Here is a 230,686-nt window from a genome sequence, read left to right as displayed (position 1 = left end):
CCGCGCACAAGATGTTCGGGGCACCGGGAACCGGAATTCTGTACTGCCACAGGCGGGTTCACGATAGGCTGGTGCCGTTCCTGCCCGGCGGCAATTCGGGGGTGCTGGTGAGCGAGGCCGGGCTGGTTCCGGAAGCGATGCCCGCGCTGCTCGAAGGCGGAACGCACAACGTCCCCGGCGTGCTCGCGCTCGGCAGCGCGCTCGAGGTGCTCGAGTCGTTGGACGTCGGCGCCATCGCCGCGCACAATCGCGAGCTGACGCTGCGCCTGATCGACGGCCTTCGCCCCATCCGCGGCCTGGAATTCCTGCCCGGTCCGGCGTACGCGTCCTGCGCGGTCGGCTACGGCATCGTGTCGTTCACGCTCGACGGCATCTCGGCGACGGACCTCGGATTCGTGCTGAGCGAACTGGGTTTCCTGGTCCGCACCGGCCTGCACTGCACTGTGGCCGACGCACCGGCCGCGGACGCGGGCTCCGACGACTCGGTGCGGGTCAGCACGCACGTCTACAACACCGCCGACGAGATCGACCGATTCACCAAGTGCGTCATGACGATTGCCGAGGAGGTCAGATGACTATGGACACCCCGCGCTACGACCGTCGGGCCGCGTCCCGGGTGCTCGCCGGGCTGGCGCAGCCGGGGCTGTTCGCGGCGCCGGTGCCCGTCCCCGAGCGGCGCAAGTTCGAATTCACCCGCACCGCACTGCATACCGAGCCGAACAGCCACCTCACCTACTCACAGCGGCTGTACCTGGAGCGGTTCATGCGCCCCTGCCGCCCGTATCAGGTCACCAGCGCCACCCATCGGATCACCTGGACCGACAGCGACGGCATCCCCAATACCGGCCACTATCGGGTGGACGGCCTCGGCCCGCTGGTACCCATCGCCATGCGCGAGACCGTGCTCGCACTCTGGCATGCCCTCGACGCGAATACATCTTTCGCCGAACGTATTTCGGCACTCGGTCCGCGTGAGCACGCGGTACTGGCAGGCACCACCACCGACCACGAGCCGATGGATATCTTCCGGGTCGGCATCGAAGCCGCCGGTCGGGCGCTCGCCCAGCACGCCCTGCTCGCGCGGCAGACGCCATATCGCGGTGCGGCCGAATTCGCCTGCGGCATGCGCGAATCCGGCCTCTTCGCCGCCGTCGCCACCCGCTGGTATTGGGAGCTACAGGCGTCCACCTACCGGCGCGGGATGATCCCGGTGACGCTGATCGCGCAGCCCGACGGCACCGTGCGCTACTCCGCCGAGACCGTGGCGACGCTGCGCGCGATGAAGGACGCCACCATCTCCGACGCCCACACGGTGATGCGCCGCGCCACCCATGTCGAGGGACTCAGCGTTGCGGAGGCGATCGCCAAGTACCACGAGGACCTGGACCTCATCTCCCGCCAGTACGCGCTGCTGCCCGCGGGCACCCGCCCCGCCTGCCTGGCCGCGATGCCGCATCACCTCGGCGGCGGGCACTACAGCATCCTGCCGGTGGTGATCGATCAGTTCGTCGCGGTGTTCACCGAGGTCGCCGAGCGGTGCGCGCTCGTCGAGGTGAGTGCCGACCTGGACGGCGACGACGCCGATCGCGCGGCCACCGCCGAGGATCGCGTGTTCTACGTGCCGGATATGACCTGCAAGCACTGTGTCCGGACGATCGGCGGAGTGCTGGAGTCAATGGACATCCGGGTGGTCGAAATCGATCTGGTCAGCAAGCGGGTGGTCGCCGAATTCCGCAGTCCGCGCAATCGGGCCAGGGCATTCGAGGCCATCCGGGACGGCGGCTACAACCCCGTCGCCGAAAAACCCGACGGCGCGCCCAAGGGTGCCGTGCCCGCACAGCCGTCGGAAACCGCGGTATGACAGCACCGCTACCGGCGCTACCCGCGAAGATCCATCCGCTGGTACGCGCCTTTCTCGATACCCCGGACGCCGTGGAAGAGACGCTGATCCGGTTCGGCTCGCCGGTGCACCTGCTGTTCCCGCAGGTCTACACGGAGAATCTGAAGCGATTCCGCGCGGTGCTCGACCACCGGCTGCCACGGCACCGAATCTGCTACGCACACAAGGTGAACCAGTCGCGCGCTTTCGTACGCACCGCCGAACACGCCGGAATTTCCATCGATGTCGCCTCGCCACAGGAGTTGGCGGCCGCGGTGGGTGCGGGCTTCGGACCGATGCGGATCGAGGTGACCGGGCCGAAAGGCGAAGTGTTCCTGCGGGATCTGATCGACTGCGGCGTCACGATCAACGTGGACAATCTGTGGGAACTGCGGCGGATCGCCGAGCTGGCCGGGGACCGCGCGAAAGTGCCGGTGCTGCTACGGGTTTCCGGATTCGACGAGGCACAGGTTAGCCGGTTCGGCGTGCCGCTGGCGCACATCCAGCGCGCCTTCGACGTGCTCTCGGCACACCGTAGCCGGATCGCGTTCCTCGGCTTCGCTTTTCATCTCGACTCCGGTGACATCGGCGAACGGATCCGCGCGATCGAGGCATGTCTGGCGCTGATCGAACGAGCCTACGGTTACGGGCTCACGCCGTCGGTGCTGAATATCGGCGGCGGGTTCCGGCAGGTCTTCACCGCCGATGCCGACCGGTTCGACCGCTATGTGCACGCGCTGCGCGAATCGCTGCTCGGCCATGGTGAGCCGATGAGCTGGGGCAGCAACACCTTCGGCTATCACGTGGCGGGCGGCACGGTGCACGGGACACCGATTTTCCACAAGTACGCCAACACGATTCCGGCGACCACCATGCTCGATGATCTACTCACCGCCCCGCTGGAGCGACACGGCGGGCGCACGGTCGCCGAGCTGGCCTCGGACAATCTCCTGGACGTGTGGCTGGAGCCGGGCAAGGCACTGGTCGACCACGCCGGGGTGACGGTGGCCAGGGTCGACTTCGTCAAGGAGATCGCCGACGGCAGCGTCCTGGTGAATGTCGACCTCAGCCGCGACTCGGTGACTCCGGCCGATCAGGAGGTGATGGTCGATCCGGTCGTCCTGCCCACCACCGCGCACCGTCCGGCCCCCGCCGTCCCGGTCGACGGTGCGGTGGTGCCGACGCTGGGGGCGGGCGACACCTCGCCGAGCCTGCATCCGGTAACCGAAACCGGGCCTGTCGGTGTGTATTTCGCCGGGCGCCTCTGTCTGGAGCGGGATCTGATCACCAATCACAAAGTCTGGCTGCCGGAGCGGCCGCGCCCAGGCGATCTGGTGGTGTTCCCGAATACCGCTGCCTATCACATGGATCTGTCCGCGGCGACGGCCTCGATGCGGCCACCGCCGATCAAACTGTCGGTCGCGCACCGGGCGGGCAGCTTCCAGGTATACCGCGACCCGGACTATGAACCGCACCTGCCGGTCGGGTTGCCGCCGCACCGCCGCACCTCACCGCACGGACCGTGGCGCCCGCCGATGCCGCGCCGACCCACCGGGGCGCCGTGATGCGCTACGACCACATCACCGAACTCATCGGCAACACTCCCCTGCTGCGGCTCGACCCCGCCGTGCACGGTCTGCCCGACGTCGAGCTGTACGCGAAGCTGGAGTCGCACAATCCCTTCGGCTCGGTCAAGGACCGAGTGGCGTGGGGCATGATCCGCGACGATCTCGACACCATCCTGGCCAACGGGCAGACCTTCATCGAGGCGTCGAGCGGCAATACCGCCAAGGCGCTGCGGATCCTTGGCGCCATCCACGGCATCGGGCTGCGCGCCGTCACCAACCGGATCAAGGTCGCCGAGGTACGTGAGCTGTTGCAGCTGTTCGACACCGACATCGTCGAGTTGCCCGGACTGTCCGAGTGCCCGGACCCGACGACACCGAACGACGTGTACTCGGTGATCGAGGCGACCATGGCACAGCACCCCGGCGTGTACCATCACCCGTCGCAGTACACCAACGAGAAGAACGTCGAGGCGCATCATCACGGCACCGGCCGGGAGATCCACGAGGACCTGGCCGCCGACGGCATCACCAGGGTCGACTACCTGATCGGCGGGCTGGGTACCACGGGTTCGACGAGGGGCGCCGCCACCTATCTGCGCAAGCACAATCCCGAATTGCGCACCGTCGCCGTGGTTTCCGGCCGCACCGACTTCATTCCCGGCATCCGCTCGGAGAGTGAGATGTGGGATGTCGGCCTGTTCCAGCCCGACTTCTACGACGACATCGTGACCGTCGAGGCCGCGCACGCGGTCGACGCCACCCTTCGGCTCGCCACCGGGTACGGCATCCTGGCCGGGCCGACCAGCGGAGCCAGCTACGCGGCGGCGCTGGACACCCTTGCGGCAGCGGCTGATTCGGCACAGCGGACGGACGGACCGATCGTCGCGGTGTTCATCGTCTGCGACCGGTTGGAGCCATACCTGTCCTACATCAAGAAGCGCAGACCGGAGCTGTTCGGTCGCGCCGAGCGCCGACCGCCACCGACCGCCACGGAATTGGCTGCCACACCGACACTTTCGCCCGCCGAGCTGGCCGAGTTGGAGCGCACCGGCAAGCCGACCATCGTCGACACCCGCGGCGCGATGGCCTACCGGATCGGGCACGTGCCCGGCGCGCTCAATATTCGCGATGATCAGCTCGACGAGATGTTCGCTCATGGCATTCCGTTCCCCCGCTCCCGACCGGTGGTGTTCGTCTGCCCGGTGGGTGAGCTGTCGCTGCGGTTTGCCGGCCGCGCGCAGCAGGCGGGGTACGACGCCGCGAGCCTGGCCGGTGGGATCGTTGCCTGGCGGGATGCCGGGCTGCCGCTGGAAAGTGGCGGATGACGCGCGGAGGCCGTCCGCGATTCCGCGCGTGTCTCGTTCGCGTCGCGCGGAAACTACAGGGAGCGCAGAACCGGCGCTGCTTCCCGATCCACGTCGAAAGAGATGATTCATGTTCCGGTCGAAGAAATCCGTTGCCGCCGCACTGACTTCCTTCAGCGCCATGAGCGCCGCCGTCGTGCTCGCCGCACCCGCCGCACCCGCCGCGGTCACCGCCATCGGCCTGGCGCCGGGGATGAGTTTCGGCACCTCCACCGCCTACGGCACGAACTGCACCTACATCGCGACGGCGACCGCCACACCCGGCGACGTCATCGGATTCGTCGACCCCCTTGGCACTTTCGATCCCGCGGGCTGGATCACCGTCCCGTCGTCGGGCACCGTGACCGCGAGGTGGACACCACTGGTCCCGGGCAACCACACCGTCTACGCGGTGCACAATTCGAACGCGTGGGTGTCGACGGCGGCCACCGTCGGCAACGGAGTCAACCTCGGCTTCGCCTGCGTCGTGCTGCCCTGAGCGACCGGTCGGCCCGGTTCCGGCGAGATCCGCGGTGTGGTGCGGGTCGGCGGGCTCGCCGCCGATCACGCACTAGTCTGGTGCGGTGCAATCAGGCCAGGAAACAGACGACGACGCGGGCCCGCGGATCTGGGGCGGCACGACCCTCACCGAGCGCAGGGAGGCGCGCCGCACCGCGCTACTGGAGGCCGCACTGGATCTGATCGGTGAGGCGGGGGCGAGCGGGGTGACCATGCGCGCGGTGTGCCGCCGGGCCAACCTCACCGACCGATACTTCTATGAGAGCTTCACCAGTCGCGACGAACTGCTCGACGTGCTCTATCGGCAGGTCGCCGAGGAGTTCCTGCAACCGATGACCGCCTTCGCCGCGGCCGACGAACCGTCCCGAGACCGGGAACTGGCGCGGATCCTGGTCGACAAGGTGCTGGCCGACCCGCGCAAGTCCCGGCTGTTCCTGGTCGAGCCGTACTCCAGCACCGGCCTCGGCCAGACCACCATCTCGGTAATGCCGGTGTTCACCAGGCTGATGCAGGACCACCTGTTCGCGCACATCGACGACCCGGTCAAGCGCAGGCTCGCCGCGGTGACCATGGCCAGTGGCAACGCGGGCATGTTCTCCGCCTGGCTCAACGGCTCGCTGCGGGCCACCCGGGACGAGATCATCGATCACTGCGTCGCGGTCATTACCGCGTACCGCTCGCTGTACAAGTCCTGAACCCGCGAGGGCCGCTCCGCCGCAACGGAATTCGGCGGCGGCTGCGACCACGATCACATCCGGGTTGCCAATGTTTCCATTCGGGTGTTTACTGGCCTGCGCAAGGTGCCGATCGTTCGCTGAGGCTCCTTCACGGAAACAGGCCAGCGACCCCGAACGTCGAGAGACGCCCCGGGTCAGGACAGATCTCCCCGGCTTAAGGGGTGATCCCGATTGGCTCCCGGTCCACCGGGTTCACGCCGTGAAGTGCCAAAGGTCTTACGAGGAGGGGTCCTTACCGGCGTTTTTGCCGGGTTCTCCTGCTGCGCTCTGCAACGATCGAACAAACAACGCCCGGCTTCGCCGTGCGCCGAGAGACGAGGGAGGTGAGCCGGATGCCCGGCGGTAATAGTCCGTATCCCCAATTTGCCAAATATTCACCCGGCGACACCTCAACAGCCGATTCCGTTTCGGGACAAGCCCCGTAACCTGCTGTTTTCGACGGTGCGCTGACATGTTCAGGGAGTGCGGTCATGACAACAGTGGAGATGATCCTCCGGCTGCTCACCGGCGTCGGCCTCGGCGCCGTCATCGGCTTCGAGCGGCAGTATCGGGCCCGAATGGCGGGGCTGCGCACCAACGCGCTCGTCGCTGTCGGCGCCACCCTGTTCGTGCTGTTGTCGGCGCACGGCTTCCACGGCGAAGTCGCCGACCCGACTCGCGTCGCGGCGCAGATCGTGTCCGGAATCGGCTTCCTCGGCGCGGGCGTGATCATCCGTGACGGACTCAATGTGCGCGGCCTCAACACCGCGGCCACGCTGTGGTGCGCGGCAGCGGTCGGCGCACTGGCAGGCGCGGGCATGTTCGGCACGGCCGCAGCGGGCACGGTCGCCGTGGTCGGGGTCAACGTCGCACTGCGCGCCGCGGGCCGGGCCGTCGACCGGCAGCCGGAAGCCGGTCACGAACAACCCGCTTCCTACGCGTTCGTCGCCGTCACCAACGATGCCAACGAGGCGCACGTGCGCGCCCTGCTGGTGCAGGCGCTGACCCGCACCGACTTCCAGCTGATCTCGATCTCCAGCGCCAATACCGGCACCCCGGGCCGGGTCGAGGTGCGTGCCGAACTGTTCGGCGACCAGCGCGACGACCGCCAGATGGAGACCGCGGTGAGCAGGCTCAGCCTGGAACCGTCGGTGACCAGCGTCGGCTGGCACATCGCCGCGACGGATGTGAAGGGACCGCAGGCATGACTCTTTTGCGTTCCTTCCCCTCCCGTAGTGCGCTCGACCGGCCACGCAACCGGTTCGCCGACGTTGTCGTGTTCGTCGGCGCGGCGGTGCTGATCTGGCTGATCGTGCGAGTCTCGGCGAGTGCGAATGTGCCGTTCGACGAGGCCGACGCGCCCGCGACGGTGTCCACCGATCCCGATCAACTGCCCTACTACGCGGCCCGCTCGCTGCTGCGGATGTTCGCTGCGCTGGGGTTGTCGATCGTTTTCACCTTCGTGTACGCGACGGCGGCGGCGCGACTGCGCCGGGCACGCACGGTGCTGCTACCGCTGCTCGACATCCTCCAGTCGGTGCCGATCCTCGGGTTCCTGTCGATCACCGTCGCCGGGTTCATCGCGCTGTTTCCCGGCTCCGAGCTCGGCCTCGAAAGCGCCGCCATCTTCGCGATCTTCACCTCGCAGGCCTGGAACATGGCGTTCGCGTTCTACCACAGCCTGGCCTCCCAGCCGCGTGAGCTGGACGAGGCGGCGCGCAACCTGAGACTGTCGCGCTGGCAACGGTTCTGGCGCGTCGACGTGCCGAGCGGCATGATCCCGCTGGTCTGGAACGGGATGATGAGTTTCGGCGGCGGCTGGTTCTTCCTGGTCGCGTCCGAGGCGATCAGCGTGAACAACCACAAGTACGTGGTGCCCGGCATCGGCTCCTATGTCGCGACCGCGACCCGAGACGGCGATCTCGGCAAGGTGTTCATCGCGATCGGCGTCATGATCGTGATGGTCGTCGGCGTGAACTTCCTGTTCTGGCGGCCGCTCACGGCGTGGTCGGAGCGGTTCCGGGTGGAGGACACCGAAGCCGCCGAGGCGCCGCGCAGCCTGATGCTGAACCTGCTGCGGCGCTCGCACGTTCCGCTGCTGCTCGGCAAGGTGTTCGGCCCGCTGGTCGCGCCGATGGACCGGGCGATGAGCGTGTTCGGACTGGCCGAGCATCCACTGCACACGCCACCGATCCGCCGCCGCGCCGGTGACGTGCTGTTCGCCGCGGTGGTCGCGGTGCCGATCGGTTACGGCGCCTACCGGGTCGTCGACTACATCGAATCGACAGCGGGCTTCGGCGAAGTCGCGCATGCCTTCGGCCTCGGGTTCTTGACCCTGCTGCGGGTGGTGGTGCTGCTGGTGCTGGCCACCGTGGTGTGGGTGCCGGTCGGGGTGTGGATCGGGTTGAACCCCAAGGTTTCCCGGCTCGCGCAGCCCGTGGTGCAGGTGCTGGCCAGCTTCCCGGCCAACTTCCTGTTCCCGTTCATCACCGCCGTACTCGTCTGGAGCGGAGCCAGTTTGAACTGGGCGGGCACCATTCTGATGGCGTTGGGCGCGCAGTGGTACATCCTGTTCAACGTCATCGCGGGTGCCAGCGCGGTACCCAACGATCTGCGCGAGGCCGCCGCAAATCTGCAATTGCCGCGAAACCTGTGGTGGCGCAGGCTGATCCTGCCCGCCATCTTCCCCAGCTATGTTACCGGCGGGATCACCGCGGCCGGTGGCGCCTGGAACGCCTCCATCGTCGCGGAAGTCGTGCAGTACGGATCGACCACCCTGGTGGCCGCGGGCCTCGGCTCCTATATCTCCGAGGCGACCGAGGCCGGTGACTCCCCGCGCATCCTCATCGGCGTGCTCGTCATGAGCATCTACGTGGTCGGCATCAACCGACTGTTCTGGCGGCGGCTCTACGCACTGGCCGAACGGCGGTACTCGCTGTGAACACCGGCTACCTCTGCATTCGTTCGACGGGAGACCGATCATGACCGTGACCACCACCCAGGCCGACCGCGATGTGCTGCTGGACATCTCGGGCGTCGGCAAGCGATTCACCGGTGCCGCCGGTGACGAGTTGCGGGTGCTCGACGGTATCGATCTGCAACTGCGCAGCGGCGAAATCGTCGCCCTGCTTGGGCGTTCCGGCTCCGGCAAGTCCACCCTGCTGCGGATCATCGCGGGCCTCATCGCACCGTCCGACGGCGAGGTGACCTATCGAGGCACCCCGCTCAACGGCAGCAATCCCGGTGCCGCACTGGTGTTCCAGTCGTTCGCGCTGATGCCGTGGCTCACCGTGCAGGACAATGTCGAGCTCGGCCTCGCCGCCCGCAACGTCGCGCCCGCCGAACGCCAGCAGCGGGCGCTGGCCGCGATCGACATGATCGGCCTGGACGGCTTCGAATCCGCCTATCCCAAGGAGCTTTCCGGCGGTATGCGCCAGCGGGTCGGCTTCGCCCGCGCGCTCGTGCTCGAACCCGACCTGTTGCTGATGGACGAACCGTTCTCCGCTCTGGATGTGCTCACCGCGGAGAACCTGCGCACAGAACTGGTGAACCTGTGGGCCACTGACGGGTTTCCCACCAAGGCGATCTGCGTCGTCACCCACAACATCGAGGAGGCGGTGCAGCTGGCCGACCGGGTGCTGGTCCTCGGCTCCAACCCGGGCCGAATCATCGCCGAAATCGCGGTATCCCAGCCCCGCCCGCGCGACCGGCGGGCACCGTGGTTCGAGGCGATGGTCGACCAGATCTACGGCCTGCTCACCGGTCGCGACACCGAACCCGTTGTCGCCGAACCGGATAAGGCCACCCCCACCGCGCAGCCGCTGCCCGACGCCTCGGTCGGCGGCTTGGCGGGTCTGGTCGAGCTCGTCTACGCCACCGGTGGCCGCGCCGATCTCCCGGACATCGCCGACGAACTGAACTTCGAGATCGACAGTCTCCTGCCGCTCGTCGACGCCGCCGAAATGCTCGGTTTCAGCACCGTCGAAGACGGCGACGTGCTGCTCACCGAGATCGGCACCCGGTTCACCACCGCCGACATCCAAGAGAGCAAGCGCATTTTCGCCGAACAGGCCCGCCATCGCGCACCGTTGGTCCGCACCATCTGTAAGGGACTCGCAGGCAGTTCCGATGGCAGCCTGCGCGCCGGTTTCTTTCTCGACTTGCTCCGCCGCGGCTTCGGGCCCGAAGACGCGCGGCGCCAGCTCGATATCGCCATCGACTGGGGGCGCTACGCCGAGTTGTACGACTACGACACCGATTCCGACAAGATCACCGCGGATCCGGCGGCCCAGATCTTCGCGGGCGTGCGCGGGAAGTGGACCGCGTAGCGTCCGGAACACGACCGACGCCGCTGCGGGGTCGATTACCTCGGAGGTAATCGACCCCGCGTCGTCTGTCGGCAACACTCACCTCATGGCAATGAACACCGCGCCAGCACCCCGCCCACCGCTGGCCGCCGCCCTGCGTGGCCTGGCCGTCGGCCGCATCGTCCTCGGCGCCGCCGCCATCGCGGCACCACGAACACTGACCGCGGCCTTCCGAATCCGCGCCACACCCGAACTCACCTACATGACCCGTATCTTCGGCGCCCGAGCCATCGCACTCGGCCTGGGTTACCTGACCGCTCCCGCTGCCGAACGCCCCCGATGGCAACGCCTGTCCCTGCTGGTCGACATCATCGACACCAGCCACGGCACCGCCCACCTCGCCCGCGGCGACGTCCCCCGCCCCGCCGCCATCGCTATGGTCGCGATGACCGGCAGCTACATGACCGTCGGCGCTACCCGCCTCATCCGCGACCTGCACTGATCCCCCGCCCCGCCGCGCGCGGTGGCGAGCTTCGCGCCTATCGGCCGAGTTGGCCTCGCCAGTAGGAGAGCGACGTTTGGGTGCGGATGGTGGCGGCGTGGTTGGGGCCGAGCGCGCGGAGTTCGGCTACCAGCAGGATTTCGAGTTCGGCTATGGCTCGGCGCACGTCGCCATTTTCGGCTCGGCGGGTGGCCAGGTCGTTGCGGGTGGCGAAGGTGTCGGGGTGATCGGGGCCGAGGACGCGGAGGCGGTCGGCGAGCAGTTGCTCGAGTTCGGCGATGGCCTCGGGGAGATTGCCCGCGTCGGCACGGAAACCGGCGAGAGTGCTTCGGGTGGTCAGGGTGTCGGGGTGGTCGGAGCCGAGCACCCGGAGGCGGTCTGCGAGAAGGTGATTGAATTCGGCGCTGGCGCCCACGAGGTCGCCGCTGCGGGTGCGGAAGGCGGCCAGGGCGTTTCGGGCGGCCAGCGTCGCGGCGTGGTCGGGGCCGTAGATGCGCAGGCAGTCGGCGAGCAGTTGTTCGAATTCGGTTCGGGCACCGGGCAGATCGCCGATCTCGCCGCGCCAGTAGGCGAGGCTGTTGCGGGTTCGCATGGTCTGCGGGTGGTCGGGGCCGAGTACTCGGGCGCGGTCGGCGACCAGCTTTTCGAAATCGGTGATGGCGGCGACGAGCTCGTTCCGGTCGGCGCGGTTGGACGCCAGGTCGGCGCGGTTGGACGCCAGGTCGTTTCGGGTGCGGAGGGTGTCGGGGTGGTCGGGACCGAGGAGGCGGCGCTGGTCGGCGAACAGGCGTTCGTAGTCGGCTCTGGCGCCGGTGTAGTCGCCGCAACGGGCCCGGTAGGTTGCCAGATTGGTGCGTGTGCCAAGGGTTTTCGGGTGGTCGGGTCCCAGTACGCGGAACCGGTCGACGAGCAACTGTTCGAAAGCCGTGATCGCGCCGATCAAATCGCCACTCTCGGCGCGGTGGTACGCCTCGCGGCTGCGCGTCGTCAGGGTATCGGGATGGTTCGGTCCGAGCGTGTCGACAAACGCGGGTACCCAGGCGGCCCAGAGATCGCGGTTGTCTGCGGCTCTCATGGTTTCCAGCATTTCGAGGAAGTGCAGCGCGCTCGCGGAATCTCCATAGGCGAGGCAGTGGCGCACGGCCGAACCGCGCGCGTAGTCGGCGGCGCGGTCGCTGGAACTCTCTTTGATCGCCGCGACGATGGCCCGGTGCGCGTGTTCGGTTTCCACGCCGAGCTCTTTACACTCGGCGCGTAGTCCGGGCAGCAGGGCGCCATGGGTTATCCCGAGCGACTCGCGCGGGGTGCCGGGACGGCTGCGGGTGACCAGCGCACCCATCGCCACCGTCATATCGCGTATTCGGGCGATGTGCAGGTCCACGCCGAGCGCGGTCAACGCCGCATCCAGCAGCTCGATCGGCAAAACCGGCCCGACACCGGCCGCGACCAGGATGCTGAGGAACGCCCCTGTGGCACTGACGGTTTCGGGATGCATCCCGCGTATTGCGGCGTCGACCCGCAGCGCGACGATCCGGTCCAGGCCGATACCGGCGGCGACCGCGCCATCGGTGATGTTCGACGCCACCTCGCGCAGCATTCGCGCCAGCAGCCAGCCGCCCGAAACGACGTGGTGGCCGTCGCCGACGGAGGTCGGCGTCTCGGCCAGCAACATCTGGATCCAGTTCACCCAATCCGCCGGATCCGCGGGCGCACCGCTGTCGCGGGCGGATCCGACGAGGGTGGCGATGTCGTCGGCGGCGGGTTCGCCGATCTCGATCCGGTGCATGTGGGCCAGTTCCGGATCGTCCTCGACGCCGGTGCCGTCCCGGATACCGACGATGACCCGGACGTGCCGCAGATCCTCGCGCTTGGTCAGATCGGCGATGGCGCAGACCAGCAACCGCCGCGTCCCCGGCTGAGCTTGGTTCAATCCGTCCAGCACCAGCGTCACCCGGCGGCCCGCGGTCGACAACCGTGCCAGCGGATGCCGCACCGAAAGGTCGAAGATGTCGAACTCGTCCCTGGCCCGGTGCGCGCGCACCGCCTGCGCCGCCTCGGTGAAGCCGGGCAGCCGGGCGCTCAGCTGCGCCGCCAGCTCGGCCGCGACCGCCTCGATGGAGCTGGCGGCGGTGAGAAACACTGCGGCAGTGATGTATTCGGGCGTCACCGCCAGGCCCTCCACCAGGCTCGGCCGGATCAGCATGGCGAGCAGGGTGGATTTACCGGAGCCCGCGGGGCCGATCACCGCCCGCAGGCGATGGCTGCCCGCGTCCACGATGGCGTCGAGCTGCTCACGGACATCGGGTGTCACCAGCAGCCCGCGGGTCAACTGGTCGACGAAGCCCGCGGCGGAGCGGCCGCTCACCGCGTCTCGATGCCGCGCGGTGTTGGGCACCAGCCAGAGACCGGGGTCCGCGCCCTGTGCCATCGACACCGCCCCCGTGGTGAACGAAAGATATTGGGGCTGTTGATGAATGCATTCCCCGGCGATCGGATCGACCAGATCCGCCGGGAGCAGGTTCTCGCCGCGCATCGGTAATCCCACACCGAAGGTGGCCAGCATGGTTCGGGTGAAGCAGCCGGAGAACGCGGGCCCCTCGCCCGCCGCGACCAGCATCTCCATCCGCCCCGCCGACTGGGCGAGCAGGTCGGTCCACCGCCGCGCGGCACCGATCACACCCTGACCGGTCTCGCAGGCGTCGACCAGCACGACCAGCCCATCCAGCGCCGCCTGGTTCAGCCGCTCCCTGATCTCCTGCGTGAGATGAAAGGCGTTGCGCGAGTTGGGCACCGCAGGCGAATCGAGCCCGAGCAGATAGAAGTCCTCGGCATTGGTCGCGACTCCGTGACCGATGAAGGCGAGCAGCAGGGTGGCCTGGCGCTCCGCGGCCGCCGCGAAGGCCTCGTCCACCGCCGTGACCAGCTGCGCCGCAGTCGGATTCAACACCGGCCCGTCTTCCGCGATCGCGGAGCGCCACCCACCGGCCTCGGTCAGATTCCCATACAACCCTGTGGCGAGTTCGCCGGTGAACCCCAGTTCCCCCAGCGCCTCACATTCGGACCCGACAACCAAAGCGAGTCGTCCTCCCATGCAAGAAACATACCCGCGTGCCCCTCCTGGGAATGACACACCCGGCATCTGAGCGTTCCCCGCCGTTGTCGGCAAGTTGTGTCGGCCGTGCCCATTTCGATATCGAATCGCGCTGCGCGAGACGTAGTGTGGCGGGGTCGGACGCCTGTGCGAGGAGATCGGTGCGATGAGTGAGCCCCTGCTCGGTTCGACGGGTACGCTCACATCGCCGATCCGAGGCGCGGGGCTGCTCGGGGAGGTGCAAGTGGCGATTCGAGGGGGGCTGGAACTGTTCGTCGCACGTGCCACCGAAGCGATCCCGGTGGGGGCAACCGTGCTCATCATCGACGTCACTCCCGGGTGCATCGTGGACGTGGTGCCCTGGATTCCGCCGACCACCGACCCCGCTGAGAGATCTTGAAACAGCAAGGGAGACAGGGGTGCTGGTAACCACGCACCAGTCGGTGCACGCCGGCCCGACCGTGCTCGGCGGGCGGGCGGAGTGCGTGAACCGGTCGACGGAATGGCCGGTCAGTGGCCGACTGTTTTCAATTCATTACAAAAGGCGCTTTCGTCCAACGACGGCGATAACGCGGGCTAAGGTGACCGGGTAGCGACGGCGCGGCGAGGAGCAGGTGTTGGTGTCCATCGGGAAATTGGTGTCGTTCGACAGCTCTCGGGGATTCGGATTCATTCGACCGGAGGACGGCGGGCCGGACGTATTCGTGCACGTCAACGACATCGGTCTGGACGAAGACGAGTTGCGCCAGGGTCGAGTGTTCGAATTCGACATGACAGAGGGTGATCGTGGGCCGAAGGCGGTCAATCTGAGTGTGGTCGGCGGCCAGCCGACCCCGCCCCCGATACCCCACAAATCCAAACACCGATCGAACTCAGGACAGCTCACCGCCGCCGAACACAAACGCCTGATCACCGAGCTACTCCTCGACGCGAGCCCCGCACTGACGGCGGGCGAGATTCTGACCATCCGCGACCGGCTCACGGTCTTCGCCGAGCAACACGGCTGGCTGGACAACTGAGCGTGCCTCGGTTCGCCGCATCCGCGAGTTCGATGATCTTGTCGGATGCTGCGAATACGATCGTCGGCAGGCAGAGAGCGCTTGCGAGTGACGAATGTCCGAGGCCGCAAGGAGCGCTTGCGAGCGACGAATGTCCGAGGCCGCACCGATGAATTTCGTTCGATCATGTCGTCGGTACGGGTGAGAACCGAACCGAGGAGGATCGCGTGGACTTACCGGTCATGCCACCCGTCCGACCCATGCTGGCCAAAACAACATCCGGAGTTCCCCGCGAACCCGGCCTGAGCTACGAACCGAAATGGGACGGCTTTCGCTGCATCGTCTTCCGCGACGGCGACGAGGTGGAGCTCGGCTCCCGCAACGACCGCCCGCTGACCAGGTATTTCCCCGAGGTCGCCGAGCTGCTGAAGCAGGCGCTGCCGGACCGGTGCGTGGTGGACGGCGAGATCGTGGTGGTCACCGGGCACGGCCTGGACTTCGACGCCCTGCAGAACCGGCTGCACCCGGCAGCCTCCAGAGTCAACAAGCTGGCCGTGGAAACTCCGGCCAGCTTCGTCGCCTTCGATCTGCTCGCCCTCGGTGACAAGAATCTGACCGAGGAACCGTTCACCGAACGCAGACGGCTGCTGGAAACCATTCTGGACACCGCGCTCGCACGGGTGCACCTGACGCCGATCACGCAGGATCCCGACCTGGCCGAGGACTGGTTCACCCGGTTCGAGGGCGCCGGATTCGACGGGGTCATGGTCAAGGCCAATGACCTGGCTTACCTGGAAGACAAGCGGGTGATGCTCAAGGTCAAGCACGAACGCACCGCCGACTGCGTGGTGGCCGGCTTCCGGTGGCACAAGGACGGCGAAGGGGTCGGCTCGCTGCTGCTCGGACTGTTCGACGACCAGGGTCACCTGAACCACGTGGGCGTCGCGAGCAGCTTCACCGCGGCCCGGCGCAAGGAACTCGTCGACGAACTCGCACCACTGCGGGAGAACGCACTGGAAAACCATCCGTGGCGGGAATGGGCCGACGCCGCGGCACAGGCCAGGGCCGACGGCAAGATGCCGGGCGGAGTCAGCCGCTGGACCGGCGGCAAGGACCTCTCCTGGGAGGCGCTGCGCCCCGAACTGGTCGCCGAGGTCCGCTACGAACACGTGCAATCCGGGCGGCTGCGACACGGCGGCAGGCTGGTACGCTTCCGCGCCGACCGCACACCCGAATCGTGCACCTACGCCCAGCTCGACGAGGCGCCGCCCGCCGAATTGAGTGCGATTTTCAGCGAGGCGAAATGAGCGCGCGCGGCGAGTCCGTCGATATCGAGGTCGACGGCCGGACGGTCACCATCAGCAATCCCGGCAAGGTCTATTTCACCAAGCGCGGCGAGACGAAACTCGATCTCGTGCATTACTACCAGGCGGTGGCCGAACCGTTCCTGAATGTGGTCGGCGGCCGTCCGCTGCTGTTGGAGCGCTATCCCGACGGGGCTTCCGGTAAGTCGTGGTTTCAGAAGCGGGTGCCGAAAACGGCGCCGGACTGGTTGCACACCGTCGAGGTAACCACGCCGAACGGCACCACCAGCGACGCGCTGGTCGCCCACGATCTCGCGCACCTCCTGTGGGCGGTCAACCAGGGGTGTCTCGGTTTTCACGTGTGGCCCAACCGCGCGGACAATCTGAAGATCGCCGACGAGCTGCGCATCGATCTCGATCCCTCCCCCGGCATCACCCTCGACGACCTCAAGCACGCGGCGGTGCTCACCCGGGAGTTGTTCGCCGAGTTGGGCATCGAGTCGCGGATCAAGACCTCCGGTTCTCGCGGCTTGCACATTTACGTTGCGCTGGCGCCGAAGTGGGATGGCTACCAGGTGCGCGCCGCCTCCGTCGCGTTGGCGAGGGAACTGGAGCGCCGCCATCCGGAAGAGATCACCGCGCACTGGTGGAAGGAAGAACGCGGCAACCGCGTGTTCATCGACTACAACCAGAATGCCCCACACAAGACGGTTTTCGGGGCATGGTGTGTGCGCCCGAAGGTCGGCGGGCAGGTGTCGACGCCGATCGCCTGGTCCGAATTGGACGCCGTCGTCCCGGATGAGCTGACCATCGCCACCGTGCCGGCGCGGCTGGCCGAACTGGGTGACCCGTGGGCCGATCGCGCACCGCAATCCATTGTCCCGCTGCTGGAAATGTCGGAGCGCGACATGGCGTCAGGACTGATGGACGCGCCGTGGCCGCCGCAGTATCCGAAAATGCCGAACGAACCGCCCCGCGTTCAGCCGAGTCGCGCCAAGAAAGAGGAGTAGGCAGCGCCGCTATTCGGTCCAGAGCACCCAGGTGCCGCTGCGGCCCCCCGTTTCACAGACCAGCGCGCGGCCATCCGCGGTGCGGCCGGTCTTCCCGGTACTTCCGTCGCATTTCGCCCCGGCCTGCTGGATCGCGGTGGATACCGTGAACGGGCCGGACCACTGATAGCCGCTGCCCGCGTTGAGTAGGCAGATCAGCGTTCCGCCGTCGGCGGCGCTACCGATCTGGCCGACCTGTGCCTCGGTGCACGCCGCTCCCTTTTTCAGGTTGCTCTGGTTCTTCGTCGTGGTGGGGCCTGCCGTGGTGGTCGCTACCGTGTTGGGGGCGACGGAGGTCGTCGGCGGGGGTAGTTGATCGGCGCTCGACGGCACCGAGAGGCTGGCCGTGGTGGGTAGTCGGTCCGCGCGAGTCAGCGAGTCCGGCAGCATGTTTCCCGACAGCACCACGAGTCCCGCCAGCGCCGTCACCTCCGCGACGCCGATCAGCAGCGCGAACATCGCCATCACCCGGCCGCGTGGATGCGAGAAGGCGATGAAGCCGAAGACGATCGCGACCGGGAACAGACCGACCAGCGCGGCCACCAGCGCGACGATCGCATACGGATTCACGATGGGCGGAATTTCCACCCGCAGCCGACCGGTCCTGCGACGGCCCGCCGCGGGTTCCTGCCAGCGCTCGTCGGGCTCGGGCTCGACCCACTGTTCCTCTTCCGCCGCTGGCCAGCGGTCGTCCTGCTGCGCCGCAGGCCAGCGTTCACTTTCACGGCGATCTGCCCGTGCCATGCCAGGTACCTCTCCACACCACACACCGTGCAGGAACCTCGGACTGCCCGGACCCGCCCCGATCTCCCGACCCACAATAGGGGTGGAACGGCGCGCCATCATCTGGAACGTCCAATTACTACTGTTTTCCTCAATCAGGGTTCATGCTGATCGGGCAGTGTCACTGATCTTGCGTTGACTCCTAGGAGGAATCCATGCTCGGTAGCACCACTCCGCCCGACCACGAAAACCGGCCGTGGCACGCCCAAGCCGGCGATCTGCTCGGCGACAATTACAACGTTCCCGGCCTTATTCTCTGCGCGCTCGGCATGGTGTCGCTGGCGTGCACGCTCACCGCCGCCGGGTACGGCCTCGACGAATGGACCCAGATCGGCGCGATCGTGACGGCCGCGCTCTGGATACTCGGCGTCGGGGCGCTGTTGGTGGAACATCGGCGCGAAGAAGTGATCGAGCTGAAGTACGGGCGGCAGGGACACGCGCCGGGACACCGGCGGCCGGTGCGCTACAGCGCGGGCAGCGCCGCGCCCGGCGATCCGGCGCCGGAGGCCCTCCCCTGATAGCCCCTGAGGCACTAATCCGATAGCCGGGGACCGCCGTGCGCTCAGCGCCGGCGGTCCACCTTCGGCAGCGATTCGGTGACCAGTGTCATCAGCATGTCGGCAAGCAGCTCGTGCACCTGCGGGCGGGTCAGCGTGCCGCGGGTGATCCATTCCCGGCCCGCCACTTTGACCAGCCCGCCGTAGGCGCGGACCATCGCGCGCAAAGCCGCACTGCGTGCCGAATCGGCGAGGCCGACCATGAGCAGCAGTCGTTCGGCGGCCGCGTCGTCGGCCTGATCGAGGATCTGCTGCACCTCGGGGTCGTCGCCGACGCCCTCGTGGCTGGTCACCTTCACCCAGGTGCTGCCGTGCTCGGCGATGGTATCCAGCAGCCAGTGCACACTTGCATCGACTCGCTCGCGCTCGGTGCCGGTGGGCACGATCATGTCATCGAGCTTGGGCAGGGTGACCATGCGACGAACCACCGCGAGATAGAGGTCGCGCTTGTTGCCGAAGTAGTGGTTGATCAGACCGCGGGCGACGCCTGCGCGCTGGGCCAGCTCGGCGGTGGAGACGGCCGCGTACGGCCGCTCACCGAACATGTCGATCGCGCACGCCAGGATCTGGGCCCGCCGCTCGTCGGGTTCGAGCCGGCGACGGCGCGGCAGGGCGACGGCAGCCGGCGGAGTGGGTGAGTCCAGCGCAGCACCGTCCGCGGTCTCACTCGTCATATCAGAGAGACCGGGCAATGAGATCCTTCATCACCTCGTTGCTACCCGCCAGGATGCGCAGGACGCGGGCGCCGGTGTAGAGCTGCGAAATCGGATACTCCGTCATGTAGCCGTAGCCGCCGAACAGTTGCAGGCAGCGGTCCACCACGATACCCAGCTGGTCGGTGAGCCAGTACTTCGACATCGCCGCGGTGGGAATATCGAGTTCGCCACGCAGATGCCGCACGATGCAATCGTCGAGGAAGGTGCGGCTGACCTTCGCGAGGGTGGCGCACTCGGCGAGCTCGAACTTGGTGTTCTGCATGGCGAACAGCGGCTTGCCGAAGGCCTCCCTGCCCTTGGTGTAATCGATGGTCAGCTGCACGGCCTTTTCCATCATTGCGACCGCGATGATGCCGGTGACCAGGCGCTCCTGGGCGAGCATCTGCATCATCTGATAGAAGCCGAGGCCTTCGGCCTCGCCCAGCAGGTTCGCCGCGGGCACCCGCAGTCCGTCGAAGAACAGTTCGGCGGTGTCTTGACCCTTGCCGCCGATCTTGTTGAGGATGCGGCCGCGCTTGAAGCCGGGGGTGTCGTCGGAGACGTCGGCGAAGATCAGCGAGACACCCGACGCGCCCTTGGTCGGGTCGGTCTTGACGGCGATGATGATGCCGTCGCAGAGCCAGCCGTTGGTGATGAAGATCTTCGAGCCGGTGATGACGTACTCGTCGCCCTCGCGCACCGCGCGAGTCTTGATGTTCTGCAGATCCGAGCCGGTGCCTGGTTCGGTCATCCCGATGGACAGCACCATTTCACCGGTGGCGGCCTTGGGCAGCACCCGTTGCTTGAGTTCCGCGGAACCGAACTCCTTCAGGTACGGCGCGATGATCGAGCTGTGCACCGGCATGCCCATCGAGCCGTCGCCCGCCCGCGACTGTTCCTCGATGATCGCCGCTTCGTGCGCGAACGTGCCGCCGCCACCGCCGAATTCGGTGGGGATCGCGGCGCACAGCAGGCCGAGCTCGCCCGCCCGGTTGTACAGCGCGCGGTCGGGGTGGCCCTGGGCGACGAACTTCTCCTCGTGCGGGACGACCTCCTTCTCGAAGAACGTCTTCGCGAGGTCGCGTACCGCCTCGACCTCATCGTCACTCCATGCGGCGCGTGCCATCTCGGATCCTTTTGCTCGCTGTTCCCCGACTTACAGCCGGGCCCTCGTCAACAGATTCCCGCACTATTGGCAGTGTGTCAACAACCTGGGCACGCGTCGAGTAGGCCGAGTTCGGTCGAGGACTCGGCGACGGTCAGTTCGCGGGCTGCTGCGCCTGGTTGACGGCGGCGAGCGAGGTGAAGATGGGTGTCTCCGGATCGGCGGAAATGCCCTGCCTGCGCAGGAATCCGTCGATCAGGCCCCAGACTAATTCGGTGGCCTGGTCGATGAATTCGGCGGTGCGGTCGGGGTGCGGCAACGCGGAATCGGCGAGCCACAGGTCGGTGATCGAGACGACGACGCCGACCACCGCGCGGGACAGATAATCGATGCCCGCGGTGTCGATCGGGATGGACTCGGCGATTTCGCGGGCCTGGCGGGCGAAACGATCCGACGCGGCCCGGCCGAGGTCGAATTGCAGGACCGTGCCGTCGGACTGCTGGGTCACCTGCGCCTGGCCCAGGAAGCGAAAAACGTTGGGATGCTGCAGAATGCTGTCGGCGTATCCGGTGAGCACCCGCCGCAACGCGGTCCGCGGCGGTTGCAGCATGAGCGTCAGATCGTTGCCCGCGGCGGCCGCGGCGGCCTTGGCCATCCGGTTACCGATCTCGGTGTAGAGATCGGCCTTGTCGGCGAACTGGCGATACAGGCGCGGCTTGGTGATGTTCGCTTCGCGGGCGATGTCGTCCATGCTCGGCCGCGGCCCGTCCCGGTCGATCACCCGGATCGCGGCGTCGACGATCTCCGCACGGGAGGTCGTCGAACGAACGCTGGGCCGGGGCACGACCGCAGCATACACGTACCGGCGGTACGGATATCAGAACAGCGGAGACCCAGCGTCGGCAGAGCGAGGGCGTGACCTACGCCATACTCTGCGGGTTACCCCTCCCGCTCTCGGACAATTCTTCGTACTGTCAGTATCGGAAACCGTACTGACGGTACGGGCAGACCGTTTCGAGCGACCAGCAAGCAGTCGCGGGCGCGGCGGCCCAGGCCGACAGTCGCGTCACCGGCCGGCCGCTCGCACCCGAACGAGGCAACGACATGACCAACCTGCTCCACACCGACACGCCCCGCCCGGACCGGCAGTGGACGGTGACCGCCGACGGCGCCGACCTGGCCGTCTTCGAATGGGGCGATCCCGCCGCCGAACCCCTGGTCCTGGTGCACGGCCTCACCGACACGCACCGGGTGTGGGCCACCGTCGCGGCATTACTGACCGACGGCTTCCGAGTGATCACCTACGACGTACGCGGCCACGGCCGTTCGGCCACCCCGGCATTGCTCGCGGAGTTCCGGCTGGACCGGCTGGCCGCCGACTTCTTCGCGGTGATCGACGCGGCCAGCCCGAAGCGTCCGGTGCACACCTGCGGGCACGGCTGGGGCGCGGTGCAACTGTGGGAGGCGGTCTGCGATCCGAGGGCGAATACCCGGATCGCCTCGTTCACCGCCATTTCCGGACCCAATCTGGACCATCTCGGACTGTGGCTGCGGGCCGTCGCGCCGCACGTCCGGCTCCGGGCGAGCGAGCTGGGCTGGTGGCTGCGCGGTGCGCGCTGGAGCCTCGACCCGGTGCCCGTGGCACGCAGGCTCTACCCGCCGCGGGTGCGCACGCTGCTGGTGGAACGGCTCGGCGGGCTCTCGCCGGTGCCCGCCAGGATCGCCCGCACCTGGCGCACGGATCTGGTTGCGGGCGGGCGGATCGCGCAGGCCAACCTGCTGCACCATCTGCGGCGGCCGCGGGTGCGCCGCACCGCGGTGCCGGTGCAGCTGCTCGTCGACAGCACCGACCCGTTCGTGCCCGCCGCCCTCTACGACACCTCGACCCGCTGGGTGGACCGGCTGTGGCGTTGCGCGGTGCCCGCCGACCACTGGCTGCCGGTCACCGAGCCGCTGCTGGTCGCCGAGGCGATCGCCAACTTCGTCGACGACATGCGGGCGGACAAGTCCGCGATTACCCCGCGCAGCAGCTGACCGTCCCTTCTCGACAACTCGACACCGATACGGAGCTCCCATGCCGGACGCAGCCCAACCGCTGACCAGAACACTCGGCGCACCCCTGCCCGCTGAATTCGACCGGCTCACCGACTCCGACCTCGCCGAACTCGACCGGCTGCTGCGCACCGCCGTCACCGCCCGAGACGAACGCCTCGGTGCGGCGGTCGAATCCTCGCTCCGACTCATCCCCCGGCTGATGCGTCCGGCCGTGAAGCGAGCGCTCGGTTTATGAGTGAGCAATTGATGGCGCGGGCCGAGACCACAAAACTCGCGCGCCTGCTCGATATCTCCGATCCCGCTGAGCTCGATTTTTTGAACACGCTTTCCCCCGAAGCAATCCGGACGTTTCGCGAGCGAGCCACCGATCTGCTTTTCGACGGCGATGCCGCACGGATGAAACGCGTGGCCGCCGCAACGAAAGTGGTGCCCACCGCGATCAGCGCCAAAGCCGCCGAGCGTGCGTTCGGGCCGATACTGTGCGCCGCGGTCGCCGGATCGGTCGAGCCTTCCCGCGCGATCGATATCGCGAAGGCGCTGCCCGCCCGGTTTTTGGCCGAGACCGCGATCCAGCTCGATCCGCGGCGCACCGCCGACATCATCGCCGCGGTGCCCGCACGGCTGGTCGTCGAGGTGGCAAGGGAGCTGCTGCGCATCGACGACCACGTGACGATGAGTCGTTTCGTCGGCGTCGTCCCGGAGGAGTCGATGCGGGCCGCGGTGCCGGTGCTCGGCGACGCGGACCTGCTGCGCATCGGCTTTCTGATGGAGGACAAATCCGCGCTGGACCGGCTGATGGGCTTGGTCACCGACCGGCTCGCCGGGGTCATCCGCGCCGCGCACGATCAGGACCTCTGGGCCGAAGGACTCGACCTGCTCGACAGCGTCGGTCCGGAGAATCGGGCCGCCCTCGGCGATATCGCGGCCGGGCTCGGTGGCAACGTACTCGACGGCCTGATCGAGGCGGTGCGGGCGCTGGATGCCTGGGACTCGCTGCTGCCGGTGACCAGCGCGATGACCGCGGACAGTTTGCGCGCATTCGCCGAAAGGCCTGCGGTACAGGAGGAATCGGTGCTCGCCTCGATTATGAATGCCGCACTGAACAAAGGCTTTTGGCTCGATCTGCTGCCGCTGGTCATCCATCTGCAGCCGGCGCAGCTGGCGACGCTGGCCGCCCACCTCGCCGAAAAATCCGACGAGGAACTCGGTGACCTTGTCGCCCAAGCGGATACGGCGGGCCTGTGGGACGCCATGCTGCCGATCGCGCTGGCCATGACCGATACCGACCGCCGCCGGATGGCCGGTCTGCCGATCATGCGCGACCCCGACGTGCTCCGCGCGGTGATCAACACCACCGCAGCCCACGAACTCTGGTCTCAGGCACTGCCTTTGGTGGACGCACTGCCCGACTCCGCGAGCCCGATCCTCGCCTCCTGTATCGGCGATCTGAGCAAGGATCAGCTGCTCGCCGCGGTCCTCGTCGCGTCGCGCAGCGACAATATCGACACCCTGGTCGCTATCGCGCTCGCGCAGGATCCCGCGGGCCGGGCCCGGGTACTCGACATCATCGATGGAATGGCCGATCTCGACGAGTTCCTCGCCGCACTGACACCGGAGACGCCAGATGTGGTGTGGGACGGGCTGATCGAGGTCCGCACGGAGATTCCGAGTGCCCTGCGTGATCAACTCGCCGCGCGCGCGGACGGTTGTGGCCGCGGCGCTGCGGCCGACAGCCTGCGCGACGACCAGGTGTGATGATATTTTGCGGCCATGATGGGACCGGCGGGTCAGAGGCCTCCACGCCTCAGCAACGCCGGATGGCTGCACGAGCCGTTGGCACCGGTAGCGCCACCGCGGCCGTACCCGGATGGGTCGGTGCCGCCGCGGCCGCTCGGCCGGTGGAAACAATCCGGCCCCGGTCCGCGCCGACTGGGGACGCTCGCTGCCGCGATCTGCCTCTCGGTGCTGCTGGTGCTCGGCGTGCTCCAGATCTTCGGCAGTGATCGGCGCGCCGAGGCGGTACCCGACCTACAGGGCTATCACCACGTCGACAACCTGTGTGCGATCACCGACACCGCGCCCTATACCCGCGCCGGATTCGCCTTGGCGCCGAACGGCCCGACCGGGCCGAAATACCCACTCCACCAGACCCTCCTACACCCGGCGATCGACTCGATGACCTGCACGATCCGGCTCGCTGCGCCCGCGACCGCCGAGCGGTCCGATGACACCACCCTCACGGTGAGCGCGGCGGTGCACAAGCGGACCGATCCTGGTCCGGAGTTCACCGCTCGGTTCGAGACCTGGACCCAGTCCCCCCTCAATGAGGACGATGGCGTCGCCACGGTCGACGGCCTCGGCGACGAGGCATACGTCGTCCGAATGGACAGCAAGCACGCCCCGCGCAGGGGCGTCACCCTCGCCGTTCGCGACGGCTGGACCACCTACGAGATCAGCTGGCTGCACCCGCCTTCGGTCACCACGACCACCGACCTCACGGTGCCGGAAGTCATCGAGCTGCTGAAGCGAACCGCGGTCACGACGCTGGCGTTGCTGCGCGCCTGATCGATGCGAAGGCAACCGGGCGGTAACCGGGCTGCGGTGTTTGCGACAATGGTCGGGTCGATTTCCCAGCTCAGTGAAGGATGCCTGTACCACCGATGGCCGAAAGCATGATCGATCCGGACGAGCTCGCGACCTGTCTGCGGGTACTGGACCAGGCCGGGCAGCTGGAAAAGGAGCATCCCGACTCGGTAGCGGTGCAGCGCGCGGTCGGCCACATGTTCAAGAAGCTCAAGCAGCGGCGCCGGATCGAGGCGCGGGCGGCGGTCACCGAAGCGGACCGCGAGGTCGTCGCCGCGACGGCCACCGGCTCGCCGCAGCGGATCGATGACGAGACCGCGGGCATCCCGCTCGCGTCGAACGCCCGCGGCGCGAGCGCGGGCACGCTGATCCGGCCGCGCCCCTGCTATATCTGCAAGCAGAAGTACACGCAGGTCGATGCGTTCTATCACCAGTTGTGCCCGGAGTGCGCGGCGAGCAGCCACACCAAGCGGGACGCCCGTACCGATCTGACCGGCCGTCGCGCGCTGCTGACCGGCGGGCGCGCCAAGATCGGCATGTACATCGCGCTGCGACTGCTCCGCGACGGCGCGCACACCACCATCACCACGCGCTTCCCGAACGACGCCATCCGCCGCTTCGCCGCCATGGACGACAGCCCGCAGTGGCTGCACCGGCTGCGCGTCGTCGGCATCGACCTGCGTGATCCCGCCCAGGTGGTGGCGCTCGCCGATGACGTCGCGGCGCAGGGCCCGCTCGACATCCTGATCAACAATGCCGCCCAGACCGTCCGCCGCTCCCCCGGCGCCTACAGCGCGCTGGTCGACGCCGAGTCCGGTCCGCTGCCCGCGGGCGCGCTGCCCGACGTGGTGACGTTCGGTAAGACGATGCAGGCGCACCCGACCGCGCTCACTGCCTCGCTCACCCCGACGCTGTCCGCCGCCGATGTCGCCGAACTCGCGCTGGTCGCGGGATCGGCTACCCCCGAACGCATTTCACGCGGCGTCGCGATCGATGCCGGCGGCCTGGTGCCGGACCTGGCGCACACGAACAGCTGGGTGCAGACCGTCGCCGAAGTCGACCCGACCGAACTTCTCGAAGTGCAGCTGTGCAATTCGGTCGCCCCGTTCATCCTCGTCTCGCGCCTGCGTCCCGCGATGGCCGCCGCACCGGCGCGGCGCAAGTACATCGTCAACGTCTCGGCGATGGAGGGTCAGTTCTCCCGCGCCTACAAGGGGCCCGGCCACCCACACACCAACATGGCCAAGGCGGCGCTGAACATGTTGACCCGCACCAGCGCGAGCGAAATGCTCGAAACGGACGGCATTCTGATGACCGCCGTCGACACCGGCTGGATCACCGACGAGCGCCCGCACTACACGAAGGTCCGGCTGGCCGAAGAAGGTTTCCACGCGCCCCTGGACCTGGTCGACGGCGCCGCCCGCGTCTACGACCCGATCGTGCAGGGCGAAAACGGCACCGACCTCTACGGCTGCTTCCTCAAGGATTACCGGCCCTCACCCTGGTAATCCATTCGCGCCCAAGGCAGAATCGGCCACACACCGACAGCTGAGGGGCGATATGGCCAACCGGAGTGGACTCGGCGCGATCGTGCGCGATCGGCTGCCCTTCCTGCGCTGGTCGATGATCCGATTCGCGCTCGGCGGACGCAGCGTGCTGCGCACCGGGCAGGTGGGTGACGGACGCGAGCAGGCACTGCTCGATTACGTTCGCGCCAAGGCCACCGCGGGCGACCCGGACAGCGTGCTCGCCACCATCGATGACTTCGCGCGCAACCGCAGCTTGCTGATGAATGTCGGCGACGAAAAAGGTCTGCTGCTCGACAGCGCCATCCGGCGGGCCGCGCCGACACTGCTGCTCGAGCTGGGTGCCTACTGCGGATACAGCGCGGTGCGCACCGGCCGGGTGATGCCGCCGACCGCGCGGCTGGTTTCGGTGGAGGCGAGCTCCGCCAATGCCGAGATCGCCCGCGCCGTCATCGAGCACGCGGGACTGGCCGATCGGATCACCGTGGTGGTCGGCAAGATCGGCGACGGTGGCGCGACCATGCGGCACCTCGCCATCGAGCACGACTTCGGCCCCGGCACCCTGGATTTCGTGTTCATCGACCACTTGAAGAGCGCCTACCTCCCGGATCTGAAGTCGATCATGGCCGCCCGCTGGCTGCATCCGGGCACGGTCGTGGTGGCCGACAATGTCAAGGTCCCCGGCGCCCCGGACTACCGCCGCTATATGCGCGACCACGAAGGCTCCACCTGGCGCACCATCGAGCACAAAACCCACCTCGAGTACCAATCCCTGATCCGCGACTTGATGCTCGAATCCGAATACCTGGGCGAGCCCGGCTAGGCGGAGCCGCGCAATCTGCGGACAGACTCCCTCCGGCCCCGGCCCGCTAGGCTGATGGTGTGCTGTATCGGCTATTGGCCGATGCCACCGCCGCCGCGCATTTCGTATTCGTGGCCTACGTGGTGGTCGGTGGGTTCATAGCGTGGCGGTGGCCGCGCAGCATCTGGCTGCACTTGATCGCGTTCGGTTGGGGATTCGGCACGGTGCTGTTCCGGCTCGATTGCCCGCTCACCCATCTGGAGAATTGGGCAAGGCATCGAGCGGGCCAGGCCGGGTTGCCGCCGAGCGGGTTCATCGACCACTACATCACCGGGGTGATCTATCCGGAGAGTGCGCTGGTGACGGTGCGGGTGCTCGTCGCGGTAGGTGTCCTGGTGTCCTGGGTTGGGTACGGCTGGCTGCGGCGGCGGGCAGCCGGATCGGCCACCCGCCTGCAGCCGTCGCACTAGCGCGGACGAACAGTCTGGAACGTTTTCAAGCTCGCGAACGGTCGCCCGTGAGGTGTGCGGTGATGGCTTCGGCAACCTCGGCCGGGCGTTCGTCGATATAGAAGTGGCCACCGGAGAACGTCGCGCGCTCGAAGGCTCCGCTGGTGAAATCGGCCCACTCATCGGCCTGATCCGGGGTCATCGTCGGGTCGCTGGAGCTGACCAGTGCGGCGATGTTTGCGGTCAATGGGTCACCCGGCGTGTACCGATAGGTCTCGACGGCCTGGTAGTCACCGCGGACGGCGGGCAGCACCAATTCCGCGAGACTCGGTTCGTCACGCAGCATTTGGATGGGAGCGGGGTCGGCGGACAGTCGTTCCAGGTCACCGATCAGGTCGTCGTCGGTGCCGAGGTGCAGACGTTGGGTTTCCACGAAAGTCGGTGCGGGACGGCCGGAGACGAACAACGTGGTCACCGCTTGGCCCCCGCGCTCCAGCCGCCGCGCGGTTTCGAACGCGACGGTGGCCCCCATGCTGTGCCCGAACAACGCGAGCCGATCGATGAATCCGTGGCGCAGCACTTCTTCAGCAATCCGCTCGGCGAGCGTGTCGAGTTCGGTGATCGGTGCTTCGGCCAGCCGGTCCTGCCGGCCCGGATATTGCACCGCGGCAACGGCGACGCCCGCGCCGACATGTTGTGCCAACTCACGGTACGCGCTGGCCGGCCCGCCGCCGGCGGGGAAACACAGCAGGTGGTGGCGGGGAGTCGCCTCGGATCGCAGGATCCGCAGCCACTCACCGGACTCGATGGTTCTGCCCACGTAGATCTCCTTCTCAGACGGAACTATTACGCTCTTTCGCGTGAACGCTCACACACGGCTGGTCCACGACTACGAAGCCGGAATCGGTGTCACCGCCTCCGCCATTACTCCTTCTCCTGACCCCGGCAGCAATCTTGCTGCGACACTGCCGGTCTGGGCGCTGGCCGCCGGGTCGGTCGCCGCGCTGACCGCCGCGGCGAACCGGATTCGCGCCGTCCGCGGCCTCGATCCGGTAGCCCATCGCATCGACCCTGCCCGCATCACCGCGGCGTTCCGCAGCGAACTACTGCTGCGGATCAACGGCAGGCCCGCGACCATGTTCGCCGACCTCTCCGGCTTCTTCCCCACCTTCGACGGGTGGGTCCGCACGCACGCCAACTACCCACACCACCGTGATCGTCTGCTCACCGCCCTCGGCCTGCCCACCGACGCTCCCATTGATCTCGCCGTCGCGCAGATGGCGATGAGCCGCGCGTCCGACATCGAAGACTACGCCGCCGCGCACGGGGCGATCGCGGTCCGCGTTCGCACCGAACACGAGTGGGCCGACAGCCCAGCAGGCCGGGCCGCCGCGGCCGGCCCGATCGTCGCGATCGACCGGCGCGCCGACCGCGGCGAACCCGGATTGCCGGTCGGCGCGGCGCCGTTCCAGCCGCTGCGCGGAATCCGGGTGCTCGACCTGACCCGGGTGATCGCCGGACCGGTCGCGACCCGGACGTTGGCGCTGCTCGGCGCGGACGTCCTGCGGGTGGATCCGCCGCAACTGCCCGAAATCCCTTGGCAGTACGCCGACACCGGCCAGGGCAAACGCTCGACCCTGCTGGATTTGTGGACGCAACTGCCGGTGGTCAGCGACCTGCTGGCCGCAGCCGACGTGCTGGTCACCGGATACCGCCCCGGCGCACTGGAACACGCGGGTCTCACCGCCGCCATGCGTCCAGGGCTGGTGCACGGCCGGGTGAGTGCCTGGGGCGAGGTCGGACCTTGGGGCGGACGACGCGGTTTCGACAGCATCGTGCAGGCCGCCTCCGGGATCTCGATCGCCGAGGGTGCACCCGCCGTGCCCGGCACGCTGCCCGCGCAAGCACTCGACCACGCCTCCGGTTATCTGCTCGCCGCGGGCGTGATCGACGCACTGGCCGCCCGCGCGTCCGACGGTATCGGCCGGGATGTCCGAGTTTCCTTGGCGCGCACCGCCTCCTGGCTGCTCGCCGCGCCGCAGCGCACCCACCGTCACCCGCAGGCCGCCCTGCCCGACCCCGCCAACGCGATTTCACACGCGGGCACCATCACCGCGGCACCCGTTGTCGCCGAATACCCCGCCTACAACTGGCCCGCGCCCACCTACGGTGCGGACCGCCCCGCTTGGCCCCTGAAGACCCACTAGTCGACCGCTCTTCTCGCATCCAGCGGGACGCGCACGGATTGCCGGCTTATCCGTGCGCGTCTCCCGGCTGACGGTGTCCAGCGGAAAATCGTTTGCGGTTTCTTGTCGGTGGCCGATGAGATGGTGGTGCTCGGTTCGTCAGAACTGGCATGACCCTCATCGACACCGCAGCAGAAGGATTCCATCCCGTGGACAGCGCCCTCGACCAGACGTCGGAAGCGGTGCAGCCGCGCGCCGGGCAGCGGGAGTGGCTCGGGCTCGCGGTGCTCGCGCTCGCCTGCCTGGTCTACGCGATGGACCTCACCGTGCTGCATCTCGCCGTGCCGATGATCAGCGCGGATCTGCATCCGACCAGCTCACAACTGCTGTGGATCATCGACGTGTACGGATTCATGGTGGCCGGACTGCTGATCACCATGGGCACGCTCGGCGATCGCATCGGCAGGCGGCGCATCCTGCTCGGCGGTGCGGCCGCGTTCGCCGTGGTGTCGGTGATCGCCGCGTTCGCCCCCACCGCGGAGACCCTGATCCTCTGCCGAGCCCTGCTCGGCATCGCGGGCGCGACACTGGCCCCGTCGACGCTGTCGTTGATCTTCAACATGTTTCGCGACACCAGGCAGCGTTCGGTCGCGGTCGGCGTGTGGGTCGGCGCGTTCTCGGCGGGCGGCGCGGTCGGCCCGCTGTTCGGCGGGGTGCTGCTGGAGTACTTCTGGTGGGGTTCGGTGTTCCTGCTCGCGGTGCCGGTGATGGCGCTGTTGCTGGTGATCGGCCCGAAGGTGCTACCCGAGTTCCGTGATCCCGAGGCGGGCAAGCTCGATCCGGTCAGCGCGCTGCTCTGCGTGGCCGCCATGATCGCGCTGGTGTTCGGCATGAAGAAGATCGCCCAGGACGGCCTCGGCGGCGCCGCGCTGCTGGCCTTGGTCGCGGGCGCGGCGGTCGGTGCGCTCTTCGTGCGCCGTCAGCTCACCGGCCCCGACCCGATGCTCGATCTGCGGCTGTTCCGGCTCAGCACCTTCCGGATCGCCTTGCTGATCAACGTCATCGGCATCTTCGTCGCCTTCGGCTACTTCTTGTTCGTCGCCCAGTACTTCCAGCTGGTGCTCGGCCTTTCACCGCTCGGCACCGGCATCGCGATGGCGCCGTCGGGTATCGGCTTCATCGTCGGCTCGCAGCTCGCTCCGCGTATTGTCCGGGTGGTTCGGCCCGCGTACCTGGTCGGCGTCGGCATGGCCGCCTCGGCGGTCGGTCTGCTGATGATGACGCAGGTCGCCGCGACCGGCAGCCTGGCGCTCGCGGTCACTGCCTCGGTGGTCATCTCGCTAGGGCTGGCGCCGGTGTTCGGCATCACCACCGAGCTCATCGTCGGCTCGGCGCCGCCGGAGCAGGCCGGGGCCGCCTCCGGTGTTTCCGAAACCGGTGCGGAACTCGGTGGTGCGCTGGGCATCTCGATCCTGGGCAGCATCAGCATCGCGCTCTACCGTGGCGACCTGGCCGCCACGTTGCCCGCTGACCTGCCTGCCGAGGCGGGCCGATCGGTGCGCGACACCCTGGGCGCGGCGGTGCAGACCAGTGCCGAGCTGCCCGGCGAGCTCGGCGAGTCCGTGTTGCACGCGGCACGGGCGGCGTTCCTGCACGGCATGCATGTCACGGCGGCGATCACGGCCGTTGCGGCGCTGGTCATTTCGGTGATCGCGGTGGTGCGGCTGCGGCACGTTCCCGCGGGCGTGGGCACAGAGCAGGATTGACCGGGTCGAGTGCGGTACGCCACCGGCGTTGCCGCGCTCGACTTTCCGCGACGCCGACTAGTCTGCCGGGTCCGACGGTGTCCCCGCGATCGCGGTAAGGGCCTCGGCCAACCGGTCGCCGTTCGGCAGGTCGCCGTCCGGCGCGACCACCCACAGCACGCCGAGGCCTTGCGCCAGTACGAAATACAGCTGCGCGATCGATTCCGCCTGCTGCTGCGTGAGCTGCGGATGCGCCTCCCGCAGGGTCTCGCCCATCTCGCGATAGATGGTCGGCAGGCTCTCGGCGTAGAAATTGCGCGACTCCGCCGAGCGCGCGACGCGCACCAGGTTCTCCATGCTCGCGACCATGCTGTCCCGGTTCTCCTCGAACACCCGCGGCATCGCGTTCCACAGCCGGGCGAATCCCGTCGCCAGCGCAACGCCGCTCGCGTCGCGGATCATCGCCTCCATGCTGTCGCCGATCGCATTACCCAGCGCATCGGCGAGCGCCTCGGTGATCAGCTGCTCCTTGGAGCCGAAGTGATACCCGATCGCGGCCAGGCTGACTCCCGCGGCGGCCGCGATGTCCCGTGCCGTGGTCTTGGCGACGCCGCGCTCCACGATCGCCTTGCGCGCCCCCGCCAACAGGTCTTCTCGGTTTCCCATCAGCCCAGGCTACAACGTTCTCAGACATTTGTACTAGACACCCGTACTACCGGTGTCCGTCCGACCGACCCTCGGCTGCGGTGGGTCACCCGTGCCACCTAGTCTCGTGGAGTGCGGCAGAAGATCATTATGGACGTCGATACCGGGGTCGACGATTCCCTTGCCCTGCTCTATCTGCTCGCCTCGCCCGAGGCCGAGATCATCGGGATCGCCTCGACCGCGGGAAACGTGCCCGCGCCACAGGTGGCCGCGAACAATCTGGCCTGGCTGGATGTCTGCCGAGCGCCCGATATCGAGGTCGCGCTCGGCGCCGCCGAGCCGCTGGCGATCCCCTTGCGCACCACCGAGGACACGCACGGGCCGCATGGCGTCGGATACGCCGAACTCCCGCCCTCGGCCCGCGAACTTTCGGCACGGTCCGCGGCGCAGATGTGGATCGACCTGGTGCGCGCGCATCCCGGCGAGATCATCGGACTGTGCACCGGCCCGCTCACCAATCTGGCGCTGGCCCTCCGGCTGGAACCCGCGCTGCCGACGCTGCTGCGTCGATTGGTGATCATGGGTGGTGCGTTCAACCATCCGGGCAACACCACCCCCACCAGCGAATGGAACGTGCACGTGGACCCGGAGGCGGCCAAGGAGGTCTTCGACGCCTTCTCCACCGCGCCACCGGGCCGCAGGCCGATCGTCTGCGCGCTCGACATCACCGAGACCATCGAGATGCGGCCCAAGCACCTTTCGCTGCTCGCCGAGCGCGCCGGCAGCCTTCCGGTGGAGCTGGTGTCGGAAGTAGATCCGCTCGATTCCCGCTCGATGACGAGCAATCCCATCGTCCGGTACGTCACGGATGCGGTGCGGTTCTATTTCGATTTCCACCGGCTCTACGACCTGGGTTACCTCGCGCATATGCACGACCCGTTCGCCGCGGCGGTCGCGCTCGATCCCGCCCTCGCCGTCACCCGTCCGGCGACGGTCGACGTCGAGCTGGCCGGGACGCTGACCCGTGCGACCACGGTGGCCGACTGGGCGGGCATGTGGGGCCGGGAACCCAACGCCGACATTGTGATCGGCACCGATCAAGACCTGTTCTTCGACCGGCTGATCACCAGAGTCGGCGACTTCGCTCGAGCGGTCTACCCGCCGATCGCACGGGAGGCGTGAGCGCAACATGACAGGAGGGGCCGTGCTCGGCGACAACGACGACAACACCTACCTCGCCGATTTCCGCAACCGGCTCGGCGTGCCCGGAATCATCGACGTGCACACGCATTTCATGCCGGACCCGGTGATGCGCAAGGTGTGGGCATACTTCGACTCGGCAGGTCCGCTCACCGCCCGCACCTGGCCCATCGCCTACCGCGACGACGAGCAGGTCAGGTTGAAGACGTTGCGCGGCTTCGGCGTTCGCGCCTTCAGCTCCCTGGTCTATCCGCACAAGCCGGAGATGGCGGCGTGGCTCAACGAATGGACCGCCGAATTCGCCGAGCGCACACCGGATTGCCTGCACACCGCCACGTTCTACCCCGAGCCGAGCGCCGAAAGCTATGTCGAGGTAGCGCTGGAACGCGGTGCCCGACTGTTCAAGGTGCACATCCAGGTGGGGCGCTTCCATCCCGGCGACTCGCTCCTCGACCCGGTCTGGGGGATGATCCAGGATGCTGGAGTTCCGGTACTGATCCACTGCGGATCCGGGCCCGTCGCCGGTGAATTCACCGGGCCGGAACCCGTTGCCGCCCTGCTGCAACGCTTTCCGCGACTACAACTGATCGTCGCGCACATGGGCGCCCCCGAATACACCGAATTCTTGGATCTGGCCGAGCGCTACCCGGACGTCCGCCTGGATACCACCATGACGTTCACCGACTTCTTCGAGGCCGAAGACCCCTTCCCGGCCAGCGAACGCGGCAGGCTGCACGCCTTCGCCGACCGGATCATGTTCGGCAGCGACTTCCCGAACATTCCCTACACCTACGGCCACGCCGTCTACGCGCTGGAACGCCTGGACCTGGGCGATGATTGGCTACGCAAGGTCTGCTACCAGAATGCCGCGGACCTGTTCGGTATCGAGTAGGCCTGGGCATGCCCAGGCACTCGACGATGGAACACTCAGATCCGGTCGGCCCCTCAGGCTGAGACGACAGTGAACCGGCTGCGGCGGTGAGCGGGGCGTTCCGCCTCGTCGAGCAGGGCGACCGCGAAATCCTCCATGGAGATGGTCGATTCGCCGTCGGGGCGGGTGAGCAGTTCGTCGGAACCCGAACGGTAGGTACCGGTCCGCTCACCGGGCACCAGTTCGGCGGGTGGGCTCAGGTAGGTCCAGTCCGCCACGGTTTCGGCTCGGCACAGCGCGAGCTGATCGGCGCATGCCCGGGCGATCGGCCGCAATTCCACTGGGAAATCGGGTGTTTCGTGCAGCGTCGTGCCGTCGGAGCCGGGGACGACCAGCGTCGAGGCACCGCCGACCACCAGCAGGCGGACACCGGTGTGCGCCAATGCCTTCAGCAGCACCGCGGTGACGCCGGACAGCTCGTGTTCCCGGCCGGGTGCTGGCCGGGTCGCGGTGATCACGAGATCCTGTCCGGTACTGAGGGTTACCACGTCGTCGAGATCGGCCGCATCGCCGATCCTGACCTCGGCCGCGGCGGGCACGGCGGCCGCGCGGGCCGGGTCCCGCAGCACGGCAACGACTTCGTGGCCGCGAGCGAGTGCCTCGGTCACCACCCGGCTACCGACATCGCCTGTCGCGCCGAACACCGTGATGCGCATGATTTCGTCCTCCTCCGGACCACCGGTCCGCTGCTGGTTGCTTAGCTCTAAGTAACTTAACTTAGCGCTGAGTAATTCCCGCATGAGATACCTCACCGCTGAGGTATTCGCTAGAGTGCGGTGGTGACCGATCACGTCGACCATGTGCTCGCGCAATGGCAGGAGCAGCGCCCTGACCTGGATGTCGCCCCCATGGCCGTGTTCGGGCGGCTGTCCAGGCTCTCCCAGCTCGCCGGTGCCGAACTCCGGAAAAACTTTGCCGCGCACGATCTCGACGCCGCCTCGTTCGATGTCCTGGCCACGCTGCGACGCAGTGCTACCCCCCACCTGACCCCCACCGAGCTCATGCACGCGGCCATGGTCACCTCCGGCGCCATCACCCAGCGCCTGGATCGCCTCGAGGAACGCGGCCTGGTGAGCCGATCCCGCAGCGAATCCGACGGGCGCGGCGTCCGGGTCTCGCTCACCGACGCGGGCCGCACCATCGTCGACGCGGCCCTCCCCGACCACCTCGCCACCGAAGAACGCCTCCTCGGCCCACTCACCCCCACCCAGCGGAACTGTTTGGCGGCCACCCTCCGAACCTTGCTCGAATCCCTGGGCGACTCAACCTAATTCGCTCCGCCGCCCGGTCGGCGGCGATGCCGCGCCGCACTTCTCACCCCGCGCAAAGATTGCCAGCTGATCTGCGCGCGGCGCGCAATTGGGCGCGCTGGTCAGGCGGCAGGCAGTGCGGCTACCAGGCCGCGGATGTAATTGACGCGCTGTTCGGTGTCGACGATCTGAGTGCGGTTGGTGATCTTCACCTGAGTGGCGTAGTAGTAACCGGGCCGGTCGGGCCAATGGACGCCGACCTGGACGAATCCCTGAACGGTTTCCTCTCTGACGGCCAAGAAGAGGAGGCCGAGCAGGCAGAAGATCATGAGAAGTACCGCAAGCACGATCGCATACGACGGGATGCGCTCGCTGACGCTCGTCTGATGGGTGACGATCCAGTTGGTGCCTGCCAGCGGGTACCGTCCGGAGGGCGTGATGACCTGGGTCGCCGTGCATCCGATATCGCCGACCGTCACCAGGATCGGCCCCGGATCGAGCCGGTTGCGCTGCGGCGGAGGCGGTTCCGGCCCGGGAATCCACTGCGGCCGAACCTCGTGCGGTTCGGACGGTCGAGCCATCGCTTCGTCGGACATCGTTGGCACCTCCCTCGCCCTACGGAGGGACGACCCCCGCATCACGTCGGCTGGCGAGTCCTCGTCGCCGCGTCGTCGCCAGCTGAGGAACCTTCCACGCTACTACTCGTCAATGCGGCTCGACAACTAGCAGCCGACTGGCAAACAACAGCGAAACTCGACCATTTCACAGGTGGACGAGCCGGGTTACCGGCCGAGATGGCGGATTGGCCGCCGCCCCGGCCGGACTTGGCAACCGATCAGCTCTCGGTGCGATCCCAATGGAACGGGCAGTGCGATCCGCCCAGCCCGATCGTGGTGGCGCGGTGGAAGCGGAAGCCGTGCTTCGCCGGGTCGATGGCGTCGATCCAATTGGCGTCGAACTCACACATCACCGGTGTCAGTTCCGAGGCCGAATTAGCAACCAGCACATCGTGATAGAAGCAGCGCACGACGTCGACGTGGTAGCTCCGGTCGTCGTCCGCAGCGCGGACAAAGGTGAAACCAGCGCCGAAGGAATGTTCCTCTCGCGTCTTCGAGACCGCGACCATGGCCGCGAACGGGTCATCGGAGGCATCGAGCATTGCCCGGGTCCCGGACTGGACGAGATCGCCGAGGGGTTCGACGAACGCCGCCCGTAGCGCGGCCATAGTGGCGTCGGTTCCGAGCAGCGGCCGCACTGCCCGATAGGCGACCACCAGGGCCAGGGTCATCCGTAAGTTGTAGCGCGCGGCCTCGTCCACCAGACGGTCCGCGTTGGCCGCTTCCAGCTCGACGAGCGCGCCGCGCATACCGGTGAACATCTCATCCGGCAGATCTCGGTCGCGCAGACTCGTCGCGAGGTGGTCGAAGAATGCCTCGACAATGGCGGCCGAGTCGGCGGCGACATCGGGTACGTACTCGCCGTCGGCAAGGTTGAAGGGGTCGGTGTTCATGCTGTGTCCTTTCGAGACATCACCGGTCTCGAACACAGTCCTCACCTCAGGGAGCGGGCCGTGCCCGCCGACCGACGAGCACGCCAACGCGCTCCACCGACCTACCTGGCGCTGACGATATTTGTGGATGGTCCGCGCGGTTGCGTGAACCGACTCCAGCGTGCCATGTGCCGCGCCCAGATGTCCACTACGGCAACCCCTTCGGTTGACCACGTGCCACGGAAAGGTGGTTCAGCGTCCGTCGAAGGCGCGGAGGAGTTCTTCAGCCGCCAGAGCGGCGGTGAGGGTACCGTCGCGGACCTGCTTCTCCACTTGGGCGCGAATGGCTTTCACAGCGGGGTTGTCGGCGAGGCGGCGCAGGAGCTGGTCGTGCACCATCGTCCAGGTCCAGTCGATCTGCTGGCGGCGGCGCTTCTCGTCGAATTCGCCGGCGTCGGTCAGGACGCGACGGTGTTCGAGTACGGTGTCCCAGAACTTGTCCAGGCCAATGCCTTCCAGACCGCTCATGGTGAGCACCGGTGGGCGCCACAGCGCGTCGTGCGGGTGGATCAGGCGCAGCGCGCCCGCCAGTTCGCGAGCGGCCGACTTGGCTTCCATCTCGTGCTTGCCGTCCGCCTTGTTGACCGCCACCAGGTCCGCGAGTTCCAGCACACCTTTCTTGATGCCCTGCAACTGATCTCCGGTGCGGGCCAGGGTCAGGAAACAGAAGACATCGACCATATCGGCGACGGTGACCTCGGATTGACCGACACCGACCGTCTCCACCAGGATCACGTCGTACCCGGCGGCTTCGAGCAGCACGATGGTCTCGCGCGTCGCCTTGGCCACCCCGCCGAGGGTCCCCGCGGTCGGTGAGGGGCGGATATAGGCGTTGCGCTCCACGGACAGTCGCGCCATCCGGGTTTTGTCGCCGAGGATGGAGCCGCCGGTCCTGGTGGACGACGGATCGACCGCGAGCACAGCGACCCGGTGCCCTTTGCCGATCAGGTCCATCCCAAGCGCGTCGATGAACGTCGACTTGCCGACGCCCGGAACACCGGTGATGCCGACACGATTCGAGACAGCCGCGGTCGCGGAGCTGTGCTTGTCCGGGGTCAGCTTCAGCAGCAACCGCTGCGCCTGATCCCGGTGATCGGCCCGGGTCGACTCCACCAGCGTGATCGCCCGAGCCAGCGCGGCCCGCTCCCCGCCCCGGACCGCCTCCGCCAGCGCGTCGACATCGATGGTCCGACCCCGCCCGGTCGGACGTGCAACGGATTCACCGGCGCCACCGGGCGCACCGGCGCTCGACCCAACGCCACGTTCAACCCGCGAACCCGACCCGTGAGCGTCAGTCGCAGCCGTCCCCGATTCGGTCCGAAGGCGAGCTGCACCGGACGAGTCCGGCTGCGGGGCGCCGTCGGCCGAGGGCACCGCGGAATTGCGCTCGCTCATTCGGTGGCGGCGGAATCCTCGGCGCCGCTGCCGCTTTCGGGAGACAACTCCGGGTGGCCGAGCTCGGTCGCGAGCTTCTTCAGCAGGTCGATCGCGGCGTCGGCGATGACGGTGCCGGGTGGGAAGATCGCCGCGGCACCGGCCTCGTACAGCGCGGCGAAGTCACCGGGCGGGATGACGCCGCCGACGATGACCATGATGTCGGGTCGCCCCGCATCGGCCAGTGCCTGCCGCAACGCGGGCACCAGCGTGAGGTGACCGGCCGCCAGCGAGGACACCCCGACGACGTGCACGTCGTTGTCGGCCGCCTGCTGCGCCACCTCTTCCGGGGTCTGGAACAGCGGGCCCACGTCGACGTCGAAGCCGAGGTCGGCGAAGGCGGTGGCGATCACCTTCTGGCCGCGGTCGTGGCCGTCCTGCCCCATCTTCGCGACGAGGATGCGCGGGCGACGACCTTCCGCCTCGGCGAACTCCTCGACGAGATCGCTCGCCTTGGTGATGTTGCTGACCTTCCCTGCCTCGTCGCGGTACACACCGGAGAGGGTACGGATCTCGGCCTGGTGGCGGCCGTATACCCGCTCCAGCGCGTCGGAGATCTCGCCGACAGTGGCCTTGGCGCGGGCCGCGTCGATGGCGAGCGCCAGCAGGTTGTTCGCCATGCCACCCTCGGAAGAGGCTGCCGCACGGGTCAATTCGGCCAGCGCACGCTCGACCTCGGCCGAATCACGGTCCGCCCGCAGCTGCCGCAGCTTCTCGATCTGCTCCGCGCGCACCCGAGAGTTCTCGACCTTGAGGACCTCGATCTCGTGATCCTCTTCGACCTGATACTTGTTCACCCCGATCACCGGTTGCTGACCGGTGTCGATGCGCGCTTGGGTGCGCGCCGCGGCTTCCTCGATGCGCAGCTTGGGGATGCCCTCGCCGATCGCCTGCGCCATCCCGCCGTGCGCCTCCACCTCGGCGATGTGCGCACGCGCGCGGTTGGCCAGCTGATGGGTCAGCCATTCGACGTAATACGAACCGCCCCACGGGTCGATCGGCCGAGTCGTGTTGGACTCCTGCTGGATCAGCAGCTGGGTGTTGCGGGCGATGCGGGCGGAGAAATCGGTGGGCAGCGCCAGCGCCTCGTCGAGCGCGTTGGTGTGCAGCGACTGGGTATGGCCCTGGGTCGCCGCCATCGCCTCGATGCAGGTGCGCGCGACATTGTTGTAGGCGTCCTGCGCGGTGAGCGACCAGCCGGAGGTCTGCGAATGTGTGCGCAGCGACAGCGATTTCGCGCTCTTCGGCTCGAACTTCGCGACCAGCTCACTCCACAGCAGCCGCCCGGCGCGCAGCTTGGCCACCTCCATGAAGAAGTTCATGCCGATGGCCCAGAAGAACGACAGCCGCGGCGCGAACTTGTCCACCGCCATGCCCGCGTCGATACCGGCCCGGATGTACTCGACACCATCGGCCAGGGTGTAGGCCAGTTCCAGGTCGGCGGTCGCGCCCGCTTCCTGAATGTGGTAGCCGGAGATGGAGATCGAGTTGAACTTCGGCATCTTCGCGCTGGTGTAGGCGAAGATGTCGGAGATGATCCGCATCGAGGGCTTCGGCGGGTAGATGTAGGTGTTGCGGACCATGAACTCTTTCAGAATGTCGTTCTGAATGGTTCCGGCCAGCTGCTCGGGAGTGACGCCCTGCTCTTCTGCCGCAACGACATACAGCGCGAGGATCGGCAGCACCGCGCCGTTCATCGTCATCGACACACTGACCTGGTCGAGCGGGATGTGGTCGAACAGTTGGCGCATGTCGAGGATGGAATCGATGGCGACACCGGCCATGCCGACATCACCCTGCACGCGCGGGTGGTCGGAGTCGTAACCGCGGTGGGTGGCCAGGTCGAAGGCGACCGACAGGCCCTTCTGCCCGGCCTGAAGATTGCGCCGGTAGAAGGCATTCGAGTCCGCGGCCGTGGAGAAACCCGCGTACTGGCGGATGGTCCACGGCTGGTTGACGTACATCGTCGGGTACGGACCGCGCACGAACGGCGCGATACCCGGCACGCTGTCGAGCGGATACCCCTCGGCCGCAACGGCATCCCGGTCGGCCTTGGTGAACACCGGTGGCACGTCGATGCCTTCGGGTGTCGACCACACCAACTGCTCGGGCGAGTAGTGGTTGGCTTCGGCGGCCGCGCGCACGTAGGCATCGACCTGAGCGGCATCCACGGCGGCGGGATCGGGGGCGCGCTCGGTCAGCGGCACCTCGGCGAAACTGCCTATCACGTGCTTGATTTCGCCCGGGTTGTGAATATGACTCAGTGTCATCAGGCTCCCACCTTCTCCAACAGGTCGGACAGTGCGGCAACCGCATCGATCTTGGCCGTGAGGAATCCATCCGGACGCTGCGCGTCACTGAGCTCGGCCACCGCCTTCGCGGCACCGGCCAGCAGCACCGTCTCCACTCCGGCTGCGCGCAATTGCTCCACCGCCGCACCGGCTTCCGCGCCGTACCGCTTGTCCGAACCACACAGCACGGCGATCGGGGCACCGGCTTCGGTTGCCGCAGGCGCGATTCCGCTCACCTCCAATGGTCCCGGGTTGATGGACTCGATACCACCCGAGGCCAGCAGGTTCGCGATGAAGGTCACCCGAACGTTGTGCTCGGCGACCGAACCGAGCGGCACCAGCAGCGCTTTCGGCCGGACACCGTGTTCGGCCAGGAACGCGTCGGAACGGTTGCGCAGCGCTTCGAACGTGGCACCGTAGCGGGCCACCCGATCGGCCTGGCGGGCCTGCTCGGACAGTGGTCGCTCGGCCAGGTTCGGGAATTCGTTCACCCCGGTGACGGCCGTCTTCCGGTGTGCGACATCGGCATCGCGGGCCGCCTTGGTCGCGGCGATACGTTCGGCGAGCAGTCCGGAGTCCAGCGCGGCGAGATAGCCGCCCGCGGCCTCGAGCTCTTGCATGAACTCCCACGCCTTGGCGGCGAGCGCGCTGGTGAGGTCTTCGACGTACCAGGAGCCCGCGCCCGGGTCCTGCACGAAGCCGAGGTGCGATTCCTCGAGCAGCAGCAGCTGGGTGTTGCGAGCCATCCGGTCCGAGAACGACTTCGAGATCCCGAGCTCACCGGGGGGCAGCGCCGAATCGAACGGCAGCACCGTCACCGTGTCCGCGCCGCCGACACCGGCGCCGAACGCCGCGAGGGTGGTACGCAGCATGTTCACCCACGGGTCGCGCTGGGTCATCATGGCCGCGGAGGTCACCGCGTGCTGCGGTGCGCCACCGAAGTTCGGCGCCCCGCACACGTGTGCCACCCGGGCCCAGAGTTGGCGTGCGGCGCGGAATTTCGCGACCGTGGCGAATTGATCGTCGGTGGCCGCGAAACGGAAGCTCACCTGCTCCAGCGCGTCCGCGATGTCCAGGCCCTCGCTGAGGGCGCGCAGGTAGGCCAGGCCCGCGGCGATGGCGGCACCGAGCTCTTGGGCGTCGGACGCGCCCGCATTGTGGAATACGGTGCCGTCCACGGTGATCGCGCGCACCGTCTCGGCGCGCGCCGCCGCGGTACCGGCCAATGTCACGGTCGCCGCCAGCTCGAGATCAGCGGTCCCGGCGAACCGGCTGGTGAGCGGTGCCGCGCCGAGCGAAACCTGAATCTCCTTGCGGGAGGCCGCGGCATAGCCGTCGAGCGCGGTGAACACCTGCGCCGCCGCGTCGACCGCCGCCGTGCCCGCATCCAGGGTCAGTGGGGCGAGATCGAACAGCAGACCGGACAGCGCCACAGGCAGCTCCGCCACCGGCACGCCGCGTTCGCCGACACCGAGCCATACGGCGCTGATGCCGCTCTCCAGACCGGCCAGGATCTCCCGGTTCACCGCGGCCGCGTCATGACCGGTGAAGTGGGCGCTCACATACCAGCCGCGGTGCACGTCGCGGGTGGCATCGCTGCCTCGGACGAATGGATAGGTCCCGGGCAGCGGCTGCTCGGGCAACTCGTCCCGGCGCGTGTACAGCGGGGCGATGGTCAGCCCGTCGTAGGTGGTTTCGTCGAGCAGGTGCTCTGGTTCATCGGGGAGTTCGGCGATATCGACCCGCCGGACCTTCGCCAGCACCCCGGCCACGCCCTTGCGCCACGCGGAGAACTGCGGAACCGGTTCCGCGCCCGGCCCGGGCTCTGAAGCAATCGGCATAGCTTGCTGTTCCTCTTCCACTCGACCGCCAGCGCACTCGTGGTGTGTGCCGAAACCGCGGTATTCGCCCAGTTCAGCGACTACTTTGGTTAACGAGCATTCGTCCCGTTTCCTCTGATGCTAGCGGCATTGCCGCTACGGGTTGCTCCCTAGTACCACTACCACCCGGTAACCTGGCCCCGGTGACCAGGCTGATCCGTGACCCGCGCGTGCTCGGGCTGCTCGTCGGCGCGCTCGCGTTGTTCGTCGCGGCGCTGCTGGTCCCGCTGCCGAGTCCGCGGCAGATCCAGGACTGGGCGACCTCGGTCGGCCCGATATTTCCGTTGCTGTTCTTCGTGGTCCACGCGCTGGTGACGGTCGCGCCGATCCCGCGCACCGTGTTCACCGTGAGCGCGGGACTGTTGTTCGGGCCGGTACTCGGCATCGCGCTCGCCGTTGGTGCGACGACGGTCAGTGCCGCGCTCGCCATCCTGCTGGTGCGTGCGCTGGACCGCGAGCAGGTGGCCTCGCGCCTCACCCATCCGGCCGTGCGGGCCGTCGATGATCGGCTGCGGCGGCGCGGCTGGCTCGCCGTCGGCTCGTTGCGGCTGATCGCGCCGGTGCCGTTCTCGGTGATCAATTACTGCTGCGGGTTGTCCTCGATCCGCTTCTGGCCGTACATGATCGCCACGCTGGTCGGCGTGCTGCCCGGCACCATCGGAACCGTCATCCTCGGCGACGCGCTCACCGGCACCACCCATCCGGCGATGATCGTGTTCTCCGGCGCGCTGGTTGCCGTCGGCCTGATCGGCTTGGTCGTCGACGCACGCTGGAACAACAAGCCCGCCGAAACCCCTACCCCGGTCACCGTCGCCGACTAGCCGTTCTGGTCGGTCAGCTCCGGTCAGTCGACGGTCAGTTCGATCGGGACGGCGATCACGTCCACCATCGCGCCGTTGCGCAGCACCGTCACCGGCAGTTTGGTGCCGATCGCGTCGGCGAACAGCTGCCGTTGAATGCCTTGTGCGTCACGGACTTCGGCGCGGGCGACGCTCAGCACCAGATCGCCGCGCCGCAATCCGGCCTGGTCGGCGGGGCCGCCGCGCACCACCTCCATGATCCGCACCCCGGCCGACTGTCCCGTGCGTGCGGCGACCGCCGCGGGCAGCGGTGCGGGCATGCCGACCAAACCCAGGTAGGCGCGGCGTACTCGGCCGTCGGTGTGCAGCGTGCCGATGATGCGACGAGTGGTCGCGTTGATCGGAATCGCCAGTCCCAGACCGATACCCGCGACGGCGGTATTGATGCCGACCACCCGGCCCGACGAATCCGACAGCGCGCCACCGGAATTGCCGGGATTGAGCGCGGCATCGGTCTGGATCACGTCTTCGATCACCCGGCCTGCCCGGCGCGAGGCGACCGGTACGGCACGGCCGAGCGCGCTCACCACCCCGGCGGTGACCGAGCCCGCGAGGCCGAGCGGGCTGCCGACGGCGACCACCAGCTGACCCACGACGAGTTCGTCGGCATCGCCGAGCGTCACCGCCCCCGGGGCGCCATTGCGGGAGTGCAGCACCGCCAGATCGGACAGCGGGTCTACGCCGACGACATCGAACCGGGCTTCCACGCCGTCGGCGAACACCACCTCTCCCCCGGTGGCCGACCCGATGACGTGCGCGTTGGTCAGCAGGAAGCCGTCCTCGGTGAACACCACCGCCGATCCGTGCCCGCGTCTGGTCCGCACGCTGGCCACATGTGGCGTGATCGAGGCGGCGACCGCGATCACCGTGCGCGAATAGGCATCCATCGCGGCTTCGTCGTCCACAGTGACCACCACCCCTGATTACCCGTTTACACCAACCCCTCCAGCATGCCCGGACTCGGCGCGGTGCGCACCGTATTCACCGCAGGCGCAACGGATGCGCTCATCGACCAGTTGCCGTAGCCGCTCAGCGCAGCCAACCTTTTCGTTTGATGTAGACCAGCGGGATCACCGCCGCCACCAAGGTCATCAGGGTGGTGGCGAGAAAGCCGTGCTGCCAGTCCAGTTCGGGCATCCAGGTGAAGTTCATGCCGTAGAAGGTGGCGATCAGGGTGGGCGGCAGGAAGACCGCGGTGATGATGGTGAACACCTTGACGATCTGGTTCTGCTTGACATCCAGCCAGGTCATCACCGACTGCTGCAGGTAGCGGACCTTGTCGTGTTCGAAGCCCGCATGCTGTTTCACCCCGTCGATATCGGCGATCAGGATGGCGATCAGGCTCTCCAGCGCCGCACTGTGCACGGCGATGTCGGCCATCAGATGCCTTGCGGCACGGGCCAATTGGAGCTGTGTCTCCTGGGTGCGCGAGACTATTTCCTCGGCGGCGTTCATCCGCGACATGGTGCCGCGCATGTCGGCGACCCCGATCTCGCGGCCGCGCTGGTCGTAGCCGTTGGTGGCCATCTCGATGTCGTCGGTCATCGCCTCCAGCGCGTCGCTCGCGTAGTAGATGACCCGCTCGGAGGCCTCGTTGAGGGCCCACAGCAGCGCGTACATCACGCCGTGCGCGGAGCCGGTGAGCGCCGGGTTGCGGCGCATCTTCGCGATGGCCTTGTCGAACGGAACGAAGTGCTCGGCGGGTTGCAGCGTCACCAGGAATTCGCTGCCGAGCGCGAAGACGATCGTTTCGCGTTCGATCGTGTCGCCGCGCTTGTAGTTGGCGACCACCGGCAGGTAGAGGAAATTATCCGTTTCCCAGACCCGGTTCCGCGCTGCCGCGAAGTCCACACCCAAGCGCTCCCGCAGGACCGCGGCGGTGTCGGCGTCCGAGGACGCCAGCGGAATCCAATGTTGTTGCAGGACTTCGGTATCGAACCGGTCGGCGGCCATGGCGCTGCTGACGGCACGCATCGGCTACTGACCGTAGGACGAGTGCGCGGGTGAGACCGACGACGAGCCGACGGGTCCCTGCGGGTGCGCGTAGTGCATCGTCAGCAGTCCGGCACTGATCAGCAGGTAGAGCCCGATCGTGAACCAGATCGACTGACGTTCCAGATTCGGTGCGCGGTGCGCTGTTTCGGCCCTCTTGAACATGGTCGCCATGGCGGAACTCCAATACTTCGTAGCGTCTGGTGGTAACGGCGCGCGCCCAGCCCGGACGCGGGCAGCATGAAGCCGCGCCCGGACCTCGGTGCGGCCGTCCGGGACGATCGCATCGAACTGCCAGGCCCGCGCCGTACGCGCCGACCTGTCGGGTCGAAGAATGCTGAAAATCGGTGCCGCGTCAGGCGATCGGCCGGCCGGTCACCCTCGGCCGCGGATCGCGCGGGCAGATCAACGACGAACCGGCACAACCCGTTTCGCTAGGGCGGCCCGGCTAGAGACGTCGATACTGTCAACCGGCATCAGCCGCTCACCCCACTTCGTTGATAAAGACACTGCGTTGGTTGCTCATCTACGCAGAATTGCGCACCCATCATTAGAAACCCGTCACCCTGGGTTCGTCAATCAGTTGCGCAAGTATTCGACTCCGTGCCACGCTACCGACAGGTTGGAGGCGGACGTGACCGAGCACGGCGAGCCGGGCCCCATCCCGGCGGCTCAACTAGAGGACGCGGCAGCGGTTTTCGGCATGCTCGCGGCCACCGCCCGGCTGCAGATCCTCTGGTTGCTGAGCCAGGGGGAACGCGACGTCGGCACGCTGGCGACCGACATCGGCCAGACCGTGCCCGCGGTCAGCCAGCACCTCGCCAAACTCAAACTGGCCGGTTTGGTGCATGTGCGCAAAGAGGGCAGGCGCAATGTCTACACGATCGCCGACCCGGGCATCGCCGACATCGTCCGCCTGGCCTTCCGCCACCACCGGCTGCGCGGCGGGTCACTCCCCGGCCATCTCGACGACTGAGAGCAAGATCGCGCCTGCTCAGGTCGCATGGTCAGGTACTGATCGGTACCGTGACCTAGTCTGACCCGTTGATGATCCAGAAGGGAGCGGTGATGATCCCGTTCTCTGTCCGCAATGCCGGACTTGCCGTTATTGCCCTGGCCGGATTGCTGACCGGATGTAGCAGCGGTACCACACCGGAGGCCGCCCGCACGGCGCCCGCCGCCCCGTTCGCCGACTGCGCGCCGCTGTCCACCCAGCAGATCAGCGACGCCGTCCACGCCGACCGGCTCATCGCGCAGCACACCTTACCGGCCTGCCGGTGGGCTGCCCAGATCGGCGCCGGCGGCGCTGACATCAGCTTCACCTTCTCCGCCACGGACTCGCTCCAGCAACTCTGGGACCGCGCCAGGTCGGACGGTTTCCAGACCGAACATATGGTGATCACCAAACATGCGCTCGGCACGGTGACCGCGACCGCGTTCTACGTCCGCGACCCGCACGACCCCACCGGCTGCGCCGTTGTCGCCGCGTCCAACGGCGCCATCACCTGGCGCGTCCAGAACCTTTCGCGCACAACATCACTCGATCCCTGCGCCGCTTCGCTCGAGCTGGCCACGATGATGGTCGACCTGTCGCCGTAACGCTCAGAACAGGAAATAGCGCTGTGCCATCGGCAGTTCGGTGGCCGGTTGCTCGGTCCAGACCTCGCCATCGATGCGGACGGTAAAGGTGTCCGGGTCGACTTCGATGCGCGGCATCGCGTCGTTATGGGGCATGTCGGTCTTCTTGCGATCCCGAACGTTCTTGACAGGGGCCAGTTTTCGGTTGATCCGCAGCCGGTCGGCGAGGCCGTCGTCGATGGCTTGCTCGGAGACGAAGTGCAACGAGGTGGCCGCCGCGACGAGCGGTGCCGCGCCGAACATCGGCCGCGGCAGCACCGGCTGCGGCGTCGGGATGGACGCGTTGGCATCGCCCATCGCCGCCCAGGCGATGGCACCGCCCTTGAGCACGGCGTGCGGGCGGACGCCGAAGAAGGCGGGCTCCCAGAGCACCAGGTCGGCGAGCTTGCCGACGGCCACGGAACCGATCTCGTGGTCGAGGCCGTGCGCCACGGCGGGGCAGATGGTGTATTTCGCGATGTAGCGCTGGACGCGGGCGTTGTCGGCGGCGCCGTCACCGGGCAGCGCGCCACGGCGGCGCTTCATCACGTGCGCGGTCTGCCAGGTGCGCATGACCACCTCGCCGATGCGGCCCATCGCCTGGGAGTCGCTGCCGATCATCGAGATCGCGCCGAGGTCGTGCAGCAGGTCCTCGGCGGCAATGGTGGACGGGCGAATCCGGCTCTCGGCGAACGCGAGATCCTCCGGGATGGACGCGCTGAGGTGGTGGCACACCATGAGCATGTCCAGGTGCTCGTCGAGGGTGTTGACGGTGTGCGGTCGGGTCGGGTTGGTCGAGCTTGGCAGCACGTTGAGATGCGCTGCGACCGTGATGATGTCGGGCGCGTGCCCGCCGCCCGCGCCCTCGGTGTGATAGGCGTGGATGCCTCGGCCCGCGATGGCGCCGAGGGTGTCCTCGACGAAACCGGCCTCGTTCAACGTGTCCGAGTGCAGCGCCACCTGCACGCCCGCCGCGTCGGCGACGGTGAGGCAGGCGTCGATCGCGGCCGGGGTGGAACCCCAGTCCTCGTGCAGCTTGAAACCCGATGCGCCGCCGCGCAATTGCTCCCACATGGACTCAGCGCTGACCGTGTTGCCCTTGCCGAGCAGCACGATGTTCAGCGGCCAGCCGTCGGTGGCCTCGAACATCCGGGCCAGGTGCCAGGAGCCGGGCGTGACGGTGGTCGCCTTGCTGCCCTCGGCGGGGCCGGTGCCGCCGCCGATCAGGGTGGTGATGCCGCCGCCGAGCGCCTCGTCCATCAGCTGCGGGCAGATGAAGTGCACGTGGCAGTCGATGGCGCCCGCGGTGAGGATGCGCCCGTTGCCCGCGATGATCTCGGTGGACGGGCCGACCACCAGGTCGGGGTGCACCCCGTCCATCGTGTCCGGGTTACCCGCCTTGCCGATGGCGCAAATGCGGCCGTCCCGAATTCCGACGTCGGCCTTGATGATTCCCCAGTGGTCGACGATGACCACGCCGGTGATCACGGTGTCCGGGGTGCCATCGGCCCGGGTGGCGCGGGCCTGCCCCATGGATTCGCGCAGCACCTTGCCGCCGCCGAAGACCGCCTCGTCACCCGCGAGACCCGGACCGCCGCTGCGGTCTTCGGTGATCTCGATCAGCAGATCGGTGTCGGCCAGGCGAATTCGGTCACCGGTCGTCGGCCCGAACAGTTCGGCATAACGGGCGCGGCTCAGTTCACTCATGCTGTCCATCCAGGTGTCCGGGCGGGTTCAGGCTGATGCCGTGCACTTCGCGGGTGCCGCCGATCGGGACCAGCGAAACCCGCTGTCCGAGACCCGGTTCGAAACGCACCGCGGTGCCAGCCGGGATATCAAGCCGTCGGCCGTGCGCGGCGACGCGGTCGAAGCGCAGCGCGGCGTTGGCCTGCGGGAAGTGCACGTGGCTGCCGACCTGCACCGGACGGTCGCCGGTATTGACCACGTCGAGTCCGATCCGATCGGCACCGGCGTTCAGCTCGATAGTGCCCTCGGCACAGAAGTATTCACCGGGAATCATGCCGTGCGCGCCCAGTCGAGGGCTTCGCCGTGGTCTGTCATGCGGCCCTCCTAGCCGATCGGATGGTGGACGGTCACCAGCTTGGTGCCGTCCGGAAAGGTGGCCTCGACCTGGACGTCGTGAATCATCTCCGGCACGCCCGCCATCACGTCGGAACGCGTGAGAACCGTTCGGCCGGACGACATCAGCTCGGCGACCGAGCGACCGTCCCGCGCGCCCTCGAGCACGTGGTCGGTGATCAGCGCGACGGCCTCCGGGTGGTTCAACTTGAGCCCACGGGCCTGCCTGCGCCGGGCCAGCTCGGCCGCGTAGCTCAGCAGCAGCCGTTCCTGCTCATGCGGCGACAGTCGCATCCGAGCTCCTCACCAGGTCGGGGTGGATGGGTGACGGATATTCTGGCACGCCCGTTCCGGCCACCCGGGACGAGCGCCCGGTCACGCCTCGGCAGGCAGGTTCTGCAGCCGCACCTGGCCGCGGGCCACCAGTCGGTCCTGCTCGTCGGTGATCACCACCTGCCACAGCTGCTGCAACCGGCCGCGGTGCACCGGGATGGCCTCGCCGGTGAGGGTGCCCTCGCGAACCGCGCGCAGGAAGTCGGTGTTGTTGTTCACTCCGACGACCGTGCCGCGGCCGCCGTACCAGACGCCGCCGCCGACGCTGGCGAGCGTCTCGATGACGGTGCAGTACACGCCACCGTTCTGGATGCCCGCCGGCTGGTAGAGGTGCGGCTTGACGGTCCACTCGGCGCGCACCCGCTCCGGGCTTACCTCGGTGTAGTGCAGGCCGATCAGGTCGGTGAACGTGCCTTCGCTGGCCTTGGTCATCAACTCCGGCGTGATGTTCGCCAGCCACGCGGCCGTCTGGGTCTCCTGCTCTGTCATGCGGTCCACTTTTGCACAGCGCCCGCGGCCGATTACCGCTGGCTCACCCGCCTGCCAGGGTGACCGATCGTCCGTTCAGCGGCTGGATCGGACGGTTGCTGTGCGCGAACAGGATTCGGTATCGGTCCGCGTCGGCGGTCGCGACCGGGACCGGATGCTCGAGCACGGTCCACGAGACGCCCTCGCTGCACGGCGGTGTGGTGAGCGAACCCTGGTAGCGGAATTGGTCTAGATCGGCGGGCAGCAGCGTGCGCAGGTCCACGGCACCTTCGACGGTGGTTTCGGCATCGGTCACTTCCGGTGGGGCCGTGAGCATCGAGTCGAATGCCGATGGACCGTCGGTCGCCTGCATCAGCACGCCGAGCACGGCGGTCTTGCCCGCACTGCTCTTGTGCACCAGGTGCAATTCCATGGTGGTGCCCGCGCCGTCGACGGTGTGTTCGCTCGGCAGGTGGAAGTGGAACTGGGTGAGCTCGTGCGGCACTCCCTCGGCGACGAGGCGATTTCCATTGCCCGCCTGAAGATTTGCCTGCACGGCGTGCCCAGTGTTGACCAGCCGCAACGTCGGCACCGTGCCGTAGTCGAGGGTGATGTGCTCGACCGGGTCCAGCCGGGTGTGGCCCGGCAGATCGATCGGCGATTGTTCGTGCCCGCTCTTACAGGTCACGAACTCCTGGTCGAGCTCGGCCCAGTGGTCGGGACCTTCGGCGTCGTAGTCCCAGTGCGGCGCGGCGTGCGCGCCCATGGGCGGATCGACCTGGCTGCGCGGCTTCGTCTGATCGCCACCACAGGCGGGGACGAGTAGCAGCGCGGCTGCGGACAGCACTGCGGCGAACGAACGGATACGGGACGATTCGGCGAGCACCCGGCACCACTTCCTTGGCACAACGTGAGCGACCGTGAGAACGTCTGCCGGACAAGGCAAACGCGCATCGGCGACTCGGACGCGGTGCGCGCGGGCGCACCGATGGTCGGCGACACGGGCACCGAGCCGATCGGCTACGCGGCGGTGGTCGACACGCCGGTCTGCGCGGAATGGGACGAATACCCCAGGGGGTCAGGGGATTTCGCATCCGTGTCGCGGTCACGTTAAACCCAGGTAAACGCGCCACGCCAGAAAATGAATAGCGAGATAGGTCACACAGCGCAGAGTGGTCACCCAGCACAGAGCGATGGGCTCCACCGCGTCAACGGTGGAGCCCATCGCGGCAATGGATCAGGGGTCACCGCAGCCCTCGGGACTCTCGACCAATCCGTACGCCGGTTCCGAGTATAGGTCAGGCTTACCTAACTAAGCAAGCCCGTCGTGCGCCGAACCGGCAATCCGCGCCGCTCCAATGCTGCCAACATCCCTTGACCGCGGCGCGTCCCCACTACCGCGTCGGTGCGCGCGAGCTCCGGCACGTATGTCGAAGCGCCCGCGATGGATTCACCGACGAGCAACCAGAATCGGCGCGCGCTCAGACCCGAGTAGCGGGCCATGCTCGACTGGATCAGCGTCAGCGAGGGCTCGCAGCGGTGCGCCAGCCAGACATACATCGCCCCCTCGCACGGCAGGGTCACCGCACCGGACTCGCCGGCCAGCGGATCACCATCGACCACCCGGATCGTGGTGTCCCCCAGCCCGGCCCAGTCGATGCCGCCGTCGTTGTCGGTGTGGATCCACAGGTTCTCCAGACCGGGATCCCAGGCCCGCCCCTCGGCCACCAGCAGGGCGACCACTCGGCCGACCACCGCGTGGATCAGCGCGGTCGCCACCACCTCCGCCGCGACATCGGCGCGGATCATCTCCGCCGCATGCCTGCGGTACATCAGTTCGATGCGCCCCTCGCGCACCCCGTCGGCCAGCCGCCACCAGCGACGTTTGCCCTGCTCGACCATCGCCGCCACCGCATACACACGCGGATGCTCAGGTTGCAACGCGCGCAACCTGTCACACGTGCGCTCGAACGCCATCTGCGTATGGCGTGGCGGGCAGGTGGTCATGAGCTCGGGCATTGAACCTCCTCGAGGATTGGCCGTCGCGGTACGCACCGCAAGATAGGTTAGGCTTACCAGACCAATCAGTACTCTGCTACATCGAATCTCAGGAGTAGTTCGTCACCGTGACCACGCTTGGCACCGTACGGCGGCGGCGTCTTTCCGGGCTCGTCGTCCTGACCGCTCTACTCCTGCTCACCGTGCTCGCCAGCATCGCGATCGGCACCAGGTCACTCTCGCCGGGCACGGTTTACGACGCCGTGCACAACGCGGTCACCTGCCCGGGTGGACCGTTCAGCTGTCCGGCCGGTTCCACCGCCGAGGAAATCGTACGTGGACTCCGGCTGCCTCGCACGGCACTGGCGCTGGTCACCGGACTGGCGCTGGGCATCGCGGGCGCGCTGATCCAGGGCTACACGCGCAATCCACTCGCCGACGCCGGACTGCTCGGCTTGAACGCCGGTGCCGCCTTTCTCGCGGCACTGAGCATCTACCTGTTCGGGTTCACCTCGCCGGAGCAATACATCTGGTTCGCCTTCGCGGGCGCGTTGATCGCCGGGCTGGTGGTGTTCGGGGCGTCGGCGGTCGGCGGCGGCAAGGCAAGCCCGCTGAGTCTCGTGCTGGCCGGCGCGGCAGTCACCGCGTTTTTGCAGGCGATGACAAATGCCGTTGTGCTCCTTGATCCCACGGCGCTGGACACCTACCGGTTCTGGGTCGTCGGCTCGGTGGCCGGCCGCGACGCCGCGGTGTTGTGGCAGGTGCTGCCATTCCTGGCGTTCGGGGTGCTGCTGGCACTGGTGGCCTCGCCCGGGTTGAACCTGCTCAGTCTCGGCGACGAGGTCGCGCGCGGGCTCGGAGTGAACATCGGCCGCAGTCGCGCTCTCGGGCTGGCCGCGATCGTGCTGCTGTCCGGTGCGGCGACGGCGGCGGTCGGTCCGATCGCGTTTCTCGGGCTCGTGGTGCCGCACCTCGCCCGGGTCATCACCGGGCCGGACTATCGCTGGCTCATCCCGTATTCCGGGGTGATCGGCGGTTTGTTGCTGCTGGTCGCCGACATCATCGGCCGGGTGGTAGCCCGGCCCGGCGAGCTCCAGGTGGGTGTCATGCTGGCCGCGGTCGGCGCCCCGTTCTTCATCGCGTTCGTGCGGCGTCGGAAGTTGGTGAGCCTGTGACACTGTCGCTGAAGACCGAGAGCGTTCGGCCCGCGCTGCGGGTCGGGCCCGTCTCGCTGGTGCTGCGCCCGATCATGGTGCTGGTGGTTGCCGCGTTGGCCGCGGCGATGCTCCTGCTGTTCTGCCTCGACATCGCCACTGGCGAATCACATATCCCCCTCGGCCGGGTGATCGACGTCTTGACCGGCGGCGGAACCAGAGCCCAGCGGTTCATCGTGCTCGACTCCCGGCTGCCGCGGGCGCTCACCGCGTTGGTGGTCGGCGCGGCACTCGGGCTCGCGGGCGCGATCACCCAGTCCATCCTGCACAACCCCCTTGCCGCGCCGGACATGCTCGGCATCACCGCCGGCGCGAGCTTCGGCGCCGTCACGGTGCTGGTGATCGGCGGCGGCAGCGGCCTGGCCGCCACCCTCGGCGGACCGCTGGCCGCGCTGGCGGGCGGTCTGCTCACCGCCGCGGCGATTTATCTGCTGGCCTGGGGGCGCAGCCCGACCGGCGATCGGGGCGTCACCGGGATGCGCCTGGTGTTGATCGGCGTCGGCATGAACGCGCTGCTGCTGTCCGGCATCAGCTGGCTGCTCACCCGCGCCAGCCTGCAAGACGCCCAGCGAGCGCAGTTGTGGCTCAACGGATCTCTCAACAACGCCGACCGATCCGGTTTGCTCCCCGCGGCATTCGCGCTCGCGGTCGTGGTGGTGGTCGCGCTCGGCTCGGCCCGCACGCTGGCCGCGCTTCGGCTCGGCGCCGACACCACCCGCTCGCTCGGTGTCCGGATCCAGACCCAGCAGGCGATCCTGATCGGCGCGGCGGTGGTCGGCTCCTCGGTGGCGACCGCGGTCGTCGGGCCGGTGAGCTTCGTGGCGCTGGCCGCGCCGCAGATCGCGCGCCGCGTGCTGCGCACTCCCGGCGAACCGCTGATCGGGTCGGCGCTCATCGGTGCCATCCTGGTGGTCGGCGCGGATGTGGCGTCCCGCTCGGTGTTTCCGGCCGACCTGCCGGTGGGCATCGTGACCGCCGCCTTCGGCGGGCCGTTCCTGCTGTACCTGCTCGTGCGAATGAATCGGAAGGCGACGCTGTCATGACCACAGACGCTGCGACCAGCGCGGACCGGGCGCTGACCCGGCTTGCCGCCGACGACGTCAAGCTCGCCTACGGCGACCGGGTGATCATCGACGGCCTCTCCCTCGATATCGCTCCCGGCGTGATCACCACGGTGATCGGCCCGAACGGCTGTGGCAAATCCACGCTGCTGCGCTCGCTCGGCCGACTGCTGCGCCCGCAGCACGGCCGAGTGTTGTTGGACGGCAAGGCCATTTCGACGATGAAGACCAAGGACGTGGCCAGGGTGATCGGCATGCTGCCGCAGTCACCGGTCGCGCCCGAAGGCCTCACCGTCGCCGATCTCGTTGCGCGCGGGCGTCATCCGCATCAGTCGTGGTTCCAGCAGTGGTCGGCCACCGACGAAGCCGAGGTGATGACCGCGCTCGCGCAGACCGGCATCGCCGAACTCGCCGACCGCGCCCTCGACGAGCTCTCCGGCGGCCAGCGCCAACGGGCTTGGATTTCCATGGCATTGGCGCAGGGCACCGACATCTTGCTGCTCGACGAGCCGACCACCTACCTCGACCTCGCGCACGCGGTGGACGTGCTCGACCTGGTCGATCGGCTGCACGCCGAGCTCGGCCGCACCGTGGTGATGGTGCTGCACGACCTCAATCTCGCGATTCGCTACAGCGACGAGCTGATCGTCATGCGCGACGGCCGGATCGTCGCGCAGGGCCGCCCAGCCGACATCATCGACGTCGCCCTGCTGCGCGAAGTTTTCGACCTGGACGCCTCGGTCTTGCCGGATCCGGTCTCCGGCCGACCGATGGTCGTGCCGATCGGCACCCGCCATGTGCTCGGCAAGGCAGGCGGGCCCGTCATGCCCGAATCCGCGCCCGTATGACAAATGACACACCAGCTATTCCATAGTTACGACACCCTGTAGTACGCATGCGCGTCGTTGAGTCCGTAAAATTAGGGAATGGCAGGACTTGGTGAACCCGAGAAAGCGGTCATGGACCAGTTGTGGTCGACCGACGAACCGCAGACAGTCCGGCAGGTGCACGAGGCATTGGCCGCACGCCGCGAGCTCGCGTACACCACGGTGATGACGGTGCTGCAACGACTCGCGAAGAAGAATCTCGTGGTCCAGCAGCGCGACGACCGTGCTCATCGTTACGCGCCGGTGCACACTCGCGACGAACTCGTCGCGAGCCTGATGGTGGACGCGCTGCAACAGGCCGACGCGGCGGGCAGCCGCGCCGCCGCGCTGGTGCACTTCGTGGAACAGGTCGGCAAGGATGAGGCTGCCGCTCTGCGGGAGGCACTCGCTAAGCTCGAAGCATCCGAGGACACACCGCCACCGCAGTAGACTTCTCGGGTCCTGGCCCCCAACGCAGTGAGCTGAGTCGATGAACGCAACCGCGCCGGTATTCGCCGGACTCGCATTGCTTCTCGCGGGGCCTGCTCCGGCCCTGCTCAGCCGGGCGACCTGGACATACCGGACGCCCCGCGCCGCGCTCGTGCTCTGGCAGGCGATCGCGCTGGCCGCCGTGCTCAGCGCGTTCGGCTCCGGTCTGGCCATCGCCGCCGAGCTGCTCGTGCCCGGACCCGACGGCAGGCCGACCACCGCACCCACCCGCGAGATCGACGCGCTCGGGCTGCCGCTGTGGCTGGCCTATGTCTTCGTGTTCGCGCTGACGCTGCTGGTCGGTGCGCGGCTGATCTACGCGATCGTCCGGGTCGGCGTGCACACGCGCAGGCGCCGCGCCCGCCACCGGATGCTGGTCGACCTGCTCGATCAGAGCGGTCCGCGCCGCCGCGCCTCCGATATCCGGGTGCTGGCCGCGACCGAGCCGATCGCCTATTGCCTGCCCGGCCTGCGGCAGCGCGTGGTGATCAGCGAGGGCACGCTGACCAACCTGGCCGACGCCGAGATCACCGCGATCGTCAGCCACGAGCGCTCGCACCTGCGGGCCAGACACGATCTAGTGCTCGAGGCGTTCACCGCGGTACACGAAGCATTTCCGCGGGTGGTGCGCAGCAAGGCCGCGCTCGGTTCGGTGAAACTGCTCATCGAACTGCTCGCCGACGATTCCGCGGTGAAGGTGACCGGCCCGAAACCGCTGGCTCGCGCCCTCGTCGCCTGTTCCAAGTCCACCGCACCCCAGGGTGCGCTCGCGGCGGGCGGGCCGACCACCCTGATTCGCATTCAGCGACTCAGCGGACGCACCAGTGACGTGCGCATCGCCGGTGCCGCCTACCTCGGCTCGGCCGCCATTCTCGTGGTTCCGACGATGGCCGTCGCGGTCCCCTGGCTCGTCGAGCTGGGTCGGCTGTTCCACGGCTGACACTCGTAGGACGTATCCTGGACACTTGGCCCGCCGCTCGGTCGGCCGCATCGTCTTCTCGCGCTGTACCCGATGTCGCAGCGCGCGGTGCCCCGGAACTCGGTCACCGCCCCGACCCACCGAACAGCGCGTGCACGGATTCGAGCGCGTCATACGAAAGGCACACACCACCCGTGACCTCCTCGACACCCGTCGCCGCTGCGCCCGGCGTGACCTTCATGGACCTGGGCCTGCCCGCTGTGCTCGTGCAAGCACTGCGCCGCGACGGCATCGAGGCACCGTTCCCCATCCAGGCCGCGACCGTGCCGGACGCACTCGCGGGCAAGGACGTACTCGGCCGCGGCCCGACCGGCTCCGGCAAGACCCTCGCGTTCGGGCTGCCCATGCTGGCCCGGCTGGCGAGCGGGTCGACCAAGCCGGGCAGACCGCGCGGTCTGGTGCTGGTACCCACCCGCGAACTGGCCGCGCAGATCGAACGCGCCCTGGACGAGCCCGCTCTCGCGATCGGCCTGCGGGTCGCCTCCGTGGTCGGCGGCGCGCCGATCCGGCGACAAGCCGAGCGGCTCGCGCGCGGCGTCGACCTGCTCATCGCCACGCCCGGCCGGCTCGCCGATCTGATCGCGCAGGGCTCGGCGGCGCTGTCCGACGTGCAGATCACCGCCTTGGACGAGGCCGACCACATGGCCGACATGGGCTTCCTGCCGCAGGTCACCAAGCTGCTCGACCAGACCCCGAAAGACGGTCAGCGCCTGCTGTTCTCGGCCACCCTCGACGGTGAGGTGGACAAGCTCGTCAAGCGCTACCTGCGCTCCCCCGTCACCCATTCGACCGCCCCCGCGTCCGCGTCCGTCGCCACCATGACGCACCACCTGCTCTTTGTGCGGGACAAGATGGCCAAGCGGGCCGTCGCCGCCGAGATCGCCGCGCGCGACGGGCTCACCATCATGTTCGTGCGCACCAAGCACGGCGCCGACCGGCTGGCCAAGCAGCTGCGCGGCTCCGGCATTCCGGCGGGCGCGCTGCACGGCGGCAAGGCGCAGAACAACCGGACCCGCACGCTGGCGGCCTTCGCCGACGGCAGCATTCCGGTCTTGGTCACCACGGACGTCGCGGCGCGCGGCATTCACGTCGACAACATTTCCCTTGTCGTGCACGTTGATCCGCCCGCCGAGTCCAAGGCGTACCTGCACCGGGCCGGACGCACCGCACGCGCGGGCGAGGACGGCGTGGTCGTCACCCTGGTCATGGACGAGGAACGGCGTGAAGTCGAGACGATGACCCGTAAAGCGGGGGTGGAGATCGTCGGCATCGAGGTTCGGCCGGGCGATCGTCGGCTGATCGAGATCACCGGCGCGCGACAGCCGTCGGGGGTACCGGTCGCCGCGCCCGCGCCGCCGAAGCAGCCGGTGGCAGCGGGGGCGTCGAACTCGGGCACCGGGCGCCGGCGTTCCGGAGCGGGCCGTCGGTCGGGTTCGGCCGAGACTCGCGGTGGCGGTGCACCGGTCCGGGCCGAGGCCTCGGCGGGTGAACGCCGGAGGGACGGTTCGGTCAAGGGGTCCTCTCGCGACGACAATTCGGCGGCGAGCAGGGGCGGCGCGAACCGCACCGGTGGCGGGCGCGGGGCGGCGAAGGTCGGGGCGGGCACCGGCGTGGCGCGCGGTGCGAGCCGCGCTGCCGGGTCGGGCAGCTCCGGGCGGAACGCCGCAGGCACCTCAGGATCGACCGGCCGCTCAGCCGGTTCCACCTCGGGGTTCGCGGGTCGTTCCGCAGGCGCTACCGCCGGGTTCACCGGCCGCTCCGGCGGCACCGACACGCCCGGGAATGGGCGCCGACGCGCCGTGCGTCCAGAGCGCGCTCCGGAGCGCGGCAATCGTGGGGCAAACTGACCGAAGTGTCCAACCATCCGGTAGGCGCTGTCGGCTGCGCGCTGCTGGCCGCGCTGTTCTTCGCGCTGGCGGCGGTTGCGCAGCAGCGCGCGGCCGCCTCAGTGCCTGAAGGCGATTCGCTCGTTCGCGCACTGCTGAGCAATCCGCGGTGGTGGGCAGGTGTGCTGGGCGATATCGGCGGCTACGGAATGCAGGTGGCCGCGCTCGCTCTCGGTGCGGTCCTGCTGGTGCAACCGATCCTGGTGAGCGCGCTGGTGTTCGCGCTACCGCTGGCCGCCAAACTCAATGGCCGCCGGATCACCGGACGGACCTGGGCCACCGCACTCGCGCTCACCGCGGCACTCGCCTGCTTCCTGCTCGTCGGCAACCCCACCGAGGGCAATACCAATGCCCCACTGCGGGATTGGCTGATCCCGCTGACCATCCTGGTCGGCCTCATCGGCACCGCGACCGCACTCGGCATCCGCGCCCCCGCCCCCGGCCGCCGAGCGCTACTCCTCGGCACCGCGAGCGGTTCGCTCTATGGCCTCGCCGCCGCGCTCACCTCCTACGTCACCGGCCTGTTCGAACACGGCATCGGCCACGTCCTCACCAGCTGGCAGACCTGGGCACTGGTCGCGGCCGGAATCACCGGCGTCTACTTGCAACAGCGGGCATTTCAAGCGGGCCCGCTCTCGGCCTCACTGCCCGCGGTGACCATCGCCGAACCGCTCGCAGCGGCCTTCATCGGCGTGACCGTCCTCGACGAACGCTTCCGCACCAACACTTTCGGCCTCGTGCTCACCGGCCTCGCGGTAGTCGTCATGTGCGCCACCACAATCCGTCTCTCCCGCACCCAGGCCGCCGCCTGACTCACCCCGCCGCATCGTTCTCGGGCGCTGCGCTGCGCGGTTCGCTGGGGGCGCGCCGGGGTTTTGCGGGCGGGTGGGGTGGAGCGGTTGCGGGGGCGAGGGGCGGCGTCACCGCAGCCTGTGCGGCCGACGCGGCATGTGACGTTCATCTCCGTGGAGTGCTGGGGAATTGCGCGTCATCGGCCGGACTTGGTTATCATCGGTTAAGTGCAGTTTCTCCCTGGCCATCAGCCGCCGTATGACCTGACCTACGACGACATCTTCCTCGTCCCTAATCGGACGGATGTCGCCTCACGGTTCGATGTCGACCTCTCCACCGTCGACGGGTCCGGCACCACCATCCCCATCGTCGTGGCGAACATGACCGCGGTCGCGGGACGCCGGATGGCCGAGACCGTCGCCCGCCGCGGCGGCATCGTGGTCCTCCCGCAGGATCTGCCGATCAGCGCGGCCGCCGACACCATCGCCTTCGTCAAGAGCCGCTCGCTCACCGCCGACACCCCGGTCTCCCTCGACCCGGAACGCTCGGTGTCCGAGGCCGTCGCCCTGATGCACAAGCGCGCCCACGGCGCCGTCGTGGTGGTGGACGCGGGTCGCCCGGTCGGTGTCGTCACCGAGGCGTCGTGCACCGATGTGGACCGGTTCGCCCGGCTGCACGACGTGGCGATCACCGATTTCGTGCAGGCCCCCGCCAGCACCTCGCCGCGTGACATCTTCGAACTGCTCGAGTCCAAGCACGCCCAGCTCGCGGTGCTCACCGCCGAGGACGGCACCTTGGCCGGCGTGATGACCCGCACCGGCTCGGTCCGCGCCGGGATCTACCAGCCCGCCGTCGACGCCAAGAACCAGTTGCGCGTCGCCGCCGCGGTCGGCATCAACGGTGACGTGGTCGCCAAGGCCAAGGCCCTGGTCGACGCGGGCGCCGACGTCCTCGTCATGGACACCGCGCACGGCCACCAGGCCAAGATGCTCGAATCCCTCAGCGCCGTGCGCGATCTCGGCCTCGGCGTGCCGCTGGTAGCGGGCAATGTGGTGTCCGCGCATGGCACCCGCGACCTGGCCGCCGCCGGCGCCGACATCATCAAGGTCGGCGTCGGCCCCGGCGCCATGTGCACCACCCGCATGATGACCGGCGTCGGCCGCCCGCAGTTCTCCGCGGTCGCCGAATGTGCCACCGCCGCCAAGGAACTCGGCGTGCACATCTGGGCCGATGGCGGCGTGCGGCACCCGCGCGACGTCGCCCTCGCGCTGGCCGCGGGCGCGTCCAACGTGATGATCGGCTCCTGGTTCGCCGGCACCTACGAATCCCCCGGCGACCTGCGCGTCGACCGCGACGGCAACGCCTACAAGGAGAGCTTCGGCATGGCGTCCAAGCGGGCCGTCGCCGCCCGCACCGCCACCGACAGCGCCTTCGACCGGGCCCGCAAGGCCTTGTTCGAGGAGGGCATCTCCAGCTCGCGCATGCGTCTCGATCCGGAACGTCCGGGTGTGGAAGACCTCATCGACCACATCTGCTCCGGCGTGCGCAGCGCATGCACCTACGCGGGCGCGCGCAGCCTGGCCGAATTGCACGAGAAGGCCGTGCTCGGCGTGCAGTCCGCCGCTGGATTCGCCGAAGGACGCCCGCTGCCCAGCGGTTGGTGAGCTGCGTCTGATCGTCCGCCTGCCACGCTCCGTGTTCGCGCTCTGTTGGTCTCGTGCCCGGCAGCGTCGCAGGTGGCCTGCATTGAATTTCGATGTGCCGCGGATTCGCGCGGACGTGAGACGGCCCGCGACCGGCCGTTGACGGCCCCGCGCGTCGTGATCACCGTCCGACACGCCCGCGACAGCACCCCACCGGCCCACGCGACCGCATGCGTGGGCCGGTAACATAGGGGTTGCCGGTCTCCGGCCCCATGTCTCCGGCTTGCGAAAGGATCCAGTTGTCACCCGCGTCCGAGGGCGCAGCACAGGAGGGCTCCTCTACCGAGCCGGGTGACAAACCCGGCGTCCTCCTTCCCCCAGCCCCGTTCCCCACCGGCCAGTTCCCAGCACCGTTCGGGTGGTGCTGACGATGTCCGTCGCACTAACGGCGCTCAGCCTGCTGGGGTTCATCGCTCTCACGGCAGGCACCGCACTGTTCGTCGCCGCCGAATTCTCGCTCACCGCACTGGAACGCAGCACCGTCGAAGCGCACGCGCGCGCCGGTGACGTCCGCGCCAGGATGGTCCGGCAAGCCCATCGCACGCTGTCTTTCCAGCTGTCCGGCGCCCAGCTCGGCATCACCATCACCACCCTGATCACCGGTTACATCGCCGAACCGGTGCTCGCGCGGCTGCTCGATCCGCTGTTCACCGGCATCGGACTCAGCGACGGCACCGCGCGCGGCACCTCGCTGGCCCTCGCGCTCGTCCTGGCCACCTCGCTGTCGATGATCTACGGCGAATTGGTGCCGAAGAACATCGCCATCGCCAAGCCGCTGGCCACCGCGCGCACCACCGCCGCACCGATGGTCGCCTTTTCCGTCGTGTTCAAGTGGCTGATCCACTTCCTGAACAACACCGCCAACTGGGTGGTCCGCAGGCTCGGTGTGGAACCGGCCGAGGAACTTCGTTCCGCGCGATCACCGCAGGAACTCGGCTCGCTGGTGCGCACCTCCGCGCTGCGCGGCGCGCTCGACCAGCGCACCGCACTGGTCATCGACCGGTCGCTGCAGTTCGGCGAGCGCAGCGCCGAGGAACTGATGACCCCGCGGGTGAAGATCGAGTCGCTGGACAAGCTGGACACCATTGCCGACCTCATCGCGGCGGCCAGCCGCACCGGTTACTCCCGATTCCCGGTGATCGACGGCGACCTCGACAACACCCTCGGCGTCGTGCACGTGAAGCAGGCGTTCACCCATCCGGCAAGCGTGCGCCGCACCATTCCGCTGCAGATGCTGGCGCACCCGGTCCCGATCGTGCCCGCCAGCCTCGACGGCGACGCGGTGCTCGAACGCATCCGGGCCGACGGCATGCAGGTCGCGTTGGTCGTCGACGAATACGGCGGCACCGCGGGCATCGTCACCATGGAGGACATCATCGAGGAGATCCTCGGCGATGTCCGCGACGAGCACGACGAGGAAGAACTCGACGTACGCCGAGTGTCCGACGGCTGGGACTGTTCCGGTCTGCTGCGCATCGACGAGGTGTCGAGGGCCACCGGATACGACGCCCCCGAAGGCGAATACGAAACGCTCGGCGGCCTCGTGCTCACCCGCCTCGGCCGCATCCCGGTGGCCGGCGACGAGGTCGTGCTGCCGAATCCGCGCTCGCAGCAATGGTCTTCGATCGAACAGCCGAGCACCGGTGGCTGGATCGCGCGGGTGGAACGCATGGACGGACGCCGCATCGACCGGGTTCGCCTGGTCCCGGTCGCTCCGGATGACCTGGCGTTCCACCAGATTCAGGCGGAACACGAGCAGGAGCACAGTCATGGGTGATCTGTTCGGTGTCCTGCTCACCGTGGTGTTGCTCGCGGGCAACGCGTTCTTCGTCGCCGCCGAGTTCGCCTTGATCTCGGCCCGCCGTGACCGCCTGGAGGCGCTGGCCGCCCAGGGAAAGCGCAACGCCAACATCGTGATTCGGGCCGGTGAGAACCTGTCGATGATGCTGGCCGCCGCGCAGCTCGGCATCACCATCTGCTCGATCCTGCTCGGTCGCGTCGGCGAACCGGCGGTGGCGCACCTGCTGGAGGGGCCGTTCAATTTCCTCGGCATGCCCGAACAGTTGCTGCACCCGGTGGCATTCGCGGTCGCGCTGGCCATCGTGGTGGTCCTGCACATCCTGTTCGGCGAAATGATCCCGAAGAACATCGCCCTGGCCGGTCCGGAACGCAGTGCACTGCTGCTGGTTCCGGTGCACCTCATGTGGTTGCGACTGGCCCGCCCGCTGATCGCGATCTACAACCTCGCCGCGAATCTCTCGCTGCGGTTGATTCGGATCGAACCCAAGGACGAACTGCAAGCGACCGTCTCGTCGGTGGAACTCGCCGAGATGATCGGCGAGTCGCGCTCGGAGGGCCTGCTCGACGAGGAAGAGCATCGGCGACTCACCCAGGCACTGGGCACCAGCGAACGAGTGGTCGCCGACGTGATGGTGTCACTGGAAACGACCAGGACAGTTCCCCTGCGCGGCAACGGAACCACCCTCGGCGACATCGAGACCGGCGTCGCCGAAACCGGCTTCTCCCGCTACCCCGTGCAAGCGAGCGACGGTTCACTGGTCGGCTACCTGCACGTGAAGGATGTGCTGGACAAGGTCGCCGACGAGAGCGCAGGCCCGGGAACCCCCATCCCGCGCACCGACATCCGTCCGCTACCTACGGTGAGCATGCACACCCCGCTGTACGAAGCGCTCGCCAGACTGCGCCGCACCAACAGTCACCTCGGTCGCGTAGTTGACACCCGCGGCAACACCACAGGCATTGTGGCGCTGGAGGATTTGGTGGAAGAGTTCGTCGGCACGGTCCGCGACGGGACGCACCGGATCATCGAATGAGCGTGGTTCGTATGGGTTCGCACCGGTTCCTCCTCCCGGTGCACTCCCACGCGCGGTGCTGCAGGTACGAGCGCTCACGGTGGTGCCGGTACGACGCGACTCCCGTAATCTCGTTCAACCCCCCGGACGCACGATTGCCGGAGTCCGGTCCATGCTCAGCTGTCGCATGGTTGCCGCAGTCCAACCCACGCCCGACTGACACATGGTCCGCGGAATCCAACCCATACTCGGCTGCCGCATGCTCGTCGGCGTCTGGCCCACATCCGGCTGTCGCATGAGCGCCCAGCGAGCCGAGATGGCGGTGCTTGCCGAAGCGCAGTGGCGCGCACGGGCTGCTGCGCATCTGGTGCGGGTGGATCAGCTGGTCGGGCCGTATGTCGAGCGGCGGGCGGCGGGGTCGTCACATCCGGTGATCGATTTTCTGTTCACCTATTACGGGCACAAGCCTGCGCAGCTGCGGCGGTGGCATCCGGGGTTCGGGGTCGGGCTGGCTGGGGCTCGCGAATACGATGGTGCGCGGGGGTACCATCGGCTTCCGGATGCAGTACCGGATTCTGTTGCGGGACAAGAGCAGTCGTCTGGATCCAGCGTTTTCACGGCCGACCCGGCTTATCTGGAACGACGCCGCGACACCATCGAGTTCGTCGCGAATCTTCTGCGCGCCACGGCGTCTCGTCCGGCTCAGCTGTCCTGTTTCGGACTGCACGAGTGGGCGATGGTGTACCGCACCGACGACGTCCGGCATCAGCAGGTGCCGCTGCGTCTGGGCCGGTCGGGCACCGACGAGGTCGTCGAGTCGATGTCGCTGCGCTGCACCCACTTCGACGCTTTTCGCTTCTTCACACCCGATGCTGTCGGCCGCAACGCCGAACCGCTGACCCGCGCCGACCAGGTCAGCCGAGAACAACCCGGCTGCCTGCACGCGAACATGGATCTCTACAAGTGGGGCTTCAAGCTCGTTCCGCTCGTCCCGTCCTCGCTAATTCTGGACTGCTTCGAATTGGCCTGTGCCGCACGTGAACTCGACATGCGCGCCAGCCCCTACGATCTGTCCGAATACGGATACACGCCGGTGCGCATCGAAACACCCTCCGGGCGAGCGGAATACGTGCGAGCACAGTCCGCGCTCGCCGAGCGATCGGCCGAATTACGCCAGGTTCTACTCGACACCTGCACCGAACTCCTAGCGCACGACGCGTCCGCTCTGGCAGCCGACTGAAGCCTCGCACCACCCCCGGCCACACCTTCCGCTCACGTTGGGCCCTGTTGGCAGTGCTCGATCGCGGCCGTGGCTCGTGCAGGGAGGGTCATGTGGTCACCACGGTGACGACCGCCGACGACCCGTGAAAGCCGTCCGCACGGATACCCTCCCCCGTCCCCCAGCCCACCGCACCACACACCCGTTCTTGCAAGCCGCACACCCTCTGTACTGGGTGTCCGGCTTGCAAAAACAGTGTCCAGCCTGGCCGATCGACCTGCCGCGACGGACGGTCGGCGGCACCGCGTCACGGCATTTCATCGAAAGCGCCCGCATAAGTTAACGGTAGTACCTACCATTCAGTCAGTTCCTCCTGCTGTCCCAGTCAGCAGCGGGACAACGGACAACTCATTGATGAAGGTTGGGGTTCCGACGATGCGCTCACTGACGAGCCTGCGCCGATTCAAGCCGCTGGCCCTGGTTACGGTCGGCCTCGCCGCCGCGTTGATGCTGCCCAGCAGCGCATCGGCCGACCTGCAGTCCGATATCCAGAACGCCGTGCAGGAATTCCTCGACGTCGGCCGCACCGCCGTCCCACGGGCGGACTGCGGGCCCGGTTCGATGCCAGAGAACGGCATGCAAGGCGACGTCACCGCCGCTGACCGAGACAGCGGCCGCTCCACCCAGGGCTACCGCTGCAACATGTCGTTCGTCGGCGGCTTCGCCGGTCGTGGCGCGGGCATCACCTCGACCAGCTTCGAGCACTGCTCGTACATGGGCTCCTTCTTCCCCGGCGACCTGATCAGCGAGGGCCGCGGCGTCCAGGTGCTCGACGTCTCCGATCCGGCGAATCCGCGACCGACGGCCAACCTCACCGAACCCGCGATGCTCGCGGGCACCTGGGAGAGCCTGAAGGTCAATACCGCACGCAAGCTGCTCGTCGGCACCGGTGTGCCGGTCGGCACCGGCGTGGGCTACCTGTCGGTCTACGACATCTCCGACTGTGCCCATCCGCGCCTGCTCAACCCCGGTCCCGGCACGAATATGCTGATGCCACTGCCGATTACGACGCACGAGGGCGGCTTCTCCCCCGACGGCAACACCTACTGGGCCTCAGGTATCGCGCCAGGCTTCGTCAGCGCCGTCGACCTCTCCGATCCGGCGAACCCGCACGTCGTCTGGCAGGGCCTGACCGGCATCGAGGCACACGGATTCGGCATCAGCGCCGACGGCAACCGGATGTACATTTCCGCGCTCGGTGGTTTCACCGTGCTCGACATCAGTGCGGTGCAGCGCCGCGACCCGAACCCGCAGGTGCACCACATCGGCCGGGTCTTCTGGACCGACGGCTGGGCCACCCAGCACAGCATCCCGGTGACCTACGACGGCAAGCCCTACCTCTACACCGTCGACGAAGGTGGTTCGGGCGGGGTGAAACTCATCGACATCGCCGACGACACCAACCCGAAGGTCGCCGCGAAAATCAAGCTGGAAATCAATCTGCCGCAGAACCTCGACAGCAATATCGGTTCGTCCATGGGTGGTTCGGCCTTCGCCTACGAATCGCACTACTGCACGGCCGACCGCCGAGACAACCCGACGGCCCTCGCGTGCGGCTGGATCTCCTCTGGCATCCGGGTTTTCGATGTACGCGACCCCCGCAATATCCATGAGATCGCCTACTACAACCCACCTGCCCGGACCGGTCAGAACCTCAGTTTGTGGAACTCGCCGCACGCGCTCGCCTCGATTATCGGCGTGCCGCTGATGAGCACACCACCCGCCATTCGCGCGGTGCTGGAAGGGCAGTTCAATCCGGCCGACGCACTCACCCCGCGCACCGGCAGGCTGGCCTTCGGCGACGTCTCCACCGACTGGTGCCTCTCACCGCCGGAATGGCGTGGCTCGCAGCTGTATGTCACCTGCTCCGACAACGGGTTCATGGTGTTGCAGCTCGACAACGACGTGTATTCGCCACCGGCGGACCAAGAATCGATCGTCGGGTCGTAGCGGTGCCACGCTGGATCCGGGGTGCCGCGCTCGCCTCACTCGCCTTTGCCCTGCTGGTGCTCGGTGCGGCACTGCGCCCACTCGTGCTACCGGAAACGCACACGGCCACTCCGATTCTCAGCGCGGTGGAGATCGGTTTCCTGCAGGACATGACCGCGCATCACCAGCAGGCGCTGATCATGGTGCAGCGCCTGGACCGCAATATCGATCCCGCCGTGCTGCGCCTGACCCAACAGCTCGACGACACCCAACGGCTCGAGATCGGCACCATGCTCGGGTGGTTACGTCTGGCCAACGCGTCGCCGGTGGGAGCGCATCCGATGGCCTGGATGCACGCCGATGAAGCTGTGCCACATCAGCATTCGACGCCGATCGCACAGGCCGATCCGAAACAGACTTCGGGCACCACGATGGCGGGAATGGCGACGATAGCCGAACTCGACGCCCTCGCCGCCACACGCGGCCGGGACGCCGAAACCCTGTTCTTACAGCTCATGTTTCGCCATCACCAGGGCGGGATCGCCATGGCGCAAGCCGCCGACCAGCTCCTCCCGTCCGGCCCGGTCAAGGAAACCGCGCGCTCGATGATCCACGCGCAGGGCCAGGAAGCCGGACTCATGGGTGTCCTACTGGCCCAACGTGGCGCCGCGCCGCTGCCCTGATCCGGGGGTTACCCGGCTACGTGCAGCCCGAATCCGTTGGCCCCCGGCACCTCTCGGCCAGCCGCCAATCGCAGGCTTCGGTCGTAATCGCCACCGCCTTGCGGGCGGTACCGAATCGGTTCGAGCTTCTCCAGGCCCGACAGCCGCTCGCGCAGATCATCGGCGATATCGTCGAAGCGGTCCGAGTCGACCCGAATTGTGCCGTGCACCAGGAACGGTGGCAGCACGTCCATCCCCGGGTAGTACAGGATTCCGTGCTGGATCGGGAACAGCAGATCCTCCACCGGCCCGTTGATCCCCCGATCGGAATACGACGACTCCTTCCCACCGATGGAAACCACCAGCATCGCCCGCCGCCCCGCCAGCACCCCCGCACCGTATCGCGGCACCGCCGTTCCCCCGGCCCCGTAGGCAAACCCGCAGGTGAGCACCCGATCCACCCACCCCTTCATGATCGCGGGCATACCGAACCACCACAGCGGAAAATGCAGCAGAACCGTGTCGGCCCAGAGCAATTTCTCCTGCTCAGCACGAATATCCGGGCTCAGCGTCCCCGCTCGATACGCCTCCCCCGAAGCCAACATGAAATTGGACTCATCCACCGCCCCGAAATCGTCCGTATCCGCCTGCGCCTTCCACCCCATCGCATACAGATCGCTAACCCGAACCTCATGCCCATCCGCCCGCAATTGCTCGACGGCAACATCTTTCAGCGCCCCGGTCAGTGAGTCGGGCTTCGGGTGCGCGTACACAACAAGTACGTTCATTCCAGCTTTCGTCACACCCCGTCGCAACACCCCACCACTCCACGAAATTCCAACCCACCCCCGTACCTGCACTTTTGGGTGGCATTGTCCGAGAAGACCGAGTGGTGGCAGCGATGGCCCGAGCCGCATGATTCGACCGAACCGCGACGTCGGTATGGTCGATTGGGAGCGGCTGAGGCTGTGGGCCGGGAGGGGTTGAGCACCATATGATTCGGACGGACACGTTCACTGTGCCTGAGCACGTGCACGGTTACCCGGGGGTCGCTTTCGGCGGGTACGTGGCGGGCCTCCTTGCCGCGCAATCCGCCGCCGCGGAGTTGCGGGTCGACTTTCGGCGCAAGGTCGCGGTCGACACCCCGATAGCCGTGCGTCCCACCGAATCCGGCGGTTGCGCTCTGATCGATCTCGATGGCAACGTTCTCGTGGAAGCCTCCTCCTCGGTCGTAACCATCGCTCCGCCTCCTGCCCCATCCTGGCGCGATGCCCTCGCCATCACCGAGGCCCAAGCCACCAAGCGCCGCGAAAATGACTGTTACGGTTGCGGATCCGCCTGCCCACCCGGGCGTGGCCTTCGCCTGTTCCCCTGGGCCGTCCCCGAACGAGACCGCGTCATCGCAGCCTGGACCCCTGACCCCGCCCTGGCCGCCCCCACCGGCGAACTCCCGCCCGAAGTAGTCTGGGCCGCCCTCGATTGCCCCGGCGGCTGGGCCGCCGGGGCCCTCCGCAAAATGCGCCGCGGCTCGGTAACCGCCGCCATCACAGCTACCCAACTAGCCCCCGTCTGGCCCGATCACCCCTACATTTCCTACGCCTGGCCGATCAGTCACGAAGGCCGCAAACACACCGTCGGCGTCGCACTGGCCACCCCCGACGGCACCCCATGCGCGCTCGCAGAAGCACTATGGATCGAGCCCCGCCCGGACTCAACGCCCGACCACCAGCTACCACCACACTCGAATCGCACTTAGTCACCCGCGTAACAAGGCGAATCACGCTGCCGCTCAAGACTCTTCGCTGAACCGATACCAGTTCCCATGAAACGGTTCGTACCCGATCCCCGCAGCGGGCGTCCCGATATACGGTGGCGCGGCGTCCGGGAAGTAGGCGAACCCCTTCGAATTCGACTCTTCCCCTTGGGTATAGAACAAACAACCCCCGTCCCGGCGGGTGATGAACGTGATTGTGTAGACGCCGAGGCGGGTGCGGTGGCCAGGGTTCACGCAGTCAACCGCTTGGTCTTGAAGGATGTCTCGAGACAGTTTCCAGCCGGTGGATTCCGGAACGTCGTACCAGACCAGCGCGCCGAACACGACGATGACAAGGGGCGCGACGACACTGTAGAAGAAGGCCCGATAGCGAAACACCCCGAGTAACCCGAACAGCAGGGCGACCACGCCGAGCACCCCGATGGCCAGCCACAGGATCACCTTGATGGGCAGCGCCCCTTCGGCCGCCAACTGCCAGAACAGGACTAGGCAACACAGCACGAGCAGGGCTGTCAAGAGCCCCATCCAGAGTACGAACCAACCTGGGGTACGGCACGCGGATCCGGCAGTTTTCACGTGATCAACATACGGCTGCCCGCGGGTATGGACAGCGAAATCCCCTAACCCGGCAGCGATCAGGCGCCGCAGGGCGAAGACCGGAGTCGCGGGTACGAATACACGAACGCCCCGGCCGAAGACCAGGGCGTTCGCAGACTAACCGTTCATCGCGAAATCACAGCGGCGGAAACCCGGACGAGCCGGTGGCCATCCAATTCCAGAACATCGCCGCACGATTGGCGAGCAACGCGACAACGTCGAGGACAACGCTTCCCATAAATCTTCCTCACATCCGACTATCTCCAGTGCAGCGCCCAGGGTAGCGGATCAGCGTTCCATCGACCTGAGCGCCGACGACAATCCACCGACACCCTCATCGATCCACCTGCGACCAGCAACCCCGATGACCCCATCGAACATCAGCAAATGTTCGCCCGCGTCCTCGCGCGTGAGGACGACGCCCAGTCCAAGGATCGCACCCGGATTTGAGACGGTGCGGACTCGGAAGCGGTGGTAGAGCCAGTCCTGAACCAGGGCGATCAGGTCGATCCCGGTCAACCATCCAGCGATCGCGTTGGGGGACTTCGTCACTGCCGGGAACCGGTAAGCGGGCGGTACCTCACGCGTTGGCGGAGTCTGCGCTGTTTGTCCGGGAGTTGAAGACAACCTGGATGAAAGTCTCGGTGTGCTGGAGGATCTCATCGCGCGCGCCATTGCGCTCCTGCGCTGTCGCGTCGGCGTGCAGGTGCAGGATTCTGGCGAGTCCGATCGGGCTGGTGAACCACAGCGCCAAGTCGTGTGCTGAGCCGAGACTGCGCGCTATGAGTCCGTCGCTGATCCACCGGTCCAGCAAATGCGCGACGGAGGCTCGCATGGCCTGGAGAGCATCCCGCAATGCGGGATCGTGCAGGAGGCCGTCCCTGGTTATCAGGCTGATCAGCAGGCGTGCGTCCGCGCTGTCCCACTCGTCGAGAAAGGCGAGCACGAGCTCGCGTAGGTATCGCGGTGGATCAGTCGCGGCGAGATCCGGATCGACCCGTCCGGTCATGGTGGCCACACCTTGCGGCCCGAACTCGGCCAGGACTGCGTCGAAGATCGCCTGTTTGCTGGAGAAGTGGGCGTACAGCACGCTTTCGCTCAGCCCGACCTCCCGCGCGATCGCCCGGATCGAGGTTCCGGCATAACCGTTGTGCGCGAACAATCGCAGCGCGGCGCGCTGCAGCAGGCGTTTGGTGTCGCCCGCGGCGGCTTTGCGGGGTCGTCCTGGCTTCCGCGCCCGTGCTGCCGACCCCTCCGAGGTGCCTTCCATAGCGCCTTTCGACTTGCGGCAAAAATTAATCGATCGTTCGATTATATTGCTAGCATAGTGGGGAAGCACAAACCAAGGAGATGGTCATGACCGCGACCAACCCGCCGGCCCCGTTCACCGAGCCCGCGTCCTACGGCTACCTCTATCTCGGAATGCGCATCGACCCGCCGCAGAGAACACCCTTCGTAGGCAGAAGCGCGTCGCGCACCGACGCACTCCGGCGCTGCACCACCATGGCCCGGCGACTCGAAACACGGTCCGAGGTCGTGCGGGTCACCGTGTACGAGGCCCTCCTGATCCCCCCGGCAACCAACCACCCGCGGTTCGACGTGCTGGTCCTGGTCCAGACGACCTCACCCGAAACGATCCCGGCCGTCGAGGCCGACGAGGCCTTGATGCACTTGGACGCCGACTTCGTGATGGCAGCACGTAACACCAGACGCATCGGTGACATCGACCATGCGACTTCAGATGCCTTCCTGTTCAACCACTTCACTTCGCCCGAGACCGAACCCGCGCTGCGCCAGTGGGAACAGATCGCCGGCTGGTTCACCCACAAAGCCGGGGTGGACCACTCGGCCCTGCTCCAACCCACCGGCGAGTCCCCATACGTGTTCGTCAACCACGTCGCCCTCCCCTGCGGCCCCCTACGCTTCTTCCTCCGCCTGCTCCAGCCAAGTTTCCGAAAGTCGGTATCAAAAAGACTGAGCGCGAACCAGATCGGATTCGCGGCAATCGTCTGCAAGCCCGTGTGACACGCGAACGCCCGTCCGCGTTGCCATGCTGCTTCTCTCGTCTTCGGTGGCGCCGTCGACGCTCGTCAGCTAGTCCCGATCCCACCAAATACATACGTCCGGAGGATTGTTCCCCCAGTCGAAGGTGTCATGTGAGCTGATTCTGTTTTCAATACTCCACATCAGTGGGTCCCCAAAATTGGCGAGATTGCTGCTCTCCGCGCCAGGAGCCGCGCAGTGCCGGAACTGGCCTGCTGCCCCCCACCGACCAGCATTCGCGCGTGTTTCCCCGAAGACAACCCAGTGGCCACTTCTGTTCCGGTAGGAGGAGATCTTGTCTTCCATCGTCCCGTCGCAGTTGTTCCATCGCGGAGATCCGTTTCCGTAGTTGGAGTCCTCGTTCGGTGGGACGAAATCGTAGAAGCAGCCTTTGAAGTCGTCGTTCTGCCAGACGCAGATCTCGCCGCGTTCACATTTGCCGTCGCCGGTTGCGGGTGCTGCGGTGACAGGCGCCCCTGAGCTGGCGGCGTACAGTCCGATAGCCAGTATTGTTCCAGTCAGTGCGCTGCGGAATCTGTGTATCGACGATACTTTTGTCTTCATGATCGCTACTCCAGGTGTTGCGTGGATGCATCAAACGTAGTGAGCGGGTCTTAGGGATCGCTAAGGAGATTCTTAGGCGGGCCGCTACGCCACCGGTTCCGGGCCCCGGTCACCCACCGGTTGGAAACCGTCGACAATCCGCGACATTGGATCTGGTGGCCCTGCCGAACGATTCACGATCTACGTTGCGCATCTGGTAGCGCAGCGTCATCGCGGCATCGAAAGCTGCCCGCGCAGATTCGTCGCGTTCGGTTGCGCACGTTCTTCGATTCGAAGCATGTAGTCCTGAATGATCGAGATATACTCGTGGCGAAGTGGCTCATGCTCGAGGTATCCCATGTGGGCCGCGCCCGACTGCGTGACATGGTCGGAGTCCGGGATTCGGCTGGCGATGTCGGCGAGGTGCGCGGGAACGCACTCGTCGAACTCTCCGCCGAGCACCAGAGTAGGAACGCGAATCCGTTCGAGCTCGTCGAATATGTCCCAATCGTGCAGGACTCCGGTGACGTGGTAGTCCGCATGTCCGATCATGGTCCGGAATGTCATCAAGCTCATGCGATCCGGATCGAGGTGCACCGTCGCGGTGCGCACAATGCATGCGCGCAAGTACTCCTCTTGGGCAACCCGATAGTCGGGATCGTTCGTCTCACCGCTCAATTCACGCCCGTAAGTTCGGTCCAACACATTGCCGGGTAACTTCGCCAGCAAGTCTCGTACCTCGTTCTCGAATCGGGGCACGCTCGCCAATCCATTGGCACAGATCAGACTCGTCCACTCGGGTGCCCGCTGTGCGGCGAACTGAAGGCCGAGCATCGCGCCCCAGGAGTGACCGTAGACGTGCGGGCATGCCAAGCCGAGGTCTTCGATCACTGCGCCGAGTTCGTCGAGGAAGCGGCTCACTGTCAGTAGTGCCGGGTCTTCGATCGGATCCGAGCGCCCTACTCCGAGCTGGTCGTACCAGATGACTTCACGTTCTCGAGCGACCGGCTCGAAGGCCTCGAATAGCGGATCGCTGGGGTAGCCCGGCCCGCCGTGGATCAGTAGAAGCGGCACGCCGCCGCCGCCCATCCTGCGATACCAGACTTCGCCCCCCGGTACGGATATCATTCCCTCAGTCATAGCTACCGGTCTCGCATCCGAACGCCGGAGCCGATGGTATCGCTCTCGATCGGCACAGCGTAGGCGTACTCCTCGATTCGGTCGATGAGATCCCCTTTGAACCGAAAATACATTGCAGCGTGTAGCTCACTGCGCGAGCCGTCGTTCATCACCAGGTGAAGTACGTTCTGCTGGAGGACCTCATTCGAATTATGAAACTGCCGAGCGACTTCGTATCGAAGCGACTCTACGGTATTCACAAGGGGTTTCAGCTGCTCCAGCTTCTCACCGATCGCCTGTTCCCCCCTGCCGTCGTTGTGCCACACGGTGGCCGTGCTCGTGCACATTGCCCGTACGTTGTCGAAGTTGCATGCTTCCAGATATCGCAGGCACCGAATCGCTTTCTCGCCGATATTGTTTCCCATGTCAAGTTCTCCTTGCGCTGCCGGATGTAGAATGCGGAACCGGCGAACAGACACTGCAGCCAATTCATAGGTCAGCGTCGAGGCCGTGCCTACAGTTTATGGAGAAATCGTCGAAATGTAAGTCTTGACTTGTCTTTCGATTTCAAGCAGGAGATTCGGGCATTGCCGGTCAAGGTTTCGAGCCGATGCTCGGTGTCGGCTCAGCGGCCGGTGTCGGGGCGGCGAATCGGCGCAGTAGGCGACGGCGGTCTTCGGGGAACTCCAGAACACCAATACGCTGCGCGAGTCGTTGTCCCGCAGTGGGTCTCGGGAGAGGCGAGCCGCTACGCAGCTGCCAAGGGTTGGACGGCGGCCTTCATCTGATCGCGGACGGCAGGGATCTCGGCCACCCCGGGGACTACTGCGGATTCCGGGTGGGTACTCCCATCTGGTAATGGTCACGTCAACGGGGGCTCAGCGGTGACCGACCAGGAACTGGCCGAACCGCATGCCGCACAGGGTGATTGAAGGTTCGTCATGACAGAGAGCAGAATGGGGCTGTGGATCGACGCGCGCCGGGCCGTCAGGGAAGGGGCTGAGGGGATTGCCAGGCGGCAGCGGGCGCGCCTGGCCGATCACGTCGGATACGCCCGCGCCTACTCCCCGTATTTCCGGGAGGCCTATCGGGATCTGCCGGAGCGGGTCGAAGATCCGACGCTGTTGCCGGTCACGAGCAAGAAGGCGTTGATGGATCGCTTCGATGATTGGGTGACCGACCGCGCGGTGACGCTGGAGAAGGTGCAGGCATTCGTCGATGATCCTGAAATGATCGGTCGACGGTTTCTGGGACGGTATCTGGTGGGGACCACCAGCGGTGCCAGCGGCTATCGTGGTCTGTTCATCCAGGACGACCGGGAGGGGGCCGTGCAGACCGTCCTCTCCACTCGCGACTTCTTGCCCTGGCTGGGGTTCGGCGATGTGCTCCGGCTCCTCACCCGAGGAATGCGCACCGCCCAATTGGTCGCCACCGGCGGCCATTACATTGGGTACGCCGGGTACAAACGTCTGACCATGGACAGCCGGTGGCGGCGCAAGACCCTCCGATCGTTGTCGGTGCATATGCCGTTGCCCGAATTGGTTGGGATCCTGCAGGAGTTTCGGCCTGCGGTGATCGTCGGATACGCCAGCATGATCAAGGTGTTGGCCGACGAGCAGGCCGCTGGTCGGCTGCACATCGACCCGGTGATCGTCGGGCCCGCCGGGGAGACGATAACCAGCGGCGACGTGCAACGAATAGCGTCGGCGTTCCATACCAAGGTCCGCGCCTCCTATGCTGCGACCGAATGTACCTACCTGAGCTTCAGTTGCCAGCACGGCTGGTATCACGTCAACAGTGACTGGGTGATCGCCGAGCCGGTAGATGCCGAATACCGGGCCACGCCGCCCGGCGAATGGTCGCACACGGTCCTGATCAGCGATCTCGCCAACCGGGTGCAGCCGATCCTGCGCTATGACCTCGGCGACCGTGTCATGGTCAAGCCCGATCCGTGCCCATGCGGTAGTCCGTTGCCGACGCTGCGGGTGGAGGGGCGCTCCGGCGACACGCTCATCATGCTGACGGCTCGTGGTGAACGGCGCGTCCTCACGCCGCTGGCGCTGGCCACGCTGTTCGACCGCACGCCCGGTATCGAGCTGTTCCAGATCGTGCAGACCAAGCCGGACACGCTCCGTGTGCGGTTACGACCGACCGGCGACGCCGATCCCGAACTCGTATGGCGCACAGTGCACAACGAGCTCACACGGGTGCTGACCGACAACGACCTCGGCAATGTCACGATCGAACATGCCGAGGAACCGCCGCAACGGGCACCCGGGGGCAAGTACCGCGCGGTTGTCCCACTACCCGGATAGATCCGCCCGCCGGGGAAGCGCAGAACGATGTCAGCGGTGGTGGCGCCGTACTGCGGCGAGGGCGGCGTCCGCGGGCCACGACGTGGCCCCTGGTCCCGCGGCATGGGCACGTCGACCGATCTGAGCAAGCCTTCACCTGTGCCGAGGACAAAGCTCGAGTTCAAAGAATTCCAGTTGTCCGGGTTGTCATGGCCGCCAACAGGAATCAGGTACGCATCTCGGTGGTTCCGGAGCCCGGCTGCGGAGGGAGCTGATCGTTAGACAACGGCCCACGTCCACCACTGAGCAGCGGATCCGTCACACCGCTCCAATGTCATGTGCCTGTCATCGCGCACATGCAGACAAGCGTTGGGCCATCCTGGATCCCGGCTGCGGATATTACCCGCGTTCTCTCCCAAGACATGGAGCTCCCACTGTGATTTCGGTTCCCCCCTGTCGCAGAGCGTGAGTATGGCGAATGTGGCCCCAATGGCTAGGCAACCGCCAGTCTCTACGTGTCGGATTTGCGGGTCACGGAGGGGCTTGGTCCAGCGGGAGGCACTGTCATAGATGGGAAGGCAGGGTGGCACGCGGGCGTATGGACGTTCTGCCGGCACGAGACACCCGCCGTTCGATGAAAAGAATCTGAGCGCATTCATCTGGTCAGGTGTGTCCGCTGCTGCGGCCGGAAGCCCGGACAGTAGCGTGACCATCAGGGTTACGGCCGCGATGACCGCAGCTGGTCGCCTCGATCGCCTAATACTAGGTAGCCGCATAGCTGTCTCCTCGGCTCGCTGGAGCGAAGGTCCAGTTCCGCTCGGGTTCGTTGTTCCAAGAGTGCCGATCAGCCCTGCGTGGTGTCGTGCGACATCGGGTGACGGCGTCGATCTAGAATGCCTCCAGTACCGCGTGAATCGGAAGTGCCCGGTCAACTGAGTGGACCGTCGTGTAAGGCGCTCACCGCAAGCCACCCGCACACGGCGGAGCTTCTTATCGGGAGCCGAGGTCGGCGCTGTTCTCGGCAATATCGGATGCTCTACGCCGCAGTTGATCTCGCCGCGCAGAACGTTCGCCCAGCGGCAATATGGGCCCGCGCCGTTTCCGGGATCGCAATGCCGTGCGGGTTCGACGCGCATATCGGGCACCCGCACAACATGATCCGCGTCGGCGGTGAAGTAACCGGCCCAGGCGCGCCAACGTGACTGCGACGTGGACCTGTCTGGAGCGGGCATGATGCCTGCATGCGGTCGCCGTCGTGGTCAGCTGGCGATGGCGTTGCGGATTTCCTTCTCGATCGCGGTCCCGGTCTTGCCGTAGCGGAAGTTGAAGTGGTCGGCGTCCAGATGCGTGACACGCAGGTCGGGGGTCCGATCGCCGAGGCCCTCGAGCAGCAGTGGCGTCGACAGGCGTTCGCCGTCGAGCTGGATCACGCGCAGGTGGTTCACGCGCAGCTCGTCGTAGGCGGGCGTGAACGACCGGTGCCGGATGAACCACCGATACTTCAGAGAGCCTTGTGCCGCATCGGCTTTGGTGGTGCGGAACGGTTCGGCGTTCGGTTTGCCGCCCCGCTGGTCCAAGCGGGTGAGCATCCGGTTCAGCCCGGCGGTGGGGAGGCCGGTGGCGAAGACCAGTTCGGGTAGTACCGGCAGCGCCAGTGCGAACCAGTACCACAGAACCGCCCACTGGAAGGCCACCTGCTTGCGCAGGGACTTCTCGCCGATCGCCCGCCGGGTTTGGCGGCGCAGGGCGGTGAAGGCCATGTCCAGCGACGGGCTGCCCACCGAGATCAGGGTGTCGATCTTGCCGGGGAACCGGTGAATGTGTTCGGCGGCGATGTTCGCCGCCCATGCCTCACCGAAGACATAGATCGTGCGTCCCGCCGCGGTCGCGTCGATGACGGCGTCGAGTTCCTGCGCGAGCTTGGGCATCGTGTATTGCGATGTGCGCCGTGGGTGGCCGCTCACACCTGCGCCGCGCTGGTCGTAACGGACGACCGGGACACCGGATTCGACCAGGCCCTCGATGATGTCTTCCAGCCACGTCGAGTCCACCGGCCAGCCCCCGGTCGTGTACGCCACGACATCGTCGATCGGGTGAGCGGGGAGGTATTCCCAGTAGTGGGTTTCCACCCCACCGACGGTCTCGATGGTGTTCTCACGGACCCGGTACATGGTGTCGGTTCGAAGTTCGGTCACAGTACACGCCCTTTCCTGATCGGTCGAACAACGTTTCCCTTCTTTCAACAACGAAGCTACTGCGCAGCGACCAGGCGGGGAACGACTATTTCCCGAAAAATGGTTCGACCGCGTCGGTCAAACCATTCTTCGGAGCGCCACTTCCTTTTATTCAACGGGTGAGTGGGTTCGCGAACAGCTCCCCCGCGACGTCGACGAACTGCTGCAGATCGCCACCCTCGGCACGCGCGCGGACCCAGATCAACCCGGTCTCCAATATCGGTTGAAGGTCTGTCAACGGTAATACCAGGACGTCGTCCATTCGAGGCCCGTGCACCGGGCTTTTTGGATCCAATATCGTGAAGGAGAATGCCGTACCGCCCGCTATTATCTCGAAAACTCCTTCGCTGCTCAGATCCTTCACGTCAAGTTTTTTGATTCCGCGGTCGAGCAGCTCGCGCTGGAGCCGTTCGAAAGCGACGGGCAGATTGTCGGTCGGCATGCCGACGAACGGGAGATCCGCGAGATCGGCGACGGTGACCGAGTCCCGCCCCGCGAATCGAGCCGCCGGGACGAGGGCGCCGAAACGCTCCGACATGACCAGAAGCTGACCCAGGGCCGGGTCGCCGACCGGGAAGCGGACCAGTGCCACGTCGACGTCGCCGTCTCGCACCGCGGTGATCAGGCTCGGAGTCGTGCCGGGCCGGCGCTGGATCTCGTACCGTCCACGCAGCCGCTCGATCAACGCGTTGACCCGTCCCCGCAGAGCCGGGTGCACCGCCGGAGGGATACCGAGCGACAACACGCTATGGCCGGGGCGGACCGCCTCCTGCAGTCGCCGAGGAATCGAGTTGACCTGGGTCAGCGCCTCCCGAGCCATCGGCAGCAGCGCCGCACCCGCAGGGGTGAGCCGGACATGGTGCGTGCTGCGATCGAACAACTGCTGTCCGAGCTCCTGCTCGAGATCCCGGATCCGCTGGCTCAACGGGGAGTTCGCCATATGCAACCGGCGCGCCGCGGCCGAGAAGTTCAGCTCCTCGGCCACCGCCACGAAATACCGCAGATGCAGCATCTCCACGACATCACCCTAGCGGGTCGATGTGGTCGAACCGTCACCGCCAGCCAGCGGCACCTCGCTGCCGCGGTGGTTCACGGCGCGCGGTGGCTGTGGCGAAACTCCCCGGTCCGCACACTCTCCGTGGGACTGTCCAATTACGCAGCTTTGGCGACTCTGGCTACCCACCCCGTTCTTGTGACCGTTTCGAGCGTGACGGACCGGTATTTCAGCTGATCTCCAGTAATGGAAGAGGCCCCGCCCCGGGTATCTCCGGTGCGGGGCCTCGAGCCGAAAAGAGCTGCTAGATGCTACTTTTCAAACACTGAACGGCACTCTACTTGCAGGCCTCCTTGGCCTCCCGCCGACGACGATGCAAAATCGGCTCGGTGTACCCGTTGGGCTGCTTGGTGCCCTCCAAGATCAGCTCCTTGGCCGCCTGGAACGCGATGCTGCCCGCGAAGTCCGGCGCCAGCGGCCGGTAGTTCGGGTCGCCCGCGTTCTGCCGGTCCACCACCGGCGCCATCCGCTCCAGGCTGGCCACCACCTCGTCGGCGGTGACGATGCCGTGGCGCAGCCAGTTCGCCATCAACTGACTCGAAATGCGAAGGGTAGCGCGGTCTTCCATGAGCGCGACATCCTCGATGTCGGGCACCTTGGAGCAGCCGACACCCTGGTCGATCCAGCGCACCACGTAGCCGAGAATCGACTGCGAATTGTTGTCCAGCTCCTGCTGCTTCTCCTCGGCCGACCAGTTCGGGGCCGCGGCGAGCGGGATCTCCAGGATCTGGTCGACGGTGGCGCGCGGGCCACCCTTGACGATCTCCTGCTGCCGTTCCAGCACATTGACCTGGTGGTAGTGGGTCACGTGCAGGGTGGCGGCGGTCGGCGACGGCACCCACGCGGTGTTGGCGCCCGCCTTCGGGTGACCGATCTTCTGCACGAGCATGTCGGCCATCAGGTCGGGCATGGCCCACATGCCCTTGCCGATCTGCGCCTTGCCGGGCAGGCCGGTGGCCAGACCGGTGTCGACGTTCCAGTCCTCGTAGGACTTGATCCACTGCTGGGCCTTCATCTCGGCCTTGCGGACCATCGGCCCGGCCTCCATGGAGGTGTGGATCTCGTCGCCGGTGCGGTCGAGGAAGCCGGTGTTGATGAACACGACGCGGTCGGCGGCGGCCTGGATGCAGGCCTTCAGGTTCACCGTGGTGCGGCGCTCCTCGTCCATGATGCCGACCTTGAGGGTGTTGCGCGGCAGGCCGAGCACGTCCTCGATGCGATCGAACAGCTCGGTGGTGAACGCGACCTCGTCCGGACCGTGCATCTTCGGCTTCACGATGTACACCGAGCCGGTGCGGCTGTTCTTGAGCTTGGTGTCGCCGCGCAGCGAGTGGGTGGCGATGAGCGAGGTGACCAGGCCGTCCAGGATGCCCTCTGGCACCTCGTTGCCGTCGGAGTCGATGATCGCGTCGCTGGTCATCAGGTGGCCAACGTTGCGCACGAACATCAGCGAACGACCGTGCAGCACAAGCTCACTGCCGTCGACCGCGGTGAAGACGCGGTCCGGGTTCATGGTGCGGGTGAAGGTCTTGTCGCCCTTGCTGACCTGCTCGCTCAGATCGCCCTTCATCAGGCCGAGCCAGTTGTGGTAGCAGAGCACCTTGTCCTCCGCGTCCACGGCGGCGACCGAGTCCTCGAAGTCCATGATGGTGGTGACCGCGGACTCGAGCACCACATCCTTGACGCCCGCGGTGTCGGTGCTGCCGACCGGCGAGTCGGGATCGATCTGGATCTCTATGTGCAGACCGTTGTGCTTCAGCAGCACCGAGGTCGGCGCCGCCGGATCACCGAGGTAGCCGACGAGCTGCGAGGGATCGGCGAGGCCGATCTCGGTGCCGTCCTCCAGGCCCACCTCGAGCTCACCGTCGACGATCTTGTAGGAAGTCGAGCCGATGTGCGAGCCGGTGATCAGCGTGGCGGCGTCATCGAGGAAGTTGCGCGCCCACTCGATGACCTTGTCGCCACGAACCTTGTTGTAGCTCTTGCCCTTTTCCGCGCCGTTCGCCTCGGAGATGGCGTCGGTGCCGTAGAGCGCGTCGTAGAGCGAGCCCCAGCGCGCGTTCGCGGCGTTGATCGCGAAGCGGGCGTTCATCACCGGCACCACGAGCTGCGGTCCCGCGGTGGTGGCGATCTCGTCGTCCACGTTCTGGGTGGCGATCTGGAAATCGGCGGGCTCGGGGCGCAGGTAGCCGATTTCGCTGAGGAAGTTCTTGTAGGCGGCCTTGTCGTAGTTCGCGCCGGGGTGCTCGGCGTGCCAGGCATCTACCTTGCCCTGGATCTCGTCGCGTTCGGCGAGCAGGGCGCGGTTGCGCGGTGCGAGATCGTTGATGACCTGCTCGGCTCCGGCCCAGAACGCGGCGGAATCTACGCCGGTGCCGGGGAGCGCCTCGTTCTCGATGAACTCGTGGAGAACGCTGGCCACCTGAAGCCCGCCGACCTGAATCCGCTCTGTCATCTACTGCCTCACTTCTGAGAAAGCCGGGTGGGAAAAGACGCATCCATGTTACCCGTGGGTAGTGATACCACCCGGTAGCGGGTCAAACGCGGCGTCTCGCCGATGGAAAACCGGCGCGCCGATCGTGAGGGGATCGATCAGTCGGCGCGTCGCGCGGTGTCGGCGGTCGGCCGAGCAACCCCTTGATTGTATCGCCGCGGCGAATTAATGTACTGATCGGAACATTTTCTGATCAATGGGAGAGTGTGTGTCGCTCACGGACAAGGTCGTCGTGGTCACCGGCGGCAGCCGGGGACTCGGCAAGGAAATGGTGCTCGCATTCGCCGCGGCCGGCGCGAACGTCGTCATCGCCAGCCGCAAACTCGACAGCTGCGTGGCGCTCGCCGAGGAGGTCGAGACCACGCACGGCCGCCGCGCCCTGCCGGTGGCCTGCAACGTCAGCGACTGGGCACAGTGCGACGCACTCGTGGAGACCGTGTACGCCGAATTCGGCCGGGTCGATGTGCTGGTGAACAACGCGGGCCTCTCACCGCTCTACCCGAGCCTGGATCAAGTATCGGAAGAGCTGTTCGACAAGGTGATCGGCGTGAATCTCAAAGGACCGTTCCGGCTTTCCTCGCTCATCGGCACCCGCATGGCGGCCGACGGTGGCGGCTCGATCATCAACATCTCCTCGATCGAGGCGGTCCGGCCCGCGCCGTTCGCGGTGCCGTACGCCGCTGCCAAGGCTGGATTGAACTCGCTCACCGCGGGTCTCGCGCAGAGCTTCGGTCCCACGGTACGGGTCAACACAATTCAGTGCGGAGCATTCGCCACCGACATCGCCAAGGCCTGGACCGACGAGATGCGCGCACAGATCAGCACGCACAACGCCCAGGGCCGGGTCGGTGAACCGAACGAGATCGTCGGCGCCGCAATATTCTTCGCTACGGACGCCGCTGCCTTCTGTACCGGCGCCACCCTCGCACTGGACGGCGGTTGGCGATGAAAGCACTGACTTACCAAGGCCCGCGACAGATCTCGTACTCCGAGCTGCCCGATCCGACGCTGACCGCGCCGGACAGCGCCATCATCCAGGTCACCGCGACCGGCATCTGCGGCAGCGACCTGCACATCTACAGTGGGCACGGCTTCACCGACAACGTCGGCTACAGCGTTGGGCACGAGGCCGTCGGTACGATCGTCGAGCTCGGTTCCGAGGTGCGTGGCCTCGCAGTCGGCGACCGAGTGCTGGTCGCCGCGTCGGCGGGTTGCGACCGCTGCGCCAAGTGCCGGGTTGGCATTGTCGCGGCCTGCGAGCGCACGCCGCTGGCCATCGACGCCTGCTACGGGCTCGGCGGCTCGCTGCCCGGCGGCCAGGCGCAACTGCTGGCCGTACCGCACGCCAAGGGAAACCTGGTGCGGCTGCCCGATGGCGTCAGCGACGAAGCCGCGGTCGTGCTCACCGACAACGCGCCGACCGCCTGGTACGGCGCCCGCCGCGCGCGCATCGCCCCCGGTGAGACCGTGGTGGTGATCGGACTCGGACCGGTCGGGCTGATGGCGATCCAGTCGGCGTTCGCGATGGGGGCGGCGCGCGTGCTCGGCGTCGACCTGATCCCCGAACGGCGCAAGCAGGCCGCCGAACTCGGCGCCGAGCCGGTCGAAGCGGACGACCCGAAACTCGCGATCCGCGAAATGCTCGGCGGCGGCGCCGATGTCGCGATCGAGGCGGTCGGCGCCGACGCCACCATCAAGTTGGCCATCAGCGCGGTCGGGCACCGCGGCCGGGTCAGTGTCATCGGTGTCAGCCAGAACCGGGCGTATCCGTTCCACATGCCGCTGGCACAGGTCAAGGAGCTCGAATTCCATATCGGGCTGTGCTCGATCCAATACGAGCTGCCTACCTTGCTGAAGCTGACCGCGGCCGGTCGGCTCCGCCCGGAAGCCGTTGTCACCCATCCGCTCCCGATGTCCGACGGCGCCAACGCCTACCGGCTCTTCGCCGAACGCGCGGACGGCGTGAGCAAGGTTGTGCTGGACCCGGCCCGATGACAGCGCGCGGCGGTGCGATGGGCGATGGGGTGCGGGTCAAGCCCGACATCGCGCCCGCGCGCAGGCGCGGCCGCCCACCCGCCGCCGAATCCACGGCAGGCGATACGCGGGAGCGGATCGTGCGTGCCGCGGTGGAACTGTTCGCGGAGAAGGGATTCCACGGCACCGGTGTGGCCGAGATCGGTGACCGCGCCGACGTGCAGCGTGGCGCGCTGTACTACCACATCCGCTCCAAAGAGGAACTGCTGTGGCAGATCCTGCACGATTACATTCAGTTGATGCTGATCGATGCCGAACGCATCGCGGCAAGCACCGACGACCCGATCACCAAGCTGCGCAAGCTGATCCACAGCCACGTCGGCCTGATCATCGACCACCGCCGCGAGGTCGCGATCCAGCTGCGCGATGTCACCGCGCTGAGCGGTGAACGCGGCGCGGAGTTGCAGGAGCTGCGCGATCGGGTGCAGCACTGTTGGCAGCGGGTGATCGACGCGGGCCACGCCGCCGGGCTGCTGCGCACCGACGACCACGTGGTCACCAACAGCGTGCTCGGCATGCTGAACATGGTGACCTTCTGGTACCGACCGCACGGCGGGCGCTCCCCCGCCGAGATCGCCGACATACTCGCGACCACGTTCCTCGACGGCGTGGTGACCACCACCGACAACCACACGAAAGGCTGATCATGGCTTGGGATTTCGAGACCGACCCGGACTACCAGAAGAAGCTGGACTGGGCGGCGGAATTCGTCCGCACCGAGGTGGAGCCGCTGGACCTGCTGTACCCGAACCCGTACGACCGCACCAACAAAGAGGCGATGGCGCTCATGCGCCCGCTCAAGGAGCAGGTCAAAGAACAGGGGCTGTGGGCATGCCACCTCGGTCCCGAGCTCGGCGGCCAGGGCTACGGGCAGATGAAGCTGGCGCTGCTCAACGAGGTGCTCGGCACCTCGGTCTGGGCGCCGTCGGTATTCGGCTGCCAGGCACCGGATTCCGGCAACGCCGAGATCCTGGCGCACTACGGCACCGCCGAGCAGAAGGCGAAGTATCTGGAGCCGCTGCTGGCCGGTGAGATCGGCTCCTGTTATGTGATGACCGAGCCCACCGGCGGTTCGGACCCGACGCTGTTCAAGGCGCGCGCGGTACGCGACGGCGACCACTGGGTGATCAATGGCGAGAAGTGGTTCAACTCCAACGCGCAGTTCGCCAGCTTCCACATCGTCATGGTGGTCACCGACCCGGATGTCAGCCCGTACCAGGGCATGTCGATGTTCATCGTGCCCGCCGAGACCCCCGGCCTCGAGATCGTCAAGAACTTCCACGTGCACGGGTTCAGCGAACACGAAGGCCACCTGCGGTTCACCGATGTCCGCGTCCCCGCCGACCACCTGCTCGGCGCCGAGGGCCAGGGCTTCATCGTGGCGCAGACCCGCCTCGGCGGCGGCCGCGTGCACCACGCCATGCGCACGGTCGCGTTGGTGCGCAAGGCCTTCGACATGATGGCCGAGCGTGCCGTCTCCCGGCCGATGCGCAAGGGCCCGCTGGCCGGCCTGCAGATGACCCAGGAACGCATCGCGGACAGCTGGATCGAGATGGAGCAGTTCCGCCTGCTGGTGCTGCGCACCGCGTGGCGCATCGACAAGGAACAGGACTACCTGAAGGTGCGCAAGGACATCGCCGCCATCAAGGTGGCCATGCCGAAGGTGATGCACGACATCGCCCAGCGCGCACTGCATCTGCACGGCGCGATCGGCGTCAGCACCGATCTGCCCTTCGTGGACATGATGAACTACGCCGAGGTGATGGCGATCGCCGACGGCCCCACCGAGGTCCACAAGATCACCCTCGCCAAAGAGGTCCTGAAGGACTACACGCCGGGAGATCCGGTGTACCCCAGCGGCTACCGTCCCGCCCTGCGCGAAAAGGCGCGCGAGCTGGTGGCCGAACGCCTCGAACACATCGTCGGCAACCTGTAGGACGCACGCCAGGACCTCGGCAGATCCCTTTCAGGGTCCTGGCTGTTCTGGGGCTGCGCATAATGGACGTAACGGTCGTCGCGCGATGGTCCGGGAGGAGAAGCCATGGTGTCCGCACGCAAAATCGCGCGTCACCCCTTCACCTGGACGCTGGCCGTCCTACTGGTAATCGGGCTGGGGGTGGGGTTGGCGCTGTTCCAGCCGTGGCGGCTGTTCACGAACACCACGGTCAACGAGGCCGCGCCGTCGGTCTCCGCCCCGGCGGCACCCGGTAGCCCCGCACCGCAGCCGCGCACCATCGCCCGCGGCAGCCTCATCTCGCATGAGCACGCGACCTCGGGCACCGCGCTGATCCTCGAACTGCCCGACGGCAGCCGGGTGCTCCGACTGGAGGACCTGGATACCTCGGACGGCCCCGACCTGCACGTCTGGCTCACCGACGCCGCGGTGATCGAAGGCAAGGATGGCTGGTTCGTCTTCGACGACGGCAAGCACACCGACCTCGGCAGCCTCAAAGGCAACAAGGGCAGCCAGAACTACCCCATCGCCGCCGACACCGACCTGGCCGCACTGACCAGCGTCTCGATCTGGTGCGAGCGATTCCGCGTGTCCTTCGGCGCCGCGCAGCTCCAGCAAACCTGACACGCAACCCATTACGACGCGGTCGCATCCTTCGTGGACTTGTCCAGCGCGAGCTGGAAGACCTGCTGCAGTGAGCCGAGCCCGGTGCCCGGATCCACGCCCGCATCGAGCCGGTGCATCACATTGACACCGATCGCGCTGCCGAACAACACATCCGCGAGCGTTGCTGGATCGGGCATACCGGGTGCATCCGCGGTGACCTCCCGCACCGCGTCGACCCAGAACCGCCTGCTGTTCTGGTAGCCCGCGACATACGCGTCGCGAATCGGCCCCGGCGCCAACATGACCTCGGGCAGCACGGTCGCGAAGGTGCGCCCGCACGGCGCGTCGACGACGGCCAGGTGCGCGTCGATCAGGACACCGAGCGTCACCGTCCCCGCCTCGGCAATGCGCTTGCGGTACTCCTGCTCCGCCGTCGCGAAGGCGTGCGTGACCACCTCGACGATCAGCCCGTCCTTGGACCCGAAATGCCAGGCGATCGAGCCGCGGCTGATGCCTGCCCGCTCCGCCACCGCCTGCACCGAGGTGCCGCGCGGCCCGACCTCGGCGACCAACTCGGTCGCCGCCTCGAGCAGGCGACGACGGCTCTCTGCGGATGACTCCTCACGACGACCGGCCATGCCGCGCATTCTCTCATGCCGAAATCCTATGCTGATCATCCTTGCCTATGCTGAGCGTCCAATCTTATGATTGCAGTCCAACCAATAAACGGAGAGTCACATGCGCCTCATCACGTTCGTTGCCCAAGGTCGCCAACGAGTCGGAGCCCTGCTCGACGAGGACACCACCGTCGTCGACTTGACCGCCGCCGCCCCGGATCGCCCCGAATTCGGCTCGATGCTCGCGCTGATCGAGTCCGGGCCCGCCGGTCTGGTCCGGGCGGCCGAGTTGGTCGCCGCCCGGCCGACCACCGCGCTGGTCGATCCGAAGGCGGTCCGCTGGTGCGCTCCCCTGCCTCGGCCGCCACGGGTTCGTGACTGCGCCCTGTTCACCGAGCACCTGGCCGTCGCCCTGCGCGAAATGGCCCGCCGGCAAGCCGCCGCGGCCGACGACCCCGACGCCGCCTTCGACCAGCTCATCGCCAGCGGCCGCTTCACCCTGCACCCGCTCTTCGCCGAACGCGTCCTGTACTACAACGTCGATCCGCTGGCCATCAGCGGACCGGACGACACGATCGCACCACCCGAGGACGCCACCGAGCTCGACTACGAACTCGAAATCGCCGCGGTGGTCGGGCGCGACGGACGCGACATCGCACCCGACGACGCCGACGGATACGTCTTCGGATACACGATCTGCAATGACTGGAGCGCCCGGGATCTCCAGTTGAAACTCATGCAAACCGGCGTGGGAGCCGGTGCGAGCAAAGACTTTTCGACAACGCTCGGCCCCTGTCTGGTCACCGCGGACGAAGTGCCCGACCCCTATGCGCTCGCCATGCGTGCCCGGGTGAACGGCGAGCAGTTCTCGCTCGGCAGCACCGCGTCGATGACGCACACCTTCGCGGAGGCGATCGCCCAGTTCAGCCGGATCGGCGGCGTCTATGCGGGGGAAGTAATCGCCTCGGGCACCGTGGCCTCCGGCACGGGCTTCGATGCGGGCAGGCACCTGAAGCCGGGCGACATCGTCGAACTCGAGATCGACGGCATCGGCACGCTGCGCAACCAGGTGTCGCTGTGAGCGGGCGGCCTGGGACGACACCGAGCGAGGTCCGCGGATGACCGAGGTACGCATCATCGGCGCGGCGCGGACGCCTTACGGGCGCTTTCCCGAGCGCACCGTCGGCGAGTTGGCCAGGGCCGCACTCGATGCGTGTCTGCGTGATGCCGGTGCGCAGATCGGTGACATCGGGGCCGTGTTCTTCGCCAACGCGGGACAAGGCGCGACGATGGGGCAGCACACCATTCGCGGACAGGTGGCGTTGCGCGGCGCGCGTTTGCCGGGCGTGCCGATCGTCAATGTCGAGAACGCCTGCGCCAGTGGGGCATCCGCGCTGCATCTCGCCGTGGCCGCCATCCGCTCCGGACAAGTGGACGTCGCACTCGCGATCGGTGCCGAGCAGCTGTCCGTGGCCGACCGGCCGACCGCGACAAACCTGTTCGACGGCGGCATCGACGTCGCCAGGCGCGCTGCGGATCTCGCCCGCCTCGGTGTCCGGCCTGGCGACGGCACGGTATTCATGGGCATCTACGCCGCGTTGGCCGAGCGCTACGGCTTGGACCAGAAGCAACTAGCCGCGGTCACCGCGAAGAACCGCGGACACGCGGCGCTCAACCCGTACGCGACCTACCGCACGCCGATGACCATCGAGGAGATCTGCGCGGCACGGGTCATCGCAGCGCCGCTCACCAAACCGATGTGCGCGCCTATCGGCGACGGGGCCGCCGCGATCCTGTTGTGCGGCCCGCGTTCCCGGTTCGTCAGCGGACGCGTGGTCCGGGTCCGGGCCACCGCGCTGGCCTCCGCCACCGACCACGTGGTCGGCGACGACGCCGACCACATCAGCAGCAGGGTGGCCCGAATCGCCTACGAACAGGCGGGTCTCGGCCCCGACGACGTCTCGCTGGCGGAGGTGCACGACGCGACCGCCGTCGGGGAGATCCTGCAAACTCGCTTTCTCGGCCTGGCCGACGCCGACGCCGCCGCGCGCGGCGACACCGCGCTCGGCGGGCGGCTACCCGTCAATACGTCCGGCGGCCTGGAATGCAACGGGCATCCGATCGGTGCCACCGGTCTCGGCCAAATCCACGAACTGGTCACCCAATTGCGTGGCGAAGCGGGCGCGCGCCAGGTCGCCCGGCCCCGCATCGGCCTCGCCGAAAACGGTGGCGGGTTCCTCGGTGTCGAGGAAGCCGCCGTCGCGATCACCATCTTGGAGGCGATGTGAAGTCACACCACACGGCGCAGGGGGCGGCGTGAACACCGCAATCCTGTTGTATCAGTCCGCACTCCGCGAGCCGGACCGGCCCGCGATCGGCCACGGCGACGAGGTCGTCTATACCTACGCCGAACTCGCGGGCACGGCGAGCGCGATCGGGCGATATCTCGCGCGCGAACGCGGTTTGCGACCGGGCGATCGAATCGCGTTGGCAATGAACAACACTCCGCACTACCTGCCCGTGTTGTTCGCCGCATGGTGGTCCGGGCTGGTGGCCGTGCCGATGAACCCGCGCCTGCATCGGCGCGAGTTCGAGCAGCTCATCGCCGACAGTGGCGCCGAGCTCTGCGTCACCACCGCCGATCTCACCGCACCGGAGACAGTGCCCTGCCTCGACGTAATGGAATTGCGCAGTGCGGCAGGCGAAGCCGGTAGCGCACAACCGCCCGCCCTCGTCGGTCCCGAAGACCCCGCCTGGCTCTTCTACACCAGCGGGACAACGGGCAGATCCAAAGGCGCGACGCTGACCCATCGCAACCTGATGGCGGCGACCCTGAGCGCACTGGCCGACCTCGGCGACGCCGCCGACGCCTCGCTGCTGCATCTGACCCCGATGTCGCATGCGGGCGGCCTGTTCGGGATCGTGTCCGTCGCACGCGGCCGCACCAACGTGCTACCGCGCGACGGTGCCGTGAACGCGCGCACCCTGGCCGAAGCACTCACCGCCTTCGGCCCGGTGACCTTCTTCGCGGTACCGACCATCCTGCGGCGCCTGCTCGATCCGGAACTCTTCGCCGACGAGCTCATTCCGCAGGTGCGACGCATCTTCTACGGCGGCGCACCGACCTACGTCGACGATCTACGCCGAGTGGTCGCGCGTTTCGGCGCGCAGCGACTGTGGCAAGCCTTCGGTCAAGGCGAATCACCCTGCACCATCACCCATCTCACGCCGGACGAACACGCCGAACTGCCCAGCGACGGCAGGTTGATGACCGTCGGCCACGCCCGCACCGGCGTCCAGGTCGACGTTGTCGGTCCGTCCGGCGAGTTCCTGCCGCACGGCGAGGTCGGTGAGGTGGTGGTCCGTGGCGACACCGTCATGGCCGGTTACTGGCGCAACCCCGAGGCGACCCGCACCACGCTGCGCGACGGTCGATTGCACACCGGCGATCTCGGCTGGTTCGACTCGCGAGGTCGTCTCACGCTGGTCGACCGCGCGAAGGACCTGATCATCTCGGGCGGGTCGAACATCTATCCGCGCGAGATCGAGGAATCGCTGCTCACCCACCCGGCGGTCGCCGAGGCCGCGGTCGTCGGCCGCGCCGACGCCGAATGGGGCGAGCTCCCGGTCGCTTTCATCGTCCCGGCGACCGCCGTGACACCGGCCGAGCTCGACGCGCACTGCCTGGACCGGCTCGCTCGATACAAGCGCCCACGCGAATACCACTTCGTCGCCGAACTACCCCGCAACGGCTACGGCAAGGTCCTGAAAACCGAACTGAGAAAACGTATTTCACTACAGGAAGGCCCGCAATGACGCGCTTGATCGACCTCACCTACCCCATGGACCCCGCGTTCCGCGAGGCCGTGCCGATGCCCGCCTTGGCCGCGATCGTCGGCCCGACGGTGCAGTGGTATTCGCACACCGACACCGGCCGCGACATGATGCTCGAGCTCTTCGGCTGCACCGAAGACGATCTTCCGGATGGCGAGGGCATGGCAGGCGAGGTGCTCAACGACTTCGGCACCCACTGCGGCACTCACGTCGACGCACCCTGGCATTCGGGCAGCACCAGCGAGGGCAGGCCGGCCCGGACCATCAGCGATATCGAGCTGTCCGAACTGTTCGTCCCCGGCATGGTGCTCGATGTGCGCGAATGGGCCCGGCCGGGCGCGGCCATCCCGGTGGAGGCGCTGAAGTCGGCGATCGCGGCGACCGGACGCGACATCGAGCCCGGCGACGCCGTCCTCATCCGCACCGGTCAGGAACGGTTCCCGATCAGCGATCCGGCCTATTTCAGCTATCCGGGAATGTCCGGCGCGGGTACCCGGTTCCTCGCCGATCAAGGCGCCAAGATCCTCGGCACCGACGCCATCGGCTGGGACCGGCCGATCCCGGTGATGGTGCAGGCTTTCCGGCAGACCGGTGACCGGAAGGAAATCTGGGACGGCCACTACGCCATCCGCGACAAGGAGGCCTTCATCGTGCAACAGCTCGACAATCTCGCCGCCCTGCCGCTGACCGGCTTCACCGTCGGGTTCTTCCCGCTCAAGCTGATCGGCACGAGTGCGGCACCCGCGCGCGTCGTCGCCTTCCTCGACTAGCGAGCCAACTCCGAAGGCCCCCTCTCCCCGAGGGGGCCTTCGTCGTCGGTCCTGCCGAAATAAATGACCCGACAGCGGCAGGTCCGTTATGTCACCATGGGTTTCAACGATGATCACCGAGTAGCGGTGATCCCACGAGCATGCGGAGAGGAGGAGGTGGCGATGCTTCCGATGCAGTCGACTCGGGCGAATATCGATGCGGCCCAACGGTTGTCGAGCAAGAAACCCGCGTTCGACCGGCAGCTGTGCAGTCCACGCGAAGACGGCCACCTCCCGGCCGGTAACTGACCGCCGAAACCCCGCAATACCGCTCGACTCTCTCGAAACATGGTGATTCCCATGCCCTTCCGTCATGCCGCCGACCTCGCGGCACCAACCGCCGACCGGGCCATCGTGCTGCTGACGGCCGGAGCCGCCGAGTCGATCGCCGACCGGGCGCCGGAAGCAGCTCGCCACCACCTGACCAGCCGAGAAGGGAGAGGATCGCGATGACCGTTCGCACCGAGACCACCGCCGTCGTGGAGCTGACCCTGGCCGAGCTACTCCCGCTCTCGGACTCCCGAGAGTGGCACCGAGCCGCCTGCCGCGGCGACCCGCACCATGAGGCCTGGTTCCCGTACCCGTCGCAGGACTTCGCATACGCCCGCGAAGTCTGCGCGGGTTGCCCGATCCGCGCGGCCTGTGGCGACTTCGCCGCCCGGACCGGCCAGTCCGGGGTCTGGGGCGGCCACGAGTTCGACCGTGGGCAGCTGATCCGCCCGTGACCACCGCCGTCGTGCCGGCCCGGGCACGACGGCGGGCGTTTCCGCGCGGCACGGCCAGGCGGACCACTCGCGGCACACCCGCGCACGGCCCGGAGCGGATGCGGACGTACACCTGGCCGCCGCTGTACATACACTGTGCACCGTGGGCACACATCGCAGCGGAACCAGATCCCGGGGCGTCAGCAAAGGTCCGGTTATCGCAGTGGTGGCCATCGTGCTGCTGGTCGCGGGGGTCGTCGCGTGGTTTCAGCTACGAGACAGGGCGGCCGACGAGGACAGCGCCGCGGCGGCGGAGTGCGTCTCCGGCCCCGCGACGCTCTACGTGACCGCCGATCCGGACATCGCCACGCAGGTCCGCGCCGCCGCCGATCGGTACAACGCGACCAAACCCCGGGTGCGTGATCACTGCGCCCAGGTGGTGGTGACCGCGCAACCGTCCGCCGCGATCGTCGCGGCATTCACCGACAACAAGCCGTGGGACCAGACCCTCGGCCCGCAGCCGGTGCTGTGGATTCCCGATTCGACCCGCTCGATCGAATCGATGCGGGTGCCCGGGATCATCGAAGGCACGCCAGCGCCGATTGCGGCCAGCCCGATCGTGCTCGCGGTGCCGGACGAATTGCGCGGCGCACTCGAACAAGCCAAGGTCGGCTGGGCCGATCTGCCACGCCTGCAACAAGGTTCGCTCGACGATGTCGGTCTGTCCGGCTGGGGCGGCTTGCGAATGGCGTTGCCGCCGGGTGATGCCACCCTGGCCGCGGCCGCCGCGGTCGGCTCCGCCGTATCGGGTGCCGAACCACTCAGCGAGCAGGCCGCGCAATCCGGGCAGGCCATCTCGGCGATCTCCGGGCTCGCCGCCGACGCGCCCGACGCACCGGACACCGCCGCGGCGTTCGGCATCATCGCCGGAGCGCCACAGTCGGCCACCGTGCACGCGGTCGCCGCCACCGAACAGCAGGTGAAAACCCAAGCGGGACTGACCGTCTTCCGTCCGGCGGGTGCCGCGCCGATCGCCGAGCACCCGGCGGCGCTGATGTCCGGACCGTGGGTGGACAAGACGCAGAACCTGATCGGCGGACTCTTCGCGGACTTCCTGCGCGCGCCCGAACAAGCGCAGGCGTTCATCGCAGCCGGCTTCACCGCCCCGCCCGCCGCCACCACCCCCACACCACCACGGGCCGCACTCGACAAAGTCCGTGCCACTCTCGCCAACCCGGTGCTCGGCGTGCAATCCACTGTCCTCGTGGATGTCTCGGCCTCCATGTCGACCACCGACGGTTCGATGACCCGGCTCGCGAATGTCGTCGCCGCACTCAACTCGACGATGACCGTGATGCCACCGGAGTTCGGACTCGGCGTCTGGACGTTCGGCAAAAACCTGGACGGCACAACGCCTTACAAGGTGCAGGCCGCCACCGCCCAGCTCACGAACGAACAGCGCACCAAGGTCAGCACCGCGCTCAACGCCATCCGTGCCGACGACCTCCGGCCCGACCAGGCCTACCCGTCCCTGATCGCCGCCTACAAGAACGCGATCGCCGGATATAAACCGGGCCGCACCAATTCGGTCCTGCTGATCACCGACGGACCCGACGACGACTCCACCGTCACCGGCGCGAAACTCGCCAGCGATATGACCGCCGCGATCGACCGCGATCATCCGGTCCGGGTGGACATCATCGTGATCGGCGGCACCGGCACGCAAACCCTGCAAAGCATCTCCCAGCAGACCGGCGGCACCTATACCCGCGTCGCCACCTCCGACGACATCAAATTCGGTTCCGCCGTCGTCCAGGCGCTGACCACACCCTGACAGCCGCACACCCACTGACTTCCTGCGGCAGGTCAGTGGGTATGTGGCGAATCGTCGCTACCGCCGTCAGTCGGCGTAGGCCTCCAGTGGCGGGCACGAGCAGACCAGGTTGCGGTCACCGTACGCGCCGTCGATGCGGCGGACGGGCGGCCACACTTTGGCCCGCGCGTGACCGAGACCTCGTGGGTAAACAGCGGTTTCGCGGCTGTAGGGGTGATCCCACTCGCCGACCAGGCTGGCCGCGGTGTGCGGTGCGCCGCGCAGCGGGTTGTCCTCGACCGGCCAGACACCGGCGGCGACCTGGTCGATCTCCTTGCGGATGGCGATCATCGCCTCGATGAAATCGTCCAGCTCGGCCAGGTTTTCGCTCTCGGTGGGCTCCACCATCAGCGTGCCCGCTACCGGGAAGCTCATGGTCGGCGCGTGGAACCCGTAGTCCGCCAACCGCTTCGCCACATCATCGACGGTGACACCGGTCTGCTTGGTGATCGGTCGCAGATCCAGAATGCACTCGTGCGCGACCATGCTGTGCTCGCCGGTGTAGAGCACCGGGAAGTACTCGTCGAGCCTGCGCGCGATGTAGTTGGCCGAGGCGATGGCGGTCAGTGTGGCGTTACGCAGGCCGTCCGCGCCCATCATCCGGATGTAGGCCCAGGTAATCGGCAGAATCGAAGCGGAGCCGTACTTGGCGGCCGACACCGCGTGCGAGTCGGTCTCCAGCGGATCGCCGGGCAGGTACTGCGCCAGGTGCGACCGCACCGCCACCGGACCGACGCCCGGCCCGCCGCCGCCGTGCGGGATGCAGAAGGTCTTGTGCAAGTTCAGGTGGCTGACGTCGCCGCCGAACCGGCCCGGACGGGCAAGCCCGACAAGGGCATTCAGGTTCGCGCCGTCGACGTACACCTGGCCGCCCGCGTCGTGCACGAGCGCGCACAGCTCGGCGACCTCGTGCTCGAAGACGCCGTGCGTGGACGGGTAGGTGATCATGATGCAGGCCAGCCGGTCGGCGTGGTCGGCGATCTTGGCGCGCAGATCGTCCAGGTCGATATCGCCGTTCTCGCGGCACTTGACCACCTCGACGCGCAGCCCGACCATCGCCGCCGAGGCCGCGTTGGTGCCGTGCGCGCTGGACGGGATCAGGCAGGTATCACGGTGTGTGTCACCACGATCCAGGTGATAGCGCCGGATCGCCAGGAGCCCCGCGTACTCACCCTGACTGCCCGCGTTCGGCTGCAAGCTCACCGAGTCGTAGCCGGTGATGTCGCAGAGCCAGTGCTCCAAATCGGTGATTACCTGCAGCAGGCCGGGGGCGTCCTCGACCGGTGCGTACGGGTGCACCCGAGCGAAGCCGGGCCAGGTGATGGCCTCCATCTCCGCGGTCGCGTTGAGCTTCATGGTGCACGAACCGAGCGGAATCATGCTGCGGTCCAAGGCGATGTCCTTGTCGGACAGCGCGCGCAGGTAACGCAGCATCGCGGTCTCGGTGTGGTACTTGGTGAATGCCGGATGGTCGAGGAACTCGGAGGTCCGGGTTTCGATCGCGGCGACCGGAGCCGGCTCACCGTTATCGGAAGACAGTGCGGTGCCGAAGGATTCGAGCACGGCGGCGACATGCGCCTCGGTAGTCGCCTCGTCGCAGGCGATGCCGACATGGTCGGCGTCGACCAGGCGCAGGTTGATCCCGCGCGCCTTCGCCTTCGCGACAACGGCTTCCGCGCCACCCGGCACATGCGCGAGCACGGTGTCGAAGAAGGTGTCGTGCACGACCGCACCATCGAGCCCGGCCGCGATGGCGGCCGCATGCCCGTGCACGCGACGGGCAATGGCGCGCAGGCCCTCGGCACCGTGGTAGCTCGCGTACATCGCGGCGACGATGGCCAGCAGCACCTGCGCCGTACAGATATTGGAGGTGGCCTTCTCCCGGCGGATGTGCTGCTCACGAGTCTGCAGGGCGAGCCGGTAGGCCACATCACCGTCGGCGTCTACCGAGACGCCGACCAGCCTGCCCGGCAGCTGCCTGGCATACGCCGTGCGCACTGCCAGATACCCGGCGTGCGGGCCGCCGAACCCGAGCGGCACGCCGAACCGCTGGGTGGTTCCGAAGCACACGTCCGCGCCTTGCTCGCCCGGCGGGGCGATCAGCGTCATCGCCAGCAGGTCCGCGCCCACCGCGACCAACGCGCCGCGCTCGTGCGCGGCGGTGATCATCGACGTCCAGTCCACTACCCGGCCGGACGCGCCCGGCGTCTGCACGAGCACACCGAAGAATTCACCTTCGGGCAGCTCGCCTGCGGACAGATCCGCCGGGACGAGCTCGATCCCGAGCGGCTGGGCCCGGGTGGTCAGCACCGTTTTGGTCTGCGGGAACAGGTCGGTGTCGATGACCAGCCGAGCCGATTTCGACCGGCTCGCCCGGTGCAGCAGCGTCATCGCCTCGGCGGCCGCGGTGGCCTCGTCGAGCATCGACGCGTTGGCCACGTCCATGCCGGTCAGCTCCGACACCATGGTCTGGAAGTTGAGCAGCGCCTCGAGCCGGCCCTGGCTGATCTCCGGCTGATACGGCGTGTAGGCCGTGTACCAGGCCGGATTCTCCAGCAGGTTGCGCACCAGCACCGGCGGGGTCAACGTGTCGTAGTAGCCGAGCCCGATCATCGAGGTGGCCACGGTGTTGGCGTGGGCGAGTCCGGCGAGTTCGGTCAGCACCTCGTGTTCGGTTGCCGCGGGCGGCAATCCGGACAGACCACCGTAGGCACCGCCGTCGAGGATGCTCGCGGGCAGAGCCTTCGTGGCGAGCTCGTGGAGCGAGTCGACGCCGACGACGTCCAGGATCCGGGCGAGTTCGTCCCGGTCGGGTCCGATGTGGCGGTCGGCAAATGAGCGAGTCACGGCAGCTCCCATGGGTCGGGCGGGTCGACCTGCGGTCGACGGGTACCAGCCCTCCCCCTCTGTCGTGGCGCCTGAGAGATTCGGATGCCGCGACCGTGGCCGAGCCCCTTTCCCCATGGGCGGGCAGCTCGAAGCCACCGCTTTCCAGAGGCGCCCAAGCCCGCACGGTCCCTGATGCCTGAGAGATTGACGGGGAGGTGCTGCTCCTTCGGCGCCCGGACTCTGTCGAACCCGGGACTCTCCCGCACGGCGTTGGCGCGCTCCCAGTTTAAGCCGATGACACGCCAGAACGCGCCACCGGTCCCCTCCCGGCTGTGTCGCCCTCGTCACGCGAGGTGCGCGGGTGTTTCAGTGAGCAATATAGTTAGATGCCCATATCTACTTAATGCAATGTTTTCGGACGTTCCGAGTAGACCGAGCCGAAGCTCGCGCGGCGCTTCCCTACCCGCGAAAAACCAGGTGCCACATAGCACAACACCCCACTACCCTGTGCTTTGCCGGGGAGGTGGGGTGTTGTGTCTGTTAGCTACGTTTAGCCAGTCTTGCGGCTCATCCGAGCCTTGCGCCGGTAGGACAGCTCGTCCTCCGGCCGCTCGGTCACCGCGGACGCGCGCTCCGCGGGGAAATTGGCGATCGCGCCGGTGAGTTCATGCATGGCGCCGCTGATCGCAATACCGAAGACACCCTGCCCGCCCTGCAGTAAATCAACTACCTCCTCGGCCGAGGTGCACTCGTACACCGAGGTACCGTCGGAGAACAGGGTGATGCCCGCAAGGTCCTGCACCCCGCGGCTGCGTAGATGGTCGACCGCGATCCGGATGTTCTGTAGCGAGATGCCCGCGTCGAGCAGCCGCTTGACAATCTTCAGGACCAGGATGTCCTTGAACGAGTACAGCCGCTGGCTCCCCGAGCCCGCGGCGCTACGGATGGAGGGCACCACCAATCCGGTGCGCGCCCAGTAGTCGAGCTGCCGGTAGGTGATCCCGGCCACCTGGCATGCACTGGGAACCCGATAGCCGACTAGATCGTCGGGAACCGAGTCATCCGGGAACAGGCCTGGCTGTACGACATCCTGCGGTTGCTCTGCCACTGACCACTCCCTTGCTTCGCCGACGGCTAGCCTCATCGATGACCCGGCTCCGTTTCGACCACTGCTGTGCTGACGATCTGGCCAAAACGGACGTGGCCCAACTATCGAGATTACTCCCCTTGATTGTCCAGGGAGCACCATCATCGAGCCAAACGCGACGCGCGGTTAAACTCTCGACCTCTAGTTCAGCCTCGTTTACCGCCCACGCGGCGGCGGATGGGGCCGGTTCAGCTGTCGGTGGCCTTGAAGTCGTCGGGCGAGACCGACTCCAGGAATTCCTTGAACTTCTCCACCTCGTCCTCGCGCTCGTCCGGCATGACCAGCCCGGCTTCCTCGAGCACCGGTTCCTCGGCATAGATGGGGCAACCGACCCGCAAGGCGATCGCTACCGAATCTGACGGCCGGGCCGAGACGTGCAGGTCGTTCTCGAACACCAGATCCGCGTAGAAGGTCCCCTCTTGCAGATCGACGATGCGCACTTCCTTGAGGGTGTGCCCGAGCTCGGTGATCAGGATCTTGATCAGATCGTGAGTCAGCGGCCGGATCGGCGTGACCCCTTCCTGCTCCAGCACGATCGCGGTGGCCTCGGCCTGCCCGATCCAAATCGGCAGGTACCGATCCCCCGACACCTCGCGGAGCAACAGCACGGGCTGATTCTGTGGCTGCTCGACACGAATGCCGATCACACGCATTTCACTCATGACCGCGCCTCGCTGACGCTCGGCTCCGTCATGCGCGATGCACGCTGTGACATGGTTCGCTCGCTTCGCTCCCTCATGCCCGCACCTCGCTCCCGCTCGGCCCCGGCACGCGCGATGCACGCTGTGACATGATTCGCTCGCTTCGCTCACTCATCGCACTGCCTCCCAAATACTCGCCGGCCGCCCGGCACGACCACCGCCCAGCTCGCCGTACCACGAGTCTAGGCGAACCCACGCGCGTGCAGCGATCGGTGTGCAAGCCGAAATCGGCGTGTTGGACGACCGAAACATGACAGCGATTTTGTGTCACCGGTTCAGCGGGATGTTCAGCCGCCCAGCGACGTCCGCACCGACGACTTCACCAGGCAGGTGTGCAACGTCAGCGACAGCGCCGCGAGTTCGCGCACCGTTTCTTCGGCTCTGGCGCGGGCACCCGCGTCGCGGCTCTTCGCGATGGGGGCGGCGATCTGCGCGACCAGCGCGGCCTCCCGATCCGCGGCCAGCTTGAAGGCCCGCAGATGCCGTGCCTCCAAACCGAATTCGGCCATCGCCTTGGCGGTTTTGGCCAGCGTCACCGCGTCGCCGTCGAAGAATCCGGCGGCACCGGGGGTGATCAGATTGGCCCGGATCAGGTCGTTGAGGAACGCCTCGTCGATCTCGGCCTGGGCCAGCAGATCAGCGCGGGTGAGCCGGATTTCGTGATCGAACCGCAGATCGTCCGGGGAAATCTCACTGGGGACCACGCCGAGCCTCCTCGGTGCCGCGGCACCGTTCCGGTTCCCGCCAGACTCGGTGTGGTGCTCGGAGTCGGACACCGAGGGCGCCGACTCCGAGCCACCGGCACGGCCGGAGTGCGCCCGGGCGCGGGCTTCCCGCACGCCGAGCGTCGCCGCACCGCTGTCGATCGCTTCGAGTTGTTCCTTGATCACCTTCAGCGGCAGGTACTGATCGCGTTGCGCGGTCAGCACGAACCGGAGCCGTTCACAGTCGGCGACGGAGAATCTGCGGTAGCCCGAGGGCGTGCGCTCCGGCCGGATCAGGCCCTCCGCTTCCAGGAAGCGGATCTTCGAGATGGTGATGTCCGGAAAGTCTGGACGCAGCAGGTCGAGCACGGAGCCGATCGACATGCCTCCGCGTGCCCACTGCGCCGCGCCGGTCACCGCACCGAATCCGTCAAGACACCGAGCTGCTTCAAGACACTGAGCCCTTTCGAGACACTGAGCTCCTTCATGACCCCGAGCCCCTCATGTCGAGAAAAGACCCAGCGCCGCGTGCTCATAGGCTCCCTGCACCAGCCGACGGCTCGTTCACCTGGGCCCGCGGTCCGGTAAGGAACACGAGACGGAACTTACCGATCTGTACCTCGTCACCGTTCTGGAGTTCCGAGGAGTCCACCGGCTCCCGATTCACATAGGTGCCGTTCAGGCTGCCGACATCGACAACCTGGAACGAATCGTCGTCCTGACGGAACTCGGCATGCCGACGGCTGACGGTGACGTCGTCGAGAAAGATGTCACTGTCGGGGTGGCGGCCCGCCGACGTCGTCGGCTGATCCAGCAGGAACCGCGAGCCCGCGTTCGGACCGCGCTTGACGACCAGGAGGGCCGCACCAACGGGCAGACCCTCGACCCCTTGGACCGGCTGTTCGCCGGTCGGCTCTCCGGAGCGCGACGCGTCGACCTCGTTCAGGAAATCCGCGCGGAAGACCGACGTCGTCTCGGCCGCGGTCTCCCCGTAACCCGGGTCTTTGTTCTCGCTCACCGTTTCTCTCCTCCTCGAACCTGATTATCCATGCAAGCAGGTGATACCTGTGGCACCACGACCTGCCGTCGAGTCCCTAGATTCCCGACAATGACTGTCGGCGCATCTGTTGGCATTGACCGTACCCTGCCAGGGCGTGCCCGTGCAGGTAGAACCGGGAAGGCTGAGTCAGCCCCCGATAACTCCTTGATAACCTGCCGCATCCAGCAGTTCACCCAGGGTGGCGTCGAGGCCGGCGGCGTCGCCCACCTCCAGTTCGAACAGCCATCCCTCGCCGTACGGATCGGTGTTCAGCGTCTCCGGCTTCTGCACCAATTCCTCGTTCACCGCAACAACTTTCGCGCTGATCGGCGCGTAGATGTCGGACACGCTCTTGGTCGACTCGACCTCGGCGATGCTGTCCTCGACGGCGACGTCCTTGTCGGTTTCGGGCAGCTGCACGAACACAACGTCACCGAGTTGAGACTGGGCATAATCGGTGATGCCTACCCGAACCCGGGTCGGTCCGATCCGCCGCACCCACTCGTGCTGGTCGGTGTAGCGCAGATCTTCGGGGGTCTGGGTCACAGGCCGTCCGTCCTTTCCGTCGTGATCGTGTGAGCGCAACTCTATGCGAGGCTCGAGCCGTTGTACGACCCGACGCCTCGGCTACGTCGACCGGTGTGGCACAGCCGGTATCGCACGCGCGACGGCGATCGCTTTACCGGTGTAGAGCACGCCGGTCCATACATACACCGCGGTACCCCAGACCAGTAATGCCCCACCGAACGCACGTCCGAAACCGTCCAGTGCCCAATCCATTTCTCCGGCCAGCAGCCAGGGCAACGCGGACATCAGTGCGAAGGTGGCCGCTTTGCCCAGATAGATCACCTCGGGCGGGGGTAGATCGCGGCGTTTGTAGACCGAGAGGGTGAGGGTGAGGACCAGGTCGCGACCGACCAGGATCACCGCGACCCACCACGGGACGAGGCCGCGGATCACGAATGCCGCCAGCGTTGTCACCAGGTACAACCGGTCGACGAACGGATCGAGCAGGGCACCGAGGCGGGAGGACTGATCGAGCAGGCGAGCCAGTTTGCCGTCGAGGAAATCGGTCACGCCGCTGGCGATCAGCAGTGCGAAGGCCCAGCCGTCGGCATGCTCCACCAGCAGCAGCCACAAGAACAGTGGAACGCCGAGCAGGCGCACGACACTCAGGACATTCGGGACGGTGAGGATGCGGTCGTCGAAGACGCCACCGGTCGCGCCGTCGGTGGCGGCGCGCTCCTCAGGTTCCGTTGTGCCCGATTCGGTTGTCACGCCCCGTGCTTACCGCACCGACCCCGGTCGACGCCATCCGGGCACGCCGGTTTCGGCCATATCCGCGGGCAAGGATGGTTTGCGCCACAGCCCGCCGGTGACAGAATGAGTATGAAATCATCTCACCGATCGGTGCGGTGCGGGCCTGATGGCCGGTGAACGAGAGGAAGTCATGCCCAGCTTCGACTACGACGTGGTGGTGATCGGTTCCGGTTTCGGGGGCAGCGTGAGCGCCCTCCGGTTGACCGAGAAGGGGTATCGGGTCGGCGTGCTCGAGTCGGGCAGGCGGTGGCATGCCGAGGACATTCCCAGCACCAATTGGAATGTGCGCAAGTCGATTTGGGCGCCGCGACTGGGCTTGACCGGACCGCAGCGGATCAGCGTGCTCGGCAAGTGCGCGGTGTTCTCCGGCGCGGGCGTCGGCGGCGGGTCGCTCATCTACGGGAACACCTTGTACGAGCCCCTGTCGAACTTCTACACCGACAAGCAGTGGGCGCACATCACCGACTGGCGGGCCGAACTGGCTCCGTACTACGACCAGGCACAGCGGATGCTCGGTGTCGCGCCGAATCCGCGGCTGACCCCCGCCGACGAGGTGATCCGCGAGATCGCCGAGGACCTCGGCGTCGCCGATACCTTCCATCCGACCGATGTCGGGGTGTTCTTCAACGAGAGCGACCCGGGCACCGAGGTCGACGACCCCTACTTCGGCGGGGTCGGCCCGCGCAGGCGCGGCTGCGTGCACTGCGCGCGGTGCTTCACCGGTTGCCCGAACAACGCCAAGAACTCGACCACCACCAACTACCTCTACCTGGCCGAACAGGCCGGCGCCGAGGTACATCCGCTGACCACCGCCACCGCGGTGCGGCCGCTGCCCGATGGCGGCTACGCGGTCGAGACGCAACGGTCGGACCGGTGGATCCGCAAGGAGCGCAAGACCTTCACCGCCGAGCAGGTGGTGTTCGCCGGTGCCGCGCTCGGCACCCAGAAGCTGCTGCACAAGATGCGCGACGACGCGGTGCTTCCGCACCTCTCACCCCGGCTCGGCGAGCTGACCCGCAGTAACTCCGAGGCCATCCTCAATGTGGTGAGCCGTTCGCGCCGCGATTTCGCCGAGGGCATCGCGATCACCTCATCGATTCATCCGGCCGAGGACACCCACATCGAGGTGTGCCATTACGGCAAGGGGCAGAACGCGCTGTTCCCGATGTCGGTGCCGATCGTGGACGGCGGCGCGTTCCGATTCCTGCGCTTCCTGCTGGCGATCCTGCTGCACCCCGTGGTCTTCCTGCGCAGCCTCAACGCCAGGCACGCCTCGGAGAAGTCGGTGATCCTGTTGGTGATGCAGTCACTGGACAATTCGCTTACCTCGTTCCGCAGGCGCGGGCTGCTGAAGACGAAGCAGGGCACCGGCGAACCGAACCCGACCTGGATCCCGATGGCGCACGACATCGGCCGCCGGTTCGGCGAGAAGGTCGACGGGGACACCCACGGCCTGGTGATGGACGTGTTCAACATCCCGGCGACGGCGCACTACATCGGTGGCTGCGTCATCGGTGACAGCCCGGAAACCGGTGTGGTGGACCCGTATCAGCGGGTGTACGGCCATCCCGGTCTGCACGTGGCGGATGGTTCGGCGGTGACGGCGAATCTGGGCGTCAACCCGTCGCTCACCATCACCGCGCAGGCCGAGCGGGCGATGGCGTTCTGGCCCAACAAGAACGAGCCGGACCCGCGTCCGGAACTCGGGGCCGGGTACCAGCGCATCGCCCCCGTGCCGCCGAAGCAGCCCACGGTGCCGGACGCCGCACCTGGCGCGCTGCGTCTGCCGATCACCCCCGTCGACAAGTCGGTGCCCGCCAACTGAGTCACCGGCCTGGTATGCCAGGCCAGCCGACAACGTGGCGAAACCGACACCGTCGGACGCCTGGGCACCCGCTAGCGTCAGGTTTGTGTCAGACAGTCGTATCGACCTCCGCTCCTACGTTCCCGCGGCGGAGGTGCGTGCGCGTGGACAGGCGCTGCGCGAGCGGGTACCACTCCACGCTCGTGATCGGGCCGCCGAGGGATCGCGGCGGCCCGAGGTGCTGGAATTCATCGCGGCGAGCAATGAGGGCAGGCTCTCCCACCTGGTGCCGCTGCGGATCGGGCGGATGATCACCTCCCCGTTCACCTTCTACCGCGGTGCGGCCGGACTGATGGCCGCCGATCTGGCGGATGGACCGGACACCGGGCTGGTCGCGCAGCTCTGCGGTGACGCGCACGCGGCGAACTTCGGTCTGTACGGCACGCCGCGCGGCGAAATCATCATGGATATCAATGATTTCGACGAAACCATCCTCGGGCCGTGGGAATGGGACCTGGAACGGCTCGCGGCCAGCCTGGTGCTCGCGGGCCGGGAAAGCGGTGCGGGCGAGGACGACTGCCGCGCGGCCGCCCACGATGCCGCCCGCGCCTATCGCCTCGCGGTGCGCCAACTGGCCGAGCGTCCTTTCCTGGAATCGTGGAGCGCGCTGCCCGACGAATCGGTGCTGAGCGAAGCCGCCGCACACGACCTGATCGACGACTTCAAGAAGGCCGCGAAGAAGGCGCGCAAGAACACCAGCGCGAAGGTGGTCGCCAAGTGGACCGAGCATCTCGACGACCACGAGACCGGTATCAGCAAGCACCGATTCGTCAGTGACCCACCGATTCTCACTGCGGTCGACGAACAGGTCGCGACGGCGATCACCGATGGTCTCGAGCGCTACGCCGACACGTTGCGCGAGTCACGGCGCAACCTCATTGCCCGTTTCGCGGTGTCCGACATCGCCTTCCGGATCGTCGGCACCGGCAGCGTCGGCCTGCACACCTATGTCGCGCTGCTGCACGGCAACGAGGGTGAAGCGCTGGTGCTGCAAGTCAAGCAGGCCAATCCGTCCGCACTCGCGCCGTACCTGCCCGTGCCGCCGCCCAAACACGAGGGCAAGCGAATCGTGCAGGGCGCCAGGCTGGTTCAGTCGGAGTCCGACATCCTGCTCGGCTGGACGAGTGTCGATCCGACCGGCAACGGCACCGAATTGCCTTTCATCGTGCGCCAATTCCGCAATCTCAAGGGCAGCATCGATCCGGCGGCCCTGTCCGCGTCCGACCTCGACGACTACGGCAGGCTGGCCGGCGCGCTGCTGGCCCGCGCGCACGCGCGCTCGCTCGATCCGCGCCTACTCGCGGGCTATCTCGGTGATAACGACGAACGTTTCGACGACGCGGTCGCGAATTTCGCGGTCCGCTACGCCGACCGCACCGAAACCGACCATGCCGCACTGGTGGCGGCGGTGCGGGCGGGCAAGATCGCCGCCGAACAACCGCAGTGATCCGGCGACCAACACGCCGACCGTTGCCATGAGCGCGGCGAATCCGGCCGCCGACCTCGTATCCTGTGCACTGTCGAGTGTCGACGTGAAGGGCGGTCGCCAATGCTCGTGCGAGTGCAGAACGCCGCAGGCACCAATGCCGAGCGGGCGCTGATCGATTGGTTGCGCACCTGGAAGGATCCAGGCGCTCCGCACGGTGTCGCCACGATCAACTGCAGTCTGTTCCACAAGGATCGGCTGCACCAGTTCGACGCGGTGGTCTGGACGCCGACCAGCTGCGTGGTGATCGAGGCCGAGGCGCTGGTGGCCCGGCAGGACGGGCTGCTGGAGATCCCGCTCAACGGCCACTGGACCATCAACGGCGAACCCGCCGCGATGGAGGGCCGGGATCGTCGCACCCCGCTGGAGAAGTCCCGCGAGCACACCTTCGCGCTGCAGAACTGGCTGGCCGCGCGCGGCCTCGGCCAGCGCGCGGTGCACGGGCTCGCGCTGGTCGTCCCGCTGCGCGGTGCGGAGCTGAAAATCCAGCAGGCGTGGAGCGATCCCAGCTTCGATGTCATCCTCGGTGACGACCCGGGCCGGCTGCGGCACTACTTCGAATCGCTCGCCGAGCAGGAGAAGCATCTATGGACGGCGAACGACGTCGCCGTCGCCTTCCGCGGCCTCGGCATCCTGCCCTACCTGCCCGCACCGCAGGAACTACTCAACGAGGGCTTCCTCGGCCCGATCGACATCACGCTGTGGCACGGCGGCCCGAACCAGGCACAGGCCGAGGCCTACGCGGAGGAGTTGGCGCAGGCCGAGCGGGAGGCGCAAAAGCCGGTCTACGCGATCCAGGCGCCGTGGTACAGCCCGTGGAAGTTGTATCCACGGGAGACAAGGGACATGGATTTCGGCCGGGCATTCATGCGGATCACGCTGGCGATCGGCATGATCATCGCGTTCGCCTGGGTGCTGTGGTTCGTCATCAGCGCCGTCCTGACCTACGGCCCCTGATCCGGCTACCCCTTGCGTGCCACCGTGACCCGCGGCAGCACCGACGGCCGATCGTCGACCGCGGGTTCCGGCCTGCTCGTACCGTCCCCGGCGTGCTGGGAGTCGCGTTCCACCAGCAGCGCGACATGCAGCCGCGAGGGACAGTCCAGCTTGAGCATCACTTGCCGGACATGATTGACGACCGTCCACTCCGAAATTCCCAGCTGGGTGGCGATCATCCGGTTGGTCATGCCGGTGGCCACCAATCTGGCGATCTCGCGCTGGCGATTGGTCAGCGCGGCCAGCGAGGAGTCGTCGGGGTTGGGCAAGATCGGGGCCGCGCAGGCGTAGGCCACCGCGTCGGCCAGGGTCATCTCCCCCGCCGCCCGCATGATTTCGCGAAACTTGTTTTCGCCGAGGGCGTTTCTGTGCTCTGTTTCGCGGGGTGCTGGATCGCCTTGGCCCAGTTGCGGGATGCCGTGCGCGGCCCGCAATTGCCGGGCCGCCAGCGTCAGGGTCACCGTCGGTTCGGCGTACTCGACACCGGCCGCATCGTAGGCCCTGGCGCAGCCCTCCAGCGCGATGATCGCCTGCAGCACGTGCGTGCCCAGATCGTCGTCATCCAAATTCTCGCGGTAGAGCGACTGGGCGCGGTCCGCGGTCAGCGGCCCGATCTGCGTGCGCGCCAAGGTATTCAGTCCGATCAGCCGCGCCGTGCTGTCCAGTTGCCGGACCCGATCACGCATCTGCGCCCAGACGTCGGCGTCCCGCGTCGGCGGATACGGGATCTGGAGCAGCGTGACGGAGCCGTGGAGTCGGCCCGGCCATGGCCCGCCGAGCTCGTCGACATGACGCGATGCCAGGCGCAGTTCGGCTCTGGCGGCCGTGCGGTCCCCGACGGCGGTCAGCGCCACCGAGAGCACTACCGCGACCCGGGCCGCGTCGATGTGCATGTCGAAACGGCGATAGGCGGCAACCGAACTCGTCAACAGGTCGACCGCTCGCCGTAGTCGTCCCGACCGGCCGGCCCAGAGTCCGAGGACCTCGAGGCACAGCGGCGCCGTCACGCCGGGCGCCAGCGTGCCGCGATCGCTCATCTTCAACGCCTTGGCCAGCACAGTCTCCAGCTCGGACTGGTAGCCGTGCTGGATCCACGCCGATTCCAGATTCGCCGCCAGTCGGACGGCACGTTCCGGCTGTCCCGTGTCAATCAAATAGTGCACTGCCGCAAGAAAATCCACGATCCGCTTGCCCGCGGCGGCCAACGCGGCCGCGCGATGTTCGCGCTGGTCGAACCGGGGTCCGATGATCTCGGCTAGCCGGGCGAGGCGGTCCACATGGTCCTCGCGAATCGCTTTGGCGCGTGCCGGGTCAGCACCGAGCACCTGCCGGCAATAGGCGCGCACGGTGGCGAAGAGCCGGTAGCCGTGCCCATGCGCCCCGCTGGCCGTGTGGTCGAGCAGGCTGCGCTGGACCAGCTCGGCCAGCGCGGTCGCGGTCTCCTCCTCGGCGCTCCCGGTCACCAGGCAGGCGACGTCGGTATCGATCACCGACTCGCACAAGGAAAGCCGCAACAGCAGATCGAGCAACGCGGAATCGACGTCGCCGAGGCCCCATTCGACCGCGGCGTGCAGCGTCCGGTGCCGGGCGGGCACGTCGACGAAGCACGGCGACTTCAGATCGACGCCTACTTTGATGCGGTGCAGGGTGCGTGCGGGGCCGATCCGGCTGATCGAACCGGCCGCCAGTTCGATGGCCAGCGCAACGCCGCCGAGTTCGCGGGCGATCTCGTCGAGGACCAGCCGGTCGGCCACCGCGGCCGACCCTCGGTAGTGGCTGTCGATGCTGTCGAGCAACAGCTGTGCGGCCGGTGAGGAGCCGGGGTAATAGTCTCCCCCGCCGCAGTCGGTGCGCAACGGCCGCACGCACAGCACACATTCGCGGTACAGATTCAACGGGACCCGACTGGTCGCCACGACCACCAGATGCCGACAGTGCTCCAACAGCCACGCCACATCGGTAGATATCTGTGCGACCACGCGATCGCAGTTGTCCAGCAACAGGATTGCCCGACAGGTGCCGATCCTGGACGCCAGCACCGCCAATGCCTCGGCGGGGTCGAGCGCCGGGTACGCGGGGGCCAGCGGCCGATTACTTGCGGTGGCGAGCACCGCGTTCCACGCACTTGCCCGATCGGCGCATTCGCCGAGATCGATCATCGCATCGAGACATCCGTGGAATGCGCTGTCCGACAGCGCCTCTCGAGCTAGCCTTGTCTTGCCGACACCTGCGGTCCCGGTGAGCGTGAGCAGCCGGACCCGAGGATCAACGAGTAGTCTGCCGAGCTCGGCGAGCTCCGCCGCCCGCCCGACGATCGTCGGAAGCCGATAGGTTCCGGCCAGCGTAGGCCGGGCATCATCGCCCACCATGGGGTACCTCTCAGTCACTCCCCCGGCCCAGACGACCGCAAGAAATACACCCGAGCCACATTGCTTTCAGGCCGACCGAGCCGAGATTTCGATTGGTGAACCCAAATGTTCACCGATCGACTCGACCATACCAAGTCAGCACGACGTCGCGGAGCGTTCAGCAGATCTCCGAGTTGACCTGCCCTGCGGCGGTTTCGACGGTGACCGTTTCCGGAGCAGATTCCGGTGGAATGACCATTGACTTCTCCGACAGCCTAGGCCGACACACCGTGGTCGCATAGCAAGAATCTGTCAGTGACTATCGTCGACCGGTGTTCGGACTACGGCAGGACGTCATCCCCGGCGGCGCGTTCCGGCTCGGCGGGATCGCGCTGGGCGGCGCCGTCGCGGGCCTGCTTCCCGCGACATTTCCCCCCGACGGCGGTCCGACGGCGCTCGATCGCGCGCTTGCCGCACCGATCCACTCGGCCCTCGACAGCAGGCCCGGCATCTATCAGGCGCTGGTGATTCCCAGCAATGCCTACATCCTGCTGCCGCTGTTGCTGCTCGCGTGCACGTGGTTCGGCTATCGGGGCGACTGGCGGCGCGCCGCGATCATGCTCGTGGTTCCCGAACTCGCCCTCGGCCTCAATACCTGGCTGTGGAAACCGCTCTGGAACCGACAGCTGCACGACTATCTTGCCTATCCGAGCGGTCACACCGTGCATCTGATCGCGATCGCCACCGCGTTCATCGTGCTGGTCGATTCGATGCGAGCTCGGATCACTGCGCTCGTAGTTGCTGTCGCGGCGCAATGCGCGGCCGCGATCGGCATGATCGGCCTCGATTACCACCTGCCCACCGACATTCTCGGCGGCGTGGCCGCAGCCGTCGCGATGGTGCTCGCGCTGTGCTCGGCGGCGTTGTCGCTGACCGGCGGTGCACGCCAAACCTTGGTGCCGACCAAGGAAAGATGGTAGAACTTGTTCTAGTTTCGGCGATGGGAGCGCGTACGGTGCGGTACGGGATTGTCTTGTTCACCAGCGATCGGGGCATTACGCCCGCAGCGGCAGCGAAGGCCGCCGAGGGTGCCGGTTTCGACACGTTCTACGTGCCCGAACACACCCACATCCCAGTGGTGCGCGCGGCGGCGCATCCCCGCACCGGCGACGCGAGCCTGCCGGACGACCGGTACCTGCGCACCCTCGATCCGTGGGTGGCGCTGGCCACCGCGGCCGCCGTGACGGAACGGATCGGGTTGTCGACGGCGGTGGCGTTGCCCGCTGAGCATCATCCGATCACGCTGGCCAAGACCATCGCCTCGCTGGACCATCTGTCCGGCGGCCGGGTCAGCCTCGGCGTCGGATTCGGCTGGAATACCGACGAACTCGCCCACCACGGCGTGCCCGCGGGCAAGCGCAGGACGGTGCTGCGCGAGCACTTGGACGCGATGCGCGCCATCTGGACCGAGGAGGAGGCAAGTTTCGCCGGCGAGTTCGTGAACTTCGGGGCCAGCTGGTCGTGGCCGAAACCGGTGCAGAAGAACATTCCGGTGCTGCTCGGCGCCGCGGGCACCGAAAAGTCGTTCACTTGGCTGGCAAAGAACGCCGACGGCTGGATCACCACTCCGACCGAAGACGGCTTGCACACGAAGATCGAACTGCTGCACCGGATCTGGCGCGAGCACGACCGCGCGGGCGCACCCGAGATCATCGCACTGGCCGGTCGCCACAACGCCGAACAACTGGCGCAGTGGGCCGAATTCGGCGTCACCGAGGTCATTTTCGGCACGCCGGACCGCACAGCGGACGAAGTGCACGGCTACCTCACCCGACTCGCCGCAAAGCTCGGCCTCGACGCAGACGTCAGCTGATTTCGCCGCGGCACAGACTTCGCGCCACCTCACAGCACCTGCAAGCGCTGTAGGGCGTCGCCAACGTCTGTGCGGCGCAAGCGCTTACCGCGCGCGACCCACGCACAACGCTGGGCATGGGCCGCGCGGCTTGCCGGTTCAGCGCAGGTCGCGCCTGCGGAAGGCGGCGATGCCTACCGCGAGCAGCGCTGCCGCGATCGCCAGCAGCCAGAGCACCGGCGCGGCTTGGAATTCCGCGCCGGGCAGTTTGGGCGGATGGACGAACGGCACCAGATCGACGATCCACTGCGGCAGCCCGTCGAGCGAGCCGACGAAGAAGATCACCACCATGGCGCTCAGCACGCCCCAGGCGACCGGGGCGAAGCGGGGCACGAGGCTGTAGAGCGCGACCGCGATGCCGGTGACGACCCATACCGCGGGCACCTGTACGGCGGCGGCACCGATCGCCTGCGGCAGCTTCTCACCCAGATCGCCCGATGCCGCACCGTAGACGATGCCGATCGCCGCACCCGCCACGAGCAGCGCCACCGCCGGGCCGAACAGCGCGAAGCCGATGTGGCTCAACGCGTATCGCGTGCGTCCGACCGAGCCGGACAACGTGGTCTCGGCGCGGGAACTGGTCTCCTCCTCGTGCAGCCGCAAGGTCGCCGAGATCGAGTACGCGGCGGCCGCGGCGGCGAGCATGGTGATCGCGTAGGTGACGAAGGAGTTCTGCAACATATCCGAACCACCCATCCGGGAGATGAGGTCGCGGATGGTCTGGCTGCCGTCGAGCATGTCGCCGACGCTGTTCACGGCACCGCCGATCAGCAGCCCGTAGAGAGCGAAGCCGATGCCCCACGCCAGCAATGTCCCGCGTTGCAGCCGCCAGGCCAGTCCGAGCGGTCCGGCAAGGACCGAGTCGGCGACCGGTGGCCCGGGGCGCTCGGCCACCAGACCGGAGCCGGTATCGCGGGTGCGCAGCAGCGCGTAGGCCGTTGCGGTCCCGACGACCGCGACCGCAAGCAGTGGGATCAGCACCCACCAGCGTTCGGTGGCGTACGGGCGCAGTTGCAGGCACCAGCCAACCGGCGAGAACCAGGAGAGCACCCCGTTTCCGGCGTCGCCGACGGCACGGAACGCGAACGCGGCGCCGAGTGCGCCGAACGCGATCCCGCGGGCGATTCGCGCGCCGGAACTCACCTGGGCGGCGACCGCGGCGACCGAACCCCAGACGATGCCGGACATGGCCAGGGCGCTGCCCCAGCCGAGCGAGCCCATCGCAGGCAGGTCGTTGCCGTATAGCGCGGCAGCACAAACGATTCCGGCGACCACCGAACCGAGGTAGGTCGTGGTCAGCGCGGCGGTGAGCCCGGCGTAGCGGCCGATGCTGGTGGCGCCCACCAATTCCGCGCGCCCGGTTTCCTCTTCGACTCGGGTGTGCCTGATGACCGTGAGCACCGTGGCGATCGCGATCATCGTGTACATGGCACCGGCTTTCCAGGTGCCGATCGAGCCGAGTTCGGTGCCGAACACCGGCCCGTACATGGCCAGCAGTGCCGGGCTGTCGGCGGTGGTCTTGGCGAAATTGTCCAGCTCGGCCTGCGTGTCGTAGAGGCCCTTGATGCTCGCGACCTGGAACGCGGGCATCAGCCCGAGCAGCAACGACCACAGCGGCAGCACGATGCGATCGCGTCGCAGATACAGCCGCAGCAGCTGCCCGGTACCCGCGAAATCGCTGGAGTCGGCGAAAATCGGTGCCGCGGGGGCACGTTCGGCAGCGATGGTGGTCATGCGCGCACCTTCTCCCCATTCTTCGCCGCGCGCTTCGCGGCCGACCCGGAGGTCTCGCCGTCGACGTGGTAGTGCCGCATGAAGAGTTCTTCCAGCGTCGGCGGCGCACTGGTCAGGCTGCGCACCCCGGTGTCGCCGAGTACTCGGATCAGCTCGCCGAGATGCTCACTGTCCACCTGGCAGCGCAGCGTCGTGCCGTCCCGCTCGATGTCCTCGACGCCCTCGATCCGACTGAGATCTCCTGGGTCGCCGAGCAATTCGGCGGTGATCGAGGTGCGCGAAAGGTGGCGCAGGTCGGCCAGGGTGCCGCTCTCCACGGTGCGCCCGGCCCGGATGATGGTCACCCGGTCGCAGAGCGCCTCGACTTCGGAGAGGATGTGGCTGGACAACAGAACGGTGGTGCCGCGCTGATTGGCTTCCTCGACGCATTCCCGGAAGACCTGCTCCATCAACGGATCCAGGCCGGAAGTCGGTTCGTCGAGCAGCAGTAGGCGGACGTCGGAGGCCAGCGCGGAGATCAACGCGACCTTCTGGCGGTTGCCCTTGGAGTAGGTGCGGGCCTTCTTGCGCGGATCGAGGTCGAATCGTTCGATCAGCTCCGCCCTGCGCTCGGCATTGATGCCGCCGCGCATGCGAGCCAACAGGTCGATCGTCTCGCCACCGGACAGCGACGGCCACAGCGTGACATCGCCTGGCACATAGGCGAGTTCGTGATGCAGGGCGACCGCATCGGTCCACGGGTTACGGCCGAACAGTTCGACTCGGCCTGCGGTGGCGCGCAGAATGCCGAGCAGCACCCGAATGGTGGTCGACTTGCCCGCGCCGTTGGGACCGAGGAAGCCGTGGATCTCGCCTTCTCCGACAGTGAGATTCAGTCCGTCCAGTGCTGCGACGTGGCCGAAGGTTTTGCGCAGATCGCGGACTTCGATGATGTCGGACATCAGGTCTCCTTGGTGAATGTGTCCAAAATCGTGGGGTCGGTGAGTAGGCCCTGGGTGTACATCTCCAGGGCGGGTGCGGTGAGCTCCTCCGTGAGCTCCCGAATGGCTTTGCGGTAGTCGAGCTTTTCCCCGCGCTGCGTGCGCATCTGCATGTAGAGGACGGTCGCGCCGACGTTGAGCAACATGAGGTATTTGGCACGTGCCGCGGGATCGCGGCTCGGCTTGATGGCCCCCGAGTCGACGCCGGCCTGGATGTACACCTCGGCATCGGAAATTATGTGTTCCAGCAGGGATTCCGCCATCGGTCCACCGGCCTGCAAGCTGCGCACCATGTAGGCGACCAAGGGGCCGTATTCCTCGATGTCGGCCATGGCGGCGAGCATCCCCTTGGACACGTTGTCCGCGGTGATCGCCTTGACCTTCGCCTCGCGGATCAGCTGCAGCACACGCTCGTCGCAGACCGCCCGCAGTCCGTCCTTGGAGCCGAAGTGATGGTTCACCAATCCCGGGGAGATCCCTGCTGCCTTCGCGATGGCACGGACTCCGACTTGGAATCCATGCTCGCCGAACACCTCGATCGCGGCATCGCGGATCCGGGCCGCCGTCGTCAGATCCTCGGCGGGTCCTTGCGGTACGGGCTGTTTGTTAAACACATGTTCAATATATTAAACACCCGTTCAATCTGCCACAAGAGCTCCGCCCGGAATGTCGTGTCAACAGTCACGGTTTGCCCGGCGCGGCGCGGGCTAATGTCGAGTTATGACTACCGGCACCGCAACGACGGCGGATCACCTACGCGCAGCACTGGACGGACCGTGGGGAGCAGTCCGGGAGGAGGCGCGAGTCCAGCTCGCGGACGACAAGTTCGCCGGCGACCCGTACCTCGACTACAAAGCGGCCCGCGCGCGGGTGCTCGACCAGATGCGGGTCATCGCCACGATGGGCTACGCCGAGCGCGGTTTCCGACGGGAGAACGGTGGCACCAGCGAGCCTGGCGCCGCGGTGACCGGGCTTGAGATGCTCGCGTATGCGGATCTGTCGCTGTGGGTGAAGGCCGGTGTGCAGTGGGGTCTGTTCGGCGGGGCGGTCGAGAATCTGGGCACCGAGCGGCATCGCGAGTACATCAAGCGGCTCATCTCGCTGGATCTGCTCGGCTGTTTCGCGATGACCGAGTCCGGGCACGGCAGCGACGTCGCTCACCTGGAGACCACCGCCACCTACGACCCGGACACCCAGGAGTTCGTGGTCCACTCGCCGACGCCGTCGGCGCGCAAGGACTATATCGGCGGTGCCGCCGAACATGCGCGCATGGCAGCGGTTTTCGCGCAGTTGATCACCCAGGGTGAGGGTCGCGGCGTGCACTGCCTGCTGGTGCCGATCCGCGACGAGAACGGCGCGGATCTGCCCGGCGTGACCACCTCCGACGACGGACTCAAGGGTGGGCTGCCCGGCGCCGACAACGGACGCATCGTGTTCGACCACGTCCGCGTGCCGCGGGAGAATCTGCTCAATCGCTACGCCGACGTCGAACCGGACGGCACCTACAGCTCCGAGATCGAGAACCCCAGCCGTCGCTTCTTCACCACGCTCGGCACCCTGGTGCGCGGGCGGGTCAGCGTCGGCGGGGCCGCGGCCGCCGGTGCCAGGGTCGCGCTCAGCATCGCCATCCGGTACGCGGAGAAGCGCAGGCAGTTCGCCGACCCGGACAGCGGGCAGGAGACGGTCCTGCTCGACTACCGCAGCCACCAGCGGCGGCTACTCCCCCTGGTCGCCAAGACGTACGCGCTCGCGTTCGCGCAGAACGACCTGGTACGCCGGATGCACCTGGTGCAGACCGGCCAGGATCTCAACCCGAGTTCGCAACGGGCACTGGAGAAGCGGGCCGCTGGCCTGAAGGTCGCGCAGACCCGCCATGCCACCCGCGCCATCCAGGAGTGCCGCGAAGCATGCGGCGGCGCAGGCTATTTGACCGAGAACCGGCTCGTCACGCTCAAGGCGGACACCGATGTGTTCACCACCTTCGAGGGCGACAATGTGGTGCTCACCCAGCTCGTCGCCAAGGAACTGCTCACCGCGTACTCCGACGAGGTCCGCGACCTGGACGCGCTCGGCTGGGTGAAGTTCGCCGCCACCATGGCGGGTGACGAGGTGCGCAAGGTCACCGGCGTGCGTCAGCTGATCCAGCGGCTGCGCGACGGCTCGAACGACTCCGTCGACGACGGTGATCTGGCCCGTCGCTCGGTTCAACTGCAACTGTTCGCCGATCGGGAGGAATACCTGGTGCGCACCGCCGGTCACCGGCTGCGCGCCCGCGCCGAGGACACCAGCCCGTTCGAAGCTTTCAACAACGCCCAGGACCACATTCTCGCGGCGGGCACTGCCCACATCGACCGCCTGATCCTGGAGGCCTTCATCGAAGGGATCGAGGGAATCCAGGACACGGACGCCCGTGCGCTCGCCGAAAGTGTCTGCGACCTCTACGTCTACTCGACGCTGGAGGAGAACCAGGCCTGGTACATCATGCACCGCTTCATGTCCGTCGAACGCGCGAAAGCAGTTCGGCGAGGAGTCAATGAGCTCGTCGACCGCCTCCGCCCCGAAGCCCGGACCCTGGTCGAGGGAATGGGTGTCCCGGAATCCATGCTGCGCGCGGCGATGCTCGATGATGCGAGTGTGTTCGAGCGCGGATAGATCCGAACCCCCAGCGATAGTGAGCCCCCGCTATTCGGCGGGGGTTCACTGTTCCGAGTCCCTTATGCGCTCTTCGCGCGCGGGTAGTCGATGATCTCGTTTCCCCCGAAGGTGCGACAGACCGCGAACAACGTCGGCAATTCGTCGATCGCGTCCTTGATCACATCTTCGTTCGTCAGCAATGTCTTCACGTCCGACACGGTCTGACTGGAGCCCTGTACCAAGCTGCCGATGGTGTCGCCGACCAGCTTGGTACCTTGGAAAGTACGCCAGGTCAGGGGGTACTCCGTCAGCTTGTACTGCTGGACGAGCCGATTCTCCTCGTCGGTGAGCTGTAGACGGCACGAGAGCGTGAACTGCATGCCCTTGTGCCCGCCGAGCATCCCCTTGACAGCCGTTTGACTACGGTTCACCACAAGTCGCATGCGCCTCTCCTCCCACCAATTCCGAAACAGCCCTCATGGATTGGGCGCTTTCCATTCGAACTTGCACTCCTGGCACTGATACTTCTGCCACCCCTGACGATCCTTCTCCCCGATATCCATCCCGGTTTTCCGGTTACACTGCGGACAAACCTCGGCCATATCTCCACTCCTTTCCCGAAGTGAAAACAGTCTCGCAGCAAGGAATTACGTCGTCTGTCCGCCGAACACTCGACATCGGGGACAAGGTGCTCCGCTCCGACTGACTCGCCGGGCCGCGGACCAGCGCTACAGGGCGGGCGGGCCTTGGTTGATGCGCCGCATGACCGGTGCGAGGCGATGGAGAGCGTCGGTGGTCATGAGTTGTCGCTCGTCCCACCAGGTTGCACCGGCGTCGGCGAATGGGGCGATCAGATCACGTGCTTTGGCGGGGTCCCCTGGGCTGACACCGCCGAGGACTACCTCGAATGGGGTGTCCGGGTCTTTTCGGTGGCGGTGGATTTCGGTAACCAAGTCGCGAACCTGGTCGAGCGGTGGTAGCTGTCCGTGACCGGCTGTGGTGAACAGGGGGACCACGCCGTCCCAGTTGGCGGCTCGGCGGATCGGACGGCGATGAGGCCAGAATCCGGCGATCCACACCGGTGGACGAGGGCGTTGCGTGGTGGCGGGCAGCAGCGTGACATCCCGAACTCGGTAATGCCGCCCGTCATGGTCGACGCGCTCGCCAGACCAGTAGCGCTGCAATAGATCCAGGCCTTCGTCCAAGCGCTCGGCCAGCACGACCGGGTCGGTCGTGTCGCCGAAACTACCGAATTCGTCCGCAATCGGCCCACCGAGACCGGCGCTGAAAATAACCCTTCCGCCGCTGAGGGAATCCAAGGTGGCCACTTGGCGGGCGAGTTGTTCCGGCCGCCGCCGCGCCACCGGGGTCACGAGAGTACCCAGCTTGATGCGGGAGGTTGCCAACGCCGCCGCGGTCAGCAGCATCCACGGATCCCCGAACGGTTGATCTCGGCGCTCGGCCTTATCGAGCACCACGTGATCCCAGACAAACAACGCGTCCCACCCCGCCTGCTCCGCTGCCGCAGCGGCCATCGCCACCGTCCTGGCATCGGCGAAGTCGCCGAAGTTCGGAATGTTGATCGAGAAGCGCATCCCGAAATAGTCCCCCGCCGAGCCGGGCAGAGCAACCGAATTAGCCTCAGCGGCAATGGTACTCACACGCGTACGACGGAGTTTTCCCGGTGCGCGACCCGTGCCGGGCCAGCCGTATCCGACCTCGCCGGTGGCCTTGCCGACTCGTTTCGGCCTTATTGTCGACGCCGGATACGTTTCCGAAGAAGGGGCAACTATGACCGACGTCGATTGGTCGAGGCAGCGGTCGTGGGGCGTACGACTCGACTGGGGGCTGGCAGGCGCGCGAACACTTGGGCCGCACAGTGCCTGCGTTGTCGTCGTTGACGTTCTGTCCTTCACCACGTCGGTGAGCGTCGCAGTCGACGCCGGAACGCAAGTTCTGCCATATCCCTGGCGCGACGGAGCGGCCGCCGAGTTCGCCGCTGAAGCGGATGCGGTGCTGGCGGTCGGCCGCCGAGCGGTGTCGGCAGACCAACCTTGGTCCTTGTCCCCCGCAGCACTACGCCGCGCGCCCGCCACGCCACGTCTGGTGTTGCCGTCGCCCAACGGTTCAGCCATCTCGGCCGCTGTAAACGGCGTCCCGGTAGTCGCCGCATGCCTTCGGAACGCAACCGCGGTGGCTCGCTGGATCGCACAACAAGGCTGGGGCTCCGTCGATCACCCGGTCACCGTCATCGCGGCAGGCGAACACTGGCCGGGCCAGAACGTTCTGCGCCCCGCAGTAGAAGATTGGCTCGGCGCCGGCGCCGTGGCATCCGCCCTGGCAGCCCGCGAAACCGGCGCCCTCTCCCCGGAAGCCCTCGCCGCCAAGGCTTCCCACGACGGCACCGACAACATCCCCACGATGATCGCCAACTGCGCATCCGGCCGAGAACTCGCAACCGGTGGATTCTCAGACGACGTCGCCATAGCCACCGAACTCGACACAAGCAACGCAGTCCCGCTACTTGTCGACGGAGCCTTCACCGACGTCGCCAGCCTGAGAAGCTAGTACCGACCGCCACCCGGGCGAGCTGAGGTTGCGTCGAAGGTTTGGCCACGTCGATACCGGAGTCGGGTCGGGGTGGACGACCAGGCCCCCGACACGCGCCGCGCGGGCCGGTGTGCCAGCCCGGATGCGAAGGTCGCCAGAAGGTGACTACGTTCGCGTGCATGGATTCAGGCACGCCGCCGGGAGGCGACAACACCGAGACCCGGGTCGATCACCTCGGTCGGCGGCGGCTGTTCCGACGCGGACGGCGGATGCCGGTGGTGAGCCAGGCGGTCGGGCTGCTGGTGGCCGATCGGCCCGCGACCGCGGACACGATCGTCGCGGCCCCCTCCCCGCTGCAGCCGATCGATCTCACCGATGACGCGCGGGTCGCCGAGGTGCTGGATCTGGCGGTCCGGGTCGGTGAGGTGGTGTTGGCCTCAGGCACCGGCGTGATCGATACGACTACCCAGGTCCGATTCATCGCCGCCACCTACGGGCTGTCTCGCTGCAATATCGACGTGACCTATGACGCCATCAGGATCTGGGCCGACCGGGGTCCACTGCTGCCGCCGGCCAGCACCATGCGGATCGTGCACTACCGGTCGCTGGACTTCACCCGGCTCGCCGCCGTCGACCGGCTGACCCGGCGCATCCGCAACGAGGTGGTCCCGCCGGAGGACGCCCGCGCCGCGCTGGACGCGATCACCTCCGCACCGCACCCCTACCACCGCTGGACGGCCACCTTCGGCTGGTCGCTGCTGGCGGCCGCGATCGCCGCGCTGCTCGGCGGCGGAATCGTCGTCGCGGCGGTCAGTTTCGGCACCACGCTGGCGATCGACCGGGTCAACCGCGTGCTCAACCGCTACGGTCTGCCGTTCTTCTTCCAGCACATGGTGGGTGGTGCGATCGCCGCAACCCCCGCCGTGGTGCTCGCCACCCTGGCAGGCCCGCTCGGCATCGAGGTGGATCCGGCGCTGATCATCGCGGCCGGAATCACCGTGCTGCTCAGTGGATTACAACTGGTCGGCGCGGTGCAGGACGGCATAACCGGAGCACCGATCACCTCGACGGCGCGCATGCTCGAGGTGATGATGATGACGGGCGGCATCATCGCGGGCATCGCGCTCGCGCTGCGCATCGGCTGGCTCCTCGACGCCACGGTGCCGCCGATCCTGGTGACACCGTCGAACGACATCATCGACCTGCCGGTCCAGATCGTGGCCGGTGCCGTCGCGGCGCTCGCCTTCGCGCTCGCCTGCTACGCCGAGAAACGCGCCCTCGCCGCCGCGGCGGGCAGTGGCGCCGCGGGCACGATCTGCTATCTGCTGGTGCAGCAGATCGGGTTCGGTCCGGTGCTCTCCTCGGGCGTCGCCGCCAGCGTCATCGGCATGGCCGGTGGTCTGATGGCGCGGCGCGCGCTGACTCCCCCGCTGGTCGTCGCCGTCGCGGGCATCACCCCGCTGTTGCCCGGTCTCAAGCTGTACCGCGGCCTGTACGCGGTCCTCAACGACGAGCTGGTGCTCGGCGCCAACCAGTTGCTGCTGGCATTCGGTGTCGGCTGCGCGCTGGCCGCCGGTGTCACCCTCGGCGAATGGTTCGACCGGACCGTCCGGCGGCCGCGCATCCTGCGCCGGTTCGGTTCGCTGCGCCGCCCGATCGTGCGCCGGATCCGGCCCAGCCGTCGCCGCAGGCCGCCGCCCATTCAGTGAGCAGGTCCGTGCGTCGCGCACCCGGAACCGGTATCGTCAAACCAGCTGGTTAGGGTTGCCAGCACAGAAGGCGGCCTGCGGCGATCGGGTGAGGTGGTTCGGATATGTCGGAGGCAACACCGTTCTCTAAGCAGATCCGCAGCGCTACCGAACAGCAGCACGCAGACGCGGAGAACTCGCGTTTCATGAGCGATATGCTCGGCGGCGCGCTCGGCGTCGACTCGTATCACCGCTACACCGGTCAGCTCTGGTTCATCTACCGCGCACTCGAGGACCGCTGGGACACCCTCGCCGCGAATCCGATCGCCGGGCCGTTCATCCGCCCCGAGCTGGCCCGCACCGCCGAACTCGAGCGCGACCTGGCGCACCTGATCGGCCCGCAGTGGCGTGACGGCCTCGAGCCGCTGCCCGCGACCGCGGCCTACGCCGCGCGCATCGACGAGTGTGCCCGCGACTGGCCCGCCGGCTACATCGCCCACCACTACACCCGCTACCTCGGCGATCTCTCAGGTGGCCAGGTCATCCGCGGCACCGCCGAAAAGCTCTGGAACCTCCCGCATCGCGGCGACGGCGTCCGCTTCTACGTCTTCGACGGCGTCGGCAATCCGGCCGCGTTCAAGCGCGAATACCGCGGCCTGCTCGACCAACTGCCGCTCGACGACCTGGAACGCCGCCGTGTCCTCGACGAAGGACAGCGTGCATTCGCCATGAACACCGCGCTGTTCGAGGAACTTGCCGAGGAGTTTCCGGCGGCTCAGTAGGCGCCCGCACCGCGGGTCACGGCGCCGATCGTCTTCGCGATGAGCAGCAGATCCAGCACCATGGACCAGTTCTCCACGTAGGAAAGATCCAGCCGCACCGAATCTTCCAGCGACAGGTCGGACCGGCCGCTGACCTGCCACAGCCCGGTGACACCGGGCTTGACCAGCAGCCTGCGCCGCATCTCGCCGTCATAGCTGTCCACTTCGCGCTGCACCTGCGGGCGCGGCCCGACCACGCTCATCTCGCCGCGCAGCACGTTGAAGAACTGCGGCAGCTCGTCCAGACTGAACTTGCGGAGCAACTTGCCGATCGGCGTGATCCGCGGATCGTCCTTGATCTTGAAGAAGACCGGGTTGCCGCCGTGGCGCTGGATGAGCGCGTCCACACTCGCGTCCGACTCGACGTACATGCTGCGAAACTTGATCATCCGGAACGGCTTACCGCCCCGGCCGATTCGCTCCGACAGATAGAACACCGGCCCCGGACTGGTCATCTTCACCGCCATCGCGATGGCCAGCATGGTCGGCGCGATCGCCACCAGTACCGCGGCCGCGAAGCACACGTCGAACACCGCCTTGCCGGTCGACTTCGCGCGGTCGTATTGCGGTTTGGCGATGTGCAGCATCGGTACGCCCGCGACAAAGCGATTGGTCAGCCGGGTACCCGCGATATCGACCACGCCGGGCGCGACGATCAGCTCCACCCCGATCGGGTCGAGTTCCCAAGCCATCCTGCGCAATTCGATCGGCCCGAGGTGATCGGTCGCGGTGACCGCGACCGTGTCCGCGCCGCTGCGGCGGACCGCGTCGAGCACCGTGCGATCGCTGCCGACCACCGAGAAGGTGTGCCCCGACGGGTCGCGGATGTACTCGGTGATCTCGTTGAGCCCGTTGGGGATACATACACCGACCACCCGGTATCCCGAGGCCGGGTCGCGGGCGAACGCGTTCGCCATCGCCTGGGCCGCCTCCGCGCAGCCGACCACGAGGACCGAGGTACGGTACTCCCCCCGCGCGCGTAGTTGTCGCGCGTGGATCCGCCACAGCAACCTGCTCAGCATCAGGCCCAACAGACCGAGCGGTAGTGCGATCGCCAAATAGCCACGGGCGAACTCGATCTGGAAGATCAGCGCGACAATGGCGAGGACACCGAACAGCCGCAGCGTCGCCGCGACCAACCGCCGATACTCCTCGGTGCCGCTGCCGACCACCTGTGGCGACCGCGTGTTGCCGACGGCGAGGAAGACGGCCCAGGTGAGCGCGAGCGCCCCAGAGACCACGGTGTAGCCCACTTCGTAGGGCAGATGCCAGGCCAGCGGTGGCGCGGCGGGCCCGCCGAAACGGATGATCTGCGCGAGCGCGATCGCCACGACGATCACCGCTAAATCCGTTGCGCCCAAGCGCTTTACATACTCCACCTGCCAGCGTTCACGCTCCGAGCGCGGCATGATGGTCGGCGATCGACGCACGTCCAGATCGTCGTTGTCGGCGAGCTCGAAGCTCATGAACACGCACCTCCCCGTGGGAGAGAAGAAGAAGCCCCCCGATCTGCACTGATCGGTCCCCGCGGCACCATCGGTGGCCACCCCGGGTTTTTCCCTCATTCGGTGGCCAGAAGGAGATTGTTACAGAACACAATCCGTTTCACATATCGAATCACCAGGGCCACAAAGTGTTCCACGCGGTAGCCAACAGGGGGGCGGTCGGTTTTCCGCCCCGGTATGTTTTGCCCGTCCATCGCCATATGAGCCCAGGTCGCGCGGCTTCGCTACCGTCAGGCGAATTCGTCTCCCCGAGTGGAAACCACTAAGCCCTCCGATAGCCGCCGGTAAGCTACCTGCCGGAAACGGTGGAGAATTATCGGAATTTACTTCCCGACCAGCCGATTTCGCCAGCGACACGCGGCACTTTCGTTGTAACGTCTCACTGCATCGAGTCGACTTCAGGGGTGCGCCGGCAATGCGCCGGGGGTACGACTCTCAGCAGAAGGTGGGCTTCGTGCGATGTCGACTGTGTGATTCCGAGCGATTGACGAGCGTTCTCGACTTGGGTGCGACGCCGCCGTGCGAGAAGTTCCTCGCGCGCGAGGAACTCGATCTACCGGAATCAACCTACCCGCTGCACCTTCGGCTGTGCGCGGAGTGTCTGCTGCTGCAAATTCCGGCGTTGATCACCCCGGCGGAAACGTTCACCGAGTACGCGTATTTCTCGTCGTACTCCGACAGCTGGGTGCGGCACGCGCAAACCTTTGTCGCCCGAGCTATCGACCGGCTCGCCCTCGGCCCCGACTCGTTCGTCGTCGAAGTGGCCAGCAACGACGGCTACCTGCTGCGGCACGTGGTGGCAGCGGGCATCCCCTGCCTCGGCGTCGAACCGTCGGTGAACGTCGGCAACGCCGCACGTGCGGCCGGAGTGCCCACCGAAACGACCTTCCTCGACGAGGAATCCGCCGCGAAGATCCGCAGACAACAGCGACCGGCGGATCTGGTGGTGGCCAACAATGTCTACGCCCACGTCCCCGACCTGCGCGGCTTCACCAGAGCGCTGCGGACGCTGATGGCCGATGACGGCTGGCTGTCCATCGAGGTGCACCACGCGCTGAACCTGCTGCGCCTCGGCCAATTCGACACGATCTACCACGAGCACTTCCAGTACTACACCGTGCACTCCGCCCAGCGGGCACTGGCGACGGCGGACCTGTCGGTCGTCGACGTCGAACTGCTGGACACCCACGGCGGCTCACTGCGGTTGTGGGCCAGGCCCGCCCGCGTCGGCGCCGTGCCGAGCGATCGCGTCACCGAAGTTCTCCGGCTGGAACAGGAGGCGGGCCTGCACCGCGCCGAGGGCTACGCGCAGCTGCGGACGCGCACCGAGGCGGTCCGGCACGACCTGCTGCGATTCCTGCTCGATCAGCGCGCCGCAGGCAACCGCGTCGTCGGCTACGGCGCGCCGGGCAAGGGCAACACCTTGCTCAACTACTGCGGCATCCGCACCGACCTGCTCGAATACACGGTGGACCGAAATCCGTACAAGCACGGACGATTCACGCCGGGTACCAGGATCCCGATCCACCCGCCCGAACGGATCGACCAGGATCGGCCCGATGTCGTGCTGGTACTGCCGTGGAATCTCGAAGCCGAGATCACCGAGCAACTTCGCCATATCGCCGCGTGGGGTGGCGAATTGTTCTATCCACTTCCGGCACTGCACCGTGCCGATCTCACCGATCACAACGACGTGAACAGCACTCGATATTCGGAAATGACAGGGAGGGGAGCACGATGAAGGTTGTGCTGTTCTGTGGCGGGTACGGCATGCGGATGCGTGATGGCACCGATGACATGATCCCGAAACCAATGCAACTGGTCGGTCCGCGACCGCTGCTCTGGCACGTGATGCGCTACTACGCGCACTACGGGCACAAGGAATTCATCCTGTGCCTCGGCTACGGCGGCCTGCACATCAAGAACTTCTTCCTCACCTATCAGGAATCGGTGTCGAACGACTTCGTCATCCGGGACGGCCGGGTGGAAATGCTGCGCTCCGACATCAGCGATTGGAAGATCACATTCGTCGACACCGGCCTGGAATCGGCCATCGGCGAGCGCCTGCGCCGGGTGCGCGAATATGTCGCCGACGACGAGCACTTTCTCGCCAACTACGCCGACGTGCTCACCGACGCGCCACTGGACCACATGATCGAGAAATTCGGCGCTTCCGGCGCCGCGGCCTCGATGATGGTGGTGCCGCCGCAGTCGTCGTTCCACTGCGTCGACATGAAGCCGACCGGCGAGGTCAAGGAGATCATGCCGGTATCGCGAATGCCGTTGTGGGAGAACGGCGGCTACTTCGTACTCAGCCAGGAGATCTTCGACCTGCTGCCGCCGGGCGGCGATCTGGTCGCGGACGCCTGCGGCACGCTGGCCGGGCAGGGACGGCTGTTCGGCTATCAGCACCTGGGCTTCTGGAAGCCCGCCGATACCTTCAAGGAGCGGGCCGAACTCGACGCGGGCTACCAATCGGGCGCCCGGCCCTGGATGGTCTGGGAGCACGCGTGATCCGGCTGACCGTCGGGGCGGTTGCCGAGATCGCCGTCCTCGGCGCGCACTGCGACGACATCGCCATCGGCATGGGCGGCACACTCCTGACGCTCGCTCGTGGGTACCCGGGACTGCGGGTGCGCGCCCTGGTGCTGTCCGGCGGCGGTACCGCACGGGCGGACGAGGAAACCCTTGCGCTGGACGCGTTCTGCCCCGGCGCGGCGATCGACCTCACCGTGCTCGACCTGCCCGACGGCCGAGCACCCGCGCACTGGGATCGAATCAAGCACGAACTCAACATGTTTCGGGGTAGCGCCCAGCCCGACCTCGTCTTCGCGCCGCAACGCGGCGACGCGCATCAGGACCATCGGGTGCTCGCCGAGCTGGTCACTACCGAATTCCGGGATCACCTGGTGCTCGGCTACGAAATTCTCAAGTGGGAGACCGATACCCCCGCCCCCAGCGTGTTCCATCGGCTCACTCCGGCACTCGCCGAGGAGAAGGCGAGGCTGCTGCTGAAGCACTATCCGTCCCAGGCACACCGGGACTGGTTCGACGAGCAGGCGTTCACCGCGCTGACCAGGCTGCGCGGCGTGCAATGTCATACCGGGCACGCCGAAGCATTCGTGCTCGACAAGGCTGTCATCGATTTCGGAGGTTCGTAGCCATGCGGGTACTGCTCACCGGACATCAGGGGTACCTCGGCACCGTCATGGTGCCGGTGCTGCGCGCCAACGCGCACGACGTCGTCGGCCTCGATGCCGGGTTCTTCGCCGACTGCGTGCTCGGCGACCTGCCCGGCGATCCGCCGGGGCTGACCATGGACCTGCGCGACGTCACCGTCGACCACTTGCGCGGCTTCGACGCGGTGATCCATCTCGCCGCGCTGTCGAACGACCCACTCGGCGCGCTGGCCCCCGAAATCACCTATGCCATCAACCATCACGCCTCGGTCCGGCTGGCCCGGCTCGCCAAAGAGGCCGGGGTGCGGCGATTCCTGTATGCCTCCACCTGTTCGGTCTACGGCGCCGCGGGCGCGGACCTGGTCACCGAGGACGCGCCGCTGCGCCCCATCACCCCGTACGCGGAGAGCAAAGTACGCGTCGAGGACGACGTGGCCGCCCTCGCCGACTCCGGCTTCTCCCCCGTATTCCTGCGCAACGCAACGGCATTCGGCTTCTCACCACGGTTACGCGCCGACATCGTGCTGAACAATCTTGTCGGCTACGCCACGTTGACCGGTGAGGTGAAGGTGCTCTCCGACGGGACACCGTGGCGGCCACTGGTGCACGCTCGCGATATCGCCTGGGCCTTCGCCAACTGCCTCACGGCTCCGCCCGCGGCGATTCACTCCCGCGCCTTCAATATCGGCACCGAGGCCAACAACCTCACCGTCGCCGATATCGCCCGCGCGGTGGTGGCGGCGGTACCCGGCTCCCGGCTGAACATCACCGGCGAGAGCGGCGCCGACCCGCGGTCCTACCGGGTCGATTTCTCGGCCGCCCGCGCCGCGATCGGGTTTCGCGCGCTGTGGACCGTGCAGGCCGGAGCGGATGAGCTGTTCCAGGAATACACCGCCCGCGGCCTCACCTACGACGACTTCTTCCAGAAGTTCACCCGGCTGCCGCGGCTGGAAAAGCTGCGCGACACCGGAGTTCTCGATGGTTCGATGCGCCGGAGACAGACCGGACCAGCACGTGTCCCGGTCACCTAGGCACCGGCCACCGTCACAGCGCCGCGAGCAGTTGCCGCCAGCTCCCCGCGGCGGCATCGCGTGCCGATACCACGGTGACCGGCAGCGGCCAGGCGATGGCCAGGTCGGGATCGTCGTAGGCGACCCCGATGTCCTCGGCGGGGTCGTGCGGGCGGTCGATGCGGTAGCAGACGTCCGCGGTCGCGGTGAGCGCCTGGAAGCCGTGCAGAAATCCGGGCGGCACGTAGAGGTGCCGGAACGTCTCGTCGTCGAGCCGGAACGCCTGCTGCCGGCCGAAGGTCGGCGAGCCGCGCCGAATGTCGACCAGCACGTCGTACACCGCACCGTGCGCACAGCGCACCAGCTTCGCTTCGCCGCGCCCGATCCGGCCGTGCAGGCCGCGGATCACGCCCCCGGCCGACCGGGATTGCGAATCCTGCTGGAACGCGGCCGCCGCACCCGGCATGTCGAGGTAGGTGTCGAACTCCACCGCATCGAATGTCCTGGTGAACAAGCCGCGTTCGTCGCGGTACGGGTCCGGCACCAGCACAAGGACATCGGCGAGCTCCGTCTGCTCGATGCGCACTCAGCCATGGTGCCACGCCGATCCGCGTCTTCGGCCGTCAACGGAAGAGCCCGCCGTGGTTCCGCCGAGTAGCGGGTACCGCTGTCGAGGTTGCCACGGCACCGAACTGGCCCCGGTGCTCGATCTCGGCCTGGTGCCCGCCGCCGACTACTTTCCGCTCGCCAGCACGCCGGTGGGCCTCGCCGAGACCGCCCACCCGCTGCGGATGGATCTGTGCGCGCACTGCGGTCTCGCACAGCTGGCCGAGGACGACACCCGCACCGAAGAGCCGCGTGGCATCGAACCGGCCGCGCTGCGCGAACAGGCCGCGGCCGCCGTCGCCAAGGTCGCGGAATCCGGCCTGCTACGCGGAAAGACCGTGCGCGAGTTCGGCAGTCCGCACGGCGGCACCTGGCTGCCGCTGCTGACCGAGCGCGGCTACCTCCCCACCGGTGACGTCGCCGACGTGGTGCTGGACTGTTTCGGCCTGATGCACGAGCCCGATCAGCGGGCGGCCTTCGCCGAACGGGCCGCGGCCACCGCGCCGGACGGTCTGCTCTTGATCCAATTCCATTCGCTGGCCACCATCGTTGCCACCGGCCAGTGGAATGCGCTGCGGCACGGCCACTTTGCCTATTACTCGCTGTCCGCGCTCGCTCGGCTACTGGAACGCGCGGGCATGAGCATCACCACCGCGTGGCGGTTCGACCTGTACGGGGGCACCGTGCTCGTCGCCGCGCGCCACGGCACGCATCGACCCGATGCCGCGACATACGAAATCCGGCGGCAGGAGGACCGATACACCGAGCCCGCTGCCGTTCGCCGCTTGCAGCAGGCCGCCGACGGGCACGCCGAAGCGTTGCGGCGCTGGCTCACCCGGCATGCGATACAGGGCGACCGGGTCTACGCGTACGGCGCGGCATCGCGCGCGGTGGCGCTGTTCAGTCTGGCGGGCGTCGACCGCGGACTGATCACGGCCGTTGCCGACGCGGCGCCGGCCAAGCAGGGCCACCGGATGCCCGGCACCGATGTGCCTATCATCGCGCCAGGCGAACTCGTCGCCGCCCGACCGGATCTCGTGCTGCTGACGCTGCCCGATCTGCTGCCGGAGGTCCGCGCCCGCTATCCGGAGCTCGACGGTTGCTGGATCGTCGACAACCCGGCCGACTCGACCGTGCGGGGAGGATGATTTGCCTCGAATTCGCTGTCCCCCAACGGGTTTGTTGTTCGATTGCGCAATGGCTTGTTATGACATGATTCGTTACCGAGCTCGGCCAGGTGTGTGTGCAAAAGGGGAAAACCAGATGAGGGACATTACGCAGCAATGCGGCCGAGGCATCCGCCTGTTCGCGATCGCAACGATCGTGACATCGGGGCTGGTCTTCGGCACCGGCGCCGCGGGAGCGGTCGTCGACAGCAGTAACCAGATCATCGATCAGCAGGATCGCTCGATCGAGGCGATCCAATCCGACACTCGTATCGACTTCGTGCCGCCGCTGGACGGAAATCCGTTGACGCGCGAGTGGTTTCACAATGGCGAGGCCGCATACCGGGTCGCCGGGCCGAACGCCGGCGACTGGCGCGGGCACATCACCATCGGCTATCAGGTCGGCTACCCCGCGACGCTGAGCGGGAAGTTGAAGTTCAACTACTCGACCCCCGGTCTGGGGGTGGATCTCGGCGGCGGCGACGGCGCGATCCTCAAGCTGGACGGTTTGATTCCCCGGGCGGGTGTCGAAATCGAGGTCGGCTTCGGCCCCGGTATCCAGACGGTGGAATGCGCTGGTGGCGACATCTCCGGCGCGGCGGGATTCCTCCGGATGTCCGGCTTCCACGGCACCGTCACCGGTGTGGTCGGGCAGACCACGATTCGGCCGTTCGTCAAGGTGGTCAGTTCCAGCGGTGACGCGGTGTACACCTACGGACGACTTTGGACGATCTGAGATAGCCGTTCGGTCTTCCTGGTGACCGCCGGGACCGAGTTCCGTCGCGACTCGGTTCCGGCGTTCGCCGCTTCGCCGAGCAGTACTTCAGACCAGCAGATCCGGCCGATTCCGTACGGTGGCCACCGTGCGAACCCGCAAGCGGTGCAACGCCGCTCGGGCCAGCCGGGTGTCACCCGCGAGCACGTCGCCACGGCTCACCAGGTGCGGATAGTCGCCCGCGATGCGGTGGTGGAAGCGGTACATGTCGGTCAGCTTGCTCACCGTCGAGGTGCGGCTGCACAGGTTGAACGACGAATTGCGCCAGGCGGCCAGGATTTCGGTCATCCCGAAGAACTCCCCGAACGACGAGACCCTGGCGAATAGGTCGACGTCCATCGGAAACACCAGGTCGCCACGCAACCCGCCGACCAGATCGAAGTGCTTGCGATAGAACATCGCTGCCGCGGTCGGCCCGAAGTCGGCGGGCCCCCGCCGCACGATGACCCGTGCCAGCGCCCGCGCGGACTGCCTGCCGAGCAATCCGGCCAGGCCGAGCCCGGTCTCGAGCACTGCGCCGTCCTCGTCGATCACTTCGAACCGGCTCGACGAGATGGCGATGGACGGGTCGCCGGTCATCACCGCGAGTTGCGCGGCCAGCGCACCCGGGCGCAGCACATCGTCGGCGCAGACGACCTTCACCAGGTCACCGGTGGACGCGCGGATCGCCTTGTTCCAGTTGTCCCCGATCGGCAGCACGGTGTCGTTGCGCAGCACCCGGAGCCGCGGATCGTCGAAGGAGTACGCGATGGCGCCGGTCTCGTCGGTACTGGCGTTGTCCAGCACGACGAGTTCGAAATCCACGTCCTGGTCGAGCACCGAGCGCAGTGTCGTGGCCAGCGTGCGTTCCGAGTTATACGCCGGTACGCAAACCGACAGTGTCGTCATCAGTTATCCCCCTCGGTGATGACCCGGGCGCACCGGGCCGCTTTCCACCAGCCGGAAGACCCGTTCGAGCCCGGCCCTGCTGGCGTCGATCTGTTCGACCGCCTTCTGCTGCAAAGCATCTCGCACCGAGGGGGCCTCGTCCCACAGGTCGCGCACCGCGTCGGTCAGCGTCTGATCCAACGCCGGGTCGTCGAGGTGCACGATCCGCAGCCCGGTGCCGAACATCTGGGCCAGCCCGTGGAACTTGTCGTCGTAATACTCCGAGGCGGTGATGCCGACCGCCGGAATACCTTGGGACAGTGCGAAAACCGCGAGATGGTAGGCGCTGGTGACCAGTACCCGGCAGCCCGCGACCTGCCTGGCGACATCGTGTGGGGTGCCGCCACGGCCGACGGCGGGCCGAGCACCGCTCGCACCCGCAAGCAGCGGCAGCGTGGAAAGCCGGTCCTCGGAGGCGTATTCGGAGATGATCAGCGGCACCACACCCGCGCCGAGCTGCCCGGCGCAGGCGCGGACCACCCGGCCCAGCGTCGCCTGCGCGGCCGCACTGACCCGCGAGTAGTCGGCGATCCGCAGGCACAATCCGATATCCGCGCCGATCTTGGCCTGCCGCAGGCGATAGCTGAATTCGACCGCGTCGTCACCGGTGACCAGCACCCGCTCGGGCGCGACACCCAACCGCGCCAGCAGTTCCGGGCCGCGCCGTCCTTCGCGCAGCGCCAGGAAGCCGACGCCCGGCAGTACTTCGCTCGCGCGGCGCAGCAGAGCCGGATCGCGCAGCGGACCGACTCCCTGCCCGACCAGCGCCGTCGGAATGCCGAGCGATCGGGCGTGTTCGAGCAGGTTCAACGTGCGGTGTGCCTGATAGCGGTCGATATCGGTCATGTACCCGCCGCCGAGCGCGAGCACCAGGGATGCCTGTTCGACGGCGGCCGGGATCTCCACCGGAAATTCGGTGTCTTCGGGCACCGTGACGTGTTCGGTGATACCTGGTCCGGCGGCCCGCCGCCGGGCCGCCGCGGAGCGGAGCGCCCGTAGCCGGTCCTTCGGTCCGTCCGTCGCCGCCCGCCAGCGCAATGCGGCAGGTCCGACCAATCGTGTTCCCGCCGTGCGGGAGAGCCGGCCGTGCCAGCCGTCCGGACGCCAATTCCAGTCCGGTCCGCAGAGCGGTTCCGCCTCGGGCAGCATTGCCTGCAGGATGCCGGGCTGATGGGTGAGGACCCCGATCCGCGCACGCGGCCACCGGGCGCGCAGTCGCTCGACCGTCACGGCCATCATCGCGATATCGCCGCGATTGCGCAGCCAGTATTCGCCGTTTTCGACCAGCACTCGGATATCGCCCTCGGCGATACCGGCTCGCTCGGCCGCGGAACCCTGGGTCCCCACTGTGCATGTCCTCCCGCCAGTCCCCCGCGGGTCGGTTCGTGCCGAGCACGAACTCGTTGTGAAATCTACCTCACGCTATGCATCGCGGCTACCGACCGGAGAGTTAACCGAGAGCGACGAGCGCGTCAGTCCGTAGTGCCGGAGCCGACTTCGGAGCGACCGGCTTGTTCGGTTATCCGGCCGGTGTAGAGCGCGGCCAGCGACGCACCGGCGAATGCCGTGCAATAGTCCACCAACTCGGCCATCGGCACGTCCAGCCGCCCGCCCTGCTTCTCCACCAGCACGCGCTCGAGCATGCCGACGACCGACAGCGCATAGATGTCCACCAGTACCGCGGGTGGCCGTGCTTCGGGGCGGGCGGCGGTAGCGGTCTCGGCCACCAACCTGGCGAACCGCCACAATGCCTCCCGCATGCGGTGTTCCGCGCCCGCCCCGGTGGGTTCGACGAAGATGATCCGGAGTTTGCGCGGATCCTCGGCTAGTGCGGTGAGGTACGTGCCGATGCCCGCGTGCAGCTTGCGGGTTCCTCGCGGCGGTTCGCCGTCGACCGCGACAGCGACCGCCTCGAACAGTTCGTCGATGACACGGTCGAACACGGCGGCGAACAGTTCCTTGGTGCCGCCGAAGGATTCGTAGAAGTACCGGTCGGTGAGTCCCGCGGTCCGGCACAGGTCCTTGACCCCGGTCGCCGCGTAGCCCCGCGTGCCGAACAGTTCCAGACCCGAGTCGAGCAGCTTGCCGCGCCGCGCCGCGACCCGATCGGCCGCATCGATCCCGCCGTAGGGCCGCACCGGTCGTCGCTGCTTGGGAGCGCTGCTCATCGCTGGTCCTTCCTCGTCATCTCCGCATTGTCTCCCATCGCGAGCGTCCATCTGCTAAATATGACGATCAGAATCGTCAGATTTGCGAACGGGGTCGTGCAGTGACAGCTCAATATCGGGACACCGCGGTCAGCAGGCGGTTGGTACTGCGTGGTGCGGCGGGTTTGGCCGGGGCCGCCGGTTTGGCGGCGACCGCGGGCCCGGCGGCTGCGCAGGTCGGTCGCAGGCGAAACGGCCCGCCCCGCAACAGCGTCGCGGTGCTCGGCGCCGGGATCGGCGGACTCACCGCGGCCCATGAGCTCGCCGAACGGGGTTTCGAGGTGACCGTCTTCGACCGCAAGGAGCTCGGCGGCAAGTCGCGCACTATCCCACTGCCGGGAACGGGGATCGGTGGCCGCGCACCGCTACCCGGTGAGCACGGCGCCCGCGGCTTCACCTCGTTCTATCACCACGTGCACGACACCATGCGCCGCATTCCGCTACCGGGGACGCGGAACACGGTCCGCGACAACCTGATTCCGTTCTCGGTCAACGACCCGCGCTATCCACGGGCCGGGAATCTGCCGGACGGATTCCCGCTCATGTTCGGGTTCTATTTCGATCCGCAGCAGGCCCGCACGCCGGAGGGGTTGCAGCGCATCCTGATCGAGGTGTTCTTGAAGAACAACCTCATCCCGCTACCCGAGGCGATCCACATGGCCGGACGGGTCGTCACCTACCTGACCTCCAGCGAAGAGCGCCGATTCGGGCAGTGGGAACACGTCAGCTGGTGGGACTTCGTCGGCGCCGCGACCCGGTCCACGCAGTTCCAGGCCTTGGCCGCAACGGGTTTGACGCGCGCCCTCGTCGCGGCGAAGGAATACGTCGCCAGCACCCGGACGATGGGCAACATGATGGAGGGCTTCTTCATCGCGTTGCTGCAAGAGCTCACCGGCGGCCCGAAGGTCTACGAGGTGCTCAACGGCCCGACCAACGAGGCATGGCTGGATCCGTGGATCGCGCTGCTGCGCGATAGGGGCGTCCGATTCCTACCCGGCCACGCGCTGGACGGCTTCGTGGTGGACGGCAACCGGATCGGCGGCGCACGCATCCGTCAGCCGGACGGCGCGACCCGCCTTCATCAGGCCGACTGGTACGTCTGCGCGGTACCGACGGACCGCGCCCGACGCCTGTGGTCGCCCGAAATTCGCGGTCTCGATCCCCAGCTGGCGCGAATGGACGAGCTCACCCTCGACTGGATGAACGGCATGCAGATGTTCGTCACCGAGAAGCTGGAACTCGGTGCGGGATACAACATCTACCTCGACGCGCCATGGCGGCTGACCACGTACTCGCAGCGCGCGTTCTGGGACGTCGACTACGCCGCGAAATACGGCGACGGCACCATCGTCGACGGTCTGACCATCGACATCGCCGACTGGGACACCCCTGGCATCCTGTTCGGCAAGACCGCCAAACACTGCACGCGCGAGGAGATCTACCAGGAGACCTGGGCGCAGCTGACCGCCGCGTTGAACGACGACGGCCGAATCCAGCTGAAGGACGGCATCGTCCGGGACTGGCTGCTCGACCCCGGCATCAGCTGGCAGCACGGCCAGAACCAGAACGATGAACCATTGCTGGTCAACACCATCGGCTCCTGGGCGGCGCGGCCGACCGCACACACCGAGATCCCCAACCTGTTCCTCGCCGCCGACTACGTGCGGACCAACTTCGACCTGGCCACCATGGAGGGCGCCAACGAGGCGGGCCGTGCGGCGGTCAACGCGCTGCTGGACGCCGCGGGCTCCCCCGCCGCGCGGGTCCAATTGTTCACCCGCGATTCGATTCCCGCGTTCGAACCGCTGCGGCAGCTGGACGCCGCGCGTTACCGGACCGGGCAGCCGAATCTCTTCGATCTCGGTTGACCCGTCGATTGCTCGCCGACTGCCCGCCCAGCAAGGGCTGGTCCCCTAGACTTTTGCGGGAGCGACGAGTTCACCGACAGCGGCTCGTCCACCATCACCGCCAGTAGGGGGCATGGGTGACGGGAGGTACCGAGATAGTCCGGGTGCACATGACGGGATCCGAGTGGTTCGCGTCCGCGCCGGGTGGGCTCAATCGGTATTTCACCGAACTGTTCCACGCCCTCGCCGGGCAGCCGGGGGTCGAGGTGTCAGCGGCGGCCTTCGGCGGGGCATCCCCGGCGGTGCCGGGTGCCCGATCCTGGGGTGGGCTGGGCGGATCCACCCTGCGCCGCGCGAGCACGGCGTTCCTCGATCGCACCGAACTGCACCGCGGCACCGTGCTCGACCGGCACTTCTGCCTGTATGGCCCCGCCGCCATCGATCGGCGTGGACGGCTGCCGCTGGTCGTCCATTTTCATGGGCCGTGGGCCGCCGAAAGCAGGCTCACCGGGCAGAGCGCGATCGCGGTGCGTGCCAAGTATGCGCTCGAACGGCTGCGTTACCTCGGCGCGGACCGATTCGTGGTGCTGTCCAACCACTTTCGCGAGGTACTTTATACCGACTACCGGGTTCCGCTCGACCGGATCGCGGTCATCGCGCCAGGCGTCGACCTGAATCGCTTTTCCGCCGCACCGATTCGAGAGCAATCGGAGACCAGGACGGTGCTGTGTGTTCGCAGACTCGAACGCCGCATGGGCATCGACACCCTGCTGCGCGCCTGGCCCGGTGTGCTCGCCGAGCATCCCACTACTCGGCTGGTCATCGTCGGCACCGGCACAGCGGAAACCGAATTACGCGCCGCCGCAACGTCACTGGGGACCTCGGTCGAGTTCGCCGGGCACGTCGACGATCAGCGCCTTACCGAACTCTACGAACAGGCCGAGCTGACCGTTGTGCCGACCACCGCCCTCGAAGGGTTCGGCTTGATCGCGCTCGAATCGCTGGCGGCGGGCCGCGCACCGATCGTCACCGACTGCGGCGGCCTACCGGATTCGGTGCTCGGGCTCGACCCTTCGCTCATCGTGCCCGCCCGCGACGCCGACGCACTCGGCGCGCGCATCGTCACCGCCCTGCACGGCACCGTGCCCACCCCCGAACAATGCCGGGCGCACGCGGAAACATTCTCCTGGGATGTGACAGCGCGGCGGCATCTCGCGATGTACCGGGAAATCAGGCAATGACGAAAGCACTGTTTCTCGCGCACACCGCGGCGCCGTCCGGCGCCGAACTCGCCACGCTCCGGCTCGTCGCGGCACTGCACGACCAGGGGCTGCTGGATGTCGGCATGGTCTACACCGAGGACGGACCCATGGTCGAACGCATGCGCGCACGCGGAGTCGAAACCCGGGTGCTGCGCGGCCGATTCGACAGCCGGGCGATGACCATCGGCGCCGGCCCGCTGCGCCTGGTCGCCGGGTTCCTCGGGCTCCTCCGGCTCGGCTGGGCCCTCGGCGCCACCGCCCGGGAGCTCGGCGCGAATATCGTGGTGGCGGAAAGTAGCAAGGCGCTGGTGATGGGCGCGGTAGCCGCACGCCGCGCGCGCGTTCCGCTGGTTTGGCAGGTGCACGATCGGCTCGCCGTCGACTACTTCGGGCGGTTGCCCACCCTGGTGCTGCGCTTGCTGGGGCGACTCGTCAGCCGCGGCTACCTCGCGAACAGCCGAACCACCCTGAGCACCTTGCCGGTCGGACGCAGGCGCGCGCTGGTGGCCTACCCGGGCGTCGAACTCGGCACCGACGCGCCGCGTCCCGGCCAGCGCCCGCCCGCCGACACGGTGGTCACCGTGGTCGGCCGGTTGGCACCTTGGAAGGGCCAGGACGTGCTGCTGCGCGCGGTCGCCGCGGCGAAAGTGCGCCCACGCCAAGTATTTCTGATCGGGGGAACCTTCTTCGACGAAGAGCCGTACCGCGCCGAACTCGAACGTCTCGCGCGTGATTTGGCACTACCGGTGACCTTCACCGGGCACGTCGACGACCCCACCGAATTCCTTCGCGACACCGACATCCTGGTACACAGCTCGGTACTCCCCGAACCCTTCGGCCAGGTCGTGGTGGAAGGGATGCACGCGGGCTGCGCCGTAATCGCCGCCGTACCAGGGGGTCCCGCGGAGATCGTCGAGCCGGGCGTCAACGGTTTGCTGGTCGACGGCGGAAATCAAGACCAACTCACCGCCGCGTTGGACACCCTCATCGGCGACGCCGCGCTGCGCACCCGGCTGGCCGCGGCGGCTCGCCTGCGCGCCAAGGACTTCGACATCACCGAAACGGCGCGCACGGTCGCCGCCTTCCTCAACGACATCGCACAACGCAACGGCGCTGCGGGCACACCACATTCACCGGAGAGAGCCCCGCATGGCTGAGCACGCAGCGCCGGACCCCGACCGGCCGCACACCCCCGGCGGCGCGCATCGGCGAACCCCCCAGCGCCGCCACGGATTCCTCGCGGTGCTCCGCGATATCGGCTACGTCAGCTTCGGCAAGTACGGGCAGTACGTCGTCACCATCGTGACCGTGCCCCTGATCGCCCGCGTGCTCGGCGCACACGGTCTCGGCCTGCTCGCGATCGGCATGTCGGCGTACTTCATCGGCTCACTGCTCGTCGATCTCGGCATCACCTCGTACCTGGCCGCACGGGTGCACGACGCGAAAGCCCCCGAACTCGGCAGCGACCGCTTCCGGCACATCAACCAATTGCGCGGCGACTACCTGGTCATCCGCGCGGGCACACTCGGCCTTCTCGGTGCCGGGCTCGGACTCAGCTACGCGGCCGGTGCGCCGGCGCACCTGGAGATGATCCTGCTCGGGCTGTTCGCGGGCGGCTTCTGGTCGGTGTCGGAGGACTGGCTGCTCATCGGGCAGGGCCGGTTCGGCGCCTCGACCGCCTATCAGGCGGTCGGGCGGATCGGTTACCTGGTGTTGCTCGTGGCGGTACTGCCTCGAATGCCCAGTGCCCAGGTCGCCGTGTTGTGCCTGCTCGTCTCGTCCATCCCTACCGTCGTGCTCACCTGGTGGGATTCGCTGCGCACCTTCGGACCGCCGACCCGGCCGCGCGGTGCGTGGACCATCTTGCGTACCGGCGCACCGGTTTTCACCTCGCGGCTGTTGGTGACGACGTATGGGCAAGGCGCGGCGGCGGTGTACTCGGGCGTGCTGGACGCGGTGTCACTCGGCCTGTACTCCGCCAGTGACCGATTGGTGCGGGCGATCCAATCCACCCTCGACCCCATCGGTTTCGCGCTGCTCCCCCGGATGGCACGCAAGAGCGCCGACGACAACTTCTGGCGGCACGCCCTGCAGGCACTGTTCGCCTGCGCCTGCACCGCGACGGTGGCGGCCGCCGCGGTATGGCTCGCGGCGCCCACGCTGATCCACCTGGTGTTCGGCGAGGATTTCACCGCCGCGATCGCCCTGCTGCGGGTGGAGACCTTCATCTTGCCCGCGACGGCGATCACCTCGTTCGTCACCACGGCCGTGCTTCCGGTGCGCCAGGACACCACCGGCGTGCTGATCGGCGCGATCCTCGGCACCTGCGTGGCGGCCACCGCACTCGCCATCGCGTTCCGCACGCACTCGGTGTGGACGCTGGTCTACGGCACCGTCGTCGTCGAATTCACCGTCGCCGTCTGGTATCTGCTTCGGATCCGCACGCTGATCAACCGGGAGCGGGTAACGCCCGCCAGCGGTCCCGCGATTGTGCTGATGCGGGAGGAGGGCGGGACATGAGGATTCTCTACCTCGGTGACGACTGGGTCGGCAGCAACGCGCACTCGCTCGCCGACGGGTTCCGGCAGGCCGGGCACGACGTGGTCGTCATCGACACCACTCGGGTCACCTTGCCGCCCAGACTTTCCGCACCATGGGTGTACGCCAAAATCGCGCGACGCCGAGCGCCATGGAATGTCGCCGCCCTGCACGCCGAGATCGATCGCGCCGCCGCCGAGTTCCGGCCGGATCTGCTGTTCGTGTTCAAGGGCGTTCACCTCGATCAGCGCAGGCTGCTCGACCTCCCCGCGCGGGTACGGGTGCACTACAGCGCCGACGATGTCCTGAACCCCGCGAACATCAGCGCGGAATACCTTGCGCACGAACCGGAATGGGACCTCGTCGTCACCACCAAACGTCACAACGTCGCCGAGTTGCGCGACCGGGGCGCCCGCGCGGTCACCTTCGTGCGCAGCGCCTACGACCCGGCCTGGCATCACCCCACCGCGCGCCGCGGGACCCGGCAGTTCCTGGTCGGTTTCATCGGCGTGTGCCGTCCGGACCGGCGGGCCGACCTGGTCGGGCTGGCCCGCGTCCACGGCTCCCGCATGCTGGTGCGCGGTCCCGGTTGGCGGCGAGTGCCCGAACTGCGCACCACCGGAGCCGAAGTGGGTGGGGCCGTGTACGGCGAGCGGTATTCCGAGGTGGTCGCCGGCGTCACGGCCAATCTGGTGCTGCTCAACTCCGACAACCGCGACACCCACACCTGCCGCACCTTCGAAGTGCCCGCCGCCGGTGGACTTTTCGTCGGCGAACGCACCGACGAACATGCCGAGCTGTTGCAGGACACCAGCGAATGCTTTCTGTTCTCCGGCACCGACGAGCTGTCCGACATTCTCGACCGGTGCGCGGCGCATCCCGACAAGGCTGCCGCCGTGGCCGAGGCCGGGTACCAGCGGATTGCCAACGGCAAGCACCGCTACGTCGACCGGGCGCGGGAGATCATCCATGCGATCAGCTGAGCCCGGGTCATGAACCCCATCAACGAGGTGCTGCTGATCGCCCTCGCGCTCGCCACGATCGTGGTCGCGGCCACCACGATGCCCGGCGTCGCGCGGGTGTTCCTGATCGCGCAGGCGGCGTTCTGGTCGCTGTCCTATCTGGCGCGACCGCTGGTCCTGCTGTGGGTGCGACCGGAACCGCGCTACGGGGACAACGTCCCGGATCCGCGGCTGGCCGAGTTCGGCTACGACCGCGGCATCGCGCTGGTGCTCGAGCACGTCGCGTTCGGCCTGTGGGTGTACGCGGGATTTGTTGTCGCCTATGCCCTTTGGGTCAGGCGGCGGCCACGCGCCGAACTGCCCGCGCTCAGCGGTGACCCAGATTTCGTGGCGACGCTCGCCGCTATGTACGGGGTCGGCCTGTTCGGCCGTGCCGCGTCGATCGCCACCGGAACCGTCGGCGGTGCGGGCGAGGTCGACAGCGCCAATCCCATCCTGTCCTTCGTCGCCATCCTGGCGACCATCTCGGCCCTCGGGCTGATCATCTTCGTCCGGCCCAGCCGTCCCGCGACCACTGTGCTGATCATCGGCGGGTTGCTCCTCGGCGAGCTGGCCTGGACCGCGGTGGTCGAATCGAAGACACCGATCATCGGGGCCGCGCTCGCCGTCGCCATCCGCTTCGCGATCCTCGGGTGGACCAGGACGAAGGCAGTATCCGTCGCGGCCATCGCGGTGCTCGGCATCGGCGGGTTCGGCTGGTTACAGTCGTTGAAGCAGACCGAGTACGCGAAAGCCGAAGCAGCGCTGACCGATTCGAGCTATCCGCCGCTGATCCAACCGTTCCTGAGCATCCTGCGCCGGTTCGACCTGCTCGAGGCGGCGACCGACGCCTACTACCACGGGCCCGGCTTCTGGCTGACACCTGCCGAGGCGCTGCGAAACGCCGTGACCAGCCTGGTCCCCAGCCAGCTGCTCGGCACCGCCAAGTTCCAGTCCGGCACCGCGTGGGCCCAGGAGGTGCGCGGCGCCTCGGTCGACATGACCAAGGTGTCGGTATCGCTCGCCGAGGGCAACCTCAACGAAGGGTATGTGCTCGGCGGCTATCCGGGGGTGGCCGTCTGCGCCGGGTTCACCTTCCTCCTGCTGCTCGCCTGGGGCAAGGCCCTCTATTCGCGCTACTACCCGGTGGTGGTGCTCGGGCTCGCGATGACCGGCTCCTCGGCACTGTTCGAACGCGGAATCCTGGGCAGCATGGAGAATCTCGGCAAATTTCTGCAAGCCGCCGTGCTCGGTTGGCTCATCTCGTTGCTGGTGCGCGAGTACCGGCGACGCACCAGACCGCAGCCGCCGCCGGTCACCGAACCTGTCCTAGCCGGGGCTACCACCGAAAAGAAAGCGTCCCCATGGGATTGATCGATTATTGGCAGATCGCGCGCCGGCGCTGGATCATCATCGCCGCGGTGGTGGTGCTGTGCCTGGCCGGCGCATTCGGCTACCTGAGCACGCTCCCGACCACGTACGTCGCCTCCAGCAGCATGTACGTGTCGATGGCGACCGGAACGTCGGTCAACGATTCCTACCAGGGCGGGCTGGCCGCTCAGCAGCGGGTCCGCTCGTACCTCGACCTGGCCACCAGCGCCACCGTCGCCAAGCGCGTGATCGACGAACTCGGGCTGGAGATGTCCGTCGCCGAGGTACAGGGCCGGATCAAGGCGTTCTCGCCGCCCGCGACGACCAACATCATCGTCACCGTCCAGACCTCGACCGCCGAGGGTGCGCGCGATCTGGCCAACGCCGTAGTGGCCCAATTCCGCCGTCTCATCGACGAATTGGAGACCATCCAACGCGATGCCGCACCGGCGGCCCGGGTCACCGTGGTCGACCGCGCCGAAGTGCCCGCCGCACCGAGCGGACCGCAGGGGAAACGCATCCTGGCCCTCGGTCTGCTGGCCGGACTCGCCCTCGGCTGCGCGGCCGCCTTCGTCCGCGACCGCACCGACCGCACCCTGCGCACCTCCACCGACCTGGAAGCCGCGTTGCCGGTGCCGATCCTCGGCATCATCGACGCGGGACGGCCCGGCGCCGCCGACGAGACCCGCAGGCTGCGCACCCGGCTGCTGCGCGACGGCGAGGCCAGAACCGTCCTGTTGACCAGCCTTTCATCCCGATCGGAACCGGAAGTCGCGGTGGCACTGGCGAAGTCGTTCGCCGACACCGGCAGCAAGGTGGTCCTCATCGACGCCGATACCTCGGGCAACGGCAGCTCGAGCGCCGTCGCGCCGAACCAGAGCGCCGGTCTCGCCGCGGTGTTGCGCGGCGCCGCGCCGGTGCCCGAGGCGCTCACCGCATGGTCGCAGCACGGCATCACGGTCCTGCCCCTGGGCAACGCCGACGACCAGACACCCGATCTGCTCGCCTCGGACCGGTTCGCCACGGTCCTCGAGAAACTGCGCACCGACTATGACCACGTCCTGGTGCAGACCGCCCCGGTGACGCGGGCCGCCGACGCCATCGCCCTGGCTCCGCTCTGTACGCAGACCATCGGCGTCGTGCTGCTCGGCAGCACCAGCGCCCCGCAATTGCGCGGTGCGCTGGCCACATTCGGCGACAACAAGCTGACCGGCGCGGTAGCGTACAGCAAGCCGGGCAACCGGCTGCAGCGACTCAGCGGGAGGCTGCGGCTATGAGCGATGATGCGGTCGGCAGGCGAAGCATGCTCGCCGCAGCACTCGGCGCCGTCGGCGCGGTGCCGGTCCTGGCAGGGTGCGGCTCCTCCGAGAGTCCAGGCATCGAATTCCGTTCCCCGCACGTCAGCGACGCACCGGCTGCCCGCAATGTCCGTGATTTCGGCGCCGTCGGCGACGGGGTCGCCGACGATACGGCGGCGATCGCGGCGGCGGCCGCTGTCGCGGGCGCTCCGCTGGTGATGTATCTGCCCGCGGGCCACTACCGGGTGACGGCATGGCCCGAACTCGGCGACTACGCGACGATCCTCGGCGACGGCGCCGATATCAGCGTGGTGAGCTGTGAAGCCGACACCACGCTCATCACGCTGCACAAGCGCAACCGGGTACGGTTCGCCCGGATCGGCTTCTACCTGGCCGGGCCGAAGTCGACGGCGTTCGTGTTGTCCGAATGCTTCCGCTGCTCGTTCGATTCGGTGGTGATCCGCGGCAACCACCTCAGCGACAACCATCCGCGCTATCTCGAGCAGCGCGGTGTGGTGCTGGAGGGCAATACCGGCGGCACCGCATTCCTCAACTGCGATATCAACAATTTCGGCTACGGCATCGTCACCTCCTGCATCCAGAACTACGTGACCTCGTCCAAGCTCACCAGCAACTTCATCGGAGTGCTCGGCACCGGCAACGACCACAACGCCGGATTGGCGCTCACCAACGTCGAATTCGTGTCCGACGCCGACCCGCGCACCACCGACAAACACATCGTCATCGATGGTGCGGCGAACGATTGGTGGCTCACCAACATCTGGTTCGAGGGGGCCGACATCGCGCTGTCCGTCGGCCGGGCCGAGCGCGGCGGGCCCGCGCAATTCGGCATGATCAACTGCAAGGTCGCGGCGCGCACGGTCGGCATCGACCTGATCTATTGCCGCCAGCCGTATCTCGCCAACGTGCAGTTCGACAAGGATCTGGACCGTCCGCCCATCGAGCTGCGGATCGATCCGACCGGTTGTCCCGAGGGTACGGCGGTGAACCTGATCTCCACGGCGGCAGACGATCTCAATGCCGCGGTATTTCCGGAACGATGGCACGTGCTCAATCGCACCAGCATGCACGCGCCCTCGTTCACCGGAACCATCGTGGCCAAAGCGGGACGCGGCGATGCCGATGTCTTCCAGGCGCAAGCACCCGACGGTGCGCTGCGCTCCGCCGTACTGGCCAGCGGCACCTGGCTTTCCGAGCACACCGAGGGGGGAATCGTCCTCAAGGACTCGTCGGGCACCTATTGGCGGCTGTCCGTCTCCACCGAGGGCGTGCTCAAGACCATGTCGCTCGGCAAACAACGACCGCGCGAGTAGGCACCATGTCGACTCGGCCGAAATCGTTGGCGCACATCAGTCTCGGGCCCGTGTCCCTGCACGGGCGGACCGTCGTGCTGCGGCAGGCCAGGATCGCGGATTACCCGTACTGGCGGCACCTCCGGCTGCGCGATCGGCGCTATATCGAACCGTTCTGGTACAGCTCGCCATTGGACTGGGAGGAGCGGCACTCCGGAACCCTCTGGGTGCGTGAGTGTTTGATGGCCCGCGCCGAGGCGAGGGCAGGGCGGCGGCTGACGACGGCGATCGAAGTGGACGGGCACTTCGCCGGCCAGGTGGAACTCGGCTCGATCGATACCGCCACCGGTGCCGCGGAATTGGGCATCTGGGTGGACGCCGAGGTCGCCCGCCACGGGCTCGGCGGCCTGGCGTCGGCGATGCTAGTGGAGTACGGATTCGGTCAGCTCGGCCTCGAACGGATCACCGCGCCGATCTCCCCGGCGAATGTCGCCGCCGCGCGCGGCGCCGCCGGGATCGGGTTCCAGCGGGAAGCCTTGATGGGCCGCTACTTCGATGCGGGCGGCGCCCGGCGCGACCACGAACTGTGGGCGGTTATCAAGGCGGATACCCCACCCAACGGATTCGTCCGCCGTTGCCTAGACCGCTGCGATGCACAGCATCGCACGCCGCCGCCCGCAGTGCGTGACGACGCGATCGACGCTACGTTGCCCAAGACCGCCGTGCTCGTCGCTACCACCCGCTACTACGCGGGCCGGGCGCGGCATCTGCTCGATCCGCTGCGCACTCCGCGACCGGTCCGGCTCTCCGATCCCGACCGTCGCGAGATAGTCCTGCGAAACCGGAGACTGTCCGACTGGAGCCGGTGGCGCGCAGCCCGATTGCGTAGTCGCGCCCTGCTGGACCCGGATGCGGCGGCCACCGGAGCCACCTGGGCACGACAGCACACCTGGTTTCGCTGGTTGCGCCAATTCCATTGCGCCCGTCCTGGTTTACGTTCGGCGAGCGGGCTCGTGCTGGCGATCGAGGTCGACGGGGAGTACGTCGGGGAGGCTCGGCTGTTCGACCTCGACATGTTCGACCGCAACGCCCGCATGTTCGTCTGGACCGATCCCGCCCACGGCGACGACATCCGCACCGTGGCGACCCGGCTGCTGCTCGCCCACGCCTTCGGCACCCTCGGTCTGTGCCGCGTCGCCACGGCCATCGAGCCGGCCGACCACCGCTCGGCCGATATCGCCGCTCGCGTCGGCATGCTGCGCGAGGGCCGGATGCGCGGCTACGTCGGCGCAACGGGGCGCCGCGCCGATCACGACCTGTGGGCCGTCACCCTCTGCGTGGTCGCGGAATCGGACTCGGGTTCGGCGGCCCGGTCCACCAGACGGACGCTGGGGCCGACCGACCAGCACTGACCGTTATCCGACCCTCCAGGAGCGCACCGTGGAGCCAATTCCTGATGAGCCGGCGGCACCCCGCCGATTCACCCGCAGCAATGAACTACAGGCCCGGCTGCACGAGCTGGTGCCTGGCGGAGCGCACACCTACGCCAGGGGCCCGGACCAGTATCCGGAGTTCATGGCGCCGATCCTGGTGCGCGGCAGCGGCTGCCGGGTCTGGGACGCGGACGGCAACTGCTACGTCGAATACGGCATGGGCCTGCGTTCGGTCACCCTCGGCCACGCCTGCGCGCCGGTGCTGGACGCCGTGCACCGTGCGATCGCCGACGGCATCAGCTTCAGTCGACCGACCGAACTCGAACTGCTGGCGGCACAGGACTTTCTGACCCTCGTGCCCGGCGCCGACATGGTGAAGTTCGCCAAGAACGGCTCCGACGCCACCACCGCCGCGGTCCGGCTGGCCAGGGCGGCCACCGGCCGGACCGCGATCGCCGTCTGCGATCAACCGTTCTTCTCGGTCGACGACTGGTTCATCGGGACCACGGCGATGGACAGCGGCATTCCCAGCGAAACCGCCGCGAGCACCGTGCGATTCCGCTACAACGATCTCCCGTCGCTGGCCGCCGTGCTGGATTCGGGCGTGGTCGCCGCGGTCGTGATGGAGGCCGCCACCGCGCTCGTCGAACCGGAACCCGGTTTTTTGGCGGGCGTTCGCGCCCTGTGCGACCGCTACGGCACGCTGCTCATCTTCGACGAGATGATCACCGGCTTCCGCTGGTCGGCCGGTGGCGCGCAGGCGGTGTACGGCGTCCGGCCCGATCTGTCCTGCTGGGGCAAGGCGATGGGCAACGGTTTTCCGCTCTCCGCGCTGGCGGGCAAACGCGAATTCATGGAGCTCGGCGGCCTGCGCACCGACCGCGACCGGGTCTTTCTGCTGTCCACCACGCACGGCCCGGAGTCGAGTTCGCTCGCGGCGTTCCGTGCGGTGGTGCACGAGTACCGAACCAGCGACCCCATCGCCAGGATGGAGCACGCGGGCCGCCGCCTCGCGGCGGGCGTCAATGCCGCCGCCGCTGACCTCGGCATCGGCGACCACCTCCAGGTCCTCGGCCGCCCGTCCTGCCTCATCTTCGTCACCCGCGACGCCAATTTTCGTCCCTCGCAAGAGTTCCGCACGCTGTTCTTGCAGGAACTGCTAAATCACGGTGTCCTCGGCCAATCCTTCGTCACCTCCGCCGCACACACCGATGCCGATATCGACGAGACGATCGCGGCCTGCCGTGAAGCGACCGCCGTCTACCGCAAGGCAATCGAGCAGGGCAGCGTCGACGGCCTGCTCGATGGCCGCCCCGTCGCACCGGCCATTCGCCGCCGCGCGGCACCGCGCCGAATCTTGCCGGAGCATGAATGATGCCGTCAGCCAGTGGGATTCACCCGGGCGGGCGGGTGCCGGAATGGCACGGCGTGCACAAAGGCACGCTCGGCAATCACGCATCGGCCGCCGAATCGAGCGGCTCGCGCGCCCGGGTGACCGGTCTCGCGCACGATCAGCCTGCGCTCGCATGAGCACACCGCGCATCGCGATCGTGCACGAGCGGTTCACCGAATTCGGCGGTTCCGAGGCGGTGGTCGGCGAGCTGGCCGAAACCTGGCCGGGTGCGCAAGTTTTCGCGCCCATTGTCGACCCCGACGGCGTTCGTCCGCCGCTCACCACCGTGCACGACACCTGGCTGAGCCGCGCCTACCTCGGCACCGGCCGCCGTTCCCACGCCCCGCTGCTCCCCTTCGTTCCTCGCACCTTGCGAGGCCTCCCGCTCGCGAACCGCTTCGACGCCGTTGTCGTGAGCCACCATGCCTTCGCCACCCAGGCCGCCTTCGCCACCGACGCACCCGTGATCGCCTACGTACACAGCCCGGCAAGATGGGCCTGGGACAAGGACTTCCGCACCAAGGAGGCGGGCGGCCGGGCAGGTCAACTCGCCCTCACCGCGCTGGGTCATCTCGCGCGCCGCGCCGAATTGCGCGCCGCCCCTCGACTTTCCCACGTCGTGGCCAACTCGCGCGCCGTCGCCGCCCGCATCAGCGACTGGTGGGGACTGCCCTCGACGGTCACCTACCCACCGGTCCAGATCGACCGATTCACCCCCGACCCCACGACCGGCCGCGACGACTTCTTCCTCTTCGCGGGCCGACTCGTCCCGTACAAACGCCCGGACCTAGCCATCCGCGCCGCCCAGCGAGCGGGCTGCCGCCTCGTCATCCTCGGCGACGGCCGCTTCCGTGCGCAGCTCGAAACCCTCGCGGGCCCGGAAACCACCTTCCTCGGCGCCACCTCGCATGAGGTACTGCTCGACACCTACCGCCGGTGCCGCGCGCTGCTCATGCCCGGTGTCGAGGACTTCGGCATCGTCCCGGTCGAAGCAATGGCCTGCGGCACACCGATTCTCGCCGTTGACCGTGGCGGTGCCCTCGACACCGTCGATCCGGGCACCACCGGTGAACACATTCCGTACGGACCCGACGAAACGGTGGTCGACCAACTCGCCGAAGTCATGCGCGACTTCGACCCCGCTGATTACGCTCCCCAGGCCATCCGTGCCCACGCCGAGGCATTCTCCCCCGCCGCCTTCCGCTCCCAGATGGCCGCCATCGTCTCCCGGTCCCTCGCCTGACCTCGGACGCGCACGGTGCGACGGTGACCAGCCGGATGCTGCGCGACCGCCCCGAACCGGTCGTGCGGGAATAGCGGGCGTCGCCCAACGGTTGCGGGCAGTGGCCGGATAAGGATTAGTGCGAGGGAGGCAGCAGTATGTCGCTGAACGGTGCCGGAGATCTTCGAGGGCGTACGGTCGTGCTGATCGGTGGTGGGTCCGGCATCGGGTTGCGAGTCGCCCATCGAGTCGTGGCGGCAGGCGGTCGAGTGGTGTTGGGCGGCCGCACCGCATCGCGATTGGCGGCCGCGGCACAGGAACTGGGCGACGCTGCGACCTGGCAGACCGTGGATACCGGCGACACCGCCGCACTGGCCGCCTTCTTCGACGGCATCGAGCGCGTCGATCACCTGTTCACGACCGCCGCCTCCTACGAGGTCGGGCCGATGCGCGAGCTCAGCGACGCGGCCGCCGCGTCACCGTTCGACTCCAAGTTCTGGGGCCAGTACCACGCGGTCCGCTTGGCCGCACCCAAGCTCGCCGACGACGGATCGGTGGTCTTGATGGCGGGCGCGGCCTCCGCGCGCCCCGCTGGCCTGGCCCCCGCCTACGTCGCCTGCAACGCCGCCATCGAGGGCCTCGGCCGCGGCCTCGCGGTCGAACTCGCCCCGGTCCGGGTCAATGTGGTTTCGCCGGGCACGGTCGACGGCCAGCTGTGGGCGAACCGGCCGGATACCGTCCGCGAAGCGGCATTCGACCAATACCGCCGCGAATCCGTCCTCGCCCGCCCCGCCGCCGAAGACGAAATCGCCCACGCCGTCCTCTACCTCTTCACCAACACCTTCACCACCGGATCGACCCTCTACCCTGACGGCGGATACACCCTCCGCTGACGAGCACCGAGCGGGACATCGTTGCAGCGCAACGCCGGAACGCCGTCGGTGATGTCCCGTCCGAATGCGCCTCAGACCGAACAGGTGGGGGCGGGTGGTTCGGGAGCGTTCCAGTCGTTGGCGGCGATCCAGCCGAACAGGGCGAGCCTTCGATCGATGAATCGCTGTAGTCCTGCGGCGTTTTCGCAGTCCTGGTGCAGATTTCCGGGCTGGTAGTACCTGGTGATCAATTCTTTGAGCTTTTCGTTATAGGCGTCGTGCTTTTCACAGGTCTCGCGCCGGGTGTCGGGGATGAACGCGGGATTTCCGAAGAGTTCGCCGCGGGTTTCACTGTGCACCGGTTTGTCGAAGATGGCGGGTGAGAGCTCCAGCCAATCGCCGACCTCCTGATACCAACGGTCGTCATGATCTTTACCGTCGCAAATCTGCGTGCTGACCTCCGGCGCCACACCGAAGAGCGAACTCTCCGCGTGTGCGGGCGATCCGGGCAGCACCAACGCGGTAGCGAGCGCGCACGTCACCAGCCAGGTTTGGTGTGAGAATTTCAAAGACCGAGCCCTCCATGTGGTCGTGAACTTCACCTGCCTGTCGCTTTGACTAGGCAGTATGTCACTCCCCGGACCGCAGACCACGGAACGCCCGCACCAGTCGGTGCGCCGCGTTCGACCGAGCGGGACACGGTTGCGCTGAACCGCGCGAGCGCATCCGTGTTCCGCTCGATCGGCGCGATCAGTCGAGTCGATAAGTCGCTAGGACCGCTTTGTGGTCGGTCACCCATTTCGCAGGCGAAGCGATGAAATTGTCCTGAGTGTTTTCGTCCTGGCGGACATTGCGCACAATCGAGCCGCGCGGACCGACGATTCCGGCGCCGGTCAGGTTCAGTGCGGAGCCGGGGCCCGCGAAAATGTAGTCGATGCGGTCGCGTTCGTCGGCCTCCGGCGTCCAGGTGAGTTGGGAAACCGGGGCGTCGGGGTTGCTGGCAGGCCAGGTGAATCCGGGGTGGGTGACCGGGTTCGGGTAGGTGGAGCGGTAGGCGTCGACGAAACCGGCCTGTTGCAGTCGGCGCGTGCTCTCCCATGGCAGCACGACGCCGTTGTGGTCGAACAGGTTCGCCGTCGCGGGCGTCCAGTCGAACACGGAGGGCTCGTTGAAGTCGCCACCCATGATCACCGAATTACCAGCCGCCGCTTCCGCTTTCGCGTCGGCGAGGAACGTGCCGATCACGTCGGGGCGGCCGGACGCGAGGTTGACCCGCTGGACCGCTGCGGGATCGGTCACCGGACCGCCGGGCATCTTGTTCCAGCCGTGCTCGGAGTACTCGCCGGGCGCGGGTACGCCCGCACCGTAGCCACGCGGCAGATAGGTCGCGTACCAACGATATTCGAGATGTACGGCGTAGGCGGTCACCCGCTTGCCACCGATGTTCAGCCGCGCCTTGACCATCCACTGCAGGTCGGCGCTGTCCTCGACGGGATACGCCGAGAGCAGGCCCGTGTCCCCGGAGGACACCGCGTTGAACTTGTGCCCCTTCTTCTCCAGCGCCGCCGCGATCGCGTTGGTAGCCCGGTTCGCCTCCGACAGCAGCACAACCGAGGCCTGCGTGGCGATGATGAGATCCGTGACCAGACCTATTCCGTTGGAAATCTTGCTGCCGCCGAGCCAGATATTGATCGCCAGCACCCGGATTTCCCCGGCCGTCGGCGCCGCGGCGGCGATCGGCAGGCCGACACCGGCGGCCACCAAACCTCCCGCCGCCCCCAGTACCTTCATCGCATCGCGTCGCGTCATCGAACTCGTCATGGTGACCATCACTCCGATCGTCTGCACAGCGGGACCTGGTTGTGCCTTCAATGGCTAGCCAGCCGATCGGAATGCGCGGTGAACTGCACGAGATCACCGCGCGAACACCGACCCCGCCGCGCGCGTGCGGTGGCAGCGCCGGGCCGCGCGTGGGACAGTCTGAGCATGAACGCGCGCCGTCGCATTGCCATGGTTGTTGCCGGGGTCATGAGCATCGCACTGGTCGCGGGATGCGGCACCGCCGACGACAAGGGCAGCGGGCCGACGTCGACCGCGCCGGGTGTTGTCCCGCTGATCTCGACCAACGATCTGCCCGCAGCACAGCCCGATGAGGTACATCTGTTCGGGCTCAACGACCTTCACGGCAATTTGCAGCCGCCGGTCGGCTCGACCGGGAAGGTCGCGGGCTACGACGCGGGCGGTGCCGCGTACCTGGCGACGCACCTGACGCGGCTGAAGGCGGCCTACCCGGCGAGTGCGGTGGTCGCGGCGGGTGACGATATCGGGGCGAGTCCACTGGTCTCCAGCCTCTTCCGGGATGAGCCGACCATCACGTTCATGAACAACATCGGGATGGCCGCGTCGTCGGTCGGCAATCACGAATTCGACCGCGGTGTCCTCGAATTGGCGCGGTTGCAGCAGGGCGGCTGCGCGCTGGACGGGTGTTCGCCGGGCGAGCCGTTCACCGGGGCCAAGTTTCCCTACCTTGCCGCGAACGTCACCGACGCCGAGGGCAAGCTGCCACCCGCCCTGAAACCGTGGACCATGCTGGAGGTCGGCGGTCACAAGATCGGCGTCGTCGGCACGGTGACCCCCGACACGGTGAATCTCGTTTTCCCCGAGGGCATTCGGGGCTACCAATTCGGCGACGAGGTCGCGGCGATCAATCGGTACGTGCCGGAGCTGAAGGCGGCGGGTGCCGAGACCGTCGTGGCGCTGATGCACAACGGCGGCAGTCAGCACACGGACAAAGACGCCACGGTCGACTACAACGGGTGCGCCGACATCAGTCCGAACGTCGCCGGGTTCGCCAAAGGCGTCGACCCGGCGGTGAAAGCGCTGTTCACCGCGCACAGCCACCAGTCCTATGTGTGCACGATCGACGGCAAGGTGGTCACCCAGGCCGCTTCCTTCGGCAGGCTGATCACCGATCTGACACTGCGGTTCACGCCAGGCGGCGTGCAGGCGTCGGCCGTCAACCGCGTGGTGACCCGGGACGTGACGCCCGACGCCGCCACCACCGCGCTGGTCGACTTCTACGCCGAGCAGGCCCGCCCGCGCGCGGCCAGGGTGGTCGGTGCGGCCGCCGCTACGCTGCCCCGTGATCCGGACTCGTCGGGCACCTCGCCGCTGGGCAATGTCATCGCCGATTCGATGTTGTCGGCCACCGCAGGCCCGGCCGCCGCGGTGGCGGCCTTCATGAACCCGGGCGGCGTCCGAGCCGATCTGAAGGCCGGGCCGGTCACCTACGGCGACATCTTCACGGTCCAGCCCTTCGGTAATCAGGTCGTCACCGTCACCCTCACCGGCCAGCAGCTGCTGCGCCTACTCGAACAACAGTGGACCAATACCAGCAAGCCCGCCGTCCTGTCCCCCGCCGGGATCACCTACGCCTATTCCGAGTCGGCTCCCAAGGGCGCCAAGGTGATTGCCGACAGCGTCCGGATCGCGGATCAGCCGCTCAACCCGGCGGCCACCTACCGCATCACCACCAACAGCTTCCTCGCCGCCGGTGGCGACGGCTTCACCGTCTTCACCGAGGGCACCGACAATGTCCCCGGCCCCACCGATCTCGACGCTTTCGAAGCGTTCTTCCGCGACAAGCCACCCATCCAGGTACCGCCTGCCCGGGTCGAGAAGCGATAGCCCTTCGATAGCTCCAACCTACTGGACAAGTGACCAGTAGACGGATACCTGGAAATTGTTGTAACACTTACCCTTTGACCTGCATCGACGCGTGATCAGTCCCACATCGTGATCCGGTCCGGAACGCTTGCCGGGGTTGATCAGGATCAATTACTGTTTCCTATAAGTCAGGACGAAGGGGTTCCTACTTTCGGCCCGACCGCTGTTAACCGCGTCAGGTTGTGCGTGTCGCGGCCGAACCGATATCTCCGCATTCACCGTTGCATGCCGGATGACTTGTGCGACAACACGGTTCGAATGAACAGCAGGAGAGGGCGATGGCTACCTACATCGTGACGGGCGGTACCGGGTTCTTGGGGCGTCGGGTCGTTCAGGAGCTCCTGGACAATGATCCCGACGCGGTCATTCATGTGCTGGTGCGCGAGGAGTCGTTGCAGAAGTTCGCCGACCTCGCCACCAAATGGAACGGCGGCGAGCGCGTGTTCTCGCTGGTCGGCGATCTCACCGCGGACGGGCTCGGCCTCACCCGCGAGGCGCCGAACGCCGATCACGTGATCCATCTCGGCGCCGTCTACGACATGACCGCCGACGAGGACACCGCGCACGCGGCCAATGTCGCGGGCACCCGGTCGGTGCTCGCCCTGGCTCGCTCGATCGGCGCTGTGCTGCACCACGTTTCGTCGGTCGCGGTGGCCGGCGACCACAAGGGCAAGTTCTTCGAGGAGGACTTCGACCTCGGACAGCGGCTGACCTCGCCGTACCACCGGACCAAGTTCGCCGCGGAAAAGCTGGTCCGCGAATCGCGTGGGGTGCGCTGGCGGGTGTACCGGCCCGCGATCATCGTCGGCGACTCCCGCACCGGCGAGATGGACAAGATCGACGGTCCCTACTACTTCTTCTCGGCCATCGCCAAGCTCGCCGCGCTGCCGTCGGAACTGCCGATGCCACTGCCCGACCTCGGCGCGACCAACATCGTGCCGGTCGACTACGTGGCCGCCGCGATGGCCGCACTGGTGCGACGTCCTGGCCTGGACGGACGCACCTTCCATCTGGTCAACCCCGAACCGCAGCCGTTCAGCGAGGTGTACGGCGCACTCGCCGCTGCCGCGGGGGCGCCCACCGGAGTCGGCGTCGTGCCGGGTAGCGCGTTCGCGCTGAACGGGCTGGCCCAACTGCCGGGCGTTCCCGCGGTGCGCGATTTCCTGTTGGAGCAGTTGGGCATTCCCCCGGCCGTCGCACCGCACACGTCCTTCTCGGCGGAGTTCATCTCCGACTCGACTCGCGCGCAGTTACGCGGCACCGGACTGTCCGTGCCGTCGTTCGACAGCTACGCCGACCGGCTCTGGCAGTACTGGCGGGAAAACCTCGATCCGCACCGCGACCGCCCCGATGTCTCGCGAGAACCGCTCAACGGCCGCATCGTGCTCATCACGGGCGCGTCGTCGGGCATCGGCCTGGCCACCGCGCACGCGGTCGCCCGGCGCGGCGCCATCGTCCTGATGGTGGCCCGCGGCAAGGACGATCTGGCCGACGCGGCGGATTCGGTGCGTGCGGAAGGCGGTGTGGCGTATGACTATCCGTGCGACATCACCGACGCGGACGCGGTCGAGACGCTGGTGCAGACCGTCCTCACCGAGCACGGCCACGTCGACTACCTGGTGAACAACGCGGGCCGGTCGATTCGCCGTTCGGTGGTGAACTCCACCGACCGCATGCACGATTTCGAGCGGACGATGGCGGTCAACTACTTCGGTGCGGTCCGGCTCATCCTGGCGCTGCTGCCCTCGATGCGGGCCCGGCGCTTCGGCCACATCGTCAATATCTCCTCGATCGCCGTGCAGACCAAGGTGCCCCGGTTCGCCGCCTATGTCGCGAGCAAGTCGGCGCTGGACAATTTCAGCGAGATCGCCGCGGTCGAAAACCAAGACGCGGGAATCACTTTCACCTCGGTGCGGATGCCGCTGGTGCGCACCCCGATGATCGCGCCGACCGACCTCTACCGCTCGCTGCCCGTGCCCGACCCGGACCAGGCGGCTGCCATCGTGGTCCGCGCGCTCGAGGATCGCCCGCACCGCATCGACACCCCGGTCGGCACCTTCGCCCAGGCCGTCGATCTACTCATGCCCTCGGTGAAGCGGACGATCCTGCATCAGGGCTTCCGCCTTTTCGGGGAATCCTCTGCGGCACAGGGCAAGAAGAAGAACGCGACGTCGAAGGAATCCGGCGGTGAGGCGGGGCGCAGCCCGCTGACGGTGCTCGGACCCGTGTTCATGCCGTTGATGGCGCTGCCGGGTCCCGCCGCGCGGGTGGCCCGGGTAGTGCCAGGTCTGCAGTGGTAGTCACGGAAATATGACCCTCCGCCACCGATTTCCCGTAGTATTTCGCAAATTGTGAGCGATCGGGCGTCGAATCACTCAGATTCGCGCCCGACGCGGTGGCGCGATATCGGGATAGCGGTAGTGGATTCGCGCGATGCAGTGACGCACCGTGTGCAGCTCGGCGTGTAGTTCACGCAGCCGCTGTGTTTGGAATGTCCTTTCGGCGGTATTGATGGCGCGCGCGAGTGTGCGGGCGTGTACGGCGAGCAAGTCCAGAAAGACCCTGGCTTGTGCGATGTCGGGATCATCGGACATTTGCTGTGTCTATCACGCCCGGTCGAGCCGCACCCGCTCGATCTCCGCGCGTTCCACGGGATTTCGCCGCAGCGTTTCCGAATCGAAAAGGACCACGGGCGTTTCAGAGAATTTGCTGCGCACAGCGAACAATTCGCCTCCGGCGGTCCCGACCGCCGGAGGCGAACCGGCAACGGCGGGAGCCGACTTCACGTCGACCCCCGTCGCGGATTCCCCGGTTGGGGCCTCAGACCCGCGCTGCGGCGAACTCGGCGGCAGGCCACATGGCCCAGCCGTAGTTGCCGTGCTGCCCGAAATCGATGCCGGCACCGCAGACCGGATCACCGCCGGTGCAGTAGTTCGCGGTGCGCCACGCGTAGTGACCTGGCACATTCCAGCCGATCAGCCGGACCGGATCGCCGAACAGCAGCACCGCCGCCACCTTCGATTCGAGCTCGAACGGCAGGACGTGCATGCCGCCGAGCGCCGTGACGATGCCGGTGCCGAGCACACCGTGCGTGACGATCGCGCCCTGCGAGTAGCCGACCAGGATGAATCGCTGGTCCGGGCACATCGAGGCCTGCCACATCACGTGCGCGGTCATGTCCTGGGTACCGCGGCTGATCGATGTCGGATCGAGCAGATCCGCAGGATAATTGACGCGATAGGAGCTGGAGCTCACCGGAAGCGCTTGCAGTAGCGTGTCATACAGTGGGTCGCCGACCACCGAACCCAGATACCCGGGTTCATTGGTGCCTCTTGCGACCACCACCTCGACCGCCGTGCAAGGCGACGCCCATGCACTCGATCCTGTCGTCGTTCCGAATCCCGCGACGAGCAGTAGCACAATGAATGCCTGCACCACCCGCCACTTTTCGAAATGAATTACCTTCCGGTTTGCCATCGTGATCACCCGCTCACGCCGTTGTGAGAAGCCGAGTGACACTTGTCAGCGACAAGTGCCACTCGGCTATATCTGCGAAGGTAAGAACGGCGGAGCTGGCCGTCAAGCAACTGGACCCGAACGATGCGTACTCAGCACCGAATCGTGTCCTGGGGCCCCTTTTCTAGGGAACGAGAACCGCTGCGCCGGTAAAACGTCCGTGCGCGAGGTCGGCGAGGGCCTGGTTTGCCATCCCCAAGGGATACCCATGGGTGGTCACTTCTATGCGATGTTCGCCTGCGAGCGTGAGAAATTCGTGGGCATCCGCACGGGTGTTGGCGGTGACCGAGCGAATTTCCCGCTCCTGGAACAGCTGCCGCTGATAATTCAGCGCCGGTATGTCGCTGAGGTGGATACCCGCGATCGCGAGGACGCCGCCGCGATCGAGCGCCTCGAGGGCGGGCGGCACCAGACTACCGACCGGCGCGAACAGGATCGCCGAATCTAGTTGTACCGGAGGCGGATCCGCAGCGCCCTGGACCGAGGCGGCGCCCAGGTCCCGCGCCAGCTCCCGCGCCGCCGGGTCGCGGGTCATCACGTGCACCTCGGCGCCGCGGGCCAAGGCGACCTGCGCGGCGATGTGCGCACTGCCGCCGAAGCCGTAGATACCGAGGCGGCCACCAGGGGGTAGATCGGCTCGTTGCAACGCTCGGTAGCCGATGATGCCAGCGCACAGCAGCGGGGCCGTTTCGGCGTCGGCGTAGCCTTCCGGCAGCCGAAGCGCGTAAGCGGCTGGCACAGTGGTGAATTCGGCGTACCCGCCGTCGGTGTCCCAACCGGTGTAAGCCGAACGGGGACACAGGTTCTCGGCGCCGCGCAGGCAGAACTTGCAGGCACCGCAGGTGTGCCGCAACCAGGCGATGCCGACGCGGTCGCCGATCGCGAAGCTCTCCACGATCCGGGAGTCCTCCCCCGTCGCGCCGACCCCTGGGCCGACTGCCACGACCTCACCGACGACCTCGTGCCCCGGCACCACACCGACGCGATGCACCGGCAGATCCCCCTCCGCCACATGCAGGTCGGTCCGGCACACTCCGCACGCGAGCACGCGCACAAGCAATTCGTCGGCGGCGGGTTCCGGCACCGGCTCGTGCACTCGATCCAACGGCGCCGCATCGATCGGTCCCGGGCGTCGCACGCGCCAGCCGGTCATCGATGCCGCCCGAGCAACCTCAGTCATACCGATCTCCCCTTGTCGTCAGGATGCACGGTCGTTTCGAGCTGCGTTCGACCCTACCTGCCCGGTTTCGCCACGTCACAGCTCTGCATCTGATACATTTGTGTATTGAATACGTTTCTGTATCCATTTGACCGGTGGCTACCGGTCCCGTCCGAGGAGGTGCCCGATGGTGTCGTCCAGCGACGCGGGAACCTCGGCGACCCGGGTCACCCGCCGCCGCGCCGAAACCAGGGAGCGCCTACTCACCGCCGCCTACGAGGCATTCTCCGAGGAGGGTTTCGGCCGGGCCACGGTAGAGCGGGTCTGCGAGCGGGCGGGTTTCACCCGCGGCGCCTTCTACTCCAATTTCGGCTCGCTCGACGAGCTGTTCCTGGCGATGTGGGAGCAGCGCTCGGCCGCCATGCTCGCCGAAGTTCAGCGCATCCTCGACGACATCCCGGTCGGCGGCACCGACGACGTGCGCGCGGCCGTCGAGCGGATGGAGCGTGCGGTACCGGTCGACGAGGGCTGGTATCGGATCACCGCGGAATTCACCACGCACGCGCTGCGCAATCCGGAGTTGCGGCGGGTGATGGCGGCGCGGGAAGAGGCGATTGTCGCCGCCCTGATGCCGACCGTGGTCGCGGGCTTGGCCCGGATCGGCCGCACCGTGTCCGATCCCGAGGCACTCGGCCAGGCACTCGTCGCGGTGCACGACGGCACCAGTGTGCAGGTGCTGATGGAACCGCGCAGCCGCGTCGTGCGCCGCAGGCGCACCGAACTCTTCTGCCACGTCGTGCTGGCCTACAGCACCGAAACCGAAGGATGAATATGTCCAACAGCAGTCCCGAATTCGCGCAAGAGGCAGACGTGATCGTCGTCGGCGCCGGACTGGCCGGCTTGGTCGCGACCCACGAACTGGTCAAGGCGGGCCGCCGGGTGCACGTGCTGGACCAGGAGAATCGCAACAACCTCGGCGGGCAAGCGTTCTGGTCGCTGGGCGGGCTGTTCCTCGTCGACACCCCCGAGCAGCGGCGCCTCGGCATCAAGGACTCCTACGAACTCGCGCTGCAGGATTGGCTCGGCTCAGCCGGTTTCGACCGGGACGACGAGGATCTGTGGGCGCGCCAGTGGGCGCGGGCGTACGTGCGGTTCGCGGCGACCGAGAAACGCGAATATCTGCACGAGCTCGGCCTGCGGGTGACACCGCTGGTCGGCTGGGCCGAGCGCGGCGGGGGTTTCGCCGACGGGCACGGCAATTCGGTGCCGCGCTTCCATCTCACCTGGGGCACCGGGCCCGAGGTGGTGCGGGTGTTCGCCGAACCGGTACTGGAGGGCGAGCGGCGCGGGTTGGTCAACTTCAGCTTCCGGCACCGGGTCGACGAGCTGATCGTCGAGGACGGTGCGGTCGTCGGTGTGCGCGGCAGCGTTCTGGCGGACACCGATCTCGAGCGCGGTAAGGCATCGTCACGAAACGTCGTGAGCGAGTTCGAGTTCCGGGCGAAGGCGGTGATCGTCACGTCCGGCGGCATCGGGCACAACCACGAGATGATCCGCCGCAACTGGCCCACCGAGCGGCTCGGCAAGTGCCCGGAGACGATGATTTCCGGCGTGCCAGCGCACGTGGACGGGCGGATGCTCGGCATCACCGAGTCCGCGGGCGGCGCCATCGTCAACCGGGACCGCATGTGGCACTACACCGAGGGCATCAACAATTGGGATCCGATCTGGCCCGACCACGCCATCCGGATCATTCCGGGCCCGTCGTCGCTGTGGTTCGACGCGAACGGAAAGCGGTTGCCCGCACCGTGTTTCCCCGGCTTCGACACCAATTCCACGATGAAGGAGATCCTGGCCACCGGCTACGACTACTCCTGGTTCGTCCTCACCCAGTCGATCATCGAGAAGGAGTTCGCGCTATCGGGTTCGGAGCAGAACCCCGACATCACCGGCAAGGACCTCAAACTCACCATGAAGAGCCGGGTCGCCAAGGGTGCGCCGGGTCCGGTGGAGGCGTTCAAAAAGCACGGCGTCGACTTCGTGGTCGCGGACAATCTGCGCGATCTGGTGGCCGGAATGAACAAGATCGCACGCGGTCCGCAGCTGGACTACGACGCGCTGGAACACCAAATCGTGGCCAGGGACCGGGAAATAACGAACAAGTACTCCAAGGACGGTCAGCTGATGGCGATCACCAACGCGCGCCACTACCTCGGCGACAAATTGGGCCGGGTCGCCAAGCCGCATCGCATCCTCGACCCGGCGGCCGGTCCGCTGATCGCGGTCCGGCTGAACATCCTCACCCGAAAGACGCTGGGCGGCTTGCAAACCAACCTCGACTCACAGGTGATGCGCCAGGACGGCACCGAGTTCCCCGGCCTCTACGCCGCGGGCGAGGTGGCCGGGTTCGGTGGCGGTGGTGTGCACGGATACAACGCGCTGGAGGGCACCTTCCTGGGCGGATGCATCTTCTCCGGGCGCGCCGCGGGCCGGGCGCTGGCCGCGAAACTCGGTCAGGGCTGACAGCCTGCCGAGGACAAGCTCGACGGTGGTTGCGGTCGCGGCGCGGCCGCGAGGCTGGTGGGCGAGGTTATCGGCGGCTGCGTGGTCGCGGGGGCGACGATCGGCGGCGCCCCGGTGTAGAGCCGGGCGCCGGTCGGCCGTTCGCCCGATTCCAAAGTGATGCCGAAGATCTCGGCCGCATTGCCGTGTACGTCGGTGACCCGCGCGGTGAACGGGCCTTCCCCGGCTCCGGAGATGGACCAGTAGTTGTCCGTGCCGCGGGTGAGGTGCCGCCACGGACCACCGGCATCCGGACGAAGGGCGACTTCCCGCAGCGGATTACCGGCGCCGCCGAACAGGATCGCCAGCCAGGCGGTGGTGGAGTCCGGTTTCACCTCGTAGGACAGTTCCGGCGGCGGCTCGGGGTTGCGGACCACGCTGTAGTGAATTTTCGCCACTCCGTCGGACAGATCGGCGATCTGCGTGAAGGCAGCCGTGCTCAAATCCAGTTGTCCCGGAGCGCATCCCGGGCAACGGTCGACGACGAGCGCACGCACCTCACCGCGCGGTCCTCGGATGTCGAGATACGCCCCGCACGGCTCGGCCCTGCCGTACTCCGGCGTCGACATCCCCACATAGAAGCCGTCCATCGGCAGCCCGGAGAACGAGCACGCGACACCTTCGCTGAAAGAATAGAAGCGCGCCTCCCCCGAGACGACGGGTTGCGGTTGCGGGGCGGGTGTAGTGGTCGGTCCAATACTGCTGGTGGCCAATGGTGTTCGCGATGTCTCGGACTGAACCATCGCGTCAGTAGGTACACAGCGTAGCGGTTCCGGGCGGGTCAGCCAGACGGCCGCACCCGCGATGGCCACCAAGCCGATCGCGGACCAGAGCCACCCCGAACGGAAGTGTCGTTGGTTGATCGGTATCCGGTGCATCGCTCCCCGACTTACGGCTCACCTGCTCACGACTACGCCTCGCTTGCGCTCGGCTCCGTCGTGCGCAGTGCGCGCTGCAACATGGTTCGCTCGCTGCGCTCGCTCACGGACTCTCCATCCTGACGTCCATTAGGAAAGCAGTCGCAGCACCGGCGCATGCAACGAACGAAAATTCTTCACAGTGAAAGAGACACGCTTCAGCAATCGCGAGGCAAATGCCCAGCATCTTGCTGGACACTCCCGCAGCGCACCGGAAATCATCCGGCCATGGCGGTATCCGATGCGGCGCGAAGCCGAATCAGGATGCGCGACTCCTGGCTTTCGGCGGCGCCCCGGTGGCGATCGTGTCGACATCGGCCAGCAGTTCCCGGCCGAATTCGGCCTCCGCCTCGTAATGGCGCGCACACCAGCGCAATACGGCGGCCGGATACGGGCGGGGCGGCTGCTCGCCCGCGCGGTCGGCGTCCGCCTCGGCCTGTCCGCGCATCCGATCGGCGTAACCGATGTGTTCGGTGAGGATTTCGCGCAGCCGCTCCGGTTCGGCCAGATGACCGAGCCAGGCGCGCAGCATCACGCTGTGCTTGAGCATCGGCGCCTCCACCGGTGCGTGATTCACCCAATGTGCCGCTGCCGCACGGCCACTCGTGGTGATGGCGTACATCCGTTTGCCGCGCACGCCGTCGTCCTGGAGTACCGTGCGGGAGGTGGCGTAGCCGTGTTTCTCCAGTCGTTTGAGTTCGGCGTAGATCTGGCTGAACGACGGGCTCCAGTAGAAGAACTGCAGGCTTCCGTCGGCCCATTTCTTCAGGTCGTAACCGGAGAGCTCGTCGGCGTGCGAGAGCATGCCGAGCACGGCCCAACTGGTCGTCGGTAGATCCGGTACCTCGGCTTCCACCGGGCCAGGCTTCGCATCGGTCACGATAGGACTATATCGCTTAGGCATATTTCTGGGGGTTATGCAAAACCGTCCATCAGGGAAAGAACACGCAACATGACCTCGTCCGCGCCGCCACCGATGCTCAGCAGGCGGCTGTCCCGGTAGGCGCGAGACGTCCAGGTCTCCGCCATGTATCCCATGCCGCCGTGCACTTGCAGACACCAGTCCGCTACCTGGCGAGAGAGCCGGCCCGCGTCGAGTTTGGCGATCGTCGCCATCCGGGTGACGTCACCGCCGTCGCGGTAGGACTGGGCGATGGTCTCGGTGTAGACGCGGAGCATGTCCACCTTGGCGGCGAGTTCGGCGTAGGTGTATTGCAGGTACTGGTTGGCCGACAGCGGCTGGCCGAACACCTTGCGCTGCTTGGCGTAATCGCGGGTCAGCTCGAGCTGCCCGGCGCAGCTGATCGGCACGCTGTAGGCGGCGAACATGCGCTCCATCACGAACTGCGACATCTGTTGCTGGAAGCCGTGGCCGATCTCGCCGATCGTGTTTCGCACCGGAACTCGCACGTCCTCGAAGGTCAGCAGCCCGGTGTCGGAGGCGCGCATGCCCAGCTTGTCGAGCTTGCGATGCACCCGGAATCCGGGAGCGTCGGTGGGCACGATGATCTGACTGATCCCGCGATATCCGCCTTCCGCGGAGGTTCGCACCAGGGTGCACAGCCAGTCCGCCTGCACGGCATTGGTGATGAACATCTTCGACCCGTTGATCACCCAGTCGTCACCGTCGCGGCGCGCGCTGGTCCGGATCCCCGCTACATCCGAACCGGCTTCGGGCTCGGTAACCGCTACGCCGCAGACTGTTTCACCGCGCATGGCGGGCGCCAGGTACTCCTGTTTGAGTTCCTCGCTGCCGTGCGCGTGCAGTGACGGCGTGGCCATCGCGACGTGCACACCGAGCGCCATCGGGAACGACCCGTGCGCGACGCGACCCAGCTCTTGGCACAGCACCACCGTGAACAGATGGTCGGCGCCCTGCCCCGAATAGGCCGGATCGTATTCGAGCCCCAACATGCCGAGCTTCGCCATGTCGGCGAAGATCTCGTGCAGGGGCATCATTTCGGCCCGCTCCCACTCGTCGACATGGGGATTGATCTTCTGCTCGACGTAGCGCCGGACCATCGCCCGGAATTCCTGATGTTCGTCGCTGTACATCACGCGGTGCTCCTAACCCCGGGCCTGCCCTCCTCATTGTCACCGCAGCACGCGCGCACGTCCCCGATTCTTCGCAGCATCCACACCCGCACATCTGCTGATTCGACCCCTACCCCGCACGCGCGATGCGCCGCGGGTCAGCGCCAGCGGGCGTGGCGCGGGAAGAGGGAACGACCGGCCTCGTGCGCGACCTCGACGAGGACCCGCGCCAGGCGCGCGGTGTCCAACGTTGCGCGTTCGCCACCGATTTGGCCGGACAGCGACACGGCCGCCACCGCGGCGCCACGACCGCGGATCGGCACGGCTACGCAGGCGATGCCCGCCACCGATTCCTCGTTGTCCATCGCGACACCCTGTCGTTGCCGGATCCGGGCCAGTTCGCGATGCAATTCCGCTCTGTCGCAGATGGTTCGGGCCGTCAGCTGCGGTAGCTGATCACGGAAGGAGGACTCGACGATGCTCGGTTCGAGCGACGCGAGCAGTGCCTTGCCCAAAGCCGTACTGTGCGCGGGCATCCGGCCGCCGAGGCGGGTCGGGATATTGGCGGCGAACCGGCCGCCGGCCTTGTCGAGGTAGAGCACCTCGCGGCCGTCCAGCACGCCGAGATGCCCGACCATGCCGGTGCGTTGACACAGATCGTGCAGCAGCGGGCTCACCACATCGCGAATCTCGTTGTGGTCGGCGGCAAGTCCGCCCAGCTCCAGCGCGCGCATGCCGAGTCGATAGCCGCCGGGGGCGTGCGCGAGCCAGCGTAATCGGATCATCTGGTCGAGGATGCGGTGCACCGTCGAGCGCGGCAGGCCGGTACGTTCGGACAGACCGAGTAGGGTCAGGGTCGGCGTCGCGCCGTCGAAAGCGTCCAGTATCAACGTCATTCGTTCGATCATGGATACCGGCGGCTGGACCGGCCGACTGGATTCGGGAGGAGTCATCGCCTCGACCGTCATGGCTCACCTCCACTGCGTGCTCGCCTAGAGCTTAGAAGTATTTCTATTAGGCATGTACGTTTTCGGCACACACCATTGTGTACCCCATCACAGTGGCCCGGCGAGCGCGCAGTGGCATCCCGGAAACTACGGAGACCACTACGGATCTTCTCGGTAGCCGGGAACGAAGATTGACTACACGCGGCTGCCCTGCTGGTCCGCCAAGGCGTGCAACCACTCTCGGGTATAGCGCTCGGCGAGCAGCGGCAGGAAGTTGTCGATGGTGGCGTGGTCGGCCACGTGGTCGTAGGCGGAGTGCAGGAGCTGTTCGATGGCGTCGTCGTCGATGAGGCCGTCGAATTCCCGTTCCAGACGGGTTGCGGCGGCTTGCAAGGCGACCTCTTGGTCGAGGGTGGGATCGTGCGGGCGGGGCGAGGTGACGGGGCTCTCGTTCACAGCAGACTCCTGATCGTCATGAGACGTCGGTGCGGTGAGCGCATGCACTGGCTTCGGCATGCCTCGATCTATCGAGTACCCATCGAATACGGCCGAACACATCCGAGCTACCCGGTCGCCTGACACGCCGGTGCCATGGATCTCGCGATCAGCCGCTGACGAACATCTGGCGGCATCGGCACCGAAATAGGCGGCTGGGCAGCCGATTAAGCTGGTGCGCAGCCAATTAAGCTGGTGCTGTGGCGCGAACGCGGCTGATCGGCCGAGACCATCCGGCGGCACTGCTGCGGGAGGAATTGCGCCGCACGGTGTCCAGCCACGGCGGCCTGGTGCTGGTGTCCGGCGAGGCGGGAATCGGCAAGACCGCGCTGGTCACCGAGGTGGTCGGCGAGTTCGACGACAGCGATGTGCTGGTGCTGACCGCCACGGCGTGGAGTGGTGACGGAACGCCGGGTTTCTGGCCGTGGGTGCAGGTGCTGCGTGGGCTACGCCGCGCCGCCGCACCCGGTCAGTGGGCCGCCGTCGACGATGCGGCCGGTAACGCGCTGTCGTTTCTCATCGGTGAGGCGGAACAGCCCGACGCGGCCGCCGCGTCGGCGTTCCGGATCGGCGACGCGGTGACCGAAGCGCTCGTCACCGCCTGCGCGCTGCGGCCGGTATTCGTGGTGATCGATGATCTGCACCGAGCCGATCCGGAGTCGGTCAAGCTGCTGGCGTTCGTCGCGCGGCACTCGTGGTTCGAGCGCCTCGCGATCGTCGGCACCGTGCGCGACACCGACCTCGAGGCCACCGAACATCCGCTGCGAAAGGTGTTCGGCGAGTTGGTGACTGTCGCGCGGACCATCGAGCTGACGGGTTTGCCGATCGAAGCCACCGCGTCCCTGGTCACCGCCCTGACCGGCGAGCGGCCCGCCGACAACGTCGTGCACACGCTGCACACCCTCTCCGGCGGCAACCCCTTCCTGATCGAACAGGCCGCCCGCCTCTGGCACGCGGGCAGTCAGCTCGACACACTCACTCCGGGGGTACGCGAAACCCTCGATGCGCGGCTGACTCCCCTACCGGTCGCCGCGATCGACATCTTGACGACGGCCGCGCTCGTCGGACGCGAATTCACCACCCAGGTGGTCGCCGCCGGCACCGGTCGTGAAGTCGCCGTGGTGACCGAGCTGCTGGCGGCCGCGACCCGCGCCCGCCTGGTGATCGCGCTCGATGGCGACCGCCACACCTTCGTGCACGACCTGATCCGCGAGACACTGGTCGCCCGGATCGGCGAGACCGAGGCACGCAAACGCCACGCCGCCGTGCTTTCCGCGCTCGAGCGGCTGCCCCGGGAGGTCTCCGGCGCGACACCGAGCGACCTGGCTCATCACGCGTATTTCGCCGCGGACGCGATCGACGACGAACGCACCCTGCGCTACCTGCTGGACGCGGCACGCGACGCCTGCGGCAGGCTCGCCGCCGGCGAGGTCGCGAAGCACTATCGGCGCGCCCTCACCCGCATACCGGATGAACACACCGAACTTCGCGGCGCGGTCGGTCTGAGTTTGGCTGCCGCCTACAGCGGATCCGGCGAGCTCGCCGCCGCGAGACGCACCTACGAGGCGTTGCTGACGACCGCGCGGGCCAGTTCCGCGGCGGAGCTGTTCGCCAGGGCCGCCCTCGGTCTGCACGAACTCGGCATGCCCGCACCGGAGCGGGAAGCCGAGCGCGAGATCGAGCTCATGGACCAGGCGCATCGCCTGCTGCTGGCCGAACGCCCGCCCACCGATCCGCTGGCCGTTCAGGTGCTTGCCGCCGCGACCCGCGTGCGCGTGCACACCGGCTACGCAGCGCGACGCGAAGCGGTCGACCGGATGAGCGCCGAAACAGTCCGACTGGCCAGGGAATCCGGTGACGACACCGCCCTCGGGTCGAGTCTGTTGGCCAGGCACGACGCGATCTGGCAGCCCGGCACCGCGGCCGACCGGCTCGGCCTGGCCGACGAACTCGTCCACCTCGGCCGCCGCGGCTACCGCGACGACCTCGAATTGCGGGGTTCCCTGCTGCGTTTCACCGCATTGCTCGAACTGGGCGAACCGCGAGCGCACAGCGAGCTCGCCACGTTCGGCGCGCAGGCGGACCGCGCCCGACTGCCCCGCTTCCGTTTCATCGCGTTGTCCCGATCCGGTGCGCTGGCCACCCTCAGCGGGCGATTCGCGGAGGCGCGCACCATGATCGACGACGCGTACTCGCTCGGCGAACGGCTCGGCGAAGTCGATCGGGTACCGCTGTGGCTCGAACAGCGCTGGGCGCTCGCGCTGTTCGGGGGTGACCTCGACGAAGCGGACGCCTTCGTCGACCGATATCGCGACATGGCGGGCGACTACATCGCGGTCGTCGATGTGATCACCGCCGCCCGGCGCGGCGACACCGAGCGAATTCGCCGCCGAATCAACGCTATCCAGGCGCTGCACGAGTTGTTACCCCGCCATTTCCATTCCGCCATCCTGGTGGCGCAGGCGCACGCCGCGCTGGCGCTCGACGACGCCGATCTACGGAAAGCGGTGCGCGCGAGACTGGTTCCCCTCGCCGAGTGGTGGGCAGTGGTCGCGGGCGGTGGCGCGGTATACGGCCCGTACGCCTACTGGCTGGGCCGTCTCGCGGCGGCGGACGGCGAACGCGATGTCGCCGTCGAGCAGCTCACGGCGGCAATGCGTTCGGCGCAACGGATGCGGGCGCAACCGTGGATCGATGCCGCGCAGCACCAGCTGCGGCTGCTCTCGCATCGAGAACAGGTGGCGCCGCCGCAGCCGTCACCACCGCCGCCGGACAACGAGTTCCGGCTCGACGGTGCGGTGTGGACCTTGCGATTTGCCGATCGCACCGTCCATGTGCCCGATGCCAAGGGTCTTCGTGATCTGCACGTGCTGCTCACGCACCCCGGTCACGACATCCCGTCGCTGGAGCTGTTCGGCGCGCCCGATAACACCGGAACCCTGCGCGCGGCACGATCTTTCGGCAGTGACCCGGTGCTCGACGATCGAGCGAAGGCCGACTATCAGCGCCGGTTGACGACCCTCGACGCCGAGATCGATCGCGCCGTCGAGGTCGGACACGACGATCGAGCCGCCGAACTCGACCGGGAGCGGGCTGCGCTGATCGACGAACTGCGCCGCACCGCCGGCCTCGCCGGACGCACCCGGCACCTCGGTGACGATGCCGAACGCGCCCGCAAGACGGTGTCCGCGCGGGTGCGCGACACGTTGCGCCGGCTCGATCAGCTGCATCCCGAACTCGCCGAACATCTGCGTGCCGGTGTCTCGCTCGGCCTGGTGTGTCGGTATCAACCCCATCGAGAGGTCCGCTGGCGGCTCTGACACTCGATCTAGCGCCGCGAGATCGGATCTAGCGCCTTCCGGGTAGCGACATCACACGGAAGGAAACCTCATGCACCAGATCGTCCCCGACCTGTGGGAGACCGAGACACTGAGCCCGTTCCCCGGCCTGACCACCCACGCGTACCTGTGGACCACGCCCGAGGGAAACGTGTTGTTCTACAACACCACGGTCACCGAGGAGTTCGACAAGATGGCCGACCTCGGCGGCGTCGCACACCACTACCTCAGCCATCGGGACGAGATCGCCTCGTCGCTGTCGGTAGTACGGGAGCGCTTCGGCGCGAAACTGCACATCCACAAGGCGGACGCGAGCATGGTCACCGACACCACCGTCGATGACGCGTTCGACAGCCGCCACGTCGGTTTCGCGGGACTCGAGGTGATCCCGACACCGGGTCACACCCCGGGCAGCGCTTGCTACCTCGCGACAATCGGCGGCAAGCGCTACCTGTTCACCGGCGACACGCTCGTCCTCGGCGAGAACGGCGTCTGGTGGGCCGGTTACCTCGAGGGTCACAGTGACCGCGACACGCTGCTCAGCAGCCTCGATGTGTTGGCCGGGTTGAACCCCGACGTCATCGTGTCGAGCGCGTTCATGGGTCCGAAAGGCGTCATCGAACTCGGTGATCGTCCCTGGTCCGATTGCGTCGCCGAGGCACGCCGAGGGGTCGTCGCCAAGACGCCGTCCAAGTAACCGGGGGCGGGTGGCGGCGTCCACCACGGGCGCCGCCACCTGAACCCACCGCGGCCGTGCGAGATCGGTCCAGTTTCGGCCTGCTGGAGCTGGACCGGTACGGCCCGGCGGCGAAAGCTGCCAGTATGTCTTCCCTTGCGCCGCACGAGTTCGCACCCGAAACCACCTACCTCAATACCGCCGCGTTCGGGCTGCCGTCCGCGCGGGCGCTGGCCGCTGTCCGCGAAGCGAGTGCCGAGTGGGCGGCCGGCCGGGGCGGGCCGCTGTCGAACGACGTGCTGGTGCCCGAGGTGCGCGCGTCCTTCGCCCGGTTGCTCGCCGGTGCCACTCCGGACGACGTCGCCATCGGCGGCGGTGTCGCTCCGCTGATCGCCCCGATCGCCGTCGCGCTGCCCGCGGGCGCGGAAGTGCTGTTGGCCGAGGGCGAGTTCTCGTCGGTGTCCATGCCTTTTCTGTACCGCGGTGATCTCGCGGTGCGTTTCGTGCCGCTGGAGCGCTTGGCCGAGGAGGTGCGGCCGGAGACCGCGCTGGTCGCGGTGAGCGTGGTGCAATCGGCGGACGGCCGGATCACCGACTTGCCGGTGCTGCGCGCCGCCACGCAGGCCCATGGCGCCCGGCTGCTGGTGGACGCCACGCAGGCGGCGAGTTGGCTGCCGCTGAGCTTCGCCGACGCCGACTACTGGGTGTGCGCGACATTCAAATGGCTGATCGGTGCGCGCAGCCTCTCCTTCTTCGCCGCGGCACCGGAGGCCGCCGCGACGGTGCGCCCGGTCGGGCCCAGTTGGTATGCCGCCGCCGACCGGTGGGCCGAGCTGTACCGGCCGGTCGCGCTGGCATCGACCACGCACCGCTTCGACGCGACCCCCGACTGGCTCGGCGTGATCGCCGCGACGGCGGGACTCTCGCTGATCGAGGAGCTGACGGTCGAAAAGATCAACGCGCACAACCTCGATCTCGCCGACCGCTTCCGCGCGGGATTGACCGAGATCGGCCTCGAGTCGGTGCCGGGCCGTTCCGCGATCGTGTCGGTCCTCGGGGCGGGTGATGCGGCGCCGCGCCTCGAGCAGGCCGGTGTCATCATCTCCGCACGCAACGGCGGGTTGCGCTTCGCCTTCCACCTCTACAACGACGTCGATGACGTCGACAGGGCGCTCGAGGTCCTGGCCGCGGAGTGATTCCGGAGCGTCGGCGAAGCGCTCACACCCGCACCGCGGCTGGGGGCGACGGCTCGCTCGCCGATACGGCGTTGCGGCATCGCTGCCTGGCCCGGCCGATCCCCTCGATCTCTACCTCCACCACGTCGCCGTCGCGTAGATACGGGTAACGACCGGAAAGTGCTACCCCGGCAGGGGTTCCGGTGTTGATGATGTCGCCGGGTTCCAGGACCGCGTACTGGGACAGGTGCCAGACGAGGTAGCCGACGTCGAAGATGAGGTCGGCGGTGCTGGAGTCCTGGCGCGCTTCGCCGTTCACCCACGAACGCAACCGCAGGTCGCGCGGGTCGAGCCGGTCCCGCGGCACGAGGGCCGGTCCCAGCGGATTGAAGGTCTCGCAGCACTTGCCTTTCGACCACTGCCCGCCCGACTGTTCCAGCTGGAATGCACGTTCCGAGACATCGTTCGACATGGTGTAGCCCGCAACATGATTCAGTGCCGCTTCGGCGGAGTCGAGGTAGCGTGCGCGCTTACCGATTACCACCGCGAGCTCTACCTCCCAGTCGGTCTTGCGGGAGTCGCGCGGGATGAGCACGTCGTCGTAGGGGCCGACGACGGTGTTGGGGGTTTTGAAGAACACCACGGGCGCCTCGGGCGGCGCCGCGCCTGATTCCGCGGCGTGTGCGGCGTAGTTCATGCCGATGCACCACACCGCCTGCGGCCGGGCCACCGGCGCGCCGATACGCTGGCCGGTGACATCGATGCGGGTAAGTCGGCCCGCCGCGAGCGCGGCACCGACCGCATCGATGCCGCCCGCGGTGAGGAAGTCGCCATCGATGTCGGTGGTGAGCGGGCACAGATCGTAGGCGTGCTCGCCGTCGACGACGATCGGTCGCTCCGCGCCGTGGTCGCCGATGCGCTGCAGCTTCATTCGGGTTCTCCTTGGGTCATCCAGGTCGGTGCGAGGGGCAATTGGTAAGTGCGCCAAGCCACTTCGGTCAACACCTGAACTCGGGCGGCGGAGGTCAGGTGGTTCAGCGTTTCCAGCGTGGTTTGCCACACGGTCCGATAGGACGCGGCCGTTAGCGTGAAAGGCCAATCACCGCCGACCATCAGCCGGTCGGGTCCGAAGACCTCGAGTGCGTGGTCGACATAGGGCTGCCAGCGCCTGGCGCTGATCTCCGGCCCGGACACCGTGGCCAGCCCGGAAATCTTGGCCACCACATTCGGTGCGGCCGCCGCCTCGGCGAGCAGGTCGGCCCACGGCTGCCAGCCGCCGGTCGCGATCGGCGGTTTGCCCAGGTGATCCAGGACGATCGTCAGGTCGGGGTGCTCGTGCGCGATCAGCGGAACCTGCGCGAGCAGATCCGGTCGTTCGGCCACCGCGTCGAAAACCAGCCCGCCCTCGGCGAGTAGCGCGAGGCCTTCCGAAACCTCGGGGCGCAGTAGCCATTTCGGGTCCGGGTCCCGGTGGATCATGTGCCGGACGCCGACGAATTCGGGATGCGCGCGCAGCGCGGGCAGTTCGGCGGCGGCGAGGTCGGGCCGGTGCAGTGGCAGCCAGCCGACCACGGCGGCTGGCTGTGGCGAGGCGGCCGCGGCGTCGAGTAGCGCGCGATTCTCGGCCAGCGAATCGGAGGCTTGCACCAGCACGATCGCGCCGATACCGTGCTCGGCCAGTTCGGGCCGCACATCCGCCAGGGTGTAATTTCGGTATAAAACATCCGATGTTTCTGTCAGCCAGTCGTATTCGACGTCGAATTTTCCCCCGTCTACCTGCCAGATATGAACGTGTGAGTCTACAGTCATCGGAGGCATAGCTTCACATCCTCGAACGAAGGAAACAGGTGTCGGTCACCGACGACGCGATAGCGAAGATCAAGGCGATGATCATCTCGGGCGATCTCGAGCCCGGCTCGCGACTGCCCCGCGAAGCCGATCTCGCCGCGGAGCTCGGCGTCTCGCGCAACTCGCTGCGCGAAGCGGTGCGTGCGCTGTCGCTGGTCCGGATCCTGGACGTGCGCCAGGGCGATGGCACGTATGTGGCGAGCCTGGAACCGAAGTCGCTGCTCGACGCCATGAGCTTCCTGCTCGAATTCCACCAGGACGACTCGGTATTGGACATTTTCGGGGTCCGGCGCATCCTCGAGCCCGCCGCTACCGCACTCGCGGCGCAATTGATGTCCGAGGAACGGATCGCCCACCTGCGCACCCTGGTGGAACCCGAAACGACCTCGGTGACCGAGCTCGTCGCGCTCGATCTCGAGTTCCACGCCGCCATCGCCGCCGCCTCCGGCAACAAGGTGCTTGCCTCCCTGCTGGATTCGCTGTCGCTGCCGACGATGCGGGCCCGGATCTGGCGCGGCATCACCGAGGAGCGGGCGTTCGAACGCACCGTCGCCGAGCACCGCGGCATCTGCGATGCGATCGCCGCCCGCGATCCCGAACTCGCGCACGCGCGAGCCCTCGCCCACGTGGCAGGCGTGATGGAATGGCTGCGCCGCGCCGCAGGCTGACTGCCGGGTCATGGGCACCGACCCAACTCGTGCCAGAGTTCCTCCGGTACTGCGATGTTCAGCATCGCGACGGTGTCGTCGACTTCCGCGCGGGTCCGTGCGCCGATGACGATGGCACCGACCGCCGCGTTGCGGCGCGGGAATTGCAACGCCGCCGCCCGCAGGGGCACATCGTATTTCGCGCAGATCCGGTCCATTGCCAGTGCGCGTTCGACGACGGCGCGTTGCGCTGGCTGATAGTCGAAGGTCGCCGTGTGCAGCGGGTCGGCCAGAATTCCGCTGTTCAGCACGCCACCCACGAGTACTCGAATGCCGCGTCGCGCACATTCGGGAAGCAACTCGACTTCGGCCCGCCGGTCCAGCAGGGTGTACCGGCCCGCGATCAGCAGGTGATCGATGGCGGATTCGCGGACGAATCGCAGCGCCACATCCACATCGTTGACCCCGATACCGATGCCGGAGACGATGCCTTCGGCCCGCATGCGGACGAGTTCGGGCGCGGCGGCGGTGCGGGCTTCGTCCTGGTGATCGTCCGGGTCGTGGATGAGCAGCAGGTCCACCCGGTCCAAGCCCAATCGGGTCAGTGAATCCTCCAGCGATCGCCGGACACCCAATGCCGAATAGTCGCGTCGCCGTGAGCGTTTCGGCGTCCCCCAGAAGCCGTCCACTCCATCGGCGGCTTGCGGATCGTCGTAGAGCAGGCGGCCCACCTTGGTCGACAGCGTGTATTCCGTACGCGGCCGGGTGCGCAGGAATCGGCCGAGCCGTTCTTCGCCGCTGCCCGCGCCGTAGTGCGGTGCGGTGTCGAAGGCCCGGATACCCGCGTCCCAGGCTGCCGCAATGCCTGCCTGAGCGACTTCCTCGTCAACGGCGCGAAACAGCCCGGCGTAGCCCGCGCCGCCGAGGATGATGTCCGATACGTCATGCATCCACATCACCCGCCGCGGGATTCAATTCCCACACCACCGGCAACGCGGCGTCGGCCCCGGGCGCCGTATAGTCGTGCGACGCTTCGAGGAGCTCGTTGATCCGCAGCTGCCAGGCCACATTGGCGGGCAGCTCGGCCAACCGAGCGAGTAGCAGATCGTATGCCGCACAGTCGATCACGTGGAACAGGTCGAGGCCGCTGCGCCAGATGGTCCAGTCCGTCGCTCCGGCATCCCGGATAGCCGCGACAAGTTCGGCGGGCACCGCACGGTGCGCGGCTTCGTACTCGGCCTCGGCACCGGGTTTCAGCTTGGTGTGCAAAGCGATTCGCATATTCACTCCTGCCGTCGTCCGCTGGCGATGCGGGTGATCACCAAGGCCACCAGGATCAGCGCACCGTTGATGAACTTGAGCGAGTCGGCGCTGACCCCGCCGTAGGACAGCAGCTTCTGGATCAAGGTGAGAATCAGGACGCCGAAGAACGCGCCGAGCACCGAACCGCGTCCGCCGTTGAGCGCCACACCCCCGATCACGCAGGCGGCGAACACCTGGAAGATCATCCCGTCGCCCTGGCTCACCTGCACGCTGGCGAACTGTCCCGAGTAGATCAGCCCACCGACCGCGGCGAGCCCACCGGCGACGACCAGCACGGCGATAACGACGTTATCGGTGCGGATGCCCGCGGCCCGCGCGGCGGCCTCGTTGCCGCCGACGGCGTAGAGCGAGCGTCCCGCGGTCGTATAGGTGAGCACGAGGTAGCCGAGGACGAACAACGCCAGGCAGAGCGCGACGTCGACCGGCACGCCGAGTATCCGGGTGTTGCCCAGCCATTCGACCGACGGCGGAATCTTGGTGAGCGTGAATCCCTCGGTGAGGAAGGTGAGCAGGCCGCGCAGCGCGATGAGCATCGCCAGGGTGACGATGAAACCGTTCAGCCCGAACCGGACGATCAGCACGCCGTTGAGCGCACCGACGGCGAAGCCGACGAGCAGCGCGATCGGAATGGCCATCCACGGCGAAGTCCAGGTGAAGGCGCCCACTTTCGCGGTGCCCATGGTCGCCCAGATGGCGACGCCGGGGGCGAGCCCGAAGGTCGACTCCAGGGACAGATCCATCCGGCCGACCACCAGCACCAGCACCTCGGCCAGCACGATGAGCGCGATGCCGCTCATCGAGGTCAGCACGTTGGTCAGGTTGGTGGACGAGACGAAGTTGCTGTTGATGAAGTAACCGACCACCAGTACCAGCAGGATCGGCGGTACGAGCAGGAAGTCGCGCAGCGCACCCCAGCGCACGGTGGCCAATGACCGCCGGGTGGCGGCGGTGTCGCGGGTCGCGGGTTCGCGTCCGGTCGCGATCGGGGTCATGACAGTCCTTCCATGGCGGCGACGAGTTCCTTGTCGCCCCAGCCCTTCTCGAATTCCTGAGCGATCCGGCCCTGCACCATCACCAGGACGCGATCGCAGTCGCGCAGATCGTCGAGCTCGTCCGATACCACCAGGACTGCGGTGCCCCGGTCCGCGGCGTCGCGCACGACACCGCGCAAAGTCTCCTTGGACCGGACGTCGACGCCCGCGGTCGGTGTGATCAGCACCAGTACCGCCGGATCGGTGGCCAGTGCGCGGGCGAACACGACCTTCTGCTGATTGCCGCCCGACAGTTCGGCGACGCTCTGTTCCGGCCCTTCGGTTTTGATCCCGAGATCCTCGATGGCCTTGCCCGCCACCGTGTTCCGGGTGCGCCGAGACAGCAGTCCCAGTCGTCCCAGCCGGTGCGGCACGGTCAGCGTGGCATTATCGGCTACGCTCATCTCCGGAATCAGGCCCTCCTCGTGCCGGTCCCGTGGCACGAAGCCGATCCCCGCGTCCAGCGCCGCCCGCACGCCACCCCGGCGCGGGCGGGTACCCGATACGAGGATGGAACCCGCTGCGGCCTTGCGTAATCCGACGATGGTCTCGGCCACCTCGATCCGGCCACTGCTGCCGCCGCCGGCCAGGCCGACGATCGCACCCGGCTTCACCTCGAGCGACACATCGCTGAATTCGCCGGACCGGGTGAGTCCTTCGACCCGAAGCGTCGGTGTTGCCGCCGCATCAGGGTCGCGCCGCGCGGCCGGTATCTGGAGTTCGACCGAGTCGCCGGTCATCGCGGCGATGAGTTCCTTTTTGCCGAGATCGGCGGCAGGAGCGGTCACGACATGTCTGGCATCACGAAAAACGGTGATGTCCCGGCAGATTTCGTAGGTCTCGTCGAGGTGATGGGAGATGAACAGGAAGGTGACGCCCTGAGCCTGTAGGTCCCCGATCCTGCTGAACAGCCGCTTGATCGCGGGTCCGTCGAGTTGCGCGGTGGGCTCGTCCAGGATGATGAAGCGCGCGCCGTGCGACAGCGAGCGCGCGATCTCCACCAGCTGCCGATGCTCCACGGACAGATCACGGGCGACGGTGTCGACATCGACCGGCACGGACCAGGTGTCGAGCAGCTCCCTGGCGCGGCCGCGCACCCTGCGCCAGTTGATGATTCGGCCGCCGAGGTGCTGTCGGTTGACGAACAGATTCTCCGCCACCGACAGATCAGGAATGATCGTCGACTTCTGATACACGCAGGCCACCCGCGACCGCCAGGCGTCCCGGTCGCCGGGCGAGGGCGCTGGTAGACCGTTGAACCGCACCTCCCCCTCATCCGGAGTTGCGAGTCCGGTCAGAATCGACACCAGGGTTGACTTCCCGGCGCCGTTGCGACCGACCAGGGCGTGGGTCCGGCCCGCGGCAACCCGCAGGCCGACCCGGTCGAGCGCGAGGACGTTGCGCCCGAACCGTTTCGAGACGTCGATGGCTTCGGCGATCGGTTCGCCGGTCATCCGCCGTGCCCCCACAGGCCGGGTGCGGAGGTGGGCAGAGTATCGAGTTCGCCTACCTTGCCGCCGGTTCGGGTGACGACGGGCGCGGGCAACTGATCCTCGAGCGTGCCGCCGACGCCGGTGTCGATGATCGTGGACCCATGGTCGGTCGGACCAGGGGAGAACTTGCGGCCGTCGATCGCGGCCTTGGCGTAGAACGCCGCGTACTGCGCGTAGAGGTCGGCGGGCTGGGAGATGGTCGCGTCGATCTCACCCGCTTCGATGGCGTCCAGCTCGGCCTTGATGCCGTCGTTCGACACGATCGTGATGTGCCCTGGCGCACCGGCTTTCACCAGTTTGCCGCTGCGTCGCAGCAGTGCCATCGTCGATTGGAGGAACACCCCGCCCGCCTGCATGTAGATGCCGTTGATGTCCGGGTCGGTCAGCAGTTTGTCCTGTAGGCCCGAGACGGCGCGATCGCCCTTCCAGTCGGTCGGGATCTCGATCACCTTGATGCCTGGATAACGGGTCTTCATGCACTCGGCGAAGGCCTCCGACCGATCGCGTCCGTTGATCGAACTCAGATCGCCCTGGAACTCGACGACCTTGCCGGTGCCCTGCAAGGTTTCACCGAGATAGACACACGACTTGGTGCCGTAGGCGCGGTTGTCCGCGCGCACGACCATATACACGCCGCCGGTGTCCGGGCGGGTGTCGACGCTGACCACCGGAACGCCCTTGGCGGTCGCGGCGGCGAGGGCCGGTTTGACCGCGGCGGTGTCCTGCGGCGCCATGATGATCGCTTTGACGTCCTTCGACAGCAGGGTGTCGACATTGGATTTGAGCCGGTTGGCGTCGTTGTCCGAGGAGGTGTTCTCCAGCCGGACGCCCGCCGCGGCGGCCTTCGGACCGAGGTAGCCCGCGTAGGCGCTCCAGAAATCGGAGTCCGAGCGCGGCTGATCCGCCCCGACCAGAACGCCGCTGTCCGCCCCGCTGCCGACGGTGACGGCCGGCGCGCTGTCACCGGTGCCGACCGGCTCCCGCGAACAGGCGGCGCCGGAGGCGATGACCAGGGTGGCGCCGAGGGCTACGCCGATGATGCTGGCGGTTTTCATAAGATCTCCTGCTGTTGTGGGAGGGCCACTCCCGGCGTGGAATTCGGGTCGGCGTCCGCTGGGTCCGCGCGCCAGGCGGCCCCGGTGGGATACGTGTAGTCCCGCAACGAGGCAGGCAACATCTCGGCGCTGAAACCAGGCGCACGCGGCGCGAGGTAGCGCCCGCCGCGCACCCGCACCGGATGCCGGAAATGCTCGTGCAGGTGGTCGACGAACTCGATCGCGCGGTCCTGCATCGTTCCGGAAATCGCGACGTAATCGATCATCGCCAGATGCTGGACCAGCTCGCACAACCCGACGCCACCCGCGTGCGGCACGACCGGAACGCCGAACTTGGCTGCCAGCAATAGGATTGCCAGATTCTCGTTGACCCCGGCGACCCTTGCCGCATCGATCTGGAGGATGTCGACGGCGCCGGCCTGCAGCAGCTGCTTGAACAGGATCCGGTTCTGGCCGTGCTCGCCGGTCGAGATCCGCACCGGCGCTACGCGACGACGGATCTCGGCATGACCGAGGATGTCGTCCGGGCTGGTCGGCTCCTCGACCCAGGCCGGGTTCGCCTGCGCCAGTTGAGAAATCCAGTCGACCGCGGCATCGACGTCCCACCGCTGGTTCGCGTCGACGGCCAGCCCGATGTCGGGTCCGATCGCCTCCCTGGCGACCTTGACCCGCCGCACGTCCTCCGTCATGTCGCGGCCGACCTTGATCTTGATGGTGCCGAACCCGTCGGCCACCGCCTGCCGGGCCAGCCGGGCCAGCTTGTCGTCGGAGTAGCCGAGCCAGCCCGGCGAGGTCGTGTACGCCGGATATCCGGCGTCGAGCAAGTGGGCCGCGCGCTGCTGTTTGCCCGGTTCGGCGCGGCGCAGGATCTCCAATGCCTCGTCGCGGGTGAGCGCGTCGGTGAGGTAGCGGAAGTCGAGCAGGTCGACGATCTGCGCGGGCGTCATCTCGGCGACCAACTGCCACACCGGTTTTCCGGCCAGCTTCGCGGCCAGATCCCATGCGGCATTGATCACCGCGCCCACCGCCATGTGCATGACGCCCTTCTCCGGACCGAGCCAGCGCAGCTGGGAATCCGCGCTGAGGGAGCGGGCGAATCCTCCGAGGTTCCCGGTGATTTCGGCGACGGAGCGGCCGACGACCAAATGCTCGAGCGACTGGATCGCGACCCGTTGCACATCGTTGCCGCGGCCGATGGTGAACGCGAAGCCGTGGCCCTCGGGCCCAGTCGGGTCGTCGGTGCGCAGGATGACGTAGGCCGCCGAATAGTCGGGGTCGGGATTCATCGCGTCCGAGCCGTCCAGCTCGCTCGACGTCGGGAACCGGACGTCGAGCGTGTCCAGCGCCGTAAGGTGCGCCATGAGGGATCCTCGTTCCAGATAGTGATCTGGGTCACGACTATACATCGGATGTCTTCGAGCGCAATGGTCGATAGAGAATTCGTCAATCCTGCTTGCGCAGTGGCAATCTGGTCCATGCAGAGCGAATAGGTGTTATGTTCGCCAAGGTCAAACATCGGACCTGTCCGGCGGCGAACTCGCGCACCGGACCTGACGTGTGAGGATGATCGGTATGTCGTCGCAGGGCACGTTCGACGGGCTGGTGGCGGTGGTCACCGGCGGTGCGTCCGGAATCGGGAAGGCGGTTGCCGAAACGTTCGCAACCGGAGGCGCACAGGTGGCTGTGCTCGATCTGAACCCGGGCGGCAGATCAGGGGTTGCGCTCCGCTGCGATGTCGCCGATGACGAATCGGTCCGCCGCGCGATCGCGGAAGTCGTGGACACTTTCGGCCGCATCGACATCCTCGTCAACAACGCGGGCATCGGCGCACAGGGGACCATCGCGGACAACACCGACGACGAATGGCGGCGGCTGTTCGAGGTGAACGTCTTCGGCACGGTGCGCGTCTCCCGCGCGGCACTCCCCCATCTGCGACGGTCGCCGGCCGCCGCGATCGTGAACATCTGCTCGATCGCCGCGACAACTGGGCTGCCCGATCGCGCGGCCTACAGCGCGAGCAAAGGCGCGATACTTTCGCTCACCCGCGCCATGGCCGCCGACCACGTCGGCGACGGCATCCGGGTGAACTGCGTCAACCCCGGCACCGTCGACACACCCTGGGTGCAGCGCCTGCTGGCGAGCAGTGCCGATCCCGCCACGGAGATGGCAGCGCTGCGAGCGCGCCAGCCGCACGGTCGCCTGGTCACGGCCGAGGAAGTCGCCAGTGCGGTGGTATATCTGGCCGACCCCGCCGCGGCGTCCATCACCGCGACGATGTTGGAAGTCGACGGTGGCATGCATTCCTTGCGGCTGCGCAGCGCGACACAGGCGGCCGGGGCGGCCCGATGACCGCGCGCCGACTGCCCCGGCCGCGCGAACTCGCGCCGCTGGTCAAGTTCGAGCGTCCGTTCGGCGGCCGGGCACGCAAACTCGCTCGCGCCCAGACGATCTGGGACTTGCGTGAGTTGGCGCGCAAGCGCACCCCCAAGGTCGCCTTCGACTACACCGACGGCGCCGCCGATGCCGAGATCAGCCTGCAGCGGGCCCGAGACGCGTTCGCCGACATCGAATTCCGTCCCGCGATCCTGCGCGACGTCACCACCACCGACACCACCGTCCAGGTACTCGGCAAGACCGCCGCGCTGCCGTTCGGGATCGCGCCCACCGGGTTCACCCGGATGATGCACACGGCGGGCGAGCTGGCGGGGGCGCGCGCCGCCGAACGCGCGGGCATCCCGTTCACGTTGTCCACGATGGGGACCACGGCCATCGAGGACGTCGCGGCGGGCACCGGGGCCGACGCCCGCAATTGGTTCCAGCTCTACATCTGGACCGACCATAGCCGCTCCCTCGACCTGGTAGAACGCGCCGAGCGTTCGGGATTCGACACCCTCGTGGTGACGGTGGACGTGCCGGTGGCGGGCGCCCGGCTGCGCGACGTGCGCAACGGCATGACGGTGCCACCGTCCATCACGCTGTCCGGCGCCCTCGACGCCTTGCGCAGGCCATGGTGGTGGTGGGACTTCCTCACCACCGAGCCACTGGCCTTCGCCTCGCTCGACCGTTGGTCGGGCACGGTGGCGGCACTGCTCGACGCCATGTTCGACCCGACCGTCGGCTTCGACGACCTGGCCTGGGTCCGGCAGCACTGGCGGGGGAAGATCCTGGTGAAGGGTGTGCAGACCGTCGATGACGCCAAGCGCCTGGCGGGGCTCGGCGTCGACGGCATCGTCCTGTCGAATCATGGTGGGCGGCAGCTGGATCGCGCGCCCGTACCGTTGCACCTGCTGCCATCCGTGGTGCGCGAGGTGGGCGACGACATGGAGATCCATCTCGACACCGGCATCATGCACGGCGCCGACATCGTCGCCGCCCTTGCCCTCGGCGCGCGCTTCACCCTTATCGGCCGGGCCTACCTCTACGGGCTGATGGCCGGCGGCGAAGCCGGTGTCGACCGCGCGATCGACATCCTGCGCACGCAGATCGTGCGCACTATGAAGCTGCTCGGCGTCAGCACGGTCGAAGAACTCGAACCGCGCCACGTGCGTCTGCTCGAACGGTATCGACCACTCGAATAGGTGCTATCGCTGCGCGGGGTTTGTGATCAGGGGCAGATCCAAGGCCGTCAAAATGCCTGGGGCCGCCTGGACTACGGCGGGGACTGCGTTGACTATGCGCATGGCGGTGGCGAGGAGGGTGGCGTGGTTGTGGTCGCCGTTGCGGCTGGAGGTCACCAAATCCATTGCGTAGCTGGGTTCTCCGGTGATTTCGACACGGTAGGAGCCTTCGTGGTGGGCAGGTTGGGGCCACTCGGGGCAGAGGTCGGGATGCAGCCGGGTGACGTGTTCCAGGACCGTGACGGGGCGGTCGCCGACCATGCCGCGCACCTCGAAACGCAGTGCGGCCGCGGTGCCCTCGGCGATATGGCCGGTGGCGATGTCGAAATCATGGGCCGCTGGGATCCGCTCGTAGGTTTCGGTGACCGCGTCGAGGGTGACGCCGATGCCCGCGGCGAGTTGGCGGACGGTGCCGCCCCAGGCGAGCGACAGCACGCCGGGCTGGAGCAGCATCGGGATGTCATCGAGGGGTTTGCCGAATCCCATGATGTCGAACATGACCTCGCGATTGTCGTAGCTGGCGTAGTCGACGATCTCCATGCAGCGGAGCTGATCGATGCGCAGGCAGGTGCCCGCGAGTGCCAGCGGCAGTAGGTCATTGGCGAAACCAGGGTCGATACCATTGACCCACAGAGACGAATTACCTTGCGCCGCAGCCTCCTGCACCGGTTTCAGCAGGTTGTCGGGGAGGACGCCGTAGGGGTATTGAAAGAACACCGGCGCACAGGCGACGACGTTGATTCCGGCGCTGAGGATCCGCTGTAGGTCACCCACGGCTTCCATCAAGCGGTTGTCGGTCCTCGAGCAGTAGACGACGCAATCAGGACGAGCGGCCAGGAGCGCGTCGGCATCGGTCGTCGCGGTCACGCCTACTCGATGATCCAGTCCGGCAAGGGTTCCCGCATCCACCCCGGACTTCGCCGGACCCGAGACCCACACACCCGCCAGTTCCAGGTCCGGGTTGGCGATGATGCCCGCCAGCGCGTGCCTGCCGACATTGCCTGTCCCCCATTGCACTACGCGATAAGTCATGTCACAGATCCGGAATCGAGAGGTCGAGGTTCGGGGTGATCAAGCCGCCGTCGGGTTCGAGCACCTTGCCGGTGAGGTATTTGCCCGCCGGAGACACCAGGTAGAGGGCGGCGGCGGCGATGTCCTCGGGGTCGCCGATTCGGTGCAGCGGCGTCTTGGTTTCCAATTGCGTGCGCATCGCGTCGTTGGCTGCGACGATCTCCAACGCGGAGGTCAGGATCGAGCCCGGGGCGATGGCGTTTACGCGGATGCGTGGATTCAGGTCGAGCGCGGCCAGTTTGGTGTAGTGCGCCAGCGCGGCCTTGGCGGTGCCGTAGGCCACGAAGGCCCGGCCGGGCAGTCGGCCCATGGTCGAGGTGATGTTGAGAATGGAACCGCCACCGGCGGTTTCGAGAATGTGCGGCACTGCGGCGCGAACGAGTGCGTGCGCGTTGGTGACGTTGAAGTTGAATGCGTCCACCAGTGACTGGGGTGTGGTGTCGAGCAGTGGGCACGGGAGCGCACCGCCGACATTGTTCACCACAATGTCCAGGCGACCGAATCGCTCAACGGCCGCAGCGGCGAGTGCGGCGGTGGCCTCGATATCGCTGAGGTCCGCGGGCACCACGTGCGCCTGGCGTCCTGCCGCGGTCACCCGCTCGGCTACCTCGTCCAGTTGGCTCTTGGTGCGTGCCGCGATGACGACGTCGGCGCCTGCCTCGGCGAAGGCCACCGCGATTGCCGCGCCCAGGCCGCGACCCGCGCCCGTGACGACGGCGACCTGCCCGTCTATCCGAAACCGGTCCAGAATCATTCGCGCTCCATCCGCGCCGTACGCGACCGACCCACCCCCGCCTGTCGCTCGCCGAGGTGGAGGTGGGTGCGTCGAATACTCGACACCTTGTGATCTAATATTCGACACATAGTAGGTTGCCCGCGCGCGCAGAAACAAGGGGTTACGCCATGCCGGATCGATCCGCGTCTCCGCCGACGCGCCGCGTCATCGACATCGTTTCCCTGCTGGCGGCGTCGACGCAACCGATCAGTGTCGCGGGAATCGCCGAGCGCCTCGATATCGCCCGCGCCACCGCGACCGCAGTACTGACCGAACTGGATTCGGCGGGCTGGGTCGGTCGAGAACCGAACCGCGGGTACACCATTGGCCCTGCCCTCGCCGGCCTGCACGGCCCCTCGCTCCCCCACGGCCTCGGCGATACCCTCGCCGCACTCGCCGCACGCACCGGATGTGGGGCGACCTTCAGTCGCATCGAGCCCGACCGACTCACCGTCCTCGACGTCCGGCACGGCACCGACCGCGTAGTTCCGGGAATCCCGGTAGGACATCGCATTCCGTTGCGATTCCCGGCCGGAGCGAGTGTCATGCCTTGGCGGTCGGCCAGTGAACAGAACACCTGGACGGCCACCGCCGCCGGTGCGGACCGGCGCACGGCGGGCTCGCTGCTTGGCCTCGTCCGAGAGCGGGGAGTAGCGGTGTTCCGTCCGCGCGTCGACGACGCGGGCATGGTCGATCTGCTGGCGGATCTGCTCGGTGCCGTGGGAACCGAGCTTTTGCAACCCCATCTGCGTACGCGCGCTCTCCGCCAGCTCGCGACGCTGACGTCGCGGCCGTTCAGCAGAGATGAGTTGGATTCTGACGACGCACTTCCGTTGAGTTATCTCGCGGCGCCGGTTTTCGACGCTACCGGTACCGCCGCGTTCGAAGTGCAGCTCGGTCCGCTGCGCACGGAGGCGCCGAAAGCTGAACGCGACGAATACATTTCGGCGACCCTCGACGCGGCCCGCGAACTCAGCGCGGCGTTGGCGGCGGGGAGATCCGGAATGGTCGGCTGATATTCGTCGCGGCAGTGCGTCAGGATGGAGCCAATTCCGGTGTAGAGACGACGAAAGCCCCCCCAGCTGTGCTGGGGGGGCTTTCGTGAAGGATGTTCCGGCGGTGTCCTACTCTCCCACACCCTGTCGAGTGCAGTACCATCGGCGCTGGCAGGCTTAGCTTCCGGGTTCGGAATGGGACCGGGCGTTTCCCTGCCGCTATGGCCGCCGTAACTCTATGAAACTGTCCACACAGCAGCGCTGACACGAGCGCCGGCACACCCACACCCCACGAAGGGGTCTAGGAGTGCAGACTGTTGTGTCTGCTGCAGTGTCTGTGTGTTGTTTCAGATACTGCACAGTGGACGCGTAGCTTCTTTGTTGGTAAGTCCTCGGCCGATTAGTACCAGTCACCTACACCCGTTACCGGGCTTCCAGTTCTGGCCTATCAACCCCATGGTCTGTGGGGGGCCTTAACCACTCGAAGGTGGTGAGAAACCTCATCTTGGAACAGGCTTCCCGCTTAGATGCTTTCAGCGGTTATCCCTTCCGAACGTAGCTAACCAGCGGTGCTCCTGGCGGAACAACTGGCACACCAGAGGTTCGTCCGTCCCGGTCCTCTCGTACTAGGGACAGCCTTCCTCAAGTTTCTGACGCGCGCGGCGGATAGAGACCGAACTGTCTCACGACGTTCTAAACCCAGCTCGCGTGCCGCTTTAATGGGCGAACAGCCCAACCCTTGGGACCTACTCCAGCCCCAGGATGCGACGAGCCGACATCGAGGTGCCAAACCATCCCGTCGATATGGACTCTTGGGGAAGATCAGCCTGTTATCCCCGGGGTACCTTTTATCCGTTGAGCGACACCGCTTCCACTTGCCGGTGCCGGATCACTAGTCCCGACTTTCGTCCCTGCTCGAGCTGTCGCTCTCACAGTCAAGCTCCCTTGTGCACTTGCACTCGACACCTGATTGCCAACCAGGCTGAGGGAACCTTTGGGCGCCTCCGTTACATTTTAGGAGGCAACCGCCCCAGTTAAACTACCCACCAGGCACTGTCCCTGAACCAGATCATGGTCCGAGGTTAGAAGTCCAATACGATCAGAGTGGTATTTCAACGATGACTCCACAAACACTGGCGTGCCCGCTTCACAGTCTCCCACCTATCCTACACAAACCGTACCGAACACCAATACCAAGCTATAGTGAAGGTCCCGGGGTCTTTTCGTCCTGCCGCGCGTAACGAGCATCTTTACTCGTAATGCAATTTCGCCGAGTCTGTGGTTGAGACAGCAGAGAAGTCGTTACGCCATTCGTGCAGGTCGGAACTTACCCGACAAGGAATTTCGCTACCTTAGGATGGTTATAGTTACCACCGCCGTTTACCGGGGCTTAAATTCTCAGCTTCGCGCCGAAGCGCTAACCGGTCCTCTTAACCTTCCGGCACCGGGCAGGCGTCAGTCCGTATACATCGTCTTACGACTTCGCACGGACCTGTGTTTTTAGTAAACAGTCGCTTCTCTCTGGTCTCTGCGACCACCCCCAGCTCAGGAAGCAAGTCCCGTCACCGGTTGTGGTCCCCCTTCTCCCGAAGTTACGGGGGCATTTTGCCGAGTTCCTTAACCACAGTTCTCTCGATCGCCTTAGTATTCTCTACCTGACCACCTGTGTCGGTTTGGGGTACGGGCCGTGTACCAACTCACTAGAGGCTTTTCTCGGCAGCATAGGATCACTGAATTCGCCTCAATCGGCTACGCATCACCTCTCAGGCCATATGAACGGCGGATTTGCCTACCGTTCGCCCTACAGGCTTACACCAGTACAACCACTGACTGGCCCAGCTACCTTCCTGCGTCACCCCATCGCTTGACTACTACCAGCCGGGGTCATGTGCAGCCACATCCGGCTCCCCGAAGGGAGTCCATCCGCTTTTGGACACTTAGCACAACTGATTCATCATGGGCGCGGATACACGGGTACGGGAATATCAACCCGTTGTCCATCGACTACGCCTGTCGGCCTCGCCTTAGGTCCCGACTCACCCTGGGCGGATTAACCTGGCCCAGGAACCCTTGGTCATTCGGCGGACGAGTTTCTCACTCGTCTTTCGCTACTCATGCCTGCATTCTCACTCGCGTCACCTCCACAGCTGGTTCACACCGCTGCTTCCATGGTGACACGACGCTCCCCTACCCATCCACACCACTGGACACACCCCCGCAGGAATGTGCCGGTGTTAAGCATGAATGCCGCGGCTTCGGCGGTGTACTTGAGCCCCGCTACATTGTCGGCGCAAAATCACTTGACCAGTGAGCTATTACGCACTCTTTCAAGGGTGGCTGCTTCTAAGCCAACCTCCTGGTTGTCTTCGCGACTTCACATCCTTTTCCACTTAGTACACGCTTAGGGGCCTTAGCCGGCGATCTGGGCTGTTTCCCTCTCGACTACGAAGCTTATCCCCCGCAGTCTCACTGCCACGCTCTCACACACCGGCATTCGGAGTTTGGCTGATTTCGGTAAGCTTGTAGGCCCCCTAGACCATCCAGTAGCTCTACCTCCGGCGTGAAACACGTGACGCTGCACCTAAATGCATTTCGGGGAGAACCAGCTATCACGGAGTTTGATTGGCCTTTCACCCCTACCCACAGCTCATCCCCTCAGTTTTCAACCTAAGTGGGTTCGGGCCTCCACGACGTCTTACCGTCGCTTCACCCTGGCCATGGGTAGATCACTCCGCTTCGGGTCTAGAACATGCGACTCAAACGCCCTATTCGGACTCGCTTTCGCTACGGCTACCCCACACGGGTTAACCTCGCCACATGCCACTAACTCGCAGGCTCATTCTTCAAAAGGCACGCCATCACCCACAGCCGACCAAACGACTCGCAGGCTCTGACGGATTGTAAGCGCACGGTTTCAGGTACTATTTCACTCCCCTCCCGGGGTACTTTTCACCTTTCCCTCACGGTACTAGTCCGCTATCGGTCACCAGGGAGTATTCAGGCTTACCGGGTGGTCCCGGCAGATTCACAGCAGATTTCACGGGCCCGCTGCTACTCGGGTACTCACTACAAGAGCCGCTGAGTTTTCGTCTACGGGATTCTCACCCTCTACGACAGGCCGTTCCAGACCACTTCGACTAACCCAACGGTTTCTGACTCCCGCTTGGCTCGGCAGAACCAAGAAAGTGAGCCCCACTACCCCACATACACAACCCCTGCCGGGTATCACATGTACATGGTTTAGCCTCATCCGCTTTCGCTCGCCACTACTCACGGAATCACAATTGTTTTCTCTTCCTGTGGGTACTGAGATGTTTCACTTCCCCACGTTCCCTCCACACACCCTATATATTCAGATGCGGGTAACACGACATCACTCGTGCTGGGTTTCCCCATTCGGAAATCCTCGGATCTCAGCTCGGTTGACAGCTCCCCGAGGCTTATCGCAGCCTCCTACGTCCTTCATCGGCTCCTGGTGCCAAGGCATCCACCGTACGCTCTTAAACACTTACTAACAAAGATGCTCGCGTCCACTGTGCAGTTCTCAAACAACACACAAGATTGAATCCCGACTCGGCACCAGCCAGAGGAAAACCCCTGCGGTATGACCGAAGATCCGATCCTGTCGTTATCTATCCCTAGAGACAAACACTCGCGTGTTCTCTCAGGACCCAACAGTGTGCCGATATATCCCTCGCCGACTCCCCACTGAGGAAGAGTCGATGGCAAGAAAGCTTGTCAGTGTTCCACCCATGAGCGTCCGCGGTCCCACGATTGGGGACACAAACGGTCTCTGACGCATTCTCATTCGACTGTTCGAACAGCGTTGCGTAGATGTGCTCCTTAGAAAGGAGGTGATCCAGCCGCACCTTCCGGTACGGCTACCTTGTTACGACTTCGTCCCAATCGCCAATCCCACCTTCGACGGCTCCCTCCCACAAGGGGTTAGGCCACCGGCTTCGGGTGTTACCGACTTTCATGACGTGACGGGCGGTGTGTACAAGGCCCGGGAACGTATTCACCGCAGCGTTGCTGATCTGCGATTACTAGCGACTCCAACTTCACGGGGTCGAGTTGCAGACCCCGATCCGAACTGAGACCGGCTTTAAGGGATTCGCTCCACCTCACGGTATCGCAGCCCTCTGTACCGGCCATTGTAGCATGTGTGAAGCCCTGGACATAAGGGGCATGATGACTTGACGTCGTCCCCACCTTCCTCCGAGTTGACCCCGGCAGTCTCCTGCGAGTCCCCGCCATTACGCGCTGGCAACACAGGACAAGGGTTGCGCTCGTTGCGGGACTTAACCCAACATCTCACGACACGAGCTGACGACAGCCATGCACCACCTGTACACCGACCACAAGGGGGCCTACATCTCTGCAGGTTTCCGGTGTATGTCAAACCCAGGTAAGGTTCTTCGCGTTGCATCGAATTAATCCACATGCTCCGCCGCTTGTGCGGGCCCCCGTCAATTCCTTTGAGTTTTAGCCTTGCGGCCGTACTCCCCAGGCGGGGTACTTAATGCGTTAGCTACGGCACGGATCCCGTGGAAGGAAACCCACACCTAGTACCCACCGTTTACGGCGTGGACTACCAGGGTATCTAATCCTGTTCGCTACCCACGCTTTCGCTTCTCAGCGTCAGTTACTTCCCAGAGACCCGCCTTCGCCACCGGTGTTCCTCCTGATATCTGCGCATTTCACCGCTACACCAGGAATTCCAGTCTCCCCTGAAGTACTCTAGTCTGCCCGTATCGCCTGCAAGCTTAAGGTTGAGCCCCAAGTTTTCACAGAAGACGCGACAGACCGCCTACAAGCTCTTTACGCCCAGTAATTCCGGACAACGCTCGCACCCTACGTATTACCGCGGCTGCTGGCACGTAGTTGGCCGGTGCTTCTTCTACAGGTACCGTCACTTTCGCTTCGTCCCTGTCGAAAGAGGTTTACAACCCGAAGGCCGTCATCCCTCACGCGGCGTCGCTGCATCAGGCTTTCGCCCATTGTGCAATATTCCCCACTGCTGCCTCCCGTAGGAGTCTGGGCCGTGTCTCAGTCCCAGTGTGGCCGGTCACCCTCTCAGGTCGGCTACCCGTCGTCGCCTTGGTGGGCCGTTACCCCGCCAACAAGCTGATAGGCCGCGGGCCCATCTCGCACCGATAAATCTTTCCACCAACCAGCATGCACTGGAAGGTCATATCCGGTATTAGACCCAGTTTCCCAGGCTTATCCCGAAGTGCGAGGCAGATCACCCACGTGTTACTCACCCGTTCGCCGCTCGTGTACCCCGAAGGGCCTTACCGCTCGACTTGCATGTGTTAAGCACGCCGCCAGCGTTCGTCCTGAGCCAGGATCAAACTCTCCGTTGAAGACTCTCGAAACACTCCGAAGAGCGAATCAGAAATATCTAACTAGAGTCCGAAAACCTAGCAAAACAAAACGCCAGCAAAAAGTATTTGCTGACTAAATGTCCAACCTCATCAACCGGGGGGTATGAGAGGCCGGAACCAATAAAATAATTGGCACTGACATTCATCGACACACTATTGAGTTCTCAAAGAACACACGCACACACCACCGCCCGGAGTTCAATCCGCTTGGTCAGTGAGGCAACTTATCCAGCTTAGCTCAGCCGCTCCCCCAGATCCAAATCAGGGTCCCGATCAAGCCAGTGTGAGCGTCAGGCGCTCCTCGTACTACCTCGTGTCCCGGTCCATCCGCTCAGCGTTTCGCTGGGCTTCTCGGCTCCGGGTCGGTGTCCGTGTCGCTCTGACTTGAACTAAGTTACGCGGCGGCGAACGCCACGTCAAATCGCCTGCGCAGCCCGAGATTTCGCAGGTCAAGGCCCCTGGCATCGGCCCGGAGCTAGCTCGAGTCACCCGAATGTGACTCAAGCCACCGCGACTTCATCCGAGCATGGCCGAAACGCCTCTTCATCGCCCCTTCAGTTGGCCAATGCGTGCTGCGCCCCGCGGTGCAGCGGAACCGGGCCGGTGTCGCGTGCGTGGTCGCGGACGATCCCTTGCGCGGCGGCGTTCGCCTGTTCCAACTGGGGTTTGCGATCGAAAAGCGCCTTGGTGAGCACGCAGGCCAAGTCGGCGTCGAGGTTGTCGCGGACGAGCAGCACATTGGGCACGACGATGGACGGCACGTCCTCGGGAAGTCCATAGGTCGCCGCGGGGATGGTGCCCAACTCGTATACCGGGCTCAGGATGCGCATCCCACTCAGCTGCTCGGAGGTGTCGAGCAGGCGGTACTTGCCCCGGCCCGAGCTGAACAGCTCGGTGAGACCTGGCGTCGGCAACCCTCCGGAGAAGAACAGGGCGTCGAGCGAGCCGTCCTTCATCCCGGCGACGGCCTTGCTGAGCTCCAGGCGATTGACCGCGATATCGCTGTCCGGGTTCAGTCCGCCCGCTCGCAGGACCCGGCGGGCGAGCGCCTCGGTGCCCGACTTGGGCGAACCGGTCGATACCCGCTTGCCGCGCAGGTCGGCGAGGGAGGTGATGTCGGAGTCAGCGCGCACGATCACCTCCGTGTAGCTCGGATAGAGCCGGGACAACGCTTGCACCGGCTGCTTGTCACCGTCGAAGGTTCCGATTCCGAGCACCGCGTCGGCGGCGACGTCGGCGAGTGCGAAGGCCACCTGGTACTTGCCCGCGACCAACTGCTGGATGTTCTGGACGGACGCGAGGGTTTCCGACGCGGTCGCCGTCACCTTGCCGTCGGTGGCCAGCGAGATCTGGTCGGCGAAGGCATTACCGAGCGCCGCGTACACGCCGGTCGCGTTCCCGGTGGCGATGCCGACCTCGGTCCCGTATTTCACCTCGCAGGTAACCGGTGCACCAGAATCGGTGGGCGTTCCACCCTGGCCTTCCGCACATCCGGTGACGAACCCAGCCGACACCGACACCACGGCGACAACGATCGCCACTCTTCTCATCTCGTCCTCCCTGGCGCGCGGCGCGACCGCGATCGCCACAACCAGCCCGCCCACCTGCTCCGCGTCATCAACGGCAGCCGTCGGCCGACCCACGGGCGCGGCGACCCGCCTGCGCGCCCGTGGGTCAGGGCTGACGTCGCTCCTACTTGGTCAGTGCGTGGTCGGCGCCGCGGTGCAGCGGGACCGGGTCGGTGTCGCGGGCAGTGTCGCGGGAAATGCCCTTGGCAGCGGAGTTGGCTTGTTCGAGTTGAGATTTGCGGTCGAAGAGGGTCTTGGACAGGACGCAGGCCAGGTCGGCGTCGAGATCGTCGCGGACAAGGAGGACGTTCGGGACGACGATAGTTTTCGCGTCAGCGGGCAGGCCGTAGGTGGCAGCGGGGATAGTGCCCTCCTCGTAGACCGGACTCACCTTGCGCATGGCGGGGAGCTGGTCGGCGATGTCGAGGAAGCGGACCTTGTCCTTGGCCGAGGTGAACAGGTCGGTGATGCCGGGGGTCGGCAGGCCGCCGGAGAAGAACATGGCGTCGATGGAGCCGTCCTTCATACCGTCGACGGTCTTCGTGAGGTCCAGGCGCTGGGCGGAGATGTCACTGTCCGGGTTCAGGCCCGCAGCCTGAAGTACCCGCTGCGCGATCACCTCGGTGCCCGATTTGGGCGAGCCGGTGGACACGCGCTTGCCGCGCAGGTCGGCGACGGAGTTGATATTGGCGCCGGTGCGGACCAGCACCTGGGTGTAGTTCGGGTAGAGCCGGGAAAGCGCCTGCACCGGTTGCTTTTTGCCGTCGAAGCCGCCCGTGCCGAGCACGGCGTCCGCGGCGGTGTCGGCGAGCGAGAACGCCACCTGGTAGGTGCCCGCGACCAACTGCTGGATGTTCTGCACGGACGCGCCGGTCTCGGCGGCGGTCGCCTTCACCTTGCCGTCGGTGGCCTGGGAGACCTGGTCGGCGTAGGCATTGCCCAGCGCGAAGTAGACGCCGGTCGCGTTGCCGGTCGCGATGCCGACCCTGGTCTCCGACTTCACCTCGCAGGTGATGGCGGCGCCGGAATCGTGGTGCGGCGCGTCCCGGCGCCCGCCACATCCGGTCAGTAGTCCGGCCGATACCGCGGTGACGGCGAAAATGATGGCGACTCTTCTCATGTCGTCCTCCTTCGAGAGAGCAGAGTGATCCCGATGGCCGCGGCGAGCACGACCGTTCCGGCGATGAGCGCGCCGGTCTCCAGGTACAGCAGCAACAGGCCACCGATGGCGGCCAACGCCCGGGCGACCGGCCGGGCCGGGCCGATCCCGAGAATCCAGCCGCCGGTGGCCACCGCGAGCGCGGCGACGGCAACACAGGCAACGGCCGTGGTCCACAGGATGCCGAGGAAGGGTCCGCGGCCGAGCAGGTATTCACCGGGTTCGGTGAGCACGAACACGATAGGCACCAGGAACGCGGGCAGCGCGTATTTCAGGGCCTGCCACATCGTCGGCACGGTTTTGGCGCCGGTGACCGCGGCGGCACCCACCGCCGCCAGCGCCGTCGGTGGCGTCACCTCGGAGAGCACCGAGTAGTAGAAGACGAACATCGCCGCGGCCGGGGCGGGCACTTCGAGTGCGAGCAGCGCGGGGCCGATGATCGCCCAGCCGATGATGAACGAGGCCGTCACCGGTACCGCGAGGCCGAGCAGTGCCAGCGCGCCCGCCGCGAGCACGACGGTGCAGGCCAGCACCACGGTGTGATTGTCCGACAACGACTTCGCCGCCCGCACCAGCAGCGCGGCCAGCTGTGCGCCGAGGCCGGTCTTGGTCGTCATCGCGGTGATCACACCCGCCGAGGCACACACCGCGACCACCGGCAACGCGGCGCGCACCCCGCTGCCGATCGAGTAGAAGACCCGGCGCGGTGACCGCGCGATCTCGCGGGTCCGCGAGTCGAGAAAGGACAGTACGAAGGCCAGCACCGTGGCGTATACGACGGCCCGCGTGGCACTGACGCCGATCAGCAGCAGCACGACGATCGCGATGAGCGACAGGAAGTGGTACCCGAATCGCAGGAGCAGCCGCCACGCCGAGGGGCCGCCGATCTCCACCGCCTTGGTGTCGAGCCTGCGTGCGTCGATCTCCACGGCCAGCAGGATGCCGAGGTAGTAGAGCACCGTCGGAATCAATGCCCAGCCGAGCACGGTCACATATGACACTTCGAGGTACTCGGCGACGATGAACGCCGCGACACCCAAGGTCGGCGGCGAGAGGATCGCGCCGACACCGGCCGCGGCGAGCATGCCGCCCGCCTGCTCCGGCGGATAGCCCGCGCGTTTGAGGATCGGCCAGGTGACCGCGCCGACGGTCACGGCGGTCGCGGTGCCCGACCCGGACACCGTGCCGAGCAGGAATCCCGACGCGACGGCGGTCCGTCCGGCGGCACCGCGGGAACGACGGAACGCGGCCACCGACAGATCCACGAAGAACTGTGCCGCACCGGAGAATTCGAGCACCGCGCCGTACAGCGTGAACAGCACGATATAGGTGGCCGCGACATCCAACGGTGTGCCGTAGAAGCCGCTGCCCGAGTTGTACAGCGCGTCGACGATCTGCCCGAAGTCCAAGCCCGCGTGCGCGATCGTCCATCCTTGCGGCAGGAAACCTCCGTAATACCCGTAGGCCAGGAACACCAGGCAGACCAGCGGAAGTACCCACCCGGTGGTCCGCCGGCACGCCTCCAGCACGAGCACCAGCAGCAGCGCGCCCATGCCGACGTCGACGGGATCGAGCAGACCCTGCCTGTCCAGGAAGGCGTTGTACCCGCCGCCACCCGACCCGATCGTCAACGGCAGCACCGGGTAGAGACAGACCACCAGCGAGACCGCGGCCAGCAGCCAATCGAGCACGCCTGGCCCGTCCGCACGATCCAGGAACCGTAAGCCCGAGCGATACGCGAGGAACACCAGCGGCAACGTCGCCGCCAGGAACACAACCAGGTAGTACTGGCTGCCCTGTGGCAACGGCCGAAACACCTGCCATACCACCAGAATCGCGACCGCGAACGCAGTTACCGACACCACCCGTTCGGCCCAACCGCTCAGTACCCGAGCGGGCCGCTCCTCGTCATCGACCTCCACTATCGGTGGCCGATCCTCCACAGGCGCCTCGGCAGCAACCCGAGCGCCCCCCGTGTTCGACATGGCGGAACGATAGCAACGCACGACCGGTCGTATACCGGTTATGAAAAGAGGGGTACCGGTCGCTTTTCAGTTCGGTCGTCCGCGCACCCGGCAAACACACGTCAACCCGACCCTGCCTACTGCGGATCCCCCGCCGCGCGAAGGAGTTTAGCGCCGAGGTCACGCAACATGCGCTGCATCTCCGGCGGTTCGCGGACCTCGAACTCCACGCCGAGATGGGCGATTCGGATAGCGGTCCATTCCAGTGAGTCGGCGCTGGTGCGGATCAGGCAGCTGCGGTCGTCGATCGGCTCGACCTCTTCCGGTCGCACTCGGAAGGTTTCGGCCAGTTGCTCGGCCGAAGTGTGCACGAGGAAGACCACGCTGCGCGCGGGACGGGAGCGGGCCAGCTGAGCGGTGACGAACGCGGCGGCGTCGTCAGCGGGCAAATCCCTTGGCGCACAACGCACTCCCGTCGGGAACGGCGCCTCGATCCGGTCTACCCGGAAGGTACGCCAGTCCGCACGGTCCACATCCCAGGCGACCAGATACCAACGGCGACCCGCGGCGACGAGACTGTGCGGCTCGGCGAATCGCCTGCTCTCCGCATCGCCCTTGTCGCGATAGCGGAAGCGTATTCGCTCACCGTCGCGGGCAGCGGCGGCCAGGACGACCAGCGTCTCCGGATCGACCCGCGGACCGGCGGCCGGACCACCGAGCGAGACGGTCGCCGAATCGACCGCGTCCACCCGTCCGCGCAGCCGGGTCGGCAGCACCTGCTGGAGCTTGACCAGAGCCCGGGCCGCCGACTCCTCGATACCCGCCACCGAGCCCTGGGCGGCGCTGCGCAAACCCAGGGTGATCGCCACGGCCTCCTCGTCGTCGAGCAGCAGCGGCGGCAGCGCGGTCCCCGCCTCCAGCCGGTAGCCGCCGACCGAGCCGAGGCTGGCGTGCACGGGGTACTCCAGCTCACGCAATCGGTCGATGTCGCGACGCACCGTGCGCACCGTCACGCCGAGGCGTTCGGCCAGCTCAGGGCCGGTCCATTCGCGTCTGGTCTGTAGCAGCGACAGCAATTGGAGCAGTCGCGCGGCGGTCTCGGTCACCGTGCCAGTATGACCTCGAATGAGGACCGAACCTGACCTCATTGCCGCATACCGTGGGTGCCGTGAACACAGAACGAGACACCATCCAGATCGTCGGAGCCCGCGAGAACAACCTGCGCAACATCTCGCTGGAGATCCCCAAGGGCAAGATCGTGGTCTTCACCGGGGTGTCCGGTTCGGGCAAGTCATCGGTCGTTTTCGGCACCGTCGCGGTCGAGTCGCAACGCCAACTCAACGAGACCTTCACCTGGTTCATCCGCAACCGGCTGCCGAAGTACGAGCGACCGGAAGCCGACGTAATCGACAACTTGGCCCCCGCGGTGGTCGTCGACCAGCGACCGATCGGCGGCAACTCCCGCTCCACCGTCGGCACCATGACCGACATTCATTCGATCATCCGAGTGCTGTTCTCCCGGCACAGCGAGCCGAGCGCCGGGGAGGCGACCCGTTATTCGTTCAACGACCCGCTCGGCATGTGTCCGGAATGCGGCGGCCTCGGCCATGTGGTGCGGCCGAACCTGGACAAGCTGCTCGACACCGACAAGTCGCTCAACGAGGGCGCTATCACCTTCGGGCCCTTCGCCATCGGCACCTTCCAGTGGCAGATCTTCGCCGAGTCCGGGCTTTTCGATCCGGACAAGCCGTTACGCGACTACACCGCCGAAGAGTGGCAGCTGTTCCTGCACGGCAACGGCTTTCGGGTGCCCCGGTTGAACAAGACCGGCTCGATGGGGCACAACGCCTACGAAGGTCTGCTCGAACGGTTCGACCGCCTCTACATCAAGCGGGATCTCGACGCGCTGTCGGACAAGAATCAGGCGGCCGCGCGGGAGGTGGTCACCGAGGAGATCTGCCCCGCCTGCGGTGGCGCCCGATTGAACGCGGCGGCGCTGGCCAGCCGGATCGACGGTCTCGGCATCGCGGACTACGGCAGGCTGGAGGTTTCGGATCTGATCGAGGTGCTCGACGCGATCCACGATCCGCTGGCGGAACCGATCGCGCGCGCCGCGGTGGCCCGGTTGCGGCGGATCGAGGAGGTCGGTCTCGGCTACCTCTCACTGGACCGGGAGACTTCGTCGCTGTCCGGCGGTGAGGCGCAGCGGCTCAAGGTCGTTCGGCACCTCGGTTCCAGTCTCACCGGCATGACCTACATCTTCGACGAACCGAGCGTCGGCATGCATCCGCGTGACGTCGGCCGACTGAATCACCTGCTGATCCAGTTGCGCGACAAGGGAAATACGGTGCTGGTGGTCGAGCACTCCCCCGATGTCATCGCGGTCGCCGACCATGTGGTGGACATGGGGCCCGGTGCGGGCGGGCACGGCGGGCAGATCGTGTTCCAGGGCACGGTCGAAAAGCTGCGCGCCTCGGGAACGTTGACCGGCGAGCGGCTGCGCCGGGTGCAATCGGTCAAGGACCGGACCCGCACCCCGACCGGCTGGCTGACCGTCGAGGACGTCGATCTGTACAACTTGAAGAACGTCACCGCCGAGTTCCCGACCGGTGTGCTCACCGCGGTGACCGGGGTGGCGGGCTCGGGCAAGAGCACGCTGGTCTCCGGCGCGTTCCTGGCCGCGCACCCGGACGCGATCGCGGTGAGCCAGGCGGCGATACACACCTCCCGCCGCTCCAGCCCGGCCACCTACATCGGCATCATGGACCCGTTGCGGCAGCTGTTCGCACGGGAACACGGGGTGAAGCCGGGCCTGTTCAGCTTCAACTCCGCGGGAGCGTGCCCCGAATGCGGTGGCGCGGGTGTCATTTTCACCGACCTGGCCTACATGGACCCGATCACCACCGTGTGCCAGACCTGCCACGGCAGGCGGTACCGGCCCGAGGTGCTCGGCTATACGGTGCGCGGCGCGTCCATCGCCGACGTGCTGGACATGACCGCCGAGCAGGCCCTCGATTTCTGGGACGGCAACGCCGACAGCAAGATTCGCAGGCCGCTGCGGTCGCTCAACGAGGTCGGCCTCGGCTACCTCACCCTGGGCCGCTCGCTCAGCTCGCTGTCCGGCGGTGAACGCCAGCGCATCAAGCTGGCCGACCACCTGCACCGCAGCGGCGGCATCTACGTTCTCGACGAACCCACGACCGGCCTGCACATGGCCGACGTCGACACCTTGCTGGCGCTGCTGGATCGGCTGGTCGACGCGGGCAACACGGTGATCGTCATCGAACACGACCTGGAGGTGGTGAAGCGCGCGGACTGGGTGATCGATCTCGGCCCGGACGGCGGCAAGCACGGCGGCGAGATCGTGTTCACCGGAACACCTTCGGCACTGATGGCCGACGATAAGTCCATTACCGCGGACTATCTGCGGCGGAGCATGGAAGCCGCGTAGTGGTCAGGCCACCATCGCCCGGCGCAGGGCCGCCAGCTCCGCGTCGGTCAGTCCGTTCGCGCGCAACCAGCCTGCGGCACCGCCGTAGTCGGCGTGTAGATCGTCCACGAACCGGAGCATGGTGGCCGGGTCGACCGCGAGGATCCCGGTCCGGACCGGCGGCAGACCGTGATAGGAGTGCAGGGTGTCGAGGCGGGCGCGGATGCGTTCGATGCGTTCCGCGGTGAGCGCGTAGTCCGCGACGATGGCTGCCGCGGGGACGCCGACCGCGTCGAGCAGGATGGCGGCCAGCACGCCCGTCCGGTCTTTGCCTGCGGCGCAATGGAAAACTACCGAATGCTGGCGGGTGTCGGCGATCAGTCGGGCCGCGGACACCACCGATGCGGCGCTGCCACTGAGCAGTCCGTGGTACAGCTTGCGCAGGTCGTATCGGCGCGCGTCCGGTGCGAGTTCGGCCGGTGTTGCCGTGCTCGCCGGGACGGAGATCGGGAGATTGACCAGGCGCACGGTGCTTTTCGCGAGTCGCCCGTACCCTTCCCGTGCCACCTCCATTGGCATTCGCAGGTCGACGAGGGTCCGCAAGCCCACCGGGCCGAGCAGATAGGCCAGATCGGTTTCGGACAGCTGCTGCGGTGTGCTCGATCGATAGACGACCCCGAAACGGGTTGTGCCGCCGCCGCTCACGGGCAGGCCGCCGAGATCGCGCACATTGTCGATCTCGGCGAACTCCACCCACCGGCGTGGGGTGAGATCGGTGTGCATATCCAACTCTCTGCTGGACCCGGCCTGTTCACACGCCGAGCCCCGCAAAACCAGTGTAGGCCGGGCCGATTCGGGCCGCCGAGTAAAGATGTTGCCCGGCGCGGGGTTTCGTGTTTCGCTAGCTGATTCGTGACTCGCGTGGCGGCGCGGGTACCGGCTCGAGATCAGGCGAGAGGAGCAGCCCCCATGCCGATGCTCACGGTAGACGCGACCGCCGCCGACGTTCGGTCGGCACTGTGGTCGGTTCGCCTGACCTTCCTTCTCACCGGGGCGCTGTTCGCGACGTGGGTGGCGCGCACGCCGACCATCAAGGACGAACTCGGGCTCGACGAAGCCGGTCTTGCTATCGCGTTCGCCGGGCTGAACATCGGCGCCGTGTTCGGTCTGCAACTCGGCAAGTTCGTCACCCTGCGGTTCGGCAGCCGCGCCACGCTGCGCGCCGCGATGCCGCTGTTCGCGCTCACCCTGTCGGGGTTGCTGCTGGCAGGCAACCTGGTCGGGCTGACGGCGTCGGTGTTCGTTTTCGCGGTAGTCAACAGCGTCGTTGACGTGGCGATGAACGCGCACGGTGTCGCGGTCGAGCAGGCGAGTGGACGACCGCTGCTGTCCGGCATCCACGCCTGCCACAGTTTGGGCATGATCGGCGGTTCCCTGGTCGGCGCGGCGGTCGAGCGGGGCCACGTGGCGCTGCCCGCCCACTTCGCCGGTGTCAGCGTGCTTGCCACTGCGGCCGCCGTCGTGGGCACGCGGCGGTTGCTACCGTCGGCGACCGACCGCACGGTGCGCAGTCCGAAGGTCGCGCGCGGCATAGCGGGACACTGGCCCGCCAGGTTGGTCGTTCTCGGCATGCTCGCGTTCTGCGTGGCGCTGGCCGAGGGCGCCGCCAATGATTGGACCGCCGTCTACCTGCGCGACGAGACGCACGCCAGCACCACGATTGCGGCGCTCGGGTTCGCGCTCTTCGCCGGATCGATGTTCGCCGGTCGGCTGGTCGGTGATCGGCTCGTCACGCGGTTCGGGCCGGTGCGGCCCTTCCTTGTCGGCACTCTCGCCGCCGGACTCGGTCTTGGCGCCGGATTGCTGATCGGCGACACGATCGCGGCGCTGATCGGGTTGGCGGCGTTCGGTTTCGGCATCTCGTTCACGCTGCCGCTGGCTTTCGCCGCGAGCGGCACCGTCTCGACGGTGGCGCCGGCCCGAGCGATCGCCAACGTCTCGTTCGTCGGCTACCTCGGCTTCTTCACCGGCCCCGTGCTGATCGGCTTCGTGGCCCAAAGCTACGGTCTCACTGTCGGACTCGCGGTTCCGGTGCTGTTCGTCGTGCTGGCCGCCGCTGGTGCCGGTGCGCTTCGACCGCGCTGATAAACCCCGCCGTGGTCCGATACTCGAACCGCATCGGTGCGGGAGATCGGCGGCGTGGCACGGATGACGGCGGGATGATGGTGCGCATGGCGATGCGCGAAGTGGTGAGTGCGGGCGCCTTCAAGCGGATTTACGATCCCGGTCTCGGCGAGGCCGAGGACTGGTACATCAACGATCACACCATCGTTCGGGATGTGGGCGGGCGCTGGCATCTGTTCGGCATCACGCACGCGGAGCCCGCGGATCCGGACGACGAGCGCGAGTTCGCGCACGCGACCGCAGGGGATCTGCTCGGACCGTGGACGAAACGGCCGCCTGCGCTGCATGTCGACCGGGACTACGGCGAGACGCATCTGTGGGCGCCGTTCGTGATCTCGGCGCATCGGCGTTACTACATGTTCTATGCTGGTGGCGGCGTGGATCGGACTGCCGCGGCAATCAACCTGGTCACCTCGACCAACCTGTTCCATTGGGTGCGTAGGCGATCCGGTCCGCTGTTCCGTGACGGGTACGACGCACGGGATCCGATGGTGACACGGGTCGGCGATCAGTGGGTGATGTATTACTGCGCAACCAGCGCACCAACGGGCGGACACCACGTGGTCGCCTACCGCACCAGCACCGACCTGGTGCACTGGGGCCATCGGCACATCGCTTACACGGACCCCACCAAGGGCACCGGAGGGGGAAATACCGAGTCTCCCTTCGTCGTCCAGCAGGACGGCTGGTGGTATCTGTTCATCGGCCCGCGCCCGCGCTACGTCGGCACCGATGTGTTCCGCAGCGACAACCCCTTTCGCTTCCGCATCGGTGACAAGGTGGGCCATATCGCCGCGCACGCAGCCGAGTTGGTGCCCGACGACGTCCGTTGGTGGATCACCAGCGCCGGTTGGGGTCAAGGCGGTGTGCACATCGCGTCGCTACGCTTCCCGCGTCCACGTGATCCGCATGCCGCGAACACCGTGCCGCGGTAGTTGATTCGAGCCAGTGGTGCACGGCGGAACTCACGCGGCCCAGTCGGTCGGCACCCGGGATGGCCGGGCGTTCTGGATGGCGGCGATGATCTCGGCGGCCCACGCCGCCGGACTGTGCTGCCCCAGTAGATCACTCAGCCCAGCCAGCCGCGCTCGACGTTCCGCGACCGGCAGCCGCAGCGCTCGATACAGCGTGTCGACGAGGTCGGCCGGTGAATTCGGTTCCGTCAACAAGGCTCCGCCGCCAAGTTGCTCGGCGGCCCCGGTGTGCCGCGAGAGCACCAGCACCCCCGACCGGCCCGCCGCCACCTGCGCGGCGATGAATTCCTTTGCGGTCAGGTTCATGCCGTCTTGCAGGGAGGTCACCCAGAACACGTCCGCGGCCAGGTAGTGGTCGATTACCGCGGGGAAGCTCAGGAATTGCGGGAAGTATTCGATGGGCTGCCACCGGCCGACCGACCAGGTGTGGTTGACCTCGCCGATGCGGCGCTCCAGTGCCTGCCTGGTCGCATCGTAGGCGGTGAGGCCGGGCTCGGGCGGTGGACAGACGAGGCGGAATCGGAGCGCACCGCGCAGTTCTGGATGGCGGGTGAGTAGCTCGGCGATGGCGTCGACCTTCTGCACGGGGGCTTTGATGTAGTCCAAGCGTTCGACCGAAAGCACAATGGGCTTAGTCGTTTCGCGCAGATCACCCGCGCGGGAACGGGCCAGTGCCTCGATCGCGCCGCGGTCGATGCCGAGCGGATGCACCCCCACCTGCGGTACCGGGTCCTGCACGGCGATTGATCCGATGAAGCGTTCAGCGAAGACGTGGGTGTGGAAGCCCACCCAGTCCAGGCAACCGAGTGACGCGCGGATCTCGGCGGCGGGCGGCAGCACGGCGAACACCTCCGGCTCGGGGAACGGAGTGTGGTGGAACAGACCGAGTCGTAGGTCGGGGCGCGTCGCCCGGAGGCGGCCAGGAACGAGCCACAGGTTGTAGTCGTGCAGCCAGACGGTCGCGCCCGGCGCCGCCCGGACACTGATGTGCTCGGCGAAACGGGTATTCACCGCCCGATATTCGTCCCAGGCGGCGGAGTCGAAGCGCAGCCGGTGCGGTTGGGACATCAGGACCGGCCACAGTGCTTCCTTGCACGCCCGGTGGAAGTATCCGCTCCATTCGGCGGCGGTCAGCGGCAGGAAGGCGAGCGGTAGGCCGGTGTCGTGATCGTCGAGGCGGACCGGCTCGTCGGGCTCGACGACGACGGCCGCCGCCCACACCGCTCGCAGGTCCGCAGTGAACAGGCTGTTCAGGGTGGGCAGGATGCCGTTGGGACTCGATGGTGTCCGCCAGCCGTCTGGGGTCCAGGTGACCGGTGCGCGGTGGTATCCGACCACCAGTGGGTAGTCGGGTTCGACCCAGCCGAGATCCTGAAGGGCCGCGACGATACCCGCCGCGCCCGGCAGGTCTGGGCGATGCGCGGCTTCGGATTCGGGTACCGCTGCCGATAAGGCGGGTTCGGCGTTGCCGACGATCACGCCGTGCGTGCCGTGCCCGAACATCGAGCGGTCGTTGCCGGAATCGCCGGCGACCAGTATCGAATCCAGCTGCCAGTGCAGCTCTTCGGCGAGCGTGACGAGTGCGTTTCCTTTGTTCGCCCGCGCGGGCAGCACGTCGAAGTACGTGTTCGCCGAATACTGCCATGAGCAGCCGAGTGACAGGACCGCGTCGGTCAGTTCTCGGGTCAGTGCCATGGGCGGCAGGTGGAATGAGCAGCGCCCGTCCTGGGGTACGCCGTCCTGATAGCTCAGCGCCGAAAAGCGCTGTAGGGCAGCGCGGACTCGCTCGGTGCCGGGCCAACCCGCGCGCAGCCGCGTTTCCAGCGCGGCGACGTGGGTCAGGTCGGTACCGTCGATGATGGTGGCCCCGACGTCGGCGATGATCCAACGCGGCTGCGGCACAAGGGGGTCGCGCAGGACCGCGCGGATCGATTCGATGCCACGACCTGTCGCGAAGACCACCGTCACCTCGGGATGATGCGCCAGCGCGTTGCGCAGCCGCAGCCGATCGGCGGTGCTGCCGCCGAGCAACGTGCCGTCCAGGTCGGTGACCAGGATCTTGCCGGGCCGGGGCGCACCCGCGGTGCTGCCGCACCACTGATTGCCGGGCGAACTGGCTTCCGGCTCAACAGCTTTGGAACCCTCGCCGGTTGCCATCTACGCAACGATAGCAGGGACGCATGATGAAATCGGGCGGAATTTTCAGACCGGACGTGCGCGCGGCACCCGGGCCAGGCATCGACCCGTCCGCCGGGTCCGTTCCTATCCGGCGACACTAGCAAGCCGCGCGCCACCGACCCGGCTCGGTCGCGCGGATTTCCCGGATCTCGCCAACGGGCGCTGGCCTGCCTGGTATTCCTTGAAACCAACCGCCAATCCGACCACCCACGTGCGGGGAGGTACCGGCTTGACCCGTACCGGCAGGTTTCTCGGCGTCGACATCGGCACCGCCAGCTCCAAGGGTGTGCTGACCGCGGCGGACGGCACCGTCCTCGCTAGATCATTACGGGCGCACAGTGTTTCGACTCCTCGGCCGGGTTGGGTGGAACACGACGCGGAAGAGGTGTGGTGGGCCGACTTCGTCGCGATCATTCGCGACCTCGTGGCCGCGGCGGAGGGTGCCACTCTCGACGGGCTCGCGGTCTCCGGTATCGGCCCGTGCCTGCTCCCGGCCGACGCCACTGGTCGCCCACTGCGCCCCGCCATCCTCTACGGCGTCGACACCAGGGCCACCGCCGAAATCGCCGAACTCGACACCGAATTCGGTGCGAGTGCCGTGCTGGAGCGCGCCGGTTCACCACTCACCAGTCAAGCCGTCGGCCCGAAACTGCGCTGGCTGGCCCGCCACGAGCCGTCGGTCGCCGCGAACACCGCCATGCTGTTGATGGCGAGTTCCTTTCTGGTGCACCGGCTCACCGGCCGCTACCTGCTCGATCATCAATCGGCCAGCCAGTGCGTCCCGATGTACGACCTGCGTCGGCGCGAATGGGCCACCGACTGGGCCGAACAGGTAGCCCCAGGCTTGCCACTGCCGGAGCTCGCCTGGCCGACCGAGGTGGTCGGCCGGGTCTCCGAAGCGGCGGCGGCGAGCACCGGTCTCCCCGTGGGACTTCCGGTCACCACCGGCACCATCGATGCCTGGGCCGAGGCCGCCAGCGTCGGCGTCCGCGCACCGGGCGACGCGATGATCATGTACGGCACCACCATGTTCCTGGTGCAGGTGCTGATCGATCCGCGCCCGCATCCCGGCCTGTGGGGCACCTGCGGAACCTGGCCGGGCACATACACTCTCGCCGCGGGCATGGCCACCTCGGGCGCGGTGACCGACTGGCTGCGCAACCTGGTCGGCGGCGAATTCGCCGACCTCGTCACGGCGGCTGCCGAGGTACCGGTCGGCAGCCGTGGACTATTGCTGCTGCCCTATTTCGCCGGGGAGCGCACTCCCCTGTTCGACCCGGATGCCAGGGGCATCATCGCGGGCCTGACTCTCGGGCACGGACGCGCCGAGTTGTACCGGGCGGCACTCGAGGGCATCGCGTACGGGGTGCGGCACAATCTCGCGGCGATGACCGAGGCCGGTGGCCGCGCCGGGCGCCTGGTCGCGGTCGGCGGCGGCACCAAGGGCGGGCTTTGGACGCAGATCGTCTCCGACGTGACCGGTCTGCCGCAACAACTTCCGGCCGAAACGATCGGCGCGTGCCTCGGCGACGCCTTGCTCGCGGCGGCGGCCGCCGGTGTCGACACCGCGAGCTGGAATCCGATCATCGGCACCGTCGAGCCCTATCCTGAGCGCACCGCAGAATACGATTCGTACTACCGGCGCTACCGCGAACTGTACGAATGCAACACCGCTATCGCGCATTTCCTGGCGAGCGAACAGCACCGCCGGGGGGTGCCTTCCTGATCCTCCAGGCCCATGCGAGGATTCAGGGTTGCTCTGTCGATTTCAATGCGAGGACCCCATGCCGACCCTGACTCTGACCCAGCGGAACTTCGACACCGTGATCACCAGCAATCCCATCGTCTTGATCGACTGGTGGGCCGCGTGGTGTGGTCCGTGCCGACATTTCGCGCCGATCTTCGAATCGTCGTCGGAACGGCATCCCGATATCGTGCACGCGAAGGTCGATACCGAGGCCGAGCAGGAGCTCAGTGCCGCCGCCCAGATCACCGGGCTACCCACCTTGATGGCGTTCCGGGAGGGCTTGCTCGTGTATTCGGAGGCGGGCGTCCCGGCCGCCGAAACCCTCGAAGAACTGATCCAGCAGATCAAATGGCTGGACATGGAACAGTTCCGGCGGGAATTGAGCAACCAGGCCGAGGCACAACAGACCCCCGCGTACGCACCGAGCGCACCCGAGCCGGCGCCGCGGCAAGCGGGACACGCTGCCACCTCCGACCAATACGGCTGGCCCGGTATTTGACTGACGAGGGGCGGCGAGACGGTGCGCGCGTGCGATTATGGTGATTCGTCGGTCTCCGGCGCCGACTCGGCGATATCCGTCGCCAGCAGCTCGTCGGCGCGGGCCATCGCGTCGTCCATGGTTTCCTGGATGCCGTCCAACACGGACATGTCACCCAGCAGATCCTCGAATTCGCGGAGCGCGGACTGCACCTCGGCGACCGCCGGATCGACCCGATACCAGGCGACGCCATCGCGCCACCATGGGTTCTCGTCCACCCACGCCCACATGACGTCGCGCACCAAGCGGGCGTCGGGGGTGTACATCTGGAATTGCTCGTCGGCACCGTCGGCGCGATGTTCGAGTTCGTAGACCCCGTCGGGGAGCAGCCGCGCCCGGATGTACGCGTGGTCGCCGCGGTTGATCAGGATGGCCGGGCATTGCGGGTCGGGCGGGTCGTCGAGCAACTCGGTGAGCAAGGCGTCGGTCAGCTCCGGCACCGGTGTCCCCGCACCGGTCCGGACGTGCACCTCGGCAGCTCGGTCCAGGTCGTCGGTCACCGGGCCAGTGTGCCCGATCCGGCCATCAGATACCCGAAATGCGGCCTGCCGAGGCGCGTCGGGTGCAAGGTGGAGCTATGTGTGCGGCGACGGTGGCCGGGGTGGACAGCTCCACCCAGTCCTGCAAAGTGGTCGTCTGCGACGCGGCGACCGGCAAGATCCTGCATCAGGCGCAGGCACCGCACCCGGACGGCACCGAGGTGGCACCGCACGCCTGGTGGGATGCGTTGTGCGCGGCAGGCGCCGGGTTGCTCGACCACGTCGACGCGATCGCGGTGGCCGGTCAGCAGCACGGCTTGGTCGCACTCGATGCCGAGGGTCAGCCGGTCCGCGATGCGCTGCTGTGGAACGACGTCCGCTCCGCGGCGGCGGCCGACGAGCTGATTGTCGAGCTCGGCGGTCCGCAGGCGTGGGCGGACGCCGTCGGCAGTGTCCCGGTCGCCGCGTTCACCGTGGCCAAGCTGCGCTGGCTGGCCGACCACGAGCCGGAGCTCGCCGACCGCGTCGCCCAGATTATGCTCCCGCACGACTATCTGACCTGGCGGCTGCGCGGCGGCTCGGGCGCTGCGCCCGAACTGACCACAGACCGCGGTGACGCTTCGGGCACCGGTTACTGGTCACCCGCCGACTGTGAATACCGCAAAGACCTACTCGCCCTTGGCTTCCGCGGCCGCACACCCGAACTGCCCCGGGTGCTCGCACCGTCCGAGGCCGCAGGGCGCACTCCCTCCGGTGTGCTCGTCGCCGCGGGCACCGGCGACAACGCCGGAGCCGCACTGGGTCTCGGCATCGAGGACGGCGACGTGGTGGTCTCGCTCGGCACCAGCGGCACCGTCTTCGCTCGCACGCTCGCGCCCAGCGCCGATGCCACCGGCGCGGTGGCCGGATTCGCCGACGCGACAGGGGCATTCCTGCCGCTCGTGTGCACCCTCAGTGCGGCGCGCGTCCTCGAATACACCGCCGATCTGCTCGGCGTCGACCTCACCACGCTCGAATCGCTTGCCGCACAGGCGCCGCCGGGCGCCGAAGGACTCGTCCTACTTCCCTACATGTCCGGCGAGCGCACGCCGAACCTGCCGCATGCCACCGGCCGTCTGCACGGTCTGCGTCCAGAGACCATGCGGCCCAGCCACGTTGCCCGCGCCGCCTTCGAGGGCATGCTCTGCAATATGGCCGAGGCGCTCGACCATCTTCGCGCGCGCGGCACCGGCGTGCGCCGCATCCTGTTGATCGGCGGCGCCGCACGTTCGGCACTGGTCGCCGAGATCGCCGCCCAGATCTTCGGTGTCCCGGTCACCGTCCCGCAACCGAACGAATACGTCGCACTCGGCGCGGCTCGCCAGGCTGCCTGGGCGCTCAGCGGTGCGGCGGAACCACCGAGCTGGCCCGCCCACACCGCCGCGGAGGTGCCCGCGCCGGACGCCCCCGCGGCCGGGCGCCGCATCCGCGCGGAATACCAACGGGCGAAAGGTGACCTCTACGCCCGCCCGAGTGTCGGGATGCCGACCCGGACGCTGCGCAAGCGCCGACGGCGACGAGGGGACGACTGACCGAGCCTGGCCGCCCGGCGGCGACCATGCGACTATGTACTCATTACCGGTAGTACTGGATACCGGCGGTTGTCGGAAGGGGCGCAGATGCACCCGTATGACGTGGTGATTCGCGGCGGATCGGTGTTCGACGGGGCAGGGTCCGCACCGCGTACGGCCGATGTCGGCATCAAGGACGGCAAGGTGGTGGCGATCAGCGCCGAGCCGCTGCCGGACGGCGCGCGGACCGTCGACGCGATGGACAAGTGGGTCATTCCGGGCATGCTGGACGTGCACACCCACTACGACGCGGAAGTGCTCGGCAATCCCGGCCTCGGTGAGTCGGTGCGGCACGGCGTCACCTCCGTGGTGATCGGGAATTGCTCGCTGTCCACGGTGTATGCCGACGCCGACGATTGTGCGGACATGTTCGCCAGGGTGGAGGCGCTGCCATGGGATGCGGTGCACTCGGCCGTCAAGGAGCACAAGAACTGGGACGGCCCGCGCGCCTATGCCGACTCGCTCGCTTCGCGTCCGCTCGGTGCGAATGTGGCGGCGCTGCTCGGGCACTCGGATATTCGCGTGGCAGTGATGGGATTGGGTCGCGCGGTGGATCCGCAGGTGCAACCGACCAGCGACGAGCTGAAGCGGATGCGGCAGATGCTCACCGACGCACTGGATGCCGGGTTCCTCGGCCTTTCCACCATCCGCAGTTCGTTCTCCAAGCTGGAGGGTGTGCGGTTCCCGACCAGGCAGCTGCCGTCGACCTACGCCAGCTGGCGTGAGTATGCGGCGTTGAACAAGATTCTGCGGCAACGGAATCGGATCCATCAGAGCACGCCGAATCTCACCTCCCGGCTGGAGATAGCGCGCTACTTCGCGGAGAGCGCGGGCCGATTCCGTAAGCCGCTCAAGACCACGCTGATCGCGGGCATGGACGTGAAGGCCGATCGCACCACCGCGCGCGCCGCGACCACGGCTGCCTGGATCGCGAACACGCTGGGCGGGGCCGAATTCCGGTGGCAGCACCTTCCGGTGCCGTTCGAGGTCTATGCCGACGGCGTCGATCTGGTCGTCTTCGAGGAGTTCGGCTCCGGCGTCGCGGCGCTCAACATCCGCGATGTGATGAAACGCGGCGAACTGCTGGCCGACGAGTCCTATCGCAGGCAGTTCCGCAAGGACCTCGCCAAGAAGTACGGGCCTCGGGTGTGGCATCGGGACCTGTACGACGCGCAGATCGTCGCCTGCCCGGCGTCCGAGGTGGTCGGGAAGTCGTTCGGCGAGGTGGCCGACGAGCGTGGCATCCATCCCGCCGATGCGCTGCTCGACCTGGCGGTCGCGCACGGCTCGAAGCTACGCTGGCGCACCGTCATCGCCAACGACCGGGACGACGTGCTCGATCGACTCCAAACCTCCCCGAACGTCCAGGTCGGGTTCGCCGATTCCGGTGCGCACCTGCGCAATATGGCCTTCTACAACTTCGGCCTGCGCATGCTCGAACGGGTGCATCAGCGCAAGTTCATGTCGATAGAAGCCGCAGTACACCGGTTGACCGGCGAATTGGCCGACTGGTACGGCCTGGACGCCGGCCGCCTGCACGAGGGTGCCCGTGCCGATATCGCCGTCATCGACCCCGCGGGCTTCGACGCTTCCAGTGCGGCCTACGCCGAAGCCCCGTTCCCCGGTATCGCCGGGCTGAACCGCATGGTCAACCGCAACGACCGCGCCGTCGCCGCCACTCTGGTCGGCGGCCACCTCGTCTACGAATACGGCACCTTCGCCCCCGGCTTCGGCACCACCCTCCACGCAGGCACCTTCCTCACCCCCGTCTAGCCCCCAGAACGGGACCTGGCTGCGGCAATTGCCGAAAGCCCGCTCAGTCCCGTCCCGTTGAGCGAACAGCCGATCCGTCGCGCGATGAATTTCCGCGTTGGGTGGCGTCTCAGGTCGTGGGCAGGAATGATCCACGGCGAGGAGAGACGATGACCGATACCGAGGTGCGCAAGGCGATCGCGGCGGAACGGACCGACCTGGCCGAGCTACTGGCGGGGCTCGACGCCGAGAGTTGGGACGCGCCGACGCTGTGCAGCGGCTGGCGGGTGCGTGAGGTCGTCGCGCACATCACCCTGCCGTTTCGCCTGTCCCTGCCGCGCTTCGCGCTCGAAATGCTGCGGGCCGGAGGCAGTTTCAATCGGATGTCCGATCGCAGCGCCCGCACCGACGCGGCTCGGCTCACGGCCGAGGACCTGCTGAAATCGCTCTGGGACAACGTCGACCATCCCTGGAAACCGCCTGGCGGTGGCTTCACCGGCGCGTTGAGTCACGACGTCATCCACGGCTTGGACATCACGGTCGGTCTCGGACTCGACCGAAAGGTGCCGGAGGATCGGTTGCGCCTGGTGCTCGGCGACATCAATCCGAAGCACGTCAAGTTCTTCGGGGTCGACCTGAAAGGCCTAGAGCTTCGCGCCGACGATATGGACTGGAGTTACGGCTCCGGCGAAATCCTTTCCGGCGCCGCCCAGGATCTGCTGCTGGTGTTGTGCGGGCGAAAACTGCCCGCAGGGAAGCTGCACGGAGACAAGGCGAAGCGTTTCACTCGCCGCTGACCAGCCGGGCAATAATGCCGAGCCGTCGATGACCTTGTCGAGTTACAGTCGGATGGTGACTTGGATCGCGCCCGACCTCACTCGAACCGACGCACCGATGATCGCCGCCGAGCGGCAGATGTTGCAGGGCTGGCTCGACTTTCACCGTGACACGCTGCTGCTGAAATGCGCGGGCCTCGACGCCGAGCGGCTGCGGAAGCGGTCCGTCGAACCGTCGACGCTGTCGCTGCACGGGTTGGTCCGGCACATGACCGAGGTGGAGCGCGGCTGGTTCCGCCTCGCCGCCGCCGCCGAAGACGTGCCGTACGTCTACGGCAGCGAGGACGACCCGGACGGCGACTTCGACACCGAAGGCGCCGACGCCGCAACCGATTTCGCGGCATACCGGCGCGAGATCGAACTGGCCGACGCCGCGGTGGCCGACCTGCCCCTCGACCACACCTTCGTCCACCCCAAACGGCCGGACCTGCAGTTCAACCTGCGCTGGGTCTACCTGCACATGATCGAGGAATACGCCAGGCACAACGGGCATGCCGACCTGCTGCGTGAACGCATCGACGGTGCCACCGGCGATTGACCTGCTCAGAGCGGGTGCTTGCTGACCCAGGCCGCGACCTGGGCGCGGGAGGTGAACCCGAGCTTGGTCAGGATATGGTCGACGTGGCTCTCCGCGGTACGGATCGAGATGACCAGCTCGGCGGCGATCCGTTTGTTGCTATAGCCCGCCGCGACCAACCGTGCGACGTCCTTCTCCCGCCGGGTGAGCTGATCGTCGGCAACAGATTTCGACATGGGCAGCGGTGGCTGCTCGGTGCCGAGGGCGTAGCGCACCGCCTCGTCGAGGGTGAGGGCGGCACCGGCGTCGAATGCGGCGCGAAAGTCCGTGCCTCCCAGGGTGTTGTGTACCTGGAGCCGCACCTTCTCGCCTACCGCGTCGGTCATCGCGTGCGCCAGCCGCTGGGTGCTTCCGCGCCGCACCGTCGCCGCGGCGCCCATCAACCGCGCGGCTCGCTGGTGGTCGCCGCACGCGGCCGCCGCCCAGGCGAGCCCGTCGAAGGCTGACGCCGTCCATACGCAGCGATCGAACAATGCCAGTAGCTCGATCGCGCGGCGCAGCTCCTCGATTGCCTTGTCCTCGTCGCCGTTTCGCCAATGGTTGGTCCCGACCGCCCAGGAGGCAAGGCCACCGAGCAGATGCGAACCGTGCTCGGTGGATTTGGCCAGAAAATGCTCGGCCAGCGTCCCCGCGCGGGGGTCCGCCAGCACCATCGCGCACACATACGCGAACGCGAGGCTCTCCATCTCCGCACCGTGGTGCCCGCACGCGCGAGCTTGCTGCGCGGCATCCTCGGCGAGCTCGAGGGCACGCACCGGATCGGACTCGGCGAACGCCAGCACAGCCGCCAGCAGCGTCGCCTCCACCAGTGCCTCTGCGGCGGCCAATTCTGTTGCTATAGCCACGCATTCGCGCAGATACTCGTTGGCCGCCACGGTGTCCGACAGCATCGCGGCAATGGCGGAGGCGGCCGCCAGCGCCCGCGCCCGATCCGTGGTGTGCGCGAGATCCTTGCCCAGCGCGTCCAACAGCCAGCGGTAGCCCTCCAGTAGGAAACGGTAGTGCTCCCAGAACGGCCGCAATTCGGAGGCGATCTGCAGCCCCCGGTGTGCGCCGTCCGGGTCGGCGAGCGCGAATCGCAGTGCCGCACGAAGATTCGCGTGTTCGCGGGTGACGTCGCGGAACCAGGCGACGTCCGCGTCGCCCCAGTACTCGGTGCGGCTCCGCCGCGCGACCCGGTAGTAGTGGTCGCGGTGCCGGAGTCGGACCGCGTGCTCGTCGCCGTGCGCGACGAGCCGGGCCAGCGCGAACTGCCGCAGCGGCTCCAACATGGTGTAGCGGCCCGCGCCGTCGCTGTCGGCGCGATGACCGAGCACCGACTTGTCCACCAGACCGGTGAGTGCGTCGACCAGCGCGCCGGGCGGATCGATCACGCACACCGCCTCGGCGGCGGCCAGATCGAACCCGCCCGCGAACACCGCCAGTTGCTCCCATAAATGCTGTTCGTCCTGCGTGCACAGGTCATAACTCCAGCGGATGGCTGCTTCCAGGGTCTGCTGCCGTTCCGGTGCGGTGCGCAGGCCGGTGGTGAGCAGGCGCATGGTGTCGTCGAGCCGGTCCAGCACCTGGGCCGGTGTGAACGCGCGCAGTCGCAGCGCCGCCAGCTCCAGTGCCAGCGGAATGCCTTCCAGGCGAAGGCAGATCGCCGCGAGCGCGCCGAGATTGGCGTCGGTGACCCGGAATTCGGGGTTCGCGGCGGTGGCGCGGTCGATCAGCAGTCGCAGCGCCGCGGTCTCGGTCACGTCGACAGTGCCCGATTCTTCGTCCCTTTCGGGTACCGGCAGCGGAGCCACCGGCAACACCTGCTCCCCCAGCACGCCCAGCGGCTCCCGGCTGGTGGCCAGCACCCGCACGTCGGGTGTGCTGGCGATCAGCCGGTCGACGAGGGCGGCGCAGGCGTCGATCAGGTGCTCGCAGTTGTCGAGGATCAGTAGCAGGTGTTTGCCGCCGAGGTAGTCGGTGAGGCTCGCCAGTGGCGCGCTGGTGTCGTCGCGCAGACCGAGCGCCTGCGCGACGCTCAGCGCCACCAGTTCCCCCTCGTTGACGTGGGCCACCTCGACCAGCCACACACCGTCCGGAAAGGCGCGCCGCACCGCGTCGCCCACCCGCCGGGCCAGCCGGGTCTTGCCGACACCGCCCGGCCCGGTCAGGGTGAGCAGTCGCGTGCTGGACAACAGTTTCCTGGCGGCGGCGACTTCGCGGTCCCGCCCGACGAAGCTGGTCACTTCGGCGGGAAGGTTTCCTGTCACGTACCGCGCCACGCCGCTTACCTTCGCACGGACGACCGTGACCCCGGGCGTTTTGCCCGAAGATGCCGCTCTCGTCAGGGTGTCCGGATGGTCGGGTAGACAGCCTCGAACAGGGTGCGCAGTTCGGCGGCGGTGATCTCCAATCCGGTGGCGTCGGTGTGCGCTTGGACGTGCCTGGCGAAGTCGATCTGCAGGTGTCGCGGCAGGTCGATGCCGAACTCCGTCTTCAGCAGGTACGCGATGCCGCCCTTGCCCGACTGCGAGTTGACCCGGATGACGGCATCGTAGGTGCGGCCGATGTCGGCCGGGTCGATCGGCAGATAGGGGACCTGCCAATCCAGCTGGCGTTCGGGGATTCCCGTTCGCGCGGCCCGGGCACGATGCGCCGCCATGCCCTTGTTGATCGCGTCCTGGTGGGTGCCGGAGAACGCGGTGTGCACGAGATCGCCCACGTACGGGTGCCGTCCGGGTATCGGCATGCGGGTGCAGTATTCGACGGTCCGACGGATCTCGTCGATGTCCGAGAAGTCGATCATCGGATCCACGCCCTGCGCATGCAGATTCAGCGCGAGGGTGGCGATGTCGACGTTGCCGGTGCGTTCGCCGTTGCCGAAGAGGCAGCCTTCGACCCGTTGCGCACCCGCCAGTACGGCCAGTTCGGCGCACGCGATGCCGGTGCCGCGGTCGTTGTGCGGGTGCACGGACAGGATGACGCTGTCGCGCCGGGCCAGGTTGCGGTGCATGTATTCGATCTGGTCCGCGTAGACGTTCGGGGTCGCGACCTCCACTGTCGCAGGGAGATTCAGGATCACCGGGCGCTGCGGGGTCGCGTCCCACAGGGTGGTCATCCGGTCGCAGAGATCGAGGACGTAGTCGGGCTCGGTCAGGTTGAACACCTCGGGTGAGAACTCGAACCGCACGTTCGGCAGGTCGGCGGTGCGTTCCAGGACCTCTCGGCCACCGGCGAGAATCAGCTCCCGCAGTGCGGCCCTGTCCTTGCCCAGCACCGTGTTTCGCCAGGTGGGGGCGGTCGCGGCGTACATATGGACGACCACGTTGGGCAATCCTCGGACCGATTCCACGGTGCGCCCGATGAGATCCTTTCGCGCGGGCGTGAATACGACGATGGCCACGTCGTCGGGCGCGAGGCCGGTGTCGGCGATCAGGCGGACGAAGTCGTAGTCGGTACGTGAGGCGGACGGGTAGCCGACCTCGATTTCCTTGTAGCCCATGGCCACCATCAGTTCGAAGAAGCGCCGCTTGCGCTCGGGGTCCATGGGTTCGGCGAGGGCCTGGTTGCCGTCGCGCAGGTCGACCGGCACCCACAGGGGTGCCTCGGTGATCCGCGCTTCGGGCCAATCGCGCTGGGTGAGCGGCACCTCCACTCGGTCGTAGACGGAACGGTAGCGGTGCGATGGCATTTGGGAGTGCCGCTGCCGATTCCACGCCGGTGCACTGCTGGGAATCTCGCCCATGGGGGTATTGATCGTCGGGAAGGACATGCTCGGGTCTGCTTTCTGGCCGTTCGGCCGTCACAAAAGAACGGTGACCGGCTACGACAAAGCCCCACGGCGGGGGGCCGGTCGTTCAGGCCCCGCCGTGGCGGCTAAGCAGAAGCATGGTGCGCATGATGGCTAGACTATACACAACTCCTCAGACAAGTAGAGAGGTTGCGATGGTTTCGCAGGTACGGCGCCACCCGCTGGCTGCGCAGGCGGCCGAGCTGCTGCTGGCGCGCATCAAGGCAGGCGAATGGCCACTGGGACATCGCCTTCCGGGCGAGACGACGCTCGCCGCACAGCTCGGGGTCGGCCGCTCGACGCTGCGTGAGGCGATCCGCGAGCTGGCGGGCAAGGGCGTGCTCGACAGCCGTCAGGGTGCTGGCGTATTCGTCACGGCCCTGGACACGACCGACGACTGGGACGTCGTGCTGCGCCGCGCCACCATCGCCTCGGTGATCGAGGCCCGCATCGCCATCGAGGCGGAGGCCGCCGCGCTCGCCGCGCGGCGCCGCACACCCGCCGACCTTCGTGCCTTGCGCCGCGCACTGGCCGCGCGCGAGGCACACGGCGAACCGATCGCCGACCACGTCGACGCGGACATGGCCTTTCACCGCACCGTGCTCGTCGCCGCGCACAACGAGGTGCTGACCCAACTCTTCGACAGCTTCCTCCCCCGGCTGCGGCTCGCGATGATCGACATGCTCAAGATCCGCCCCGTCCCGTCCGAGGCCGCCGATCACGCCGCACACGAGCGACTGGTCGACGCGATTGCCGCCCGAAATTCCACGGCCGCAGCGGAATTCAGCCGCTCCCATCTGACTACTTTGCAGGAGGCATTCACATGACCGGCGCGCCGGTGCTCGAACTGACGGACGTGACGTTCCGCCGCGAGGGCAAGAAAATCATCAACGGCATCTCGCTGACCGTGCACGCGGGCGAACACTGGGCGCTGCTCGGGCCGAACGGCGCGGGCAAGAGCACGCTGCTCGGCTTCTGCGGTGCCGTCATGTTCCCCACCACGGGCACGGTGCGCGTGCTCGGCGAACAGCTCGGCCGGGTCGAACTGCAACGCCTGCGCCGCTCCATCGGCCATGTGAACCCGCGCCATCCGCTGCGTTATCCCCTGACGATTCGCGAGGTCGTGCTGACCGGCCTGACCGCCACCATCGATACCCCGATGCGCTGGACCCCCACGGCGGACCAGCTCGCTCGCGCCGACGCGATGATCGACACCGTCGGCCTAACCGGCAAGGCCGACAACACCTGGCCGACGCTGTCCCAGGGCGAGCGCGGTCGCACCCTGATCGCCCGCGCCCTCATCGCCGAGCCCCGGCTGCTGCTGTTCGACGAACCCTCCACCGGCCTGGACCTCGCCGCCCGCGAACAACTCCTGGAAACCATCGACACCCTCGGCGACACCCACCCCGAGGTCGCCTCGGTCCTGGTCACCCACCACCTCGAGGAACTCCCGAGCACGACCACCCACGCCCTGCTCATCGCCGACGGCCACACAATTGCCGCGGGCCCCGCCCGCGAAACCCTCACCACCGACACCGTCACCACCGCCTTCGCCCACCCCGTCGAGGTTCGCTACGACGGCCGCTGGACCGCCCGAGCCGCCCACACCCGCCCCGCCTGGCCCACCTAGCCGTGTGCCGCTCGCGAAAATTTTTCGGGGAGAATTTCGGGCGAGGTGTCGATTCGGGGGGTGGCCGTTCGATGCAGTGAGGTGAGGGTCGGACGATCCTGACGACGACGAGCAAAGGACGCCAGATGCGCTACATGATGTTGATCCATGTCGACCCGGCCACCGCGCCGGAGCCGGACGCGGCACTGATGGAGCAAATGGGCAAGGTGATCGAGGAGATGACCAAGGCGGGCGTGCTGCTGGACACCAATGGACTGCGCCCGATCACCGAGGCCACCAAGATCACCCAGACCGGCGGCAAGCAGACCGTGATCGACGGCCCGTTCACCGAATCCAAGGAGGTCGTCGGCGGATACTGCATCCTGCAGACGAAGTCGAAGGAAGAAGCCGTGGAATGGTCCGCACGGTTCCTCGCGGTGCACGGGCCGGAGTGGGATATCGAGGTCGAGATCCGGCAGATCGCCGAACCGGCCTGATCGGGGACGGCGGATGAGCCCGGACCAGTCGGCCGAGCAGGCCCGCCGCGCCGTGGAAACGGTGTGGCGGATGGAATGGCCGCGGCTGGTCGCGGGGCTCACCCGCGTCGTCGGCGATATCGACGCCGCCGAGGAACTGGCGCAGGACGCGTTGGTCGCGGCGCTGGAGCAGTGGCCGCGCGACGGGGTGCCGCCGAATCCCGGCGGATGGCTGATGCTCACCGCCAAGCATCGGGCCATCGATCGGGTTCGACGCAACCAGACGTTCGCCCGCAAGCTGGCAGAACTCGGTCACGAACTGGTGACCGAGCAGCCGGACTCGCCGGAACCGGACAATGCCGTCGAGGACGATCTGCTGCGGATGATGTTCACCGCGTGCCATCCGGTGTTGCCGGAGCAGGCGCGGGTGGCGCTCACCCTGCGGCTGCTCGGCGGCCTGACCACCGAGGAGATCGCCCGCGCCTTCGTTGTCACGGAATCGACGGTGGCGCAACGCATCGTCCGCGCCAAACGAACGATCGCCGCGAAACGGGTGCCCTACGAGGTCCCCGGCAGCGATGAACTGCCCGAGCGGCTGAACTCGGTCCTCGCCGTCGTGTATCTGATCTTCAACGAGGGATACTCGGCGACCACCGGCAACGATTGGGTCCGCTTCGAGCTGTGCCAGGACGCACTCCGGCTCGGCCGCGTCCTCGCTGAACTGCTGCCCGCCGAACCCGAGGTACACGGACTGGTCGCGCTGCTGGAACTACAGGCCTCGCGGCTGCCCGCACGGACCGGGCCCGCGAATGATGTTGTCCTGCTTGCCGACCAGAACAGGTCGCGATGGGACCGGTTGCTGATCCGGCGCGGGTTGGCGGCGCTCGGTCGCGCCAACGCCGTCGCACGGGACCGTTCTTTGCCACCGGGCAGCTACGCGTTGCAGGCGGCGATCGCCGCCGTGCATGCCATGGCGGCGACGCCGGGCGATACCGATTGGCGGCGCATCGCCGGGCTGTACGCGGTGCTGGCCGAACGCTTTCCGTCGCCGATCGTCGAATTGAATCGCGCGGTGGCGGTGAGCAAGGTGCACGGCCCCGCCGCCGGTCTGGACCTCGTCGACACGCTGGTGACCGCGGGTGTGCTGGATACCTATCATCTGCGCTACGCCGTGCGTGGGGATCTACTCGTCCAGCTGGATCGCTACGAGGAGGCGCGTGCCGAGTTCACCCGCGCCGCGGAATTGACCGGCAATAAGGCCGAACGGGCGCTGCTGCTCGATCGCGCGGCCGCATCGGCTCGCAGGGCATCCGTCGCCGGTGAAATTCGATCCGGCGGTACATGAGACGGTTCAGTAGATCGTTGGCAAACTTCCGGTGACTCGTGGCATCTCGATGGTGTCGTCCTCACCGGCCGCCCGGACTTCGGCCAACTTTTCGAGGAATGCTTCCGCGGAGCCGAACCTGGCCGCGACCTGCGCGAGCAGCTGTTCGGCTGGTTTCATGAAGTCCATGTCCCTCAGCATGACCGGTCACCTGACCGACACAGCCGCCGTTAGCACATAGTTTGCCGAAATGTCTTGCCTGCGCAAGCGCGGCCTGATTCCTGCCACCGGACCGATACGGTCGATTCGGCGGCAGGACACGCTCGGCTCAGGCGCGGCGGATGGGTTGAAAGGTTTGTGTCGCGTCGGTGGTGAGGAAGATCCCGACGAGGCGGTACACCTCGGCCGGCTTTTCCACGACCAGCAGGTGGGACGCGCCGGGAACGATGGCGAGCTCGGAATTCGGGATCGCTCGGTAGAGGGCGATCGTGTGTTCGAGGCTCATCGCGTCGTCGTCTGCGGCGATGACCAGGGTCCGGCTGGTGATGCCGCCGAGTTCCTCGACGGTCAGCGTCGGTTCGGCCCGCGCCATCCGGATCAGCTTGTCGGCGACGACACCGAAGTGCTCCTCGCCGTCCGGTGACACCTCGCCGTAGCGGGCCGCCAAGCGCCGCATCGGTTCCTCGTGCGCGAAACCGTCCAGCACGCCGGGCAACAGACCGTCGTGGTGGAAGTTGCCGCTGATCGAGACGAGCTTGCGCACCAGATCCGGTCGGCGAATCGCGACCAGCAAGGCGACGATCGCGCCGTCGCTGTAGCCGACCAGGTGCGCGGAACCGCCGACCACCGTGTCCAGAAAAGCGATGGTGTCCTGTGCCATTAGGTCGTAGGAGATCGGCCCCTCGACATCAGGGGTGCGGCCGTGACCGCGCCGATCCATGCGGTAAACCCGGAAATGCTCGGCCAGTCCGGCGACCGCCGGCTCGAACGACCGTGAGTCCACGAACCCGCCGTGCAACAACAGCACCGGCTCGCCGTCGCCCGTTTCGTCATACCAAGTCCGGACCTCGCCGAGCTGAACATCTTTCGCCATGCGCAGATCATGCTGGATCGCCGATCGAAGACACGAGGCAGACCCTGCGCGCTGTGCGGAGCGACACGTTCTTTTCCGCGCCGACCTATTGCCGCAGCTCGAATTCGTCTTGCGGCTCGGCGCGGTCCTCGGCTTCGGCCAGTTCCTTCAATGTCAGCAATTGCTTGCGCATCATGACGAGGTCGCCGAGGGCCAGCAGGCGGCCGATGATCCGCGGCCCGCCCATCCGCACCCGGACGACCAGCCGCGTACCCGCCCCCTCGGGACGCACCGCATAGGTGACGCAGATCTTCCCCGTCACCAGGGTGATGTGGTCGCTCAGCACGAAGGAGACCAGCTCGAACTGCCCCATGAAGCGTTGTCCCACTTCGAGTTCGGCGAGCTGGGGGTCGCGACGCCGTGGGCTCGGACGGCCCCAGCGATCAAGGATGTCGTAACTGTATGGGGCGACCCGCAATTGGCACAGCCAGGCATAGACCAGACCATACGGAGCGTCGATGCTGATGGCCCGATCCGCCTGCACCCCTTCCGGTTGCAGCTCGTCACACGGCAGTGGGTCTTCCCGCTCGGCCGCGGTGGCGCCCCAGACCAGTCCGGGGATCATGCCGCGGCCGCGATACGACGCAGCATCCCGCGGACCACGAACTTGTGGGCGCCGGTGCCGATGACCAGGGCACGGTAGATCTTGCCGTGCAGGCCAGGGAAATTCGCCAAGGACTTGGCACGGACCCGGGTCCGGCTCGGGCCTTCGTCATCGAGTTCGAAGATCAGGGCGTACTCCGAAAACCAGTGCCGCCCTTTCAAAGCCAGCCGGGCGGGTGCCGCCGCGGAATCCAGCACGAAGCCGGACGGTGCGGTGGACGGATCCGCCGGATTCTTGCAGACGACCTGCAACACTGCCTTCCAGGCCCGGTCGCGATTCGCGTCGACGGATCTGGCATGCTCATCAATATAGGATAGACGCTCCATATAGAAGGAACGTACTAGTAAATGGCGCCTCCCCGCAAGCACGACACCGACGTGATCCTCGACGCAGCGCGCACCCTGGTGCTCGCCGACGGCCCGCGCGCCGCCAGTGTGGCGGCCATCGCCGAGGCCAGCGGTGCGCCGGTCGGCACGCTGTACCACCGCTTCGGCAATCGCAACGGCGTGCTGACCGCCGCCTGGCTGCGCGCACTCGAACGTTTCCAGGCGGGCGCCCTGGCCGCCGCCGAGCACCCCGACCCGGTCGAGGCAGGCGTCGAGATGGTGCGCGCCGCCCTGACGTTCGGCCGCGAATTACCCGACGACGCAAGACTTCTGCTCAACCTGCGTCCCAGCGACCTACTCGACGGCGGTCCCGACGAGGACTTCCGCGCCCGCCTCGCCACCATGAACGCCCCCCTCTTCGAACACCTCCGCCGCATCGCCATCGGCCTGTTCGGCCGGGCGGACGCCCGCGAAATCGACGCCGTCAGCCGGGCGGTAGTCGACCTCCCCTACGCCGCCCTCCGCCACCACGCCCACGCCCCCACCCTCCCCGACTGGCTCGACACCGACCTCCCTGCCGCCGCCCGAACCCTTCTCACCTCCTACCACCCGCACGCTTCGTCGAACGGGACATGACAGAGCGCCCACTCACACTCCGGCGCAGCCACGTCCCGTTCGCCGCCGAGGTCGTCGCCGAGCGGGGCGTGACGGAGCGGTCACTCGGGATTCGGCACGGCCAAGTCCCGCTCGCCGCGCCGACCTAGGGCGGTCGCCGACCGGGACATGACGGGGTGGGTGCTCGGGAATCGGCGCTGCCAGGTCCCGTTGGACGGGGTCAGGAGGGGTCGGTGACCAGGGTGGGGGTTAGTTCGTTGAGGTCGTTGATGACGTGGGCGGCGAGGGCGAGGGCGTCAGGGGCGGGTGGGTATTCGGGACGGGGGGCGGCGATCACGCGCATGCCCGCGGCGTGGGCGGAGCGGAGGCCGTTGCTCGAATCCTCTACCGCGGCACACTCGGTGGGGCGTTGGCGAAGGAAGGCGGCCACGGCCACATAGACGTCGGGAGCCGGTTTGCCGCGGTCGACCTCTTCGGTCGAGAAGGTGACGTTGAAGAATTCGATCAGTCCAGTGCGGCCGAGGACGACGTCGATCAATGCCCGCGGCGACGAGCTGGCCACGCCGAGCGGCCATTTCTCACTCATCCGCTGCACGGCGTCGATCGCGCCCGGCAGCAGCGGGACATCGCGGTCGTAGTGCGCGGCCATTCGGTCGATCACCTCGCGCGCCACCGTGTCCGGCGGTTCATCGACACCGAGGTCGGTGCTCAGGTACTCCGACCATTCCCGGGTACTCATGCCCATCAACCGTTGCTGAGCATCGGGCAGCCACTTCCCGCCGCGTTCGGCGACATAGTCCCGCCGTACCCGCTCCCACACCGGCTCGGAGTCGATCAGTACGCCGTCCATGTCGAAGACAACCGCCGTAATACCCATCTACCCAAAGCCTTTCGCCAGCCGGACCGGTCATTGCGTTCGGTGATCGACGTCTATCGAGCCGACGCCACCCACCTTCTTGTTCCCCCCTGGATACCCGATTGATGATCGTGAACCACCCTAAGCCAACCCGGACGATTCCGACCCGACCCGCCGACCCGCCAAGTCGCCCCGCGCCGCGAGCATTCGGTGGGCAACCTATAACGTGTTCCGCATGAACGAACAGCAGGCCGGTGACTCGCTGCCGAGCGAGGAGCACCACGAGGGCGCGTTCCGGCCGATGAGCGAGCTGATCAACGCGCAGGAAAGCAACGTCGACATCACCCGCGGCGGTCCGCACTACGGCGAGTTCGTCGAGCAGGTGCGCGGACTGATGGATCGCGCCCGGCTCGCCTCCCCGTCGGACGAGCTCGCGGTGGAGACGATCGGCCTGCTCAAGCAGCTCAACGACAAATTGGACGCCGCGATCGTCGACGAGTGGTCGACACCCACCTGGACGCGCCACGACCTGCCCGCCCGCGGCAACATCACGCTGCCACCGTTCATGATCGACCACGCCGACCGCGACGGTGTCGACGCCCGCATCACCTTCCGCACCTTCCATCTCGGCGGCAACAATGCCGCCCACGGCGGCCAGATCGCCGTCGGCTTCGACGACCTGCTCGGCATGGCCGCGGCGGTGCACGCGGGCGCGGTGACCAGGACCGCGTCGCTCACCGTCGATTACCGCTCCATCACACCGCTCGACACCGAACTCCGGGTCCGCGCCTGGGCCGAACGCCAAGAGGGCCGCAAGGTCTACGTCCGCGCCACCCTGCACGACGGCGACCGCCTCTGCGCCGAAGCCAACGGCCTGTTCATCGTCCTGAAGCCCGGCCAGCCGTGAGTTCTTCCTGAGTGGCCGGAACCGCTGCCGCCATTGCCCTGACGATGCCGGTCACCGGTTCGGAAAGTATGCCTCCCGGTATTCCCCGAAACGTTCGTCGACCTGTTCGGCGGTGAGACCGAAGTCGGCGAGGGTGTAGCGGTGGGCGGGACGTGCTGCGCCGGAGGTGCTTTGCGCGTGCAGTGACGTCATCGCCGACGTTGCCTCCTCGGTCAACGGCAGATCGAAGTGCCGGTAGATCGATGCGACGGTGCCGATCGGGTCGGCGACGAAGTCGTCGTAGTCGACGTCGCAGAATTGGGCGGCGTTGTGGCGCTTGCGGTCTGCCAGGAAACGGTCGGCGCCGCGGGCCCACAGGTCCAGTTGGGTGGCGCCGACCACCGGTCCGCGGAACTTGTCCGACCAGCCCGCCGAGGCCTGCTCGTTGAGGCTGCATACCGAGGCGATGATGGTTCGCGGGTCGCGGTGCATCTGGATGACGAGCGCGTCCGGGTAGACCTCGAAAATGGCGTCGAGGGCGAACAAATGGCTCGGGTTCTTCAGTACCCAGCGTCGTCTGGCGTCGGGCAGGCCGATCAGCTGGAGGTTGCGCCGGTGCCTGCGATAGGCGGCGGTCCAGTCCTGCTCGCGCAGCCACTCGGAGTAGCCGGGCAGATAGGCGAGGCATTCGTAGGACACCGACATGGCCGACTGCCGGAGCAACTGCCAGCACTCCTCCACCTGGTCGGCCGAAATATGGTGCACGCCCATGAATTCGGGATGCTCCACGTGATGCTTCTCGAATGCGGCCTCGATCCGCTGGTACACCGGATTGCTCGCCCACGTCTCCCGCGGCGGCCGGGGCTGTGGCATTTCGGTCAGCCACATCTCCAAGCCCTGGTGCGCCGGGTCGGCGTTGAGCAGCCGGTGTACCGCCGTCGTCCCCGAGCGCGGCAGCCCGGTCACGAAGATCGGCTGCTCGATCGCCACCTCGGCGTGTTCCGGAAAGCGTTGCCACGCGGCCTCACTCAGCAGCCGGGCGATCAGCGCCCCACGCAGGAACGCGCGATTCACCTTGTTGCCGAACGGCGTCAGCTCAGCGTCCTCGGCATAGGACTCGAGCAGCACTTCGAGGCCCGTGCGGTAGTCGTCGGCACCGAAATCGTCCAGCCCGACGACCTTGGTCGCCGACGCGTGCAGATCGTCGATGGTCCCGACATCGTCCCTACCGATCACTTCATCTCCTCAATAGTGGTGCGCGACAACCGCACCCGTTCAGTGGTGGTATTCGCCGCCGTTGACATCCAGGCAGGCCCCGGTGATCGCGCGCGCCATGGACGACGCGAAGAACACGACCGCGTCGGCGATCTCGTCGGGTTCGGGCAGCTTGCGCAGGTCGATGGTCTTCGCCGTCTCGGCATAGACCTCGTCGGCGGTAATGCCGCGCTGTTCGGCCAGATAATTGAAGTACCACTTCAAGTTGTCGGCCCAGATGTAGCCCGGGGCAATGGTATTGACCCGGATGCCGCGCGGTCCGAGCTCGGTGGCCAGGCTCTGCGCCAGCGCGAGCAGGCTTGCCTTGGCCATCTTGTACGGCCCGAAGGTGCGCCGGGAGTGCCGCAGCACCGCCGAGTTGATCATCACCACCGAACCCTTGGACTCGTCGAGCGCGGGGAGGAACAGCCGCGTCAACCGCAGCGCCGCCAGCACATTGGTCTCGAAACCGGCGCGCACCTGGTCCAGGTCGACGTCGGCGAGGTCCATGATCGGCGGGATCGCGAACGCGTTGTTCACCAGGGTGTCCACCCGGCCGAACGCGCGCTGCGCGGTCTCGACAAGATTCGCGGCGGCGGCCGCGTCGTTGATGTCGGTCGGCACCACCACCGCGCGCCTGCCGAGCTCGGTGATTTCCTTGGCCACCTCGGTGAGTCGCGATTCGGTGCGCGACGCGAGGACCACGTCGGCGCCTGCCTGCGCGCTCCGCACCGCGATGGCTCGCCCGAGCCCGGGGCCCACTCCGGAGACGACGACAACTTTGTCCTGCAACAACATCAGCCGAGCATCCTTTCCGCGACCGCGGCCTGCCGCACCGCGATTCGTGCGCGCCATTCTTCCGGCGTGACCCCGGCCTGGTCGTAGAACGGAAGCCGGTGCGGCAGTTCGGCTACCGGCACCACCTCGACCGTCGGCCCGTCCTCGGGCTTCATGTCGCGGGAGAGCCGCTGCCAGCGGAACTGGAGATAGCCGCGGGCATGCCCGGTGCGTTCGATCCAGTTGGCCAGGCCGGGATTTCGCTCGCTGACCACCAGCCGGATCATGCCGTCGGGGTCCACCCGCGCTTGATCGGCGGTGAGGCTGGTCTGGTGGTTGATGTAGTCCAGCGACAGGTACCACATGCTGCCGAGCTGGAAGCCTTGGTACGGCGCATCGGATTTCGGCACCGTAATGATCATCGCCTGATCGTCGTCCAGCTCGTAGTGGCCCGCCGAGGAGAACTGGGTGGTGAGACCGCCGGGCGTGGACCTCGGCTCGGTCATTGTGTTCACCGGCAGGTTCAGATAGAACCATTCCGGGAACGCCAGGAAGGTTTTCAGCCGGGAGATCAGCATCTTGCCCGCGACGCCGTACCGCTTGGTCAGCAGGTCCTTCGTCAGCGGCGGTGGCGCGGCGCCGATCCCGTCGACCCGGGCGATCCTGATAGTGCCGGGCTTTTCCGCGGCCCAGTCGCTGTAGACCTCGCGGACCACCAGCATCGCGGAGTCGGCGGCGAGGTGCACGTACCCCGGGCGCGCTTCGCCCGGACCGAGTCGGAGTTCGTAAGACCCGTCCGGACCTACTTCCAGCGAACGGTCGTCGAAGGCGGTGAGGCTGTCGGGCACCTCCACCGGCGAGTAGTTGCCGTTCAGCACCTGGAAGCTCAGATCCCTTGTAGTGCCACGCTTTCCGGTGACCACATACTCCGCGTCCGGGCGCAGATACGAGTGGTAGTAGAGCGTATCCGGGTTATCCAGGCCCATCTTCGTGTACGGGCCGGTGGACTGAACGAAGAACGGGAAGTCCCGCTCGTAGGCCCACGCCATCTGCAGGGCCGCCCGGATGCTGCCCGCCAGGTAGTCGTAGCCCTCGACGAGGTCCTGTTCGGTGCGGATGTGCGCGGCGCCGGTGATGATCTGCTCGGCGGCGGCAATGGCGTCCGCGAACGGCTGTGTCAGCAAAAGGCTCTCCGTTGAGTGTTCCAAATATGTACCGCTCTGGTACATTTCATCTGAGGCAAGATTAGAACGTGTTCTAGGAGTGGTCAATGGTCGACCGTCGATCCGCACCCACCGTGCGGGTGGTGCAGGTACTGGATTACCTCGTCGAGCAGCGGGGCAAGCGGTTCGGCCTGTCCGAGCTCGCGCGGGCGCTCGACCTCGCGAAACCGACCTGCCTCGGCATCCTGACCGAGCTGACCGCAGGCGGCTACCTGGTGCGCGACGCCGACACGCTGACCTACGGCCTCGGACCCGCGCTCATCGCGGCGGGCCGGGTTGCTCAGGACAGCTTCGCGATATCCGCGCTCGCCCGCACCGAGCTGGAGAAACTCACCGCGCGATACCGCACCACCTGCACCGCGTCGGCCGTGGTCGGCGACCAGATCATGGTGCTGGAAAGCACCGGGCCTGGCATGGTGAAGGTCGGCGCGGCCTATCACTTCGCGCCGCCCGTCGGCCTGATGTACGTGCTGTGGGACACCGACGCCGCGTTCGACGCCTGGCTGGCCAAGCCCCCGACCGTGCCGCTACAGCAGGACGAGGCGCGATTGCGGCAGGTGGTCGCCGAATGCCGCGAGCGCGGCTACCTCGTGGAAAGCCTCACCTCCGCCGGGCGGCGCCTGTACTCGATGCTGGCGGGTTTCGCCGCCCGCGAGCTGCCCGACGAGCTGCGTGAACTGGTCGGCGAGCTGGTCACGAGCCTCGGCGAGCGGGTGTATCTCGGCACGGATCTGCGGCCGCGCAAGGAGCACCCGGTCAGCCTGCTCGCCGCGCCCACCTACGGCGGCGACGGCAGGCAGAACATGGTGCTGACCATGTACGTCGGCGCGTCCATCACCGGCGCCGAAATCGACAGGCGCGGAACAGCCCTCGTCGCCGCGGCGGATGCGGTGACGGCCGCGTCGGGCGGTCAGCGACCACAGCCGTGAATCACACCCATTGCCAACAATCGAAACGTGTTCTAGTTTTGCGGTGTGAGCCAGTACGCGAAGTCGACGGCTAGTACCTACGAGCTACCTCATCTGGACGCGCTCGAAGCCGAGTCGGCACACATATTCCGTGAAGTAGCGGCAACATTCGAACGCCCGGTGTTGCTGTTCTCCGGCGGCAAGGACTCGGTGGTGATGCTGCATTTGGCGGCCAAGGCCTTCTGGCCCGCGCCGCTGCCGTTCCCGGTGCTGCACATCGATACCGGGCACAACTTCGACGAGGTGATCGCCTACCGCGACGAGACGGTCGCGCGGTTCGGACTGCGGCTGGTGGTCGGCAAGGTACAGGACGATATCGACGCCGGGCGGGTCGTCGAGGAGACCGGCCCGCGCGCCTCACGCAACCGGCTGCAGACCACCACGCTGCTGCGTGCTATCCAGGAGGGCTCGTTCGACGCGGTCTTCGGCGGCGCGCGGCGCGATGAGGAGAAGGCGCGCGCCAAGGAGCGGGTGTTCAGCTTCCGCGACGAGTACGGCCAGTGGGATCCGCGTAGCCAGCGACCCGAGCTGTGGAATCTCTACAACGGCAGACACCGTGCGGGCGAACACATTCGAGTGTTCCCGCTGTCGAACTGGACCGAGCTCGACATCTGGACCTATATCGCGGCCGAGGGCATCGAGCTGCCGCCGCTCTACTACGCGCATCGCCGTCCGGTGGTACAGCGCGACGGAATGTTGTTGGCGCACACGCGCTTCCTGCAGCTCCTCGACGGCGAGCAACCACAGGAGACGACGGTGCGGTTCCGCACGGTCGGCGACGCCACCTGCACCGGCTGCGTCGAATCGACCGCCGCCACCCCCGCCGAAGTGGTCATGGAGGTGGCCGCGGCCAGGGTGACCGAGCGTGGCGCCACCCGCGCCGACGATCGAATCTCCGAGGCGGGCATGGAAGATCGCAAACGAGAGGGCTACTTCTGATGACCGCAACCCTGCTGCGCCTCGCCACCGCCGGCAGCGTCGACGACGGCAAATCCACCCTCATCGGCCGCCTGCTCTTCGACTCCAAGACGATCTTCACCGACCAGCTCGCCGCGGTGGAGCGGACCAGCCGCGACCGCGGCGACGACTATCCGAACCTGGCCCTGCTCACCGATGGACTGCGCGCCGAACGCGAACAGGGCATCACCATCGACGTGGCACATCGCTATTTCGCCACGCCCCGACGGAAATTCATCATCGCCGACACCCCCGGCCACATCCAGTACACCAGGAACATGGTCACCGGCGCGTCCACCGCCGACCTCGCGCTGATCCTGGTCGACGCGCGCAAGGGCGTGCTGGAGCAGACCCGCAGGCACGCGTTTCTCGCCAGCCTGCTCGGCATTCCGCACCTGGTGCTGTGCGTCAACAAAATGGATCTGGTCGACTGGTCACAGGCGAGGTTCGAGGAGATCCGCACGGAATTCGCGCAGTTCGCCGCCAAACTCGACATCCACGACCTGACCTTCGTCCCGATGTCCGCGCTGGACGGCGAGAACATCGTGCACCGCGGCGCGAGCATGCCGTGGTACGAGGGCACTCCCCTGCTGCACCATCTCGAAGAGGTGCACATCGCCTCCGACCGCAACCTGATCGACGCGCGGTTCCCGGTGCAGTATGTGACCCGCAGGCACGCCCAGGATTTCCGCGGCTACGCGGGCACGGTAGCGGGCGGGGTGTTCAAGCCGGGTGACGAAGTCGCGGTGCTGCCTTCGGGATTCACCACGACCGTCGAGGCCATCTGGGGTCCGGGCGGCACCCCGGTCGCGGAAGCCTTTCCGCCGCAGGCGGTGACCATCCAGCTCGCCGACGACCTCGACGTCTCGCGTGGCGACATGATCTGCCGCCCGAGCAACCGCCCGACCGCCGGGCGCGATCTCGACGCGATGGTCTGCTGGTTCGCCGACGAGTCACAGCTCACCCCCGGCAGCACCTACACCATCCGGCACACCACCCGCACCGCCACCGTCGAAGTGCGGACCCTGGACTACCGGCTGGATGTCAACACGCTGCATCGTGACGAAAACGCGGAATCGTTGTCCCTCAACGAAATAGGTCGTGTCCAACTGCGCACCCGCCAGCCACTGTTGTTCGACCCGTACCGCCGGAACCGATTCACCGGCAGCTTCATCCTGGTCGACGACACCACCAACAACACCGTCGGTGCGGGCATGATCACCGGTCCGAGTCTCCCCTCATCACGCGTGGTCTGGCAGTCCACCGCTGTCGGCCGGGACGAGCGGGCGACCCGCGGCCTCACCGTCTGGCTGACCGGCCTGTCCGGGTCCGGAAAGTCCACCGTCGCGGTCGAACTCGAACGCCGCCTGGTCGCCGCGGGTCGCCCCGCCTTCCTGCTCGACGGCGACAATCTGCGCCACGGACTCAACGCCGACCTCGGTTTCAGCGCCGCCGACCGGGTCGAGAACGTCCGCCGCGTCGGCGAAGTCGCCCGCCTGTTCGCCGAAGCCGGTGTGGTGGCGGTGGTTTCGCTGATCAGCCCGTACCGCGCCGATCGTGACCGGGTACGTGCGGCTCACCTGGCGGCAGGCATCCCGTTCGTCGAGGTCTTCGTCGACACCCCGTTGGAACTCTGCGAATCCCGCGACCCGAAGGGCATGTACGCCAAGGCCCGCGCCGGTGAGATCCGCGGCTTCACCGGCATCGACGCCCCCTACGAGGCACCCACCGAGGCCGAGCTCGTCCTACGCCCCGACGACGGCGACCCAGCGGCCATGGCGGCAACCATCCTCACCCGGCTCACTGTTCTGGACTAAGCCGACTGAGTGGCACACGGCGGCGGGGCATCCCGAGAAGGGCCCGCCACCGTGTGCCGCTCATCCGGGTCAGATCAGAGTGCGGAAGAACTCGCGGACGTCAGCTACCAGGAGGCCAGGAACCTCGAGGGCGGGGAAGTGACCGCCGGAGTAGAACTCCGACCAGTGGGTGATGTTGTGCGCCTTTTCGGCGAAGCGGCGGATGGCGTAGTCGCCGTCCTTGAAGACCGCGACGCCGGTCGGCACGGCGCCCTTCGGTGCCGGCGCGAACATGGTCGCGTCGTGGAAGCGCTCGTAGTAGTAGTTCGCCACGCTGCGCGCGGTGTCGGTGAACCAGTAGACGCTGACGTTGGCCAGCATCCGATCCTTATCGATCGCCTGCTCGGGCAGTTCGTGTGCCTGGTCGACCCACTCCTTGTACTTCTCCACGATCCAGCCGAGCTGCCCGGCCGGTGAATCGGCCACCAACTGCGCGAGGGTATTCGGCCGCGACCCCTTCAGCTTCATGTAGGCCGAGCCGTCGTCCTGGAACTGCTTCATCCGGCCGAGCCGCTGCTTTTCCGCGTCGGTCAGCGCGGCCATATCGGCCGGATCGCCGGTCGGGAAGGTGACCAGCGCGTTGACGTGCACGCCGAGCACATGATCGGTGTCCACCCGGCCGAGTTGCGGGGCGATGAACGCGCCGTGGTCGCCGCCATGCACGCCGTAGCGGTCGTAGTCGAGCCGCGCCATCAGCTCGGCCAGCGCGGCCGCGACCCGGCCGTCGTGCCAGCCGGTCTCGGTGACCGGTCCGGCGAAACCGTGTCCGGGCAGCGACGGAATGACCAGGTGGAAGGCGGGTGCGTCGGCGGCGCCGTGCGCCTTGGGGTCGGTGAGCGGGCCGATCACGTCGAGGAAGTCGACCACCGAACTCGGCCAGCCGTGCAGCAGGAGCAGCGGGGTGGCGTCGGCCTCGGCGGAGCGGATGTGCAGGAAGTGCATGTTATGGCCGTCGATGGTGGTGGTGAACTGCGGGTATTTGTTGAGCTCCGCTTCGACCGCGCGCCAGTCGAATTTCTCCGCCCAGTAGCCGGCGAGTTCCTTCAGGTACGCGGTCGGCACGCCGCGCTCCCAGCCGGCGCCGGGGAGGTCGTCGATCCAGCGCGTGCGGGCCAGCCGGTCACGGAGGTCGTTCAGGTCGGCCTGCGGAATCTCGATGCGGAAGGAGCGGATCTCGTTGTTCGTCATGCCAGTAATACTTCGGGTAACGAGGGGGTCGGCGAATCACGAGAATTCGTTATCTCGGGCAGAACTACGTCTTTACGCACGACGCTGTGTCTTTACGCTCGACCCTGTGTCTTTACGCACGAGCCTGTGGTCTTTCCGCACGAGCCTGTGCTTTATGCGCCCGGTGCATGGACTGGCGTGAACCGTCCGGTCCGGGCATGATCGCGGAGTGGTGAGCCTTCCCGTCTGTGGTCCCTTTGTCGGGCGGGCCGCGGAAGTATCGGCGCTGCGGGACGCCTACCAGGATCCGGCGGTGCACACGGTGCTGATCGCCGGTGAGGCCGGGCTCGGCAAGTCCCGGCTCGTCGCCGAGTTCACCACGCGGCTCAGCGCGGACACGGTGATCCTGCTCGGTCGGTGTCCCGAATTCGGCAACGACGGTGTGCCGTTCGCACCGTTCGTCTCGGTCATGCGGGCGCTGGTGCGGCAGCTCGGGGTGGACCGGGTGGCCACACTGCTTCCGGTCAGCCGTCCGGCGTTGTCACGGTGGCTGCCCGAGCTGGCGGCGCACGCGGGTTCGGCGGAGCCGGACACCGATCGGATCCGGTTGTTCGGCGAGATCCTTACCGTGCTCGAACAGCTCGCGGTGCGACAGCCGGTGGTCGTGGTGCTGGAGGACCTGCACTGGGCCGATGACTCGAGCCGTGAACTGCTCGCCTTTCTGGTGGCCAACACGGCGCAGTGCGACCTGCTGCTGGTCGGCACCTACCGCCCAGCCGATTCCGCGGCGATGCGCAGCCTCGTCGCGGGCCTGCGCCGCGACCCCGGTGTGCGATTGGTGGTTCCGCAGCCGCTGACCCGGCACGAGGTGGGCAGGCAACTCGCCGCACTGTTCGGGCGCGAACCCGAGCCCGGGACGATCGCGCGAATCTTCGAACGCAGCAAAGGGATTCCGCTGTTCGTCGAGGCGCTCAGCAGCTCGCCCGACGAGACCCCGGCCGATCTGTCCGAGCTGCTACTCGGTTACCTGACCGGGTTACCGCCGGAGACGAAGGCACTGCTCCGGCTCGCCGCGGTCGCGGGATCGCCGGTGCGGCACGCGTTGCTCGACTCGGCCACCGAACTCGACGAGGACAGGCTGCACCACGCGCTGCGTCAGCTGATCGATCAGCAGGTGCTCGTCGTACACGACACCGGATACGAGTTCCGGCACATCCTGATTCGCGACGCCGTATACGATCACCTGTTGCCGATCGAGCGGAAGCGACTGCACGCCAAGCTTTCCCAGGCACTGCGCACGTCGCCTGATGCCCAGCACACGGGCGAGCTGGCCTATCACGCCCACGCCGCAGGCGATCTGCCGCTGGCCTTGGCGGCGTCCTGGAGCGCCGCCGCGACCGCGGAAGCCGTTGGAGCGCACCGTGAACGGCTGCGTCACCTCGATCGCGTGCTCGAACTCTGGGATCGGGTACCGGATGCGGCGGCTCGGATAACCACCGAACGTCTCGACGTGCTCGAGCAGGTAGTAGAGGCGTGCTACCAGGGCGGCATCGTCGAGCAGGGCATCACGGCGGCGGATGAGGCGTTGCTGCTGATCGATATCGGCAGCGCACCGCAGCGCGCGGCGCGTCTGTTCTACTACCGAGCCGGGCTGAAGAACCACAGCAGCAACGGGGGTGACGACGATCTGCTGCACGCGTTGGCATTGCTGCCCGCGGACCCGCCGACCGTGTTGCGGGGCGAGGTGCTTGCCGAACTCGCCGCCGCCCGCGTCTTCGGCGGTGACGCGGCAGCGGCCGAACGCGACGCGCTGGCCGCCGTCGAGGTGGCCGAGCAGGTCGGGGCCATGGCCATGGCCGCCCGCGCCTACGCCTATCTCGG

At 67.1% G+C, this 230,686-nt stretch carries 205 protein-coding genes, 3 rRNA genes, 2 pseudogenes and 2 riboswitches (2 of these 212 running past the window's edge); of the genes and pseudogenes, 118 read left to right on the top strand and 92 right to left on the bottom strand.

Translation table 11 applies throughout. From position 1 onward, the window contains the following. The 10 genes from KV110_RS20325 to KV110_RS20280 all read left to right on the top strand — a co-directional run. Positions 1–575, top strand: partial view of an aminotransferase class V-fold PLP-dependent enzyme gene (locus tag KV110_RS20325; RefSeq protein WP_218477981.1) — the final stretch only. It extends 658 nt beyond the left edge of the window; 575 of the gene's 1,233 nt are visible here — the last part of the coding sequence; its start codon lies off the left edge, out of view; the stop codon is at positions 573–575. After that, positions 572–1,861, top strand: coding sequence for a heavy-metal-associated domain-containing protein (locus tag KV110_RS20320; RefSeq protein ID WP_218477979.1), 1,290 nt, complete (start codon positions 572–574; stop codon positions 1,859–1,861). The genes KV110_RS20325 and KV110_RS20320 overlap by 4 nt, the downstream gene beginning before the upstream one ends. Further along, positions 1,858–3,444, top strand: coding sequence for a type III PLP-dependent enzyme domain-containing protein (locus KV110_RS20315; protein WP_218477977.1), 1,587 nt, complete (start codon positions 1,858–1,860; stop codon positions 3,442–3,444). The genes KV110_RS20320 and KV110_RS20315 overlap by 4 nt, the downstream gene beginning before the upstream one ends. After that, complete coding sequence (locus KV110_RS20310) at positions 3,402–4,772, top strand: pyridoxal-phosphate dependent enzyme (protein WP_246634660.1); 1,371 nt, start codon at positions 3,402–3,404, stop codon at positions 4,770–4,772. The genes KV110_RS20315 and KV110_RS20310 overlap by 43 nt, the downstream gene beginning before the upstream one ends. Positions 4,773–4,881: 109 nt before the next feature. Further along, entirely contained in the window at positions 4,882–5,289 is a 408-nt protein-coding gene (locus KV110_RS20305) for a hypothetical protein (protein ID WP_218477974.1), read from the top strand. An 85-nt stretch (positions 5,290–5,374) separates the two neighbouring features. Further along, complete coding sequence (locus KV110_RS20300; RefSeq protein ID WP_218477972.1) at positions 5,375–6,004, top strand: TetR/AcrR family transcriptional regulator; 630 nt, start codon at positions 5,375–5,377, stop codon at positions 6,002–6,004. A gap of 104 nt (positions 6,005–6,108) precedes the next feature. Continuing rightward, positions 6,109–6,279, top strand: a riboswitch (M-box (ykoK) riboswitch). A gap of 237 nt (positions 6,280–6,516) precedes the next feature. After that, a complete protein-coding gene (locus KV110_RS20295) occupies positions 6,517–7,233 on the top strand; it encodes an MgtC/SapB family protein (protein WP_218477969.1) in 717 nt (238 codons plus the stop codon). Continuing rightward, positions 7,230–8,966: an ABC transporter permease gene (locus tag KV110_RS20290; protein ID WP_218477967.1), complete on the top strand. Its 1,737-nt coding sequence runs from the start codon at positions 7,230–7,232 to the stop codon at positions 8,964–8,966. The genes KV110_RS20295 and KV110_RS20290 overlap by 4 nt, the downstream gene beginning before the upstream one ends. Before the next feature lie 40 nt (positions 8,967–9,006). Beyond that, positions 9,007–10,353 (top strand): ABC transporter ATP-binding protein, encoded by a 1,347-nt coding sequence (locus KV110_RS20285; RefSeq protein ID WP_218477965.1) that lies wholly within the window; start codon positions 9,007–9,009, stop codon positions 10,351–10,353. Between the two features lie 85 nt (positions 10,354–10,438). Further along, entirely contained in the window at positions 10,439–10,834 is a 396-nt protein-coding gene (locus tag KV110_RS20280) for a hypothetical protein (protein WP_246634659.1), read from the top strand. Positions 10,835–10,871: 37 nt separating this feature from the next. Here the strand turns inward: KV110_RS20280 and KV110_RS20275 are convergent, their stop codons facing one another. Further along, positions 10,872–13,925, bottom strand: coding sequence for a tetratricopeptide repeat protein (locus tag KV110_RS20275; RefSeq protein WP_218477963.1), 3,054 nt, complete (start codon positions 13,923–13,925; stop codon positions 10,872–10,874). A 166-nt stretch (positions 13,926–14,091) separates the two neighbouring features. Between KV110_RS20275 and KV110_RS20270 the strand changes: the two genes are divergently transcribed. From KV110_RS20270 to ligD, 4 genes are all read left to right on the top strand, one after another. Next, positions 14,092–14,325: a hypothetical protein gene (locus KV110_RS20270; RefSeq protein WP_218477961.1), complete on the top strand. Its 234-nt coding sequence runs from the start codon at positions 14,092–14,094 to the stop codon at positions 14,323–14,325. A 214-nt stretch (positions 14,326–14,539) separates the two neighbouring features. Next, positions 14,540–14,944: a cold-shock protein gene (locus KV110_RS20265; protein ID WP_218477959.1), complete on the top strand. Its 405-nt coding sequence runs from the start codon at positions 14,540–14,542 to the stop codon at positions 14,942–14,944. A gap of 206 nt (positions 14,945–15,150) precedes the next feature. Beyond that, positions 15,151–16,230, top strand: coding sequence for an ATP-dependent DNA ligase (locus tag KV110_RS20260; RefSeq protein WP_218477957.1), 1,080 nt, complete (start codon positions 15,151–15,153; stop codon positions 16,228–16,230). Further along, positions 16,227–17,237 carry a non-homologous end-joining DNA ligase gene (gene ligD, locus KV110_RS20255; RefSeq protein ID WP_218477955.1) on the top strand — a complete coding sequence of 337 codons (1,011 nt, stop codon included), beginning with the start codon at positions 16,227–16,229 and terminating at the stop codon, positions 17,235–17,237. Before KV110_RS20260 ends, ligD begins: the two co-directional genes overlap by 4 nt. 9 nt (positions 17,238–17,246) lie before the next feature. Here ligD and KV110_RS20250 read toward each other — a convergent pair whose 3' ends face one another. Further along, entirely contained in the window at positions 17,247–18,020 is a 774-nt protein-coding gene (locus tag KV110_RS20250) for a DUF4190 domain-containing protein (RefSeq protein ID WP_218477953.1), read from the bottom strand. Positions 18,021–18,214: 194 nt separating this feature from the next. Between KV110_RS20250 and KV110_RS20245 the strand changes: the two genes are divergently transcribed. Further along, positions 18,215–18,577 carry a hypothetical protein gene (locus KV110_RS20245; RefSeq protein ID WP_218477951.1) on the top strand — a complete coding sequence of 121 codons (363 nt, stop codon included), beginning with the start codon at positions 18,215–18,217 and terminating at the stop codon, positions 18,575–18,577. Positions 18,578–18,621: 44 nt separating this feature from the next. On the opposite strand, the gene KV110_RS20240 is transcribed toward KV110_RS20245, so the two are convergent. The 3 genes from KV110_RS20240 to KV110_RS20230 all read right to left on the bottom strand — a co-directional run bounded on the left by KV110_RS20240 (position 18,622) and on the right by KV110_RS20230 (position 21,260). Then, positions 18,622–19,290: a TetR/AcrR family transcriptional regulator gene (locus KV110_RS20240; protein WP_246634658.1), complete on the bottom strand. Its 669-nt coding sequence runs from the start codon at positions 19,288–19,290 to the stop codon at positions 18,622–18,624. A gap of 1 nt (position 19,291) precedes the next feature. Then, positions 19,292–20,437 carry an acyl-CoA dehydrogenase family protein gene (locus KV110_RS20235; RefSeq protein ID WP_218477949.1) on the bottom strand — a complete coding sequence of 382 codons (1,146 nt, stop codon included), beginning with the start codon at positions 20,435–20,437 and terminating at the stop codon, positions 19,292–19,294. Between the two features lie 133 nt (positions 20,438–20,570). Continuing rightward, a complete protein-coding gene (locus KV110_RS20230; RefSeq protein ID WP_246634657.1) occupies positions 20,571–21,260 on the bottom strand; it encodes a TetR/AcrR family transcriptional regulator in 690 nt (229 codons plus the stop codon). A 260-nt stretch (positions 21,261–21,520) separates the two neighbouring features. Here KV110_RS20230 and KV110_RS20225 point away from each other — a divergent pair, with 260 nt between their 5' ends. From KV110_RS20225 to KV110_RS20195, 7 genes are all read left to right on the top strand, one after another. Then, a complete protein-coding gene (locus KV110_RS20225; RefSeq protein ID WP_218477946.1) occupies positions 21,521–22,450 on the top strand; it encodes an alpha/beta fold hydrolase in 930 nt (309 codons plus the stop codon). Between the two features lie 40 nt (positions 22,451–22,490). Further along, positions 22,491–22,706 (top strand): hypothetical protein, encoded by a 216-nt coding sequence (locus KV110_RS20220; RefSeq protein ID WP_218477945.1) that lies wholly within the window; start codon positions 22,491–22,493, stop codon positions 22,704–22,706. Next, the gene (locus tag KV110_RS20215) at positions 22,703–24,226 is read left to right on the top strand and encodes a hypothetical protein (protein ID WP_218477944.1); all 1,524 of its coding nucleotides are present in this window, start codon (positions 22,703–22,705) and stop codon (positions 24,224–24,226) included. The genes KV110_RS20220 and KV110_RS20215 overlap by 4 nt, the downstream gene beginning before the upstream one ends. 120 nt (positions 24,227–24,346) lie before the next feature. After that, the gene (locus KV110_RS20210; protein ID WP_218477943.1) at positions 24,347–25,036 is read left to right on the top strand and encodes a hypothetical protein; all 690 of its coding nucleotides are present in this window, start codon (positions 24,347–24,349) and stop codon (positions 25,034–25,036) included. Between the two features lie 95 nt (positions 25,037–25,131). Further along, positions 25,132–26,562 carry an SDR family NAD(P)-dependent oxidoreductase gene (locus tag KV110_RS20205; RefSeq protein WP_218477942.1) on the top strand — a complete coding sequence of 477 codons (1,431 nt, stop codon included), beginning with the start codon at positions 25,132–25,134 and terminating at the stop codon, positions 26,560–26,562. Positions 26,563–26,614: 52 nt separating this feature from the next. Continuing rightward, complete coding sequence (locus tag KV110_RS20200) at positions 26,615–27,403, top strand: O-methyltransferase (RefSeq protein ID WP_218477941.1); 789 nt, start codon at positions 26,615–26,617, stop codon at positions 27,401–27,403. Between the two features lie 59 nt (positions 27,404–27,462). Next, entirely contained in the window at positions 27,463–27,852 is a 390-nt protein-coding gene (locus KV110_RS20195) for a DUF2784 domain-containing protein (RefSeq protein ID WP_218477940.1), read from the top strand. A 25-nt stretch (positions 27,853–27,877) separates the two neighbouring features. Here KV110_RS20195 and KV110_RS20190 read toward each other — a convergent pair whose 3' ends face one another. After that, complete coding sequence (locus tag KV110_RS20190; protein ID WP_218477939.1) at positions 27,878–28,651, bottom strand: thioesterase II family protein; 774 nt, start codon at positions 28,649–28,651, stop codon at positions 27,878–27,880. Positions 28,652–28,691: 40 nt separating this feature from the next. Here KV110_RS20190 and KV110_RS20185 point away from each other — a divergent pair, with 40 nt between their 5' ends. Then, entirely contained in the window at positions 28,692–30,038 is a 1,347-nt protein-coding gene (locus KV110_RS20185) for a CoA transferase (protein ID WP_218477938.1), read from the top strand. Positions 30,039–30,187: 149 nt separating this feature from the next. Then, positions 30,188–31,783, top strand: a complete 1,596-nt coding sequence (locus KV110_RS20180; protein WP_218477936.1) for an MFS transporter — start codon at positions 30,188–30,190, stop codon at positions 31,781–31,783. Between the two features lie 57 nt (positions 31,784–31,840). On the opposite strand, the gene KV110_RS20175 is transcribed toward KV110_RS20180, so the two are convergent. Further along, positions 31,841–32,428, bottom strand: a complete 588-nt coding sequence (locus tag KV110_RS20175; protein WP_218477934.1) for a TetR family transcriptional regulator — start codon at positions 32,426–32,428, stop codon at positions 31,841–31,843. 111 nt (positions 32,429–32,539) lie between these two features. Between KV110_RS20175 and KV110_RS20170 the strand changes: the two genes are divergently transcribed. Next, positions 32,540–33,589: a nucleoside hydrolase gene (locus KV110_RS20170; protein ID WP_281427792.1), complete on the top strand. Its 1,050-nt coding sequence runs from the start codon at positions 32,540–32,542 to the stop codon at positions 33,587–33,589. Between the two features lie 7 nt (positions 33,590–33,596). Then, entirely contained in the window at positions 33,597–34,499 is a 903-nt protein-coding gene (locus tag KV110_RS20165; protein WP_218477933.1) for an amidohydrolase family protein, read from the top strand. Positions 34,500–34,552: 53 nt separating this feature from the next. Here the strand turns inward: KV110_RS20165 and KV110_RS20160 are convergent, their stop codons facing one another. Continuing rightward, positions 34,553–35,194, bottom strand: coding sequence for an NAD(P)-dependent oxidoreductase (locus KV110_RS20160; RefSeq protein WP_218477931.1), 642 nt, complete (start codon positions 35,192–35,194; stop codon positions 34,553–34,555). Between the two features lie 123 nt (positions 35,195–35,317). Between KV110_RS20160 and KV110_RS20155 the strand changes: the two genes are divergently transcribed. Further along, positions 35,318–35,809: a MarR family winged helix-turn-helix transcriptional regulator gene (locus KV110_RS20155; protein ID WP_246634656.1), complete on the top strand. Its 492-nt coding sequence runs from the start codon at positions 35,318–35,320 to the stop codon at positions 35,807–35,809. Positions 35,810–35,910: 101 nt separating this feature from the next. Here the strand turns inward: KV110_RS20155 and KV110_RS20150 are convergent, their stop codons facing one another. The 5 genes from KV110_RS20150 to KV110_RS20130 form a co-directional block, all read right to left on the bottom strand. Next, entirely contained in the window at positions 35,911–36,384 is a 474-nt protein-coding gene (locus KV110_RS20150; RefSeq protein WP_218477928.1) for a hypothetical protein, read from the bottom strand. 239 nt (positions 36,385–36,623) lie between these two features. Continuing rightward, positions 36,624–37,298, bottom strand: a complete 675-nt coding sequence (locus tag KV110_RS20145; RefSeq protein WP_218477927.1) for an L-2-amino-thiazoline-4-carboxylic acid hydrolase — start codon at positions 37,296–37,298, stop codon at positions 36,624–36,626. Positions 37,299–37,529: 231 nt separating this feature from the next. After that, entirely contained in the window at positions 37,530–38,732 is a 1,203-nt protein-coding gene (meaB, locus tag KV110_RS20140; RefSeq protein ID WP_246634655.1) for a methylmalonyl Co-A mutase-associated GTPase MeaB, read from the bottom strand. Further along, the gene (gene scpA / locus KV110_RS20135; protein ID WP_218477924.1) at positions 38,729–41,041 is read right to left on the bottom strand and encodes a methylmalonyl-CoA mutase; all 2,313 of its coding nucleotides are present in this window, start codon (positions 41,039–41,041) and stop codon (positions 38,729–38,731) included. Before scpA ends, meaB begins: the two co-directional genes overlap by 4 nt. Next, on the bottom strand, positions 41,041–42,903 hold the full coding sequence (locus KV110_RS20130; protein WP_218477922.1) for a methylmalonyl-CoA mutase family protein: 1,863 nt from the start codon (positions 42,901–42,903) through the stop codon (positions 41,041–41,043). Before KV110_RS20130 ends, scpA begins: the two co-directional genes overlap by 1 nt. Before the next feature lie 182 nt (positions 42,904–43,085). Between KV110_RS20130 and KV110_RS20125 the strand changes: the two genes are divergently transcribed. Then, positions 43,086–43,763 carry a TVP38/TMEM64 family protein gene (locus tag KV110_RS20125; RefSeq protein ID WP_218477920.1) on the top strand — a complete coding sequence of 226 codons (678 nt, stop codon included), beginning with the start codon at positions 43,086–43,088 and terminating at the stop codon, positions 43,761–43,763. Between the two features lie 23 nt (positions 43,764–43,786). Here KV110_RS20125 and KV110_RS20120 read toward each other — a convergent pair whose 3' ends face one another. The 3 genes from KV110_RS20120 to KV110_RS20110 all read right to left on the bottom strand — a co-directional run bounded on the left by KV110_RS20120 (position 43,787) and on the right by KV110_RS20110 (position 45,968). Beyond that, entirely contained in the window at positions 43,787–44,689 is a 903-nt protein-coding gene (locus tag KV110_RS20120; protein WP_218478682.1) for a S1C family serine protease, read from the bottom strand. Positions 44,690–44,831: 142 nt separating this feature from the next. Further along, positions 44,832–45,776: a CorA family divalent cation transporter gene (locus tag KV110_RS20115; protein ID WP_218477918.1), complete on the bottom strand. Its 945-nt coding sequence runs from the start codon at positions 45,774–45,776 to the stop codon at positions 44,832–44,834. Positions 45,777–45,779: 3 nt separating this feature from the next. Then, positions 45,780–45,968: a hypothetical protein gene (locus KV110_RS20110; protein WP_218477917.1), complete on the bottom strand. Its 189-nt coding sequence runs from the start codon at positions 45,966–45,968 to the stop codon at positions 45,780–45,782. A gap of 460 nt (positions 45,969–46,428) precedes the next feature. Here KV110_RS20110 and KV110_RS20105 point away from each other — a divergent pair, with 460 nt between their 5' ends. Next, the gene (locus tag KV110_RS20105; RefSeq protein WP_246634654.1) at positions 46,429–46,770 is read left to right on the top strand and encodes an ArsR/SmtB family transcription factor; all 342 of its coding nucleotides are present in this window, start codon (positions 46,429–46,431) and stop codon (positions 46,768–46,770) included. Between the two features lie 71 nt (positions 46,771–46,841). Then, positions 46,842–47,393 carry a DUF3558 family protein gene (locus KV110_RS20100; protein ID WP_246634755.1) on the top strand — a complete coding sequence of 184 codons (552 nt, stop codon included), beginning with the start codon at positions 46,842–46,844 and terminating at the stop codon, positions 47,391–47,393. A gap of 3 nt (positions 47,394–47,396) precedes the next feature. On the opposite strand, the gene KV110_RS20095 is transcribed toward KV110_RS20100, so the two are convergent. From KV110_RS20095 to KV110_RS20070, 6 genes are all read right to left on the bottom strand, one after another. After that, positions 47,397–49,118, bottom strand: a complete 1,722-nt coding sequence (locus KV110_RS20095) for an urease subunit alpha (RefSeq protein WP_218477913.1) — start codon at positions 49,116–49,118, stop codon at positions 47,397–47,399. Beyond that, a complete protein-coding gene (locus tag KV110_RS20090; RefSeq protein WP_218477911.1) occupies positions 49,111–49,431 on the bottom strand; it encodes an urease subunit beta in 321 nt (106 codons plus the stop codon). The genes KV110_RS20095 and KV110_RS20090 overlap by 8 nt, the downstream gene beginning before the upstream one ends. A 50-nt stretch (positions 49,432–49,481) precedes the next feature. Continuing rightward, positions 49,482–49,784 carry an urease subunit gamma gene (locus tag KV110_RS20085; RefSeq protein ID WP_218477910.1) on the bottom strand — a complete coding sequence of 101 codons (303 nt, stop codon included), beginning with the start codon at positions 49,782–49,784 and terminating at the stop codon, positions 49,482–49,484. A gap of 81 nt (positions 49,785–49,865) precedes the next feature. Next, a complete protein-coding gene (locus KV110_RS20080) occupies positions 49,866–50,255 on the bottom strand; it encodes a PaaI family thioesterase (protein ID WP_246634754.1) in 390 nt (129 codons plus the stop codon). Between the two features lie 100 nt (positions 50,256–50,355). Then, complete coding sequence (locus KV110_RS20075; protein ID WP_246634653.1) at positions 50,356–51,177, bottom strand: carbonic anhydrase; 822 nt, start codon at positions 51,175–51,177, stop codon at positions 50,356–50,358. Positions 51,178–51,599: 422 nt separating this feature from the next. Next, complete coding sequence (locus KV110_RS20070; protein WP_218477908.1) at positions 51,600–52,310, bottom strand: hypothetical protein; 711 nt, start codon at positions 52,308–52,310, stop codon at positions 51,600–51,602. Between the two features lie 107 nt (positions 52,311–52,417). Here KV110_RS20070 and KV110_RS20065 point away from each other — a divergent pair, with 107 nt between their 5' ends. The 13 genes from KV110_RS20065 (at position 52,418) to KV110_RS20005 (ending at position 67,983) form a co-directional block, all read left to right on the top strand. Then, a complete protein-coding gene (locus KV110_RS20065) occupies positions 52,418–53,464 on the top strand; it encodes a FecCD family ABC transporter permease (RefSeq protein ID WP_218477907.1) in 1,047 nt (348 codons plus the stop codon). After that, entirely contained in the window at positions 53,461–54,546 is a 1,086-nt protein-coding gene (locus KV110_RS20060) for a FecCD family ABC transporter permease (RefSeq protein WP_218477906.1), read from the top strand. Before KV110_RS20065 ends, KV110_RS20060 begins: the two co-directional genes overlap by 4 nt. Further along, positions 54,543–55,412, top strand: coding sequence for an ABC transporter ATP-binding protein (locus KV110_RS20055; RefSeq protein ID WP_281427788.1), 870 nt, complete (start codon positions 54,543–54,545; stop codon positions 55,410–55,412). The genes KV110_RS20060 and KV110_RS20055 overlap by 4 nt, the downstream gene beginning before the upstream one ends. A gap of 78 nt (positions 55,413–55,490) precedes the next feature. After that, the gene (locus KV110_RS20050) at positions 55,491–55,880 is read left to right on the top strand and encodes a BlaI/MecI/CopY family transcriptional regulator (RefSeq protein WP_218477905.1); all 390 of its coding nucleotides are present in this window, start codon (positions 55,491–55,493) and stop codon (positions 55,878–55,880) included. 40 nt (positions 55,881–55,920) lie between these two features. Next, positions 55,921–56,859: a M56 family metallopeptidase gene (locus tag KV110_RS20045; RefSeq protein ID WP_218477904.1), complete on the top strand. Its 939-nt coding sequence runs from the start codon at positions 55,921–55,923 to the stop codon at positions 56,857–56,859. A 218-nt stretch (positions 56,860–57,077) separates the two neighbouring features. Further along, positions 57,078–58,745, top strand: coding sequence for a DEAD/DEAH box helicase (locus tag KV110_RS20040; protein ID WP_218478674.1), 1,668 nt, complete (start codon positions 57,078–57,080; stop codon positions 58,743–58,745). 5 nt (positions 58,746–58,750) lie between these two features. Beyond that, a complete protein-coding gene (locus KV110_RS20035) occupies positions 58,751–59,596 on the top strand; it encodes a DMT family transporter (protein WP_218477903.1) in 846 nt (281 codons plus the stop codon). Between the two features lie 207 nt (positions 59,597–59,803). Further along, positions 59,804–61,240, top strand: coding sequence for a GuaB1 family IMP dehydrogenase-related protein (locus KV110_RS20030; protein ID WP_218477902.1), 1,437 nt, complete (start codon positions 59,804–59,806; stop codon positions 61,238–61,240). 409 nt (positions 61,241–61,649) lie between these two features. Continuing rightward, the gene (locus tag KV110_RS20025; protein ID WP_218477900.1) at positions 61,650–63,056 is read left to right on the top strand and encodes a hemolysin family protein; all 1,407 of its coding nucleotides are present in this window, start codon (positions 61,650–61,652) and stop codon (positions 63,054–63,056) included. Next, positions 63,049–64,113: a hemolysin family protein gene (locus tag KV110_RS20020; RefSeq protein ID WP_218477899.1), complete on the top strand. Its 1,065-nt coding sequence runs from the start codon at positions 63,049–63,051 to the stop codon at positions 64,111–64,113. The genes KV110_RS20025 and KV110_RS20020 overlap by 8 nt, the downstream gene beginning before the upstream one ends. A 295-nt stretch (positions 64,114–64,408) precedes the next feature. After that, positions 64,409–65,332 (top strand): 3-methyladenine DNA glycosylase, encoded by a 924-nt coding sequence (locus KV110_RS20015; RefSeq protein ID WP_218478672.1) that lies wholly within the window; start codon positions 64,409–64,411, stop codon positions 65,330–65,332. Between the two features lie 414 nt (positions 65,333–65,746). Then, complete coding sequence (locus KV110_RS20010; protein ID WP_218477897.1) at positions 65,747–67,321, top strand: LVIVD repeat-containing protein; 1,575 nt, start codon at positions 65,747–65,749, stop codon at positions 67,319–67,321. Between the two features lie 2 nt (positions 67,322–67,323). Further along, on the top strand, positions 67,324–67,983 hold the full coding sequence (locus tag KV110_RS20005) for a DUF305 domain-containing protein (RefSeq protein WP_246634652.1): 660 nt from the start codon (positions 67,324–67,326) through the stop codon (positions 67,981–67,983). An 8-nt stretch (positions 67,984–67,991) separates the two neighbouring features. Here the strand turns inward: KV110_RS20005 and KV110_RS20000 are convergent, their stop codons facing one another. Next, entirely contained in the window at positions 67,992–68,750 is a 759-nt protein-coding gene (locus KV110_RS20000) for an NAD(P)H-dependent oxidoreductase (RefSeq protein WP_218477895.1), read from the bottom strand. 206 nt (positions 68,751–68,956) lie between these two features. On the opposite strand from KV110_RS20000, the gene KV110_RS19995 reads away from it, so the two are divergent. Then, positions 68,957–69,718 carry a PaaI family thioesterase gene (locus tag KV110_RS19995; protein WP_218477894.1) on the top strand — a complete coding sequence of 254 codons (762 nt, stop codon included), beginning with the start codon at positions 68,957–68,959 and terminating at the stop codon, positions 69,716–69,718. 33 nt (positions 69,719–69,751) lie between these two features. Here the strand turns inward: KV110_RS19995 and KV110_RS19990 are convergent, their stop codons facing one another. The 3 genes from KV110_RS19990 to KV110_RS19980 form a co-directional block, all read right to left on the bottom strand. Then, positions 69,752–70,261, bottom strand: coding sequence for a hypothetical protein (locus KV110_RS19990; protein ID WP_218477893.1), 510 nt, complete (start codon positions 70,259–70,261; stop codon positions 69,752–69,754). 360 nt (positions 70,262–70,621) lie between these two features. Beyond that, complete coding sequence (locus tag KV110_RS19985) at positions 70,622–70,852, bottom strand: hypothetical protein (protein WP_218477892.1); 231 nt, start codon at positions 70,850–70,852, stop codon at positions 70,622–70,624. Positions 70,853–70,913: 61 nt separating this feature from the next. After that, positions 70,914–71,603 carry a TetR/AcrR family transcriptional regulator gene (locus KV110_RS19980; RefSeq protein WP_246634651.1) on the bottom strand — a complete coding sequence of 230 codons (690 nt, stop codon included), beginning with the start codon at positions 71,601–71,603 and terminating at the stop codon, positions 70,914–70,916. 86 nt (positions 71,604–71,689) lie between these two features. Between KV110_RS19980 and KV110_RS19975 the strand changes: the two genes are divergently transcribed. Then, complete coding sequence (locus KV110_RS19975) at positions 71,690–72,358, top strand: hypothetical protein (RefSeq protein ID WP_218477891.1); 669 nt, start codon at positions 71,690–71,692, stop codon at positions 72,356–72,358. A 69-nt stretch (positions 72,359–72,427) separates the two neighbouring features. Here the strand turns inward: KV110_RS19975 and KV110_RS42090 are convergent, their stop codons facing one another. The 3 genes from KV110_RS42090 to KV110_RS19960 all read right to left on the bottom strand — a co-directional run bounded on the left by KV110_RS42090 (position 72,428) and on the right by KV110_RS19960 (position 74,463). Beyond that, positions 72,428–72,940, bottom strand: a complete 513-nt coding sequence (locus KV110_RS42090) for a peptidase inhibitor family I36 protein (RefSeq protein WP_218477890.1) — start codon at positions 72,938–72,940, stop codon at positions 72,428–72,430. 207 nt (positions 72,941–73,147) lie between these two features. After that, entirely contained in the window at positions 73,148–74,047 is a 900-nt protein-coding gene (locus KV110_RS19965) for a proline iminopeptidase-family hydrolase (RefSeq protein ID WP_218477889.1), read from the bottom strand. 14 nt (positions 74,048–74,061) lie between these two features. After that, on the bottom strand, positions 74,062–74,463 hold the full coding sequence (locus KV110_RS19960; protein WP_218477887.1) for a nuclear transport factor 2-like protein: 402 nt from the start codon (positions 74,461–74,463) through the stop codon (positions 74,062–74,064). A gap of 516 nt (positions 74,464–74,979) precedes the next feature. On the opposite strand from KV110_RS19960, the gene KV110_RS19955 reads away from it, so the two are divergent. After that, positions 74,980–76,353, top strand: coding sequence for a phenylacetate--CoA ligase family protein (locus tag KV110_RS19955; RefSeq protein ID WP_218477885.1), 1,374 nt, complete (start codon positions 74,980–74,982; stop codon positions 76,351–76,353). A 1,238-nt stretch (positions 76,354–77,591) separates the two neighbouring features. Here the strand turns inward: KV110_RS19955 and KV110_RS19950 are convergent. The 3 genes from KV110_RS19950 to KV110_RS19940 form a co-directional block, all read right to left on the bottom strand. Continuing rightward, positions 77,592–78,527, bottom strand: coding sequence for an alpha/beta fold hydrolase (locus KV110_RS19950; RefSeq protein WP_218477883.1), 936 nt, complete (start codon positions 78,525–78,527; stop codon positions 77,592–77,594). 151 nt (positions 78,528–78,678) lie between these two features. Continuing rightward, entirely contained in the window at positions 78,679–79,578 is a 900-nt protein-coding gene (locus tag KV110_RS19945) for a LysR family transcriptional regulator (RefSeq protein WP_246634752.1), read from the bottom strand. 319 nt (positions 79,579–79,897) lie between these two features. Further along, complete coding sequence (locus tag KV110_RS19940) at positions 79,898–82,075, bottom strand: malate synthase G (RefSeq protein ID WP_218477880.1); 2,178 nt, start codon at positions 82,073–82,075, stop codon at positions 79,898–79,900. A gap of 247 nt (positions 82,076–82,322) precedes the next feature. Between KV110_RS19940 and KV110_RS19935 the strand changes: the two genes are divergently transcribed. The 5 genes from KV110_RS19935 (at position 82,323) to KV110_RS19915 (ending at position 86,726) form a co-directional block, all read left to right on the top strand. Further along, complete coding sequence (locus tag KV110_RS19935; protein WP_423710104.1) at positions 82,323–83,063, top strand: SDR family NAD(P)-dependent oxidoreductase; 741 nt, start codon at positions 82,323–82,325, stop codon at positions 83,061–83,063. Further along, positions 83,060–84,109 (top strand): zinc-binding dehydrogenase, encoded by a 1,050-nt coding sequence (locus tag KV110_RS19930; protein WP_218477878.1) that lies wholly within the window; start codon positions 83,060–83,062, stop codon positions 84,107–84,109. The genes KV110_RS19935 and KV110_RS19930 overlap by 4 nt, the downstream gene beginning before the upstream one ends. Before the next feature lie 17 nt (positions 84,110–84,126). Further along, entirely contained in the window at positions 84,127–84,792 is a 666-nt protein-coding gene (locus KV110_RS19925) for a TetR/AcrR family transcriptional regulator (protein WP_218478668.1), read from the top strand. 2 nt (positions 84,793–84,794) lie between these two features. After that, positions 84,795–86,084: an acyl-CoA dehydrogenase family protein gene (locus KV110_RS19920; RefSeq protein ID WP_218477877.1), complete on the top strand. Its 1,290-nt coding sequence runs from the start codon at positions 84,795–84,797 to the stop codon at positions 86,082–86,084. Between the two features lie 105 nt (positions 86,085–86,189). Next, entirely contained in the window at positions 86,190–86,726 is a 537-nt protein-coding gene (locus KV110_RS19915) for a DM13 domain-containing protein (protein WP_218477876.1), read from the top strand. An 11-nt stretch (positions 86,727–86,737) separates the two neighbouring features. Here KV110_RS19915 and KV110_RS19910 read toward each other — a convergent pair whose 3' ends face one another. Next, the gene (locus tag KV110_RS19910) at positions 86,738–87,346 is read right to left on the bottom strand and encodes a TetR/AcrR family transcriptional regulator (RefSeq protein ID WP_218477875.1); all 609 of its coding nucleotides are present in this window, start codon (positions 87,344–87,346) and stop codon (positions 86,738–86,740) included. 100 nt (positions 87,347–87,446) lie between these two features. On the opposite strand from KV110_RS19910, the gene KV110_RS19905 reads away from it, so the two are divergent. From KV110_RS19905 to KV110_RS19875, 8 genes are all read left to right on the top strand, one after another. Next, the gene (locus KV110_RS19905) at positions 87,447–88,406 is read left to right on the top strand and encodes a fumarylacetoacetate hydrolase family protein (protein WP_218477874.1); all 960 of its coding nucleotides are present in this window, start codon (positions 87,447–87,449) and stop codon (positions 88,404–88,406) included. A gap of 37 nt (positions 88,407–88,443) precedes the next feature. After that, on the top strand, positions 88,444–89,613 hold the full coding sequence (locus KV110_RS19900) for a thiolase family protein (protein ID WP_218477873.1): 1,170 nt from the start codon (positions 88,444–88,446) through the stop codon (positions 89,611–89,613). A gap of 28 nt (positions 89,614–89,641) precedes the next feature. Continuing rightward, the gene (locus tag KV110_RS19895; RefSeq protein WP_218477871.1) at positions 89,642–91,141 is read left to right on the top strand and encodes an AMP-binding protein; all 1,500 of its coding nucleotides are present in this window, start codon (positions 89,642–89,644) and stop codon (positions 91,139–91,141) included. After that, positions 91,138–91,929 carry a cyclase family protein gene (locus KV110_RS19890; RefSeq protein WP_218477869.1) on the top strand — a complete coding sequence of 264 codons (792 nt, stop codon included), beginning with the start codon at positions 91,138–91,140 and terminating at the stop codon, positions 91,927–91,929. Before KV110_RS19895 ends, KV110_RS19890 begins: the two co-directional genes overlap by 4 nt. 162 nt (positions 91,930–92,091) lie before the next feature. Then, positions 92,092–92,217, top strand: coding sequence for a hypothetical protein (locus KV110_RS41825; RefSeq protein WP_281427785.1), 126 nt, complete (start codon positions 92,092–92,094; stop codon positions 92,215–92,217). Positions 92,218–92,268: 51 nt separating this feature from the next. Beyond that, a complete protein-coding gene (locus KV110_RS19885; protein WP_218477868.1) occupies positions 92,269–92,421 on the top strand; it encodes a hypothetical protein in 153 nt (50 codons plus the stop codon). Then, a complete protein-coding gene (locus tag KV110_RS19880; protein WP_218477867.1) occupies positions 92,418–92,693 on the top strand; it encodes a WhiB family transcriptional regulator in 276 nt (91 codons plus the stop codon). The genes KV110_RS19885 and KV110_RS19880 overlap by 4 nt, the downstream gene beginning before the upstream one ends. Before the next feature lie 142 nt (positions 92,694–92,835). Then, entirely contained in the window at positions 92,836–94,506 is a 1,671-nt protein-coding gene (locus tag KV110_RS19875; RefSeq protein ID WP_218477866.1) for a VWA domain-containing protein, read from the top strand. A 66-nt stretch (positions 94,507–94,572) separates the two neighbouring features. Here the strand turns inward: KV110_RS19875 and gcvP are convergent, their stop codons facing one another. From gcvP to KV110_RS19840, 7 genes are all read right to left on the bottom strand, one after another. Further along, complete coding sequence (gcvP, locus tag KV110_RS19870; RefSeq protein WP_218477865.1) at positions 94,573–97,404, bottom strand: aminomethyl-transferring glycine dehydrogenase; 2,832 nt, start codon at positions 97,402–97,404, stop codon at positions 94,573–94,575. A gap of 143 nt (positions 97,405–97,547) precedes the next feature. Beyond that, positions 97,548–97,647, bottom strand: a riboswitch (glycine riboswitch). Positions 97,648–97,924: 277 nt separating this feature from the next. After that, entirely contained in the window at positions 97,925–98,518 is a 594-nt protein-coding gene (locus KV110_RS19865) for a MerR family transcriptional regulator (protein WP_218477864.1), read from the bottom strand. Positions 98,519–98,709: 191 nt separating this feature from the next. Beyond that, complete coding sequence (locus tag KV110_RS19860) at positions 98,710–99,183, bottom strand: bifunctional nuclease family protein (protein ID WP_218477863.1); 474 nt, start codon at positions 99,181–99,183, stop codon at positions 98,710–98,712. A 326-nt stretch (positions 99,184–99,509) separates the two neighbouring features. Continuing rightward, complete coding sequence (gene ftsR / locus KV110_RS19855; protein WP_218477862.1) at positions 99,510–100,310, bottom strand: transcriptional regulator FtsR; 801 nt, start codon at positions 100,308–100,310, stop codon at positions 99,510–99,512. A 148-nt stretch (positions 100,311–100,458) separates the two neighbouring features. Then, positions 100,459–100,944: an oxoglutarate dehydrogenase inhibitor Odhl gene (odhI, locus tag KV110_RS19850; RefSeq protein WP_040734653.1), complete on the bottom strand. Its 486-nt coding sequence runs from the start codon at positions 100,942–100,944 to the stop codon at positions 100,459–100,461. Between the two features lie 168 nt (positions 100,945–101,112). Further along, positions 101,113–101,511 carry a glycine cleavage system protein GcvH gene (gene gcvH / locus KV110_RS19845; RefSeq protein WP_218477861.1) on the bottom strand — a complete coding sequence of 133 codons (399 nt, stop codon included), beginning with the start codon at positions 101,509–101,511 and terminating at the stop codon, positions 101,113–101,115. A gap of 81 nt (positions 101,512–101,592) precedes the next feature. After that, positions 101,593–102,162, bottom strand: a complete 570-nt coding sequence (locus KV110_RS19840; RefSeq protein WP_218478666.1) for a CDP-alcohol phosphatidyltransferase family protein — start codon at positions 102,160–102,162, stop codon at positions 101,593–101,595. Between the two features lie 253 nt (positions 102,163–102,415). Between KV110_RS19840 and KV110_RS19835 the strand changes: the two genes are divergently transcribed. The 3 genes from KV110_RS19835 (at position 102,416) to KV110_RS19825 (ending at position 106,592) form a co-directional block, all read left to right on the top strand. Beyond that, positions 102,416–104,110 (top strand): GMC oxidoreductase, encoded by a 1,695-nt coding sequence (locus KV110_RS19835; RefSeq protein WP_218478663.1) that lies wholly within the window; start codon positions 102,416–102,418, stop codon positions 104,108–104,110. A gap of 85 nt (positions 104,111–104,195) precedes the next feature. Further along, the gene (locus KV110_RS19830; protein ID WP_218477860.1) at positions 104,196–105,596 is read left to right on the top strand and encodes a DUF2252 domain-containing protein; all 1,401 of its coding nucleotides are present in this window, start codon (positions 104,196–104,198) and stop codon (positions 105,594–105,596) included. Between the two features lie 114 nt (positions 105,597–105,710). Then, complete coding sequence (locus KV110_RS19825) at positions 105,711–106,592, top strand: nuclease-related domain-containing protein (RefSeq protein WP_246634649.1); 882 nt, start codon at positions 105,711–105,713, stop codon at positions 106,590–106,592. Positions 106,593–106,597: 5 nt separating this feature from the next. Here KV110_RS19825 and KV110_RS19820 read toward each other — a convergent pair whose 3' ends face one another. Beyond that, positions 106,598–109,000, bottom strand: coding sequence for an ATP-binding protein (locus tag KV110_RS19820; protein ID WP_218477857.1), 2,403 nt, complete (start codon positions 108,998–109,000; stop codon positions 106,598–106,600). 311 nt (positions 109,001–109,311) lie between these two features. Here KV110_RS19820 and KV110_RS19815 point away from each other — a divergent pair, with 311 nt between their 5' ends. Together KV110_RS19815 and KV110_RS19810 are read left to right on the top strand one after the other, a co-directional pair. After that, the gene (locus KV110_RS19815) at positions 109,312–109,959 is read left to right on the top strand and encodes a phosphatase PAP2 family protein (RefSeq protein WP_246634648.1); all 648 of its coding nucleotides are present in this window, start codon (positions 109,312–109,314) and stop codon (positions 109,957–109,959) included. 35 nt (positions 109,960–109,994) lie between these two features. After that, a complete protein-coding gene (locus KV110_RS19810) occupies positions 109,995–110,852 on the top strand; it encodes a TIGR03619 family F420-dependent LLM class oxidoreductase (protein WP_218478660.1) in 858 nt (285 codons plus the stop codon). 138 nt (positions 110,853–110,990) lie between these two features. Here the strand turns inward: KV110_RS19810 and KV110_RS19805 are convergent, their stop codons facing one another. From KV110_RS19805 to KV110_RS19795, 3 genes are read right to left on the bottom strand one after another with little or no spacing between them, the layout of a single operon-like run. Further along, entirely contained in the window at positions 110,991–112,625 is a 1,635-nt protein-coding gene (locus tag KV110_RS19805; protein WP_218477855.1) for an ABC transporter permease, read from the bottom strand. Beyond that, entirely contained in the window at positions 112,622–113,566 is a 945-nt protein-coding gene (locus tag KV110_RS19800) for an ABC transporter ATP-binding protein (protein WP_218477854.1), read from the bottom strand. Before KV110_RS19800 ends, KV110_RS19805 begins: the two co-directional genes overlap by 4 nt. Beyond that, complete coding sequence (locus KV110_RS19795; RefSeq protein WP_218477853.1) at positions 113,566–114,219, bottom strand: TetR/AcrR family transcriptional regulator; 654 nt, start codon at positions 114,217–114,219, stop codon at positions 113,566–113,568. The genes KV110_RS19800 and KV110_RS19795 overlap by 1 nt, the downstream gene beginning before the upstream one ends. 106 nt (positions 114,220–114,325) lie before the next feature. On the opposite strand from KV110_RS19795, the gene KV110_RS19790 reads away from it, so the two are divergent. After that, a complete protein-coding gene (locus tag KV110_RS19790; RefSeq protein WP_218477852.1) occupies positions 114,326–116,257 on the top strand; it encodes an acyl-CoA dehydrogenase family protein in 1,932 nt (643 codons plus the stop codon). A gap of 62 nt (positions 116,258–116,319) precedes the next feature. Here the strand turns inward: KV110_RS19790 and KV110_RS19785 are convergent, their stop codons facing one another. Together KV110_RS19785 and KV110_RS19780 are read right to left on the bottom strand one after the other, a co-directional pair. Next, on the bottom strand, positions 116,320–116,682 hold the full coding sequence (locus tag KV110_RS19785; protein ID WP_218477851.1) for a hypothetical protein: 363 nt from the start codon (positions 116,680–116,682) through the stop codon (positions 116,320–116,322). Between the two features lie 285 nt (positions 116,683–116,967). Then, a complete protein-coding gene (locus KV110_RS19780) occupies positions 116,968–117,834 on the bottom strand; it encodes an LLM class flavin-dependent oxidoreductase (RefSeq protein WP_218477850.1) in 867 nt (288 codons plus the stop codon). A 196-nt stretch (positions 117,835–118,030) separates the two neighbouring features. Here KV110_RS19780 and KV110_RS19775 point away from each other — a divergent pair, with 196 nt between their 5' ends. The 3 genes from KV110_RS19775 to KV110_RS19765 all read left to right on the top strand — a co-directional run bounded on the left by KV110_RS19775 (position 118,031) and on the right by KV110_RS19765 (position 121,259). Next, a complete protein-coding gene (locus KV110_RS19775) occupies positions 118,031–118,807 on the top strand; it encodes a 2-phosphosulfolactate phosphatase (protein ID WP_218477849.1) in 777 nt (258 codons plus the stop codon). Positions 118,808–119,058: 251 nt separating this feature from the next. Continuing rightward, the gene (locus KV110_RS19770; RefSeq protein ID WP_218478658.1) at positions 119,059–120,498 is read left to right on the top strand and encodes a threonine/serine exporter family protein; all 1,440 of its coding nucleotides are present in this window, start codon (positions 119,059–119,061) and stop codon (positions 120,496–120,498) included. Positions 120,499–120,602: 104 nt separating this feature from the next. Next, entirely contained in the window at positions 120,603–121,259 is a 657-nt protein-coding gene (locus KV110_RS19765; protein ID WP_218477848.1) for a biliverdin-producing heme oxygenase, read from the top strand. Here KV110_RS19765 and KV110_RS19760 read toward each other — a convergent pair. Continuing rightward, positions 121,253–122,764, bottom strand: a complete 1,512-nt coding sequence (locus tag KV110_RS19760; RefSeq protein WP_218477847.1) for a sugar transferase — start codon at positions 122,762–122,764, stop codon at positions 121,253–121,255. The two genes, KV110_RS19765 and KV110_RS19760, sit on opposite strands and share 7 nt — an antisense overlap. 493 nt (positions 122,765–123,257) lie before the next feature. Here KV110_RS19760 and KV110_RS19755 point away from each other — a divergent pair, with 493 nt between their 5' ends. From KV110_RS19755 to KV110_RS19740, 4 genes are read left to right on the top strand one after another with little or no spacing between them, the layout of a single operon-like run. Next, the gene (locus KV110_RS19755; protein ID WP_218477846.1) at positions 123,258–124,544 is read left to right on the top strand and encodes a class I SAM-dependent methyltransferase; all 1,287 of its coding nucleotides are present in this window, start codon (positions 123,258–123,260) and stop codon (positions 124,542–124,544) included. After that, the gene (locus KV110_RS19750; protein WP_218477844.1) at positions 124,541–125,317 is read left to right on the top strand and encodes a glycosyltransferase family protein; all 777 of its coding nucleotides are present in this window, start codon (positions 124,541–124,543) and stop codon (positions 125,315–125,317) included. Before KV110_RS19755 ends, KV110_RS19750 begins: the two co-directional genes overlap by 4 nt. Continuing rightward, positions 125,314–125,964 carry a PIG-L deacetylase family protein gene (locus tag KV110_RS19745; protein WP_218477842.1) on the top strand — a complete coding sequence of 217 codons (651 nt, stop codon included), beginning with the start codon at positions 125,314–125,316 and terminating at the stop codon, positions 125,962–125,964. The genes KV110_RS19750 and KV110_RS19745 overlap by 4 nt, the downstream gene beginning before the upstream one ends. Positions 125,965–125,966: 2 nt before the next feature. Beyond that, entirely contained in the window at positions 125,967–127,013 is a 1,047-nt protein-coding gene (locus KV110_RS19740; protein ID WP_218477840.1) for an NAD-dependent epimerase/dehydratase family protein, read from the top strand. Between the two features lie 13 nt (positions 127,014–127,026). On the opposite strand, the gene rfbC is transcribed toward KV110_RS19740, so the two are convergent. After that, a complete protein-coding gene (gene rfbC / locus KV110_RS19735) occupies positions 127,027–127,578 on the bottom strand; it encodes a dTDP-4-dehydrorhamnose 3,5-epimerase (RefSeq protein WP_218477837.1) in 552 nt (183 codons plus the stop codon). Between the two features lie 55 nt (positions 127,579–127,633). On the opposite strand from rfbC, the gene KV110_RS19730 reads away from it, so the two are divergent. Both KV110_RS19730 and KV110_RS19725 read left to right on the top strand, forming a co-directional pair. Then, positions 127,634–128,746: a class I SAM-dependent methyltransferase gene (locus tag KV110_RS19730; protein ID WP_246634647.1), complete on the top strand. Its 1,113-nt coding sequence runs from the start codon at positions 127,634–127,636 to the stop codon at positions 128,744–128,746. Between the two features lie 115 nt (positions 128,747–128,861). Then, the gene (locus KV110_RS19725) at positions 128,862–129,500 is read left to right on the top strand and encodes an MspA family porin (protein ID WP_218477833.1); all 639 of its coding nucleotides are present in this window, start codon (positions 128,862–128,864) and stop codon (positions 129,498–129,500) included. 87 nt (positions 129,501–129,587) lie between these two features. Here the strand turns inward: KV110_RS19725 and KV110_RS19720 are convergent, their stop codons facing one another. The 3 genes from KV110_RS19720 to KV110_RS19710 all read right to left on the bottom strand — a co-directional run bounded on the left by KV110_RS19720 (position 129,588) and on the right by KV110_RS19710 (position 132,634). Next, complete coding sequence (locus KV110_RS19720; RefSeq protein WP_218477831.1) at positions 129,588–130,427, bottom strand: glycosyltransferase family 2 protein; 840 nt, start codon at positions 130,425–130,427, stop codon at positions 129,588–129,590. A gap of 3 nt (positions 130,428–130,430) precedes the next feature. Continuing rightward, positions 130,431–131,813, bottom strand: coding sequence for a polysaccharide pyruvyl transferase family protein (locus KV110_RS19715; RefSeq protein ID WP_218477828.1), 1,383 nt, complete (start codon positions 131,811–131,813; stop codon positions 130,431–130,433). Positions 131,814–131,938: 125 nt separating this feature from the next. After that, complete coding sequence (locus KV110_RS19710) at positions 131,939–132,634, bottom strand: TetR/AcrR family transcriptional regulator (RefSeq protein ID WP_218477826.1); 696 nt, start codon at positions 132,632–132,634, stop codon at positions 131,939–131,941. 101 nt (positions 132,635–132,735) lie between these two features. Here KV110_RS19710 and KV110_RS19705 point away from each other — a divergent pair, with 101 nt between their 5' ends. From KV110_RS19705 to KV110_RS19645, 13 genes are all read left to right on the top strand, one after another. Beyond that, positions 132,736–134,541, top strand: coding sequence for a hydroxysqualene dehydroxylase (locus KV110_RS19705; protein ID WP_246634646.1), 1,806 nt, complete (start codon positions 132,736–132,738; stop codon positions 134,539–134,541). A 149-nt stretch (positions 134,542–134,690) separates the two neighbouring features. Further along, a complete protein-coding gene (locus KV110_RS19700) occupies positions 134,691–135,761 on the top strand; it encodes a glycosyltransferase family 4 protein (RefSeq protein WP_218478654.1) in 1,071 nt (356 codons plus the stop codon). Further along, positions 135,758–136,939, top strand: a complete 1,182-nt coding sequence (locus KV110_RS19695) for a glycosyltransferase family 4 protein (protein WP_218477824.1) — start codon at positions 135,758–135,760, stop codon at positions 136,937–136,939. Before KV110_RS19700 ends, KV110_RS19695 begins: the two co-directional genes overlap by 4 nt. After that, positions 136,932–138,302, top strand: coding sequence for a lipopolysaccharide biosynthesis protein (locus KV110_RS19690; protein WP_218477821.1), 1,371 nt, complete (start codon positions 136,932–136,934; stop codon positions 138,300–138,302). Before KV110_RS19695 ends, KV110_RS19690 begins: the two co-directional genes overlap by 8 nt. Continuing rightward, positions 138,299–139,303: a CgeB family protein gene (locus tag KV110_RS19685; RefSeq protein ID WP_218477820.1), complete on the top strand. Its 1,005-nt coding sequence runs from the start codon at positions 138,299–138,301 to the stop codon at positions 139,301–139,303. Before KV110_RS19690 ends, KV110_RS19685 begins: the two co-directional genes overlap by 4 nt. A gap of 9 nt (positions 139,304–139,312) precedes the next feature. Then, complete coding sequence (locus tag KV110_RS19680) at positions 139,313–140,695, top strand: hypothetical protein (protein ID WP_218477818.1); 1,383 nt, start codon at positions 139,313–139,315, stop codon at positions 140,693–140,695. Then, positions 140,686–141,969 carry a GNVR domain-containing protein gene (locus KV110_RS19675; protein ID WP_218477817.1) on the top strand — a complete coding sequence of 428 codons (1,284 nt, stop codon included), beginning with the start codon at positions 140,686–140,688 and terminating at the stop codon, positions 141,967–141,969. Before KV110_RS19680 ends, KV110_RS19675 begins: the two co-directional genes overlap by 10 nt. Continuing rightward, positions 141,966–143,324: a glycoside hydrolase family 55 protein gene (locus KV110_RS19670; protein ID WP_218477816.1), complete on the top strand. Its 1,359-nt coding sequence runs from the start codon at positions 141,966–141,968 to the stop codon at positions 143,322–143,324. The genes KV110_RS19675 and KV110_RS19670 overlap by 4 nt, the downstream gene beginning before the upstream one ends. A gap of 5 nt (positions 143,325–143,329) precedes the next feature. Next, positions 143,330–144,715: a GNAT family N-acetyltransferase gene (locus KV110_RS19665; protein ID WP_218477815.1), complete on the top strand. Its 1,386-nt coding sequence runs from the start codon at positions 143,330–143,332 to the stop codon at positions 144,713–144,715. A 28-nt stretch (positions 144,716–144,743) separates the two neighbouring features. Then, positions 144,744–146,111: a glutamate-1-semialdehyde 2,1-aminomutase gene (locus KV110_RS19660; protein ID WP_218477814.1), complete on the top strand. Its 1,368-nt coding sequence runs from the start codon at positions 144,744–144,746 to the stop codon at positions 146,109–146,111. Further along, positions 146,108–146,266 carry a hypothetical protein gene (locus tag KV110_RS19655; protein ID WP_218477813.1) on the top strand — a complete coding sequence of 53 codons (159 nt, stop codon included), beginning with the start codon at positions 146,108–146,110 and terminating at the stop codon, positions 146,264–146,266. Before KV110_RS19660 ends, KV110_RS19655 begins: the two co-directional genes overlap by 4 nt. Further along, complete coding sequence (locus KV110_RS19650; protein WP_218477812.1) at positions 146,263–147,372, top strand: glycosyltransferase; 1,110 nt, start codon at positions 146,263–146,265, stop codon at positions 147,370–147,372. The genes KV110_RS19655 and KV110_RS19650 overlap by 4 nt, the downstream gene beginning before the upstream one ends. Positions 147,373–147,509: 137 nt before the next feature. After that, complete coding sequence (locus KV110_RS19645; RefSeq protein WP_218477811.1) at positions 147,510–148,244, top strand: SDR family oxidoreductase; 735 nt, start codon at positions 147,510–147,512, stop codon at positions 148,242–148,244. Between the two features lie 71 nt (positions 148,245–148,315). Here KV110_RS19645 and KV110_RS19640 read toward each other — a convergent pair whose 3' ends face one another. Next, positions 148,316–148,792 (bottom strand): hypothetical protein, encoded by a 477-nt coding sequence (locus tag KV110_RS19640; RefSeq protein WP_218477809.1) that lies wholly within the window; start codon positions 148,790–148,792, stop codon positions 148,316–148,318. Between the two features lie 181 nt (positions 148,793–148,973). Continuing rightward, positions 148,974–150,032 (bottom strand): endonuclease/exonuclease/phosphatase family protein, encoded by a 1,059-nt coding sequence (locus tag KV110_RS19635; RefSeq protein WP_246634645.1) that lies wholly within the window; start codon positions 150,030–150,032, stop codon positions 148,974–148,976. Positions 150,033–150,209: 177 nt separating this feature from the next. On the opposite strand from KV110_RS19635, the gene KV110_RS19630 reads away from it, so the two are divergent. Beyond that, on the top strand, positions 150,210–151,910 hold the full coding sequence (locus tag KV110_RS19630) for a bifunctional metallophosphatase/5'-nucleotidase (RefSeq protein WP_246634644.1): 1,701 nt from the start codon (positions 150,210–150,212) through the stop codon (positions 151,908–151,910). Positions 151,911–152,227: 317 nt separating this feature from the next. Next, a complete protein-coding gene (locus KV110_RS19625; RefSeq protein ID WP_218477808.1) occupies positions 152,228–154,249 on the top strand; it encodes an SDR family oxidoreductase in 2,022 nt (673 codons plus the stop codon). A gap of 75 nt (positions 154,250–154,324) precedes the next feature. Here KV110_RS19625 and KV110_RS19620 read toward each other — a convergent pair whose 3' ends face one another. The 3 genes from KV110_RS19620 to KV110_RS19610 all read right to left on the bottom strand — a co-directional run bounded on the left by KV110_RS19620 (position 154,325) and on the right by KV110_RS19610 (position 156,618). Further along, positions 154,325–154,543 (bottom strand): hypothetical protein, encoded by a 219-nt coding sequence (locus KV110_RS19620; protein ID WP_218477807.1) that lies wholly within the window; start codon positions 154,541–154,543, stop codon positions 154,325–154,327. Between the two features lie 226 nt (positions 154,544–154,769). Continuing rightward, positions 154,770–155,426, bottom strand: coding sequence for a cutinase family protein (locus KV110_RS19615; protein ID WP_246634643.1), 657 nt, complete (start codon positions 155,424–155,426; stop codon positions 154,770–154,772). Positions 155,427–155,589: 163 nt separating this feature from the next. Continuing rightward, positions 155,590–156,618: a zinc-binding alcohol dehydrogenase family protein gene (locus tag KV110_RS19610; RefSeq protein ID WP_218478647.1), complete on the bottom strand. Its 1,029-nt coding sequence runs from the start codon at positions 156,616–156,618 to the stop codon at positions 155,590–155,592. 193 nt (positions 156,619–156,811) lie between these two features. On the opposite strand from KV110_RS19610, the gene KV110_RS19605 reads away from it, so the two are divergent. After that, a complete protein-coding gene (locus KV110_RS19605; RefSeq protein ID WP_218477806.1) occupies positions 156,812–157,453 on the top strand; it encodes a TetR/AcrR family transcriptional regulator in 642 nt (213 codons plus the stop codon). Continuing rightward, a complete protein-coding gene (locus KV110_RS19600) occupies positions 157,450–159,147 on the top strand; it encodes an FAD-binding dehydrogenase (protein WP_218477805.1) in 1,698 nt (565 codons plus the stop codon). The genes KV110_RS19605 and KV110_RS19600 overlap by 4 nt, the downstream gene beginning before the upstream one ends. Here KV110_RS19600 and KV110_RS19595 read toward each other — a convergent pair. The 5 genes from KV110_RS19595 to KV110_RS19575 all read right to left on the bottom strand — a co-directional run bounded on the left by KV110_RS19595 (position 159,138) and on the right by KV110_RS19575 (position 163,540). Continuing rightward, positions 159,138–160,064 (bottom strand): expansin EXLX1 family cellulose-binding protein, encoded by a 927-nt coding sequence (locus tag KV110_RS19595; protein WP_218477804.1) that lies wholly within the window; start codon positions 160,062–160,064, stop codon positions 159,138–159,140. The genes KV110_RS19600 and KV110_RS19595 overlap by 10 nt on opposite strands. Positions 160,065–160,362: 298 nt before the next feature. Then, the gene (locus KV110_RS19590; RefSeq protein ID WP_218477803.1) at positions 160,363–160,983 is read right to left on the bottom strand and encodes a PadR family transcriptional regulator; all 621 of its coding nucleotides are present in this window, start codon (positions 160,981–160,983) and stop codon (positions 160,363–160,365) included. A gap of 35 nt (positions 160,984–161,018) precedes the next feature. Further along, positions 161,019–162,161 carry an acyl-CoA dehydrogenase family protein gene (locus KV110_RS19585; RefSeq protein WP_218477802.1) on the bottom strand — a complete coding sequence of 381 codons (1,143 nt, stop codon included), beginning with the start codon at positions 162,159–162,161 and terminating at the stop codon, positions 161,019–161,021. A 134-nt stretch (positions 162,162–162,295) separates the two neighbouring features. After that, a complete protein-coding gene (locus KV110_RS19580) occupies positions 162,296–163,105 on the bottom strand; it encodes an IclR family transcriptional regulator (protein WP_218477800.1) in 810 nt (269 codons plus the stop codon). A 174-nt stretch (positions 163,106–163,279) separates the two neighbouring features. Further along, entirely contained in the window at positions 163,280–163,540 is a 261-nt protein-coding gene (locus KV110_RS19575; protein WP_218477799.1) for a three-helix bundle dimerization domain-containing protein, read from the bottom strand. A gap of 239 nt (positions 163,541–163,779) precedes the next feature. On the opposite strand from KV110_RS19575, the gene KV110_RS19570 reads away from it, so the two are divergent. The 3 genes from KV110_RS19570 to KV110_RS19560 all read left to right on the top strand — a co-directional run bounded on the left by KV110_RS19570 (position 163,780) and on the right by KV110_RS19560 (position 168,789). After that, entirely contained in the window at positions 163,780–166,899 is a 3,120-nt protein-coding gene (locus KV110_RS19570; protein ID WP_218477798.1) for an ATP-binding protein, read from the top strand. A 70-nt stretch (positions 166,900–166,969) separates the two neighbouring features. Continuing rightward, the gene (locus KV110_RS19565) at positions 166,970–167,614 is read left to right on the top strand and encodes an MBL fold metallo-hydrolase (RefSeq protein ID WP_218477797.1); all 645 of its coding nucleotides are present in this window, start codon (positions 166,970–166,972) and stop codon (positions 167,612–167,614) included. Positions 167,615–167,739: 125 nt separating this feature from the next. After that, entirely contained in the window at positions 167,740–168,789 is a 1,050-nt protein-coding gene (locus KV110_RS19560; protein ID WP_218477796.1) for an aminotransferase class V-fold PLP-dependent enzyme, read from the top strand. 22 nt (positions 168,790–168,811) lie between these two features. Here KV110_RS19560 and KV110_RS19555 read toward each other — a convergent pair whose 3' ends face one another. Together KV110_RS19555 and KV110_RS19550 are read right to left on the bottom strand one after the other, a co-directional pair. Beyond that, positions 168,812–169,699, bottom strand: a complete 888-nt coding sequence (locus tag KV110_RS19555) for a fumarylacetoacetate hydrolase family protein (RefSeq protein WP_218477795.1) — start codon at positions 169,697–169,699, stop codon at positions 168,812–168,814. Continuing rightward, positions 169,696–170,577, bottom strand: a complete 882-nt coding sequence (locus KV110_RS19550; protein ID WP_218477794.1) for an amidohydrolase family protein — start codon at positions 170,575–170,577, stop codon at positions 169,696–169,698. Before KV110_RS19550 ends, KV110_RS19555 begins: the two co-directional genes overlap by 4 nt. A gap of 38 nt (positions 170,578–170,615) precedes the next feature. Here KV110_RS19550 and KV110_RS19545 point away from each other — a divergent pair, with 38 nt between their 5' ends. Continuing rightward, complete coding sequence (locus KV110_RS19545) at positions 170,616–171,284, top strand: FadR/GntR family transcriptional regulator (protein ID WP_218477793.1); 669 nt, start codon at positions 170,616–170,618, stop codon at positions 171,282–171,284. Positions 171,285–171,292: 8 nt separating this feature from the next. Here KV110_RS19545 and KV110_RS19540 read toward each other — a convergent pair whose 3' ends face one another. From KV110_RS19540 to KV110_RS19515, 6 genes are read right to left on the bottom strand one after another with little or no spacing between them, the layout of a single operon-like run. After that, the gene (locus tag KV110_RS19540) at positions 171,293–172,213 is read right to left on the bottom strand and encodes an aldo/keto reductase (protein WP_218477791.1); all 921 of its coding nucleotides are present in this window, start codon (positions 172,211–172,213) and stop codon (positions 171,293–171,295) included. After that, positions 172,206–172,544: an L-rhamnose mutarotase gene (locus KV110_RS19535; protein WP_218477789.1), complete on the bottom strand. Its 339-nt coding sequence runs from the start codon at positions 172,542–172,544 to the stop codon at positions 172,206–172,208. The genes KV110_RS19540 and KV110_RS19535 overlap by 8 nt, the downstream gene beginning before the upstream one ends. A 2-nt stretch (positions 172,545–172,546) precedes the next feature. Continuing rightward, positions 172,547–173,578 (bottom strand): ABC transporter permease, encoded by a 1,032-nt coding sequence (locus KV110_RS19530; protein ID WP_218477788.1) that lies wholly within the window; start codon positions 173,576–173,578, stop codon positions 172,547–172,549. Beyond that, the gene (locus tag KV110_RS19525) at positions 173,575–175,071 is read right to left on the bottom strand and encodes a sugar ABC transporter ATP-binding protein (RefSeq protein ID WP_218477786.1); all 1,497 of its coding nucleotides are present in this window, start codon (positions 175,069–175,071) and stop codon (positions 173,575–173,577) included. Before KV110_RS19525 ends, KV110_RS19530 begins: the two co-directional genes overlap by 4 nt. Then, complete coding sequence (locus KV110_RS19520) at positions 175,068–176,165, bottom strand: sugar ABC transporter substrate-binding protein (RefSeq protein WP_218477785.1); 1,098 nt, start codon at positions 176,163–176,165, stop codon at positions 175,068–175,070. Before KV110_RS19520 ends, KV110_RS19525 begins: the two co-directional genes overlap by 4 nt. Next, a complete protein-coding gene (locus KV110_RS19515; RefSeq protein ID WP_218477783.1) occupies positions 176,162–177,526 on the bottom strand; it encodes an enolase C-terminal domain-like protein in 1,365 nt (454 codons plus the stop codon). Before KV110_RS19515 ends, KV110_RS19520 begins: the two co-directional genes overlap by 4 nt. A gap of 211 nt (positions 177,527–177,737) precedes the next feature. Here KV110_RS19515 and KV110_RS19510 point away from each other — a divergent pair, with 211 nt between their 5' ends. After that, positions 177,738–178,514 (top strand): SDR family NAD(P)-dependent oxidoreductase, encoded by a 777-nt coding sequence (locus KV110_RS19510; RefSeq protein WP_218477782.1) that lies wholly within the window; start codon positions 177,738–177,740, stop codon positions 178,512–178,514. Continuing rightward, positions 178,511–179,743, top strand: coding sequence for an alpha-hydroxy acid oxidase (locus tag KV110_RS19505; RefSeq protein WP_218477780.1), 1,233 nt, complete (start codon positions 178,511–178,513; stop codon positions 179,741–179,743). Before KV110_RS19510 ends, KV110_RS19505 begins: the two co-directional genes overlap by 4 nt. A gap of 3 nt (positions 179,744–179,746) precedes the next feature. Here the strand turns inward: KV110_RS19505 and KV110_RS19500 are convergent, their stop codons facing one another. Further along, entirely contained in the window at positions 179,747–180,814 is a 1,068-nt protein-coding gene (locus KV110_RS19500; RefSeq protein ID WP_218477779.1) for an NAD(P)H-dependent amine dehydrogenase family protein, read from the bottom strand. Position 180,815: 1 nt separating this feature from the next. Beyond that, the gene (locus tag KV110_RS19495) at positions 180,816–181,607 is read right to left on the bottom strand and encodes an SDR family oxidoreductase (RefSeq protein ID WP_218477777.1); all 792 of its coding nucleotides are present in this window, start codon (positions 181,605–181,607) and stop codon (positions 180,816–180,818) included. A 149-nt stretch (positions 181,608–181,756) separates the two neighbouring features. Here KV110_RS19495 and KV110_RS19490 point away from each other — a divergent pair, with 149 nt between their 5' ends. Then, positions 181,757–182,644, top strand: a complete 888-nt coding sequence (locus tag KV110_RS19490) for a MarR family transcriptional regulator (RefSeq protein WP_218477774.1) — start codon at positions 181,757–181,759, stop codon at positions 182,642–182,644. 95 nt (positions 182,645–182,739) lie between these two features. On the opposite strand, the gene rrf is transcribed toward KV110_RS19490, so the two are convergent. The 7 genes from rrf to KV110_RS19455 form a co-directional block, all read right to left on the bottom strand. Further along, a 5S ribosomal RNA gene (gene rrf / locus KV110_RS19485) occupies positions 182,740–182,856 on the bottom strand. 147 nt (positions 182,857–183,003) lie between these two features. Then, positions 183,004–186,137 (bottom strand): 23S ribosomal RNA (locus KV110_RS19480). 333 nt (positions 186,138–186,470) lie between these two features. Next, positions 186,471–187,989: ribosomal RNA gene (locus KV110_RS19475) — 16S ribosomal RNA — on the bottom strand. Together the 16S, 23S and 5S rRNA genes form the textbook arrangement of a ribosomal RNA operon. 575 nt (positions 187,990–188,564) lie before the next feature. Then, positions 188,565–189,560 (bottom strand): TAXI family TRAP transporter solute-binding subunit, encoded by a 996-nt coding sequence (locus KV110_RS19470; protein WP_218477772.1) that lies wholly within the window; start codon positions 189,558–189,560, stop codon positions 188,565–188,567. 142 nt (positions 189,561–189,702) lie between these two features. Next, entirely contained in the window at positions 189,703–190,698 is a 996-nt protein-coding gene (locus KV110_RS19465) for a TAXI family TRAP transporter solute-binding subunit (protein WP_218477771.1), read from the bottom strand. Further along, on the bottom strand, positions 190,695–192,722 hold the full coding sequence (locus KV110_RS19460; RefSeq protein WP_218477769.1) for a TRAP transporter permease: 2,028 nt from the start codon (positions 192,720–192,722) through the stop codon (positions 190,695–190,697). Before KV110_RS19460 ends, KV110_RS19465 begins: the two co-directional genes overlap by 4 nt. A 116-nt stretch (positions 192,723–192,838) precedes the next feature. Then, positions 192,839–193,807 (bottom strand): helix-turn-helix transcriptional regulator, encoded by a 969-nt coding sequence (locus KV110_RS19455; protein ID WP_218477767.1) that lies wholly within the window; start codon positions 193,805–193,807, stop codon positions 192,839–192,841. A 62-nt stretch (positions 193,808–193,869) separates the two neighbouring features. On the opposite strand from KV110_RS19455, the gene KV110_RS19450 reads away from it, so the two are divergent. Then, entirely contained in the window at positions 193,870–196,152 is a 2,283-nt protein-coding gene (locus KV110_RS19450) for an ATP-binding cassette domain-containing protein (RefSeq protein WP_246634641.1), read from the top strand. Between the two features lie 3 nt (positions 196,153–196,155). On the opposite strand, the gene KV110_RS19445 is transcribed toward KV110_RS19450, so the two are convergent. After that, a complete protein-coding gene (locus KV110_RS19445) occupies positions 196,156–196,914 on the bottom strand; it encodes a tyrosine-protein phosphatase (protein WP_218477764.1) in 759 nt (252 codons plus the stop codon). A 186-nt stretch (positions 196,915–197,100) separates the two neighbouring features. Here KV110_RS19445 and KV110_RS19440 point away from each other — a divergent pair, with 186 nt between their 5' ends. Next, a complete protein-coding gene (locus KV110_RS19440) occupies positions 197,101–198,276 on the top strand; it encodes an MFS transporter (protein WP_218477763.1) in 1,176 nt (391 codons plus the stop codon). 86 nt (positions 198,277–198,362) lie between these two features. Continuing rightward, on the top strand, positions 198,363–199,250 hold the full coding sequence (locus tag KV110_RS19435) for a glycoside hydrolase family protein (RefSeq protein WP_246634640.1): 888 nt from the start codon (positions 198,363–198,365) through the stop codon (positions 199,248–199,250). A 30-nt stretch (positions 199,251–199,280) separates the two neighbouring features. Here the strand turns inward: KV110_RS19435 and KV110_RS19430 are convergent, their stop codons facing one another. Then, positions 199,281–201,446: an HAD-IIB family hydrolase gene (locus KV110_RS19430; RefSeq protein ID WP_218477761.1), complete on the bottom strand. Its 2,166-nt coding sequence runs from the start codon at positions 201,444–201,446 to the stop codon at positions 199,281–199,283. Positions 201,447–201,696: 250 nt separating this feature from the next. Here KV110_RS19430 and KV110_RS19425 point away from each other — a divergent pair, with 250 nt between their 5' ends. Next, a complete protein-coding gene (locus KV110_RS19425; protein WP_218477760.1) occupies positions 201,697–203,193 on the top strand; it encodes an FGGY-family carbohydrate kinase in 1,497 nt (498 codons plus the stop codon). Between the two features lie 58 nt (positions 203,194–203,251). Then, positions 203,252–203,617, top strand: a pseudogene (locus KV110_RS19420) (thioredoxin family protein); the annotation flags it as partial. A gap of 131 nt (positions 203,618–203,748) precedes the next feature. On the opposite strand, the gene KV110_RS19415 reads toward KV110_RS19420, so the two are convergent. Then, a complete protein-coding gene (locus KV110_RS19415) occupies positions 203,749–204,252 on the bottom strand; it encodes a hypothetical protein (RefSeq protein ID WP_218477758.1) in 504 nt (167 codons plus the stop codon). A 77-nt stretch (positions 204,253–204,329) separates the two neighbouring features. Between KV110_RS19415 and xylB the strand changes: the two genes are divergently transcribed. The 4 genes from xylB to KV110_RS19395 all read left to right on the top strand — a co-directional run bounded on the left by xylB (position 204,330) and on the right by KV110_RS19395 (position 208,967). Further along, positions 204,330–205,802: a xylulokinase gene (gene xylB / locus KV110_RS19410; RefSeq protein WP_218477757.1), complete on the top strand. Its 1,473-nt coding sequence runs from the start codon at positions 204,330–204,332 to the stop codon at positions 205,800–205,802. Positions 205,803–205,889: 87 nt separating this feature from the next. Then, positions 205,890–207,614, top strand: coding sequence for an N-acyl-D-amino-acid deacylase family protein (locus KV110_RS19405; protein WP_218477756.1), 1,725 nt, complete (start codon positions 205,890–205,892; stop codon positions 207,612–207,614). Between the two features lie 149 nt (positions 207,615–207,763). Further along, a complete protein-coding gene (locus tag KV110_RS19400) occupies positions 207,764–208,390 on the top strand; it encodes a maleylpyruvate isomerase family mycothiol-dependent enzyme (RefSeq protein ID WP_218477754.1) in 627 nt (208 codons plus the stop codon). Between the two features lie 55 nt (positions 208,391–208,445). Then, positions 208,446–208,967 (top strand): DinB family protein, encoded by a 522-nt coding sequence (locus KV110_RS19395; RefSeq protein WP_218477753.1) that lies wholly within the window; start codon positions 208,446–208,448, stop codon positions 208,965–208,967. A 5-nt stretch (positions 208,968–208,972) separates the two neighbouring features. Here the strand turns inward: KV110_RS19395 and KV110_RS19390 are convergent, their stop codons facing one another. Continuing rightward, complete coding sequence (locus KV110_RS19390; RefSeq protein WP_246634639.1) at positions 208,973–211,255, bottom strand: ATP-binding protein; 2,283 nt, start codon at positions 211,253–211,255, stop codon at positions 208,973–208,975. Positions 211,256–211,350: 95 nt separating this feature from the next. After that, a pseudogene (locus KV110_RS19385) lies at positions 211,351–212,676 on the bottom strand (2-isopropylmalate synthase); the annotation flags it as partial. A gap of 254 nt (positions 212,677–212,930) precedes the next feature. On the opposite strand from KV110_RS19385, the gene KV110_RS19380 reads away from it, so the two are divergent. The 4 genes from KV110_RS19380 to KV110_RS19365 all read left to right on the top strand — a co-directional run bounded on the left by KV110_RS19380 (position 212,931) and on the right by KV110_RS19365 (position 216,205). Then, entirely contained in the window at positions 212,931–213,602 is a 672-nt protein-coding gene (locus tag KV110_RS19380; protein WP_218477751.1) for a FadR/GntR family transcriptional regulator, read from the top strand. Beyond that, positions 213,599–214,405: an ABC transporter ATP-binding protein gene (locus tag KV110_RS19375; protein ID WP_218477750.1), complete on the top strand. Its 807-nt coding sequence runs from the start codon at positions 213,599–213,601 to the stop codon at positions 214,403–214,405. Before KV110_RS19380 ends, KV110_RS19375 begins: the two co-directional genes overlap by 4 nt. A gap of 125 nt (positions 214,406–214,530) precedes the next feature. Beyond that, positions 214,531–214,881 (top strand): YciI family protein, encoded by a 351-nt coding sequence (locus KV110_RS19370; protein ID WP_218477749.1) that lies wholly within the window; start codon positions 214,531–214,533, stop codon positions 214,879–214,881. 13 nt (positions 214,882–214,894) lie between these two features. Next, complete coding sequence (locus KV110_RS19365; protein ID WP_218477748.1) at positions 214,895–216,205, top strand: RNA polymerase sigma factor; 1,311 nt, start codon at positions 214,895–214,897, stop codon at positions 216,203–216,205. 6 nt (positions 216,206–216,211) lie between these two features. On the opposite strand, the gene KV110_RS19360 is transcribed toward KV110_RS19365, so the two are convergent. The 4 genes from KV110_RS19360 to KV110_RS19345 all read right to left on the bottom strand — a co-directional run bounded on the left by KV110_RS19360 (position 216,212) and on the right by KV110_RS19345 (position 218,246). Further along, positions 216,212–216,385, bottom strand: a complete 174-nt coding sequence (locus KV110_RS19360; protein ID WP_218477747.1) for a hypothetical protein — start codon at positions 216,383–216,385, stop codon at positions 216,212–216,214. A 127-nt stretch (positions 216,386–216,512) separates the two neighbouring features. Next, complete coding sequence (locus KV110_RS19355) at positions 216,513–217,277, bottom strand: alpha/beta fold hydrolase (RefSeq protein WP_218477746.1); 765 nt, start codon at positions 217,275–217,277, stop codon at positions 216,513–216,515. A gap of 85 nt (positions 217,278–217,362) precedes the next feature. Continuing rightward, complete coding sequence (locus KV110_RS19350) at positions 217,363–217,881, bottom strand: hypothetical protein (protein WP_218477745.1); 519 nt, start codon at positions 217,879–217,881, stop codon at positions 217,363–217,365. After that, positions 217,878–218,246: a hypothetical protein gene (locus KV110_RS19345; protein WP_218477744.1), complete on the bottom strand. Its 369-nt coding sequence runs from the start codon at positions 218,244–218,246 to the stop codon at positions 217,878–217,880. Before KV110_RS19345 ends, KV110_RS19350 begins: the two co-directional genes overlap by 4 nt. Positions 218,247–218,267: 21 nt before the next feature. Here KV110_RS19345 and KV110_RS19340 point away from each other — a divergent pair, with 21 nt between their 5' ends. After that, positions 218,268–218,882, top strand: a complete 615-nt coding sequence (locus KV110_RS19340) for a TetR/AcrR family transcriptional regulator (protein WP_218477743.1) — start codon at positions 218,268–218,270, stop codon at positions 218,880–218,882. Beyond that, a complete protein-coding gene (locus tag KV110_RS41820; RefSeq protein WP_281427777.1) occupies positions 218,879–219,010 on the top strand; it encodes a hypothetical protein in 132 nt (43 codons plus the stop codon). The genes KV110_RS19340 and KV110_RS41820 overlap by 4 nt, the downstream gene beginning before the upstream one ends. Positions 219,011–219,081: 71 nt before the next feature. Here KV110_RS41820 and KV110_RS19335 read toward each other — a convergent pair whose 3' ends face one another. Then, on the bottom strand, positions 219,082–219,738 hold the full coding sequence (locus tag KV110_RS19335) for an HAD family hydrolase (RefSeq protein WP_218477742.1): 657 nt from the start codon (positions 219,736–219,738) through the stop codon (positions 219,082–219,084). A gap of 214 nt (positions 219,739–219,952) precedes the next feature. On the opposite strand from KV110_RS19335, the gene KV110_RS19330 reads away from it, so the two are divergent. Continuing rightward, entirely contained in the window at positions 219,953–220,624 is a 672-nt protein-coding gene (locus tag KV110_RS19330) for a PaaI family thioesterase (protein ID WP_218477741.1), read from the top strand. 51 nt (positions 220,625–220,675) lie between these two features. Here the strand turns inward: KV110_RS19330 and KV110_RS19325 are convergent, their stop codons facing one another. The 3 genes from KV110_RS19325 to KV110_RS19315 are packed head-to-tail and all read right to left on the bottom strand — an operon-like array spanning position 220,676 to position 223,818. After that, positions 220,676–221,839, bottom strand: a complete 1,164-nt coding sequence (locus KV110_RS19325) for a sulfotransferase family protein (protein WP_218477740.1) — start codon at positions 221,837–221,839, stop codon at positions 220,676–220,678. A 39-nt stretch (positions 221,840–221,878) separates the two neighbouring features. Continuing rightward, a complete protein-coding gene (locus KV110_RS19320; protein ID WP_218477739.1) occupies positions 221,879–222,655 on the bottom strand; it encodes an SDR family oxidoreductase in 777 nt (258 codons plus the stop codon). Next, positions 222,655–223,818 (bottom strand): hypothetical protein, encoded by a 1,164-nt coding sequence (locus KV110_RS19315; RefSeq protein ID WP_218477738.1) that lies wholly within the window; start codon positions 223,816–223,818, stop codon positions 222,655–222,657. The genes KV110_RS19320 and KV110_RS19315 overlap by 1 nt, the downstream gene beginning before the upstream one ends. Before the next feature lie 86 nt (positions 223,819–223,904). Here KV110_RS19315 and KV110_RS19310 point away from each other — a divergent pair, with 86 nt between their 5' ends. The 3 genes from KV110_RS19310 to cysC are packed head-to-tail and all read left to right on the top strand — an operon-like array spanning position 223,905 to position 227,599. Beyond that, a complete protein-coding gene (locus KV110_RS19310) occupies positions 223,905–224,786 on the top strand; it encodes a helix-turn-helix domain-containing protein (RefSeq protein ID WP_218477737.1) in 882 nt (293 codons plus the stop codon). A gap of 45 nt (positions 224,787–224,831) precedes the next feature. Beyond that, positions 224,832–225,764: a sulfate adenylyltransferase subunit CysD gene (gene cysD / locus KV110_RS19305; protein ID WP_218477736.1), complete on the top strand. Its 933-nt coding sequence runs from the start codon at positions 224,832–224,834 to the stop codon at positions 225,762–225,764. Continuing rightward, a complete protein-coding gene (gene cysC / locus KV110_RS19300) occupies positions 225,764–227,599 on the top strand; it encodes an adenylyl-sulfate kinase (RefSeq protein ID WP_218477735.1) in 1,836 nt (611 codons plus the stop codon). The genes cysD and cysC overlap by 1 nt, the downstream gene beginning before the upstream one ends. 69 nt (positions 227,600–227,668) lie before the next feature. On the opposite strand, the gene KV110_RS19295 is transcribed toward cysC, so the two are convergent. Next, entirely contained in the window at positions 227,669–228,826 is a 1,158-nt protein-coding gene (locus KV110_RS19295; RefSeq protein ID WP_218477734.1) for an epoxide hydrolase family protein, read from the bottom strand. 208 nt (positions 228,827–229,034) lie between these two features. Here KV110_RS19295 and KV110_RS19290 point away from each other — a divergent pair, with 208 nt between their 5' ends. Further along, positions 229,035–230,686, top strand: the 5' portion of a protein-coding gene (locus KV110_RS19290; RefSeq protein ID WP_218477732.1) for an ATP-binding protein. Its footprint extends 1,165 nt past the window's final position; 1,652 of the gene's 2,817 nt are visible here — the first part of the coding sequence; its start codon is at positions 229,035–229,037; the stop codon falls past the right edge of the window.

It is taken from the genome of Nocardia iowensis (assembly GCF_019222765.1).
GTDB lineage: Bacteria > Actinomycetota > Actinomycetes > Mycobacteriales > Mycobacteriaceae > Nocardia > Nocardia iowensis.
The sequence above is the reverse complement of the archived record's forward strand: the minus strand, read 5'-3'. Positions and strand labels throughout refer to the sequence as shown.

Bases quoted from the DNA above. Each gene is read 5' to 3' on its own strand.
- ftsR (WP_218477862.1), bottom strand. From the start codon at position 100,310: ATGTCGATCGGCTCCGTGCTCGACCTGCTGCGTCCAGACTTTCCGGAC.
- KV110_RS19820 (WP_218477857.1), bottom strand. From the start codon at position 109,000: ATGGTGGGCGATGATGCCCGGCCTACGCTGGCCGGAACCTATCGGCTT.
- KV110_RS19645 (WP_218477811.1), top strand. From the start codon at position 147,510: ATGTCGCTGAACGGTGCCGGAGATCTTCGAGGGCGTACGGTCGTGCTG.
- KV110_RS20275 (WP_218477963.1), bottom strand. From the start codon at position 13,925: ATGGGAGGACGACTCGCTTTGGTTGTCGGGTCCGAATGTGAGGCGCTG.
- KV110_RS20180 (WP_218477936.1), top strand. From the start codon at position 30,188: ATGACCCTCATCGACACCGCAGCAGAAGGATTCCATCCCGTGGACAGC.
- KV110_RS19610 (WP_218478647.1), bottom strand. From the start codon at position 156,618: ATGACCGGCTGGCGCGTGCGACGCCCGGGACCGATCGATGCGGCGCCG.
- KV110_RS20235 (WP_218477949.1), bottom strand. From the start codon at position 20,437: ATGGCACGCGCCGCATGGAGTGACGATGAGGTCGAGGCGGTACGCGAC.
- KV110_RS19720 (WP_218477831.1), bottom strand. From the start codon at position 130,427: ATGACGACACTGTCGGTTTGCGTACCGGCGTATAACTCGGAACGCACG.
- KV110_RS19655 (WP_218477813.1), top strand. From the start codon at position 146,108: ATGATGCCGTCAGCCAGTGGGATTCACCCGGGCGGGCGGGTGCCGGAA.
- KV110_RS20020 (WP_218477899.1), top strand. From the start codon at position 63,049: ATGGGTGATCTGTTCGGTGTCCTGCTCACCGTGGTGTTGCTCGCGGGC.
- KV110_RS19540 (WP_218477791.1), bottom strand. From the start codon at position 172,213: ATGCATGACGTATCGGACATCATCCTCGGCGGCGCGGGCTACGCCGGG.
- KV110_RS19400 (WP_218477754.1), top strand. From the start codon at position 207,764: ATGACCGATACCGAGGTGCGCAAGGCGATCGCGGCGGAACGGACCGAC.
- KV110_RS19680 (WP_218477818.1), top strand. From the start codon at position 139,313: ATGAACCCCATCAACGAGGTGCTGCTGATCGCCCTCGCGCTCGCCACG.
- KV110_RS19690 (WP_218477821.1), top strand. From the start codon at position 136,932: ATGGCTGAGCACGCAGCGCCGGACCCCGACCGGCCGCACACCCCCGGC.
- KV110_RS20055 (WP_281427788.1), top strand. From the start codon at position 54,543: ATGACCACAGACGCTGCGACCAGCGCGGACCGGGCGCTGACCCGGCTT.
- KV110_RS19910 (WP_218477875.1), bottom strand. From the start codon at position 87,346: ATGGCCGGTCGTCGTGAGGAGTCATCCGCAGAGAGCCGTCGTCGCCTG.
- KV110_RS19445 (WP_218477764.1), bottom strand. From the start codon at position 196,914: ATGCACACCGATCTCACCCCACGCCGGTGGGTGGAGTTCGCCGAGATC.
- KV110_RS19670 (WP_218477816.1), top strand. From the start codon at position 141,966: ATGAGCGATGATGCGGTCGGCAGGCGAAGCATGCTCGCCGCAGCACTC.
- KV110_RS20270 (WP_218477961.1), top strand. From the start codon at position 14,092: ATGAGTGAGCCCCTGCTCGGTTCGACGGGTACGCTCACATCGCCGATC.
- KV110_RS20090 (WP_218477911.1), bottom strand. From the start codon at position 49,431: ATGATTCCCGGTGAATACTTCTGTGCCGAGGGCACTATCGAGCTGAAC.
- KV110_RS20130 (WP_218477922.1), bottom strand. From the start codon at position 42,903: ATGCCGATTGCTTCAGAGCCCGGGCCGGGCGCGGAACCGGTTCCGCAG.
- KV110_RS19975 (WP_218477891.1), top strand. From the start codon at position 71,690: ATGACCGCGACCAACCCGCCGGCCCCGTTCACCGAGCCCGCGTCCTAC.
- KV110_RS19370 (WP_218477749.1), top strand. From the start codon at position 214,531: ATGCGCTACATGATGTTGATCCATGTCGACCCGGCCACCGCGCCGGAG.
- KV110_RS20290 (WP_218477967.1), top strand. From the start codon at position 7,230: ATGACTCTTTTGCGTTCCTTCCCCTCCCGTAGTGCGCTCGACCGGCCA.
- KV110_RS19995 (WP_218477894.1), top strand. From the start codon at position 68,957: ATGATTCGGACGGACACGTTCACTGTGCCTGAGCACGTGCACGGTTAC.
- KV110_RS19460 (WP_218477769.1), bottom strand. From the start codon at position 192,722: ATGTCGAACACGGGGGGCGCTCGGGTTGCTGCCGAGGCGCCTGTGGAG.
- KV110_RS19375 (WP_218477750.1), top strand. From the start codon at position 213,599: ATGACCGGCGCGCCGGTGCTCGAACTGACGGACGTGACGTTCCGCCGC.
- KV110_RS20205 (WP_218477942.1), top strand. From the start codon at position 25,132: ATGGCCGAAAGCATGATCGATCCGGACGAGCTCGCGACCTGTCTGCGG.
- KV110_RS19885 (WP_218477868.1), top strand. From the start codon at position 92,269: ATGCCCTTCCGTCATGCCGCCGACCTCGCGGCACCAACCGCCGACCGG.
- KV110_RS19530 (WP_218477788.1), bottom strand. From the start codon at position 173,578: ATGACCCCGATCGCGACCGGACGCGAACCCGCGACCCGCGACACCGCC.
- KV110_RS19365 (WP_218477748.1), top strand. From the start codon at position 214,895: ATGAGCCCGGACCAGTCGGCCGAGCAGGCCCGCCGCGCCGTGGAAACG.
- KV110_RS19500 (WP_218477779.1), bottom strand. From the start codon at position 180,814: ATGACTTATCGCGTAGTGCAATGGGGGACAGGCAATGTCGGCAGGCAC.
- KV110_RS19740 (WP_218477840.1), top strand. From the start codon at position 125,967: ATGCGGGTACTGCTCACCGGACATCAGGGGTACCTCGGCACCGTCATG.
- KV110_RS19490 (WP_218477774.1), top strand. From the start codon at position 181,757: ATGCCGGATCGATCCGCGTCTCCGCCGACGCGCCGCGTCATCGACATC.
- KV110_RS42090 (WP_218477890.1), bottom strand. From the start codon at position 72,940: ATGAAGACAAAAGTATCGTCGATACACAGATTCCGCAGCGCACTGACT.
- KV110_RS19665 (WP_218477815.1), top strand. From the start codon at position 143,330: ATGTCGACTCGGCCGAAATCGTTGGCGCACATCAGTCTCGGGCCCGTG.
- KV110_RS19965 (WP_218477889.1), bottom strand. From the start codon at position 74,047: ATGATATCCGTACCGGGGGGCGAAGTCTGGTATCGCAGGATGGGCGGC.
- KV110_RS19355 (WP_218477746.1), bottom strand. From the start codon at position 217,277: ATGGCGAAAGATGTTCAGCTCGGCGAGGTCCGGACTTGGTATGACGAA.
- KV110_RS19650 (WP_218477812.1), top strand. From the start codon at position 146,263: ATGAGCACACCGCGCATCGCGATCGTGCACGAGCGGTTCACCGAATTC.
- KV110_RS19405 (WP_218477756.1), top strand. From the start codon at position 205,890: ATGCACCCGTATGACGTGGTGATTCGCGGCGGATCGGTGTTCGACGGG.
- KV110_RS19295 (WP_218477734.1), bottom strand. From the start codon at position 228,826: ATGACGAACAACGAGATCCGCTCCTTCCGCATCGAGATTCCGCAGGCC.
- ligD (WP_218477955.1), top strand. From the start codon at position 16,227: ATGAGCGCGCGCGGCGAGTCCGTCGATATCGAGGTCGACGGCCGGACG.
- KV110_RS19900 (WP_218477873.1), top strand. From the start codon at position 88,444: ATGACCGAGGTACGCATCATCGGCGCGGCGCGGACGCCTTACGGGCGC.
- KV110_RS20175 (WP_218477934.1), bottom strand. From the start codon at position 32,428: ATGGGAAACCGAGAAGACCTGTTGGCGGGGGCGCGCAAGGCGATCGTG.
- KV110_RS19335 (WP_218477742.1), bottom strand. From the start codon at position 219,738: ATGGGTATTACGGCGGTTGTCTTCGACATGGACGGCGTACTGATCGAC.
- KV110_RS19785 (WP_218477851.1), bottom strand. From the start codon at position 116,682: ATGCGACTTGTGGTGAACCGTAGTCAAACGGCTGTCAAGGGGATGCTC.
- KV110_RS19505 (WP_218477780.1), top strand. From the start codon at position 178,511: ATGACCGCGCGCCGACTGCCCCGGCCGCGCGAACTCGCGCCGCTGGTC.
- KV110_RS20320 (WP_218477979.1), top strand. From the start codon at position 572: ATGACTATGGACACCCCGCGCTACGACCGTCGGGCCGCGTCCCGGGTG.
- KV110_RS19620 (WP_218477807.1), bottom strand. From the start codon at position 154,543: ATGTCCGATGATCCCGACATCGCACAAGCCAGGGTCTTTCTGGACTTG.
- KV110_RS20285 (WP_218477965.1), top strand. From the start codon at position 9,007: ATGACCGTGACCACCACCCAGGCCGACCGCGATGTGCTGCTGGACATC.
- KV110_RS20165 (WP_218477933.1), top strand. From the start codon at position 33,597: ATGACAGGAGGGGCCGTGCTCGGCGACAACGACGACAACACCTACCTC.
- KV110_RS19800 (WP_218477854.1), bottom strand. From the start codon at position 113,566: ATGTCCGACATCATCGAAGTCCGCGATCTGCGCAAAACCTTCGGCCAC.
- KV110_RS19435 (WP_246634640.1), top strand. From the start codon at position 198,363: ATGGCGATGCGCGAAGTGGTGAGTGCGGGCGCCTTCAAGCGGATTTAC.
- KV110_RS20295 (WP_218477969.1), top strand. From the start codon at position 6,517: ATGACAACAGTGGAGATGATCCTCCGGCTGCTCACCGGCGTCGGCCTC.
- KV110_RS19770 (WP_218478658.1), top strand. From the start codon at position 119,059: ATGCCGGTGGTGAGCCAGGCGGTCGGGCTGCTGGTGGCCGATCGGCCC.
- KV110_RS19765 (WP_218477848.1), top strand. From the start codon at position 120,603: ATGTCGGAGGCAACACCGTTCTCTAAGCAGATCCGCAGCGCTACCGAA.
- KV110_RS19605 (WP_218477806.1), top strand. From the start codon at position 156,812: ATGGTGTCGTCCAGCGACGCGGGAACCTCGGCGACCCGGGTCACCCGC.
- KV110_RS19535 (WP_218477789.1), bottom strand. From the start codon at position 172,544: ATGCGAATCGCTTTGCACACCAAGCTGAAACCCGGTGCCGAGGCCGAG.
- KV110_RS19550 (WP_218477794.1), bottom strand. From the start codon at position 170,577: ATGACTGTAGACTCACACGTTCATATCTGGCAGGTAGACGGGGGAAAA.
- KV110_RS20305 (WP_218477974.1), top strand. From the start codon at position 4,882: ATGTTCCGGTCGAAGAAATCCGTTGCCGCCGCACTGACTTCCTTCAGC.
- KV110_RS19520 (WP_218477785.1), bottom strand. From the start codon at position 176,165: ATGAAAACCGCCAGCATCATCGGCGTAGCCCTCGGCGCCACCCTGGTC.
- KV110_RS19890 (WP_218477869.1), top strand. From the start codon at position 91,138: ATGACGCGCTTGATCGACCTCACCTACCCCATGGACCCCGCGTTCCGC.
- KV110_RS19930 (WP_218477878.1), top strand. From the start codon at position 83,060: ATGAAAGCACTGACTTACCAAGGCCCGCGACAGATCTCGTACTCCGAG.
- KV110_RS19345 (WP_218477744.1), bottom strand. From the start codon at position 218,246: ATGGAGCGTCTATCCTATATTGATGAGCATGCCAGATCCGTCGACGCG.
- KV110_RS20120 (WP_218478682.1), bottom strand. From the start codon at position 44,689: ATGGATGCCTATTCGCGCACGGTGATCGCGGTCGCCGCCTCGATCACG.
- KV110_RS20100 (WP_246634755.1), top strand. From the start codon at position 46,842: ATGATCCAGAAGGGAGCGGTGATGATCCCGTTCTCTGTCCGCAATGCC.
- KV110_RS19700 (WP_218478654.1), top strand. From the start codon at position 134,691: ATGACGGGATCCGAGTGGTTCGCGTCCGCGCCGGGTGGGCTCAATCGG.
- KV110_RS20115 (WP_218477918.1), bottom strand. From the start codon at position 45,776: ATGCGTGCCGTCAGCAGCGCCATGGCCGCCGACCGGTTCGATACCGAA.
- KV110_RS20070 (WP_218477908.1), bottom strand. From the start codon at position 52,310: ATGCCCGAGCTCATGACCACCTGCCCGCCACGCCATACGCAGATGGCG.
- KV110_RS19790 (WP_218477852.1), top strand. From the start codon at position 114,326: ATGACTACCGGCACCGCAACGACGGCGGATCACCTACGCGCAGCACTG.
- KV110_RS19905 (WP_218477874.1), top strand. From the start codon at position 87,447: ATGCGCCTCATCACGTTCGTTGCCCAAGGTCGCCAACGAGTCGGAGCC.
- KV110_RS19320 (WP_218477739.1), bottom strand. From the start codon at position 222,655: ATGTTGTTGCAGGACAAAGTTGTCGTCGTCTCCGGAGTGGGCCCCGGG.
- KV110_RS19945 (WP_246634752.1), bottom strand. From the start codon at position 79,578: ATGCTGCATCTGCGGTATTTCGTGGCGGTGGCCGAGGAGCTGAACTTC.
- KV110_RS20250 (WP_218477953.1), bottom strand. From the start codon at position 18,020: ATGGCACGGGCAGATCGCCGTGAAAGTGAACGCTGGCCTGCGGCGCAG.
- KV110_RS19525 (WP_218477786.1), bottom strand. From the start codon at position 175,071: ATGACCGGCGAACCGATCGCCGAAGCCATCGACGTCTCGAAACGGTTC.
- KV110_RS19805 (WP_218477855.1), bottom strand. From the start codon at position 112,625: ATGACCACCATCGCTGCCGAACGTGCCCCCGCGGCACCGATTTTCGCC.
- KV110_RS20220 (WP_218477945.1), top strand. From the start codon at position 22,491: ATGCCGGACGCAGCCCAACCGCTGACCAGAACACTCGGCGCACCCCTG.
- KV110_RS19600 (WP_218477805.1), top strand. From the start codon at position 157,450: ATGAATATGTCCAACAGCAGTCCCGAATTCGCGCAAGAGGCAGACGTG.
- KV110_RS19625 (WP_218477808.1), top strand. From the start codon at position 152,228: ATGGCTACCTACATCGTGACGGGCGGTACCGGGTTCTTGGGGCGTCGG.
- KV110_RS41820 (WP_281427777.1), top strand. From the start codon at position 218,879: ATGACAGAGCGCCCACTCACACTCCGGCGCAGCCACGTCCCGTTCGCC.
- KV110_RS19925 (WP_218478668.1), top strand. From the start codon at position 84,127: ATGGGCGATGGGGTGCGGGTCAAGCCCGACATCGCGCCCGCGCGCAGG.
- KV110_RS19595 (WP_218477804.1), bottom strand. From the start codon at position 160,064: ATGCACCGGATACCGATCAACCAACGACACTTCCGTTCGGGGTGGCTC.
- meaB (WP_246634655.1), bottom strand. From the start codon at position 38,732: ATGAGCGAGCGCAATTCCGCGGTGCCCTCGGCCGACGGCGCCCCGCAG.
- KV110_RS20045 (WP_218477904.1), top strand. From the start codon at position 55,921: ATGAACGCAACCGCGCCGGTATTCGCCGGACTCGCATTGCTTCTCGCG.
- KV110_RS19495 (WP_218477777.1), bottom strand. From the start codon at position 181,607: ATGATTCTGGACCGGTTTCGGATAGACGGGCAGGTCGCCGTCGTCACG.
- KV110_RS19940 (WP_218477880.1), bottom strand. From the start codon at position 82,075: ATGACAGAGCGGATTCAGGTCGGCGGGCTTCAGGTGGCCAGCGTTCTC.
- KV110_RS20015 (WP_218478672.1), top strand. From the start codon at position 64,409: ATGGCGGTGCTTGCCGAAGCGCAGTGGCGCGCACGGGCTGCTGCGCAT.
- KV110_RS19615 (WP_246634643.1), bottom strand. From the start codon at position 155,426: ATGGCAAACCGGAAGGTAATTCATTTCGAAAAGTGGCGGGTGGTGCAG.
- KV110_RS19835 (WP_218478663.1), top strand. From the start codon at position 102,416: ATGCCCAGCTTCGACTACGACGTGGTGGTGATCGGTTCCGGTTTCGGG.
- KV110_RS19695 (WP_218477824.1), top strand. From the start codon at position 135,758: ATGACGAAAGCACTGTTTCTCGCGCACACCGCGGCGCCGTCCGGCGCC.
- cysC (WP_218477735.1), top strand. From the start codon at position 225,764: ATGACCGCAACCCTGCTGCGCCTCGCCACCGCCGGCAGCGTCGACGAC.
- KV110_RS19340 (WP_218477743.1), top strand. From the start codon at position 218,268: ATGGCGCCTCCCCGCAAGCACGACACCGACGTGATCCTCGACGCAGCG.
- KV110_RS19920 (WP_218477877.1), top strand. From the start codon at position 84,795: ATGGCTTGGGATTTCGAGACCGACCCGGACTACCAGAAGAAGCTGGAC.
- KV110_RS20095 (WP_218477913.1), bottom strand. From the start codon at position 49,118: ATGAGTGAACTGAGCCGCGCCCGTTATGCCGAACTGTTCGGGCCGACG.
- KV110_RS20245 (WP_218477951.1), top strand. From the start codon at position 18,215: ATGCTCGGTAGCACCACTCCGCCCGACCACGAAAACCGGCCGTGGCAC.
- scpA (WP_218477924.1), bottom strand. From the start codon at position 41,041: ATGACACTGAGTCATATTCACAACCCGGGCGAAATCAAGCACGTGATA.
- xylB (WP_218477757.1), top strand. From the start codon at position 204,330: ATGTGTGCGGCGACGGTGGCCGGGGTGGACAGCTCCACCCAGTCCTGC.
- KV110_RS20085 (WP_218477910.1), bottom strand. From the start codon at position 49,784: ATGCGACTGTCGCCGCATGAGCAGGAACGGCTGCTGCTGAGCTACGCG.
- KV110_RS20315 (WP_218477977.1), top strand. From the start codon at position 1,858: ATGACAGCACCGCTACCGGCGCTACCCGCGAAGATCCATCCGCTGGTA.
- KV110_RS19710 (WP_218477826.1), bottom strand. From the start codon at position 132,634: ATGAGCAGCGCTCCCAAGCAGCGACGACCGGTGCGGCCCTACGGCGGG.
- KV110_RS19465 (WP_218477771.1), bottom strand. From the start codon at position 190,698: ATGAGAAGAGTCGCCATCATTTTCGCCGTCACCGCGGTATCGGCCGGA.
- KV110_RS19990 (WP_218477893.1), bottom strand. From the start codon at position 70,261: ATGGGGCTCTTGACAGCCCTGCTCGTGCTGTGTTGCCTAGTCCTGTTC.
- KV110_RS20280 (WP_246634659.1), top strand. From the start codon at position 10,439: ATGGCAATGAACACCGCGCCAGCACCCCGCCCACCGCTGGCCGCCGCC.
- KV110_RS19440 (WP_218477763.1), top strand. From the start codon at position 197,101: ATGCCGATGCTCACGGTAGACGCGACCGCCGCCGACGTTCGGTCGGCA.
- KV110_RS19330 (WP_218477741.1), top strand. From the start codon at position 219,953: ATGAACGAACAGCAGGCCGGTGACTCGCTGCCGAGCGAGGAGCACCAC.
- KV110_RS19915 (WP_218477876.1), top strand. From the start codon at position 86,190: ATGGTGTCCGCACGCAAAATCGCGCGTCACCCCTTCACCTGGACGCTG.
- KV110_RS19860 (WP_218477863.1), bottom strand. From the start codon at position 99,183: ATGAGTGAAATGCGTGTGATCGGCATTCGTGTCGAGCAGCCACAGAAT.
- KV110_RS19350 (WP_218477745.1), bottom strand. From the start codon at position 217,881: ATGATCCCCGGACTGGTCTGGGGCGCCACCGCGGCCGAGCGGGAAGAC.
- KV110_RS19470 (WP_218477772.1), bottom strand. From the start codon at position 189,560: ATGAGAAGAGTGGCGATCGTTGTCGCCGTGGTGTCGGTGTCGGCTGGG.
- KV110_RS19880 (WP_218477867.1), top strand. From the start codon at position 92,418: ATGACCGTTCGCACCGAGACCACCGCCGTCGTGGAGCTGACCCTGGCC.
- KV110_RS19750 (WP_218477844.1), top strand. From the start codon at position 124,541: ATGAAGGTTGTGCTGTTCTGTGGCGGGTACGGCATGCGGATGCGTGAT.
- KV110_RS20150 (WP_218477928.1), bottom strand. From the start codon at position 36,384: ATGTCCGACGAAGCGATGGCTCGACCGTCCGAACCGCACGAGGTTCGG.
- KV110_RS41825 (WP_281427785.1), top strand. From the start codon at position 92,092: ATGCTTCCGATGCAGTCGACTCGGGCGAATATCGATGCGGCCCAACGG.
- KV110_RS20010 (WP_218477897.1), top strand. From the start codon at position 65,747: ATGCGCTCACTGACGAGCCTGCGCCGATTCAAGCCGCTGGCCCTGGTT.
- KV110_RS19555 (WP_218477795.1), bottom strand. From the start codon at position 169,699: ATGAAGCTGCAGCGCATCGGCGACCACGGCGCGGAGCGACCGATCGTC.
- KV110_RS19635 (WP_246634645.1), bottom strand. From the start codon at position 150,032: ATGACGCGACGCGATGCGATGAAGGTACTGGGGGCGGCGGGAGGTTTG.
- KV110_RS20050 (WP_218477905.1), top strand. From the start codon at position 55,491: ATGGCAGGACTTGGTGAACCCGAGAAAGCGGTCATGGACCAGTTGTGG.
- KV110_RS19980 (WP_246634651.1), bottom strand. From the start codon at position 71,603: ATGGAAGGCACCTCGGAGGGGTCGGCAGCACGGGCGCGGAAGCCAGGA.
- KV110_RS19775 (WP_218477849.1), top strand. From the start codon at position 118,031: ATGACCGACGTCGATTGGTCGAGGCAGCGGTCGTGGGGCGTACGACTC.
- KV110_RS19675 (WP_218477817.1), top strand. From the start codon at position 140,686: ATGGGATTGATCGATTATTGGCAGATCGCGCGCCGGCGCTGGATCATC.
- KV110_RS19760 (WP_218477847.1), bottom strand. From the start codon at position 122,764: ATGAGCTTCGAGCTCGCCGACAACGACGATCTGGACGTGCGTCGATCG.
- KV110_RS19380 (WP_218477751.1), top strand. From the start codon at position 212,931: ATGGTTTCGCAGGTACGGCGCCACCCGCTGGCTGCGCAGGCGGCCGAG.
- KV110_RS20215 (WP_218477944.1), top strand. From the start codon at position 22,703: ATGAGTGAGCAATTGATGGCGCGGGCCGAGACCACAAAACTCGCGCGC.
- KV110_RS19360 (WP_218477747.1), bottom strand. From the start codon at position 216,385: ATGCTGAGGGACATGGACTTCATGAAACCAGCCGAACAGCTGCTCGCG.
- KV110_RS19565 (WP_218477797.1), top strand. From the start codon at position 166,970: ATGCACCAGATCGTCCCCGACCTGTGGGAGACCGAGACACTGAGCCCG.
- KV110_RS19580 (WP_218477800.1), bottom strand. From the start codon at position 163,105: ATGACGGTCGAGGCGATGACTCCTCCCGAATCCAGTCGGCCGGTCCAG.
- KV110_RS20040 (WP_218478674.1), top strand. From the start codon at position 57,078: ATGGACCTGGGCCTGCCCGCTGTGCTCGTGCAAGCACTGCGCCGCGAC.
- KV110_RS20025 (WP_218477900.1), top strand. From the start codon at position 61,650: ATGTCCGTCGCACTAACGGCGCTCAGCCTGCTGGGGTTCATCGCTCTC.
- KV110_RS19725 (WP_218477833.1), top strand. From the start codon at position 128,862: ATGAGGGACATTACGCAGCAATGCGGCCGAGGCATCCGCCTGTTCGCG.
- KV110_RS19560 (WP_218477796.1), top strand. From the start codon at position 167,740: ATGTCTTCCCTTGCGCCGCACGAGTTCGCACCCGAAACCACCTACCTC.
- KV110_RS20110 (WP_218477917.1), bottom strand. From the start codon at position 45,968: ATGGCGACCATGTTCAAGAGGGCCGAAACAGCGCACCGCGCACCGAAT.
- KV110_RS19630 (WP_246634644.1), top strand. From the start codon at position 150,210: ATGAACGCGCGCCGTCGCATTGCCATGGTTGTTGCCGGGGTCATGAGC.
- KV110_RS20160 (WP_218477931.1), bottom strand. From the start codon at position 35,194: ATGCGCATCACGGTGTTCGGCGCGACAGGCGATGTCGGTAGCCGGGTG.
- KV110_RS19865 (WP_218477864.1), bottom strand. From the start codon at position 98,518: ATGAGGCTAGCCGTCGGCGAAGCAAGGGAGTGGTCAGTGGCAGAGCAA.
- KV110_RS20080 (WP_246634754.1), bottom strand. From the start codon at position 50,255: ATGACCAAGGCCAGCGAAGGCACGTTCACCGACCTGATCGGCCTGCAC.
- KV110_RS19310 (WP_218477737.1), top strand. From the start codon at position 223,905: ATGGTCGACCGTCGATCCGCACCCACCGTGCGGGTGGTGCAGGTACTG.
- KV110_RS20145 (WP_218477927.1), bottom strand. From the start codon at position 37,298: ATGAACACCGACCCCTTCAACCTTGCCGACGGCGAGTACGTACCCGAT.
- KV110_RS19780 (WP_218477850.1), bottom strand. From the start codon at position 117,834: ATGCGCTTCTCGATCAACATTCCGAACTTCGGCGACTTCGCCGATGCC.
- KV110_RS19685 (WP_218477820.1), top strand. From the start codon at position 138,299: ATGAGGATTCTCTACCTCGGTGACGACTGGGTCGGCAGCAACGCGCAC.
- KV110_RS20000 (WP_218477895.1), bottom strand. From the start codon at position 68,750: ATGAACGTACTTGTTGTGTACGCGCACCCGAAGCCCGACTCACTGACC.
- gcvP (WP_218477865.1), bottom strand. From the start codon at position 97,404: ATGGGAGCTGCCGTGACTCGCTCATTTGCCGACCGCCACATCGGACCC.
- KV110_RS19510 (WP_218477782.1), top strand. From the start codon at position 177,738: ATGTCGTCGCAGGGCACGTTCGACGGGCTGGTGGCGGTGGTCACCGGC.
- KV110_RS19430 (WP_218477761.1), bottom strand. From the start codon at position 201,446: ATGGCAACCGGCGAGGGTTCCAAAGCTGTTGAGCCGGAAGCCAGTTCG.
- KV110_RS19955 (WP_218477885.1), top strand. From the start codon at position 74,980: ATGACAGAGAGCAGAATGGGGCTGTGGATCGACGCGCGCCGGGCCGTC.
- KV110_RS19960 (WP_218477887.1), bottom strand. From the start codon at position 74,463: ATGGGAAACAATATCGGCGAGAAAGCGATTCGGTGCCTGCGATATCTG.
- KV110_RS20200 (WP_218477941.1), top strand. From the start codon at position 26,615: ATGGCCAACCGGAGTGGACTCGGCGCGATCGTGCGCGATCGGCTGCCC.
- KV110_RS19515 (WP_218477783.1), bottom strand. From the start codon at position 177,526: ATGGCGCACCTTACGGCGCTGGACACGCTCGACGTCCGGTTCCCGACG.
- KV110_RS20225 (WP_218477946.1), top strand. From the start codon at position 21,521: ATGACCAACCTGCTCCACACCGACACGCCCCGCCCGGACCGGCAGTGG.
- KV110_RS20240 (WP_246634658.1), bottom strand. From the start codon at position 19,290: ATGACGAGTGAGACCGCGGACGGTGCTGCGCTGGACTCACCCACTCCG.